This window comes from Bradyrhizobium sp. (assembly GCF_035935975.1).
In the GTDB taxonomy this organism is placed as follows: domain Bacteria; phylum Pseudomonadota; class Alphaproteobacteria; order Rhizobiales; family Xanthobacteraceae; genus Bradyrhizobium.
Genome location: NZ_DASYWN010000022.1, coordinates 1 through 227,430 on the forward strand (window position 1 = coordinate 1; position 227,430 = coordinate 227,430).

The window sequence follows — 227,430 nt, forward strand, 5'->3', positions numbered from 1 at the left end:
CAAGCTGCGGAATCGGATCGAGAACAAAACAGAATCGAACCGCGAAGAGCGAGCTACGCCGCTCGAAAGAGTCTCCTCGCAAGTGCTGAGCGCAACAAGCATTTTTCCATATGCGATCGCCCTACCGCAAGCGGGGAGAGGGAGAAGAAGAACCTCACCCCTTCAACCGCTCCGCATGCCAGTGCAGGTGATCGCCCATGAAGGTCGAGATGAAATAGTAGCTGTGGTCATAGCCCGGCTGCCGCCGCAGCGTCAGCGGGATGTTGGCCTTGGCGCAGGCGGCCTCCAGCAGCTCCGGCTTGAGCTGCTCCTTCAGGAAATTGTCGGCTTCACCGACATCGACCAGGAAGCCGGAATATTTCGCGCCGTCCTCGATCAGCGCCACCGTGTCGTTGTTGCGCCAGGCATCCTTGTTCGGGCCGAGATAGCCGGTCAGCGCCTTGATGCCCCAGGGCACCTGCGAGGGCGCGACGATCGGGGCAAACGCGCTGGCCGCGCGGTAGCGGTGCGGATTGCGCAGCGCCACCGTCAGCGCGCCGTGGCCGCCCATCGAATGGCCCATCACCGATTGCCGCTTGGCATCGACAGGAAAATTTCCCGCCACGAGCTTGGGCAACTCGTCGGTGACGTAGCTCCACATGCGATAGTTGCGCGCGAACGGCTCCTGCGTCGCGTCGACATAGAAGCCGGCCCCCAGGCCGAAATCGTAGGCATTGTTGGCATCCCCCGGCACATCAGGGCCGCGTGGACTGGTGTCGGGCGCAACGAAGATCAGGCCGAGCTCAGCGCAGGCTTTGCGGAATTCGCCCTTCTCGGTGACGTTGGCATGCGTACAGGTGAGGCCGGAGAGGTACCAGACCACGGGGAGCTTGGCACCGGCGGCATGCGGGGGGACATAGACCGAGAACACCATGTCGGTTCCGGTCGCCTGGCTGGCATGGCGATACACGCCCTGCACGCCGCCATAGGATGTATTGGTCGAGACAGTCTGGATCGTCATGCCGTTTGCTCCGTGGCATCTAACCACATCAACATTGCAACTCTTGTGTGACCGAAATTGCGGCGATGCGTAGCGTCAGGCGACGCCGCTGTCGATCGCCAATCGCACCAGCTCGACCGAGGTCTTCACGCCGAGCTTCTGGCGCATGAGGGAGGAGGTGTTGGCGACCGTCTTGTAGGACGATTGCACCAGCCAGGCGATCTCGGACAGGCTCTTCCCGGCGCTGAGCAGCCGCAAAATCTCCATCTCGCGCGCATTCAGCTTCGACAGCGGGCTCTGCGCCAGCGTCGGACCTGCGAAGGCGATGCTGCGCGCGATCGCGCTTGGAAGGTAGGTGCCGCCACCGCCGACGATGCGGATCGCCTCGACGAGGTCGTCGGGGTCGCCGGTCTTGGAGACGTAGCCCTTGGCGCCACACTCGATCGCGCGCGCGGCGAAGGCGGGGTCGTCGTTCATGCTGAACATGATGATGCGGGCCTCGGGCGCACGCTGGAGGATGCGGCGCGCCAGCTCGAAGCCGGAGACGGTCGGCAGGTTGATGTCGATGACGCAGAGGTCGGGGCGCTCGACGATGAAGACGCACTCGCCGTCCTCGGCGTCGGCGGCCTCCAGGATCTCGATCTCGCCCTGGTCGGCCAGCACGGCACGGCAGCCGGAGGCGACAATGGGATGATCGTCGACGATCAGAATGCGCATGAGCGTTCCCCGTGACAGCCGCCGGCCTATTTTTGCGCCGCATGATGCCGATGAGAACGCAGCGCGCGTTTCATGTCGCCTCATGCAACCCGGCCGGGATTGCTGTACGGTTTCGATTAGATATCGGGCGCTTCGCCTCTGTCAACGTCATCGGACGGGCGGAGGCCAGCCTTCGCGGGGTGCGGACGAGACCAATGTGGCAAAACCTATCCTTGCGCGCGCGCATCAATGTGTTGCTGGCGCTGCTGCTGGCGCTCGGGCTCGCCGTCAATATCGGCCGGCAGGTCGCGGAGGCAGGTCCGCGCGTGCAGGCCGAGGACCAGAGCGTGATCCGGCTCGCGCGCGAGTTCATCGAGATGATCGTGGCGGATCTCAACGAGGCGCCCGATCCGGACGCGCGGCTGAACCAGATCGCACGCGATCTCAGCCGCCTGCGCCACGTCAGCATCGCGCTGCTGGATTCCGGCGGGAACCCGTTGACGCCGCCCCGGCCGGACGCCGACGAGGACACGCGCGGCCCGCCGGCCTGGTTCGTCAGCCTGGTTCATCCCGAGCAGACTGCGGTGAGCGTGCCCGTCTCGATCCACGGCAAGCCCGGCTCGCTGCGGATCACGTCGCATCCCGATGACGAGATCGCCGAGATCTGGGACGGCATCGTGACCCAGCTCGAGGTCGGCTCGGTGGTTGCGCTCGCCTTGTTCCTGCTGATGATGACGGTGGTCGGCCGGGCGCTGGCGCCGCTGCAGTCATTGGCGCGGACGATGGCTGACATCGAAGGCGGGCACTATGACGCGCGCGTCACGCCGGGCGGCGCGCCCGAACTGGCGGCGATCTGCACCAGGCTCAACCATCTTGCCGCAACGCTCGGCGAGGCGGTCGAGGAGAAGCGGCGCCTCGCCGAGCGCACCGTGTCGCTGCAGGACATCGAGCGCAAGGAGATCGCGCGCGAGCTGCATGACGAGTTCGGGCCGTATCTGTTCTCGCTGCGCGCGCATGCCAGCGCGCTGGCAAAGCTCGCGGACGGGCGTGCTCCGAGCGCGGATGCGGTGCGAAAACATGGCAGCGCCTTGCTCGAGCAGATCAACGCGCTCCAGCAATTCACCCGCCGCGTGCTGCAGCGGCTCCGGCCGGTCGGCCTTGCCGAGCTTGGCCTCGGCCAGGCGCTCGAATCTCTGTCGCGGCTGTGGCGGGAATCGCATCCCGACGTCACCATCGAAACCACGATCTCGCCGCGGCTGGGAGCGACCGGGGAGACGGCCGACCTCACCATCTACCGCGTTGTGCAGGAGGCGCTCACCAACGTGTTCCGCCACGCCGGCGCGACCGCGGTCAACGTCGTCATCGAACCTGCGGACCAGCTCACGCGAGACGGCCGCCTCTGCGCCCGGGTGCAGGTCAGCGACAATGGCCGCGGCATGGAGCCTGGCCAGAAGCTCGGCTTCGGGCTCGTCGGCATGCGCGAGCGCATCCTGGCGCTGGGCGGCACGCTCAACGTCGTCTCCGGCGATGGCGGATTGACCGTCGAGGCTTTGATTCCAACGGCTTCGTCCTGAATGTTTCCCCGAATTTGTGCCACGTGACGGTCTCTCGAGAGCAGTGCAGGACTCTCGAGAGCTAGAACTTCGCCCTGATGCCGGCATAAGCGGCCAGCGGCGTGCCGGGCACGAACGTCCGGGGATCGGTCAGCTGCGCCATGAGGTTGGTGACCCCGCGCGTGGTGCTCGCAAAGCCGCCGGTTTGGTAGAAGGCGCCGGCCAGGTAGTAGTGCTGGTTGAAGACGTTGTTGATCAGGCCGAAGACCTCGATGTTGGGCGTGATCTGGTAGGAGCTGTGCAGGTTCACGACCCAGTAGGCCGGCACCTTCGGGCTCTGGTTGGTGTCGTCGTGAATCAGCCACTGGCTGCCGATGACGTTGAGGTCGGCGCCGACCTTCCACTTGTCCGTTGCGAGATATTCCACGCCGGCCTTGAAGCGATGCGCTGGAATGCCGGGGATATGGTCGCCCGGCTTGACGTTGACGAAGCTGACATCGCTGTTGTTCGGGTCGGTCACCGCGTTCGGGTTGTTCGGTGAGAACAGCGTGTTGTAGCTCTGATAGGTCGCATCGACGAAGGTGTAATTCGCGTAGGCGTTCCAGCGCTCCTGGCGGTAGTCGATCTTGGCTTCGATGCCCTTGCGCAGGGTCTGTCCGGCATTCTGGAAGAAGCCGAAATTGTTCACGCCCAGCGGGCTCGCGACCTGGATGATGTCGTCGTCGGACAGGGTGTGGAACACGCCAAGCCCCCAGGTGAGCATGCCGGTCGCGAGGTTTGCGCCGAACCCGCCGCGCACACCGGCCTCGAACGTATGCGACACCACCTGCTTGAGCGGCGGATCGGCCACGAGGAAGCTGTCGATCATGCAGGGATGGTTGGGATCCGAGCACCCGAGCTCCAGCGGCGTTGGGGCGCGGTTGGCTTCGGAGTAACCGCCATAGACGGTAACGGTGGGCGTGAGCTTGTAGGTCGCGCCGATCACCGGGTTCAGCCGCTGGAAGCGATTGCTGCTGTTGAGCAGTGGATTGGTCCCGGTCTGATCCTGCAGGTCGATCTGGGCATAGTTGAATCGCCCGCCCGCCGTCACGGACAACTTGTTGGTCACGTCGAACGTATCGGTGAGGTAGATGCCGGTGTAGGTGTTGGTGGCGTGCAGATCGACCGGGCTGAGGCCGGCGTCGGGCTGGTTGATGTAGATGCCGGTGCCGGTCACGAAGAGATTGTCGCTGACCGTCCCGAGTTCGCTGCTCGCATTGAACTTGGTGAAGCCGTGATCGACGGCGACACCCATGACGACGTGATTGTCGCGGCCGAACAGCTTGTCGGTATTGGTGGCCTGCGCCGTGCCGCCGAAGGTGTTGCTGTTGACCCAGTTGCGGTCGATCTCACCGAGGAAAGCAGTGCCGAGCGTGTTCGGGACCGGCGGTCCACCCACCGGCCCATAGATCGGGTCGTTGTCGTTCACGCCGTCGATGCAGAGGAAGCGACCCCGGCTGCACGATTCAACATCCGTACCGTTGCCGTCGACATGGGACTGACGGAATCCGCGATAGTAGACATTGCCCTGGAACGACCACGTGCTGGAGAAGTCATGGTTGAGGGTCGCGTTGAGAAACGCGAGCTGGAGGTGGGTCGTCTGCGGCCAGGTATAGACGCTCGACCAGCGCTGGTTGAGCATCTGGATCGGCGTTGCCGCGACATTGCCGAGCAAATTGTCGGCGCCGGTGAAGTTGACGTGAAATTCCGTATCGTCGTTGCGCGCGCCGATGTCGACATACATGCGGTTGATGTGTGACGAGTTGGCGTAGTCGCGCCATCCGCGATCATAGGCGGATTCGAACAGCGCATAGGCGGAAATGTTGTCCTTCTGCCCGCCGGCCTGGACGCTGCCTTGCACGCGTCCAAAGGAGCCGCCGAATGTCTCCGCCTCGACGCCCTGCCAGGTGAAGCCGTTCTTCATCTGAATGCTGAGCGCGCCGCCGATTGCGTTGAGGCCGAAAATCGGACTGTTGGGATACAGGGTCACCCGGTCGATCGCCTTTTCCGGAATGAAATCCCAATTGACCACGTCGCCCCAGGACTCGTTGATGCGGACGCCGTTCTGGTAGACCGCGATGCCTTGCGGCGTTCCTTGAACAGGCGAGGCCGTGAACCCGCGATAGTCGAGATTGCGCTGGAACGGATTGCCGGTCGTGTCGGTGAGCGCGACGCCTGGCAGGTCGCGGCTCATCGCGTCGGTGAAGTTGATCGTGTAGTTGTGGCTCAGCTGGGGAGAGGTGACGATGGCGGTATTCGACGGAACCTTGTCGCGATCCAGCAGGCTGGGGTCCTGGTTGGGGGCGGTGACCACCGTGCCCGCCGCCGGTGCGGTCCCGGCCGGTGCGCTCGGCCCTCTGTTGGTTCGCGCGCGCTGTACGCCCGTCGCTCTGTTTGAAGGTTTCGCGCTGCGCGTGCCTGAGAGCGGTGACGGAGCAATCACGGTGACCGGCGGAATTTCCGTCTCGGAGGATGCGGCGGACTGAGCTGTCGCGCTCGTCGGCACCATCGTCAGGCCGGCGAGGATTGCAGGCGCAATCGCAGATGCGCCGCGCGCCCAACGGTATTTCCCACCCTTACGCATACGTCCCCCCAAACGAGTCTTTATGCTCTTTGTTGCTGATCGAACCAGGGCCCATCACGGCTGGCTCGCTCTGCGATTGAGCTTAATACTACGGGTAGTTACGGGGGAAGATGGATGCTTGTCCGAGAGCGAAATCGCCTTGCTCGACAGTGCAAACGGCCCGGGAGAGATTTCAGAGTGCGTCGGGAAAAAATCCCGACCTCGTCGGGAATGTTTGGAGCGCTGTTATCCGCGCCCGAACGACCTCACGATCAACGTCGTCAAACTTTCGTTTTTCCGAATGGCATCTGCGAACCGGTCTGCGTGAAGTATTCCGCGAACGGGCCGCTGTCCAGATCGTATTTGTCGCGGCATCCCGGCGGAGAGGTTTTGCCGGGCGGCGGCTGGACGTGGCGCTCTTTGCTTTGCACCATGCGGGCAGCTTGGATAAAATGTCCCGCTTCCGGCACCATGTCCCCGGAGGCTTGCTCTGCCGTGTCATTGAAGAATCCGGACGCAGTCGCCGCCATCGTTGGAGCGCTTCGACACGTTTACGACGACGAGGTTGCACGCCTCATGCTCGTGGAGGGCATGAGCCTCGCCAACCTGATCGATGCGATGTTTGCCGCGCCCCTGACTCACCGCGAGGCGGTCAGGGCAATTACCGACGGGTTGGAAGATTTCGTCATTTCGCCGGATCTCGGTTCCATGTGGCACCTCAGATACGTCTATGGCGACCAGCCCGGTTCTCTGCATGTCGTGGACATGGAGATCGCGACCCCGAACGGCGTGCTGGCGAGCAGGGACATCTGGCTTCGTCTGTCCTCCTAATCTCATCGCGCTTTAGGGTGCGGTGCGTTGCGCCTCTGGCTGAGTTCTACCTCAGGCCGATTGACACAATGTTCATGATTTGTTCTTATGCTGGGCGTCCAGCCAAGGAGCCAGCCATGGACAACCGCATCAGTGAAATCCGCAGAGTTATCAGAGCATTGCGCGTCAGCATGCGTGAGGCCGAGGCCATCATGCATGAGCAGATCAACCGGGATGAAGACTGCACCTTCGTCGCCGAGGAGGTCATGAAGATGCGCACCGTGATGAGCGGGCTGGTCCGGGAGCGGACTGCGCTCGGCGACACCGACCCGATCGTCGTCGCCAGCCTCTTCGTTCCGCGCCGGCGGCCGACGCCGCCGCGCGTTCGTCTGGAACTGCGACGCCTTGCGCCGCCGCGAGAGGCGGCACGGGCATGACGGGAGAGAGGATCACCTACTTCTCCGACATGCAGGAGCCGCCGGAATTTCTCCGGGCACTCGATCATGTCCGGCGGCTATCTTGCTACGAGGGGTGGTGCCGGATGCATATCGAGGCGATCCAGGTCGCGATCGATCAGTATGCGGAGGCCGCGCTCGGCAACCGCGAGTTCTTCCTCAACAAGCCGCACAGCATCGGCGGGGTGCGGAGCAGGGGCGACGTGCCGTGAGATCGCGCGGCGTCCTGTCCTTTCGGGAAAGTGCCGAAAGCAGGTGCATCGCCTGACCTCACTGCGCCGTTGATTTATGTCAACGCGATCTCTCCTCCCGTGCTCACGTCATATCGAGCGGCGCTTGCGGCGGCATTCGTTGGTTCGCAAGCGCCCTCCAGGAGGATCATCATGCATCGCAGCAAGCGCCTTTCGATCAAGTCCGTGACCGTTGCAGGTATCGCAGCCACCGCGCTGCTGGGATTTGCGAGCCTCACGCTCAGCCCGACACCGGCCAAGGCCGTGGTCTATTGCCAGTACGTCGACTATCCGCCGAGCTGCGTGGCGAGAGCCGGCGTCGTGCTGCGGCCGCGTCCGGTGGCACGTGCGGCCGTGCGCGCCGGTACGGCGAGCGCAACCAATTTGAACGGCGGCGTCAATCGCGTCGGCGTGCGGCGGTAAAAGCTACGCCAGCAGTCCGTCGAGATCGGAATAGATGACGTCGGCCGTGCGTTGATAATGCTGCTGAAGCAGACGCACGGCCTGATCGATGTCCTTGGCGAGAACCGCCTGAAGGATATCGCTGTGCTCGGCACCGACCTTGCGTGCCGGATAGGCCTTCGCAATCGACATCATGCGATAACGATAGAGCCGGTCGGCGAGTTGCTCGCAGAAGCCGAGCAGGGGGCGTGAACCGCAAAGGCCAATCAGCGTCGCGTGGAACGCGCGATGCACCTTCTCCCAATCCGGATTGTCCTCGAATGTGTCGGGCTTGAGCGATCGCGGCGTGCGGTCGAGCCGGTGATGCGCCACCAGCAGGGCTTCTTCCCAGCTCTGGGTCGCGTTCTGCATGGACTCGCGGAGCGCCAGGCCTTCGACCCAGCACCTCGTCTTGGTCAGCTCCTGCAGCTCCTCCTTGCTGACCTCCTTCACATAGAAGCCGCGCTGCTCCATGCCGACGACGAACTCTTCGGTCGTCAGACGGTTGAGCGCCTCGCGCAGCGGGGTCTGCCCGACATTGTACTGCTCCATCAGGAAGCGCGACTGCAGCTTGCGTCCGGGCTCGAGCCGCGTGGTCAGGATGTCGGCCTTGAGGCGCGCATAGATCGTGGTCGCCAGCGTCGCCGGCTGGTCCACCTTCTGGCTTGGCAGGTTCTGGCTTGGCAGGTCTGGGTTCATGTCGGGGCTCACGGGAATCCCATTGGAATCTCTGCGCTTGTGTACATTAGCAAACTTCAGCCCAATTATTTATAAATTTCTCCTTTACGAGAGATTTTATACATATTACTGAACGGACGTTCGCGTTTCCCTGACAAGGAAGTCCAATGCCCAACTTTCCGGTGATGGCCCTGCGCAGCGTCGAGATCACGACGCCGCAGCTTGCCGGTTCGGTCGAGTTCTACAGCAAGGTCTGGGGCCTCGACGTCGTGGCGGAAGCGGACGGCACGGTGTACCTCGCCGCGACGGGCAGCGACTTCCACGTCCTCGAGCTCACGCCCGGCGAGGCGACGTCGTTCCGCAAGATCAGTTTTCGCGTTCGCTCAGGTGAAGATCTGCAGCGCTTGTTCGCGCGGGCGCGGCAAGCCGGCTGCGAGGTGATCAGCTCACCCGCACTGTCGCTCGCGCCCTCGGGCGGGACAAGCTTCGTGGTCCGCGAGCCGCAGGGATGCGCCATGGAGTTCGTCCACGGCGATCATACCAGGCCAGCGCGCGTGATCGCGGATCGCCCCGAACGGCTGGCGCACGTCAACATCAACAGCGCCGACATCGAAACGCTCTCGAATTTCTATCGGGAGACCTTGGGATTCCGGCTGTCGGATCGCTCGAAGCTGATGGCGTTCCTGTGCTGCAACAGCGATCACCATGCCGTCGTGCTGGCCGAGGCACCGCGTAACGGCCTCAATCACATTGCCTTCCTGATGCCTGATCTGGAATCCGTCATGCGCGGCTCCGGTCGCATGGTGGACCACAATTTTCCGATCGGTTGGGGCGTCGGCCGTCATGGCCCCGGCGACAACGTGTTCGCCTATTTCGTCGATCCGACCGGCGCGGTGATCGAATACACCGCCGAAGTCCTGCAGATCGACGACAGCTACGTCGCGAAAGGCCCAAGCGATTGGGTCTGGCCTCCGGGACGGACCGACCAGTGGGGCATCGCGCCGCCCAAGTCCGACGCCTGCAAGACGGCGCAGCTCGCCGTTCCCTTCACGGCGGCGCGCACATGACGGACACGGCTGGCGCCACCGACTATGACGGGCTCGTCGTCGGCTTCGGGCCGACCGGTGCCGTTGCCACGGGCCTGCTGGGCCGCCTCGGTCATCGCACGCTGGTCATCGACCGGCTCACCGATGTCTATGACAAGCCGCGCGCGATCGCGCTCGATCACGAGATTTTTCGTCATCTCGACAATATGGGCCTTGCTGGCGCGATCTCCCCTTATATCGAGCCCTTCACCGCTTCGGAGCATTTCGGCGTCGACGGCCAATTGATCCGTCGCATCGACATGGTCGCAAAGCCCTATCCGCTCGGCTACACGCCGAGCATGGTGTTCAGCCAGCCTCCGGTCGAGGCCGAGCTGCGTCGCCACGCGACCAGTTTTTCCAACGTGCGGGCCGAGCTCGGCGTCGAGCTGCTCGATCTCGTTCAGACCGCAGATCGCGTCGAGGCGCGCCTGAAGGACAGCGATGGACGGCATCGTGCGGTGACGGCGCGCTATGTGCTCGGCTGCGACGGCGCCTCGAGCACCGTGCGGCAGATCGCAGGCCTCGGCCTCGAGGATCTCATCTTCGATGAACCCTGGCTGGTGGTCGATGTGCGCGCGAACGAGAGCGCGCTTGCGCGGTTGCCGCAATGCTCGGCGCAATTCTGCAATCCGGCGCGCCCGGTGAGCTTCCTGATCGGCCCGCACAACCACCGCCGCTGGGAGATCATGCTGCTGCCGGGCGAAGACGCGCGGCAGATGGAGCGTCCCGACAATGTCTGGAAGCTGCTCGCGCCCTGGATCACGCCGCAGGACGGCGAACTGTGGCGCGCGGCTTCCTATCGTTTCCACGCCCTCGTTGCCGCCGACTGGCGCAACGGCCGGATCCTGATCGCCGGCGATGCCGCGCATCAGCAGCCGCCCTTCATCGGCCAGGGCATGTGCCAGGGTCTGCGCGACGCGACGAACCTCGTCTGGAAGCTGGACCGGGTGCTCAGGGACGTGTCCTCCGACAGCCTGCTCGACAGCTACACGGTCGAACGCAAGCAGCACGTCATCGAGCTGACCGGCAAGATCAAGGCGATCGGTCAATCGATCTGCGAGCGCGATCCGGCGGCGGCTCGCCAGCGCGATGCGCAAATCCTGGCCGATGGCGGCGGCAAGCCGCTCGTTCTGACACGGCAGGAAATCATTCCGCCGCTCCGCGCAGGATGTCTGACGCATCACGATGCGCCGGCGCGCGGCAGCCTGTTTCCGCAGCCGCGCATCTCCAACGGCAGCACGGTCCGCCTCTTGGACGAGGTGACCGGGCCCGGCTGGCGCGCGGTCATCGACGGCCGCAGCGATGACGCCGCGTCCATGCTCGCGCTCTGTGCCACACACCCGGACATCTCGGCAGCGGCGATCTCGCCATCAGGCACAGGCCGGCTGAACGCGCTCGAAGAGACCGAGGGCGTGCTCGCCGACTGGTTCGACCGTCACGGTGTCATCGCAGCGATCGTGCGGCCTGATCATTACGTCTTCGGCACCGCGCGCAATGCGACCGAGCTCGGCGATCTCCTGCGCGAGATCGACATGCGTCTTCGGGACGTTGCCGCCGGGCAGGACAAGATTTCCGATTTAAAAATGGAGAGAACACCGTGAAACTGGCTACTGTATCGATCGACGGCCGCACCACCTGGGGCATCGTTGAAGGCGAGACTTTTTTTGATGTCGGCGCTGCGCTGGCTTCGCGTTATGCCGACCTCAAGGCCGCCATCGGCTCCGGGCTATCAGGCGTTGCTGACGCGAAATCCGCGGCCGCTTCCATTCCGGTCTCCAAGGTCAAATGGCTGCCGGTGATCCCGAACCCGGACAAGATCCTGTGCGTGGGCCTCAATTACGAGACGCATCGCAAGGAGACAGGTCGCGTCGAGGTCGATCACCCCACCATTTTTTCGCGTTACGCCAACAGCCAGACCGGGCATTTGCAGCCGATCGTGCGGCCGCGTGTCTCGACCGACCTCGATTTCGAGGGCGAGCTTGCGGTCATCATCGGCAAGGCCGGACGCTACATCCCCCGCGCGGACGCCATGGATCATGTCGTCGGCTATTCCTGCTACAACGACGGCAGCATTCGCGACTTCCAGCGTCACACCCATCAGTTCACGCCGGGCAAGAACTTTCCGGACACTGGCGCATTCGGGCCCTGGATGATGACGCCCGACGAGCTCGGTCCGCTCGCCGAGCTCAAGCTGCAGACCCGCCTCAACGGAGAGGTCATGCAGGAAGCGCGCATCAAGCAGATGATCTTCGATATCCCGCGCCAGATCGAATACTGCTCGACGTTCACGCGGCTCGAGCCCGGCGACGTCATCGTCAGCGGCACGCCGGGCGGCGTCGGCGCGCGGCGCGAGCCGCCGCTCTGGATGAAGCCCGGCGACATCGTCGAGATCGAGGTCGAACGTCTCGGCGTGCTGCGGAATGTCGTCGCAGACGAAACCTGATCGGAACGCCGCGGCCGGCGACGGCCTGCGGCGCGCGAACGACCCATAAAAACCCGCAAAGCGGGATCTTCCAGGGGAGGAACACCATGTCCGGACTATCCCGTCGTCTGCTGCTCGCCGGCGCTGCGCTCTGCCTGTCTGTTCCGGCCTTCGCGCAGTCGTGGCCGCAGCGGCCCGTGACCGTCGTCGTGCCGCAGCCGGCGGGCAACAGCCCGGACGTGATGTGCCGCCTCATCACCGAGAAACTCTCCCGGACCCTCGGGCAGCAGTTCATCGTCGAGAATCGTCCGGGGGCTGCCAACCTCGTCGGCACGCAATCCGTCGCGCGTGCGGCACCGGACGGCTACACATTCCTGTTTGCCACGTCGGCGGCGCTCGTCACTAATCCCTTCACGTTCAAGAAGCTCCCCTACGATCCGATCAAGGACTTCGTGCCGGTCGCGATGGCGGCCCGGAGCAACCACGTCCTTCTCGTCAATCCCGAGGTGAAGGCCAACTCGCTGCCGGACTTGATCAAGCTCGAAAAGTCGGCGCCGGGTTCATTGAGCCTCGCCGTCGACGGTGCGCGCAACCTCTCGGGCCTGATCGCTCAGGCCATCAACAAGAACGCCGGAACCGGATTTGTGCTCATCCCCTACAACACGACCACGAATGCGGTGCAGGATGCGATCTCGGGCCGTATCCAGGTAACGATCCAATCGGCGTCCATCGCCGAGGCCTTCATCAAGGCAGGCACGCTTCGGCCGGTTGCCGTTGCCGGCGCCAAACGGATCGACTCCCTGCCTGATGTTCCCGCGATCGCGGAGACTCTGCAAAGCGTCGATCTCCAGGGCTGGTTCATGTTCATGGCGCCGGTCGGCACGCCCACCGACATCGTCGACAAGCTGAGCGCCGAGATTGCACGCGCGCTGGAATCGTCGGACGTGCGCGAACGCGCTCCCAGCCTCGGCTTCGATGTCAGCATTGGCGATGCCGTCACGCCCGTCGGCGCAAAGCGCTTCCTCGACGACCAGCTTGCCTCGTCCGGCAAGATCATCCAGGCGCTCGGCATCGAGCCCGAGTAGCGACAGATGCCCGCTGCGCTGGGCGTGACCGGCCGGGTCTTCGCCGGGTGCATGACGATTGTCATGACCGTTCTTGCGGCAAGTTCCGAAACCCGCATCGCACAGTTCCGGAGAGCGGCATCGCGCCGCAGCAGAGCCGTCATCATTGGGACGCAACCCTGACATAAGCGGATCATCCGGATTGGCACGGGCCGCACGATTAACGCATTCTTAGCGCGAACCGTGCGGATGATCGGCACGGGAATACCAGGGGAGACAGCTCCCATGCTGAAGGACGGTACCTACGCGGCGTGGTACAAGACGCCGTTTGACCAAGGCACCGGCATCGTCCATGTCGCAGATGGCCAGATCTGGGGCCACGACAGCCTGATGACGTATCACGGCGCTTGCGAGGTCGACGGCGATCGCTTCACCGCGACCGTGTCGACGAAGCGTCATACCGAGGGACGTGCCACAGTCTTCGGCGTCTATGACGAGCTCACGCTGCAGATATCGGGGACGTGCCCGGGCAAGATCGCGACTTACACGGCGACGGCCGGACAGGCGCCGGGAGTCGTCCTCGAGGGAACGCTCATCCTGACGGAACAGCCGGCGGCGGCGCCTGAACCAACCGGGCCGATCCCGGCGTTCGATCCCGGCAAGCTTCCGAAGCTGCCGAAGCGCTCCCGCTGACGGCGGGCGCTCGCTGGTCGCACGCCCGCATCAACGTGCCGCGCCCTGGCAGCGCAATTCTGCATTCTCAAACTTCAGTGCCGGCGCTTCTCAAAACGGCTGCGAGTCGTCATTGTGCCGCCGCTAGCGCATCACCCTCGGAGCCGCATCACATGTCGGACAAAGTCTCGCGTCGCCAGTTTGCCAAGCTGGCGGGATTGTCCGCAGCCGGAATGGCAACTCCGCTGGAGATCGCGGAGGCGAAGCCGCCGCTGTCTCGCGGTGCAGCTGGCGGCTTTCCAGCGGGCTTCGTCTGGGGCACGGCGACCTCGTCCTATCAGGTCGAAGGCGCGGTCAATGAGGACGGGCGAGGGGCCTCGATCTGGGACAAGTTCGTGCGCATCCCCGGCAAGATCGAGGACGGCACCACCGGCGACCGCGCCAATGAGCACTATCATCGCTACAAGGAGGATATCGCGCTCATCCGGGACCTCGGCTGCAAGGCCTATCGTTTCTCGATCGCCTGGCCGCGGGTGTTTCCGGATGGCGACGGGAAGCCGAACCCGAAAGGGCTCGACTTCTACAACCGTCTCGTCGACGAGCTGCTGAAGAACGGCATCGAGCCGTGGGCGACGCTCTATCATTGGGATCTGCCGCAATCGCTCCAGGACCGTTTTGGCGGCTGGCGCTCGACCGAGACCTGCAAGATCTTCGGCGACTATGCGGGTTATGTCGCCGAACGCCTGACCGATCGCGTCAGGAATATGTTCACGCTGAACGAGAGCGGCCGCTTCGTGCAGTTCGGCTATGGCCTCGGGATCGATGCGCCCGGCGTGACGCTGCCGCAGGTCGATGTCAATCAGGTCAGGCACAACAGCGCGCTCGCGCACGGGCTTGCCGTGCAGGCGATACGGGCGCGCGGGCGCCGCGGCACCCGGGTCGGACCGGCCGAGAACATCGACGTCTGCGTTCCCGCCCTCGATACGCCCGAGCATGTCCGCGCCGCCGAGATCGCGCTGCGCGAGATGAATGCCGGCTATCTCAACGTCATCATGACGGGCCAGTATACGGACGCGTTCCTGAAATATGCGGGCGCGAATGCGCCGAAATACACCGACGCCGAGCTGAAGATCATCTCCTCGCCGGTCGACTTCCTCGGTCTCAACATCTACGCGCCGCAGAACTATGTGGTGCCGTCCGACCAGGGCGCGGGCTTCATGCCGCTGCCGATCCCGAAATCGTTTCCGCACATGAGCTCGGACTGGCTCCGTATCGCGCCGGAGACGATGTATTGGGTGCCGAAGCTGGCGGCAAAGATCTGGAAGACGGACGCGATCTATATCACCGAGAACGGCACCTCCGGCGACGACGTCGTCCAGCCTGACGGCAAGATCTACGATACCGATCGCGTCATGTACCTGCGCAACTATCTCTCCCAGCTCCAGCGCGCCACCGCCGAAGGCGTGCCGGTGCGCGGTTATTTCCTGTGGAGCCTGATGGACAATTTTGAGTGGGTGTTCGGCCTCAACCAACGTTTTGGGCTGTACCACGTCAATTTCGACACCCAGGTGCGCACGCCGAAGCTCAGCGCGAGCTACTACCGCAACGTGATCGCGAAGAACGCGGCGGGAGCGTGATCTCTTCGCCTCTCCCCGCACTTGTCCCGCCGAAGCTTTAGCGAAGGCGGATACGGGGAGAAGGTCGGGGTGAGGGGGACTCTCCGCGAGTCCATCTGTCACCGTTCTCGCTGAAGCTCTCCTCCACCCGGATTTTCCGCTGCGCGTAAAATCCGGCCGCTCCCACGAGCGCGCAGATGCGAAGGGGAGGCGTCCCGCATTGACTCCACTCCTCCCCTGATTCAAAACCGCGACAACACTCATAACAAGAGGATAACGCCAATGGTTGACGCGCTGATCATCGATGCCTGCCGTACCCCGCGGGGCGTCGGCAAGGCCGGCAAGGGAGCACTCTCCGGCATTCATCCGCAGCAGCTCGGTGCCACCGTGTTGCGCGCGCTCGCCGATCGCACCGGCATCGACACCGCCGATGTCGACGACATCGTCTGGGGCTGCAGCGCGCAGGTCGCAACGCAAGGCGGCGACCTCGGTCGCATGTCCGCGCTCGATGCCGGCTACGACGTGCGCGCCAGCGCCGTGACGCTCGATCGCTTCTGCGGTTCGGGCATCACCAGCGTCAACATGGCAGCGTCCTCGATCATGTCGGGCAGCGAAGACCTCGTCATCGCCGGCGGCTGCGAGATGATGTCGATGGAGGGACGCCGCGGCGGTGGTCCGATGATGATGGACAACGGCAATCTGCGCCTGCGCGCGCGGCATCCGCAGTCGCATCAGGGCGTCTGCGCCGACGCGATCGCAACCATGGAAGGCATCACGCGCAAGGACGTCGACGCGCTCGGCCTCGAAAGCCAGAAGCGTGCGGCGCAGGCGATTGCGGGTGGCCACTTCAAGAAGAGCCTCGTGCCCGTGCATCGTGAGGACGGCAGCCTCGCGCTCGATCATGAAGAATATCCGCGACCGCAGACCACGATGGAGGGGCTGGCGGCGCTGAAGCCGGCATTCCCCGCCATCGCCGACTATGCGCTCGACGACAAGGGCACGACCTATCGCGGCCTCATCCTGCAAAAATATCCTGATCTCAATATCGACTTCATGCACCACGCCGGCAATTCGTCGGGCGTCGTCGACGGCGCGGCTGCGATCCTGCTGGCGTCACCGACCTACGCCAAGGCGCATGGCCTTAAAGCCCGCGCCCGCGTCGTTGCGATGGCCAACATGGGGGACTCGCCGACCCTGATGCTGAACGCACCGGTGCCGGCCACGCGCAAGGTGCTGGCGAAGGCGGGCCTCTCCATCGACGACATCGATCTGTTCGAGATCAACGAGGCGTTCGCGGTCGTCGCGGAGAAATATATCCGCGATCTCAAGCTCGACCGCGGCAAGGTCAACGTCAATGGGGGCTCGATCGCGCTCGGTCATCCGATCGGCGCGACCGGCTCGATCCTGATCGGCACGGTGCTCGACGAGCTCGAGCGGCGCGATCTCAAGCGCGGTCTCGTCACCATGTGCGCCGCCGGCGGCATGGCGCCGGCCGTCATTATCGAGCGCATCTAGCCTGTCCGTTCATCTCTCTCCCCCCGTAAAAACAGGGGAGAGAGCAGCTTAAGATGCGATCTAGCCTTATTTTCTAGGGTGAAACGCGACCGGCCTTGCATAAAGAGGCCGGTCGTCGCTTGTCGAAAGCCGCGAATCAGCTTTAGCAAGGTTGCGTGCGGGCCTTTGAAACAAGGTAAAATCCGCTGATCGAGGCCTCTTCCGTTCAGGAAGCAGCTAAAAAGCAGGGGTTTTTGCCACAGGGGGCCAAAAAAGCCCGTAAAACCGCGACAAAACTGTGCAGAAGGCTATAGGCCTTCTCCGGTTGGTCTAATATGCAACCGGCAACGAATCAGAGGAGACACGATGCCAGCCCAAATGTCCAAATCGCAGTTGATCGAAAAGATTGCGACCGCCACCGAGCTTTCCAAGCGCGACGTCAAGAGCGTCATGGAGACGCTGACCGACGTTGGCCACAAGGAGCTCAAGAAGAACGGCCTGTTCCTGGTGCCGGGCTTCGCCAAGTTCGTGGTCATCAAGAAGCCCGCGACCAAGGCTCGCAAGGGCACCAACCCGTTCACGGGTGAAGAGATGATGTTCAAGGCCAAGCCGGCCCGGAAGATCGTCCGCGCCCGCCCGGTCAAGGCTGCCAAGGACGCCGTGGCCTAACAACGCAAAGGCCCCCTCGCATGGAGGGGGCCTTTTGTTTGGGGCAGCCGCGAGGGCCTGAGACGGAGGGCTCAACCCTTGCGGCGCTTCACCCGGACCGGGATCGGCTGAAGCCGCGGCTCGGGTCCTGCAAGCGCATCGCGCACCCGGTCGATGGCACGGCCGAGCAACTGGCGCAGCCGCTGCGTCTTCCGCGAACGTTTCGCTTCTTCCAGCAGTTTCTTCATCGCATTCACTCCGCCGCTTCGACCTTGGCTTCATCAGGCTCGAGCGCTGCGGCGATGGCCTCGTCGACGCGCTCCAGCCAGATGAATTCGAGGTTGTCCCGCGCGCTCTTCGGGATGTCGTCGTAGTCCCGCTTGTTGCGCGCCGGCAGCATCACCCGCTTCAACCCGGCGGCGGCCGCAGCCACCACCTTCTCCTTGATGCCGCCGACCGGCAGCACCAGCCCGCGCAGCGAGATCTCGCCGGTCATCGCCGTGTCGCTCCGCACCGTGCGATTGGTGAGCAGTGACGTCAGCGCCGTGAACATCGCCACGCCCGCGCTCGGTCCGTCCTTCGGGGTTGCACCCGCGGGGACGTGAACGTGGATGTCGCTCTTCTCGAACACCGTGGGATCGATGCCGAGCTGCGGGGCCTTGCTCTTCACCAGCGTCAGCGCCGCCTGCACGCTCTCGCGCATGACCTCGCCGAGCTGGCCGGTCAGGATCATGCCGCCGCGGCCGGGCACGCGCGAGGCCTCGATGAACAGGATGTCGCCGCCGACCGGCGTCCAGGCGAGGCCGGTGGCCACGCCCGGAATGCTGGTGCGCTGCGCGATCTCGCCTTCGAAGCGCGGCTGGCCGAGCACGGTGGCGATGTCCTTCGTCGTCACCACGACCTTGGCGGCCGAGCCGTCGGCGACCTGCACCGCGGCATGGCGGAACACCTTGCCGATCTCGCGCTCGAGGTTACGCACGCCGGCCTCGCGGGTGTAGCCCTTGACGACCAGTCTCAGCGCCTCCGGCTCGATCTCGGCCTGGTCGGCCGTCAGGCCGTTGGCCTCCAGCTGACGCCGCACCAGATAGCGCCGCGCGATCTCCAGCTTCTCCTCCTCGGTGTAACCGGCGAGGCTGATCAGCTCCATGCGGTCCAGCAGCGGACCCGGAATCTGGTCCAGCATGTTGGCGGTCGCGATGAAGACGACGCGCGACAGGTCGAAGGGCACGCCCAGGTAATTGTCCCGGAACGTCCCGTTCTGCTCGGGGTCGAGCACCTCCAGCATGGCGGCAGAGGGATCGCCCTGCACGCCACGGCCCATCTTGTCGATCTCGTCCAGCATCATGACGCAGTTGCGAGCGCCCGCCTTCTTGATGCCCTGGATGATGTTGCCGGGCAGCGCGCCGATATAGGTGCGCCGGTGACCGCGGATCTCGGCCTCGTCATGCACGCCGCCCAGGCTGACGCGCACGAAGGGGCGATCCATCGCACGCGCGATGGACTGGCCGAGCGAGGTCTTGCCGACGCCGGGTGGACCGACGAAGCACAGGATCGGGGCCTTGCCCTGCGGCGCCAGCTTGCGCACCGCCAGATATTCGATGATCCGGCTCTTGATCTTCTCCAGGCCGAAATGATCGGCATCCAGGATGCGGCGCGCTTCCTTGATGTCGATCGGCTTCTCCGCGGGCAGCGCCCACGGCAGCTCGATCAGCCAGTCCAGATACGTGCGGACCATGCCGGATTCACCGGCAGCCTCCGGCATGCGCTCGTAGCGGCGCAGCTCTTTCTTGGCGTGCGCCTCCGCCTCCGGCGGCATGTTGGCCTTGGCGATCGCAGCGGTCAGCTCGGCGACCTCGGCAGCCTTGCCGTCGCCTTCGCCCAGCTGGCGCTGAATGGTCGCCATCTGCTCGCGCAGGATCGCCTCGCGCTGCCGCTCGTCGAACGTGGCGCGGGTCTTCTGGCCGATCTCGTTGCTGATGCGCAGCACCTCCAGCCGCTCGGCCAGGTGCTTCGACACCTTCTCGACACGCAGCGCGAGGTCGATGGTCTCAAGGACCTCCTGCTTGTCCTGCGGCTTGATGTCCATGAACGAGGTCGCCAGATCCGCCAGCGCGCCGGGCGCGGTGGTGCTCTGGAACATCCCGACCAGCTCGGGCGGCGCCTGCGGCAGCAGCTCGATCGCCTCGATGGCCTGGCGCTGCAGGTTCAGCGCGCGGGCCTCGATCTCGGGCGAGGTCGTGGTCGGCTCGGGGATCTGCTGGATGCGCGCGGCCGGGAACGGCGTCCCCGGCAGGAAGTCGAGGATGCGCGCGCGCTGCACGCCCTGGCAGACGATGTGGTGGGTGCCGTCGGGCGCGGTGATGTAGCGCACGATGTTGGCGATGGTCGCGACCCGGTAGAGGTCGTCCGGTCCGGGCTCCTCGATCTCGGGGCTGCGCTGCAGGACGATGCCGACCGGGCGCTGCTCGCGCAGCGCCTGCTGCGCGGCGGCGATGGACTTCGCCCGGCCGATCGCGATCGGCGCGATGGCGCCGGGAAACAGCACCATCTCGCGCACAGGGATGATGATCAGTGCGTCTTCGGGGATCTTCACGTCGGGCTCGGTGGAATTGGTCTGTGAATTGTTCATCTGTTCGGTGGCCATGATCGACCTCAGGATTTGGCGAGGCGCAGTGCGACGCAGCCGTCCATCACGAAGCGGCTGATGGCGTAGCGGCCAAGGGGAAGCGCAATGCGGCGCTCAAAACGCCCCTGCGGCAGCTCGAGCCGGTGGATGCGGGCGTTGCGAAGCTCCGGCGGCAGCGTGCGCTGGCCGGAAATGACGAGCACGCCGTCATGGATCACCGTCTCGACATTGTCCGGATTGACGCCGGGAAGCGCGACCAGGATCAAAAGCTCATGCTCGGTCTCGAGCACGTCGATCGGCGGCTCCCAGCAGGCTTCCTGACGGCCGAACTGCTGACGCAGCCGTTCGCCGCGGGTCAGCTGGTCCAAGGCTTCGGACAGCATCCAGTCGAAGGGATTTTTCGGTTGCATGGCAAAACTCGGGGAAGGCGCTGCGGTTGGAAAACGGGGATATGGTGATGGTTCCCGCAAATTCCAGCATCGTGCATCCCGGGCATGGCTGGCCCCTCGATCGGGAGGAGGCCCTTGCGCTCAGATGCATCGACGCCGCGGAGATGTTCCGCGGCGCCGGAGGCAACAATGGGGCGGGGACGTGGATCAGGCGGCTTCGCGGTACTCGGCCTCCGCTTCAAGGTTGATCACGGAGGTGGCGAGCTCGGTCAGCGTGTGGTCGGTGGCCTCTTCCTCGTCCAGCGTCTCCTGCAGCAGCCTTGCCGCCTCGGGCATGCCGAGCTCCTCGGCCCAGGTGCGCAATGTCCCATAACGGGAGATCTCGTAATGCTCGACGGCCTGCGCCGCGGCGAGCAGGCCGGCGTCGAGGGCAGGGGCGTTCTTGAAGTCCTTCATGATCTCGGCGCCCTCCTCGGTGATGCCGTTGATCGCCTCGCACGGCTTGCCGCGCGCGGGCTTGTTCAGCATCTTGAAGATCTGCTCCAGACGTCTGACCTGGCCCTGCGTCTCCCGCAGATGCTTGTTGAAGGCGGCCGCAAGGTCCTTCGAATGCGCGGCCTTGGCCATTTTGGGCAGCGTCTTGATGATCTTGTTCTCCGCGAAATAGATGTCTTTCAGCGTTGCCAGAAACAGGTCGCTGAGCATCTTAGGCGCCTGACGCGGGCGGCGCGATGCGGTCTTTTTCTTGAGGGCACGTTTCTTTGCTTTCTTAGCCATGGATTCGATCCTCCTCATGAGGTGACACGGGAAGGCACGTCCTTCCTCAATCCTCCCGCGATCAAGAGCCGGCGTCTGCAAATGTTCCTCGCGAAGCGCGCGGCGAGCGGCTATGGCTGGCCGCTCACGCTCGCAGAAGACGCCTTTCATGCTCGATTTCGCCCTGTCCGCCTTCGTCACGCTGCTGCTGGTGGTCGATCCCGTCGGCCTCGCGCCGGCCTTCTTGGCCGCGACCTCAGGCATGCCCGACAAGATCAAGCGGACGGTGGCGCTGCGCGCACCGCTGATCGCTGCCTCGATCCTGGTGGTGATTGCGCTCGCCGGAAACTGGCTGCTGCGCCAGCTCGGGATCGGCATCCCCGCCTTCCAGATCGCCGGCGGGCTGCTGCTGTTCGGCGTCTCCTACCAGATGATCTTCGGCGACCGGCCGCATCGCGAGGCGCGGGAGGCGGACAAGGCGACCGCGGAGCACGCCTCCGATGTCGCGGTGTTTCCGCTGGCCATTCCGATGATGGCCGGGCCCGGCGCGATCGCGACCACGCTGCTGCTGTCGGGCGGCGCCGGCTACGGCGCCAAGCTCGCCATCATCATCGCGATCGTCCTCGCGGTGTGCCTGCTCTGCATGCTCTGCTTCGTCTCGGCTCACCTGATCGCGCGGACCCTCGGACGCACCGGCAATGCAGTGCTCTCGCGTGTGCTCGGCATGCTGCTCGCGGCCTATTCGGTGCAGTTCGTGATCAACGGGATTGCGGCCGTCCGGGCGAGCTTTTCGTAAGGCTGCGACAATCGGCTAATCTTTTGATTTAACGATATATTCCCTGGTGTAACGGTACATCCGGCAAGACGGCGCCAGATCCGGGCCGCTTTCTCTTGCACTGCCATATTGCTTTGACGTACTTCGGGTCTAACAAGCGCCCATCGCCACAAGGTCGAGAAGAAAACGGGATGTCGATGCCAGCGGACGAGCTCGCCAAGAGACAGGCCATCATCGACGCCTGCCGCCGCATGAACGCGCTCGGCATCAACCAGGGCACCTCGGGCAATATCAGCGTTCGGCACGGAAAAGGGCTCCTGATCACCCCGACCAGCGTGCCCTATGACGCCATGACACCGGACCAGATCGTCTTCATGGCCATGGACGGCTCGCACGCGCCCGAACAGAAGCCGTCCAGCGAGTGGCGCTTCCACCTGGACATCTTGAGGGCGCGCGACGACGTCAACGCCGTCGTCCACGCTCACCCGACCTATTGCACCATCCTGGCGATCATGGGCCTGGAGATTCCACCCGTGCACTACATGATCGCGGCCGCCGGTGGCGACAGCATCCGCTGCGCGCCCTATGCCACCTTCGGCACGGCGGAACTCTCCGAGCATGCGCTGCGGGCGCTGGTGGGCCGGCATGCCTGCCTGCTCGACCATCACGGCATGATCGCGACCGGCAAGACGCTGGACAAGGCGATGTGGCTCGCCGTCGAGGTCGAGACCCTGGCGCGGCAATATCACGGCTGTCTCCAGATCGGGAACCCGCCGCTGCTCTCCAGCGACGAGATCGAACGGGTCCGCCAGCGTATGGCCGGCTACGGCATGGCGGAGGGGTAGGGCGAACAGAAGTGTTGATGCGGATCAGACATTTCGTCGATCGCAAGGGGTCGAACCGCACCATGGTTCGGCTGCGCGCACTGTTGCGCAGCAACGAGTTCTACCTGATCCCGCTGTCGCTGGTGATCGGCACGCTGGCCGGCGCGGTGGTGACATTGATGGCCGAGATCGCGCAGATCGCCCATGTCGTGATCTACGGCATTCCCATCGACGTGCGCCTCTCGGCCAACACCCGAGTGAGCCCGTGGGCCGCGATGCTCGCGCCTGCGCTCGGCGGTCTCTCGCTGGGCGTGATGGAATGGTGGCGGCGGCGGATGAAGATCTCGAACGCGGTCGACCCGATCGAGGCGAATGCGCTGCGCGGCGGCAATCTGTCGATGCGCGACAGCGTGGTGGTGTCGAGCCAGACGCTGATCTCGAACGGCTGCGGCGCCTCGGTCGGCCTCGAGGCCGGCTACACCCAGATCGGCTCCGGCATCGCCTCGCTGTTGGGCAAGTTCTTCAATCTGCGCCGCAACGATTTGCGCCTGATGGTCGGCTGCGGTGCCGCGGCCGCGATCGCCGCCGCGTTCGGCGCGCCGATCACCGGTGCCTTCTATGCCTGCGAGCTGATCGTCGGCGTCTATTCGGTCGGCAGCGCCGCCCCGATCCTGGCGGCCTCGCTGGCGGGCGCCCTGACCGCGCAATGGCTCGGCGGCGCGCCGTATTCATTGGAGATCCCGAAGGTCAGCGCCGTCGGCGTCGAACAGTATCTGGCGCTGATCGGCCTTGCCCTCGTCACCAGCGGCGTCGGCATCGCCGTGATGCGCTCCTCGCCGGTGTTCGAGCGCCTGTTCGCCTGGCTGCCGGTCTGGCTGCGCCCGGTGATCGGCGGCCTCATCGTCGGCGGCTTCGCCCTCGTCACGCCGCAGGTGCTCGCCGCCGGCCACGGTGCCATGGTGCTGGATCTGTTCCATGACATGACGATCGGCCTGATCGCGACCATCATCGCGCTGAAGGTGACGGCCTGCCTGGTCTCGCTCTCCTCCGGCTTCCGCGGTGGTCTCTTTTTCGCCTCGCTGTTCGTCGGCAGCCTGATCGGAAAGTTTTTCGCCGAGGTGTTGCTCCTGATCAGCCCGAACTTCGTGATCGATCCGCTGGTGGCAATGCTGACGGGCATGGCAACGCTCGGCGTCGCCATCGTCGGCGGTCCCCTGACGATGTCTTTCCTCGTGCTCGAGATGACCCGCAATGTCGATGTCACCGCCGTGGTGCTGGCCGGCTGCATCGTCACCTCGATCTGCGTCCGCTTCATGTTCGGCCACTCCTTCTCGACCTGGCGCCTGCATCTGCGCGGCGAGACCATCCGCAGCGCCAACGACGTCGGCTGGCTGCGCAATCTCACCGTCGAGCGGCTGATGCGCTCCGACGTCGGCAAGGTGCCCTCGACCACGACGATCGCGGCGGTCCGTCGCGAATTCGCGCTCGGCTCGCGCCCGGGCGTCGTCATCGTCAACAATGCCGACGAATATGTCGGCCTCGTCCTGCTGCCCGATCTGTTCTCCAGCGATCTCGACAGCATCGCCGACGACATCCAGGTGATCGAGCTCGCCCGCCTGATCGACATCGTGCTGATCCCGGAAATGAACGTGAAGTCGGCGATGGCGGTGTTCGACGAAGCGGAAGCCGAGATGCTGGCGGTGGTCGATTCCACCGACAGCCGCAAGGTCGTCGGCTTCCTCACCGAGACCTTTGCCCGCCGCCGCTATGTCGAGGAGATCGACAAGGCCACGCGCGGCGTGCTGGGCGCGTTGTCATAAATTTCACTCCAGCTGATCGACCTCCCGCAGCACAGGGAACAGCTTCATCCAGAGCAGCGCGATCGCGATGGTGCCGATGCCGCCGAGCGCGGCCGCCGGCATCGCGCCGAGCAGGGCCGCCGCCATGCCGCTCTCGAATTCGCCGAGCTGGTTCGAGGCGTTGATGAAGAGGAAGTTGACCGCGCCGACGCGGCCGCGCATCGCATCGGGTGTTGCGAGCTGCACCAGCGCGACGCGGACGACGACGCTGATCGTGTCGGCTGCGCCCATCGCGGCCAGCGCGATGATCGAAAGCCAGACGTTTCGCGACAGCGCGAACACGATGGTGGCGAGCCCGAACGCGATCACCGCCTGGAACATCCGCAGGCCCGCGCGCCGCGTGATCGGATGGCGCGCGATCAATGCGGTCATCAGCAGTGCACCGACGGCGGGCGCGGCCCGCATCACACCGAGCGCCCAGGGGCCGGCCTGCAGGATGTCCTTGGCATAGATCGGCAGCAGCGCGGTGGCGCCGCCGAGCAGGACCGCGAACAAATCGAGCGAGATCGTGCCGAGGATCGCGGGATTGTTGCGGACGAAATGCAGGCCGGCAAAGAGTCCGTCGACACCCTCGTGCTCGGAGGCCGCCGCACGCTCGACCCGAATCATGCCGCTGAAGCCGCTCGCGATCAGCGACAGCACGGCCATCAGCACGAAGGGCGCGCTCGGCGAGATGGCATAAGCGAGCCCGCCAACGGCGGGACCGCCGATGGCTGCGACCTGCCAGGTGCCGGTCGATAGCGCGGTTGCTCGTTGCAGCATGCCTTCCGGCGCGACGGCCGGCAGCAGCGCGGACGAGGCCGGGCTTTCGAAGGCACCGCACAGCCCGAACACGCCGAGCACGACGAAGATCTCGGGTGCCGTCAGTGTCCCCATCAGCAGCCGCACAGCGAGATAGCCGGCCGCAAGTCCCTGCGTCAGCTCGCAGAGCTGGACGATGCGCCGGCGGTCATAGCGGTCGGCCGCGTGTCCCGCGACGAAGACGAGCAGGGCACTCGGAATGAATTGCACGAGGCCGGCAAGACCGAGATAGAAGGCGCTGCCGGTCAGCGCATAGATCTGCCAGCCCACCGCCACGGTTGCGACCTGGTAGGAAAATTCCGACAGGGTTCGCGAGGCGATGTAGAGCAGCAGCGGAGGATGTCGCGACAGCGCGACGGGTGAAGCGAGAAGTGTGGAAGCTTGATCCAAGGTGTTGAGCAATCTGGAAGCGGGACGGCGCGCCTCATGCGTCGCCGTCCGCGCCGGCTATCGGCCTGGTTGAGAGGGGGACGCGACGAGGCAGGCCACGATCCGGCGGACCAGTGGCAGCACCATCAGCAGTGTGGGGAAGGCGACGAGCCATGACAGCGCCCAGGCGCCCGGCCAGGTCGCGAGGAACGCCGGTGTGGCGCCGAGGCTCCGCAGCGTCGAAATGACCGACACCACGGCCGTCATGAGGATGGACAACACGAATGGCATTACGATCGGCGCATAGCGCGCCGGCAGTTTGCGAACCGCAATCATCTGATTTCTCGTGAGGAAAAGGACGCGTCAGTCACGGTGAACCCTTGAAAATGGCATCGATCCCGACGGCGTCGGTTGATGCGTTGGTTCACGTGAACGCTTACGGCGACCGGAAAACGGCGCGCGGCTGTTCATTATCCGCTCAGGTTGCGTGGTGCAAGCTGGATCAGGTTGTTCGGTTTACAATCGTTCAAAGCGTGGCAGATCGCCGCGATCATGAAACCATTTCAGTGGTTTGCGCGTTGTTTGCCGTTTCCATATTCCGTTTTAGGCGAGAGCAGAGGACGTTGAGATGAGTGACAAGTCGATGAATACGAGGGTCGGCCGCAACATTGCGCTCGCCGCATGCGCCAGTCTCGCCCTGGTCGCGGCGTCCGTCTCGCCTTCGACCGCCGCGTCCCCGGCGACGGCCAAGGCCCCAACCGCTGCGGTGGCGGGTCAAGGCTCATCCAACGCGACCGATTTCAGCGCCGCGCGGCGTCGTCACTATTACCGGCGCGGACCGAACGCGGCGGGCCTCGCCTTCATGGGCGTCGCGGCCGGTCTGATCGGCGGCGCGATCGCCGAGAGCCGGCGCCAGGAGTATTACGACAATTATTATTATGGCGGCCCGCGCTATTACGGCCCCGGTCCCGGGTACTATGGCGGACCGCGCTACTACTACAATCCGTATTGAGGGCTGGCGATGGGGGCGCGTGACCCGACGGGCAAAACACCCGCGAAGGGTGTCAATCCGCTCGCCTGAAAATATTCCGCTTTACCGAAATTCGGAATTGTCGTATCAGTCGTCATCCCGGCTCATCGGGAGGGGCGATCATGTTGTCGTCACGATACGCGAGCCGGGTTGCGGTGGACGCGGCAGCGTCGGCACGAGAGGCCAGGCCAGGCCAGGCCAGGGCAGGGCGGATTGCTCTCCGTGAGCCCAAACTTCGTGCGGACGAACGGCGCTGTCAGGTTCGTCTCGCCAGTAAGTTTCCGGCTCCGTCGACAGGGCCGGGAAAACTGCGGCGAAGTGCGGGCCGTGCGTACGGCAAAACCGTGTGGTCCTGGCCGTCGTTGCTACGGTCAAGCTCTTGCGGATGCGGTGATCGCGTCAACCGGCGCGGTGCCGGCGATTTTCGCAGGAGTGAGGGAGGCCAGAAGGAATTCGGCTCCCGGGAGAGCACGGCATAAGCCGTCCAACCACTGCGCAGGGAAGGCCGTGTGATCGGCTACACCTGTATGCTGCTGTGCGGTTCTTTTGCGCGACATTCGCGCAGCGGACCGCGGGTGCCAGCCGGCACCCGGCCTTCCCTGCGCCCTCTTGGCAAAGAGGGGGGAGTGACCAAGCAAAGCTCGGGCGAAGTGAGCCGCGAGAATGTGGAGGCGTGTCTCAGTCCCGTAGGATGGGTAGAGCGAAGCGAAACCCATCATGTTTCGACGAGGACGATGCGCGATGAGTTTCGCTTCGCTTGACCCATCCTACGAGTGCGCGTTCGGAGAACTGCGCTGCTATTGCGAGCGCCGCGACTTGTCCGCCGAAGCCTTTGGCGAAGGCGGAAGCAATCCAGAGTCTTCCCGCGGAGGGATTCTGGATTGCTTCGTCGCAAGAGCTCCTCGCAATGACGATGTTGGGGCCGTCGCGCTCGATCGCTCTACGCGTCCAGCTCTACCGCCCCGCCGGCGCCGACATCGCGCCGTTGGCGTAACGCGACCAGTCGGGCACGGGTGGCTGCGAGGGCCACATGGCCGCATTGGAGTCGCGCACCGACTGGGTGATGGGCGCGGGATGCGCCTTGCGGACGTGGTGACGATCGCTGGCCGCGGCGGTCTGGATGGTGGCGGCGGCAATCAGGGTTGCGCCGAGAATGGCAAAGGTCTTTCGCATGGTTGTTTCTCCCGTGACGACGACTCCGGCTGTGAGGAAAACTGTCTCATGTGTTCGTCGTCGGGGCTGACATGGCGATGGGCCTGCCGAATATCAGCCGCGACAGCGTCACGATCGGACGCGGGGCCATCACGATGGGGCGAGCCAGTTTTTTGCTCTCGGCTAAATATTCGGCAATCGCCCCTGTGGGGCAGATGGACTTGGCTGCCGCAATCCGGTTCAATAGGGGCGAATTCCAGACTTTGGTTTCCCGGCGACAACGATGTCGAAATATCTGCTGGTTCTCCTCCTGATTGCCTCGCCGGCCGCGGCGCAGGTCAAGCTGACCCCGAAGAGCTCGGCGGCGCATCCCGACCCGTGTGCCCCGATCGGGCGGACCGCGGACGGCAAGCTGGTCTATTCCATGAAATGCGAGAACCTTCCGGCGCCGCCCGCGCCGCCGCCGCAGGCGGAACTGAAGGAGGCGCCGCCTCCGCCGGCAGCCGCCGAGGCGGAGCCGGAGACGCGGCGGAGCGGCATTTTCGGCTGGTCCTACGACCGCCGGTGAGGCGCCTCGCCACTTGCGCGACGTCGTCTGGAATGCTCTTTGCTTGAAAATTCACCGTGGGGCCTCCGCGATCCCTTGGCCCCCGATCCAGAGAGATGAGATGAGCAAACTCGTTATCCGCGCCGGCGATTTCACCTTCGATGCCCGCTTCGAGGAGCAGGCGGCGCCCAAGACCGTCGCGGCTTTCCGCAAGGCGCTGCCGTTCGAGAGCCACATCATCCATGTGCGCTGGAGCGGCGAGGCGGTCTGGATGCCGCTCGGCGACCTCGATTTCGGTGTCGGCTACGAGAACCACACCAGCTATCCCGCGCCCGGCCAGATCATCCTCTATCCCGGCGGCATCAGCGAGACCGAGATCCTGATGGCCTATGGCGGCGTGAGCTTCGCCAGCAAGATGGGCCAGCTCGCCGGCAATCACTTCATCACTGTGACCTCGGGCCTCGAGAATCTCGCGACCCTCGGCAAGAGCGTGCTGTGGAAGGGCGCACTGCCGATCCGCTTCGAGGAAGTCTGAGTGACTGACGCCCGCTACCCGCGCGATCTCCGCGGTTACGGCCGCAATCCGCCGCATCCGCAATGGCCCGGCAACGCGCGGGTCGCGGTGCAGTTCGTCGTCAATTTCGAGGAAGGCGGCGAGAACAACATCCTGCACGGCGATCGCGCGTCGGAGGCTTTCCTGTCCGACGTGCTCGGCGCGCAGCCTTGGCCGGGCCAGCGCCACGCCAATATCGAATCCATGTTCGAATATGGCTCGCGCGCCGGCTTCTGGCGGCTGTGGCGGATGTTCAGTGAGCGGAAGTGGCCGACCACCGTGTTCGGTGTCGCCACCGCGCTGAAGCGCAATCCGGAGATCGTTGCGGCGATGAAGGAGTCCGGCTGGGACATCGCGAGCCACAGCCTGAAATGGATCGAGCACAAGGACATGACCGAGGCGCAGGAGTGCGCCGAGATCGCCGAATCGATCCGCGTCCACACCGAGGCCACCGGCGCGCGGCCGCTCGGCTGGTACACCGGGCGTTCCTCGATCAACACCAACCGTCTGCTGATGGAGGAGGGCGGCTTCCTCTATCTCTGCGACTCCTATGCCGACGATCTGCCCTATTGGGTCAAGGGCGCGAAGGGCAAGCAGCTCGTCATTCCCTATACGTTAGATGCCAACGACATGCGCTTCATCAATCCGCAAGGGTTTGCCGAAGGCGAGCAGTTCTTCACCTATTTGAAGGACGCCTTCGACGTGCTCTATGCGGAAGGCGAGACCGCGCCGAAGATGATGTCGGTGGGGCTGCATTGCCGTCTCGCCGGACGGCCCGGCCGCGCTGCGGGGCTGATCCGCTTCCTTGACTATATCGGCAAGCACGAGCGGGTCTGGGTGCCGACGCGGCTTCAGATCGCGCAGCATTGGCACGACAAGCACGCGCATCTGGCCGCTGATGCGTTCGAGATCGGGTAAGGCTGTGATGTCGCAAATTTCGCTCGCCGATCTCAATGCTGCAAGCAAGGCCGATTTCGTCGCGGCGCTCGCCAACGTCGTCGAATATTCGCCGTGGATCGCCGAGCAGCTCGCCGGACAACGTCCGTTCGCCGGCATCCATCAATTGCATGCGGCGCTGATGGCGGCGATCCAGAGCGCCGAGCCCGACGTGCAGCTCGCGCTGATCCGCGCGCATCCCGATCTCGCGAACAAGACCCAGCGTGCGGCGGGGCTCACGGCGGAATCGACCGACGAGCAGAACAGCGCGGGCCTCGACCGGCTGTCGGACGCCGAATACGCCGCGTTCGAGCGCGTCAACAATGCCTACCGCGACAAGTTCGGCATCCCCTATATCGTCTGCGTGCGGCGCCACACCAAGGATTCGGTGCTGAACGACTTCGAGACGCGGTTGCGCAATATCGCCAAGACTGAGACGCGCCGCGCGATCGAGGAGATCGGCCGCATCTCGGCGCTGCGGCTCGATCAGCTCGTCATCGCCGACGACAAGCTGAAGGTGCATGGCCGGCTCTCGACGCATGTGCTGGACAATCACGCCGGCAAGCCCGCGCCCGGCATCCCGGTGGAGCTCGTCGAGCTCGCGAATCTCGGCGAGAGCCGCGTGATCGCGCGCACCGTGACGAACGCAGACGGCCGTACCGACCAGCCGCTGATCGGCGGCCGTCCGCTGCCGATCGGCCGCTATGAGCTTCGCTTCAGCGTCGCGAAATACTACGCCGAGCGCAACGTGCCGCTGTCCGATCCGCCGTTCCTCGACGAGATCCCGCTGCGCTTCGCGATCAGCGAGCCGGAAAGCCACTATCACGTGCCGCTATTGGTCACGCCCTGGAGCTATTCGACCTATCGCGGCAGCTAGACATGCTGCGCGGATGAAGCGACGGAAGCTGCATCGGCTTCCGCTGCCGCGCCGCCGCTCAGGCCGTTGAAGAACGCGTTGAGCAGCACCGAGACGACCGCGCAGAGCAGGATGCCGGACTCCAGCAGCGGCTGGAGATCGTGCGGCAGATTGCGGAAGAAGCCAGGTGCTGCGAGCGGGATCAGGCCGAAGCCGATCGAGACCGCGACGATGAAGAGATTGTAGCGGTTGGTGCGGAAATCGACCGAGGTGAGGATGCGTGCTCCGGTGGCTGCGACCATGCCGAACATCACGAGACCCGCACCGCCGAGCACAACCAGCGGCACCGCCTCGACCAGCGCCGCGAGCTTCGGCAGCAGCCCGAGCACGAGCATGATGCAGCCGCCTGTGATCGTCACCCAGCGCGAGCGCACGCCTGTCACCGAGACGAGGCCGACATTCTGCGAGAACGAGGTGTAGGGAAAGGTATTGAAGATGCCGCCGAGCAGCGTGCCGACGCCGTCGGCGCGCAAGCCCCGGCTGAGGGCTTCGCGATCGATCGCCTTGCCGGTGATGTCGCCGAGCGCGAGGAACATGCCGAGCGACTCGATCATCACCACGATCATGACGACGCACATGGTGATGACAGGCACCAGATGGAATTGCGGCACGCCGAAGCGGAAGGGGATGACGAGCGCGCCCCAGGAGGCAGCCGCGACCTTGTCGAAATGCATCACGCCCAGGATGCTCGCGAGCACCGCGCCGGCGATGATGCCGAGCAACACGGACACGTTGGCGACGAAGCCGGTGCCCCATTTGATCAGGCCCAGGATGAACAGCAGCACGAACAGCGAGATGCCGAGGCCCTGCACCTGGCCATAGGCCGGATTGGGAAAGCTGCCGGGAATGCCGTCGATCACCTTCGTCAGCGTTGGCAGGCCGCCGCCGGCCCAGTTGATGCCGACCCGCATCAGCGAGATGCCGATGACGAGAATGATGGTGCCGGTGACGACCGGCGGAAACAGCGGCAGCAGCCGGCTGACGAACGGTGCGACGATGATGCCGAACAGGCCGGCTGCGATGACCGAGCCGTAGATGCCGAGCAGGCCGATATCCGGGGAAGCCGCCATCGACAGCATCGGGCCGACCGAGGCAAAGGTCACGCCCATCATCACGGGCAGGCGGATGCCGACGCCGGGAAAGCCGAGACATTGCACCAGCGTCGCAAGCCCGCAGGCGAACAAATCGGCGCTGATCAGGAAGGCGACGTCCTCCGGCGGCAGCTTCAGCGCGCGCCCGATGATGAGCGGCACGGCGACCGCGCCCGCATACATCACCAGCACATGCTGGAGCCCGAGTGCCAGGAGGCGCGGGATCGGCAGAACTTCGTCGACCGGATGGACTTCACTGGTCATGAATGCAGCCCCCGAAACATGTGCCTAGCCGAACTTGTCGTGCAGCGCCGGAAACAGCCGGTCCGGCTTGAAGGGCGGTGCGGTGAAACGGATGCCGGTGGCGTCCGCGATCGCATTGCCGAGTGCGGCGGCGACCGGATTGTACGGGCTCTCGCTCATCGACTTCGCGCCCAGCGGTCCGATCGTGTCGGACGTCTCGGCGAAGAGCACTTCGGTGCGCGGCACATCGGCGAAGGAAGGCAGATGGTAGTCGCGAAACTTCGGGTTGGTGACGCGCCCCGCGGCGTCGATCACCATCTCCTCATACAGTGCGGCCCCGAGCGACTGCGCGACGCCGCCTTCGACCTGGCCGCGGCACTGCATGGGATTGGCGACAACGCCGGCGTCTGCCGCCTGCACGCTACGGAGAATCCTGAGCTCGCCGGTGCCCTTGTTCACGGCGACGCGAAAGCCCTGCACGTTGAAGCCGACCGAGCGCGGCGTGCCGCCGGAATTGCCGTGCGCGGCGAACGGCTGGCCGCGTTCGCGGGCGAGCTTGGCAAGTTCCGCAAAGGACATCCGCCGCACGCCGCTGACGACGGCCTCGCCCTCGAGCGTGCAGCTCTCGGCACTGCACAGCCAGGCGTCTGCAGCCGCTGCCTTCAGCTCGGTCGCAAGCTGTATGGCCGCGTCATGCGTCGCCTTGCCGGCGACAAAGGTGCCGGCGCTGCCATAGGCACCGGTGTCGTGGCCGCCATGGGCGGTGTCGGACTGGCGCAGATGGATGCGGTCGACAATGGTTGCCAGCGTCGTCGCTGCGATCTGCCGGTGCACGGTGCTGGTGCCGTTGCCGAACTCGGCGGTGCCGACGGTGAGATCGAAGCCGCCGTCGTCGTTGAGCGCGATCATCGCGTCGGCGATGTGGCCGGCGGGCGGCACGGTGTCGATCATGGTCAAGGCGACACCGTCGCCGATCAGCCATTCCGGCGACAGCTCCGGCTGCGGACCATCGGCCTGCATCGCGCGTTCGACGAGGTCGATGCACTGGTCGAGCCCGTAGGAGCCATAGAGCACGTCGTGGAATTCCGACGGCGGCGGCGACAGCATGGGATCGCCCAGCCTGACGATGTTGCGCCGGCGCATGTCGTAAGGGCTGATGCCGAGCTGCTTCGCCAGCTCGTCGATCGCGGCCTCGATCGCGATCAGCGTCTGCGGCAAGCCATAGCCGCGAAAGGCGCCCGATGGCACCGTGTTGGTGTAGACGGCGTAACCGTCGACCCGCTTGTTCGGGCAATTGTAGACCGCGATGGACTCGGACAGCGAGTGGAACATCACCGGGCCGGCATGATTGCCGTAGGCGCCGGTGTTGGAGAGCACGTCGAGCTGGAGCGCGGTGAGCTTGCCGTCGGTATCCGCGCCGGCCTTGATGTGAACCCGCATCGGATGCCGCGTCGAGGTCGCGATGAACTGCTCCTCGCGGGTGAGCTCCAGCTTCACCGGCCGCCCGGTCCTGAGCGCGGCGAGCGCAAGGATGTCCTCGACGAACATCTCCTGCTTGCCGCCAAAGCCGCCGCCGACGCGTTCGCAGAACACGCGGACCTTGTCCAAGGGAAGCTCGAAGATATCGGAGAGCGCGCGTCGGGTCAGGAACGGCACCTGCGTCGAGGTGCGGACGTTGAGCACGCCTGTAGCATCGAGCCAGGCGATGCCGCCATGGGTCTCCAGCGCTGCGTGCTGCACGCGATGGCTGTGGAAGGTGGCCTCGTAAGTGACGGCCGATGTGGCGAGCGCGGCCGCGACATCGCCGTATTCGCCGTGCGTCTCAGCTGCGAGGTTGCGCTGGGGATCGGCGATGCGGTTCGCGGTGGTGCGGTCGGGATGAATGATCGACGCACCCGGCGCCATCGCCTGCTCCGGATCGATCAGCGCGGGCAGGATCTCGTAATCGACCTTGATCCGGCGGCACGCCTCCTCCGCAGCGCCTTCAGTCTCGGCGACGACGGCTGCAACCTTCTGACCGATGAAGCGGACAACGTCATCGAGGATGCGGGTGTCCTCGGGGTCCATCCAATCCTTCTCGTGCCGCGCGGTCGAGATCAGCACCGACGGCGCATCCGCATGCGTCAGCACCGCGTGCACACCGGGAACGCGAAGGGCGTCCGAAATGTCGATCGCGACGATCTTCGCGTGGGCATGAGGCGAGCGCAGCAGCTTGATGTGCAGCAGGCCGTCGATCTCGGTGTCGAATGTGTAGCGCGCCTTGCCGCGTACGACATCGGGGCCTGCGGGCGCCGGCAGGCTGCGGCCGAAGGCGGCGCCGGGCTCGACGCTCTCCTCGACATTGAGCTTGCCGAGCAGCGCGTCCTCGATCGAACGATAGCCGGTGCAACGGCAGATGTTGCCCTTCAGCGCGGAGCCGAGATCGGTGCGCTGCGCCTGGTTCAGCGAGGCGCAGGTCAGGATCATGCCGGCGGTGCAGAAGCCGCATTGAAAGCCCTGCGCATCGAGGAAGGCCTGCTGCATCGGATGTGCGCCGGTCTCGCCGCCGAGGCCTTCGATCGTCGTCACAGTGCGCCCCTCGGCGCGGAACGCCGGGATCAGGCAGCTATGCACGGGCTCACCGTCGAGCAGCACGGTGCAGGCGCCGCAATCGCCGGCATCGCAGCCCTTCTTGACGCCGAAATGTCCGAGCTCGCGCAGGAACGTGCGCAGGCATTGCCCTGCGCGCGGCGCCTGAGAAAATGTGTTGCCGTTGACCTCGAAGCTCATGCCCGCGTTGCTCCGAGCAGTTCGCCGCGGATCTCTTCGGCTAGGCGCCGCGTCATGTGCTTGCGCCAGAGCGGCTTGCCGTGGATGTCGGTGTGATAGAGATCGTCCGTGATCTGCTGCGCGATTGCGTCGCGAAGCGCAGATGCGTCCGGGGCCTTGGAAAAGGACAGCCGGATCGGCCGCACCGTCGAAGCGGTCACCGTCAGCGCCAATGTGCCGTCGGCATCGAGGCTCCCGATCAGCAGCGCCGCCGAGCGGCCGACCGGTGCGAGCGAGATCTGGCGAAACGCCGTGCGGCGCTTCAGCGCGGGAAGCGGGATATCGATCTGCCGGAGCAGATCGCCCGGCGTCAGGCGGTTGCGCTGGTTGCCGGTGACGAAGTCGATGACGGGAATCTGCTGTTCGCCTCCGCCGGCCTTCCAGATGGTGCAGACGCCGTCGAGCCCCGAGGTGAGCGAGATCATCGGTCCCGCCGGAAGCGACATGCAGACATTGCCGCCGACGGTCGCCGTCTTCCAGATCTTGAATGAGGCGAGGAAGGCGCGGCAGCACTGGCCGATCAACGGTGCCGCGAGCCAGTCGGGCGGGCAGGCGAAACCGTCGAGCTGCGCGACGGTGCAGGTGGCGGCGATGCTGAGATGGCTGTCCATGATCGTCAGCGCCGGCCATTTGAGGTCGGTGAGATCGATCAGCCGTTTCAGGTGCGCCTGGGGCTCGGAGAACAGCCAGGTGCCGCCTGCAAGCCAAGCATCACCTGGCGTCCAAACGGGCAGTTGCGCGCGCGTTTGCGGATGGGCCACCGTCGTGATGGTATTCAAATCCATGGCTGCGCCAAAGCTTCCGCCCGGTGAATCGTGCACATGAGTCTTGCAAGACCGGAGCCAAGTCGCAACAAACAAGTCGTAGCAGGACGGCGTCCGCATTGGATGTCCGTCGCGCGAATGTGAGGAGAACCGGGGTCATGAGCGACGCAAAGCCGATCTGGATCAGGGATCCCCTGGCCATTCTCGCCGACGGCGCCGGGCGCGGGATCGTGGTGAAGGATGGCCGGATCGTCGAGCTGGTGCCGACCGGCGGCACGCCCGTGACTGCGGATGTCGCGGTGTTCGATGCGGGCGAGCGCGTCGTGCTGCCGGGCCTGATCAACACGCACCATCACTTCTACCAGACGCTGACCCGGGCGCTGCCGGCGGCGATGGACCGCGAGCTGTTTCCCTGGCTCCAGGCGCTCTATCCGGTGTGGGCGAAGCTGACGCCGGAGCGCTTGCGGCTCGGCGTCACCGTGGCGATGTCCGAGCTGCTGCTGTCGGGCTGCACGACGACGACGGATCATCACTACGTCTTCCCGGCGGGGCTCGAGGAATCCGTCGATATCGAGGTCGACGTCGCCAAACGGCTTGGCGTGCGCGTGCTGCTGACGCGCGGCTCGATGAACCTGTCGCAGCGTGACGGCGGCCTGCCGCCTGACAGCGTCGTGCAGGACGAGGACACGATCCTCGCTGACAGCGCGCGCGTGGTGAGCAAGTATCACCAGCGCGGCGCGGATGCGATGGTGCAGATCGCGCTGGCGCCGTGCTCGCCGTTCTCGGTGACGACGTCTCTGATGCGCGCCACTGCCGATCTCGCAGACAAGCTCGATGTGCGCCTGCACACCCATCTCGCCGAGACCGAGGACGAGAACAAATTCTGTCAGCAGATGTATGGCTGTCGCCCGCTCGACTATCTCGAGCAATGCGGCTGGCTCAGCGCGCGCAGCTGGCTCGCCCATGGCATCTTCTTCAACGCCGACGAGATGAAGCGGCTCGGCAAGGCGAAGACGACCATCAGCCATTGCGCGTGCAGCAATCAGCTTCTGGCATCGGGCTGCTGCCCGGTGTGCGAGATGGAGGAGGCCGGTGTCGGCATCGGGATCGGCGTCGACGGCTCGGCCTCGAATGACGGATCGAACCTGATGCAGGAGGTGCGCGCCGCGTTCCTGCTGCAGCGGGCCCGCTACGGCGTGACCAAGGTCAGCCACAAGGATGCGCTGCGCTGGGCCACCAAGGGGTCTGCAGCCTGTGTCGGCCGTCCGGAACTCGGGGAGATCGCCGTCGGCAAGGCGGCCGACCTCGCGCTGTTCAAGCTCGACGAGTTGCGCTTCTCCGGTCACGGCGATGCCTTGGCCGCGCTGGTGCTGTGTGGCGCGCATCGGGCCGACCGGGTGATGGTGGCGGGAAAATGGGCGGTGATCGACGGCGCGATCCCGGGACTGGATGTCACCGATCTCATCCGTCGCCACAGTTCGGCGGCGCGGGCGATGCAGACGGGATGAACCGGGAAAAATAGAAGCAGAAGTAGAAAGAGGGGGCGACCACAAGTGCCGGGTGCTTCTGGCCACCCCCTCCGAACCTCCTCCGGGAGGAGCAGGTGATTTAGGCAATGCAAGAAGCGTGCTACTTGCCAGGCAGCTTGTCGTCGATGCCCTTCACGTAGAAATTCATCCCGAGGATCTGGCCGTCAGCGAGATTGGCGCCGCCCTTGCACTCGACCTCCTTGCCGTCCTGCCCAACGATCGGGCATTTGAACGGGTGCAGCTTGCCCGTCGTGATCGCAGCCTGGGCATCCTCGGCGATCTTCTTCACGTCGTCGGGCATGTTGGTGTAGGGCGCCATCGCGAACATGTGGCTGTCGAGGCCGCCCCAGGTGTCCTCGGACTTCCAGGTTCCACCGAGCTCGGCCTTGACGCGCTCGATGTAATAGGGGCCCCAGGTGTCGAGGATCGAGGTCAGCTGGGTCTTCGGTCCGAACTTGATCATCTCGGAGTCCTGGCCAAAGGCGAGCTTGCCGCGTTCGCTGGCAATCTGCATCGCCGCCGGCGAGTCCGTGTGCTGCATGATGACGTCGGCACCCTGGTCGATCAGCGCCTTGGCGGCGTCGGCTTCCTTGCCCGGATCGAACCAGGTGTTGGCCCAGATGATCTTGACCTTGATGTTCGGGTTGATGGTCTGCGCCGCCAGGATCGTCGCGTTGATGCCGGAGACCACCTCGGGGATCGGGAACGAGCCGATATAGCCGAGCACGCCTGATTTCGACATCTTGGCCGCGATCAAGCCCTGGATGTAGCGGCCCTGATACCATTTGGCCGAATAGGTCGACATGTTCTTGTCGCGCTTGTAGCCCGTGGCGTGCTCGAAGTGTACGTTCGGATATTTCTTGGCGACCTTCAGCGTCGGGTCCATGTAGCCGAACGACGTCGTGAAGATCAGCTTGTTGCCGGCGCGGACGAGTTGCTCGATGGCGCGCTCGGCGTCGGGGCCTTCAGGCACGTTCTCGAGCGTGGTGGTCTCGATCTTGTCGCCCAACTCCTTCACCAGTGCCAGGCGTCCCTGCTCGTGCTGGTAGGTCCAGCCGAGGTCGCCCACCGGGCCGAGGTAAATGAAGCCGACTTTCAGCTTGTCGGCGGCGGAGGCTGCACTGACGCTTCCGGCGAGCAAAAGCCCGGCAGCGAGCGCAAGAACTGATTTCCTCATCATCAATCTCCAAACATCAGGGGAAAGCCACGATCCGCAACGTGCGCGCCCCATCGCGCACGTCGCGGAATTGAAACGTCAGCGGTCAGGCACGAACACAGTGCCGAGCGCGGCCGGTGCGGTCGAGCCGCCGGTGCGCGCGCGAGAGAGCAGGACCAGCACGATGACGGTCGCGAGGTAAGGCAGCGCCGACATGAATTGCGAGGGAATGCCGACGCCCCAGCCCTGCGCGTGCAGTTGCAGGATCGTCACCGCGCCGAACAGGTAGGCGCCGACCACGAGCCGGCCCGGCCGCCACGACGAGAACACGACGAGTGCCAGCGCGATCCAGCCGCGTCCCGCGGTCATGCCGGGAATGAAGAACGGCGTATAGGCGAGCGGCAGGTAGGCGCCGGCAAGGCCGGCGCAGGCGCCGCCGAACATCACGGCGAAGGTGCGGATGCGCAGCACGGGATAGCCGAGCGCATGCGCGGAAACATGATTGTCGCCGCAGGCGCGCAGGATCAATCCCGCCCGCGTGCGGTACAGGAACCACCAGACGCCAATGATCAATGCGACGGAGAAATAGACGAACGCATCCTCGCCGAACAGCACGCGGCCGATCAGCGGAATATCAGTGAGGCCGGGGATGTAGAGATGCACGGCCGGCGTGATGCGCTCGCCGACGAAGCCGGCGCCGATCAGGCCGGACAGCCCGATGCCGAGGATGGTCAGCGCAAGGCCGGTTGCGACCTGGTTGACGGCGAGCCCGAGCGCCATCAGCGCGAAGACCAGCGACATCAGCATGCCCGCGACGATGCCGAACAGCGCGCCGATGAAGATCGAGCCGGTGAGCCAGGCGCCGGCAAAACCGCAGGCCGCACCGACGATCATCATGCCCTCGACGCCGAGATTGAGCACGCCGGAGCGCTCGGTCACGAGCTCGCCGGTCGCCGCGATGAGGAGCGGTGTCGACGCGGCGAGCACCGCCAGGATGATGGCTTCAACCAGCTCCACGGGTCACCTGTCGGTTCGGGAACACCAGCTTGAAGCGGTAGAGAATGAGGGAATCGCAGGCGAGCACGTAGAACAGCAGAATGCCCTGAAACACCTTGGTGACATCCAACGGGATCTTCATCGCGATCTGCGCCTGCTCGCCGCCGATAAAGGTCAGTGCGAGAAAAAGGCCTGCAATTAATATTCCAAGCGGGTTCAGCCGGCCGAGGAAGGCAACGATGATCGCGGTGAAGCCGTAGCCCGGCGAAATGCCGGGCTGCAGATGCCCGACAGGGCCCGCAACCTCGATGATGCCGGCAAGGCCCGCCAGCGCGCCCGACACTGCGAAGGTCAGGATGATGAGCTGATTGGCGTTGAAGCCGCCGAACCGTGCAGCGCGTGGCGCGGCGCCGACCACGCGGATCTCGAAACCCTTGATGGTGCGACCCAGCAGCACCGCCGCCGCGGCCACGACCAGGAGTGCGATGATCGAGCCGAGATGAAGTCGCCCGCCTTCAATCAACAGCGGCACCGTTGCGACCGGATCGAACTCGGCCGTTGTCGGGAAATTAAATCCTTGCGGATCGCGCCAGGGGCCGCGCACGAGATAGTCGAGAAAGAGATCGGCGACATAGACCAGCATCAGGCTGGTCAGGATTTCGCTGGCGCCGAATTTCACCTTGCAGATCGCCGGGATCAGCGCGTAGAGCGCGCCTGCGACGGCGGCGAGCACCAGCATCACCGGCAGCACCCAGACGCCGGCATCGGTGCCTTGCGTCTTCACTGCAATCCAGCTTCCGGCGGCCGCGCCGATCAGGAACTGGCCTTCGGCGCCGATGTTCCAGGCATTGGCGAGATAGCAGAGCGACAGCCCGATCGCGATCATCACCAGCGGCGTCGCCTTCACCGCGATCTCCTGCAGCGAATAGCTGTCGGTCAAAGGCGCGATGAAATAGGCGTGCAGGGCGAGCAGCGGATTCTTGCCGAGAATTGCGAACAGGATGACCATGGTGAGGATGGTCAGCCCGATCGCAATGAGCGGCGAGACCAGCGCGATCGTGTTGGAGCGCTCGGCGCGCTTCTCAAGCACCAACTGCATGCGCGGCCTCCTTTGGATCCAGGCTGCTGCCGCCCATGAGAAGGCCGAGCTTTTCGCGCGTCGCATCGGCGGTGGCGAGCGGCGCGGACAGCCGGCCGTGGAACATCACGGCGATGCGGTCGGCGATCTCGGCGAGCTCGTCGAGGTCCTGGCTGGTCACGAGCACGGCGGCGCCGGCGGTGGCGAGATCGAGCAGCGCCTGCCGGATGACCGCGGCTGCGCCGGCATCGACGCCCCAGGTCGGCTGGCTCACCACCAGCACCGCGGGGTTGCGCAGGATCTCGCGGCCCACGATGAACTTCTGCAAATTGCCGCCGGAGAGGCTCGCCGCTTCCGGATCGCGCTTGGCCTTGCGGACGTCAAACGTTTCGGTCGCGCGGTCGACGGTCTTCAGTGTTGCGGCGGTGTCAATGAAGCCGTGATGAACCATGCCGCTGGCGGCATGCCCGGTGAGCAGTGCGTTCTCCGACAGCTTCATGCGCGGCGCGGTGCCGTGGCCGAGCCGCTCTTCGGGCACGAAGGCCGCACCGAGCTTGCGGCGCTGCGTGATGGAGAGATGGCCGGCGGCGATACCTTCGATCACGACCGTGCCGGGGTCCTTCGACAGGCGTTCGCCGGAGAGGGCTGCAAACAGTTCGTCCTGTCCGTTGCCGGCAACGCCGGCGATGCCGAGGATCTCGCCGCCCTTCAGCTCGAACGAGATGTGCTCGAGTCGGACGCCATGCGCCTCGTTCGGGGCGAGCGAGAGATCGTTGACGACGAGCCGTGGCACGGTGGTCTTCCGGCCGGCCGGTGCCTTCACTTCCTTGATCTCGCCGCCGACCATCATGCGTGCGAGCGAGGCTGCGGTCTCGAGCCTTGGATTGCAGGTGTCGACCTTTCTTCCGCCGCGCAGGATCGTGGCGGTGTCGCAGAGCCGCTTCACCTCCTCAAGCTTGTGGCTGATGTAGAGGACGGCGCGGCCTTCGGCCTTGAGGCGCTCCAGCACGATGAAGAGCTGATCGGCTTCCTGCGGCGTCAGCACCGCGGTCGGCTCGTCCAGGATCAGGAATTTGGGATCCTGCATCAGCGCGCGGACGATCTCGATGCGCTGGCGCTCGCCGACGGAGAGCTGCCAGACCTCGCGTTTGGGATCGAGCGGCAGTCCGTAGGTCTTCGACACCTGCTCCAGGCGCGCCGACATGTCCTTGAAAGATTCCTTGCCGTCCAGGCCAAGCGCGACGTTCTCAGCGACGGTGAGATTGTCGAACAGCGAGAAATGCTGGAACACCATGCCGATGCCGCGGCTGCGCGCTTCGGACGGGCCGGACAGCACGATTGCTTGGCCCTGCCAGCGGATCTCGCCGGCGCTGGGCTGGATCAGCCCGTAGATCGACTTCACCAGCGTCGATTTGCCGGCCCCGTTCTCGCCCAGCAGGGCGTGGATCTCGCTGGGCCAGATGTCGATGTCGATGGAATCGTTGGCGAGGAAATCACCATAGCGCTTGGTCAGCCCGACCGTCTGAAGCAACGGGGACTCGCCGGAATGCAGGCCGTTAGGCGTCGGATCTAACATTCGCTGATGCGCTTGCATGGGTGAAGTGCCTCAATACTGGGCTAGTTTGAACCGCCGCGTAAGGTGTGAAAAAGCGTCATCCCTTGCTCAACGCTGCGGCAGGGCGGCTGGTGTCGCGAGTCGCGCTCCCTTGTCGATCGAAGAGCGTCTCGAACCGCCGCTCACGAGCCGTTACCGTCGCCTCCCGCACTGGAAGCCTGTTGCAAATTTGTGACGGTTCAAACCAAATCGGAACCCGCTGTGCAGCCTTGAGGTGAAGTTGAGCAAAATCGCGCCAGCACGCGTATGCAATTCAAAATCGCGACGACGATCGCAATCGGCAATCACGTCGGTCATGCGCGGCCGACGCAAAAGACAAACGAAATCAAAACGGAGTGTCCGGCAAAACCTGATATCGCAGAGTCGCGCGCACGCGATCGCGAAGCGCAAGAACCAGCAAAATCCTGCAATGAAGCGCTCTCTGCTGCCAAAACATGCGCCATGCCTTGAAAAAAGTTGAGGCTTCTCACCCCGGGAGATCGGCGCAAGTGTCGCACCCAAGGGACGTTCATTTTTACGTGTCCAAACTTGGGGGTATTCAGGATGTCGTTTCGTTTCAGGGCAATTGCAGCCGCCGCGCTGTCACTTGCTACGCTCGCCACCTCGGGCCTGGCTCAGGCGGCGGATCTGCCGGTCAAGGCTGCCAAGAAGGCGGCCGATGTCCCGTTCTTCCTGGTGATCGACAACCGCGTCACCTTCTCCTGGATGCCCAAGGGCACCGATCCCGGCATGTGGAGCGTCAATCCCAACGGCACCATCAACGGCACCACCCCCAAGCAGGTCTACTCGTTCACCCACTTCGATCTGTGGGCTTACGGCACCAACTTCTTCACCATCTCGATGTTCAAGTCGGGCAAGAACGATCCCGCTTCGCCCTGCACCGCGCCGGGCGTAACGATCACCGGCGGCGCCGCCGACTGCGCCGGCGCGACCGAGATCTACGGCCTGTTCCGCTCGACGTTCGGCTGGAACGAGATCTTCAATACCAAGGCCTTCACCATGGGGCCGCTGCACAACATCTCGTTCGAAGTCGGTATGGACGCCAACACCGAGAACAACTTCCTCGCGCCCGCCAAGCGCGACGTCGTCGCCGGTCTGCAGTTCGCCTTCGACCTTCCCTACAAGGGCTACATCAACGTCGCGCCGTTGATGTATTACGAGTTCCTGAACCACAACGCCTTCACGCAGTGCGGCCTGTTCGGCGCTGGCGTTGCGGGCGTGACCTGTAACTCGGACGGCAATGTCAGCTACCGGCCGACCTGGGCCGTTGAAATCAACTACTACATGGACCTCGGCTTCCTGCCGCCGAACATGCAGTTCTGGTCGATCAGCGGCCGCGCCGGCTGGTACGGTCCGAAGGGCGACTCCAACGGCCTTCCTGCGCTCTCGGGCATCGGCCGCTTCTCCACCGCGTCCAAGACCGAGCTGAACAGCGAGCCGATCCGCCTGACCTTCGACGCGTCGAAGGCCGTGTGGGGTGACAAGTACTCGCACTTCGTCGACCTCTGGGTCGCCTATCGCTACTGGCAGAACAAGTTCGGCCTCGACCACAACGCCATGCCCGGCGTCTGCACCATCGCCGCGACGGGGCAGAGCACGAAGAGCTGCACCGAGTCGACGGTTTACGGTGGCGTCACTGTGAAGTTCTGATGGACTGACGATCTCCAAGCTTCGGATGGCGCCGCGCGGGAATGCGCGGCGTCATTCGTGTTTGCGAAGGGCAGGTACGTAGGGTGGATTAGCCGAAGGCGTAATCCACCTCTTTCTATTTCCGCGGATGCAGAAGAGGTGGGTTACGCCGGCCGTCTGCGCTTTGCGCAGCCGCCAGCTAACCCACCCTACGATTTCGGAGTTTGTGGCAGCGCCTACTTCGTCCACACGCCGTCATGCAGCGCTTCGGCTTCGTCCTCCAGCAGCGGCCCGACGACCGCCGTCGGCCGCTGGCCGCTGGCAAAGACCTCACGGCAGGGCAAATCGAGCGTCGGGTTCTCCGGATGGTTCCCGGTGACGCCGCGCAGGCGGTGCTCGCTGAGGCCGTAGACGACGCGGCCGATGCCGGCCCAGTAGATCGCGCCGGCGCACATCGCGCAGGGCTCGGCCGAGGAATAGAGCGTGGCCTTCGCCAGCACATCACGGCCGAGCGTGCGGCAGGCCTGCGTGGCCGCCAGGCGCTCGGCATGCGCGGTGCCGTCGTGATCCGGCATATAGCCGTTCTCGGTTTCGATCAGCACCATGCCATCCGCACCGACCACGACGCAGCCGAAGGGATGGTTGCCATGGGTGAGGGAACGGCGCGCGACCGCGAAGGACAGACGCAAAAAGTGCTCGTCGCGTTCTGATGCGCCGTCCATCGATGCTCCCAAGGCATGATCCGGAGATCATGCTCAAACGATCGGTCAGTGTCCCGCCATATGCCGGCCGACCTCGGTGAGATCGGCCTCGCTGGTCCGAGCTTCATACACGAATTCGCCGTGGAACATCACCACCAGCCGGTCGGACAGTTCGAGCAATTCGTCGAGGTCCTCGCTGACCAGCAGCACGGCGGCGCCGCGATTGCGCGCCGCCATGATCTCGGCGTGGATCTGCGCCACGGCTGCGAAGTCGAGGCCGAAGCAGGGATTGGCCGCGATCAGCACCTCGACGTCGCCGCCAAGCTCGCGGGCGAGCACGGCACGCTGGACGTTACCGCCCGAGAGTGCCGAGATCGGCGTCTCGGGCGTGCGGGTCTTGATCTTGTATTGGCCGATCTTCTTCTTCGCGTCGTCGCGGAAGGCGCTGCGATTGAGCCACCAGCCGCCGCTCGCGAAGGGCGCCCGATCGAACTCGCGGAATGCGATGTTGTCGGCGACGCTCATGCCGCCGACGCAGGCGTTCTTCAGCGGCTCCTCCGGCAGCAGCGACATCTTGTGCCGGCGCATCTCCTCGCGGCTGGCGCGGTAGGGATCGCCCGCGACGCGGATCTGGCCGCTCTCGGCCTCGCGCTGGCCCGCGAGCACCTCGACGAGCTGGCGCTGGCCGTTGCCGGAGACGCCGGCAATGCCGACGATCTCGCCGGCACGGACAGTCAGCGAGACGTCATGCACGGCCATGGCGCCGGCATCGTCGAGCGCGCGGAGTTCTTCCAGCTCGAGACGCGCCTTGCCGGCTTCGCCGGTGCGGGGCGGCTGCACCGTCAGCTCCTCGGCGCCGATCATGGTGCGCGCCATCGCATCCGGCGTGAGCTCGGCGACCTTGCCGGCACCTGCGAGCTTGCCGCGGCGCAGGATGGTGACCTCGTCAGCGAAGGCCATGACCTCGCGGAACTTGTGCGTGATCATCAAGATGGTCAGCTCGCCTTTGACGACCATGTCGCGGAGCATGGCGAGCACCTCGTCGGCTTCCGCAGGAGTCAGCACGGAGGTTGGCTCGTCCAGGATCAGGAAGCGGCGTTTCAGATAGAGCTGCTTGAGGATCTCGCATTTCTGCCGCTCGCCGGCCGAGATATCGGAGACTTTTGCCGAGAGCGGCACCTTGAAGGGCATCCGGGCCAGGAAGGCCTCGAGCTCTTTCATCTCCTTCGGCCAGTTCACCATTGCAGGGACGTCGTCGCGGGCCAGCACGAGATTTTCGGCAACGGTCATGGCCGGCACCAGGGTAAAGTGCTGGTAGACCATGCCGAGGCCGAGCGCGTGGGCGTCCTTCGGGTTGGCGATCGCCTGCTCGCGCCCGCCGACGATGATGTCGCCTTCGGTCGCGTGGTAATAGCCCATGATGCATTTGACGAGGGTCGACTTGCCGGCGCCGTTCTCGCCGAGCAGCGCATGAAACGAGCCCGGCCGCACCTTCAGCTCGACATTGTCCAGCGCCAGGAAGTCGCCGAAGCGCATTGTCATGGCGATGGCGTCGACGCCGAAGGCGCCTGAGGGCGGAGGCGTCTCGCCGATGATCACGAAATCGCTCCGATGAAGGCGTCGGAGGTCGAGACCGCGCCGAACACGCCGCCCTGCATCTTGATCATCTTCAATGCGTGGTCGTGGTTGCTCTTGTCGGTCGCACCGCAGCAATCGTGCAGCAGCACGCATTCGAAGCCGCGATCATTGGCCTCGCGCATGGTGGTGTGGACGCAGACATCGGTGGTGATGCCTGTCAGCACGATGTTCTCGATGCCGCGCACGCGCAGGATCAGTTCCAGATCGGTGGCACAGAACGAGCCCTTGCCGGGCTTGTCGATGATCGGCTCGCCCGGCAGCGGTGCAAGCTCCTCGATGATGTCCCAGCCGGGTTCGCCGCGCACCAGGATGCGGCCGCACGGGCCGGGATCGCCGATGCCGGCGCCGATCTGCCGCGAGCGCCAGCGCTTGTTGGCGGGCAGGTCCGAGAGATCCGGGCGGTGGCCTTCGCGGGTATGGATGATGTGGAAGCCCTGCTTGCGCATCGCCGCGAGCAGCCTCTTGATCGGCTCGATCGGTGCCCGCGTCAGCGAGAGGTCATAGCCCATCTTGTCGACATAGCCGCCGACGCCGCAGAAATCGGTCTGCATGTCGATGATGATCAGCGCGGTGTTCTCCGGGCGCAGATCGCCGTTGTACGGCCAGGCGTAGGGCTCGGACTTGATGTAGCGCTCGGGCATGGACGACCTCGTTGGTGCGCGTGTTACCTTGTGATCGAGAGTTCGGCGGGAGCGCCGGTCAGCGTCCGCTTCGGCGAGCAGGTGATGATCATGATCGCCAGCGTCAGGATGTAGGGCGCGGCGTTGAAGAGGTGATAGCCGGAGGTGACGCCGACCGATTGCAGCGCGGGTCCCAGCGCCGCGGCGCCGCCAAAGGCGAGCGAGGCCCACAGGCAGAGCAGGGGATCCCAGCGCGCGAAGATCACGAGCGCCACGGCGGTGATGCCCTGGCCGGAGGAGAGGCCCTCGTTCCAGCTTCCGGGATAGAACAGCGACAGGAACGAGCCGCCGATGCCGGCGAGGAAGCCGCCGACCATGGTCGCGCGCAGGCGGATCAGCAGCACGGAATGGCCCATCGCGCGCGCGGCATCCGAGCTTTCGCCCGCGGTGCGGATGAGCAGGCCCCAGCGCGTGGTGCGGAACGCCCAGTAGAGGATCGGTGCGAGCGCGACGCCGATCAGGAACAGGACATTGACCCGCAGCGCGGCACGTAGCTGCGGGATGTCGCTCCACCAGCCGAAATCGATCGCAGGCAGCCGGGGTGCGGTCGGCTCGATCAGCGGCTTGCCGAGATAGAAGGCAAGGCCCGTCCCGAACAGCATCAAGGCGATGCCGACCGCGACGTCGTTGACGCGCGGCAGCGAACAGATGCCGGCGTGCAGCGCGCCGAGAACGGCACCGGTGATGCCGGCGGCGAGCACGCCGAGCCACGGCGATCCCGTGAGATAGGAGATGCCGTAGGCGCTCATCGCGCCCATCACCAGCGTGCCTTCGAGGCCAAGGTTGATTCGGCCGGAGCGCTCGGTGATGCATTCGCCGAGGCTCACGAACAGGAAGGGTGTCGAGACGCGAATGGCGCCGCCGAGTACGGCGAGCGGGACGGTCCAGAGTCCGATCGATCCGTCTGCCATCAGGACTTGTCTTTCATCAGGACTTGCCTTTCAGGAATCCGATGCGGCCGTAGAGTGCATCGCTGGCGAGCACGAAGACGAAGATGATGCCCTGGAGCACGAGCACGGAGGCATCCGGTAGTCCAAGGCGGCGCTGCAGCAGGCCGCCGCTGGCGCTGATGCCGCCGAGCAGGATCGCGACAGGGATGATCGCGAGGGGATTTTGTCGCGCGAGGAAGGCGACGAGAATGCCGGTGAAGCCATAGCCGGCCGCCAGGTTGGCGTTGGTGCGTCCCTGCACGGCGGCGACCTCGACCATGCCGGCAAGACCCGCGGCGCCACCGGCGAGGAAGCAGACGGTCAGGATCAGCTTGCTGACGCCGAGGCCGACGATCTTGGCCGCGCGAATGTTGCCGCCGGCGACGCGCGCGGCGAAGCCGAACACCGTGTGATAGATCAGGATGTAGGCGGCGATTGCGGCGATCAGACCGAAGACGAGACCCCAATGCACGTCGGTGCCGGGGATGCTGCCGATCATGTTGGCGGCGCCGATCTCGCGCGTGGACGGCTTGTTGAGGCTGGCGGGATCCCGCATCATGCCTTCGACGAGATGATTGAGGATCGCGAGCGCGATGTAGACGAGCAGCAGGCTCGAGATCGTCTCGTTGACGCCGCGATATTGGCGCAGCGCGCCCGACAGCATGATCCACAAGCCGCCGCCGATCACGCCGCCAACGACCATGGCGATCTGCACGACCAGCGGCGGCAGGCCCTGGAGCGCCAGTGCGGCGCTCGTTGCCGACAGCGCGCCGATCAGCAGTGCGCCTTCGCCGCCGATGATGACCATGCCGAGCTGCGCCGGCAGGGCGGTGCAGAGCGCGGTGAGGATCAGCGGGGCCGCGCGCGTCAACGTGTTCTGCCAGGAGAACCAGGTGCCGAACGCGCCGTAGTACATGTAGAAATAGAGATCGAGCGGGTTCTTGCCGAACATCGCGACGAAGATGCCGAAGACCGCGAGCGCGCCGGCGAGCGCGGCGCCCGGGATCAGGACATATTCGATCGTTCCGCCGTGACGCTGGAGGAATCCCGGATCGGCGGCCGGGGCAACTGTCCCGACCGCTTCGGTGGAGTCCGCCGCTTCCGTCGTCACGAAGTCGCTCCGATCACGCCTTCGACGAGGTAGTCCATCTTCTCGAGCTCAGGGTCCTTCTGGCCGCGATCGGTGCCGGCCGCGATGACCGTCTTGCCCTTGTTGTCGACCAGCCCGCCCTTGAAGATCGCGAACCCGTCCGCGGACAGGAATTTGGCCTTGGCTTCGTCGGCCGCCTTGCGCGCCTCGGGCGAGACGGCTTCGCCATAGGCCGAGACCTTGACGATCTCTTCCTTCAGGCCGCCGCGGTAGAAATTCGGGATGCTTTCGCCGGCGGCGATCATCTTGACGAACTTCGGATAGAGCGCTTCCCAGTTCCATTCGGCGCCGGTGAGATAGGCCTTCGGCGCCAGCGCCGACTGGTTGGTGTGATAACCGCAGACGAAGGCGCCACGCCGCGCGGCGTTCTCGACCATGGTCTTGGGGCCGTCGACGTGACAGGTCAGCACGTCCACGCCCTGGTCGATCAGGCTGTTGGCGGCTTCGGCTTCCTTGACCGGCATCGACCAGTCGCCGGTGAAGATCACTTGCGTGGTGGCCTTCGGATTGACGGACTTGGCGCCGAGCGTGAAGGCGTTGATGTTGCGCAGCACCTGGGGAATCGGCTTGGCCGCGACGAAGCCGAGCTTGCCGCTCTTCGACGTCAGGCCGGCGACGATGCCGGAGATGTACTGGGCCTCGTCGATGTAGCCGAAATAGCTGCCCGCGTTCTTGGGATCCTTGTCGCTCCACAGGCCGCCGCAGTGCTCGAAGCGCAGCTTCGGGTACTTGGTAGCCATCTTGATCATGTGCGGATTGTAGTAGCCGAACGAGGTCGGGAAGAGCAGGGTGGCGCCGTCGAGATTGATCATGGACTCGATCGTCTTCTCGACCGCGTCGGTCTCCGGCACCTTCTCTTCCTCGACGACCTTCAGGCCGGGGATCTTCTTCAGCGCGGCCGCGCCTTGCGCGTGCGCCTGGTTGTAACCGTAGTCGTCGCGCGAGCCGACATAGATGAAGCCGATGGTGGTCTCGGCCGCGAAGGCCGGCCGGGCGCCTGCCGCTGCGCCGAGGGTGAGGGCCGCGCCGCCCTGCAACAAATGACGTCGTGAAATCCTGCCAAAATCCATTGCTCGCTCCCTTGGCGGATGCCCCGCCTTAAATCTCGCGGCCGCGCCGGTCTGGCGAAGCCGGGATAAGATGTCGCAAGCTTCATGCCAGCGGCTAGAAAATGGGCGACTTGAAATAAGTATTTGATATTGTTGTTATATATTTCAATAGCGAGTCTTGATGAGGAAAGTGGCAGATTAATTTATAAGCATCATTTTGTAATTGTATGCAATGTAGTTAAGCAGTCTTAACCCGCTTTCGCATGTGCATGACCGGCGCCGGATGGTCTGCCGATAAGACGCATTCATGCTAACCACGCGCTGATTGGGACGGCGCCGATTGCGCGATTTCGCTGGCACCGAACTTGTATCGATCGTCGCCAGGACCGCCGCCGCCGTGGTCCCCAGAAGATGGAAAGCTTGCCGAGATGGGTGCTGGTACCGCCGTTCACGATGCATCGCTCGGCAAGGAGATCGTTCGCCGCATCAACGAGCTCGCTGCGATCTCGGAAGAAGCCGGAAAGCTCACCCGCATCTATCTCAGCAAGGAGCTGCGCGCGGCCTCGGACCTTATCCTCGGCTGGATGCGCGAGGCCGGGATGAGCGCGCATCTGGATGCGATCGGCAACGTCTGCGGCCGTTACGAAGGTGAGCGGCCGGGGGCGCCCTGCCTGATGCTCGGCTCGCATTACGACACCGTGCGCGATGCCGGAAAATGGGACGGGCCGCTGGGCGTGATCACGGCGATCGCCTGCGTTGCCGATCTCAACCGCCGCGGCAGGCGCCTGCCGTTTGCGATCGAGGTGGTCGGCTTTGCCGACGAAGAGGGCGTGCGTTTCGCCTCGACGCTGCTCGGCAGCCGCGCGGTCGCCGGCACATTCGACGAGAGCGTCCTGAACACCAGGGATCGCGACGGCGTCTCGATGCGCGATGCGCTGGTTCAGTTCGGGCTCGATCCTGATCATATCGGCAAGGCGGCGCGGACGCGGCGCGAGCTGCTGGCCTATCTCGAATTGCACATCGAGCAGGGGCCGGTGCTGGAAGCCCAGAACCTGCCGGTGGGCGTCGTCACCGCGATTGCGGGCGCGACGCGCCTTGCCGCGCGGCTGACCGGCATGGCCGGCCACGCCGGCACCGTGCCGATGGCGCTGCGCCGTGACGCGCTCACCGGTGCCGCCGAATGCATCGGCGCGATCGAGCAGTTTTGCCGCACCGACGAGAGCGGGCTGGTCGGCACGGTCGGTTACATCCAGGCGCGGCCCGGCGCGACCAACGTCATTCCAGGCGAGGTGTCCTTCACCATCGACATGCGCGCGCCGACCGACATGCATCGCAAGCGCGCGGTAGCCGACGTTGTCAGGCAGATCGAGGCGATCGCCAAACGCCGGCAACTGGCGCTTCAGCTCGATGTCACCCACGAGAACCGCACGGCGCCTTGCGCGCCCTGGCTGAAGGACCAGATCGCGCAGGCGATCGGAGCGGAAGGTTTTGGTGTGTTCGAGCTGCCGAGCGGGGCCGGGCACGACGGCATGGCCATGATCGACATCGCCGATGTCGGCATGATCTTCGTCCGCTGCCGCGGCGGGATCAGTCATCATCCAGATGAGCATGTCGAGCTGGCGGACGCCGATGCAGGCGCGCGCGTGCTGCTGCGGGTGATCGAGAATTTCAGGCCGCGGGAGGACCGCTGATCCCCTGGAGCCCGCAAGTCACCGGGTAGAGACACGAATCAGAGATGTTTAAGATGGTGGCCGCCACCGGGATCATTGAGACATCAGCCGAATTACGCATATGAACAGCGACATCTCTTTTTCATCGCATCGTGAGAACCGGTTCTACCAGGGCACGGCTGCGACCTTTGTCGCCAACGCCCTTCAGGCGGTCAATTTTCTCGGCGATCGTTTCCTGAGAAAGTCGCATCACTCGCTGTCGGCGATCGAGGACCTTTACCGGCATTCGATGGACAGCGCCTTTTCGGTGACCGAAGCGTTCCTCGTCACGGGCGCTCCGCACGCCTCGGCCTATTATCCGCGCGACTTCGCCTGGTTCTATCCCGACGTTCTCGATCCTGAAACCATCATGGATGCGCAGGATGCGGTGCGCCGGGTGCGCCTGCTCGAAAAGAGCGTGCGCCTGCTGCTGGCGGCGGTTCGTGCCGACGTCGTCACGACGACGATCGTTCCCGCGGGGCGCGGCCGGTACCTCGGCGTGAACTATTTCTCGCGGCCCTCGGACACGCTGCTCGGCATCATCGCCGGCCTCCAGCAGATGCTCTCGGCCGAGGAGCGGGCGTCCTCCCATCTGGCGATGTCGCAATGCGCGCATGCCGGCCGCCTGTTGCTGGCCGAATATGGCGTCGACCTCAAGCGCGCGATCCTGAAGCTCGCAAGCGAGCTCGAACCGTTCGAGGTCGACGACGCCCGATATTTGCTGTGCGACGCCAGCGGGCCGCGCTCTGCGGCAACCGACACACGTGCGGAGCGCAGGCGCTTCGTCACCAATGCCTGCGTCTACACGACGTTCGTGTGGGGCGTGCAGCTCGGGATCGTCGACGAGAACGAGCTGAAGCGGCTGATCGGGCGCGACCTCGCCCAGTACAAGACGGACCTGCTCCGCCTGTTCGGCAAGAACGGCTACATCAGGCATTCCCTGGATGGTCCGGCGGGCTCGCCGGTGTCCCTGGTCGCGCTGGATTTCGTCAGCGTGCATCGCGGCTTCTGGGATATGAACGATGCCAGCGAGCGCGCGCTGTTCGCGGCCACGACGGACCTGATCATCGCAGAACCGCGCTTCCGCATTCCCAGCACGTTCCACTTCTTCGTCTCGACGGATAATCCGCGCAACAAGATGATCCACAAGATCGCGGCGCCCGCCTATCAGGGGCGTTCGTCCTGGCCGACGTTCAACGTCGAGTTTGCGGATCGCATGCTGGACTTTGACGAGACCTCAGGGAGCGATACCTACCGCGCCTGCGCGCAAGGGATATTGAAGGACATCCGCACGGCGACCGAGGTCCACGGCGGATATCAGGAGCTGATCTCGGAGCAGGGGCTGAAATATCGCACCTGGGCCTATAAGGGCGCCGTGGCGCACTCCTGGTTTCCGCGCTTCCTGTCGGTCTGGAGGAGGGCATATGGAACGCCGCTCCTCCAGTGGAATGATTGATCCGCGGACCTATCCCGCCGTCACGTCCACCATTTCGCCACCCTCGAGCACCTTGGCCGCCTTGGCACGGTCGAGATCGCCTTCCCAGGCGGCCACCACGACCGTCGCCACGCAATTGCCGACGAGGTTGCCGAGCGCGCGGGCCATGCCGATGAACCAGTCGACCGACAGCACCAGCACGAGGCCGATCGCGGGAATGCTCGGCACCGCGTTCAGCGTCGCTGCCAGGATCACGATGGCCGAGCCGGGCACGCCATGCGCGCCCTTCGAGGTGATCAGGGAGACGCCGAGCACCAGCAGCAGATCGCCGAACGATAGCGGCGTGTTGGTGGCCTGCGCGATGAAGACGACGGCGAGCGTCAGATAGATCGAGAAGGCATCGAGGTTGAAGGAATAGCCGGTCGGGATCACGAGGCCGACGACGGAATCCTTCACGCCCATCCGCTCCAGCTTCTTCATGATCTGGGGCAGCACCGCGTCGGACGAGGCGGTCGCGAGCACGATGGTGAGCTCCTCGCGCAGGTAAGCGAGGAACTTGAGGATGTTGATTCCGACGAGCGCCATCACGCCGCCGAGCACGCCCAGCACGAAGATGCCGACCGAGACGTAGAACAGCATCACCAGCGAGACGAGCTGCTTCAGCGAGCCGACGCCGTACTTGCCGACGGTGTAGGCGACCGCGCCGAGCACGCCGAGCGGCGCGACGCGAACGATGAGCCCCATGACGCGGAACAGCACGGTGGAGGCCGCGTCGATCATGTTGGTGACGAGCGCGCCCTTCTCGCCGCCGACCAGCGCGAGGCCGACGCCGAACAGGACCGCGAAGAACAGCACCTGGAGCACGTCATTACGCGACAGCGCGTCGAACGAGGTGGTCGGGATCACGTTCATGAGGAAGGCGCCGATGCCGCCGCCCGACAGCTTGTGGGCGTTGTCGGCGTAGGTGTTGAGCGCCTTGGCATCCAGTGTCGAGGGATCGATGTTCATGCCGTGGCCGGGGCCGAACAGGTAGGCGAGCAGCAGGCCGACCACGAGGGCTACCGTCGTCATCACCTCGAAATAGACCAGCGCCTTGACGCCGACGCGGCCGACCTTCTTGAGGTCACCGGCGCCCGCAATGCCATGCACAACGACGCAGAACACGATCGGGGCGACGATCATCGAGATCAACTTGAGGAAGGCGTCGCTGAGGATCTTGAGCCCGATGGCGAAGTCCGGGACGGCCATTCCCAGGATGACGCCAAGCACGAGCGCAGCGAGGACCTGGACGAACAGGGACGTATAGAGCGGCTTGGACTCGGCGGTGGGCGCCGCGGCGATGGTCGACATGGTGGATTCCCCCGATTTGACGCGACTTGGACGTCAAAAGGAGCAACAACCGTGCCAGATTGTCGCGGTTACCCCTTGGGGGACGGTCTATTCCGCTGCTTTCGCCGTCTTGCCGAATATGCGCGTCGGCACCGGGAAACCGCAGGAGGTGCCATCGGTCACCTTGACCTGATCTTCCCAAGGCAGGCGATAGGTGCCGGCGACTATGTCCTGCATGAAAGTGTATGGACAGTCCATCGCGCCGCCCTTCACCGCGACATAGCCGCGGTGCCAGAGCTGGTAGATGTTGTTCTCGACGCCCCAATTGATCCGGGCCTCGCGCACGAGGTCGGGGCGCACCTCGGCGGTGATGATCTCGTCGGCGCGGCCGGTGGTGCCGTGCGCCAGCACGGTGCCGTCGAAATTGACGATCATGCCTTCGCCCATGGAATCGAACGAGCCGTCCGAACCGCACATGCAGACGTTCGCTGTGACCATCAGGTTCTGGAACGAATTGGCCTGGTTGGTGAAACGCCAGGCCTCGCGGATCGGCGCGGTGTAGCCGGCGGTGCGGATCATGATCTCCGCGCCCTTGTAGGCGCATTCCCGCGCCATCTCCGGGAACATGCCGTCGTGGCAGATGATCAGCGCGATCTTCGCGCCCTTCGGCCCCTCGATCACGGGAATGCCGACATCGCCGGGCTCCCACGGCTCGACCGGAATCCAGGGATGGAGCTTGCGGTAATAGAGCTTGATCTCGCCGTGGTCGTCGATGATCAGGCCTGAATTGTAGGGATTGCCGTGCGGGTTGAACTCCATGATGGAGAAGCAGCCCCAGATCTTGTTGTCGAGACAGGCCTTCTTGAAGGCCGCGACCTCGGGCCCGTCGAGCCGGCACATGATCTCGGGATTGGTGTCCATCGAGAGGCCGTGCAGCGAGTATTCGGGGAACACCACCAGATCCATGGTGGAGAGATTGCGGCGGGCCTTGCCGACCATCCAGCCGATGCGCTCGGTTTGCTTGGCGAGATCGGCGCGGGTCACGACGGCAGGCAGTTGCAGCTGCACCAGCCCGATGACGACGCCCTCAGGCGATTTGTTCAACCCGCCAAGCCCGTTCATGATCAGCTCCCTTGCCGTTCCATTGCCGTCCGCGCGGCGCCGTTGCGCGCAGCTCTCGGCAGAGCAAATCCGATTTCGGTGATGCGCAAAAGTCCATTTTTCAGGCGGCAGGCGAAAGTCGTGCGCGTGAGGATCGCCAGCCGTCCGAGCGCCACGACGCCCATTGTCGCGGCGCGGCCTGCCTCAAGTCTCGGCTTGACCCTCCAATCCAGCCGATGTCAGACTTATGACATGAGTACAGCAAAGCGACATATCGCCAGCCTTCGCGACGAATATGCCGAGATGACGCGGCGGCGCATCGTCGCGGCGTTTGTCGAGACCCTGGAGGATGAGGCGGCCGACGACATCTCCATGGCCGCGGTGGCCAAGCGCGCGAAGGTGGCCGAGCGAACCATCTATCGGCACTTCAAGACCCGCGCGGAGCTGTTCGCGGCGGCCGGCGAATGGATCGAGGACAACGTCTTCAGCTACATCCCCTTCACCTCGCCCGACGAACTGCCCGAGATCTTCCGCAAGCTCTGCAAGCGGTTCGACCGTCATCCGCATCTGGCGCGCGCGATTGCGGTGACGCGGGCGGGCCGCCGGGTGCGCGCCGGCTTCCGGCGACATTTGATTGACCAGCATCGCAAGGCGATGGCGCCGCTGGTGCGGCATCTCCCCGCCAAGGACGTCCGTCAGGCCGAGGCGCTCGCGTCCTATCTCAACAACGTGCTGGCCTGGAACGCGATGCGCGAGGATTTCGGCATGTCGAGCAGCGAGATAGCCGATGCGATCGAGTGGGCGCTCACGACCCTCCTGAAGGACGTTCGGCAGCGCGATGCCGCCGCCGCGCGCAGCGGCAAATCCGGCAGATCGCCGCGGAAGCGGACCGGGGCTGCGAAAGTCCCGGCATAGAGCGAGGCAGTCCATGAACGCGATACCCGATGATCTCCTGATCAACGCGCCCGACGAGGTACGCATTCGCCAGGACCTGGTGCTGACGGCGCTGGGTCGCCGCCCGGCCGATCGCGCCTTGCGGGTCGGCAAGTTGCTCGACGTGCACAGCCGAACCTGGAGCGAGGATCAGGAGATCGTCTTCAAGGGCCGGCGCATCGCGTGGGTGGGGCCGGCTGGAAGCTATCCCGGCGAGGTCCGCGAGCGCGTGCATCGGCCGAATCTCGCGGCCGTACCCGGCTTCGGCGAGGTGCACAAGCACATCGAAAGCTCACATCTGACGCCGGAATGGGAAGCGGCGCTGGTGCTGCCGCATGGCAATACCTGGACCTGCGAGGCAAGCCACGAATTCTCCAACGTCGACGGCGCACGCAATCTCGAATTCTGGTTCGAGGCACGCCGACGCGGCTCGCCGCTCAAGATCTTTCCGCAGCCCGGTTCGGCGGTGCCGCCGACCGCGTATGAATGGGGCGGCGGCTGGTATGGCCGCGATGAGCAGGCGCGCTTCATGAGCGAAAGCCTGATGGTCACCGGCCTCGACGAAGTCATGGACTGGCCGGCGGTGTGGAATCCCGACAACCCCTCCTACAAGCGGCTCTGGGGCATGATCGAGGCGACATTCGCGGCGCGCGGCGTCGTCGAAGGCCACGCCTCCGGCTTGCGTGATCTGCCCTCCATCAACGCTTTTGCCGCGGCCGGGCTCGCATCCGACCATGAAGTGCAGACTCCGGAGGAAACCTGGGACAAGCTCACCCGCGGCTTGTTCGTCGAGCTGCGCGTCTATGCCATGGACGAGATCGTCAAATGGCTACTCGCGAAGGGTTTGCAGGACTGGTCGCAGATCGCGTTCACCACGGATGATCGCAGCGCCAGCCATACGCTCGAGCTCGGCGCCAGCGATCACAATGCGCGGGTCGCGATCGAGGCCGGCCTTGCGCCGGAAATCGCAATCCAGTGTCTCACCATCAATCCGGCGCGGCACATGCGCCTCACGCCGTTCGTCGGCAGTCTGGCGCCGGGGCGCTTCGGCGACGTCGTGCTGCTGTCGGATGTTGCCAGGGTGACGATCGCCGAGGTGTGGGCCGATGGCGCGCAGGTCTCTGACGGCAAGCGTTATCTCGGCGAAGTGCCGGCAATCGCATGGCCGGAATGGGCGACCAGGACGATCAACATCAAGCGTACGATCAAGCCTGAGGATTTCGAGCTGCGGGCCGAGCCCGGCCGGGCCACGATGAAGGCGGCTGTGATCCGCCCCTTCCATTGGCATCCCGAGTTCTACACCCTCGACCTGCCAGTGCGTGATGGCGCCGTGCAGCGCGACGAGAGCGAGGCCATCACCAAGTTTGCCATCGTCGACCGCTTTTCCGGCGATGGGCGCGTCGCGAAGATGTTCTGGCGCGGATGTGGACCGCGCACGCCGGAGACGGCGGTCGCCTGCTCGGTGGCGCACGACAAGCACAATATCTGGGTGGTCGGTTCGTCCGACGCGGCGATGGCAAAGGCGGTGAACGCGCTGATCGAGCTTCAAGGCGGGTGGGCGCTGGTGCGCGAGGGCGAGCTCGTCGCCACCGTGCGCTTCGAGGTTGGCGGGCTGATGAGCTGTCGCTCGGCGCAGGCGCTCGATGCCGAGATGCAGGCGCTCTACGCGGAAGGCGGCAAGGTCGACTGGATGTACGAGCCGACATTCCGGCCGCGCTGGTATCCGGGATTCCCGGAACGACTGATGTTCGCAACGCTGACCTGCGCGCCCTGGAGCTGGGTGCTGGTGGCGCCGTGCGAGCAGGCGCCGCTCGGCTTCATCAACGTGCAGACCGGCGAAGCACACCCGGTGGTCTGGTAGGGGAGGACTGGGGATGAACGAGATAACGAAGCCGCAGGCTGCGGCCGCAGAACCGGCAGCTACGGGGCTGCTCGATCGGGCCTTTCGCCTCACCGAGCGTGGCACGAGTGTCGGCCGAGAGATGATGGCCGGAGCGACGACGTTCGCGGCGATGGCCTACATCATCGCCGTGAACCCGGCGATCATGTCCAACGCCGGAATGGATCGTGCCGATCTCGTCAGCGCCACGGCACTCGCAGCAATCGTCGGCTCGGTGATGATGGGGCTTTGGGCCAATCTGCCGCTCGCGGTTGCGCCCGCGATGGGGTCGAACGTCATCTTCACCTATGTCATCGTCAAGCAGATGGGCATGCCCTGGCAGGGCGCGCTTGCCATGGTTGCTTTCACCGGCGTGCTGTTCCTCATCCTCAGCCTGTCGAAGTTGCGCGAGAAAGTCGCAAAGGACGTGCCGGAAGCGCTGAAGATCGGCATCCAGGCGGCGGTCGGAACCCTCATCGTCTTCATCGCGCTGCGAGGCGCCGGATTCGTCGTCCAGAACCCGTCGACCTACATCGCCATGGGATCCCTGCGCAGCCCGGCGGTGCTGCTGACGCTGTTCGGCCTGCTGCTCACGCCGGTGCTGGTGGTGTGCCGGGTGCCGGCGGCGCTGATCCTGTCAATTGCGTTGCTGACCCTGATCGGCTTCTTCGTTCCCGGCGCCAACGGCAAGATGGTGACGTCGATGCCATCAGCCATCCTGTCGTGGCCGCGCTGGCCGACCAGCACCTTCATGGCGCTCGACATCGGTTATCTCTTCAGCCATTTCGTCGTGGCGCTGCCGCTGCTGTTCTATTTCCTGTGCGCCGAATTCTTTTCGACACTGGGCACGCTGATCGGCGTGACGGGCGCGGCCAATCTACGCAAACCCGACGGTTCGATCCCGAACGCCACCGCCGCATTCGCGACGGATGCGACGGCGTCCATCGTCGGTCCGCTGCTCGGCACGTCGGTCGTGACGGCCTATATCGAATCGATCACCGGCGTGCAGGCCGGAGGGCGTACCGGCCTGACCTCGCTGACGGTGGCAGCGTTCTTCTGCCTCGCTCTGTTCTTCTGGCCGGTCTTCGTCATCATCCCGCCGCAGGCCACTGCGCCCGCACTGGTGCTCGTCGGCGTGCTGATGATGCAGGGCCTGGCTCGGATCGACATGACCGATCTCGGCAACGCGGTTCCGATCGTGCTGACGCTGCTGGTCACCGTGCTGACCAACAACCTCATCAACGGAATGGCCCTGGGCACACTGAGCTACATCGCTCTGGAAGTGGCCGTTGGCCGGCGGTCGCAGATTCCGGCGATGGTGTGGGGCCTCGGGGTGGTGTTCATCGCTTACGCGATCGTGATCGCGCAGATATTTTGACGCATCTGTTACGCGACGAGGTCCAGCAGCCGGCACGATCCGCGTACCAGTGCTTTGCGCCCGATCGGCGTCATCGCGGGTACGCCGTCATGCACCTCGACAAGGCCGAGCTCGACCAGGCTTTTGACAAGGTAAGCTTTCGAGTGGCGACCGTTCGACACCGGGTTGCGAAGCGCCTTCAGCGCTTCCCACTGGTCCGGTGAAAGATCGAAGTCGAAATCGTTGCTCATGCTGCCTCAAGCGATAGTACCGTTCGCGCGCCCCTGTTAGCGGCGCTGCATGAAAACCATGCGACGACAATGAGTCCGGAATTCGGTGAGCTGTTTAGAACGTCTCTTCACAAATTGCCGCAGATCATTGCGCCACAAGCGTTAAGATCGTTTGCGCACAAATATCGTCCCGAGCGGCGATCACTTATTGATGATCCGGACTTGATGTTGCGCTGCGATTTTGCGCGGTGCACGGGAAGCGTTGCTGTCCCATTCTGTATCGCTATACGCACAGGATTGGTGAGACTCGCTGCTCGGGACTCTGCTAGCTTGATTCGCGGGGGATTGGCTTCACACGACAGGAGTGTGATTGCATGAAGCGACTGATCGAGATTCGCAGCCAGGAATTCTTGTGCCGCGAGCGCGCCGCGCGCGATTCTGAACGCCGGATATTCTGGCTCGCGCAGGCCCAGGAATGGGAACAGCGCGCACTCGATGAAATCGCGTATCATTTTCGTGAGTGCAATCTCGCGCAGGCCGAGCTGAACGCCGCCTGACGCCGAGGGCGATCATTCTCTACTGATAAGTCGCCACGATATCGGAGACTGCGCGCTCGAGCTGCTGCGCGGTGGCGCATTGCCGCACCACGGTGCAGAAGGTCCCATAGCGCGGCATCTCGGAATCGCCAAAGCCCCAGGCGAGCCGTCCTTCGGGATTGAGCCAGACCAGCCGCTTCGACCGCTCGGAGATGCGGCGCAGGATGTCGGCGCGCGGGTCGAGGTTGTTGCTGCGGGCATCGCCGAGCACGATCACCGTCGTCTGCGGCGTCAGCGTGCTCATGAAGTCCTTCTCGAAGTCGACCAGCGAGGAGCCGTAGTCGGACGAGCCGAAGCCGACCTTGGACATGATCTCGGCCATCGCTTCCTCCGGCGACTTCTTCTTCAGGATCTCACTGACCTCAATCAGGTGCGAGGAGAAGGCGAAGGAGTGGACGTCGTCGACGACCTCATGCAGCGAGTGAATCAGGAGCAGGAAGAAGTCGGAGACCTGCGCGACCGAGCCGGAGACGTCGCACAGCGCCACGATCTTTGGCCGGTCGCGGTGTTTGCGCTTCCAGGCGGTGAGGAAGGGGACGCCGCCCCAGGCGGCGTTGCGGCGGAGCGTACGGCGGACATCGAGATGGCCGCGGCGCTGGCGCTTGCGCGGCTTCGAATAGCGCTCGCGCAGGCGGCGCGCGATCTGGCGAATGAGGGCGCGCATCTCGGCGACCTGGCGCCGCTCGATGCGGGCCAGCGGCGCGTTGCGCAGGATCTCGTTGCGGAGGTTCTCGGCCTCCTCGCGGGCATAGAGTGCAAGGCCTTGCGAGACGGTATCGCGCACGGCCTCGCGCAAGGCATCCAGCGCGCCGCGGAGACGCTCGGCCAGCGACGGATTGGTCGCGGTGAGTTGGTCGAGATCGTCGCGCAGGCGCTGTAGGCCCATCGCGTCGAGGATTCGGCTGGAGAAGATGCCGCGCTGGGTGGAATAGCGGATGTCGGAGAGCGAAGCCGCGCCGGATGCGCTGGCGATGGCGGCCTGGATCGCGTTGCGATCCTGCGACAGCAGCATCTGCGCCAGCGGACCCAGGCCTTCCGGCGGTTGGCCTTCGCCCGCTTCACCGGCCGAGCCGGACTGGGACGATTGATCCGCAGCGTCCTGCGACGCGTCGTCGTTGCTGTCGGCCTCGGGCTGATCCTGCCGCGGCTCGGGCTGGCTGAAGAACAGATCGAAACAGTCGCCGAGCGCGAGCTTCTCGTCCTGGGACTTGGCAAGCGTCAGCAGCAGCGCGTCGCGCAGGATGGTCCGGTCGGAAAAGCCGACCTGCGACACGGCCCGCATGGCATCGATGCTTTCGGCAGGCGAGACGTGCACGCCGACACCGCGCGCCGCCCGAAAGAAACGATGAAGATTCTCGCGCATCGGCGTCAACCGAAGACGTTGGACCGTGCCGCCTTGGCAATGAAGGTCGTGATCTGGGGGTGAGCGGCCTCGATATCGGCTTCGTACTTCAGGAGCACGTTGAGCGTGTCCTTGACGATGTCGGTGTCGAGCTCGTTTGCCTGGAGCAGCACCAGCACGCGTGCCCAGTCGATGGTCTCGCTGACCGAAGGCAGCTTCTTCAGATCCAGCGAGCGGATTTCGTGGATGAAGCCGACCATCTGCCGGCGCAGCGTCTGCGAGATGCCAGGCACCCGGCTCTCGACGATGCGCTCCTCGAGCCGCTGCTCGGGGAAGCCGATATGCAGATGCAGGCAGCGCCGCTTCAGGGCGTCGCCGAGGTCGCGCTCGCTATTGGATGTGAGGATCACCGTCGGCGGCGTGATCGCCGAGACGGTGCCGAGCTCGGGGATCGTGACCTGGAAATCGGACAGGATTTCCAGCAGCAGCGATTCAAACTCCGCGTCCGACTTGTCGATCTCGTCGATCAGCAGCACGCAGCCGCCCGGCTGCTCCAGCGCCTGGAGCAGGGGACGCGGCTCGACGAACTCCTTGGAGAAGAACACGTCGCCGAAATCATGCAACTGGTCGAGCGCGGCGTGCAGCGTCTGCGCACCGCCGAGGACTTCGCCGAGCTTGTCCTTGAGGATCTGCGTGTAGAGAAGCTGCTTGGCGTATTTCCACTCGTAGAGCGCCTTGGCCTCGTCGAGGCCTTCGTAGCATTGCAGGCGGATCATCTTCATGCCGCGCCAGGCGGCAATCGCCTTGGCAAGCTCGGTCTTGCCGACGCCCGCGGGGCCCTCGACCAGGATCGGCTTCTCGATCTGTTGCGACAAATAGACGGCGGTCGCGATCTGCCGGCTCGCGATGTAGCCCTGCGCGGCGAGGCCGCTCTCCACTGCCTCGATCGACGTCGAGGCCTTCTGATCAGCCACGAAATGGCGCTCCCAAAGGTCTTGCTTGAGGCTTGTTCTGCCTGCGTTCCCGGCAAAGAACAAGCCTCGTTTGGGAGGCATCAGACCCGCGCGACCGGCGTTTTTTCCGCTGAACGCAAATACTTGCGTCGGTATTCGGGCGGCTCGCCGGTCACGCGATCCGCGATCAGTGCCGCAGCAACTCCGGCTTGCGGATCGTTTGCCGGACCTCGGCGCCGCAATCGGCGCATTCATAGACAAAGTCGATCTTGGCGAGGCTCCAATGCGGCTCGACCTCGCGGACGTACATCGGCAGGAACCCCATGCATGTCGGGCAAATCACAGGCGCGATTTCGATGTCCTGATGATGCTGTACATAAGCGGGCATCTCGGCTCTCCTTCGCAGGCGACCACCAAACCCCGCGCAAAAGGTACTGCCGGTTGCGCGAGGGCCGTCATCAACTCTTTCGAACAGAGGCGGAACGGCGGGCGTTTGTCCTTCGCTGTGACATTCTTGTTACGGCTTCTATACTGTAACGGGCGGACCAAATGCCTATTTCACCGACCGGTCAGGTTTTCTGACATTCACTGCAACGATAAGGGAGCAACGCCCATGACGCATGCCATTCGCTTTCACAAGACCGGCGGTCCGGAAGTTCTGGTCTGGGAGGAGGTCAGTGTCGGCAAGCCCGGGCCGGGCGAGGCGCGCATCCGCCACACCGCCGTCGGTCTCAATTTCGTCGACATCTACAACCGCTCCGGTGTGTATCCCGTGCAATTGCCGAGCGGTCTCGGCAGCGAGGGCGCCGGTGTTGTCGAGGAAGTCGGGGCCGGTGTCACCGATCTGAAGCCCGGCGATCGCGTTGCCTACGGCGCCTCGCCGCTCGGCGCCTATTCCGAGGCGCGCCTGATCCCTGCCGACCGGCTGTTGAAGCTGCCTGACGGCGTCGACGACAAGACCGCGGCGGCGATGATGCTGAAGGGCCTCACGACGCAATATCTGATCCGTCAGACCTATCGCGTGAAGGCCGGCGACACCATCCTGCTCCATGCCGCGGCCGGTGGCGTCGGCCTGATCCTGAGCCAGTGGGCCAAACATCTCGGCGCCACCGTGATCGGCACCGTCAGCAGCGACGAGAAGGCAAAACTCGCCAAGGCGCATGGTTGCGATCACGTCATCATCTACACCCGCGAGGATTTCGTGAAGCGCGTGGACGAGATCACCGGCGGAAAGAAAGTGCCGGTGGTCTATGACTCCGTCGGCAAGGACACGTTCCTGAAGTCGCTGGACTGTCTCGCGCCGCTCGGCGTCGCCGCGCTGTTTGGCGCATCCTCCGGCGCGGTCGAGCCGCTCAATCTTGGCCTGCTCGCGCAGAAGGGCTCGCTCTATGTCACCCGTCCGACGCTGTTCACCTACGCCGCCAAGCGCGAGGCCCTCGTCGCGATGGCGAACGAGCTGTTCGACGTGGTCAAATCCGGTGCGGTGAAGATCGAGGTGCACCAGACCTATCCGCTGAAGGACGCCGCGAAGGCGCATGCCGACCTCGCCGCGCGCAAGACGACGGGATCGACCGTTCTGACGGTGTGATTGCCAGCTCGTTCGTGGCGCAGGCTGACCAAGCCTGCGTCACGTTCGCTCGTGCTTGCGCAGATCGCGGGCGTGATCGAGGCGGATCGCCTGGAGGTCGATGTCCTCAGGCGGAATCTGGGGAAGGGCGGCCTCGGTCAGGATCGCCTCGGTGACGTCCTCGACCGCATTCTCCGCGATCTCGTGGATGAACGAGATGTTCTGGTATTCACCCGAGGCGACGCGGGAGATGACTTCGCGCCTTGTGATCTCGGGGTCGACGACCGCCTCGCGGCCGCGACGTCCATAGTCGATCATCACGACGAAATACTGCATGAAACGATCCTGCCGCGCCCCAAGCGCTGGGTGCGCGGCAGAGTATTTCCGAAAAACGGAATTAAGTCAAGTCAGATTTCTAAAAATCGGAAATCGACATCACTTGCCCTTCTTGCGCGGGCGGGCCGATTTGGCCCGCAGCCGCTCGAGCTGGCCCTTGGGCATCGAGAGGCAGATCTCGCCGACCCAGTCGAGCTTGACGCCGACGATCGGCTTGGCGTTGAAGCTGTTGAGGTTGACGACGGAGGGCGACTTGCCCCGCTCGATGGTCTTCAGATAGCGCTCACCGGTCTTGAGCCGGACCACGGCTTCTTCGCCGTAGAAGCTCGACAGCGGATGGCGCTGGTCCTTGTAGACCACGATCACATCGCCGCTTTCGTATTTGGGGAGCATCGAATCGCCGACGATCTCGAAGGCGATGGTCTCTTCCATGATCGGGAAGGGCAGCGCGATGTCGCCGAGACCTTCCGGGGGTACCTGTTCATAATCCGGTTCGATCACGGCGCCGGCACCGACGCGGCCCATGATCGGCGCGAGATTCAGCTCGAGATATTCCATGATCGGGATGATTTCCGACGCCTTCACCAGGCGTTCGCCGCCGAGGATCTCGGATACAGCGCCCGGGCGGACGCCCATGGCCGCGGCGAGGCCCCCCTTGCTCTTGCCCGTCTTCTCCAGCCCCCGCTCGATCATCGCAACGTCCAACATGGTGATTCCCTCGATTGCCCATCGACTGTCCCCTTGTAGTCCGGAATTCGGAATTAATGCAATTATGAATATCAGAATTCTTGCTTGACTTTGGTTTCGGAATAACGGAATGTTTGCTCCACCGTCCGGTCGTGCGATCGGAGGAGGCGCATCACAGGACAGCATCATGGAACCGGGTCATTGGCCGTCGGAGCACTCCGACGCGCTTCGCGACTATTTTTTCAAGGGCATCTCTTACGCGGAAATCGGGCGGCGGATTAACGCAAGGTTTGGAACGGCTTACACCCGCAGCGCCGTGGCTGGCCGCGCCAAGCGATTAGGGCTCGTGACGCCGACATGGATGACGAGCCCGTCGATCACGCCGTCCTTGCCGGGCGAAGCCGGTCCGCCTCCGCCGCGCCGGATGGCGTTGCCGTACCTGAATGTGCCGCCGCCGTCCGCAATGAAGCCAGTTGCGCGGGTGAAGTTGCGCTGCGTCGGCGTCCAGCCGCGCCTGATCCAGCTCATCGAACTCGAGGAGACCGACTGCCGCTATCCCTATGGCGGCGACAAGGACGGGGAGGACATCACCTTCTGCGGCCATCCGTGCCAGCCCGGCTCCAGCTATTGCGCTCCGCATGCGCGCCTGACGCGCAGGTCCGGGACTTCATCCGCGCGTGTCGTCGGTCCCGTGGTGCTGAAGCTCGTCTCCGCCGCCTGAAACTGCGGTCACCCGTTCAATTGCCTGCTTTGCAAGGAGTATCCGAGTGGCACGTGCCCGACGCAACAAGTCCTACAAACTGACTGCGATCCACGACCGGCGGTCGCGCGACGTCCCGTTCAACGCCGAATTGGCGGAGGTCGAGGTCGACAATCCGCTGGCGCTCGATCCCGGCGAGAAGATCACGGCCGTCCGGTCGATCCGCAGTGATCCGCTCGGGCGCCTGCACGCGCACCACCAGATCGACGAAGCCCAGTACCGCGGCGGGCGTGCCTTCCAGAACGATTGGGAGCGGGCCGAGCGGGGGCCGCAAGCGGTGGATCCGACGCGTGAATATGTCGACGGCACCGGTACACGCGAGCTTGTCACCGAGAGCCAGCGGCAGGCGGTGCTGCGTCTCAACCGCGTCGAGCGCGAACTCGGCACCGACGGCTCGGCGCTGGTCTACGACGTGCTGGTGCTGGGCCTGACCATGGATCAGATCGGCGAACTCCGGGCGGTCCGTACGCAGCGCTGGAACGACTACTTCGCGCGGCGTTTTCGGGAGTGCCTGGACCGGCTGGCGCTGATCTACGGTTTTGCCACGGAAACAGGGACGCAGCGCGCGAGCCAGCGCAGATGATTCCGGCACGCCGGCGGTCTCGGCCGCCGGCGCGCCGGCCTGCTGATCAGGGATGTGGGACGATCTGGTACGGGGTCGTATAGGGCTCGACACGGAGCGAGGCGTTGGCCAGAAGTCCGATCTTGGCGGTCGGCGCCTGCTGCAGTTCGCCGTTCGCGCCGCGATGCACGTTGTATTGCCAGACGGTGAGGTCGCCCTTCTGTGCCAGCGCGTGCGCAACCGCGCTCGCATCAGTGCCGCCGAGGGCTTTGAGCTCGTCCGCCGACAGTCCAACGACGATTTCGTCCTTGATGGTGATGATCTTGAACAGGTTCATCTTCGTCTCCTGCGCCCATGCGCCTTGAATCGAGAGGGTGAAAAGCGCGACCGCGGCGCCCTTGATGAGATCGCAGCGAGAAAGCATGCCGTCGTCCTTTGGTGCTGACGCGCGCCCGAATCGGTTTTGAGTCCATCAGCCATGGCGCCCGTGATCTGCGTGGCCGTTTCGCAACCGCTTGGTCGTCCGATCTTGAACGATGGTTCATGGGCGGAAAAAATTCGGGCGCGATGAACCTTGATGCGAAGCGGCGAGTCCAAGCCAAGAGCTCAAGGGGACATGTCAGATGAAGTTCGCCGGCATCGCTTGCCTTCTCGTGTCCGTCGGTGCCGCAGGCTCCGCAGCGGCGGCCGATCCGTTCTATCTCGGCAACTGGACGTTCACGACCGCCGTGGTTGCGCCATGGGCCGATCGGCAACGCGCCCCCGACGGCGCCGAGCGCGGACGGCTGATGGGCAAGGCGATCGTCCTGAAGGCGAAGGAAATCTCGGGGCCGCGTCCCTTTGCCTGCGCCAGGCCGCAGTACAAGGTGACGGATTATGGCCCCGAAATGATCTTCCAGGGCGCATTCGACGAGATGCAGCGCGCCGACAAGAAGGCGGATCCCAAGGCGCTCGCCGCCTCGCTCGGCTTCGCCGATGGTTCGATCAGGACCCTGGAGACCGGCTGCGACATCGACGTTCATTTCGTCGACGATACAACCGCCGAGGTCGGACTCAACAATTACGTGTATACGCTGAAGAAGCGCTAGGCCGCCGCTGCCAATCACCGTTCATATCGGAAACAGGCAGAAACGCTGCGGCTGTTGACAGCGCAGGGCCCCGTACGTGATTGATGCTGCTTCTTGACGCAGCCGGGTGACTGCGGTCCATATTCCTGTTATCCGGAATTGCCGTGCTGCGATGCAGACGAAGCATCGCTAAGCCGGTGGTTGGGCTTGCCGGAAGGGTTGTTTCTTGGCATAATTGCAACCTGCTCGGTTGAGCCAGTCCGTATGGTTGTGTCGTCAGCGTGCTAACCCGCCGGACCTCCCGGCCGAGAATTCGTCCGTGCCATGACGTTCGGTTGTGGTGTCCGGTTCTCGCGCGGGACCCCGATATCGGATCAGGTAGGCCGATGCTTGTCATAGGTGCGAGATGAAGAACCTCAATTTCGCGGCTGAACTGCACCTCAAGCTCGGTGCGCCTGCGAGTGGCACCGTCGAGAGCCTGCGCCTGCTCCGTGCCTTTCTGAAGCTCGCGCCCCGGCAGCGTTTCGAGGTGATCAAGCTCGTTGAAGACCTCGCCACCGAAGAGACCCTTCCGGAACACCCGCTGTCCTGAGCCGGGCGAGCGCGCCCGACGCCCTTTCCTTCGTTTTTCTGCCCAAGCCGGACCGCCGGGGACGTTTGCCCCCGGGGTTCGCCGCTGGAAGGCGGTCCGGCAAGTGTGGTATTCAGTTAAGAAAAAGGGAGGAGTGCGACCATGATCGAACCGAAGCTCGAAGTTCCGGCCGAACTGCGCGACCTGGCCGAGAAGACGATCGACCAGGCGGAAAAGGCCTTCGGCATGTTTTTCGACGCCGCGACCAAGTCGATGTCATCGGTTCCCGGTGGACCGGGCACCGATGTCTCCAAGCAGGCGCTCGCCTTCACCGAGCAGAACATGAAGTCGGCGTTCGAGCATGCGCGCAAGCTCGTTCACGCCACCGACCTTCAGGAAGCGATGCGGATCCAGTCCGACTTCCTGCGCAGCCAGTTCACCAGCGCCGGGGATCATATGCGTCAGATGACCGGCAGTTTCATGCAGCCCGGCAAGGGGAAATCCTGATTCCCCGTGTGGATGCTGCGTGCCTACAAATTGATCTTGCGCAGTCTTGAGATCCGCACTTCGATGCCGATGCAGGTCCATGATGGGCCACCGAATGGTCCTCATTCGCCGTCCATCATCCTTTCTGCTGATCCCTGTCGGTCCTCCGGCAGGGATTTGCATTTTGCGGGAGTTGTCGCGATTGCCCGGTACGCTTTAGGTTGTTGTTTGAGCATGATCTTTTCGGAAAACCGCTGCGCACTTTTCCGGATCATGCTTTAGCGCAGTGATCCGATGTAGGCCGCGATGTCGCCGGCTTCAGTCCTGCTCAAGGGGAAGTTCGGCATCTTCGGATGCGGGTCGAGCAGGAAGAAGGCGAGCCTCTCCGGACTGAAGTCCGGCCTGCGTGCAACCGATGCGAAGGAGGGGACGTCGGCGCTTGCCTGGGCCTGCCCGCTTGCCACGACGTGGCAGCTTGCGCACCAGCGTTTAGCAAGGTCGGCGCCATGATCAGCGTCGGCGGCAACGGCTGATGATGCGGCGAGGCCGGAGGCCGCCGCAAGCAGAAGGCAAACTCGTCTCAAATGCTGGTGCATCCGGTAACCCCCATGCATGGCTTACGGCCGTGCTCAGCCGCAGCACGATCCCGGAAACTGTGAGAGGTCGATGCGGGCGATGATCGATCGCAGCAGCCTGCGGGCCGAACGATAGAGATGCCGAACGAATGCCGGCGTCCGCGCGGCGGGCAGGCCAAGGCCTCTCGTATCAAGGCTTTTCGTATCCAGGCTTTCGATGGAGTGCGACACGTGCCTCTCCGGGATGGTGAGGCCCTTCCTAGCCCGGCCGGCCGGGGCCAGCCTTGATCTGCCGCAAAGGATTTCCGGCTAGTAGTCGCCGGGGTTCATGATCATCGGGCTTCGCGTATCGGCCGGCGCGAGCGCGCTGCTGGCGCTGTCACGCAGGAAGCGGTCGAGCGTCGCCTGGATCTTCTCCTTGACCGCGTCGGGGCCGCGATCGCTCATCTCGGTGTGCTGTGCCCCGGTATGGACGATGTCGATGCCGCGCGCCTTGGCCTCTTCCGGCGTCGGCAGCACACCGGGATCGGTCTGGAAGTGCGGATCCTTGGAGCGGAACGACAGGATCTTCATGTTGTCGCTGAGCACGAACGGCACGCGCAGATTGTCGAGCGTGATCACTTTCGACACCAGCTCCGGATGCTGGTGGGCGACATACATCGAGACGTCGCCGCCGTTGGAATGGCCGACGAGAGTGATGTGGTCGTAGTCGGCGTTCTCCTGCCGTCGCTTCAACTCGCCCAGCGCGAAGAGGATGTTGGCCTCGCAGCGGATATAGACCTCGCGCCGGCCGACATATTGCTGGCCGACATGGGTCATCAGCGGCGGATCGCTGGGCAGATCCTGCTGGATGCTCGCAACGAGATAGCCGCGCGCCGCGAGCACGTTGGCGAGGAAGGAATATTCAGTGGCCTTGACGGTGTTGCCGTTGCTGATGATGGCGAGCGGCAGCTTCCAGAGGCCGAGATTGGCCTTGGTCTCGTAGTCGCGCCGCACCGCGAGCTCGACCGTAATCGGCCGCTGGCGCGAGGCGTCGAACAGGGTCAAAAGCTCATGGCGGATCGCGAACCGGCTGACGACGAAATACTGGCCGATGCCGAGGACGCAGAGAAACGCCAGGATTGCGAACACCCTTTTCATGGATCGGTCTCAAATCACTTTCGGCTGAAGAACATGGTCATTCGGAACTCCCGGATCGAGCGATCGTGAGCAGGGTACGGGATTAAATTTAGGCAAGTCTGTGAGAAGCGCCGCAAAAGGGCCGCATCAAGGCATGCGACGAAAGTCGGGTGGCTAGAGGCAGCCGCCCCTGCCGCGTTCGGGGCAGAGCCGGAACGCGCTCGACAGCGTGAACAGGAAGCGCGCGCTGCGGCGCTCATTGTCCGGCGCCCGGTAGCTCAGGGGGACGGCCACGCCGAGATCAGCCTGGAGATCGTCCGGCAGGAAGAAGCGCACGCCGGCTCCGGCCGATGTCAGCGAGAGGCCATCGCTCAGCCGGTAACCGTCGTTCCAGACTGCGCCAGCGTCGCCGAAGGCGTAGAGCTGATAGCCCGTCCAGTGGCGGAAGTTCAGCTTCTGGTCGAAACGGATTTCGAGTGAGCCGGCAAGGCCGTTGTCGCCGCTGATCTCGGCTGCGCCATAACCGCGGCCGAAGGCGGCGCCGCCGAGATAGAATTGCTGCGAGGTGAACAGCGGGCGCGATGCCGTCTGGCTCGCCGCGGACAGCTTGAGCGACCAGGCGTCGTTGAGCGTCTGGTAGCGGGTGAACCAGAGGTTCAGTATGGAGAAGTTCGACGCGGCGCCGTCGCGCGACAACAGATCGTCGTCGAAATGCGAGGCGCCGAGGATGTCGAGGCCCTGGCGGTAGGTGACCGTCGCGAAATTGGTGCCGCCGAAGCGATCCTGAAGCCGGTAGTCGGCGGTCAGGCTCGCGGTCCTGATGTGGTCGTTGTACCAGGGGCCGTATAGATCATGCTCGGACACGTTGCTGAAGGTGCCAGCCATCGTCAACGTCAGCCCCGATGATTGCGACATGAAAGGCACGGTGCTGGCCCGTACTTCGAATGCTTCGGTCTTGGTGATGTCGCTGTCGAGGCGCCGGGCGTCGCCCGGCCGCACCGCGCTGTACAGGACGGAGGCGCCGAGGCGCACGCCGTCGACGCCGACTGGTGCGTCGTAGGACATCCGTGCAAAGCCGAGCTGGCGCGGGTCATTGGCGATGGTCGACAGGTTGACCGCCAGCGTGTCGCCCGGCGTGAGGTAGGAGTTGAACGCGCCGGTCGCGTAGGTCTGCCATGGGCCGACCGAGGACGAGCCCAGATTGTCCAGACCGAATGACGAGAAGACGTGCCAGGTCTTCAAATAGACGGTGAGGCGGAAGCGTCCGGTCGCACCGCCAATCTCTTCCAGCGCAGTATCGGTGATCCGGACGCCCGGTCTGCCGTTGATGAGGAAGAGCTGGCGCTCGAGCGTTGCCAGGCGCGACGGCTGCTCGGCGAGAACCGGTCCGAGCATCGGCCTCACGCCGAACTGCTCGGCGCCGTCGCCCCTCAGCTCGGCCTGCACGATGGTGCCTTCGATCACCTGGATCCGGACGCGGCCGTCGGCGATGTCCTGCGGCGGCACGATCGCGCGGCTCAAGTGGAATCCGGCTTCGCGGTAGAGATCGCTGATCGCGCCGGCGATCGCGGCGAGGTCTGCCTGTGAGACCTTCTTGCCGAGATAGGACTGATACACCGCGGCGATGCGATCGCCGGGGACGGCGTGGGCGCCGCTGACATTGACGCCGCGCAGCACGAATTGCGGCCTGGTGTCACCATCGGTGTTGGGCTGGCCGACCGACGGAAGTCGCACCGGCGGACGGCTCAGCGATTCCTGCTCGGTTTGGTTTTCAAAGTATTTCTCCGGCTGTCGAGGATCGAAGCCGGGCGCATTCGCCTGCTGCGCGAGCGCTTGCGAAACTCCCGTGAAGATCGGTGCCGCCAGCACTAGCGCGGTAAGGAAGTGCCGCTTCTCGATGCGCGCAAGGAACCGTTCTCCGTAGTTTGACGGAGAGGTGTCTGTGAGCCGGTAAGAAGTCGTTAGCCGCATGATTTTTCTTAGTTTTTTATGGTCAATGAACCGTTAATGCGGCAGCTCGACTGTCGGTTTCCCGCTAAGTCTATGTTGAGTGATTTCGGATACCCCTCAGGCCGATTTTAACGCGGACCGAGGATCGTCATGCTGCGAAAAGTTGGAATGCGGTGCGCCTTCGCGGCGGCGCTGATCCTGGGCATGGCCTCCGGCGCATCCGCTGCGGATGACGGCGTCTGGTCGGTCAGCAAGTCCTCGGGCGAGGTCTGGCTCGGAGCCAACGGTGCGCAGTCTGTCTCGCTAGGCCAAGAGGGCGCGCTGAAGCCCGGCGACACCATTCGCACCGGACGCAATGGACGCGTCCTGCTCGTCCGCGGCGAGGAAACGATTCTGATCTCCCCGAACTCGGTGGTCGGCTTGCCGGCCGAGACGAAGGAGGGGCTCTCGACCACGATCATCCAGCAGGCGGGTTCGATCCTGCTCGAGGTCGAGAAGCGCAACGTCAAGCATTTCGAGGTCGAGACGCCCTATCTCGCCGCCGTGGTCAAGGGGACGCAGTTCAGCGTGACCGTGGGCGCCGGCAGCACCAAGGTCGGCGTGCTCCGCGGTCAGGTCGAAGTCTCCGACTTCAAGACCGGACAGATCGCCCAGGTCATGCCGGGTCAATCGGCCACCGCCTTCGAGCACGGCAAGTCCGGCCTCAGCCTGAGCGGCACCGGGACCTTCAACCCGATCGAGCATGGCAAGCCGCGCGCCTCAACGATCGAGCGCGTCCCCGTGCCGAAATCGGGCCTGTCCGCACCGCGTAACGCCGCGAACGGTCGTGCGATCCATGCGCTTGGTCCGACCGACAAGGGGAGCAAGGTTGCCGGTGTGCCGAAGCAGGCACATCAGGCGAACGGGGCGCAAGGACCCAAGGCCGGCGTCGTGCGCATCTCGAGCTCGCTCGGCGAGGTCAAGCTGAATTTCCACAAGGTCACGAACGGGCTCGCCCACGGTGCTGTCGTTTCCGGACAGGCGCGCAACGCGAACGCCAGCACCAACACCGAGACGGTCTGGAGCGATACGAAGGCGAGCACGACGACAGCGTCCGCCAACAGCACCACCGTGACGGCGGTCACCGCGAGCAGCAGTGCAACCGCGGCCAGCGCCGCATCGACGCCCTCGAGCGCGACGACGACCACAGTTGCGACTACCGCCACCAGTTCAACCAGCAATACGTCCAGCGCAAGCTCGGAGAGCGGCAGCAGCACGACTGGCGCGACCGGCAATGGAAGCAGCGGCACCGGTACCGGCAATACTGGCAACAACGGTAACGGCAATAGCGGGAACGGAAACAACGGGAACGGTAATAGCGGAAACGGCAATAGCGGCAACAACGGCCACCACTACGGCTGGTACAAGAATCGCTAGGACCGCGGGGCCGCCATAAGGGGAGCATCTGGCGACGAACGCCGCCGGTGCAGGGGAGCAAGGTGAAACGTTATCGGCCGCATATTCTTGTCGTGATCGCGCTCGCGGTCGTGCTGTCCACGGGATGGCACGGCGCGCTTCGCAATGCGCTCACCGATCTGCGGTTTGCCTGGCAATCGCGTCCGGCGACCGGCAGCGTTCTCGTTGTGGCCATCGATGCGCCTTCGATCGACCAGATCGGGGTCTGGCCCTGGCCGCGTCGCCTGCACGCCGATCTGTTGCACAGGTTCGAGGCTGCCGGCGCGCGGGACGTCGCCTTCGATATCGATTTCAGCACGCCGTCCGATCCTGCTTCCGACGAGGCTTTCCTCAAGGCGCTTCGCGAGGTCGGCGGTTCGACGATCCTGCCGTCCTTCAAGCAGCCGACGCCGAACGGCGGCGCAGCTCACATCAATCGTCCCCTGAAGCCGTTCAGCAACCAGTCGTGGCCGGCCCTCGTCAATGTCGGGGTCGAATCTGACGGGCTGGTTCGCCGCTATCCGGTCGGCGAGAAGCTCGGCGATGCCCAGATGCCGTCGATGGCTGTCGTGCTGGCCGGACAGGACGCCAACCGGCGGCCTCCGTTCCTGATCGACTTCAGCATTCGAGCGGCCTCAATTCCAAGCGTCTCCTATGCCGACGTGCTGCGTGGCGATACCGCGACGCTCGACAAGCTGAGAGACAAGAAGATCATCGTTGGTGCGACGGCGCTCGAGCTCGGCGACCGCTTCAGTGTTCCAAATGGCCGCATCGTGTCTGGGCCCGTCCTTCAGGCCCTCGCGACGGAATCGATCCTGCAGAACCGGATGCTGCGCTGGACGTCCGATAGCGGCATGATCCTGGGCCTCGGCCTGATCTGCCTGCTCATGATGTATTCCTGGCGCCGCGTCGCACCGGGCGTTCGCGTCGTGGTCCTGGTCGTCGGTGGGGTGGGGGGCGAGCTGATCGCGGTACTCGTTCAGGCGAAATGGCCCCTCGTCATCGACACGTCCCTGTTTCACATTGCCATCGTTGCCTATCTGACGGCTATTGCGCTCGACGAGATCGACTTCCGCAGTCTGCTGGGGCGCATCGCCGAGAGCCGGTTTCATCGTATCGCGATGTCGCTCGGCGACGGTCTCGTCTGCACTGACGAAGAGCATCGGATTACGGTGTGGAATCCGGGCGCCAGCGCGATCTTCGGCTACATGCCGACTGAAATGATCGGGCGTCCGTTCGAGACGCTCTGTGCGCAGCCTGCCGACGGCGGCGCAAAGGCGTTTGCCATGCGCGATGCGGCGCGCCAGGCGCTGCTGGTCCCCGGTGGCGCGGTTGTCGTCGAGTTCGAGGGGCGCCGGAAGAACGGTGAAACCTTTCCCGTCGAGGCGAGCTTCTCGGGCTGGCAGGGGACCGACGGCTTCCAGTATGGAGCGATCCTGCGCGATATTTCCGTTCGCAAGCGCGAGGCCGAACGCGTCAGATATCTGGCCGAACACGACGCGCTGACCGGGCTTGCCAACCGTAACATGCTGCATGCGGGCCTGACCGGCCTGATCGGCGCTGCAGAGCAGCGGTCTTCCGATGTCGCCCTGCTCGTGCTGGGGCTCGACGGCTTCCAGCAGATCAACGAGATGCTCGGACATTCGGCCGGTGACCTCGTGCTGCGGGCCGTCGCCGAGCGTCTTCGTACCGGAGTGCATGGCAAGGCGGTCGTCGCGAGACTCAGCGGCGACGAGTTCGCCATCGCGCTCGACTGTGCGGAGGCCGGCGAACCGATCGTGGAGTTCGCCGAGCGGATCGCGCGTGCGTTCGAAGCGCCGCTTGCTACGGGCACGCGCCAGCACCGCGTCAAAGTGAGCCTCGGCGTCGCAGTCTACCCCGACGGCGGACAGAATGCCGACGATCTCCTGAGCAACAGCCATCTCGCGCTCTCCAAGGCAAAGATGACACGGCGCGGCAGTCATGTGATCTTCGAAAGCGCAATCAGGCAGGAGCTGGAGAACCGGCTGACGCTGGAGAGCGAGCTGGCCCTTGCCGCCGATCGCGGCGAGTTCGAGCTGTTCTACCAGCCTCAGGTTCGCCTGGTCGACGGCGGCCTGGTCGGGGCCGAAGCGCTGATCCGCTGGCGGCATCCCGTGCGCGGCTACGTCTCGCCCGGCGAGTTCATGCCGGTGGTCAACACCTCGGCGCTATCCGAGCGGATCGCGAACTGGGTGATGGAGACTGCCGCTCGCCAGGCGCGCGGCTGGGAAGTGTCCGGACACAAGGTGCGCGTTGCGATCAACCTCTCGCCGTCGCAGCTCCACTCCGGCGATCTCGCGCATTCGGTTGCCGCACTGCTTGAAGCGACCGGACTGTCGCCTTCGCTGCTCGAGCTCGAGGTCACCGAAGACATCCTGCTCCATGACGAGGCCCGTGTGCTCGACATGTTCAAGCGGATTCAGCAGCTCGGCGTCCGCGTCCTGTTCGACGATTTCGGCACCGGCTATGCCAGCCTGAGCTATCTGAAGAAATTCCCGCTCGACGGGCTCAAGATCGATCGGTCGTTCGTGCTCGATCTGCTCGCCGATTCCGACGATGCGGCGATCGTCGGCTCTACCATCGGCCTCAGCAAGCAGCTCGGGCTTACGGTCGTGGCTGAAGGTATCGAGAACCGCGCCACGGCCGATTTCCTCGTCAGCATGGGGTGCGGGGAAGGGCAAGGATATTTCTTCGGCCGTCCAATGCCGGTGGACGCGTTCGAGAAGCAGTTCCTGGCGGTTGAGCCTGAAGCCGTCAGCGCGGCCTGATCGGATCTATAGCGCTTCTAGCGCCGCCGCGCGACCGCGACGCCAAACAGGAAAGCGACGAAGAGACTGGCGAGGGGCGCCTCGCGCGTGATCGCAGCGATTGTCGAGAGCGGCCGGCCGGGTCGCCGCGCTTCGTCGATGGCGGCCGTGAGGCGATCGACCGCTGCGTGCAGGCCGCCCGCGACCTCGCCGATGGTGCGGGATACGTCGGTCGCCGCATCGATGGCGCGTTCGGCTACCCCGGGCTGGGGATTGGGCTGCGGTATTTCCGTGCTCAAGCTCGCGATCTCCGAACCGACGAAGAGATGGAGGCCGGCACCTTTGGCTATCCGCGCGAGCGCTCGTTTTGAACAGCGGGTCTGGCGACCTTTGGCTATCCGCGACAGGCGCCGTCTTGAACGGCGGGTGCCGGCCTTGGAGGAGCAATTCGGCGCGCGCGATTTTGTTCCCGGCCGAGCGGCGTCCCCGTGAAACGACGGATGCGAATCTCTGCTAGGCTGGTGGCAGCCTTGCTGATCTCGGGAGACGGCCGTGACCGACCGGACCATGACGGATCGAACCCGGCGCATCGCCTTGCTTGGCGCTCCCATCGATATGGGAGCCTCGCAGCGTGGCACCCTGATGGGCCCCGCGGCGCTGCGCACCGCCGGCCTTGCGACACTGCTTGAAAGCCTGGATTTCGAGGTCGTCGATTACGGCGACCTCTCCGTGGCCGAGATCCGGGACCTCTCTGACAAGCCGCCCGAAAGAGCCAACCACTACCGCGAAATCCAGCGCTGGACGCGGGTGCTGAGCCGCAGAGGCTATGAGATCGCGAGCACCGGCGCGCTCCCGATCTTTCTCGGCGGCGATCACACGCTGTCGATGGGCTCGGTCAACGCGATGGCGCGCCACTGGCAGGAGCGCGGACGCCAATTGTTCGTGCTCTGGCTGGATGCGCATGCCGACTACAACACGCCGGAGACGACGATCACCGCGAACATGCACGGCATGTCGGCGGCTTTCCTGTGCGGCGAAGCGGGTCTCGATGGCCTGCTCGGCGATGACCCGCGCGCCTCGATCGATCCGGACAGGCTCGATCTGTTCGGCGCGCGCTCGATTGACAAGCTCGAGAAGGAATTGATGCGTGCGCGCCGGATCAGGATCGTCGACATGCGCCAGATCGACGAGTTCGGTGTCGCCGTGCTGATCCGCCGCGTCATCGAGCGCGTCAAGGCAAGCGATGGTGTGCTGCATGTCAGCTTCGACGTCGACTTTCTCGACCCCTGCGTGGCGCCAGGCGTTGGCACGACGGTGCCCGGCGGGGCGACCTATCGCGAGGCGCACCTGATCATGGAGCTGCTGCACGATTCCGGCGTGGTGGGCTCGGTCGACATCGTCGAGCTCAATCCGTTCCTGGACGAGCGCGGGCGCACTGCGCGCACCGCGGTCGAGCTGATCGGGAGCCTGTTCGGCCAGCAGATTACCGACCGTCCGACGCCAAGCAACGCGATCGCTCCGGGCGAGTGAATCGGACGGACGGCGTTGTGCACTGCAAGGAAAGGAACTGCTCCTGCAGCCGTCGGATTTAGATCAGCACTGATCGAAATCGCCTGCTTTTGAAACGGCAGCGAATTGCAAATGCCGCGGCCGGACTGTTTCATGCGGGCTCAGCGCCAGCCGAGGGCCCGTCATGAGCAGCACGATCCATTCCGACGATGATCCCGCAACGGCCACACGCCGCCGTTTCCTGACGGCCGGCACGGCAGCGCTTGGAGGTGCAGTCCTCGGCGCGGACAAAGCGGCGGCGGAGACCGACAACCTTCCGCCGAACGTTCCCGAATGGATGAAAACGCCGGGCGATCCGACGGGAGGCCAGCTCTACGGAACGCCATCGCCGTTCGAGAAGGGCGTCGTCAGGAACATCTCGAAGACCCTCAAGCAATATGTCTCGGCCTCCAGCCGATCGCCATTGCAGGATCTCGATGGCATCATCACGCCGAACGGGTTGTTCTACGAGCGGCATCACGGCGGCGTTCCGACCATCGATCCGGCGCAGCACCGACTGATGCTCCATGGTTTGGTCGAGCGCCCGCTGATCTTCACGATGGACGATCTGCGGCGTTTCCCGTCGGAGTCGCGCATCCACTTTCTGGAATGCTCGGGAAATCCCGGCTACAGCAAGCCCTATGGCAAGACGGCATCGGACCTCGTGGGTCTGGTGAGCTGCGCGGAATGGACCGGTGTCAGCCTGAAGCTTGTGCTTCAGGAGGCCGGGTTGAAGCCCGACGCCAAATGGGTGGTCGCCGAGGGAGCCGACGCGGCTGCGCTGACGCGAAGCATCCCGATCGAGAAGTGCCTCGAGGATGCCATGCTGGTCTACAGCCAGAATGGCGAGCGGCTGCGTCCGCAGCAAGGCTATCCGCTGCGTCTGTTCCTGCCGGGCTTTGAAGGCAATATGAGCGTGAAATGGCTGCGCCGCCTGCATGTGACCGCGGAGCCGGTTTATTCACGCGAGGAGACATCGAAATATACCGACCTGCTGCCGGACGGCACGGCCCGCGAGTTTTCCTTCTACATGGAGGCGAAATCGATCATCACGCGTCCCTCCGGTGGCCAGCGCCTGAACGCACCTGGCTTCCACGAGATCACCGGCATCGCCTGGAGCGGTCATGGCAGGATCGCTCGCGTGGACGTGTCGGTCGACAACGGCAAGAGCTGGCAGGAGGCGCGACTGCAGGAGCCGGTGCTGACGCGTGCCCTGACACGCTTCCGCCTGCCGTGGCAATGGGACGGCAAGCCCGTAGTGATCCAGAGCCGTGCCATCGACGAGACCGGCTACGTGCAGCCGACGCTGGCTGAACTGCTCGCGGTCCGCGGCGAGAACTATTTCTACCACAATAACGCGATCTGGCCCTGGCGCATCGCGGCTGACGGCGAGGTGACCAATGCGCTGGCGTGAGATTTGCGGTATCGCCTTTGCGATCCTGCTCGGCGGTGCCTGGACTGGCGGAGCACAGGCGCAAGGTGCTTACGGCATCGGAAGGTTGTTGACGGCTGCGGAGATCGCGGGCTGGAACATCGACGTCGGACGCGACGGCAGCAATCTGCCGAAAGGAAGCGGTTCGGTCAGCCACGGACGCGAGGTGTTCGCCCAGCAATGCGCTTCATGTCATGGCGACAAGGGCGAGGGTGGATTGGGGGACCGGCTCGTCGGAGGTCAAGGCACGATCGGAACGTCGAAGCCGATCCGGACCGTCGGCAGCTACTGGCCTTATGCGCCAACGCTGTTCGACTACATCCGTCGTGCGATGCCGCTGAATGCGCCGCAGTCGCTCAGCGACGAGGATGTTTATGCCGTGTCGGCCTTTATCCTCAATCTGAACGGGCTGGTGGGCCCCGACGCGATGCTCGATGCGAAATCGCTTGCGGCGGTCAAAATGCCAAATCGCGACAAGTTCGTCGGCGATGCACGTCCAGACGTAAAAAAATGAACGTATCGTGATGATCGAGTTCCGTGCAATGGCTCGGAACTTGCCTTGGCATGTGCGGAACTCGCGGGACGCGATTGAATTAACCTGCGAGAGGACAAGACACGGACCCATCGATGGCAACGGATCGCTTCGCAAACTCCATTTCTTCCGCACTTCGTCATCCCGGCGTGATTGCGCTGATCGTGGCCGGATTGACAATTGCCGCGATGCTGATCGTCGACCATGGCCCGTGGAATCGCGCCAAGACCCAGCCAGCTCATGTCGCGATGTACGCGACCACGGGCGAAGCTGCGCACGCCGCTGGTGCCAGGGTGCTTCCGACCGAACCGAAATCGCCGGTCGAGCCGGAGCGGCCGGGGCCGAAGACGTCCCCGACCGTCAATCCCGTGACGCCGTAATCCGCCTCAGCCTTTGCGCCCGTAGTTGAGGAGCCCGCCGCTCGTCTTCGGCGGATGCGCGCGCAAGGCCTCCTCGTTCGGCTCAGTGCCCCAGCCCGGACGGTCCGGAATGACCAGATGGCCGTTCTGGATATCAGGCTCATGCGTGAAAAGCTCGCGGTCCCACGCGAGGCGATCGATGTCGATTTCCATGATGCGCAGGTTCGGCACGGCGGCGCAGAAATGCGCGTTCATCATCGAGCACAGATGGCCGTAGAAATTATGCGGCGCGACGTTGACCTCGAAGGCTTCCGCGGCGGCGGCGATCTTCATCGATTGCCAGACGCCGTTCCAGGGCGTGTCGATGATCGCGACGTCCATCGCCTGCTCGTGGAAATAGGGCAGGAATTCGCGCAAGCCCAACAGCGTCTCGCAGGACGAGATCGGATGCGGGCTTTGCCTGCGGATATAGCCGAGTGCTTCCGGATTGAAGCTGTCGATCTCGATCCAGAACATGTCGAGGTCGGTGATGGTGCGGAGAATTTTCAGATAGCCTTCGGTCTTGGCGTTGAAGTTGCAGTCGAGCAGGATATCGACATCGGGGCCGGCGCCGTCGCGGATCGCTTCCAGATGCGTGCGCAGGTCGCGCAGGATTTTCCTGTCGACATTGATCTCCGGCGAGAAGGGCGAGCCGAAGCCGGGCCGCCAGCCCGTCGGCTTGCCGTCGTCGTAGGAAAAGATGTTGGTCTTGAGCGCGGTGAACTTCTTCTCGCGCACCTCGCGCCCCATCGCCTTGACGCCGTCAAGGTTTTCGATCGCCGGCTTGTACCAGGACGGATGATTGATCCGCCACGTCGCACAATGCGACCAGTAGACCCGGACGCGGTCGCGGATCTTGCCGCCAAGCAGCTCATAGCAGGGGACGCCCAGGCACTTGGCCTTGGCATCGAGCAGTGCATTCTCGATTGCGCCGAGTGCCTGTGCCACCACGCCGCCGGCGGCGGGGCGGGTGGCCGCGAACAGCTCGGCGTAGATGCGCTCGTGCTGAAAGACGTTCTGCCCGATGACGCGGGCGGACAGGCGCTGGATCGCAGCGCCGACGCCGGGCGAACCAAAACCCTCGTCGAACTCGCTCCAGCCGACAACACCGTCTTCGGTCGTCAGCTTGACGAAATGATAGTTTCGCCAGCCGGCATCGCAGGCGAGGATTTCGAGGCTTGTTGCTTTTGAGGATTTGGTCATGACGCTCCCTGTGGCCCGGCCGGGCCTTGTTGTTCTTGTGGCCCGGACACAAGCCCGGCCCCAGCTGCAATTGTTAGGCTAGCGACCGATCGCCGTGAAGCCTGCCGAGGCGCGACCGAAGGCGCCAGCCGGCCCGCTTTGCGGGAAAGCCTGTGGAATTCGGTGGGGATAGTCATGATCTCGCCCGGGATCGTCCCGAAATTGCGCCAAGCCCAGACTTATTTGGCCACAATCGGATCCCATCCAGAGGGCATGCAGTTCTTAGCCGTGATTTCCGTTCTGGCGCTTCTCACCGTGAGTGGGGCCGCCGTTTCCGATCGGTTTCTGACCGCCGACCAGCACGTCGCGCAAGGGGTGGAGTAGCGCTACGGGCGAGGGTGCTTTGTCTTTGGGGGAGACAACGATGCTTTCGGTAGACCAGTTCCTGCGGTTCGTCAGCGTGCCAGCCGTGTTCGCGGTCTTCATCATCGCTTCGCAAATCTCGGCGGCGTTGTCGCCGCTCTAGCTCAGCTCAGCCGACCAGCGACGAGCCGAGCAAAGCGAGAACGGCCAGCGCCATGATGGCGGTGCCGAGCCAGCCCAGCACGACCAGCCACGAACGGGCCTTGAAGCGGCCCATGATGGCACCGCTCGCGACGATCAGCATCATCATCGCCATGATCGGAACGGCGACGATGCCGTTGAGCACGGCGCTCCACACCAGCATGCTGATCGAGTCGATCCCGGTAAAGCCGAGGCCAAAGCCGATGATCGTTGCGGCTGCGATGATTGTATAGAAGCCGACCGCCTTCTCGGGCTTCGCCTCCAGCGTGGCGCGCCAGCCGAAGATCTCCGCAACGCCGTAAGCTGCCGAGCCCGCCAGCACGGGGATCGCCAAAAGCCCCGTGCCGATGATGCCGAGCGCGAACAGCGCGAAGGTGAAATCGCCGGCGAGCGGCCGCAGCGCTTCGGCGGCTTGCGTTGCCGAATTGATGTTGGTGACGCCGTTGGCGTTCAACACCGACGCCGTGGTCAGGATGATGAAGAAGGCGATGGTATTCGACAGCAGCATGCCGACGGTGGTGTCAGCCTTGATGCGCGCGATCTCGGGGTCGCCGCCGCTCGGAAGATCGCGCAGCGGCTTGTCGCGCTTGCCCTGGTTCATCTCCTCGACCTCCTGCGAGGCCTGCCAGAAGAACAAATAAGGGCTGATGGTGGTGCCGAGCACGGCGACGACCATCAGGAAATAGTCGCCGCTGATGTTCGCCTTCGGCCACACCGTGGCGAGCAGCGCCGTGCTCCACGGGATATTCACGGTGAAGGCGGTGGCGACATAGGCGAACAGCGTCAGCGTCAGGAATTTCAGCACCGGCGAATAGCGGCGATAGGGCACGAACACCTGGAGCAGGGTCGAGCCCGCCGCGAAGATCAGCGCGTGCTCGTGCTTGAGCCCGCCGATGACCAGCGAGAGCGCCTCGGCCATCGCGGCGATGTCGGCGGCGATGTTGAAGGTGTTGGCGATGACCAGCAGCGAGATCAGCGCCAGCACGATCCAGCGCGGCGCGAGCTGCAGCACGTTGGCGGCCAACCCCTTGCCGGTGACCCGGCCGATCTGCGCGCTGACGAGCTGGATCGCGATCATGAACGGCAGCGTCAGAAACACCGTCCAGAGCAGGCCGTAGCCGAATTGCGCGCCGGCCTGCGAATAGGTGGCGATGCCCGACGGATCGTCGTCGGCCGCACCCGTGATGAGGCCGGGGCCGAGCCGCTGCAACAGCATCGGCGCGGATTTCGTTGGCTTGGTGCGGTGGTTCATGGAGGGGAGGACTCGATCGGGGCGGGCGTTCTCATAGCAAAAGCCGGGCGGCCAACATAGGTTCCTCGCCGGCCCGGGAATAACCGGCAATGGCATCATTTCCGATTATACGAATCTCATTTGACCCGTCGGGCAAAACAGTGGTAGGGTTGCATCATCGCAGGGATCGTCGAGCCCGCGCCGACACCTGTCGCGCGCTTTGCTCGGAACTTCTTTTCGACTCGCACGCTCCCGCCGGCCCGGCTGTCGCATGCGCGGCACTTGCCTGCAGCACGCAGAGGTTGTAGGGAGCAGCATGCGCCATGATCCGCCTCCCACGAAGGTCGCAACCCTGAACGCCGAGCAGGCCGCTCACCTCGACCGTGACGGTTACCTGCTGCTGCGCGGAGCGGTGCCTGAGGCGTGGCGCGATGCGCTGTGCCAGGCCTTCGATGCGGGCGTAGGCACCGGCGACCAATGGGCCGCGCCCCGCGGCGCCGGTTGGCGCCACGCTCTCGTCGATCTCGATCCCGTTGTGCAGCGAACCTGCCGGCTGCCGCCCTTGCTGGCGGCGGGAGCGCAGATGCTGGGCGGTCCGTTCTTTCTTGCCCAGGTCGAGGGCCGCGAACCGCTGAAGGACGGCGGCCACCAGCCGCTGCATCGCGATGGCGCCGGCATGAACGCCGTCGCCGCGCTGGTTTTCCTCGATCCTTACGGGCCGGACAATGGCGCGACGCGCGTGATCCCGCGTCATCGCGATCCCGGAGATCTCGAGCGAGGCGAGGCGGAGAGCCTGTCCCTGATCATTGCGGGCGAGGCGGGGGATATCCTGGTGTTCGACGCCAACCTGCCGCATGGGGCGACCTGCAACCTGTCAGGCGCGCGGCGGCGCTCGCTGCTGCTGAGCTTCATGCAGGAGGGCGATCGCGCGGCCATCGAGGCCTGCCGCGCCATCCGCAACGTGCGCATGGCGACCGGCGAGGTATTCGTTCCCTGAGCGCGCCGTTGCGCTGGCTCAGGACGACGGCGACAGATGGAGATAGCGCCCGTCGAACTGCGCCAGCTCCTGCAGCTTCTGCTCGTTGAGAATTGTCACCGTGCCGCGCTGCAGCTCCAGCACGCCGTCGACGCGAAGATCGCGCAGGATGCGGTTGGTGTGGACGCTGGTGACGCCCATGGCCTCGCCGAGCTGCTCCTGCGTCAGCGGGATGGCGAAGGTGTTGTCGATGACGCGGCCGACGATGCGCAGCCGCTCGCGCAGCTCGACGATGAGATGCGCCAGCCGGTTGTAGGTCGAGCGCTGGCCGACATTGACGATCCACTCGCGCGAAATCGCGGCATCCACCAGCGTGTCGCGCCAGAACATGTCGGCCACGCCCGGCCGCTCCCGGATCAGATCCTTCAGCGCCCGGTGGCCGATGAAAGCGAGCATGCAGTCGGACAGCGCGACGAGGTCGTGATCCACGGTCTCGTAATGCAGGTTCTGAAGATTGGGCAGGTCGCCGGGAATGTGGATCGACAGGATCTGCCGCCGCCCGTCCGCGATGGTCTTGGAGCGGACGCAGAAGCCGTCGGCGATCAGGCAGCACTCGCTCGGCTGCTCGCCGTCGCGCAGCACGGTCTGGTTTTCGCGGTAATGGCGCAGGGTGAACGGCAGCGCGGCCAGAGCCTGCAGATCTGCATCGGCAGCGCCAGTTGTCGTTCTCAGGCGCTCGAACAGCGGCGGCCAGATCCTGTCGCTTGTCACTTCACTTGATCCCCCACGCGCCGGGGGCGCGTCGGGGATCAAAAAGCACGAAGGCGGCCTTGCTGTTGACAACAAAGGTTAAATTGAGCCGCCGCCGCTTCGCAACATTGTGGACGATCGGTTTCCAGCGGCGGCGAATGCAACAAATGTTAAGTCGCAAGGACGGCGGGAGGCGTGCCTGCCCCCTGACATTAATCAGGACGATGTTCCCGGATAGGAACCAAATCGCGATTGGCCCGTTGCGCTGGCGATTCATGGGCTGTCGCCAACGCGAGCCCGTGAGGATGTCGTGCCTCGGTCAGGATGTCCGGGGGCCGAAGATCGGCTTCGCGGCGATCCGCCGTTCGGGCTTTGGACGTTGGATGTGGAAAGGGGAGTCTTGTGGCAGCCGACCTGATTTTCAGAGTCGCCATCATCACGCTGTTCGTGTTCTCGGCGGTGCTCGCCTCGATGCTGTGGCTGAGTGTGTGAAGCGCGGCGCGCTGCGACGATGGAAGTTCGACCGGCCCGTTGTTTAGGAACGGCCGGTGCATTGCCGCGTTTTCCCGGGGAGAACGAGGAGCAGCCGCATGGACAATCTGACGAAGCGCGAGCAGCCGGACCGCAGCAAGATCAACATGCACGAGGCGTTCGAGGTCAAGTACTGGACCCACGCGCTCGGCGTCTCCAGGGAAGAGTTGCAGAAGGCCGTGGACAAGGTCGGCAATTCAGCGGCGACCGTCCGCAAGGAGCTCGCCGCGAGCCGCAGCGAGGCGCGCGGGACTACTTGATGCTGACGAACATGCCCCAGGCGGCGGCCAGCGCCGAGGCGGTGAAGAGCACCACCGGGCTGTCGCAGAACGCGCTGCCATAGCTGCAGACATCCGCGCCGAACTGGCCGAGCTCGTGACGGCCGGCGGAATAGAACAGCCCCGACATTCCCAGCAATGCGGCGGCGACGTAATACATCGACGTTCTCTCCGAAGGGTTTCGACCCGCGCCCTCGCAGGGCGACGTGTCCCAGCTTGGCGCGAACAGATTTCGTTCCGCCGAATCCGATTTGGAGCATTTGATTAAAGTTTGCTGCGTCGGGTAAAACAGGGGCAGTATGGTGGGGTGGGCGACGCGTTGGTCGGGGCGCTGTTGCGCCGGGCGATTATGGTAGATGGCAGGTCCGCTCGCGGCCCTTACGCAATCATCCGCCCACGTATGTCCAAAGATACATACATCGTCAAATCCGGACCGCAGGTTTATCACGCGGCGACACCGCAGGACGCGCTTGCGCTGGGCGAACAGATGGAGGCCAAAGGGATGGATGACGTCTGGATCATTATCATCGATCAGTATGGCACCGTCCATTGGGGTCTCGAAAGCTTGCGATATGCGCTCAAGGACGTTGGTCCGTCGGACGAATGATGGTTTTCGCTATCGCTTTAAGGTTGAGGCAATCAATTCACGCTATTGGCTCGCCTGCGGCCTTCGAGATGGCCGCGGTTGGTGCCAGGGATCGTGTCGAATGTACTTGCTCACGGCCGGTCTGATCGTGTTGGCCTTGACTGCGCTGGTGGCCTCTCGTCGGGCCGGGCGTCTGCCGAGGACCCGTCAGGGTCGGTTCGCAGCGATTTGGCCCGTATTCTGCTCCGGAATTCTTGCGCTGGGGCTGCTCGCAATTTGGCGTGCTCAAGACGTGCAGGACGTCGGGTCCTCCGTAACGCTCGATCTCCTCATGCTTGTTGTCGCCTTCAATGCCGGCTGGTTCATTGGCGTCTTTGGCGTGTTGTCGTGGGATTGAGGTGCCGCGATCGAAAAGCGCATCGGACAAGACCGCCGACGCGCTACCATGACTCACCGTCACGTTGGCATCGTCCTGTTGATATCAGGTGTTGGCCCGTAACAGACTCGATCAATATTGAAGCGAATTCTTAAACGCCCGCGAACGTCCGGCTGCTAAGGGCGGAGCATGAGAGTCCTGTCGGCATGGATCGCTGAACATCTCGCCGGCGATATCGAATGACGCGGGCGTGCCGCATGTTCCGGGCGAGGGCATAGCAAGATGATCAGCCGCTCTTCTCTGACGCTTGTCCTGACGGTGTCCGCCGTCCTTGTCGGCTTTGTCGCCACCGCCCCCCGGTTTTCCTCCGCGAGCGATGCCGATCGCAGGACTTGCGCGGACCGGAAAGCAACCGCGCGCGACACGGTCGCGGCCTGCACGAGCGTGTTGAACGATCCACCCAGTGTGTCGGACCACGCAAACGCACACCAGCATCGCGGCATAGGCTACCTCCTGCTCGGGGATTTCGATCGCGCGATCGCCGACCTCGACGCGGCCATCAAGCTCGATCCGAACTACAGTTCAGCCTACGCAGGCCGCGCCTTGGCCTATTGCACCAAGGGCGATTACGATCGCGGGATGGAGAACGCGAAACAGGCGATCAGGCTGGATCCCAGATCCGCCAAGATGATTACGTACCGCGGCATCTGCAACAAGGAGAGGGGCGCGTGGCGAGAGGCCCTTGCGGATTACGACGAGGCCATCAGGCTGAGCCCGAACGACTTCGACCACTACAATTCCAGGGGCGACGTCTATCGGGAGCTCGGCGACGAGCGCGCCGCCCTGGCGGATTTCGCAACGGCCATTCGGCTGAGCCCCGACAATACGCAGTCTTATCGCAAGCGCGGCAGCCTCTTCTTCGACAAGAACGAGTATGACAGCGCGTTCGCGGATTACGACAGGGTGATCAGGCTGGATCCGACGGATAATACCGCCTGGGCGATGCGGGCCTTTCTTTACCAGCAGAAGGGGGACATGACCCACGCGGTGGCTGACCTCGAGCAGGCCCGAAAGCTGGGCTTCAAGAACTAGACGCGGGGCTTCGGAATTGATGCGCGCGCTCGCGGGTGGAATCTTGACGCTGGCGATGCTGACGGGTCTCTACTTCTGCGGATCGCCGGAATACCGGAAACTGAAGAAAGAGTGCGTCGAAACCGGCATGGAGCATTCGGACGCCCCATCGGACGATGAGCTGCATCGGTTGTGGATGGCGTGTCGCAGGATAGGTTTTGGCCCTCCCTTGTGAGGTGGTTCCGAAGTCTGCGTTTCCAAAGCTCTGAGCGATCGCCGCGGGCGACGAAACCGTCCTGAAACAATCCTGAAACCCGATTGTCCTGAACGCCTTGCCCGCTGGTCTCGACCAACGAAGCGATAAGGAGACAATCATGATCCAGACTGGTTCGAAGGAAGAAGTCGCGTTTCTGCTGATGCTGTTCGGCACCCACACCCAGCCGGTGAAGCGGCCGAAGCCGAAGTCGCGCCAGAACTGAAGCGACAGGGCTGAGGTTGAATCCATGCCCGGCTTGGCCGAGTGCCAGAGCCTCTTGCGTCTTCTGATCGCAAGGGGCGATCCGAAGGCGATCCCGCAGGCCAAGGGCGCCATCGACCAATATCTCAACACGGCGCCGGTCTGCGCCCGCGGGCGCGGCCTGCGCGTGCTCCAGCGCGATGCGCTCGACCTGCACGCTGCCGCCGTCGGCGTGCAGCGCTCGTTCGCCGAAACGGTGGACGCCTATATCGAGGGCAAGCTCGCGGAGGAGTGAGAGCCGGCCCGCTTTGCCGCGCTCGTTCGCGTGAACGTCGCGCACTTTCTGCCTGGCATCCCTCTTGCTGAACACCGTCTCAATCCCGGCCCTGACATGCGGGCTGATCCAGATTGAGGCGATCCCATGCAAGCAACGTCCCGTTTTGAAGCGACCGCGTCCCTCCAGCTCCACGCGCTGATTTCCGACCTGCAATGGCGGATCCAGATGCTCGAGGGCGACATTGCCGAGGAGGAGCGCAACACCGGCAATGCCGATCCCGGCAGCGCCACCTATTCCATGCTGGCCCAGAACCTGCGCGCGCGCAGGGACAATCTGCGCGTCTCGGTCGCCCTGCTGGAAGCGCGGGGCGCGCGGACGCCGGAGGTGCTGCGCGCGGCCTGAGCCGCCGCGGCCGCTATTGGCGAACCACCGGCTCGCGCCGCTGCGGCGGCACGGCTTGCGGCGAATGGGCAGGTCCCCTGAGCAGGCCGATCTTGCGGCCGAGCTGCCAGACCTCGACGTTGCCCCGGCGCGTATAGCGCTGCGCGAGGACGAGGGCATCGGCATCGGACGGCGCCTCGAAAGCCTCGGCCGATCGAAACACGCCGTTCTCGCCGACGAGGTAGGCGCGATAATGCTGGGTCATGTCGGCGCCCTCAGGCCGGGCGAATGCAGCCAGGCCTCGATCCGTATCGCCGCCTCGTCCTGCCGCGCCCGGCGCAGCAGGATCTCGCGCCGGCGCCCCGGCGCCAGCCTGCGCGCTTCGGCGCGAAGCCGCGCGACGTCGTCCGCAAGGCGTTCGTTGAGAGTCTTGGTCTGTTTGAAACGGCGCCGCTTCAGCATGGCGCTGCTCCCTGTTGGTGTGGGGCGGGAGCGCAATCTGCGTTCTCATCACCGACATCTGCCAGGGGCCTTGCGGTGATGGGTTAACCATAGGCCTGCCGGTATTGCGGCGTCACTATCAAATGTTGGGTGGCCGGCGGAAAGGTCGAGCAGGGGTTGAAGGCGCGGTTTTTAGCGGTTTGAGTGGGTTGCTCACCTTTCGAGCGGCCCTGCTGCATTGCGCGCGCTTGGCGGAAGCGCCAAAGGGCCGGATGGCTTCGACCAAGAATCTCATCTGCTGAAGAGCGCATTGGCACAATCGAAGTTTGACGCTTTGGGCAAAGCACATCGACAGAGCCCGTGTGCAGCAACCTCCCGCGGGTTTTCTCTTTCCGGGCGCTTGGAGGATTTCGAAGCCGATGAGTTGATGCCGTGGAATGAGCAGTCCTCTAATCGCCATCGCGCCGAACGCGAAAGTTGAAAGTCGGGCGGAAATGCACGGTTGACATTGTTCCCTGTTTGTTCCATCTTTCACTCAACCTGTGGGCGAACTGCGGATCATGGCTTAAAGCGTTGGGGTGGCGGTCGATGAGTAAGTCTTTTCTTGCTTTGGTCCTTTTGGAATCGCCTGCAACTCCAAACATGGTCGCGCTAGCTGAGGCCGTTCGCGAGCGACACCCCGGACTTCCGGTCGATGTCGACGGAGGCGGCGAGGAGAGCGCCCGCCGGGATTCGCCGCTCATCCGCTGTGGCAACGAGCTCGTTGCAGTGATGGCGATGCCGGCGCCGATCCCGGAGGATCCAGGCTTGTGGTCGCGCACGTCCAGGACATGGCCGCAAGCCGAGGCGATTGCGGCCCGGCACCGAGGACATCTGATCGTTTCGGTGCTTGGCCAGAACCAGCCGCCGTTGCCCACGGCTCGTCTGACGACTGCCGTCATCGGCGCGTTGATTGCGACCATGCCGCAATGCTGCGCCGTGGTCTGGAATGGCAAGGTCGCGCGACCCGCCGATCTATGGTTGGACTTGTCGAACCAGTCGTTCGCGCCGTTCCCCGACTATCCGAGCTCGCTCTGGGTCGACATACTGCCGTTCCGGGCAGAGGGCGGCATCGGCGCAGTGACGACAGGCCTGTCGGCATTTGCCGGGCGTGAAATTCAGTTCGAGACTCACAAGCTGCCGCTCTCAACATTGATCGACAAGGTAGACGGTCTTGCCGTTTATCTGATTGAGCACGGAGACGTGGTCAAAGACGGTGACACGTTTGGCAGCAGCGCGCGCGAGCGATTCACGGTTCGTCACGAGAACTCCGAGCAATTCGGCGACTTGCCCGTGCTCTTCTGTAGCGACAGCTCGGAATGATCGAAGCGATGATACGAGGGAGTCGCAGGCGTGAGGTTAAGTATTGATCGTTTGACACGTCGGGCAAAACACTGGCAGAATGGCATCATCGCAAAATTCGGAAAAAAGCCCGCGGGATGCCGCGGGCTTTTTTGTTGGCAGGGGAGGAAAATAGTTCATGGCTGCGTCCCCAAATGAAAGACGAAAGCCGAAGGCGCCAAAACTCTATCGTGTCGGATTGGATTTCAGAATCCACACGCCCCCCGGTTTGGAAATGGAGAATTTCACGGCTCTTGGCGTCGGCCGCGTGCTGCTCTCACCGCGTGGCAAGCGAAGCTTTCCTCCGCTCGCCGAGACGCCACGACTGCTGATCGACAAATCACTCGGGCGGCCGCCGGTCGATTGGGAGCTCAGGGCCGATTTTCAGCATCTGCGGAGATGGCGAAAGAGTGTGGAACAGGCGCAGAGCTACACCTTCAAGGCCGTGATTACGGTGCTTGCGACCGGCCTGATGGGGGCCGTCTGGCTCGGCGTCAAGGTCGTGCTGGGCAAATGAGCCTTGGCATCGCCGCGCCAGCACTCACGTCATTCCTTGTGAACAGGTCGCCTCATGTACAGAATTCGTATGGTCGATGTGTCTGATGATGACGTTGCAGATACCCTGGCCGATCTGCATCGGCTGACGTTCTTCGATGCCGCGGCGATGCCGGATTTCGATCTCGGGGCGTGGTGGCTTGCGTATTGCGGTGATGATCCCGTCGCCTTCGCAGGCGTCGTGCCCTCCACTCATGCACGAAATTGCGGCTACTTCTCGAGAGTCGGCGTCTTGCAGCAGCATTGGGGAAGGGGACTTCAGCTCAGGTTGATGCGGGCTATCGAAGCGAGGTCGCGGCGCATCGGATGGAATGGTATCGTTTCGGATACAACGGATAACAGTTACTCAGCGAATAATTTTATCAAGGCGGGCTATCGGCTGTTCGAGCCCCAGGTACCCTGGGCGTGGTCGCATACGCTCTATTGGCGAAGATCGCTTCGCTGAGCGGGGTTTCCCGCGGTGCGGAACGCAGCCTTCATGCGCGGCGGCGCAAGTTGTGGTAGAATCTGGTGAGCGCGGAATGTCCAAGGGCCCGGCAGCTTGATGGCTGCCGGGCCCTTTTGCGTATTGAAGCGTTGCGGGCGAGGTACTTGCGAAGTTGGCGGCGCCGGGCTTTAAGTTTGCACCTGCAGGAAATTCGGCGACCATAAGCCGATGTAAGGGAGCGCTGTCGATGCCCACCAAGCCTCAATTGCCGGAACGCTCGTCGCGGGCGACGGGCGCGCCTACCGCGCTCGATGGGCTCCTGGTGGTCGATTTCACGCGCGTGGTGGCGGGGCCGGCCTGCACGCAGACGCTTGCAGATTTCGGCGCGCGCGTCATCAAGATCGAGAATCCGGACGGCGGCGACGATACCCGCGCCTACGAGCACGCCGAAATCGGCGGCGAAAGCGCCGCCTATCTCAGTCTGAACCGCAACAAGAGCGGCATCGCGCTCGATCTGGCCGTACCGGAGGCCCGCGAGATTGCGCTCGACCTGATCCGCAAGGCCGACGTGGTCGTGGAGAACTTTTCCAGCGGCGTCATGAAGAAATTCGGTCTTGATTATGAGGCCGTCGCACCGCTCAATCCGCGGCTGGTCTATTGCTCGATATCGGCCTATGGACGGACCGGTCCATTTGCTTCGCGGCCCGGATTCGATCCCATCACGCAGGCGGAAAGCGGCTTCATGTCGCTCAACGGATTTGCCGATGGCCCGGCGGTTCGGACCGGCCCCCCCATCGTGGACATGGCGACGGGGATGTCTGCCTGCAACGCCATCCTGCTGGCGCTGTTGGCGCGGGACCGGATCGGCCGCGGGCAGCATGTCGAAGTCGCCTTGTTCGACGTCGCCATGGGTATGACCGGCTTCTACGGCATGGCCTATCTGATCAATGGCGAGAATCCCGGCCGGTTCGGCAATTCGCCGAGCGGGTCCCCCACAGTGGGTGTCTACGAGGCCTCCGACGGGCCGCTCTACATGGCCTGCGCCAATGACCGGCTCTATCGTCGCCTGGTAGTCGAGGTGCTGAACAGGCCCGATCTGATCACCGATCCGCAGTTCGCCTCGCGCAAGGCGCGTTCCGAAAACAAGGAGCTGCTGCGCGCAGCCATCGCGGAGGTTTTCGCGAGTGATACCCTCGAGAACTGGATGGCGAAGATGAAGCTGGCCAATATTCCGGTCGGCTATCTCCGGACGGTCGAGGAGGGGTTCAATGCGCCCGAGGCCCGCGAGCGTCATCGCCTGAACCGGATTCCCCATCGTACGGCGGAATGGGTGCCCAATATCGAGCCGCCGATTACCATGAGCGTGACCGGTGCGATCGATCCCGTTGCTGCCCCCCTGTTGGGTGAGCATACCGAGGACGTCCTGCGCGACACGCTCGGTTACGATGAGCGCCGAATTTCGGAGTTCACCCAAAAGGGCGCCTTTGGATCAGGCAAGCCACCGACGTCAGCCTGAATCTGATCGACCCCAAACGATTGAGCATCGCGCCCCGGCGCCGCATCTGCTTGATTTGCCGAAGTTCCCGCCGCATAACTATGTTGAAGCGAGGGACACGAATGGCGCCTGGTCAAGAGCCGAGCATGGACCAGCCGACGGGGCCGGAAGCAGGCGAACGCGCCTATGCGGCCATGATCGCGCAGGCCCAGGCGCTCGTGCCGCGGCTGCGAGAGCGGGCGGCGCGGACCGAAGAGTTGCGGCATCTTCCGCCGGAAACCGAAAAGGATCTCCACGACGCCGGCCTGTTCCGGATGCTCCAGCCGAAGCGCGTCGGTGGTGCCGAGCTTGACTATGTTGCCCTTGTCGATTGTGCCGAGCTGCTCGGCCGGGCGGATGCCTCGGTGGCGTGGAATTTTGCCAATCTGGCGAGCCACCACTGGATGCTCGGCATGTTCGAGCAGAAGGCGCAGGATCTGGTCTGGCGCCGCGATCCGGATGCGCTGATTGCGTCCTCGTTCATTTTTCCTGCCGGCCGTGCCACGCGAGTCGAGGGCGGATACCGCTTGCGCGGCAGCTGGCCGTTTTCCTCCGGCGTTGCCTCCTGCGAATGGAACATGCTCGCAAGTGTCGTCTACTCGGACGACGAGGCTGATGGTATCGAGTATCGAATCTTTCTGCTGCCGAAGGGCGACTACAAGGTGCTGGACACCTGGAATGTCGCGGGGTTACGCGGTACCGGTTCGTGCGACGTCGAGGTCAGGGATGCCTTTGTGCCCGACCACATGACGGTCGCCGTCGGTGATCTTGCCGGCGGTCCGACGCCGGGAAGCAAAGTCAATTCCAATCCGTCCTATACTTTGCCGGTGTTTTCGCTGTTCCCTTACGTTCTCTCCGGCGTCGCGCTCGGGAACGCGCAGGCGTGTCTCGACGACTATACGGAGGTCGCGCGGCATCGCATATCGACCTACAATCGCGCCAAGCTCAGCGACTTTCAAAGCACGCAGATCAAGATCGCGGAGGCGTCGGCCAAGATCGATGCGGCGCGCCTGATCATGCGCTCTGCCTGCATCGAAGCGATGGTGGATGCGCGGCGTGGTCATATTCCCAGCATGGCCGCCAAGACCAGGTACCGGCGCGACGGAGCTTTCTCGGTCAATCTTTGCACCGAAGCCGTTTCGATGCTCTTTGCCGCGAGCGGGGCGCGTGGCCTGTTCACGACGGGCGTGTTGCAACGGCAATTCCGTGATGCGCACGCGATCAATTCGCATCTCGCATTCAATTTCGACGCGGCTGGAACCAACTATGGACGTGTGGCACTTGGCCTGCCGTCCGAGAATCTCACGTTGTGAGGCCGGCCGATGTCTGATCTGCCGAAGCAGCCGGCCGTTTCCGATCCTGCCAATGAACTCGCGAGCGACAGTTCGCCGATCGATCCCCGCGACTTTCGTAACGCGCTCGGCGCGTACGGAACGGGCGTCACGATTATTACCGCGACCGCCGCCGATGGAAAGCCTTACGGTATCACCTGCAATTCGTTTGCGTCGGTCTCCCTGAACCCCCCGCTGGTCCTATGGAGTCTCGGAATCTACTCATCGAGCCTGCCCGTATTTCAGAACGCCAGCCATTTCACCGTCCATGTGCTCGGCACCTCGCAGCAGGCGCTCGCGAACAGGTTTGCAAAATCGTCCGAGGACAAATTCGCTGGAGTCGATTGGACGCCGGGCCTCGGCAACGCTCCGGTGCTCGTGGAAAGCGTCGCGAACTTTCAATGCCGGTCCGTCAATCGTTATTATGGCGGCGACCACGTGATCTTTCTCGGTGCCGTCGAGGCCTACGCTTACAACACCGCGGAGCCGTTGCTGTTCGCGCGGGGCTCGTATGGCCGGTTCCTGGCCGACGACGAGCGCAAGAAGTAACCGTAACGCTTCAGCGCCCTGCTGCTGAAAGTTTGTAGATCTCCAGCGCATCGGCCTCTGCGCCTCGTGTGGCCTTGGCCAGTCTGAAGATCTGCCCGGCGAGCGATGCCATCGGTATCGGCGTCGACGTCGTCTGTGCGACGTCGGCGACCGTATCGAGATCCTTAAGCATCGTGGCGATATGTCCCAGCGGCGGTGAGTGAATGCCCTGGGCCATCCGGGGCACGAACAACTGAAGCGGAATGGAATCCGCAAAGCCGCCGGCGAGTGCTTCGGGCAATCGATTGGCGTCAATTCCGGCGTTCACCGCAAGGCGTGTCGCTTCCGCAAGCACGGCCATTGCGCATCCGACGATCACCTGGTTGCAGAGTTTCGTGGTCTGGCCGGCGCCGGTCGGACCCATGTGGGTAAACCTGCGCGCCATGGCCAGGACGTAGGGGCGGGCCCTCTCGATGTCAGCCGCTTCGCCGCCGGCCATGATTGCAAGCGTGCCTTCCTCAGCGCCCTTGGTGCCGCCGGACACCGGCGCATCGATCCAGCCGGCGCCATTGGCCGCCTTCAGTCGCGTTGCAAGGTCGCGCGCGGCATCAGGATGAATCGACGAGAAGTCGACCACGAGCTTGCCCGCGCCGGGAGCCGCCGCAAGACCTTCTGCCCCGAAAATCACCTCTTCGACGGCCGTGGCATCCGTCACGCACATGAAGACGATATCCGAGTTCGCGATCACGTCGCGGGGCGAGACTGCGCGTTTGGCGCCGGACGCGACGAGCGGAGCGACCTTGCCTTCCGAGCGATTCCAGACGCTGACCTGATAGCCGGCCTCGAGCAGGCGCCGGGTCATCGGCGTCCCCATCAATCCAAGGCCGAGATAGCCGAGCCGCTCGACGCCTTGCGGGTTTGTCTTGCTTGCATCAGCCATAAGTTGTCTCCTTCTGTCGCAGCGCAAACGCAGCCTTACCATACATTGCAGGTCGGGCCGCGAAACTGCCCGGCTCGCATGGCTTGCCTGATTGTTTGAACCATGAAACATTTGCGGCAGTCGGGTTGGATGGCGCCGGTCGGCGCCGGAGCAGCGGAGTGGGCACGATGCGAACCGTTTCGAAGTGGATCCTGGCTTTGGGGGCCGCAGCGGCCGTAAATGCGGGCGCGGGCCCGTCATGGGCGCAGCAGACGATCCGCGTCGGCTGGACCATCCCGGCCGAGGAATCCAAGTACTGGATGATGCGCCGCCCGGCCAAGTTTCCCAATATCGGCAAGACCTACAACATCGAATGGACCCAATTTCAGGGCACCGCGCCGATGACGCAGGCATTGGCCGCCGGCGCACTGGATTGCGCGACGCAGGCGCCGCTGTCGCTCGCCAACGGCGTGGTCGGCGGCAATCTCAAGGCCTACATCGTGGCGCAGCACGTGTTCGAGAAGCCGGGCGGCTTCTCGGTTTATTGGGCGGTCATGGATGACTCGCCGATCAAGACGATTGCCGATCTCAAGGGCAAGACGGTCGGCATTTCCGTGATCGGCGGCGGCACCCAAGGCCCATTCAACCTGCTTCTGAAGCAGAATGGCGTCGATCCGGCCAAGGATATCAAGCTGGTCGAGGTCGGTTTCGCCGTCTCCGAGGACGCGCTGCGCCAGGGCCGCGTCGACGCCGTCAACATGAACCAGCCGTTTGCCGCGCGTGCGGAGGCGAAGGGCGGCACCCGAAAGCTGTTCTCACTGTCGCAGGCCATGCCGAACATCGTGCACATCCTGGAAGCATGCCGCGCCGATTTCGTCGACAAGAACCCGGAACTGGTCAAGGCCTATGTCCGCGACATCACCTCGGGCATGAAGAAGGCGTTGGCGAACCGCGAGGAGACGCTGAAGGTCGTCAACGAAGTCCTGAAAGCGCCCATTCCGGTGCTCGAGACCTATCTGCTCAAGGACAATGATTTCGGTCGCGATCCCGGCGCGGCACCGAATTTTCCGGCGATCCAGAAGATGCTGGACATCTATGCCGAGACCGGAATGCTGCCGAAGCTGGACGCCGCGCAGTTCAAGCACCCGACGATCGTCGCGCCGCTGGAATAGGCGGTCCGGCGATTTATCCAGGCAAAAAGATCGCAACGTCCCGGGCAATCCGGGACGTTGCATGAAGAAGATGCACGTATGAAGAAGCTACGATCACGAGTTACGACAGACGGTCTCGACCGGGCTCCGCACCGCGCCTTCATGCGTGCCATGGGGCTCGATGATGCTGCGATTGCCAAGCCGATGGTGGGCGTCGTCAGCATGAAGGGCGAGCAGACGCCCTGTAACATGACCCACGACTTTCAGGTGGCCGCGGCCAAGACGGGAATCGAGGAGGCCGGCGGCACGCCGCGCGAATTCTCGACCGTCTCGGTGTCCGACGGTATCAGCATGAATCACGAGGGGATGAAGTTCTCGCTGTTTTCCCGCGAGCTGATCGCCGACTCGATCGAGGCCGTCGTCCATGGTCTCGCGTACGATGCGCTGATTGGGTATGGCGGATGCGACAAGACGCTGCCCGGCGTGATGATGGGCATGGTCCGCTGCAACGTGCCGTCGATCTTCATCTATGGCGGCAGCTCGCTACCGGGGCGCGTCGATGGGCGAACCCTGACCGTGCTGGACTCCTATGAGGCCGTCGGCAGCTTCATGACCGGCGAGATCGACGGTGCCACGCTCGAACGTATCGAGCGCGCTTGCCTGCCGACCATCGGCGCATGCGCCGGCCAGTTCACCGCGAATACGATGGGGATGGTCTCGGAGGCGATGGGCCTGACCATTCCAAACGTCTCGATGGTGCCCGGTGTCTATGCCGAGCGCGCGCAGATATCGCGGCGCGCGGGCCGGCTGATCATGGAGATGCTGGAGCGCGGCGGACCGCTGCCGCGCGACATCGTGACGCGGAAATCCCTCGAGAACGGTGCGGCGATCGTTGCCGCGACGGGCGGCTCGACCAACGCCGCGCTGCATCTGCCGGCGATTGCGAACGAGGCCGGCATTGCGTTCACGATCGACGACGTCGGCAAGGTCTTTGCCAGGACGCCGCTGATCGGAAATTTGCGGCCGGGTGGCAAGTACACGGCAAAGGACGTCTACGACATCGGCGGCGCCGCCGTGGTGATCCGCGAACTGATCCAGAGCGGTCATATCGATGGCAGCTGCATCACCATCACCGGGCGCACGCTGGCTGAGGAATATGGCGCCGCGAACGCGCCCGACGGCGAGGTCGTTTACGCCTCCCGTGCGCCGATCATGCCCGATGGTGGCGTGGCGGTGCTGAAGGGCAATCTCTGTCCTGATGGTGCCGTGATCAAGGTCGCGGGTTTGAAGAGCCAGTTCTTCGAAGGCGTGGCGCGCGTCTTCGAAGACGAGGAGGCCTGTGTCAAGGCGGTTCGTGATCGCAGCTACAAGGCGGGCGAGGTCCTCGTGATCCGCAACGAAGGGCCGGTCGGCGGCCCCGGGATGCGCGAGATGCTCGGCGTTACGGCACTGATTTACGGTCAGGGTATGGGCGAAAAGGTGGCCCTGATCACCGATGGCCGATTCTCCGGTGCCACCCGTGGCATGTGCATCGGCTACGTGTCCCCGGAAGCATTCGTAGGCGGACCGCTGGCGCATGTTCGTGACGGCGACAGGATCCGGATCGATGCTGTAAACCGGCGCATGGATATGCTGGTCGACGAGCAGGAACTTGCCGCGCGGCAACGCGATTGGAAACAGCGCCCGCCGCGTCACCGCGCAGGAGCGCTCGCAAAGTATGCGCGACTGGTCGGTCAGGCGCCCGGGGGAGCCGTCACGCATGAAGGCCCGGCAGAATGGCCCTGGTTCGAATGACGCGCTGGACCCTGTCTGGCAAGCTTCTTGCTAAGCTCGTGCTGCTGATGGAGGACATTCAGCAGGTTCGTTGAGTAATGTCCGCGCGCGAGTGAGACGAGAGACGTGATGAAGGTAGTGCCTTCGCGATCGAATGAATGGGTGAGCCCGGTGACGTTGCAAAAGCCGGCTTCTGCGATCATCGAGATCGACCGCGTCTCGCAGGTTTTTCAGACCTCGGCGCGCAAGGACCATTTGGCGTTATCGGACATTTCACTGACGATCGAGGAGGGCGCCTTCGTCTCCATCCTCGGTCCGTCCGGTTGCGGCAAGTCGACCCTGCTTTACATCGTTGGCGGCTTCGTCAGCCCGACCAGCGGCGCGGCGAAGATCAAGGGACAAGCGATCACGAGACCGGGGCCGGATCGCGGCCCGGTGTTCCAGGAGTTCGCTCTATTCCCGTGGAAGACCGTGCTGGGTAACGTGATGTACGGCCCGCGCCAGCAAGGCGTGCGCGCAACTGAAGCGGAAGCGCAGAGCCGGGCCCTGATCGAGATGGTCGGTCTCAAGGGTTACGAGAATTTCTATCCAAAGGAGCTGTCGGGCGGCATGAAGCAGCGCGTGGCGCTGGCCCGGACGCTGGCCTACCATCCCGAAGTCCTGCTGATGGACGAGCCGTTCGGCGCACTGGACGCTCATACCAGGACGCGCCTGCAGAACGATCTCCTGAACATCTGGGAGCGCGACCGCAAGACGGTGCTGTTCGTGACCCACTCGGTCGACGAGGCGGTCTTCCTGTCGGACAAGGTCGTGATGATGTCGAAATCGCCCGGCCGCATCCGGCAGGTGATCGACATCGATCTGCCGCGGCCGCGCCGGCGTAACGAGCTCTTGCTCGACCCGCGTTACCAGAAATACGTCGTCGACATCGAACGCATGTTCGACGAGAGCGACCAGGCCGGGTCCGCTTCATGATCTCGCCGGCTGCCATAGTCAAGCGCGCCGCTCCGGTGATTGCCTGCATCGGGTTGCTTGCAGCGTGGCAGGTCGCCTCGCTTGTGCTGAAGAACGACAGCTTCCCGACCGCGCTCGAGGCAATCCGCGCGATCCCGGACATCCTCGGTGACAAGGAGTCGTTGATCAACATCCTCGCCTCGCTCCGCCGTATGGCGATAGGATTCGGCATAGCTGTGCTGGTTTCGATTCCGCTCGGCCTGTTGATGGGGCGGAGCCGAGCCGTCGCGGCTTTCTTCAACCCGCTGCTCATGGTGATCTACCCGGTGCCGAAGGCGGCCCTGATGCCGATCATCATGCTGTGGCTGGGCGTCGGCGACGTCACGAAGACGCTGGTGATCTTCCTCGGCGTCAGCCTGCCCGTGATCTATCATAGCTTTGAGGGCGCCAAGGCGGTCGAAGAGAAGATGCTGTGGTCGGGCGCCGCCATGGGGCTGTTGCCGCTGCAACGCCTAGTGCGGATCGTGTTACCGGCGGCGCTGCCGGAAATCCTGACCGGGTGCCGTACCGGGCTCGTGCTGGCGCTGATCACGATGATCACCAGCGAGATGATCGCCCGCCAGTCCGGTGCCGGGAACATCCTGTTCAATGCGCTCGACATGGGCCAGTACGACACGGTCTTCGCGATGATCATCATCGTGGGGGCGATGGGAATTTGCCTCGATGCGATCTTCGAGCGGGTTCGCGCACGGCTGGTGCGCTGGTCCGAGCCTCAGTTCGACATGCCACTGAGCTTCTCATGACATCGCGCCTTCTCCCGGCAAACCTCATTCTCGGGCTCGCGCCGATCGTGCTCGTGATCGCGCTGTGGCAGGGCCTGGTGTCATTCGGCTTTGCGCCTGCGGTCCTGCTGCCGCCGCCGGGATACGTCTTCAGCCGGCTGTTCCAGCAGCTCTTGACCTGGACGTTTCAGCAGGAGATCGCGGCGACCCTGATCCGGCTGTTTGCCGGCTTTGCGATCGCGGTCGTGTTGGGCGTCGGCATCGGCATCGCCGCTGCCGCCAGTCCCGCGATCAATGCCGTGGTTAGGCCAATCGTTCGGGTGTTGGCTCCTTTGCCGAAGGTTGCGCTCTATCCGGCGCTGCTGCTGCTGCTCGGCTTTGGCCACGGATCGAAGATCACGCTGGTCGCGGCGGACGCGCTGTTTCCCATTCTGCTGTCCACCTATTACGGCGCCTCGACCGTCGAGCAGAAGCTGATCTGGTCGGCCATGGCAGCGGGTACGCCACGCTACGAGGTCCTGTTCAAGGTGGTGCTACCGGCGGCGATGCCGTCGATTCTCACAGGCTGCCGGATTGGCCTTGTCATTTCCTGCATCGTGGTGTTTCTGGCCGAGATGATCACGTCGACGGACGGATTGGGTCACGCGCTCGTCACCGCGGCCCGGACCTTCCAAGCTGTCGACATGTTCGTGCCGCTGATCACGATCTCGCTGCTGGGATTGATCCTGAACGGCCTGTTGGGCGCCGTGCGATCCTACCTCCTACGGGGCTTCCCCGAGGCGTGATCTGACGAACAAGAAACCAGAAGACCGGGAGTGAACCATGTTGGCCGATCGCATCGAGGCAAAATGGATCGACGCGTTTTGCGAGATCTTTGAGCGCTGTGCCGTCAAGGCCGGCGATACCGCCGCTATCCTCTCGGAAACCCAGTCGCGCGCGCTGAACGTGCATCTGGCGGAGCTGGCCTTGCTGCGAATGGGAGCGAAGCCGTTTCACGTCGTCATGCCGACGCCGCGCAATCGGAACATCGTTCCGGTTCGCTCGACGGGGGCGAGCGAGGCGATTCAGAAGCTTGGTCCGGTCATCACCGCGCTTCAGCAGGCCGGCTTTGTCGTGGATTGCACCATCGAGGGCCTGATGCACGCGGTGGAGACGCCGGAGATCCTCAAGGCTGGTGCACGCATTCTGGTGATCTCCAACGAGCATCCGGAGGCTCTGGAGCGCATGGTGCCGGATGCCGCGCTGGAGAAGCGCGTTCGTGCGGCCGCGAAGATGCTGCGCGGGACCAAGCGGATGCGGGTCACCTCGAAGGCCGGAACGGCGCTTGATGTCGACATGGTCGGTGCGTCCACGGTCGGCGTGTGGGGCTGGACCGATAAGCCCGGCACGCTGGCGCATTGGCCCGGCGGCATCGTCGTCAGCTTCCCCAAGAGCGGAACGATCAACGGCACGCTGGTGATGGCGCCCGGCGACATCAACCTGACCTTCAAGCGCTACCTGACCTCACCGGTGAAGATGACATTGAAGGACGATTATGTCGTCGAGCTGGAGGGCGAGGGCACAGACGCCGCGATGATGCGCGCCTATCTCGCTGCCTGGGGCGATCGCGAGGCCTATGCGGTCTCGCATGTCGGTTTCGGCATGAATCCGGGTGCTCGCTACGAGGCGCTGTCGATGTACGATCAGCGCGACACCAACGGCACGGAAATTCGCGCCGTCTCCGGCAACTTCCTGTTCTCGACCGGCGCGAACGAATTCGCCGGCCGCTACACGGCCGGTCACTTCGATTTGCCGATGATGGGAACGACCATCGAGCTTGATGGCGTCGCAGTCGTGCGGGAAGGCGTGCTTCAGGACGTCTTCGGTTAGCCGCGATCGAGCACGGGCGGGCGAGCCAGGTCGAAGTGCCTGAGCAGGTCCACCATGGCCTGGAGGCGCTTTACGCGATAGGCATCGACGTCCATGCCTGAATAGTCGAGAAAGCCCGCACCCGTTCGCAGGCCGATCCGCCCTTCATGCATGTTGCGTGAGATGACTTCAGGCGCGCGATAGCGGTCGCTGCCGAGCGCGCCTTCGAGATAGCGGCTCGCATAGTACAAAATGTCGCCGCCACCCCAGTCGATGAATTCGAGCAATCCCAGCACGGCGTAGCGGAAGCCGAAGCCGTAGCGGATCGCCTTGTCGATCTCCTCGGCGCTTGCGACGCCTTCTTCGACCATGCGCGCTGCCTCGTTCATCGCCAGCGCCTGGATGCGAGGAACGATGAAGCCGGGCGTCGCTGCGCAGACCACGGGCTTCTTGCCAATGCCCTCCAGCAGCGCCTTGACCTCGTCGATAATGGCGGGATCGGTGGCCTTGCCGGGCGAAACCTCGACCAGCGGGATCAGATAGGCCGGATTCAGCCAGTGCACGTTGAGAAAACGGCGGGGATTGACGATCGCGCCCGAGAGATCGTCAACAAGGATGGTCGAGGTCGTCGATGCAATGATCGTGTCCGGGCCGACCTGCCTTGAAGCCGTCCCCAGCACCTCGCGCTTGAGCTCGACGACTTCAGGAACCCCCTCGAACACCATTCCGGCCTCGGCGAGCGCTGCGCCGCTTTGGCTCGCCGGCACCACCGACACGCGTGCGATGAGCGGGTCGACATCCGCTTCGGTCAGCAGCCCCAGCTTCGAGAGGCTTGCAAACGTTGTCCTGACTTCGCCGAGCGCGTCTGCCTCCAGTTTGGCAAAATCCTCCGCTGACCGAGCCTTGATGTCGATCATCGTGACCGGATGCCCCGCGTAGGCGAACGCGACGGCGATGCCGCGTCCCATGCGGCCGGCGCCGAGACAGGCAATGTTGGCGCGGCTGGTCATCGGTCAAAATCCCTTGCGAAGAAGCGTTTGGAGTTCGGCCTTGCCGAGCTTACCTAGCCCGAGCGTCTCGAGCGTTCGGCCGCCCTGTGCAAAATCCTCGTCGCAGACCGCGCCGCCAATAGCCAGGAATGCCTTTGCAAGCGGCGTGGCCACGCCGGCCAGGCCGGCGACTGAGACCAGCAGCGACAGCCCGAGCCGCAAATCCTCGCGCATATAGCGGTGCTCGGTCAGAACGATCCGCTCACGCCAGTCGCCGGAATCGGTCAGCCGGTCATGCGAGCCGCGGCCATACATCCAGATCTCGCCTTCCTTCGCGTAATGGTGCGCCAGCGGGAAATGCGGCGCGCCATATCCGAGCGCCTCGCGCACGGCGATCCGCTCGCCATCCAGCGCGTCCGTCACCCGGCGGATCGCGGCTTGCGTGCCTTCTTTGTGAATGTCCCAACGCTCAAAATGCTCGATCGGACCTGCATTCATCACGATCAGCGGTGGATGGATGATCGGACCGGCGTTCATCAGCGCGCCGGACAACGCATCTCCGCAAGGCTCGATGGCATCCGGGAAGGCGCGTCCGATCACTTCAAGTGCATGTGGCGCGCGGTCGAGCGGGAACACGCCGACGGGCAGCCGCTTGGCGCGGATGGTGATCGCGACCTCGAACGGCCCGTGCTTGCGGGTCAACCAGGGCAGCGTACCCGTCTCGGCAAAGCTCGCCTTGGCGTGGTTGCCGGCATCCCGTGCTGCTTGGGCGAAGATCATCGAGCCGAATGTCGCCGGCGGCAGGAATACGACCTGGCCGTCGCGCAGGTGCGGCGCAAGCTGGCGAGCAATGTCAGCCTGCGCGAAGGCGGGGGCAGGGCACAGGATCAGCTCTGCGCCGCTAACGGCTTCGGCGATGTCGGTCGTGACCAGCTCAAGCTTCACATCGTGCCGGCCGTTATGATCCTTCACCAGGATGCGCGAGCCGGCCGTGCGATGTGCTGCGACCTGATCGGCATCGCGGCGCCAGAGCCGGACCTCATGGCCCGACAGCGCAAAATCGCCTGCGGCCGCGAAAGAGCCGTTTCCCCCACCCAGAACCGCAATCTTCAAGATGCTTCTCCTTGCGCCCTCGATTGCGCATCAAGCTGCTTCAGCAGGAAATGCTGGACCTTGCCCAGTGCCGTGCGCGGCAGGTCAGTGACGAAGACGATGTCGCGCGGCACCTTGTAGCGCGCGAGCTGTGCCTGAAGGTGCGCTCTCAGCTCATCCGCTTCGAGCCTGCAGCCGGATCGCCGGATGACATAGGCGATCGGGACTTCGTCCCAGCGCGGATCGGGCCGGCCGATCACGGCGCATTCGCTGACATCGGGGTGTTCGAGCAGGACGCGCTCCACCTCGGCCGGATAGACGTTCTCTCCGCCGGAAATGATCATGTTCTTCTTGCGATCGCGGACCCAGAAATAGCCGTCGGCGTCGCACAGGCCGATATCGCCGGTGCGATACCAGCCATCGTGAAGCGCATCGCGCGTGGCGTCCGCATTGCCCCAATATTCGAAGAACACGTTGGGGCCGCGCACCGCGATCTCGCCCGGCGTGCCAGCAGGTACTTCATTGCCGGCCTGATCGATCATCTTCGCTTCGCAGCACAGGCCGGCAAGTCCGGTCGATCCCGCACGCGAGAGATCGCCGCCCAGGCGCGTGTAGACTGCGATGGGGCAGGTCTCGGTCGAGCCGTAGACCTGGAGCACGGGAACGCCGCGTGCAACGAAACGGTCGATCAGGTGCGGCGGCACGATAGTCGATCCGGTGGCGACAGCCTTCAACGATGAGAGGTCAGTCGTCGCCCAGGCGGGATGCTCGCTCACGGCCTGGATGATCGCGGGCACCATCACCGTCAGTGTCGGCCGCTCGCGTTCGATCGCGGCGAGCGCGCTATCCGGGGTGAAGCGGGCGTGGATCGTAACAGTCGCGCCGAGCTGGAGCGCTGCGGTGGTCTGGATATTGAGGCCGCCGACGTGGAAGAACGGAAGCACCGTCAGCACATGATCGTCGGACGTCATGTTGTGCATGTGCTGGCTCATGACGCCGTTCCAGAACAGCGCCTCCTGCCGGAGCACCGCACCCTTCGGCCGCCCGGTCGTTCCTGAGGTGTAGACGATCAGAAGCGGGCAGGAGAGATCAGTGTGCGGATTGCGGCCATTGCCCTCGCCGCGGGCCAGCAGGCTTTCAAACGTCGTCCCGCGCGGCGGCACGAAATCAAGGCCGATGACGGCAGTGCCCGGCGCGAGTTCGGAAAGAACCCCCTCGAACGCCTGCTCGAGCACCAGGACTTTGGCGCCGGCATCAGTGAGGATGAAGAGCTGCTCGGCGACGGCCAGCCGCCAGTTCAGCGGCACCAGCATCGCGCCGAGCCGCGCGCATGCGTAGAGCAGAACCAGGTAGTCCGGCCGGTTCAGGCTCAGGATCGCGACGCGGTCGCCGCGGCCGACGCCAAGCTCCTGCTTCAGGGCTGTCGCGGTCTGTTCGATGCGTGCCGCAAAGGCCGCGTAGCTCAGCCGCTCCCCTTCGAAGGCGATGGCTGTCTTGTCTGGCGAAAACGCCGCGTTGCGATCGATCAGACTGCAGAGATCCACCGTCAGTCGTCCGTCTCGCCGGTCTCGTAAAGCGCCTCGCGACCGATCCGGTCGAGACAGAGCTCGGCCGTCCAGGGCAGCATCAGCGAGCCGCAGCGGCTGTCGCGATAGATTCGCTCCAGCGGCAGCGAGCGGAGCATGGCCTGCCCGCCGCAAGTGCGGATCGCGAGCGCCGCGAGTTCATTGGCGCCTTCCATGACCGAATACTGCGCAGCGTAGGCGCGGAGCACCTGTTCCTTGCTCGGATTGGCGCACGCTTCGGTGACGGCCTGGAACCAGATTCCCTTGATCTGCTCCAGCTTGATCTGCATCTGCGCGACCGCGATCTGCTTGGTCGGATACATCCGCCGCTTGACCGGCGGCATGCCCGGCACTTCGCCGCGCAAATAGCGCACGGTGAAATCATAGGCGGCTTGCGCGAGGCCCATATAGGTCGGTGACAGCGTCAGGAACATGTGCGGCCAGCGCATCGCCGCCTGGAAATAGACGCCGCGCGGCATCAGCGCGGAATCCTCCGGCACGAACACATCCTTGAACAGCAGCGTTCGCGAGACCGTGCCGCGCATGCCGAGCGGATCCCAGTCGCCGACGACCGAGACGCCTTCCGATTTTGCGGAGATCGCGAGGTAGAGAGTATTGCGGCGCGACGCCTTCTCGCCTTCCTCGATCTCGGTGCAGAGCACACCGTAATAGTCGGCGTGGCCGGAGAGCGAGGCAAAGATCTTCTTGCCGTTGACGATCCAGCCGCCCTTGACGGGTTTTGCCTCGGTGCCGAAGGCGACCCCGCCCGCTGCCGCTGCGCCGCCTTCCGAGAAGGGCTGTGAGTAGATCGCGCCATCCTCAATGATACGCTTGTAGTGAACTGCGCGTCGCTTTTCGTGCTCGGCGCGGGTCTCCGCGTCCATGTCGAGATCGTCGGCGAGCGGGCCCGACCATAAGGTCGAGCAGACATGCATGTTCCAGGTGAGCGCCGTGGCGCCGCAATAGCGGCCGATCTCGGCGGCCGCCAGGGCATAGGTCTGATAGTTCGCACCGAGCCCGCCATGCTTCTTGGGAACGGCGATGCCGAGCAGGCCGACGCGGTGCAGGTCACGATAGTTCTCGGTCGGGAAGACCGCCTCGCGATCGTAGGTCGCGGCGCGGCCCGCGAACACGCTCTGGCCGATCTCGCGGGCGCGGGCGATGATGTCGGCCTGCTCGTCGTTCAGGCGGAATGCCACGGGATCGAAGATCGGCGCATCCAGCGCGACCTTGCCAGTTGCGCCGATGGTCTTGCTGACTTGCATGGTCATGGCGCGGTCATCCGTGTTTTGCAGCGACAGAGTCGAGGAAGCCACCGAGAGCCTTGTCGAAGGCGCCGGGACGTTCAAGGTTGGCGAGATGACCAACGCCGGCCAGCTCGACATATTCAGCGGCAGGAATGTAAGTCGCCGTCTTCGCCATCATCGGCGCGGGCGCATTATTGTCCTTGGAGCCGGACAGCAACAGCGTCGGCACGGAAATGTCCTTGAGCGTGTTGCGCTGATCGAACCCGATCAAAGCCAGCATCATGGCGCGGTAGCTCGCCTCGGGTACGCTTGCCATGCACGCGCGCGCAAGCTCCATTCCCTCAGGATCAGGATCGTCGCCCACAAGTTCCTTCACCAGTGAAGGTGCCAGCGACTTCATCGTTTCGCCGCGATCAAGCGGCCCAAGCCGCGCTGCGATGAACGATTTTTGCCAGTCGCCGTCGGCCTTGCCGAAGGCCGGGCTGGTTTGCGCGAGCACCACCGCGCGCGCGAGCTTCGGCGATTGCACCAGCCATTTCTGGACGATCATGCCGCCGATGGAATGGCCGACCAGGATCGGCTCGCTCGCGCCGAGCTGCTCGATGAACTGCTGGAGTGCATCGGCAAGGGCAGCGATGCTGACGCTGGCGAGCGGCGCCGATCCACCATAGCCGGGCATGTCCCATGCGATCGCGCGGAAGCGGCCGCTGAATGTGGCAAGCTGTTGCCGCCAGGCCCGCGCCGCACCGCCGATGCCATGCAGGAAAATCAGGGGTATCGCGCCCGGATCGCCGGCGGCTTCGTAGGCGAAGCGTCCGTCCTTTGTTATCATTGGCGAAGGCTGCGGCACGCGACATCCTTTGGCTTGGCTAGGCGATGCTAACAGGCTTGTGAGGGATGGGAAGAGATAATTTTATACTTAAAGCAATTTTCGGGCCGGTCTGTTGCGCGGGGCATTTGCAGCGTCGATCGGCGCACGCGTTGCAAAAGCTTGAAGGTTAAAATATATCGGAAGAACGATCAGCAGAATTCCAGGGAGCTCGCGCATGTCCGGATTGCCGCACTCGCCACACGCGCTGGTGACTGGTGGTGGCCGCGGCATCGGCCGCGCGATTGCGGCGTCTCTGGTCGGCGCGGGTGCTACCGTAACGGTGTTGGGCCGGAACGCCGCTACTCTCGAAGAGGCGGTCAGCGCGGGTGCTGCACATTTTGCAGCCATAGCCGACGTGTCGAATGAAGCGTCGATGAAAGCCGCGATCGCCGAGGCGCATGCGCGAAAGCCGATCGATATCCTGGTCGCCAATGCGGGCAGCGCCGAATCCGCGCCATTTGCGAAGTCCGACAGCGCCTTGTTTGCGCGCATGATGGATGTCAATTTCATGGGCGTGGTTCATGCCATTCAGGGCGTTCTGCCGGGCATGAAGGGTCGTCCCTACGGGCGCATCGTTGCGGTTGCCTCGACGGCGGGGCTCAAGGGCTATGCCTATGTCAGCGCATACGTCGCCGCCAAGCACGCGGTGGTAGGCCTCGTGCGTTCCCTCGCACTCGAAATGGCCGGGAGCAACGTGACCGTGAATGCGGTTTGCCCCGGATTCACCGATACCGATCTGGTCGCGGGCAGCATCGACAACATCATGAAGAAGACGGGGCGAACCCGCGAGCAGGCGATTGCCGAGCTCGCCAAGCACAATCCGCAGGGGCGGCTGATCTCGCCTCAGGAGGTCGCGGATGCCGTGCTCTGGTTGTGCGGCGAGGGCGCCAGTGCGATCACCGGTCAGGCGATTGCCGTTGCCGGCGGCGAAATCTAGCGGCTCGGAACAAGGAAAAGGACAACGCATGAGCAGACCCGCCAATCCCGTGACCGTGCCGATCGCCGATTATTCGCCGCAGCACTTCCTGCTGGCCGTGGTCGATGGTGTTGCGACCGTGACGCTCAATCGTCCTGAGCGGAAGAACCCGTTGACCTTCGAGAGCTACCGCGAGCTCACCGATTTCTTCCGCGCCTGCGCCTTCGACGACGAGGTCAAGACCATCGTCGTCACCGGCGCTGGCGGCAATTTTTCGTCCGGCGGCGATGTCTTCGAGATCATTGGTCCGCTCGTGAAGATGGACACCAAGGGGCTGACCGCCTTCACGCGGATGACCGGCGATCTCGTCAAGGCGATGCGGGCGTGCCCGCAGCCGATCGTGGCGGCGGTCGAGGGCATCTGCGCCGGTGCTGGCGCGATCATCGCCATGGCGTCGGACATGCGCCTTGCCGCGAGCGGGACCAAGGTCGCGTTCCTGTTCAACAAGGTGGGTCTTGCCGGATGCGATATGGGCGCCTGTGCGATCCTGCCGCGGATCATCGGGCAGTCCCGCGCCTCCGAGTTGCTCTACACTGGCCGGTTCATGACCGCCGAGGAGGGCGAGCGGTGGGGCTTTTTCAGCCGCATCCTGACGCCGGAGCAGGTGCTGCCCCAGGCGCAGCTGCTGGCAAAGCAGGTCGCGGAAGGGCCGACTTTCGCCAACACCATGACCAAGCGGATGCTGGCGATGGAATGGGCAATGTCGGTGGAGGAAGCCATCGAGGCGGAGGCGGTTGCCCAGGCCCTCTGCATGACCACGGCGGATTTCGAGCGCGCGTTCGAGGCCTTTGCCAACAAGGTCAAGCCGGTCTTCAGGGGCGACTGAGCCCCGGCTTTGCGTGCAATTAAGGCTAAGCCCAAGACCCGGCCCGAGGGCAGGGCGGAGGTGACAATGCCGCTTGCGGCGGAGCGACTGCCCGTGCGACGTTAACCCCGTTGCCTGTGTATTGAGTGGAGTAAGGGCGATGAAGGCGATTATCGTCGGTGGCGGTATCGGAGGTCTCACCACGGCATTGATGCTGCGGTCGCGTGGCCTCGATTGCGAGATTTTCGAGCAGGCCGACACCATTCGCGAGCTTGGCGTCGGCATCAATACCCTGCCGCATGCGATGCGCGAGCTTGCCGGCCTTGGACTTCTTCAGAAGCTCGACGACGTCGCGATCCGCACCGACCAGCTCTACTATCTCAACCGCCATGGCCAGGAAGTCTGGCGCGAAGCGCGCGGCGTCGATGCCGGCCACGATGTACCGCAATTCTCGATTCACCGCGGCCGCCTTCAAGGCGTGATCCATCGTGCGGTCGAGGAGCGGCTCGGGCACGAAGCGATTCATACCGGCTGCCGCCTTGGCGCCTTCACGCAGGACGAAGGCGGCGTCACCGCCTACTTCTTCGATCGCGCCGGCGCGCACATCCACACCGCGCGCGGCGATATCCTGATCGGCGCCGACGGCATTCATTCGCGCGTGCGCGACACGCTGTTTCCGAACGAGGGGCCGCCGTGCTGGAACGGCCTGATGCTGTGGCGCGGCGCGCGCGACTGGCCGTTGTTCCTCACCGGCAAGTCGATGATCGTGGCCGGTGGCCTCAATGCCAAGGTGGTGATCTATCCGATCGCGGAGGGATCGAGCCCTGCGAGCCGTCTGACCAATTGGGCGGTGCTGGTGAAGGTCGGCGAGGGCAATGCGCCGCCGCCGCGCAGGGAGGACTGGTCGCGGCCGGGCCGGCGCGAGGAGCTGATGCCGCATGTGGCGCGCTTCTCGGTGCCCTATATCGACGTGAAGAGCCTGATCTCGGCCACGCCGGAGTTCTACGAATATCCGACCTGCGACCGCGATCCCTTGCCCTATTGGTCATCGGGACGCGTCACGCTGCTCGGCGATGCTGCTCATCCCATGTATCCGGTCGGCTCGAACGGCGCCTCGCAAGCGATCCTCGATGCGCGCTGCCTGGCCGACGCACTGGTGCGCGCCGAGCATCCGCGCCAGGCGTTGATGGAATACGAGAAGAAGCGCCTGCCGATGACGGCCGAGATCGTCCGCTCTAACCGGCGCGGCGGCCCCGAGGGCGTCATCGACGCCGTCGAGCAGCTTGCGCCCGACGGCTTCGACAATGTCGATAATGTCTTGAGCTATTCCCAGCGCGAGGCGATCGTGCGTGGCTACGCCACCAAGGCCGGCTTCGCCGCAGTCCCGGGACTTGCGGCGGTGCGCGCCTAAATAGTTTTAGCCGGCGCCGGGAGGCGGCGGCAGGAAGTGGATGTTGAACTCGGCGGCCATCGCCACGACGTCCTCCGGCTTCTGCTCCTTCATGTTGTGAAGGCCCCAGAACAGGTCGAACAGCTTTTTGGTTGGCGAGACCCAGAACAGCACCTTTGCGGTCTGCTCCGACTTGTTGAAGATGCCGTGCGGCACGCCCATGCCGAGCCGGATCAGATCGCCGGCGGTCGCCTGCGCCTCCGAATTGCCCAGCACGAAATCGAGCTTGCCCTCCAGCATGTAGAGATACTCATCCTGATCGGGATGGATGTGCGGTGGCACGAACGTGCCTGGGGGCAAGGTCGCGTGCCAGGAGAAGCTGTGCTCGGTCTTGCTCTTCGGCACATAGGTCTGGCCGAGGATATTCCAGGAAATGCCCTGGATCCCCTCATTGGCTCGCGTGATGCCGGTGATTTCGCTGCTCATTGGAGTCCTCCCTTAACGCGACGCGCGACCTTAGTTCGCCTTGCAGTCCTTGGCATAGTGGTCGCCGTAATTCTCGAAAACCTTCTGGACGATCTCGGTCTGGAATTTTCCGTCCGGACGCTTGGCGACCTTGGTCAGGTAGAAATCCTGGATCGGATAGCCGTTGGTGTTGAACTTGAAAGCGCCGCGTAGCGAGGTGAACTCGGCCTTCTTCAGCGCGGCTCCGACGGCGTCCTTGTTCGAGAGGTCGCCCTTCACGCCCTTGATCGCGCTGTCGATCAGCATCGCGGCGTCATAGGCCTGGAAGGCGTAGGTGCCGGGCACGACGTTGTAGGCGGCCTCATAGGCGCCGACGAACTTCTTGTTCTGGGGATTGTCGAGATTGGGCGCCCAGTTTGCGCCGCCGAACATGCCGACCGCCGCATCCTGTTGCGCCGGCAGGGTCGATTCATCCACCGTGAAGGCCGAGAGCACCGGGATGCTGTCGGCGAGGCCCGCCTGCCGGTACTGCTTGACGAGATTGACGCCGAGGCCACCTGGCATGAAGGTGAACAGCGCATCAGGCTTCTGCGAGGAAATCTTAGAGAGCTCCGGCTGGAAGTCGAGCGTGTTCAGCGGCATGTAGGATTCCTCGACGATCTCGCCCTTGTAGTCGAGCTTGAAGCCGGCCACCGAATCCTTGCCGGCCTGATAGTTCGGCACCATCAGGTACATGCGCTTGTAGCCGCGATCCTGCGCGACCTTGCCGAGAATCTCGTGGACCTGGTCGTTCTGGTACGACGTCACATAGAAGAACGGATTGCAGTCCTTGCCGGCAAAGGTCGAGGGGCCTGCATTGGGGCTGATCAGGAACACTTTCGATTCCGTCACCGGCCGGTGGATCGCCTGGAGGATGTTGGAGAAGATCGGGCCGACCACGAAGTCGACCTTGTCGCGCTCCAGCAGGCCCTTGACCTTGGTCACCGCTGCGTCCGGCTTGAGTTCGTCGTCGACTACGACGACCTCGACATCGCGGCCGCCCATCTTGCTGCCGAGATCCTTCACCCCGAGCGCAAAGCCGTCGCGGACCTGCTGGCCAAGCGCGGCGGCGGGGCCCGACAGGGTCACGATCACGCCCAGCTTGATCTTCTCCTGGGCGAGGGCGGGGCTCATTGCGGTGCCGAGCAGCAAGGCGGCCGCGGTCAGGGTCAATTGCGTTTTCATGATCTGTCCCTCGTGACGATCGGCCTGCGTTGCAGGCCGCGTACTCCAATTCCAAGCTTATGCCGATGATGGCTGCCGCGGCAAGCAAGCTCAAGGCGTCGCCATCCCGCGAGGGAGTGCGCATGCAAGCGGCACGCCAATTATTTGAAGCCTAAAGAAATTGACGTGCGGTCGATTGTTGCAGCTTTGGACTTGCGGCCGGCGCCGATTTATTTGAAGCTCAAAACGTTGGGGAATCCGTGCCGGCGCCAATGCCGCCCGTGAGTGATTGCACCGAAATGCTCGATTCCGAGACCAAGGCCGTCGAGACGCCAGAGGACCATGCCGAAGAGCTTCGGCTGTGGTTGCGCCTGCTCACCTGCACGACCCTGATCGAGGGGGAAGTGCGCGGTCGGCTACGACAGCGCTTCGACGTCACGTTGCCTCGTTTCGACCTGATGGCGCAGCTCGACAAGGCGCCTGACGGCATGACGTTGTCCGACGTCTCCAAGCGCATGATGGTGTCCAACGGCAACGTTACCGGCCTGGTCGAGCGTCTCGTGGAATCCGGACATCTCGACCGGCGCACCTCGGAGACCGACCGCCGGGTCCAGGTGATCCGCCTCACAAAGCTCGGCCGCGCCGAATTCCGCAGGATGGCCGCCGAGCATGAGACCTGGATTGCCGATCTCTTCGGCGACCTGACGCCGAAGGATGTGCGCGAGCTGATGCGTCTCCTCGCCAAGACCAAGGCCTCTGCGCAGAAATCGGCCGCACGCCGCCGTCCCTGAGCTTGCCGTCGGGCCGGTCCCGCCGATTCATCATCGCCACAAGAAAAAGCACGGGACGCCCAAAATCCGCTATTGCGTCGAATTATTTTAAGCCTAAAATGTTTTTCCAGATAGTGCTGCCGGGTGCTTTCCATGCGCAAAGGAGCGTGCGATGGCCAACGCCGCCAAGGTTCAGGTGACGGGTGCGAACGGCGGAGACGCTGCGACGGCCCACGTCGATACATTCGCACGGCAGCATCTGCCGCCACGCGAACTCTGGCCCGAGTTCATCTTCACGCGGCCGGAGCTGCATTATCCGCAGCGATTGAACTGCGTCAGCTATTTCCTCGACCGCTGGGTTGATGAGGGGCATGGCGATGCCCCCTGCGTCATCAGCCCCGCCGTCAGCTACACCTATCGCGAGCTGCAAGCGCTGGTGAACCGCATCGCCAACGTGCTGGTCGGCAAGCTGGGCCTCGTATCCGGCGGTCGTGTGCTGCTCAGATCGGCCAACAGCCCGATGATGGTTGCGACCTATCTGGCGGTGATCAAGGCCGGCGGAATTTGCGTGGCGACGATGCCGTTGCTGCGCGCCAAGGAGCTGTCCTATCCGATCCAGAAGGCGGAGATCACGCTCGCGCTCTGCGACGGAAAGCTCTCCGACGAGATGGACAAGGCGAAGCTGGCTGCGCCCGGTCTCAAGCACGTGGTCTACTGGGGCAATGGCGCTGCCGACTCGCTCGAGGCGCTCATTGCCGATGCGAGCCCGGAGTTCAGGGCAGTCGATACCGCCGCCGATGACATCTGCCTGATTGCCTTCACGTCGGGCACGACCGGCGATCCCAAGGGCACCATGCATTTCCACCGCGACATGCTGGCGGTGTGTGACGGCTACGCGCGCAACATCTTGCGGGCCGAGCAGAAGGATCGCTTCGTCGGCTCGGCACCGCTCGCCTTCACCTTCGGCTTCGGTGGCGTGCTGTTTCCGATGCACATCGGCGCCTCCTTCGTGGTGCTCGAGAAGACGACACCGGACGACATCCTGACGGCGATCGAGCAGTACAAGACCACGGTTTGCTTCACTGCGCCGACCGCATACCGCGCTATGATCGGCAAGCTTCCCGGTCGCGACATCTCCTCGCTGCGAAAATGCGTCTCCGCCGGCGAGACGTTGCCCAAGCCGACATTCGACGCCTGGCTCAAGGCGACCGGCATCAAGCTGATGGACGGCATCGGCTCGACCGAGATGCTGCACATCTTCATCAGCGCGACCGAGGACGAGATCCGTCCGGGCGCGACTGGCAAGCCGGTGCCAGGCTACGAGGCGAAGATCGTCGATGATTCCGGTGCCGACGTGCCACCAGGCACGATGGGACGCCTCGCCGTGCGCGGACCGACCGGCTGCCGCTATCTCGCCGATGAGCGGCAGCGAAAGTACGTCCAGGATGGCTGGAACATCACCGGCGATACCTACATGATGGATGCCGACGGCTATTTCTGGTACCAGTCGCGCTCCGACGACATGATCGTGTCGGCGGGCTACAATATCGCGGGCACGGACGTCGAGGCGGCGCTGCTGACGCATCCGTCCGTCGCCGAGTGCGGTGTCGTCGGTGCACCGGACGAGGCGCGCGGGATGATCGTGAAGGCCTATGTCATCGCCGCGCCCGGTGTGACGCCCGATGCTCAGCTCGCCGTCGAACTGCAGGAGCACGTCAAACGCGAGATCGCGCCGTACAAATATCCGCGTGCGATCGAGTTCGTGACGCAGCTCCCGAAGACCGAGACCGGCAAATTGAAGCGCTTTGCCTTGCGGCAACTGGCGCAGGCCGCAGCGACGTCCTCAGGCGTCGCGGCGGAATGAGAGAGGGATAGAGAATTGTCCGTGACGACGCCGAAAGGCCCGCAGCTCGCGGTGCTGCCGACCGCAGCCGAGGGCGACACGAGTTCGACGGTGAAGGTGCTGCAGCCGTCCGGCTGGCCGGTGCCGAAAGGCTATGCCAACGGCATGGCCGCCGAGGGGCGGATCGTCGTCACCGGCGGTGTGATAGGCTGGGATGTCGAAGAGCGTCTCGCAGATGGCTTTGTCCCGCAGGTCCGCCAGACCCTGAGCAACATTGCCGCGATTTTGGCCGAAGCCGGCGCGCGGCCCGAGCACCTCGTGCGCCTGACCTGGTACGTCGTCGATATGGACGAGTATCTGGCGAACCTGAAGGAACTCGGCAAGGTCTACCGCGCCATCTTCGGTGCGCATTATCCGGCGATGGCGCTCGTTCAGGTCGTCCGCCTGGTCGAGAAGGCGGCGCGCGTCGAGATCGAAGCCACCGCCGTCATTCCCCGCTAAGCCAGGCCTGGTCCGCGGCTCGTCTCAGCTCGCCTTGGCGAGATCATCGTCCTCGGGCGAGTTCAGATAGACGCCTGACATGGTGTCGACCCAGCAGAGATGGTCGTGAACCTTCTTCACGCCTTCGACATTCTCGGCTGCGACGACCGCGGCCTGCCGCGCGCGCTCTTCGGTGATGACGCCGCTGAGGTGAACGATACCGTCGCGGACGATGACGTTCAGCCCGAACGGGCACCAGTCGTTCTTCTCCATGGTGTCGATGATGCGGCTGCGGATGTGATCGTCGTCGGCGGTCGGATCTGGCACCTCGCGGGCGAGCCCTGCCACCGCCTGGAGCAGGTTGGCGCGGGAGACGATCCCGACGACCTTGTCGCCGCGGACCACCGGCAAGCGCTTCACGTTGTTCCGTTCCATGAGATCGACGATTTCCGCCAGCGCGGTGTCCTCGGTGATGGTGATGGGCGAAGCGGTCATCACCTCCGCGACCTTGCGGCCGTGCTCCTGGACGAAGTCGCTGGCGGACTGGCCCGGCCCGAGGATGAATCGCAACCAGCGTCCCCGCTTGCGCCCGGTGCCGATCTCGCTGCGGCGGATGAAATCTCCCTCCGAGACGACGCCGACCAGCTTTCCGGTCTCGTCAACCACGGTGAGGCCGCTGACGTGCCGCTTCAGCATGATGTTCGCCGCCTCGACGATGCTGGTGTCGGGGGTAACCGAAATGACCGACCGGGTCATGATCTGGTGGGCGCGCATGGAGAACTCCGCTGGCTTTCGAATTTCAATGCGAAAAACCTAGCTCGGTGGCCGGGATGCGGCTTGACCCAAGTCAAGTCGCCAGACCCGATTTGTCCTGGTTGCGAAATCGTGATCTCCCGCCGGGATTTGATGCAGCTCAACGCCCATCGGGAGCGTGGCCGTATCCTGCTGGCGACATAGAACGTAAGCCTGCAGGAACATTCAGCCATGAGCGTCGTGAAGATGTTTCCACGAGCCGACGAGCCACAGGCTCTCGCCGCCAATCCCGCCGTGGAGGCCCCTGCGACGATTCCCGAAAAGTCTCCAGGGAAACCGGTTGCCGCCAATATCGGGCCTGCGGAACCATATCCCGTTGACCGGGCGTTCCACGCGATGCTGGCCCGCTTCACGGGCGGAATTTCACCTGTGGCCCTGTCGCTCGCCTGGCTCGACTGGAGCTCGCATCTTGCGGCGGCGCCGCAGCGCCAGATGGACATTTCCCGCAACGTTCTTCGCGATACCGGCAGATTGCTGGAAGCTGCCGTGCACGCGACGTCGCAAAAGCCGTGGTCGGTGATCGAGCCACAGAAGCGCGACCGCCGCTTCAAGGATCCGCAGTGGGAAGTCGCGCCGTTCAATCTGTTGGCGCAGGCGTTTCTGCTCACGGAGCGCTGGTGGCACGATGCCACGACCGGCGTGCGCGGCGTCTCCCATGCCAATGAAGCCATCGTCGAGTTCGCGGTCCGTCAGATGCTCGACATGATGGCGCCGTCGAATTTCGCGACCACCAATCCGCAGGTTCTGGAACGGGCGTTCCAGAGCGGCGGGGAGAATTTCGTATTTGGCTGGCAGAACTGGTGCAGCGACCTGATGCGTATGCTTTCGGTTTCGAAGCCTGCGGGCGACGAGCAGTTCGTCGTCGGCAAGGCGGTCGCGGCTTCGCCCGGCAAGGTCGTCTACCGCAATGAGCTGATTGAGCTGATCCAGTACCATCCGACCACCGCGCAGGTGCGGCCAGAGCCGATCCTGATCGTCCCCGCCTGGATCATGAAGTACTACATCCTCGATCTGTCGCCGCAGAACTCGCTGGTCAAATACCTGACCGATCAGGGCTTCACCGTGTTCGCGATCTCCTGGCGCAATCCGGATGCGAAGGACCGGGATGTTGCCTTCGACGATTATCGCAAACGCGGCGTGATGGCGGCATTGGACACGATCGGGAGCATCGTGCCCGGCCGGAAGATCCATGCGCTCGGCTATTGCCTGGGCGGCACCTTGCTGTCGATCGCGGCGGCCGCCATGGCGCGCGGCGGCGATCATCGTCTCGGCACCATCACGCTCCTGGCCGCCCAGACCGACTTCACCGAGGCTGGCGAATTGACGCTTTTCATCAACGAGAGCCAGGTCGCCTTCCTCGAAGACGTGATGTGGCAGCGCGGCTATCTCGACACCTCGCAGATGGCCGGTGCGTTCGCGCTCCTGCGCTCCAACGATCTGATCTGGTCGCGACTGTCGCGCGATTACCTGATGGGAGAAGCGGCGGCGCCGAACGACCTGATGGCCTGGAATGCCGACGCCACGCGGCTGCCCTATCGCATGCATTCGGAGTATTTGCGCAAACTGTTCCTCGATAATGATCTGGCCGAGGGCCGCTATCGCGTCGAGGACAAGGCGATCTCGCTGTCCGACATCCATGCGCCGATGTTCGTGGTCGGCACGCTCGCAGACCACGTCGCGCCGTGGCGATCCGTCTACAAGATTCACTATCAGGCCGATGCCGACGTGACCTTCCTGTTGACCAGCGGCGGACACAATGCCGGCGTCGTCGCACCCCCGGACGAGCCTGGGCACAGCTATCAGGTCATGACCAAGGCAGCGGATGCGCCCTATGTCGGCCCGGACGAATGGCTGAAGCTGGCGCCGCATGTCGAGGGATCATGGTGGCCGGAATGGGCCGGATGGCTGGCGGCGCGCTCAGGCGTGCCTTGCGAACCGCCTCAGATCGGGAGCGATCTGCCCGACGCGCCGGGAGACTACGTCCACACCTAAAGCGCGATGAGATTTGGATGAATCGTCGTCGCGCTTTAGGCTGTTTTTTGAGCGGATCTTTTCGGAAAACCGCTGCGCAGTTTGCGCTAACGCGGCCCTTCGGGTCCGGATCATGCTTTAGTCCTCGGGCGCCGCATTCGGCGCGAGATCGGAGGAGCGGAACGGCTTGGCCTTGTCCAGCTTCCGATAGGCTTTCGAGGCGGTTCGGAGCAGCTTCTTTTCCCGCTTGCGGTCGAGGAAGCGAATGCCTGCCTCGGGGGCGGCGTCATTCAATGAGGCCGCCAGGGCCTGCCCGCGCGCATCGTCGTTCAATTGGCCGAGCGATTTTTGCGCCTTGCGCAATTGCTTGAGGATCGACTTCTGCTTCGTCAAGGATTCGTCGGCGAACAGGTCCTCGAGCGACTCGACCGAATAGGTCATCCGCTTGTTGAGCAGCCGCAGCTTGTGACGCTTTTCGACGTCGAGCTTGTGGAGCTTGCGTGCCTTCTTGAGCAGCGTCGTTTCCCACTCCGTAAGCTGCGCCGTGGCATGGTCGGCGAGCGGGCGGCGGCGCAGCCTGATGGCCTCCTTGCTGCGCCGGGTTGACCATGGGCCGCTCTCGATCCAGGCCGAGGTCTGCTCGACCAGCCGGCGGTACCGCGCAGATTGCAGCGCACGCGACAGCAGGCGATGGCTCTCGGCGCGCTTCTCGTCCCAATGCTGGAGCTCGGCTATCACGTCGAGCTCGCCGCCGCTCTCGGCGATGACCCGGTCGATCGCCACGTCGAGGTCGCGGACCATGCCGAGCTGGCTGTTGAGCCATTTCAGCTCGGTCCAGACTTGTGGGCGTAGCCCGTCATCGACCATGGGCGAGAAGAAGCGGATTGCGGTGCGCAGATGCGTCAATGCGATCCGGATCTGGTGCAGCGCCTCCGGGTCGCCGCGGCGGGTGCCGTCGTGCTGCGCGAGGACGGCATCGAGGTGGCGGCGGGCGATGATCCGGAATGCTGTGTCGCAGGCCATGCCGGGGCTGAGGCGGCCGGGCAGGACATTACGCCGCGCCACAGGCTTGGCGCGCGCGGTCGAATTCTTGGTGGGTCGCGCCATCCTTGCCCGCGCCAATCAAATCGCCTTAACTACCCGCTGCGATCGCGTCCCGGCAGCGCTGGAGCGTCTGCTCTTGTGTCCCGGATGCATCGATGCTCGCCCAACCGATATCGCCGATATTATAGTGCTCTTGCAGCGCGGCAACCTCTTGTGTGGCGTCGGATGCATCGCCGCGGCGGCCGCCGATTCGCGCCTGGCGGGTCGCGAGGTCGGCGACCAGGAATAATCCGTTGAGCGGCACGCCGCAGGCCCTGGCCAGCGCGGCCAGTTCGTCCCGTTCAGGCTCGCGTGCAAAGACGGCGTCGACGATGGCGGAATGGCCTTGCGCCAGCACCTGCCGGGCGCGCTGTATTAGCGTATCGTAGACGCGGGCCGTCACCTCGGGCCGATAGGTGGATGGTGGCAGCCGGTCGGTGTGCTCTACCCGAAACAGCTGCTTGCGGATGACGTCGCTGCGCAGCACGACTGCTCCCGGCTGCGGCGCGACGTGGGGCGCCAGCGCGCGGGCGAGGACGGACTTGCCGGTGCCCGACAATCCGCCGACCGCGATCAGGCGGGGCGCGGGAGGGTGCATCAGTGCCACGGCAAGATCGAAATAGCGGCGCGCCTCGCGAACAATACCGGTTCGATCGGTCCCCGGCCGCGCCAGCGCCACCTGGGCGCGGATCGCAGCGCGAATGGACATGAACAGCGGCAGGGCCGAGAGCGCATCGAGATTTTCCGGCGGCGTCGCTTCGAGATACTGGTTCAGGACGATATTGGCTGCGACCGGTTGATCGTGCCGCAGCAGGTCCATGAGCGTGAAGGCGAGATCGTAGAGCACGTCGACGGTTGCGATTTGCGCATCGAACTCGATGGCGTCGAACAGGACCGGCTTCTCGTCGATCGACACGATATTCGCAAGATGCAGGTCACCGTGGCAGCGGCGCACGAACCCCTGTCGGCCGCGCTGTTCGAGCAGCGGCCGCAGGCGCAGGAACGCCGCGTGCGAGGCTTCCGCGAGCCGTTCGATATCTTCAGCCTCGAGATCGTGGCCTTTTCGCAGGCCGTCACTGTTCTTGTCGATGAGGCCGGGGATGGAGGAAACCCATGCCTTGCCGTCGGCGCGAGATGCTGTCGCATGCGAGGCCACGATGGCGTCGGCCGCGGCCGAGGCAAGGTTCGCATCCAGCGGGCCTGTCTTCGCCAGATGATCCAGCGTCCGGCTTTCGTCGAAGCGCGACATGTCGACCGCATACTCGACGGGCCGGCCGCTTCCATCGACCTTCAGCGATCCATCCGCTTCCTCCGTGATCGCTACGACACGATGATAGATCTGCGGGGCGAGCGGCCGGTTGATCCTGATCTCCTCGTCGCAGGCCGCCTTGCGCTTCGCCAGTGTCGAATAATCGAGGAATGGAAACCGCACGGCCCGCTTGATCTTCAGTGCGCGCGTCCCGTCGAGCAAGACCGTGGCGGCATGCGTGTCGATCCGCTTCACGTCCGGATGGCTGACGGAATCGGTAAGCGCCGCAAAGATCCGGTCTTGGGTCGCGGAATCGTCTGTCATCCGTGCGGGCATTTCCAGATGTGTTGGAGGCGGTGCAGCCGCCGACCAGGTTAACCCTTAGAATACGCGCGCGGCCAGTCCTTGACCTCGGTCAATGCCCGTCTCGCGCCCTGCGCAGCCTGCCCGAGGCTTGATGAGGATCAAGGGTCTCCGCGCCAGCCATCCTATTCTGTCGGCCAAGGAGAATTCCGATGCCCATCAAGGACGTCTTTCTGCCGCTTGTCGGCCAGCCCCGCGGGCCGGCTCTTGCCGCGATCGAGAAATGCGTGGCAGTCGCTGCCGATCTCGGCGCCAGGATCAGCGCGCTTGCACTCGAAGACGAGGTCTTCGTGCGTCCTCAGGTGATACGCCCCGACGATGCGGCCTCCGTCGCGACCGACGCCGCGGCGGGGGATATGCAGCTCTTCCTGAACGCATTCACGAGTGCGGTCTCTCGCGCGAACATCCGGGGGCAAAGCCGATCGGCCAAGCTGCCGGAAGACCAGATCGCATCGATGCTGGCCGAGCATGCGCGCTTCAGCGATCTCACGCTGCTCCCTGTGAAGCCGCATGACAGCCGCACCGAGCACATCGTCGAGACGCTCCTGTTCGAGTCCGGCCGGCCGCTGCTGCTCTGCCCGGAACAGCATGTGGACGCGCTGCGACCCGAATTCGAGAACGTGATGATCGCCTGGGATCACTCCGCGCGCGCGGCGCGGGCGGTGGGCGACGCGATGCCGATCCTTCAGGCTGCAGCGTCGGTCCGCGTGCTGACGGTGGCGGACGACAAGACCGACGCGATCGAGCAATCCGGAGCCGCCCTCGTCAGCCATCTGAGGGAACACGGTGTCCTTGCCTCGTTCGAAACCACGAAGGGCAGCGGCAGCTCGATCGGCAAGGTGCTGGGAAGCTGGGCGAATTCCAATGCCATCGATGCTATCGTCATGGGCGCCTACCGTCATTCGCGCCTGAACGAGATCGTATGGGGCGGTGTGACAAAGACCGTCATTGGCCAGCCACCGTGCTGGGTTATGATCTCCCACTAGGCTCGTCGCAAATCTACCGGCCTCATTCTTCCAACCAGCGGAACCGCCGTCGACCGGGCGCATTTGTTGTCATGTCCACCTATCGCTTAAAGAACCTGCTGTCGCCGCATTCGGTCGCCCTCGTCGGGGCGAGCTCCCGTCCGTTATCCGTGGGACGCGCCGTTCTGGAGAACATTCGCAACGCCGGATTCCAGGGAAAGTTCGGCCTGGTCAATCCACGCCATGCCGAGATCGCCGGGATCGCTGCGATGAAGAGCCTGGACAGGCTGGACTTCGTACCCGAGCTCGTGGTCATCACCGCGCCGGCGGGGGAGGTTCCCGGCATCATTGATCAGGCTGGGCGTCGCGGCTCGGCGGGGGCGCTGATCGTTTCGGCAGGGCTCGGCCACGGGCCGGGATCGCTCCAGGAGGAGGCCGTTGCCGCGGCCCGCAAATACGGGATGCGGCTGATCGGGCCGAACTGCCTGGGCATCATGATGCCCGGCGTGAGCCTCAATGCCAGTTTTGCCGCGCATATGCCCGGGGCGGGAAATCTTGCCCTGATCTCGCAATCCGGCGCGATCGCCGCCGGCATGGTGGATTGGGCTGCTCAGCGCGGCGTCGGCTTCTCCGGCATCGTCACGATCGGCGATCAGATCGACGTCGATATCGCCGACCTGCTCGATTATTTCGCGATGGATCACAAGACCCGCGCGATCCTGCTTTATATCGAGGCCATCAAGGACGCGCGCAAATTCATGTCGGCGGCCCGTGCCGCGGCACGCGTCAAGCCGGTCGTCGTGGTGAAATCCGGCCGCATGGCGCAAGGCGCGAAAGCGGCCGCAACCCATACCGGCGCGCTCGCGGGCGCCGACGCCGTCTATGACGCGGCGTTCCGCCGCGCGGGCATTCTGCGGGTTTCCGATCTGCGCGAGCTGTTCGACTGTGCCGAGACGCTCGGCCGCGTCGAATCGCCGGCCGGAAAGCGCCTCGCCATTCTCACCAATGGCGGCGGTATCGGTGTTCTCGCCATCGACCGATTGGTCGAGCTTGGCGGAGTTCCGGCGTCGATCTCGGCGGATGCGCGCAAGAAGCTCGATGCCGTGCTGCCGCCGACCTGGTCGGGCGCAAATCCGGTCGACATCGTCGGCGATGCCGATGCAGCACGCTATGCCGCGGCGTTGCAGGTGTTGCTCGACGACCCCGACAACGATGCGGTCCTCGTGCTCAACGTGCAGACCGCGATCGCCTCGGCCGCCGATATCGCCGTGACCGTGACGGAGCTGGCTGGAAAATATCGCAAGAAGCAGGGCCGATGGGCCAAGCCTGTGCTGGCCGCCTGGGTCGGGGCGGATCAGAACATCATCCAGGCGCTCTCTGACGCTGGTATTCCGAATTATCCGACCGAGGACGATGCGGTGCGCGGCTTCATGCATCTGGTCCGGCACCGCGAAGTGGTCGAGGAGCTGAGCCAGGTTCCTCCCGCGATGCCCGACACGTTCGTGCCCGACGCGCGCGGCGCCAAGCAGATCGTCGCCGCAGCCATTGCCGACGGCCGCAAATGGCTCGAGCCCGTCGAGATCAAGCACCTGCTCGAAGCCTATGACATCGCGATGGTGCCGACTTACGCCGCATCCGACGTCGAGCAGGCGGTTGCTCACGCGGGAGAGATATTTGCACGAGGCGGGACCGTCGTCCTGAAGATCATGTCGCGCGATATCGTGCACAAATCCGACGTCGGCGGCGTCGTGCTCAACCTGACGACGCCGGATGCGGTGCGTGCCGCCGCCACCGACGTTCTCGCCAGGGCGAGGAAGCTGCGCCCCGAAGCCCGCATCGAGGGCGTCATCGTGCAAGCGATGGTAGTCAAGGCAAAGGCGCGCGAGTTGATCCTCGGTCTTGCCGACGATCCGACCTTCGGCACGGTCGTCGTTTTCGGTCGCGGCGGGACCGCGGTCGAGATCATCAATGACAAGGCCCTTGCGCTGCCGCCGCTCGACCTGCAGCTCGCCCGGGACCTGATCGACCGCACGCGGGTGTCACGGCTGCTGCGCGCCTACCGGGACGTTCCGGCGGTGAAGCCCGATGCCGTCGCCATGGTGCTGGTCAAGCTGGCGCAGATGGCCGCCGACATTCCCGAAATCCGCGAATTCGATATCAACCCGCTGCTCGCGGACGAAACCGGTGTGACCGCCGTCGATGCCCGGGTCGCGGTGGGGCCGCCGCAGCGGAAATTCGCCGGCTCCGGCCCGGCCAATTTTGCCGTTCGCGCCTATCCCTCTCAATGGGAGCGGCGCCTCAAGCTCAAGGACGACTGGCGCATCCTGGTGCGGCCCTTGCGCCCCGAGGACGAGCCGACCATCCACGAATTCCTGCGTCACGTGACGCCTCACGATCTTCGTCTGCGATTCTTTGCACCGATGAAGGAGTTCACCCACGAATTCATCGCGCGCCTGACCCAGCTCGACTATGCGCGGGCCATGGCGTTCATCGCATTCGAACAGGCCACCGGCGAGATGGTCGGCGTCGTCAGGCTCCATTCGGATTCGATCTACGAGAGCGGCGAATATGCGATCCTGCTGCGGTCGGATCTCAAGGGCAGGGGGCTTGGATGGGCCCTGATGCAGTTGATCATCGACTATGCGAGATCGGAAGGCCTGAAGGTCATATCGGGCGACGTGCTCAAAGAGAACACCGTGATGCTCGATATGTGCAGGCAGCTCGGCTTCGAGGTCAAGCCGGACCCGACCGAGCCCGACATCTGCGACGTCAGGCTCAAGCTCTGAGCGTGCGGGCTAGGAGCGCGCCTCGGCCGACGTTGCCGCGGCGCTCTCCTTGGCCGACTTCCGCAGGCTCTTCACGATGATTGCGATCAGCGGCACCAGCACCGGCACGATCGTGCTCAGCGGATGATGCACCGCCCCCGACACCTGGGCCTGGAGCGCGCGTGCCTCGATCTGCAGGGCCTCGATGGAGGCGCCGTGAATCTCATTGGCGAGCTCGATGTCGCGGCCGGAGGGCGACCGGCCGCCAATGACGAAGAGAACCGCTGCGATCGCGAAATTGACGGCACCGAGGATGGCGGCGGCCGCGATGGCACTCCAGATCTGCACCAGTGCGAAATAGGCCGACAGCTCCAGCATCAGAAGCCCGAATGCCGCGATGAGTGCTGCAAAGGCACGCAGGCCGAGGCCCGTCAACAGATGGCGCAGCCTGATCTCGGCGATGATCCTGTCGGTGCGCCACAGCGCGCGCAGATGTTTGACGACATTCTCCGTATTCACCTAGTGTCTCCTCAGCATGAAGCCGACGACCACGCCGAGCGCAAAGGCCGAGGCGAGGGACGTGATCGGGCGATCTGCAATGAGGCCCTGAAGCTCCTCCTGCTCCTCGCTGACGGTCTCGCCGAGCTCGGCCAGCGCGGCCTTGATCTGGTCGGCCAGAGCCTCGGCCCGGTCTTTCGAGCTCTCGAACATCTCCTCGCCGGCCGTGCTCAGCAGGCGCGTGACGTCGACCTTCAACGTTCGCAGTTCTTCGCTCATTCTGTCGCTGTCGAACATGGATATGATGCCTCCATTGAATGGGGCGAACCTAGGCCCGCCGACGCGGCCGCGCTTGATTTGCGTCAAGGGAGGCGCGCGGCGGCGGTGTTGAGGCAGGTCAAACCGGCCGCCACATGCTGGCCTAGAAGTGGCGGCTGAATGGGGACCAATTGTCCCGATGAGGTGGAAGCGTGAACTCCGAACCGCTGTTGCTGGCGACGCCCTCTGGCGATGCGCTGAAATTGCGCCCGGAAGGGCCCTGGACCGCAGCGAACGTGACGATGCTTGAAACGCTGTCCCGATCGGTCGGGGCGGATGTCGATCGGTCCAGAGCCGTGACGCTCGACATGTCGGGCGTCAGCGCCCTGGACACGCTCGGCGCCTGGGTCCTGGAGAAGCTGTCGCGCAGGGCCGCGTCGTCAGGCAGATCGGCCGAATTCATCGGTGTCGCCGACCATTTCAGTGGCCTGATGGACGAGGTCCGCCAGGTCAATCGCCACACGCCGCCGCCTGCGGCCGCGCCAAATCCGGTGCTGCTCAGGCTTGGCGATCTCGGCAAATCCACGGTCGGTGCGCGCGAAGACATCACGATTTTTCTTCAAATGCTCGGCGCATTGTTCATGGCCGTGGTCGGCGTGCTGCGCCGGCCGCGCTCGCTGCGGCTGACATCGCTGGTCTACCAGCTCTACCGCATCGGCTGGCAGGCGATCCCCATCGTCGTGCTGATCACCTTCCTGATCGGGGCCATCATCGCCCAGCAGGGCTTCTTCCATTTCCGCCGGTTCGGCGCTGAATCCTACACCGTCGACATGGTCGGCATCCTGGTCCTGCGCGAGCTCGGCGTACTGATCGTCGCCATCATGGTCGCGGGACGTTCGGGCAGCGCCTACACCGCCGAGCTTGGTTCGATGAAGATGCGCGAGGAGATCGACGCGCTCTCGACCATGGGCCTCGATCCCGTCCATGTCCTGATCCTGCCGCGCGTTGCGGCTCTCGTCATCGCGCTGCCGATCCTGGCCTTCATCGGATCGGTCGCCGCGCTCTACGGCGGCGGTCTGGTCGCGCAATTCTACGGCGACATGGGACCGGCGATCTACATCGCGCGGCTGCATGAGGCCATCTCCGTCACCCATTTCGAGGTGGGCATCCTGAAGGCGCCGTTCATGGCGCTAGTGATCGGGATCGTCGCCTGCAGCGAGGGCTTGCGCGTGAAGGGCAGCGCCGAGTCGCTCGGACGGCAGACCACGACGTCGGTGGTGAAATCGATCTTCCTGGTGATCGTGCTCGACGGCCTGTTCGCGATCTTCTTCGCCTCGATTGGAATGTGACGATGGAGGTGACGCAAGAGGAGTTCGCGATCCGCGTCCGCGACCTCGTGGTTGGTTTCGGCCGTCAGACCGTGCTCAATCAACTGTCGCTCGACGTCCGCAGGGGCGAGATCCTTGGGCTCGTCGGTGCGTCCGGTGGTGGCAAATCGGTCTTGATGCGCACCATCATCGGCCTCATCCCGCGCCAGGGCGGCACAATCGAAGTGATGGGCCAGCCGATCGGCGGCCGCAAGGATGGCGCCGCCACGACATGGGGCATCCTGTTCCAGCAGGGGGCGCTGTTCTCCTCGCTGACGGTCCGGCAGAACGTCCAGTTTCCGCTGCGCGAAAATCTCGTGCTGTCGCAGGAACTGATGGACGAGATCGCGATCGCCAAGCTAGAGATGGTGGGGCTGCGAGCGCAGGATGCCGACAAATATCCGGCCGAGCTGTCCGGCGGCATGACCAAGCGCGTGGCACTGGCCCGCGCACTCGCGCTCGATCCGCCGATCCTGTTCCTGGACGAGCCGACCTCCGGCCTCGATCCGATCGCCGCTGGCGATTTCGACGCCCTGATCGGGACGCTGCAAAAAACCCTGGGGCTCACCGTCTTCATGGTCACCCATGATCTGGCGAGCCTGACCACGGTCTGCGACCGCGTCGCTGCGCTTGCCGACGGCAAGATCGTCGCGATTGGCCCGATGCGCGAACTGCTGCAATCCGAGCATCCCTGGGTGCGCGCCTATTTCCACGGCAAGCGCTCGCAGATGCTGCAACACGAAATGAGATGAGACATGGAAACCCGCGCTCCCTACGTGCTGATCGGCAGCTTCGTGCTGGCCGCCATTGTTGCGGTGTTCGGCTTCGTCTATTGGCTCAACAACACCGGCGGCATCGGGCCGCGCACGAATTACCGCGTGCAATTCCAGGGACCCGTGCCGGGCCTGCTGGTGGGCGCCGGCGTCCTGTTCAACGGCATCCGGGTCGGTGAGGTCACGCAGCTTGGCCTTGCGCCGGACAATCCGCGCTTCGTCAATGCGACGATCTCGGTTGCCGCCACCACCCCGGTGCGCACCGATACCAAGGTCGGGCTCGATTTCCAGGGGCTGACCGGCGTGCCCGTGGTGACGCTGGAGGGCGGCATAATCGTCGCCAAATCTCGCGAGCCGCTGACCTTGATCGCCGAGGCCGGTGCAGGCCAGAGCATGACGCAGGCGGCGCGCGATGCGCTGCGGCGGGTCGATAGCGTGCTGGAGGATAATTCCGGTCCGCTGAAGGACACCATGGCGAATCTGAAGACGTTCTCCGACGGGCTCGCGCGCAACACCGGCAAGATCGACGGCATTTTGGCGGGCCTCGAGAAGATGACCGGGGGCGGTACGCCCGCGCAGAAAATCACCTATGACCTGCGCACGCCTCAGAACCTCGGGCCGGCCGGCAAGACGCTCTCGGCGTCCTTGGCGATTCCCGAGCCGACTGCGGTTGCGATGCTCCAGACCCAGCGCATGCTGTTTTCGCCCGTTGGTGATAATCCGGGTTTTGCCGAATTCCTCTGGGCCGACAGCATCCCCAAGCTGGTGCAGGCGCGCCTGATCGACAGTTTTGAGAATTACGACATCGCCCACGCGCCCTTGCGCACGATCGATCTCGGCCAGGCGGACTACCAGCTCCTGATCGACATCAGGCGCTTCCGGATCGCCACCGAGGGCGAGACGCGGGTCGAGATCGGCCTGTCGGCGCGGATCGTCGACAAGAACGGCAAGGTGGTTGCGTCCCGCCTCGTCGAAACCAGCGAGAAGCTCGACAAGGTCGAACCGGCTGCCGCAGTCGCGGCGTTCGACGCAGCCTTTGCCCGCATTGCGAAGGAGCTGATCGGCTGGACGGTGCAGGCGGTCTGAGGCCGCTATTCCAGCGTCTTCAGGTAGGACAGCAGGTCGTGGATCTCGCCAGGGGTGAGCTCGAAGGCGGGCATGTCGGGATGGCCGGTCGAGATGCCTTCGGCCAGCGCCTCCTGGAGGGCCTCGATCGGATAACGCTGGTGCAGCGTGCGCAGCGGCGGCGCGATCCCGAGTGGGCTCTTCGAGACCCGGTCGATCGCATGGCATCGGGCGCAATTGGCCCGCGCAAAGGCCTTGCCGCGCTGTTCGGCGGTCGGGGCCGCCAGCGCAGGCGTGATCAGGAGCAGCCCAATCAGGCCGTGGCGCAGCGCGGTTTGCAGCATGGAAAGCGATCCCCTCGAACTCTGGAATGAGAATAAGGCGGGGATGTCCGCCAAAATTGATCTGGGTCAATTGGGTTTGGCGCAGTGCAGTAAAATGCAGCCAGCGCGGTGGACCAGGCCCGATGCGGGGCAGCCGGCGCTTGGAGCGGTGGATGAAGGCTTCCGTGGTGACGATCGAGCCGGGCGGGCATTTCTGTAGCGATTGTGCGGTCCGCGACTTCGCGGTGTGTGCGTCGCTGGACCCGGCCGAACTCAGGGAATTCGAGCATCTGGGCCGCCGCGTCCATTTCGACGGGGGCGAGACCGTGTTCTCCGAGGAGGACATCACGACCTCGTTCTACAACCTCCTCGAAGGCGTCATGCGGCTCTACAAGCTGCTGCCCGATGGACGGCGGCAGATCGTGGGTTTCGCATTGCCGGGCGATTTCCTGGGGATGAATATTTCCGGCCGCCACAATTTCTCAGCCGACGCGATCGGCACCGTCACCGTGTGCCAGTTCGCAAAGGCGCCCTTTGGCCGTTTCATCGAGGACCGGCCGCATCTGCTCAGGCGAATCAACGAGCTGGCGATTCGCGAGTTGAGCCAGGCGCGTGACCATATGGTCCTGCTCGGGCGCCGCTCGGCGGACGAGAAGGTCGCGACGTTCCTGCTCGGCTGGCGCGAGCGGCTGGTTTCGCTCAAGGGCTCATCCGACACGGTTCCGCTGCCGATGAGCCGGCAGGACATCGCCGACTATCTCGGCCTCACCATCGAAACCGTCAGCCGCACCTTCACCAAGCTGGAGCGCCACGGGGTGATCGAGATCATTCATGGCGGCGTCAGCCTGCTCGATCCGGCGAAGGTCGAGGCCTTGGCCGCGGCCTGAAGCCTGGTCCTGCCCCCTCCCATTTTTGATCCCGATCAATGACGTCGGCCGCGTGCGGCCAATAATCCCCAAAACAAATCGGGGAGGGCATCATGCCGACTGACGCGCTGCTGGTGACGGTTATCGTCGTGGCGATCTTTGTTGCATTCGCCGGGGCTCTGGCTTGGGCGGACCGGCAGACCAGGCACCTCGATTCGGACGTCAGGCGCAGAAGCTCCTGAGATCACAATCGCGTTTTCTCGCACCTACGGTGGAGGCTTCCTTGGACAGCTCGTGGCTGTTCGGCAGCGCCTCAACGCAATGCGACGTGCATACCCGCAACTCTGCATCGACCGGGGCGCCATGGCTCATCCTTCGGATGCTGCCTTTGCGTCCCCCCGCGGCATTTTCGCCGTATTTGGCTCAAAACGTGCGCATGCTTTCCGGTTGAAAAGCCTGATAACGTTGACTACGCAGGAACTTCAGTGCCTCGCAGTCTTAGGAGCCCCGCGGCGTGCCTCAGGACAAGACCGGCGACCCCCGACAATCGGCGGGCAATAAATTATCGGTCCTGCGCAAGCACCCGATCTTCGCGGATCTGGAGCCGGACGCGCTCGACCAGCTTTGCCGCTATGCCAAGCACACCATGGTGAAGCGCGGTGCGACGATCGCCGCCAAGGGCGATCCCGGGCAACAATCTGTTCGCGGTCATCGCCGGGACAGTCAAGATTTCCTCTTCGTCGCCGGATGGCCGGAATGCCATTCTCAATCTGATCGGTCCCGGAGAAATCTTTGGCGAGATCGCGGTTCTCGACGGTGCGCCGCGTTCGGCGGACGCGACCGCCAACACCAATTGCGAGCTCTACATCATCGACCGCCGGGACTTCCTTCCGTTCGTCAAGAGCCAGCCGGCGCTGGCGATGAAATTCATCGAACTGCTCTGCGCGCGCCTGCGCTGGACCAGCCAGCAGGTCGAACAGGTGATCCTGCAGAATCTCCCCGGTCGGCTCGCAAGCGCGCTGCTCGGGCTGACCGAAGAACGCAAGTTCGACTCCGGCAGCGGCACACTCGCGATCACGCAGCAGGAGATCAGCGAGATGGTGGGGATGACGCGCGAGAGCATCAACAAGCAATTGCGCGCCTGGGCCGGACGCAACTGGGTTCGGCTCGAGCACGGCGCCATCGTCGTGCTCGATATCGACGCGCTGCGCGAACTCGCCGAGAGCGGCCTCGACGGCGAATGACGACCCCGGTCTAATTTTCGATGATGGCGACCGCGCGGGTCCAGCCCGCGGAGGCGCGCTCGATCTTCACCGGGAAGCATGAGACCGTGAATCCGGTCGAGGGCAGCTTGTCGAGATTGTGCAGCTTCTCGAGATGGCAATAGCCGATGTGCCGTCCTGCCTTGTGGCCTTCCCAGATCAGGCCGGCGTCTTTTGTTTCCGCATATTTCCGCGCGGTGTAGACGAACGGCGCGTCCCAGCTCCAGCCGTCGGTGCCGGTCAGCCGCACGCCGCGTTCGAGCAGGTACATGGTGGCGTCATAACCCATGCCGCAGCCGGAGTTGACGTAATCGGCCTGGCCGAATTTCGCGCCGGCGCTGGTGTTGACGACGACGATCTCGAGCGGAGACAGCGCATGCCCGATGCGCTTGAGTTCCTTTTCGACATCGGCGGCCGTCACCACGTAGCCATCAGGCAGGTGCCGGAAGTCGAGCTTCACGCCGGGTTGAAAGCACCATTCCAGCGGCACCTCATCGATGGTCCATGACCGCTCGCCGCGGTTCATGGTCGGATGGAAGTGCCAGGGCGCGTCCAGATGCGTGCCGTTATGGGTCGACAGCGAGACTTGCTCGACTGCCCAGCCCTGTCCGTCCGGCAAATCCTGCGCCTTGAGGCCGTCGAAAAACTGCAGCATCCGCGGCAGGCCCTGCTGGTGATCGATATACTGGATCGTCGGGTGATTACCCGGCGGATCGGCGGTCACGTCGTTTCGGAGCGGCACGGAAATATCGATCAGCTTCCGCGGCATGGGCATGTCCTCGCGATGGTCCGTTCTGTTTCGGCGCATCTTGAGGGGGCCCGACCTGCGAGGTCAAGTCACGCGCCGGTGCGGATGCCTTCGGAAAATCGGTGCTGTCCGCTGCTTGCCGCCGGAAGTTTCGCCTGATCGATCGATGCAACTCCAGCATTGATCGATGCCGGATTTGGCTTGGACACAAAATGCCGCCCGCCCTACGGACGACACTGGCGAAATCGCGCTGATGGAGCGCGCATCGCACCGGGGGTAAGGCGGACCGTCTCGCCCAAACCTCCAAGCCGCAACCAATAGCGGTCGAGCCCGAATGAATGAGGAACGACCATGGGTACGACGAGCATCGTTATCTCGCGTCCGGCACCGGCCGACGGCGAGGCGGGATTGCAGGGGACCGGCACTTGCCGTCCCGGCACCGCATCGACCCGCGCGCTCTCATCAATCAGCCAAATCCGCTCGACTCGGCCGCGCAATCCTACCAAGGTGGTGCGGTTGTGACGCTTGACTTCACACCTGAAGTGGAGCGACCCAAGGCGGCCGGCAGCACCTGCCCAACGACGACATAATCAACTCAGGAGGAAAGCCCAGATGAAGACACTGATCGGTATCATCGCAGCCGCCACGCTCGCGCTCTCAGCGCCCTTCGCGACCGCACGCGATCTCCGCTCCGCCGACATCCACCCCGCCGATTATCCGACGGTCGAAGCCGTCAAGTTCATGGGCAAGCAGCTCGCCACCGCGAGCGGCGGCAAGCTTGGCGTGAAGGTGTTCCCGAATGGCGCCCTGGGCTCCGAGAAGGACACCATCGAGCAGCTCAAGATCGGCGCGCTCGACATGATGCGGATCAACGCATCGCCGCTCAACAATTTCGTGCCCGAGACCATCGCGCTGTGTCTGCCCTTCGTCTTCCGCGACACGCAGCACATGCGTACCGTCCTTGACGGGCCGATCGGCGACGAGATCCTGGCGGCCATGGAGCCCGCCGGCCTGGTCGGCCTTGCCTATTACGACAGCGGCGCCCGGTCGATCTACACCGTCAAGGCACCGGTCAAGTCGCTCGCCGACCTCAAGGGCCTCAAGATCCGCGTCCAGCAATCCGACCTCTGGGTCGGCATGATCCAGAGCCTCGGCGCCAACCCGACGCCGATGCCGTATGGCGAGGTCTACACCGCGCTCAAGACCGGCCTCGTGGACGCTGCCGAGAACAACTGGCCTTCTTATGAATCCTCGCGCCATTTCGAGGCGGCCAAGTTCTACAACGTCACCGAACACTCCCTGGCGCCCGAAGTCCTCGTGATGTCCAAAAAGGTCTGGGACACGCTGAGCAAGGAGGACCAGGCGATGGTCCGCAAGGCGGCCAAGGAATCGGTGCCCGTCATGCGCAAGCTCTGGGACGAGCGTGAGCAGGCCTCCCGCAAGACCGTCGAGGCGGCCGGCGTTCAGGTCATCACGATCGCCAACAAGCAGGAGTTCGTCGATGCGATGAAGCCGGTGTACCAGAAATTCGCCGGCGACGAGAAGCTGCAGAGCCTCGTCAAGCGTATCCAGGACACGAAGTAAGACCATCGCGCCGCGTCCGGTGTCGCCGCGAGGCGACGCCGGACCCTCGCAAGGAGACGCCGATGACAGACCCGCATGTTGCAAGCCACGAGCAGGAGGTACCGGCACGTCCGTCCACCGGCCTGCTGACGCGGATCAATGCTCCCATCGCTCGCTGGGGCATGTATCTGTCCGTGACCGGTCTGCTCGTCATCGTCACCATCGTGTTCTACCAGGTGTTCGGACGTTACGTGCTCAACTCCAGCCCGACCTGGACGGAAAACCTCGCGCTGGTCCTGATCCTCTACGTCACGCTGATCGGTGCCGCCGTCGGCGTGCGCGATGCCGGACACATCGGCATGGACAGTCTGCTGGTCATGCTGCCGGATCATGTACGCGAGAAGATCGAGATCGTGATCCACGTTCTGGTCGCCGTGTTCGGGGTTGCGATGGCCTACAACGGCTGGATCCTCGGGGCCTCGGTCGGAACCGTGAAAATCCCCAATCTCGGCCTGCCCGAGGTGATCCGCTACGTGCCGCTGATCGCTTCCGGCGTCCTGATCGTCTCCTTTTCAATCGAGCACATCATAGCGCTTCTGCGCGGCGAAGAGGTCGTCCCCTCATGGAACTGATCATCCTCGGCGCCACCTTCTTCGGCTTCCTCGTCCTCGGCGTCCCCGTCGCCTTCGCGATCGGCCTGTCGGCCATCTGCACGATCCTCTACGAAGGCCTGCCGGTCGCCGTCATCTTCCAGCAGATGATGTCGGGGATGAACATCTTCTCGTTCCTAGCCATCCCATTCTTCGTGTTCAGCGGCGAGCTGATGTTGCATGGCGGCGTCGCCGACAAGATCGTGCAGCTCGCCAAGAATCTCGTCGGACACATCCGCGGCGGGCTCGGCATGTCGAATGTGGTCGCCTGCACGCTGTTCGGCGGCGTCTCCGGCTCGCCCGTGGCCGACGTGTCGGCGATGGGCGCGGTGATGATCCCGATGATGAAAAAGGAAGGGTTCGACACCGACTACGCCGTCAACGTCACCACCCACGCCTCGCTGGTCGGAGCCTTGATGCCGACCAGCCACAACATGATCATCTATGCGCTCGCCGCAGGCGGCAAGGTCTCGATCGGTGCGCTGATCGCGGCCGGTCTCCTGCCGGCGTTGGTGCTGATGGTGTGTATGCTGGTTGCCGCCTACGCGGTCGCGGTGAAGCGCGGCTATCCCGCCGGCAAGTTCCCGGGTTGGCCCGAGGTGTTCCGCTCGTTCGCGGCCGCGCTGCCGGGCCTTCTGATCGTCGGCATCATCCTGGCAGGCATCCTGTCCGGCGTCTTCACGGCGACCGAATCCGCGGCCGTCGCGGTCACCTACACGATCCTGCTGACGTTCTTCATCTACCGCACGATGACCCTGCCGAACTTCCTGCGGGCCGCGGCGAAGGCGGTGAAGACGACGGGCGTAGTGCTGCTGCTGATCGGCGTCTCCACCATGTTCCAATATCTGATGGGGCTCTACGAGGTGGCCGACTTCGCCGGCGATTTGATGAGCAAGGTGTCCTCGCAACCCTGGATGATCTTCCTGCTCATCAACATCATCCTGTTCGTGCTCGGAACGTTCATGGACATGGCGGCGACCATCCTAATCTGCACCCCGATTTTCCTGCCGATCGCGATGAAGGCGGGCATGGACCCGGTGCAATTCGGCATGCTGATGCTGATCAACTGCGCGCTCGGCCTGAACACCCCGCCGGTCGGAACGACGCAGTTCGTGGGCTGTGCCATCGGCGGCATCTCGGTAGGCGCGGTGATGCGCACCATCCTGCCGTTCTACGCTGCCCTGATCGCAGCTCTGATGTTCGTGACCTACGTCCCCGCGTTCTCGCTGTGGCTGCCCCGCCTGCTGATGGGCTACAAGGGATAGCAGCAACACAGGGAGAATCCGTCCGTGACTGACTATCGCAAGCTCTTCGATCTCACCGGCAAGACAGCCGTGGTGCTCGGCGCCGCATCGGGCATCGGCAAATCGTCCGCCGAGGCGCTGGCCGGGTTAGGAGCCCGCGTCGTCTGTGCCGATCGCGCGCTTGACGCAGCGGAAGCGACCGCTGCCGGCATCCGCGACAAGGGCGGCTGGGCGGAAGCTGCCAGCTGCGATGCCGCGAGTGCTGCGGACGTCAACGCGCTGGCGAAAACCGTGATGCAAAAGTTCCAGCGGCTCGACATCGCCGTGACGACGCCCGGCCTCAACATCCGCAAGACCATCCTCGACTACACGGAGGAGGATCTCGACCGTGTCCTCAACCTCAACGTCAAGGGCACCGTCTGGTTCTTCCAGGCCTTCGGCCGCATCATGGTCGCGCAGAAGGGTGGCAGCATCATCGCCTGCTCGTCGGTGCGCGCGGTGACCATCGAGCCGGGCCTCGGCGTCTACGGCTCGACCAAGGCGGCGATTGGCCTCCTGGTGAAGGGCTTTGCCTCCGAGGTCGGCCATGCCGGAGTTCGCGTCAACGCGATCGCCCCGAGCATCGCCGAGACCGCGCTGACCGGCCCGTTCAAGCAGCGGCCGGACATCTACAATCTCTACGCCGGTCACACCGTGTTCAACCGATGGAGCAGCGCCGACGAGGTCGCCACCGCGGTCGCCTATCTGGCGTCGGACGCCGCGAGCTATGTCAGCGGCAGCACCATGTTCGTCGATGGCGGCTGGACCGCCGTCGATGGTCCGCCTACCGGCCTCACCCAGCTGCACAAATAGGGTGGTCGCCGGCGCTCAGCCGGCGAACCCCACGCGCTGGCGCAGCTCCCTGTGATCCGCGCCGGTGAGCAATGCGATCAGCGCGGCGGCCTCCTTCGGATGCGCGGCCTGTGCGGTCACGCCGGCTGTGTACATGGTCACCAGCTCGCATCCGGGCGGGAGCGAGCCCGACAGCGCAATGCCGTCGGTCGCGATGATCTCGGTCGCCTGGGTGCATCCAATCGGCCGCGTCGCGGTCGAGTTCGCAAGCTCGCGCATCGCGGTCGCGCCGTTCGGATAGATCTTCAGGCGCGAAGCGACCTCATAGGCGATGCCGAGCTGGTCCAGCACCTTTGCGACGTGCTGTCCCGCCGTCGAGGCTTTTGTGTCCGGGACGTAGATGGCGTCCGCGGAACGCAGCACCTCGCGCAGGCCGACCTCGGTCTTCACCGTCACCTTGGAATCGCGGTTGCGGACGGCCAGCGCGGTCTCGACCCGTCCGACATCAGCGATCGAGGAGGGGAGGATGAGCCTTTCCTCGGCAAGCTTCGCAAGCAACGCCTGCGTCAGGATCACGAGATCAGCCGGTGTGCTCGCGCGCAACTTGTCGGCCATGATGCCGACCGCGCCGAACTCGCCGTCGATGCCGAAGCCGGTCTGCGCCTTGAAGACCTCGGTGAGGCCGCGCACCAGGCCCTGTGCCGCGCCGCCGCTCAAAATGGTCACTGTCGTCACGATGCGAGCTCCATGGCTGCAATGATCCTGTCGCGCGTGATCGGCAAGTCGCGCACGCGGACGCCGAGGCAATCATACACCGCATTCGCGATCGCCGCCGTCACCGGGCCGTGGGCAGCTTCGCCCGCTCCGACCGGCTCGATCTCCGGCCGCTGGATGATCTCGACATCCACCGCCGGCACCTCGCTGAAGGTCAGGATCGGATAGTCGGTCCAGGACGTGGACGTGATGCGCGTCCGGTCGAAGCGGACGCGCTCCTTCAACACCCAGCTCGTCGCCTGGATCGCGCCGCCCTCGATCTGGTTGATGACGCCGTCGGGATTGATGGCCTCGCCGACATCGACCGCGAGCGTCAGCCGTTTGACGCGGATGTCGTCTGCGCCTTCGATCTCGGCAATTGCCGCGCAATAGGCGCCCATATTCTTGTAGCGGGCGAAGGCAACGCCATAGCCGATTCCGGCTTGCTTCTGCGGTTTCCACTGCGCGCGCCGGGCGGCAGCGCGGATGACATCCCTGGCGCGCTCGTCGCGGAGCTGCCGCAAGCGGAATTCGATCGGGTCTTCGCCGCGCAAGGCTGCGATCTCGTCGAGCAGGGATTCGATGGCGAACACATTGCCTTGCGCGCCCAGCGTCCGCAGCGCCGAGGTACGCACCGGCATGGTCAGCAGCCGATGGCTCGTGATCGTCCAGGCCGGGAGGTCATAGAGCGGAACGGAGTTGCGGTCGCCGCCGCCGCCATTGGCGGCCGGTGGATTGGACGAGATCATGCGCGGATAGGGATTCGCGATCTCGGATGCGGCGAGCAGCGCCGGCTGCGCGGCGCGCCCGGGCCGCGCCGCATGGCCGTTGCTCCAGATCGCGTGGCGCCAGCCGACGATCTCGTTGTCCGCATCGAGATCGGCCTCGATCTCGATAGCCATGGCTGCGCCGAACGGCGCATGGGACATCTCGTCGTGGCGCGACCACTGTACCCGGACCGGGCGTCCGCCGGCGGCTTTCGCCAGCAGCACGGCATCGAGCGCGACGTCGTCGGCTGCGTTATGTCCGTAGCAGCCGGCGCCCTCCATATGCTCGACGACGATGCTCTCGGGCGGCAGCTTGAGCACGATCGCAAGATCGGCGCGCAGCAGATAGACGCCCTGGCTGTGAGTCCAGACATGGACACGATCGCCGTCCCATCGCGCCATCGCACAGGACGGTGCGATCGAGGCATGGGCGATGTAGGGGCGGACGTATTGCCGGCGGAGTGTCCGCGCAGCTTTGTTCGTCGCTGCCGCCGTTCGGGTGTCGATGACGGTCGTCTCAACCGGCTGGCTCTTCAGGAAGCCGGCCAGATCGTCCTCATCAGGCAACGGTTCGCCGGCCGACCAGGTCGCGCCCTTGCGCAAGGCCTTCAGCGCGGCTTCAGCCGCCGCCTCGCTGTCGGCAACCACGCCGGCAAAGCCGCCGTCGCGAACGATCGCGACGAGGCCGGAAACGGCCCGCGCAGCCGTTTCGTCGAGCGCGGTCAGCCTGGCGCCGGAAATGTCCGGCCGGAGCGCGCGGCCGTGCAGCAGGTTCGGCAGCGCGCTGTCGTGGATAAAGCGTGGCCGCGCGAACACCTTGTCGGGAATATCGACACGCTGGACCGAATGTCCGGCGACGCTGCGCTCGGCGGCGCGCTTCGCGACAACGCCCGCGGCGGCGTCGTGGTCGAGCGAGACGTCACCCGCCAGCTCCCAATAGCTGGTCCTGACATTGCCGGGACCGGAGATGGTGCCGTCTTCGATCGCGAGCAGCGAGGCATCGACGCCGAGACGCTCCGATGCAGCGTTAAGGAAGCGCTGGCGCACCTCGGCGCAGGCGTGACGCAGCGCGCGGCCGGATTGCTGGATCGACAGGCTGCCGGAGGTGACGCCTTCGTTGGGGCTCATTGCGGTCGAGGCGCGGATCATCTCGATCCGGCCAAGATCCACATCGAGCTCGTCGGCAGCGATCTGCGCCAGCGCCGTGACGATGCCTTGGCCGATCTCGACCTTGCCGGGGGAGATCGCCACGCGGCCCTCGCCGGTGAACCCTACCCAGGACGACAGTCTTGGATTGGCCGCCAGGCTCACCGGCAGTTTCGGAGCAGGGGACGGCGCACTCATGACGTTGCCATCTCCGAAGCCGCCCGCAGCACGGCGCGAACCATGCGGTTATGCGATCCGCAGCGGCACAGATTGCGGTCGAGCGCCGCTCTCACCTCGGTCTCCGTCGGCGACGGATTGCGCTTCAGCAACGCCGCGGCGCTGATCAGGATTCCCGTAACGCAATAGCCGCATTGCATCGCCTGTTCGGTGATGAAGGCGCGTTGCAGCGGATGCGGCTGCTCCAGCGTACCGATGCCTTCCACCGTGACGACATCCTTGTCCGCGACCGACCACATCGGCATGTCGCAGGATGTCATCGCGTGGCCATCGACCATCACGCGGCATGCCCCGCATTCACCGGCGCCGCAGCCGAAATGCGCACCCGTGATGCCGAGCCGGCCGCGCAGCACGTCGAGCAGGGTTTGATCGGGATCGGCATCCACGACGGTTGCTACGCCGTTGAGCTGGAATTGAACGGTGGGCATGACCAGTACGGCCTCAGGATTTGTCGAACTTCTTGACGACATCGGCCCATTTCTCGATGTCGCCACGCAGGAACTTGTCGAACTCCTGCGGTGTCATTGACATGGGGACGGCGCCCTGCTCGGACCAGAGTTTGACGATGTCCGGCCGCTTCACCATTGCGTTGACGGCGGCGTTGAGCTTGTCGATGACAGGCTTTGGCGTGCCGGCCGGCGCCATCAGGCCGAGCCAGATCGTTGCCTCATAGCCGGGGACACCGGCCTCGCCGGCGGTCGGCACGTTCGGCAGCACTGCGGAACGCTGCTTGCCGGTGGTGGCAAGCGCGCGCACCTGGTTCTCGCCGATATTCGGCGCCATCGCCGGCACCGCATCGATCATCATCTGCACCTGTCCACCGATCACGCCGCTGCGCGCCTCGCCGCTGTTGCGGTAGGGGACGTGGACGATATCGATGCCTACCATGGCTTTGAACAGCTCGCCGGCCATGTGATAGGGCGTGCCCTGGCCGGAGGAGGCGTAGTTCAGCTTGCCCGGTTGCGACTTGGCGAGCGCGATGAACTCCTGCAGCGTCTTTGCCGCGACTTGCGGGTTCACCACGATGACGAGATCGGAATAGTTCACCGGCGCGATCGGCGCGAGATCGCGCATCAGTTCGTATTTGCGCTTGTCCGGCGTCAGCAGCGATTCGTTCGCGGTCTGGGTGTTGGACATCATCAGCAGCGTGTAGCCGTCGGCCGGCGACTTCGCCGCCTCGACCGTGCCGATGACGCCGCCGGCGCCGGTACGGTTCTCGATCACGAACGGCTGGCCAAAACTCTCCTGGAGCACGTTGCCGATCAGCCGTGCCGTGACATCGGCCGGCCCGCCGGCCCCGAAGGGCACGACGATCCGGACGGCGTGGTTGGGATAATCCTGCGCGAGGGAGGGGGCAGTGGGGAACGCGGCGAGCAGGCCGGCGGCCAGCGCCAGCATAAGACGTCGGGCCATCACGCCCACCTCCCTGATATCGTTTTTGTTGGCCGGCACTGTAGCGGCAGGGAATGCGGACTGTCGACGCCTCACAAGGGCGAAGATGCAGGGAATATCGGGCGGCTTTCGGTGTGGCCGCGCCGCCTTTCGCAGGCGCGGCAGGAACCGCAGGCGCGCACGGTTTGAGCAAATCGCATGGGCACTGCCGGATAAATGCCCTCGGCTGCCCGGTATTTTGGTGTTACGAATTTGGCCATGAACCAGCACGCCAAGATCGAAATCCGCCATTCGACCTGTCCGCATGATTGCCCGTCGGCCTGCGCGCTCGATATCGAGGTGGTCGAAGGCCGAAGCATCGGTCGCGTTCGTGGTTCGAAAAAGCAGACCTACACGGCTGGCGTCGTCTGCGCCAAGGTCGCCCGTTACGCCGAGCGCATCCATCACCCCGAGCGGGTCATGTATCCGATGCGCCGAACGGGTCCGAAGGGCTCGGGCCAGTTCGAGCGGATCCCCTGGGACGAGGCGCTCGACGAGATCGCTCAGCGTTTCAACCAGGCGGAGCGCGCGTTCGGCGCGGAATCGATCTGGCCCTACTACTACGCCGGCACGATGGGGCTGGTGATGCGCGACGGCCTCAACCGCCTCACGCATGTGAAGAAGTATTCGCGCTTCTATCAGACTATCTGCGCCAATGTCGGGCGCATCGGCTTCGCTATCGGCACCGGCAAGATCGCCGGCGCCGATCCGCGCGAGATGGCGCTGTCCGATCTCGTCGTGATCTGGGGCACCAATCCGGTCAACACCCAGGTCAACGTGATGACGCATGCCTCGCGCGCCCGCAAGGAGCGCGGCGCCAGAATCGCGGCGGTCGACATCTACGACAACGACACCATGAAGCAGGCTGACATCAAGATCCTGCTGCGGCCCGGCACCGACGGCGCGTTTGCCTGCGGCGTGATGCATGTCCTGTTCCGCGACGGCTATGCCGACCGCGCCTATATGGACAAATACACCGACTGCCCCGACGAACTCGAGGCGCATCTGAAGACGCGCACGCCGGAATGGGCGTCCGCGATCTGCGGCGTGCCGGTTGCGGAGATTGAGGCCTTTGCCAAGGCCGTCGGCGAGACCAAGCGGACCTTCTTCCGGCTCGGTTACGGCTTTACGCGTTCGCGCAACGGCGCGACGCAGATGCATGCTGCGAATTGCATTCCCGCGGTGACCGGTGCCTGGCAGTACGAAGGCGGCGGCGCCTTCTTCAACAATTACGCGCTGTGGCACTTCAACGAATCCATCATCGAAGGTCATGACGCGATCGACCCGGCCACGCGCGCGCTCGACCAGTCGCAGATCGGCCGCATCCTCACCGGCGATGCCGAGGCCCTGCTCGGCAAGGGGCCGGTGAAGGCGATGCTGATCCAGAACACCAATCCGATGACGGTGGCGCCGGAGCAGGCGCTGGTGCGCCAGGGCTTTGCGCGCGAGGATCTGTTCGTCGCGGTGCACGAGCAGTTCATGACCGAAACGGCGCTGATGGCCGACATCGTGCTGCCGGCGACGATGTTCATGGAGCATGACGATCTTTATTACGGCGGCGGCCACCAGCACATCTCGGTCGGGCCGAAGCTGATCGATCCGCCCGGCGAATGCCGCTCCAACCACGAGGTCATGCAGGCGCTGGCGCCGCGGCTCGGCGCGCAGCACCGGGGTTTCGAGATGACGCCGCGCGAACTGATCGACGCGACGCTCAGGCTCAGCGACCACGGCGACATCGCCGGCCTCGAGGCCGATATCTGGCGCGACCTGCAGCCGGACTTCCGCACCTCGCATTATCTCGATGGCTTCGCCCATCCTGACAAAAAATTCCACTTCAAGGCCGATTGGGCGCATCCGCCGTTTGGTCGCACCATGGGCGAATTCGACAAGATGCCGTCGCTGCCGGACCATTGGGCGGTGATCGAGCATACCGATCAGGCCCATCCGTTCCGGCTTGCGACCAGCCCCTCGCGCAGCTTCCTCAACACTTCCTTCAACGAGACGCCGTCCTCGCAGGCGCGCGAGGGCCAGGCGAACGTGATGATCCATCCGCTCGATGCGGCCGCGCTCGACATCGCCGACGGCGATGCCGTGACGCTCGGCAATGCCCGCGGCGAGACCACGCTGGTCGCTGCGCTGTTCGAAGGCGTGCGGCGCGGCGTGCTGATCGCGGAGTCCGTTCACCCCAACAAGAATCATATCGGCGGCCGCGGAATCAACACGCTGACGGGCGCGGACACGATCGCGCCGATCGGTGGTGCTGCGTTCCACGACAACAAGGTCTGGATCAAAAAGGCCGTGGCTGTCTGAGAGCGCGCTGGCGCTTCGATCGCCTGCAATTTGCGTCGAGTCGCTAAAGCGACGCCTCGCCACAGATTGCGCTTGCACCTGCCGCCCGACCTGCCGCAAATGGCTGCAAAACGGGAGCAAGGAAGCGAGCGTGTCATGACCGACAACACAGCAATCATCACCGAAAAGCGCGGGCAGGCGTTCTGGATCACCATCAACCGGCCGGAGAAACGCAACGCGTTGAACGGAGACGTCATCGCCGGCATCACCAAGGGCTATCGCGACGCGCATGACGACAAGGACGTCCGCGTCATCGTGCTGACGGGCGCGGGCGACAAGGCGTTCTGCGCGGGCGCCGACTTGCAGAATTCCGGCGCGGCTTTCGCGATGGATCATTCCAAACCAAATGTCGACTATGCCGATCTGTTACGTTTGTCACAGAACGCCACCAAGCCGGCGATTGCGCGGGTCGGCGGCGTCTGCATGGCCGGCGGCATGGGCCTGCTCTGCATGACCGATATGGCGGTTGCCGCCGATCACGTCATCTTCGGCCTGCCGGAGGTGAAGGTCGGCGTGTTCCCGATGCAGGTGCTGAGCCTGCTGCAGTCGATCGCGCCGCCGCGCCTCGTCAACGAGTGGGCGCTGACCGGCGAGCCGTTCGATGCCAAGGCCGCGCAAGCCGCGGGCCTGCTCAACTACGTCGTGCCCACCGCCGAGCTCGATGCCAAGGTCGACTGGCTGATCGGCCGCATCGTCGATAAATCCCCAACCGCGATCCGCCGCGGAAAATACGCCATGCGCGCCATCGCCTCGATGTCGTTCGACGAGAGCATCGCCTACACCGAGAGCCAGATCGCGCTGCTCGCCATGACCGAGGACGCGAAGGAGGGGCTGAAGGCGTTCGGCGAGAAGCGCAAGCCGGTGTGGACGGGAAGGTAGGGGGCCGCTGCTCTCTCGTGTCCCGGACGCGCTGCAACGCGTGAGCGTTGCTGCGCAGAGCCGGGACCCAGAAGGCGGCACGGGGACATGCGGTGAGATGGGCCCCGGCTCTGCAGCGCACCGCTCCCGCGCTGCGCTGCGTCCGGGGCACGAGTGCGCGGTGCTCTCGACGGTTTCCTCCACCGCCCTTCCACGTCATGTCTCGCACAATCGTAGGATGGGTAGAGCGGAAGCGAAACCCATCGTCTCCAGGCCGCAGCATGATGGGTTTCGCAAGTGCTCCACCCATCCTACGGCCTCATAGGCACGCCTTCTCCTTCTCGCGGCGGATCCCGCCCGAGTTTTGCGCTCCTCATCACGCCCTCTCTGAAGACAGGGCGCAGGGAAGGCCGGGTGCCGGCTGGCACCCGCAAAACTCCCGTGCAAGAACGATGCACACGCAACGCACAGGAGCGATACAGGGCAGCCGAACATCCGGCCTTCCCTGCGCAGTGGTCTGACGGCTTATGCGCGCTCTCCCCGGAGACGAATTCCTTCTTGCCTCCGTCGCCTCGGCGAAATTCGCGGGACGCAACCCCGGTTGGGGCAACGCCGCATTCGCAGAGGCTTGACCGTAGCAACGACGGTCAGGACCACACGGTTTCGCCGTACGCATTCGGTGCCGTCCGTCGTGTGCGGAAGGTAGCGCGCTCACGGGGTTCATCCCGCCCTGCACGCTCTCATCCGCATCGGCACCGCTCGCGTCCACCGCGACCCGATCCACGGTTCGCGACGACGTACGACCGCCCCTTGTCCCGGATCAGGATGGGCAGAGAATGCGACAAATCAGAAATTCTGTAAAGGCGAATATTTTGATGAGGGGCGGTTGACCGAGCGATGGGGTGTTTTGCCCGTCGGGCAGCGCACGATCTTGTAGCCCGGGTGAGCGAAGCGATACCCGGGGCTACGTCCACGATGCCCCCCGGATGTCGCTTCGCTCATCCGGGCTACGGGACAGACCGTCAGCCCGCGTTGGCCTTCAGGCCTGCCGCCTGGATGCCCGCGACCGCGCAGGCTTCGTCATTGTCGGAGGTGTCGCCGGACACGCCGACCGCGCCAAGGAGCGTCGTGCCGTCCATGATCAGCACGCCGCCGGGGACCGGCACCAGCGCGCCCTTCGCGATCGTGTTCACGGCGTCGATGAAATAGGCCTGCTCCTGGGCGCGCTGGAACAGCGCGCGCGAGCCCATGCCCATGGCGAGTGCGCCATAGGCCTTGCCGTGCGCGATCTCGGCGCGCATCAGGCTGGTGCCGTCCTGCGCGGCCGCGATCTTGAGCACGCCGCGCGCGTCCAGGATGGTGACGACCAGCGGCTTCAGCTTCAGCTCGGCGGACTTTGCGAAGGCGGCGTCCAGGATCTTGCGGGCGGTATCGAGCGTGAGGTCAGCCATGGCTGGGTTCCTTTGCAGCAGGGTTGGTTGAGGAATTGGTCTTGGCGCGATCGATGCTCATCGCCAGCACGCGGGCGACATGAAGCGCCTCGCGCTGGGCGCCGTCGTGGATCTGGTGTCGGCAGGAGGTGCCGTCGGCGATCACCAGCGTGGTCTGGTCCGCTCCGCGCACGGCGGGCAGCAGCGACAGCTCGGCCATCTCGATCGAGGCATCATAGGTATCGGCACCATAGCCGAACGCGCCGGCCATGCCGCAGCAACTGGACTCGATGGTCTTGACCTCAAGGCCGGGGACGAGGCGCAGCACCTGCTCGACCGGCTTGAAGGCGCCGAAGGACTTTTGGTGGCAGTGGCCGTGCACCATGGCCTTCTCGGCGACGGTGCCGAGCGGCAGTTGCAGCCGGCCGGCCTCCGCCTCGCGCACCAGGAACTCCTCGAAGGTGAGGGCATGGGCGCCGACCGCCTTGGCGTCGTTGTCCTTGCGCAACGAAGCGAGCTCGTCACGCAGCGTCATCAGACAGCTCGGCTCGAGGCCGACGATCGGCACGCCGCGCGCGGCAAAGGGCGCAAACGCGGCGACGAGCCGGTCGAGCTCGGACCTGGCTTCATCGACGAGACCAGCCGAGAGGAAGGTGCGGCCGCAGCAGAGCGGGCGGCTGCCGCTCGCGGGTTTCGGCATGTGCACGCGATAGCCACCGGCCGTGAGCACGCGCAACGCGGCGTCGAGGTTCTCGCGCTCGTAGATGCGATTGAACGTGTCGGCGAAGAGGACGACCTCGCGGCCCGCAGCCGGCCCAACCGCTTCCGCGGGCGGCACGAAGACGTCGCTGCGGAAGGCGGGCAGGGCGCGGCGCGCGCTGATGCCGGCAAAGCGCTCGAACAGCTTTCGCAGCAGCGGACTATGGTTGCGAAAATTCGCCAGCGGCGCGAAGCGCGAGGCGAGGCCGGCATAGCGCGGCAGATATCCGACCAGCCGGTCGCGCAGCGTCAGGCCGTGGCTGGCGGCGCGCGCGACCAGCACCTCGATCTTCATCTTGGCCATGTCGACGCCGGTCGGGCATTCATGGCGGCAGGCCTTGCAGGAAACGCAGAGTTTCAGCGTCTCCATCATCTCGTCGGACGACAGCGCATCGGGGCCGAGCTGGCCGGAGATCGCCAGCCGCAGCGTGTTGGCGCGCCCGCGCGTGACGTCCTTTTCGTTGCGCGTGGCGCGATAGGACGGGCACATCACGCCGCCTTCGAGCTTGCGGCAGGCGCCGTTGTTGTTGCACATCTCGACCGCGCCCTGGAAACCGCCGGCGGCGCCGGGATAAGCCGACCAGTCGAGTTTCGTCTTGAGGTCGGCGACGCGATAGTCGGGTTTGAAGCGGAACAGCGAGCGGTCGTCCATCTTCGGCGCGTCGACGATCTTGCCCGGATTGAGCACGCCATCGGGATCGAAGCGGTGCTTCACCTCCCGGAAGTCGGCGACGAGACGCTCGCCGAACATGGTCTCGTGGAATTCGGAGCGCACCAGGCCATCGCCATGCTCGCCGGAATGCGAGCCCTTGTACTCGCGCACCAGCTCGAAGGCCTCTTCGGCGATCGCGCGCATCGCCTTGACGTCCTTCTCCAGCTTCAGATTCAGCACGGGGCGGACATGCAGGCAGCCCTCGGAGGCGTGCGCGTACATCGTGCCGCTGGTGCCGTGCTTGGCAAACACCTCGTTCAGCCGCGCCGTATAGTCGGCGAGATGCGGCAGCGGCACGGCGCAGTCCTCGACGAAGGAGACCGGCTTGCCCTCCTGCTTCATCGACATCATGACGTTGAGGCCGGCGGCGCGGAAATCGGCGATGCCGGCCTGCAGCGCGGGCTCGGTGATCTCGACCACGCCGCCCCATTTGCGGGTGTCGTTGTTCCAGCCGAAGCCGAGATCGCCCATCAGCTCGTTGAGCTGCTTGAGGCGCGCGAGGTTATCGGCCTGATCTTCCTCTGCGAACTCGACCACCAGAACGGCATCGGGATCGCCCTTGATCGCGGCGGAGATGATCGGCCGGAACATCGCGATGTCGCGGCCGAGCGCGAGCATGGTGCGGTCGACCAGCTCGACCGCGATCGGCTTGAGCTTGACCAGATGCTGGGCCGCGTCCATCGCCTCGTAGAAGCTGCCGAAATGGCAGACGCCGAGCGCCTTGTTGCGGATGACGGGCCACAGCTTCAACTCGACCTTGGTGGTGAAGGCGAGGGTGCCCTCGGAGCCGACCAGCAGATGCGCCATGTTGTTGCGCGCGTTGCGTGGCGTGAGCGCATCGAGATTGTAGCCGCCGACCCGGCGTTGCACCTTTGGGAAGCGTGCCGCGATCTCGTCGGCCTCACGCTCGCCGAGATCGAGCATGTCGCGAAACAAAGCGCGCATGGTCTCACCGGCGTCGCTGTCCGAGAGATCGCGCGAGACCTCGCCGAACCGGCTCAGCGTGCCGTCGGCGAGCGAAGCCTCCATCGACAGCGTGTTGTCGCGCATGGTGCCGTAGCGAAGTGAGCGGCCGCCGCAGGAATTGTTGCCGGCCATGCCGCCGATGGTCGCGCGCGAAGCCGTGGAGACATCGACCGGAAACCACAGGCCGTGTTTCTTGAGCTGGCGGTTGAGGTCGTCGAGCACGATGCCGGGCTCGACCACACAGGTGCGGCCCTCGACGTCGAGGGAGAGGATCTTGTTGAGGTGCTTCGAGAGGTCGACCACGAGCCCGTCATTGACGGTCTGGCCGCATTGCGAGGTGCCGCCGCCGCGCGGGGTGACCTTCAGCCCTTCGTCGCGAGCGATCGCCAGCGCCCGCAGGGCCTCGTCCATGGTTTTGGGCACCACCACGCCCGTAGGCATGATCTGGTAGAACGAGGCGTCGGTGGCGTAACGGCCGCGGCTGAAACCGTCGAACAGGACGTCGCCGGTCATTTCCGCGCGCAGGCGCCGTTCGAGCGAGGAGGCGTTTTTCATCCCTGATCCCGGAGTGACCCAGCGGGCCAGGCCCTGCTGAGTTATTCATTATCGTTTCCGACCGATTATATTATGAATTCAAAATGAGCAAGCCGAGCGCCCCTCATGGCGCGGCCGCGGCGTCCTCCTGGGGCTCGGTCAGGTGCTCGATCGCGGCCGTCCGCTTGTTGCGCAGGTGCTGGAACAGGATGTCGCTGAGCTCGCTGCCGGCGCGGCGGCGCAGTGCGTCGAGGATGGCTTCGTGCTCGCGCATCGCCTCGGCCCAGCGCTGTCGCTTGCGGGCGAAATTGGCGGAGTAGCGGACGCGGCGGATCCGGCCGGCGAAGTTGGCGTAGGCCGTCTTCAGCGTCTCGTTGCGCGCGGCCGCGACGATGCTTTCGTGGATGCGTTGATTGGTCTGGAAATAGCCGTGCATGTCGCGGTGCAGATAGTGGCCGTACATCTCGTAATGCAGCTGCTCGATCGCGGTGATTTCCTCGTCGGTAATGGCCTCGCAGGCGAGGCGTCCGGCGAGGCTTTCCAGTCCGGCCATCACGTCGAACAGCTCTTCCAGGTCGCGCTGGCTGAGCTGGCGGATGCGGGCGCCGCGGTTCGGTAGCAGTTCGATCAGACCCTCGGCGGCGAGCACCTTCAGCGCTTCGCGGAGTGGCGTGCGGGAGATGCCGAACATCTCGCAGAGCCGCCGCTCGGGAACGCGGGCGCCGTCGGGAATGTTGCCCTCGACCACGTAGTCGCGCAGCCGCAGCAGGATCTCGCCATGGAGCGAGGCCTCCTGACGGTCGCCGCCATTTTGGGCGGGCGGAGCGATCGGAACTCCGGTGTCGGGTATCGTGGATTTCATTTGCAGCACAATAGTTTGCCTGTTTGGTCGCGTCGACGTCCACAATCGAATACCAAATTTCGATTGAAAGGACAAAAAATGAATGCAAAATACTCGATAGAGCCGGCCAGAAACCGCCGACAGGGAGATTTTCATGCACCAGGGACGCCATTTCCTTCAGATTCCGGGCCCGAGCCCGGTCCCCGAGCGCGTTCTGCGCGCCATGGACATGCCTGTCATCGACCACCGCAGCGCTGAGTTCGGCGCGCTCGGGCGCACCGTGCTCGAGGGCAGCCAGAAGATTTTCCAGACCAAGGGGCCGGTCATCATCTTCCCGTCGTCAGGGACGGGCGCCTGGGAGGCCGCGATCGTCAACACGCTGTCGCCGGGCGACAAGGTGCTGATGGTCGAGACCGGCCATTTCGCCACCCTGTGGCGGCAGATGGCGGGCCGTTTCGGTATCGAGGTCGATTTCGTGCCCGGCGACTGGCGCCGCGGCGCCGACCCCGCCGTGATCGAGGCCAGGCTCACCGAGGACAAGGCGCGTGCGATCAAGGCCGTCATGGTCGTGCACAACGAGACCTCGACCGGTGCGACCAGCCGCATCGCCGAGATCCGCGCCGCGATCGACCGCACCGGCCATCCCGCGCTCTTGATGGTCGACACCATCTCCTCGCTCGGCTCCGTCGACTACCGTCATGACGAGTGGAAGGTCGACGTCAGCGTCAGCTGTTCGCAGAAGGGCTTCATGCTGCCGCCCGGCCTCGGCTTCAACGCGATCTCCGAGAAGGCGCGCGCGGCTGCGAAGACCAACAAGATGCCGCGCTCCTATTTCGACTGGGAGGAGATGCTCAAGCCCAACGCCAACGGCTTCTTCCCCTACACGCCGGCGACAAACCTGCTCTACGGCCTGCGCGAGGCGATCGCGATGCTGCTGGAGGAAGGGCTCGACAACGTGTTCGCACGGCATCAGCGCCTGGCTGCCGCAACGCGGGCCGCCGTCAATCATTGGGGGCTGGAAGTGCTCTGCCAGGAGCCAGCCGAATTCTCGCCGGTGCTGACCGCGGTGCTGATGCCGCCGGGCCATGACGCCGATCAGTTCCGGAAAGTGGTGCTCGAGAACTACAACATGTCACTCGGCTCAGGGCTGTCGAAGGTCGCCGGAAAGGTCTTCCGCATCGGCCATCTCGGCGAATGCAATGCGCTGACGCTGCTCGGCGCGCTCACCGGCGTCGAGATGGGCCTGTCGGTCGCGGGCGTGCCGCATCGATCCGGTGGCGTCGATGTCGCGATGAAGCTGCTGGAGCAGCGACCGCAAGGCAATGCCTCGCCGCACCTGAAAGTGGTCGGCACATAAACCGCGGGGGACACGCGGGCTGACAATCACAAAAAGCAATCAGGAGGGGTGGAGATGGGAATTCGGTTCAAGGCCACGCATGTCGTGCTGGCGATGCTCTGCGCGATGTATTTCATCACCTATGTCGACCGGGTGAACATTGGCACCGCCGCGAGCGAGATTCAGAAGGAGCTGGGCCTTTCCAACACCCAGCTCGGTCTCGTCTTCTCCGCCTTCGCCTATCCCTATCTGCTGTTCCAGGTGATCGGCGGCTGGGTCGGCGATCATTTCGGACCGCGCAAGACGCTGTTCTGGTGCGGCATGATCTGGGCGGCCGCCACCATCATGACCGGCTTCGTCAACGGTCTGGCTGCACTCTTCGTCGCGCGCTTCGCGCTCGGCTTCGGCGAGGGCGCGACGTTCCCGACCGCAACGCGCGCAATGCAATACTGGACGCCGGCCAACCGCCGTGGTTTTGCGCAAGGCCTGACCCATTCCTTCGCCCGGCTCGGCAATGCCGTGACGCCGCCGGTGGTGGCGCTGCTGATCCTCTGGCTGACCTGGCGCGGCGCCTTCGTCGTGCTCGGCTTCGTCAGCCTGATCTGGGGCGTGATCTGGGTCTGGTACTTCCGCAACGAGCCGAAGGACCACGCCTCCATCACCGAGGCCGAGCTCGCGGCGCTGCCGCCGCGCCCGACCGGCGAGCGGCCGAGCGTGCCGTGGGGGCCGCTGCTGGGGCGGATGTGGCCGGTGACGCTGACCTATTTCTGCTACGGCTGGTGCCTGTGGCTGTACCTGAACTGGCTGCCGCTGTTCTTCAAGAACAACTACAATCTCGACATCAAGAACTCGGCGCTGTTCGCCTCCGGCGTCTTCTTCGCCGGCGTGGTCGGCGACAGCGTCGGCGGCGTGCTGTCGGACAAGATCCTCGACCGCACCGGCAATGTCCGCCTGGCGCGGCTGAGCGTCACCGTTGCGGGATTTGCGGGGGCGCTGCTCTCGCTGTTCCCGATCCTGTTCGTCCACGACATCATCGTCGCGCTGTGCCTGTCGGCCGGCTTCTTCTGCGCCGAACTGGTGATCGGCCCGATGTGGTCGATCCCGATGGACATCGCCCCGAAATATTCCGGGACCGCGTCGGGGCTCATGAACACCGGGTCGGCCTTTGCCGCCATCGTCTCCCCGCTGGTCGCGGGCTTCGTGATCGATGCGACCGGTAACTGGTACCTGCCGTTCCTGATGTCGATGGGCCTGCTGCTGCTCGGTGGCGTCTCGGCCTTCCTGATGCACCCGGAACGCCCGTTCACGGACGCGGACGGGAGGGTACCGTCCGGCAGGGTGGTGGCGGCGGAGTAGGGGCGGCGGAAGGGCCACGGTTATGCATGGGAGTCGCCCTTTGGAGAGGGGACAAGCCGGTCAAATGGTGCTATTCGGCGGCCATCAAAACAAGGCTAGACCGGGAAGGACGCCTATGACCGTGCATACTGGAAGGCATTTTCTCCAGATTCCAGGACCGACCAACGTGCCCGACCGCGTGCTGCGCGCGATGGACATGCCGACGCTGGACCATCGCGGTCCGGAGTTCGCCGAGCTCGGTTTTGCGGTCCTCGCCTCGATGCAGCGGGTGTTCCGCACCAAGCAGCCCGTGATCATCTTCCCCTCGTCCGGTACCGGCGCCTGGGAAGCGGCGATGGTCAACGTGTTCGCGCCCGGCGACAAGGTGCTGATGTGCGAGACCGGCCAGTTCGCAGTGCTGTGGCGCGGCATCGCCGACAAGTTCAAGCTCGACGTCGATTTCATCCCGAGCGACTGGCGCCATGGCGCCGATCTCGCCGAGATCGAGAAGCGCCTTGCCGCCGACAAGCAGCACGCGATCAAGGCGGTCTGCGTCGTCCACAACGAGACCTCGACCGGCTGCGTCACGCCGCCTTTGGAGGTGCGCAAGCTGCTCGATCGCGTCAAGCACCCGGCGCTGCTGATGGTCGACACCATCTCCGGCCTCGGCTCGATGGAATATGAGCACGACGCCTGGGGCATCGACGTCTCGGTCGCGGGCTCGCAGAAGGGCCTGATGCTGCCGCCGGGCCTCGGCTTCAACGCCGTTTCCGAGAAGGCGCTCAATGTTGCGAGGGCCAACCCCGGCATGCGCTCCTATTGGGACTGGCAGGAGGTCATCTCCTTCAACAAGCTCGGCACCTTTCCCTACACGCCCGCGACCAACCTGCTCTATGGCCTGCGCGAAGCGGTGAAGATGCTGGAAGAGGAAGGCCTCGAGAACGTCTGGTCCCGCCACAAGCGCCACAGCGCGGCGACGCGCGCCGCGGCCAAGGTCTGGGGCCTGGAAACGCAGTGCATTGATCCCGCCGCGCATTCGCCGGCGCTGACCGGCGTGCGCGTGCCTGACGGTCACGATGCCGACGCCTTCCGCAAGGTGGTGCTGGAGAACTTCGACATGTCGCTCGGCACCGGCCTGAACAAGGTCAAGGGCAAGGTGTTCCGCATCGGCCATATCGGCCATTTCAACGATCTGATGCTGATGGGCACGCTCGCCGGCGTCGAGATGGGCCTGGATCTTGCAAAGATTCCGCACCGGAGCGGCGGCGTTTTGGCGGCCATGGACGTCCTGAAGGGGCGCGACGTGGTGCCGATGACCAAGGCTCAGGTGGCCTGAACTAACTGGAAAGTGACAGCGCGATGAACGCACCGACGACTGCTAACGAAGACCTGCTCTACTCCGTCACGGACGGCATCGCGCGGATCACCTTCAACCGCCCCCAGGCGCGCAACGCCATGACCTTCGCCATGTATGACCGCATGGCGGAGATCTGCCAGGAGATCAACGCCGACCGCTCGATCAAGGCGCTGATCCTGACCGGCGCCGGCGACAAGGCGTTTGCCTCCGGCACCGACATTTCCCAGTTCCGCGCCTTCAAGACCGCGCAGGACGCGCTCGACTATGAAGCGCGCATCGACCGCGTGCTCGGCACGCTCGAGCAGTGCCGCGTGCCTGTGATCGCGGCGATCGCAGGCGCCTGCACCGGCGGCGGCGCCGGCATCGCGGCCTGCTGCGACCTGCGCATCGGCACCGAGACGACGCGGATGGGCTTTCCGATCGCGCGCACGCTCGGCAATTGCCTGTCGATGTCGAACATCAGCCGCGTCGTCGCGCTGGTTGGTCCCGCCCGCACCAAGGATTTGATCTTCAAGGCGCGCCTCGTCGAGGCGCAGGAGGCGCTGTCGCTCGGACTGCTCAACGAGATCGTGCCCGACGTGGAAACGCTGCAGCGCCGTGCCGACGAGACCGCCAGGCTCGTCGCGAGCCATGCTCCGCTGACGCTCGAGACGACCAAGGAAGCGGTGCGCCGCATCCGCCCCACGCTGTCGCGCGAACAGGGCGAGGATCTGATCCTCAAGGCCTATATGAGCGAGGATTTCCGCGAGGGCATGGACGCCTTCCTCAACAAGCGCGCGCCGGTCTGGAAGGGCAAGTAGCGCGCACCTCGTCAGCCGAAAGTCATATGCGGCGGATTGTCCGCCGGCTTGAACTCGCGATCTTTAGTCCGCACAATGCATCGATAGAATTCCCGGCATCACAAAGCCAATAATAACCAGGGGACGAAACTCGTGCGAATTCCAGTGAAAGCCGTCGGGGCTGCGACGGCCTTGTTGCTCAGCGCGCCTGCCTTTGCCGGCTGGGAGCCGACCAAGCCGGTGGAGATCGTCGTGGCCGCGGGCGCGGGCGGCGCCTCCGACCAGATGGCGCGGATGATGCAGGCCGCGATCCAGAAGAACAATCTGATGAAGCAGCCGATGGTGGTCTCGCTCAAGGGCGGCGCATCGGGTGCGGAAGCGCTGATGTACATGAAGTCCAGCGAGGGCGATCCGAACAAGGTGCTGATCGCCTATTCGCTGATCTACATGCTGCCGCTGTCGGCCAAGATCCCGTTCAACTGGCGTGAGCTGACCCCGGTCTCGGTGATCGCGCTCGACCAGTTCGTGCTGTGGGACAACAGCGCCGGACCCAAGACGGTGAAGGAATTCGTCGACGCCGCGAAGGCGTCGGGTTCGCCGTTCAAGATGGGCGGCACCGGCTCCAAGCGCGAGGATCACGTGCTGACCGTGTTCCTGGAGCAGAAGACCGGCGCGAAATTCTCCTATCTGCCCTACAAGTCCGGCGGCGAGGCCGCGACCCAGCTCGTCGGCAACCACACCGAATCCAACGTCAACAATCCCTCGGAGAACCTCGAGGTCTGGCGCGCGGGCCAGGTGCGTCCACTCTGCGTGTTCGACAAGGAGCGCATCTCCTACACCACCAAGGTGACGGACACGCAGTCCTGGGCCGACATCCCGACCTGCAAGGAAGAGGGCGTCGACGTCCAGTATCTGATGCTGCGCGCGATGTTCCTCCCCGGCAAGGTCACGCCCGAGCAGCAGGCCTTCTATGTCGAGCTGTTCCACAAGGTGACGCAGACCGCCGAGTACAAGGACTACATGGAGAAGCAGGCGTTGAAGCCGATCTTCCTCACCGGCAAGGACATGGTGCAATTCCTCGAGGAGGACGATGCCACCAACAAGTCGCTGATGACGGAAGCTGGCTTCGTCGCGAAGTAACTGCTCTTCTCCCTCTCCCCGTTCTTACGGGGAGAGGGTTGGGGTGAGGGGCTCTCTCCGCGAGTCCGACTCTCACCGTCCCCGCGGAGGCTCCCCCTCACCCCAGCCCTCTCCCCGCAAGCGGGGCGAGGGGATTGGCAAAAGCGCTTGTTGTCCACGCATGTCCCAAACCGATCTTGAAATCGTCGTCGACGATCCGACCGCGCCTGACGACAACTCTCCCTCCGTCACGAGCTCCGGCACAGTCGAGATCTTCGTCTGTCTCCTGCTGCTCGCGCTGGCGATCACGCTCGGCTACGACAATTGGCGCACCGGCGCGTCCTGGGACGCAACCGGGCCCGAGCCCGGCTATTTCCCGTTCTATCTCTCCATCATTCTCGGCGGCGGCAGTCTCTACGGCCTGATCGTGGCGCTGGTCGCGCACCGCAAGGCGGCGGAGACCTTCGTCACGCACGCGCAGGCGCGCCGCGTCATGGCGGTGTTCGTGCCGACGCTGCTGTTCTGCGTGGTGACGCAGTTCCTCGGCCTCTATGTCGCGAGCTTCCTGCTGATCGCGGGTTTCATGCGCCTCGTCGGCAAGATCGCGCTGTGGAAGTCGCTGCTCACCGCTGTCGTGTTCACGGCGATCATGTTCGTCACCTTCGACATCGCCTTCGACGTCATCATGCCGAAAGGGCCGCTCGAAGCGGCCTTCGGCCACTAGGCGGACCCCCGATGGAAGCTCTCGGTCTCCTGCTTCACGGTTTCGCCGTTCTGCTGACGTGGAAGACGCTCGTCTTGATGATGGTCGGGCTGGTGCTCGGCATCTTCGTCGGCGTGCTGCCGGGGCTCGGCGGCCCCAACGGCGTTGCGATCCTGCTGCCGCTGACCTTCACGATGGATCCGACCTCGGCGATCGTGATGCTGTCCTGCATCTATTGGGGCGCGCTGTTCGGCGGCGCGATCACCTCGATCCTGTTCAACATCCCCGGCGAAGCCTGGTCGGTCGCGACCACCTTCGACGGCTATCCGATGGCGCAGCAGGGCCGGGCGGCCGAGGCGCTGACCGCGGCGTTCACGTCCTCCTTCATCGGCTCGCTGGTCGCGGTGCTCCTGATCACCTTTCTCGCGCCGATGATCTCGTCCTTTGCGCTGAAGTTCGGCCCGCCCGAGTTCTTCGCGGTCTACCTGCTCACCTTCTGCTCCTTCGTCGGCCTCGGGCGCGAGGCCAAGCACAAGACCGTCATCTCGATGTCGCTGGGGCTCCTGCTGGCCGGCGTCGGCATGGACACCGTGTCGGGCAATCTGCGCATGACCTTCGGCTCGGCCGAGCTTTTGCGCGGCATCAACTTCCTGGTCGCCGTCATCGGCCTGTTCGGCATCAGCGAGATCCTCTTGACGATGGAGGAGCGGCTGGCGCTGCGCGGACACGCGGCGAGCATCTCGCTGCGCGTCGTGCTCGGCGTCTGGAAGGACCTGCCGAAATACTGGGTGACGCTGCTGCGCTCCTCCTTCATCGGCTGCTGGCTCGGCATCACCCCGGGCGGCGCGATCGCGGCGTCCTTCATGGGCTACAACCTGGCCAAGCGTTTTGCGAAAGAGCCCGAGAGCTTCGGCAAGGGCCGCATCGAGGGCGTGTTCGCGCCGGAGACGGCGGCGCATGCCTCGGGCACCTCGGCGCTGCTGCCGATGCTGGCGCTCGGCATCCCCGGCTCCGGTACCGCCGCAATCCTGCTCGGCGGGCTGATGGTGTGGGGCCTCAATCCGGGCCCGCTGCTGTTCGTGGAGCACAAGGATTTCGTCTGGGGCCTGATCGCCTCGATGTATCTCGGCAATGTCGTCGGCCTCGTGCTGGTGCTGACGACGGTGCCGATCTTCGCCTCGATCCTGCGCGTGCCGTTCGCGGCGGTGGCGCCGATGATCGTGGTGTCCTGCGCGATCGGCGCCTATGCGATCCAGAACGCGATGTTCGACATCTGGCTGATGCTCGGCTTCGGCATTGTCGGCTATGTCTTCAAGAAGATCGGCATTCCCTTGGCGCCGTTCACCCTGGCGCTCGTGCTCGGCAACCGGGCCGAGGATGCCTTCCGCCTGTCGATGATCGGATCCGGCGGGACCCTGAAAGTGTTCTGGTCGAACGGCCTCGTCGGGTCGATCACGACGCTGGCGATCGTGCTGCTGTTTTGGCCCGTCATCGACGGATTGCTCGCCCGCGTCGGTTGGACGCAGCGGACCAGGGCGACACCGCGCTAGGGTAGCATTGTCATTTGATATCAATGACATGAGGTGCTGAGATCAAGAGATGTCCAACTAGAAGCAAAGCCCGGCCTCGCGTCGGGCTTTGTCGTTGATCGGATGACCTCATCGCGGATATCGGTGCCGGGTTGCGGTCGGTTGCAAAACACCCCGCGGTATGTAACGAGGCCGGTAACGCGCACCAACGGTGGTTTGCAAGTCTATGAGTCAGTCCGCTATTCGACACGCAATCGTCATAGGCGGCGGAGCAAGCGGTGTCCTCCTCGCATATCAACTTCTGCATCAGCCGGCTGCGAATTTCCGGGTCACGCTGATCGAAACGCGCGCCGAGATCGGGCGAGGGCTGGCCTATCACACCGGGAATCCCGATCACCTGCTCAATGTTCGGGCAGCCAATATGAGTGCGTTGCCCGATCAGCCGGACCATTTCTGGCAATGGGCCGCATCGCAAGACATCGCGGTTTGTCCCGACCCCTTCTGCTTCGTTCCCAGGCGGGTCTACGGGACCTACATCGCGAGCCTGATCGAGCCGATCATCGCGAGCAACTCGGACCGGTTGACGATCCTCCAGGAGACCTGTGTCGAGGTTCGGGAAAGCGCTGCGAGCGTGGAGGTGACCCTGGCCGGCGGCCGGCGCCTGACCGGCGATATCGCCGTGCTTGCGACCGGCCACGATACGGGGGAGCCAAAGCCCGGCGCTTACGCGAACCCCTGGGCGCCGCCGGCCGGAATGGACAAGGACAGCGCGGTCCTGATTCTCGGAACCGGGTTGACGATGGTGGACTACGTGCTGTCGCTGCTGCGGGATGGCCATCGGGGAGAGATCGTCGCGATCTCGCGACGCGGCCTGCTGGCAACGGCCCACCGGCGTGTCGCACCGACTCGTATCGAAGAGGCCGATGTGCCCTTCGGGCAAGGGAGCGGAGCGCTGTTCCGGTGGTTCCGGCGCAGGGTCGAAGCGCACGTGGCCGAAGGCGGCGACTGGCGCAGCGTCGTCGATGCCATTCGTCCGTACACCCAGCGCGTCTGGCGTGAGCTTTCGGTGCCGTCGCGGCGACGCTTTCTCGAACACGCGCGCGCCTGGTGGGACGTTCATCGTCATCGCATGGCGCCCGAGGTGGAGGCGCGGATCGCAAGCGCTCTTGCCGAGCAGAAGCTGAAGGTCATGGCCGCGAAAATTGTCGCCCTGACGCCGGGCGAAGGCGGGGTATCGGTGCAATATCGCCCGCGCGGCGGCAGCGGCATCCGCACGATGCAGGTCGGGGCCGTCGTGGACTGCACGGGCGTGGTGAAGGATCCGCGCGCGACCGCAAATCCCGTGGTGCGCAACCTGCTGCAGGAGGGACGGGCGCGTATCGATCCGCTGCGGATCGGCATCGACGTCAGAGCGGATTGCGCGATCATCGACGGGAGCGGATCCGCCTCGCAACGGCTGTTCGCCGTCGGACCGCTGACGCGTGCAGCGTTCTGGGAGATCATCGCGATCCCCGACATTCGCAATCAATGCGCCGAACTGGCCGCGCGCCTGGCTCGCGCCTGAGCGAGCCGCGGGTGGCCCGGGGCGAAGCCTGCGTCCTCCGTCAATCGATGATATGACGATCACCTTCGTGACCGGAGGAAAGCCGTGTTCTTCGTTCTATCCAAGACGCTGGGCGTGATGGTGCTGCCGCAGAATTTCCTGATCGGCCTCACCGTGCTGGGCTCGCTCCTGCTGCTGACGCGATTCTTCAGGCTTGGTCGCGCGCTGGTGCTGCTGTCTGCGTTGATGCTCGCGGTGTGCGGGTTCGGGCCGGTCGGAAACCTGCTGCTCTATCCGCTGGAGTCACGCTTCCCGGCCTGGACCCCGTCGCAAGGTGCGCCGGATGGCATCGTCGTTCTCGGTGCGTCGATCGACCTCAACATGTCCGCGGCTCATGGGACCCCGGTCGTGAGCACCTCGTCCGACCGGATCCTCATGACGGCTGCGCTGGCTCGGAAATATCCCAAAGCGCGCGTGATCTATACGGGCGGCAGCCCCAATCTGATCTCTGACGATGCAAAGGAAGCCGACTTCGCGGCGGGGCTGTTCGAAGGCCTGGGGGTCGACAAGAGCCGGTTGATTCTGGAAGGCCGATCCCGCAACACCTACGAGAACGCGCTGTTCTCAAAGGCCATGGTCGATCCGAAGCCCGGCGAGCGCTGGCTGCTCGTAACATCGGCCTATCACATGCCGAGATCGATCGGCTTGTTTCGGAAAGTGGGATTTGCGGTCGAGCCTTGTCCGGTCGATTGGCGTGTCGGCACCGGACGGGACGTCTTCTCGTTCACGGACGCTGCGGAGGACGGCCTGTCGCGGACCAACCTCGCGGTCCGCGAGTGGCTCGGCCTGATCACCTATCGGGCCGTCGGCCGCATCGACGAATTGCTTCCGGGGCCGCAGGGCTGAGACCTCAGCCCACCAGGGTCAGCCCTAAGGCGGCTCAAAGGCGCCTGAGGAGCTCGACGATCTGATCGGCGAGCTCGTCCGGACGGTGACCGACCGTCTCCAGCCGGATTTCCGGGCGCTCGGGCGCTTCATAGGGGGCGTCGATGCCGGTGAAGTTCTTGATCTTGCCTTCCTTGGCCTTGGTGTAGAGGCCCTTCGGATCGCGCCGCATGCACTCTTCGATCGGCGTGTTGACGAACACCTCGATGAAGTCTCCCTCGGCGACGAGGCTGCGGACCATGTCGCGCTCGGCCTTGTAGGGCGATATGAACGAGCAGATCACGACCAAGCCGCTGTCGACCATGAGCTTGGCGACCTCGCCGACGCGCCGGATGTTCTCGACCCGGTCGGCCTCGGTGAAGCCGAGGTCGCGGTTGAGCCCGTGGCGGAGGTTGTCGCCGTCGAGCAGCATGGTGTGATTGCCGAGCGCGTAGAGCTTCTGATCGAGGATGTTGGCGATGGTCGATTTGCCCGCGCCGGACAGGCCGGTGAACCAGATGATCCGTGGCTTCTGGTTCTTGAGCGCGGCGCGCTCCGCCTTGCCGATCGAGAGCGGTTGCCAGGCGATGTTGCTGGCGCGCCGCAACGGAAATGCGATCATGCCGGCACCGACCGTGCGGTTGGTGTAGCGGTCGATCACGATGAAGGCGCCGGTCCGGCGGTTGGCCTCATAGGGATCGAAGGCGACCGGCAGCGCCATGGCGAAATTGCAGAACGCGATCTCGTTCAGGCCGAGCGTCGTCGCGGCAAGATGCTCGCGGGTGTTGACGTCGATGCGGTACTTGATCGCGGTGACGCTTGCCGAGGTGATCGTCTGGGTGCCGATCCTGACGATGTAGTTGCGCGCCGGCACGAGCGGGTCCTGGTCCATCCAGATCAGATGGGCGGCGAACTGGTCGGCGACGTCGGGGCGTTCGGTCGGCTTCGCCAGGACGTCGCCGCGGACGATGTCGATCTCGTCCTGCAGCGTGATCGTCACGGCATCGCCGGCCTCGGCCTTCGGCCATTGGCCGTCATAGGTCACGATCTCCTTGACGCGGCTCTTGTGGCCGGACGCCGACACCACGATCTCGTCGCCGGGCGAGATGCTGCCCGACGCCACCGTTCCGGTGAAGCCGCGGAAATCGAGATTGGGGCGGTTGACCCACTGCACGGGAAAGCGGAACGGCAGTCCGGTCGTCTCGCTCGCGACGTCGATGCTTTCGAGATAATCGAGCAGGCAGGGGCCGTGATACCACTCGGTATTGCCCGAGCGCTCGATGATGTTGTCGCCGTAGCGCGCCGACATCGGGATCGGAACGATCGAGGTGAAGCCGAGGCCGGTGGCGAAGGCGACGTAGTCGCCGACGATGCGATCGAACACGTCCTTCTTGTAATCGACCAGGTCGATCTTGTTGACGGCAACGACGACGTGCTTGATGCCGAGCAGCGAGCAGATGAAGGAATGGCGTTTGGTCTGCACCAGGACGCCCTTGCGGGCGTCGATCAGGATGATGGCAAGCTGCGCGGTCGAGGCGCCGGTCGCCATGTTGCGCGTGTATTGCTCGTGGCCCGGCGTGTCCGCGACCATGAAGGAGCGGCGCGGGGTCGTGAAGAAGCGATAGGCGACGTCGATGGTGATGCCCTGTTGCCGCTCGGCCTCGAGGCCGTCGACCAGCAGCGCGAAATCGATGTCGTCGCCGGTGGTGCCGTGCTTGGCGCTGTCGCGCGCGAGCGCGGCCAGCTGATCCTCGAAGATCAGCTTGCTGTCGTGCAGCAGCCGCCCGATCAGGGTCGACTTGCCGTCGTCGACCGAGCCGCAGGTGATGAAGCGCAGCTGGTCCTTGGTCCCGGACGAATGCGGCTCGCGGAGAACGGAGGTGTCCATCAGAAATAACCCTCGCGCTTCTTCTTTTCCATCGAGGCGGCTTCATCGGAATCGATCAGGCGGCCCTGCCGTTCGGAGACTGTTGCTGTCTGCATCTCCGCGACGATCTCCTGGATCGTCGTGGCCGACGAGTCGATTGCGCCGCTGAGCGGATAGCATCCCAACGTGCGGAAGCGGATCAACCGCATTTCCGCGGTCTCGTTCGGCTCCAGCGGCAGGCGATCGTCATCCACCATGATGAGCGTGCCGCCGCGCCGTACGACGGGACGCATCTTGGCGAAATAGAGCGGCACGACCGGGATGTTCTCGAGCATGATGTATTCCCAGATGTCGAGCTCGGTCCAGTTCGACATCGCGAACACCCGCATCGTCTCGCCCTGGCGGATGCGGGTGTTGAACAGATTCCACAGCTCCGGCCGCTGGTTGCGCGGATCCCAGACATGGCCGGCGGAGCGGAACGAGAAAATGCGCTCCTTGGCCCGGCTCTTCTCCTCGTCGCGCCGGGCGCCGCCGAAGGCCGCATCGAACTGGTAGAGATCCAGCGCCTGCTTCAGCGCGTCGGTCTTCATGACCTGGGTGTGCAGCGAGGAGCCGGAGGCGATCGGGCTGATGCCGCGCTCGACGCCTTCCTTGTTCACATGGACGATCAGGTCGGCGCCGATGCGCTTGGCCGTCTCGTCGCGGAACGTGATCATCTCCCGGAACTTCCAGGTGGTGTCGACATGGAGCAGCGGGAAGGGGAGCTTGGCCGGATGGAACGCCTTCATCGCCACGTGGAGCATCACGCTCGAGTCCTTGCCGATCGAATAGAGCATGACCGGCTTTTTGAACTCGGCGACCACGTCGCGCATGATCTCGATCGATTCAGCCTCAAGGCGGCGGAGATGTCGGGGCAGCATATTCGCGTTCTGATCCAGTAAGAGCCCAAAGGGGGCGGTTGCGCTATTCGCCGGCGCTTCCGCCCCATGCAACAAAGTGACCGTTTCGATAGGCCGGCTTGCCGTAGCAAACCTCCTCGCCGTCCATGCCGACGACGCGCCCGCCGGCTGCCAGCAGCACCGCATGTCCGGCGGCCGTGTCCCACTCCATCGTTGGAGCGAGCCGGGGATAGACGTCCGCTTCCCCCTCCGCGACCGCGCAGAACTTCAGCGACGATCCGTACGGTTTCAATTCCCGGATCGGATGCCGGCTGATCCAGCCCTGTGTGGCGTCGTCGAGGTGACTTCGGCTGGTGACTGCGCGCAAGCCTTCGGACGAGGGACTTTGCACCTGGATGGGGTGCATATCACTGAACGACGCGTCGCACGCGGCGGGGGCAACGTGCAGCTTGTAGGCGTTTGATCCGCCGAGGTAAAGGTGCGACAGGGCGGGCGCATAGACGGCGCCGGCGACCGGAGATCCGTCCGCGATCAGCGCGATATTGACCGTGAATTCGGGGGAGCCCTGGATGAACTCCTTGGTGCCATCCAGGGGGTCGACCAGGATGAACAGCGGGTGGCGCGTCGTCACCGCCGGGTCGCAGGTTTCCTCGGTGATGACGGGCAGGTCCGCCAGATTGCGCGCGAGGCACGCGCGAATGATCTCGTCTGCGGCAAGGTCCGCCGCGGTGACCGGCGAGCCGTCGATCTTGTATTGGGGATCGCTCGCAGATGCCCGGACGCGCATGATGGCTTCACCGGCGCGGACGGCGATCAGGCCGAACAGTCGCGCAACGCGGTCAGTCTCGCCCAGGGTACTTCCCGTGCTCATTTGACGAGTTCGTCGGTCCGTTGTGTGCGGCTGTCCTCGAGCCCGACCCGCTTGGGCGTGTAGCCGCGTGCCAGGATGGCCTGCCACCAGGGCTTCTGTTCGATATACCAGCGTACGGTCTTTCCGATCCCGCTCTCGAACGTCTCATCGGCGCGCCAGCCGAGCTCGCGCTCGAGCTTCGAGGCGTCGATGGCATAGCGGCGATCGTGGCCGGGGCGGTCGGCGACGAAGGAAATCAGGCGGCGGTGTGGGCCGCCGGCTTTCGGCGCGAACTCGTCGAGCAGGTCGCATATCGTCTCGACGACGTGCAGGTTGGTGCGCTCGTTGCGGCCGCCGACATTATAGGTTTCGCCGATCGTGCCGCGCTCCAGCACCATCGTCAGGGCCTTGGCGTGATCCTCGACGTAGAGCCAATCGCGGATGTTCTTGCCGTCGCCATAAACCGGCAGCGGCTCCCCGGCGAGGCCCTTGATGATCATGTGAGGGATCAACTTTTCCGGGAAGTGATAGGGACCGTAATTGTTCGAGCAATTCGTCACCATGGTCGGAAGCTCGTAGGTCTCCCGCCAGGCGCGTACCAGATGGTCCGACGATGCCTTGCTCGCGGAATAGGGCGAGTTCGGCGCATAGGCCGTCGTCTCCGTGAACAGGCCTTCATCGCCGAGCGAACCGAACACTTCGTCGGTCGAGATGTGCAACAGGCGGAAACTCGCGCGCTTCTCGGGCGAGAGCGCGCGCCAATGGCGCAGCGTCTCCTGCAACAGCGTGAACGTGCCGACGATGTTGGTCCGGATGAACTCGCCGGGCCCGTCGATCGAGCGGTCGACATGGCTTTCAGCCGCAAGGTTCATCACCGCGTCCGGCTGGTATTTCTCGAACAGCGCGCGCAAGCCCGGGGCCTCGCAGATGCACTGCTTCTCGAACGCATAGTTCGGGTTGCCGTCTGCGCCGGGAAGCGAATCCAGATTGGCGGCGTAGGTCAGCTTGTCGACGTTCACGACGCGGACGCCGGTATCGCCAAGCAGGTGGCGCACGACGGCGGAGCCGATGAAGCCGGCGCCGCCCGTTACGAAGATCGTCGATCCCTTGAAGCGCATACTGGTCTCCGCGAAGCCGCTCAGCCTGCGAAAGAGCGGGCGACGGATTTCAGGTACTCGCCATAGCTGCTCTTGGCGGATTTCTCCGCGACCTGCTCGAACTGGCGCAGCGAGATGTAGCCCTTGCGCAGCGCGATCTCCTCGGGGCACGCGATGCGCAGGCCCTGGCGCTGCTCGAGGATCTGCACGAAGTGGCTGGCCTCCACCAGCGAGGCGTGGGTGCCGGTGTCGAGCCAGGCAAATCCCCGTCCGAGAACCTCGACATAGAGGTCGCCGCGTTGGAGATAGGCGTTGTTCACGTCGGTGATCTCGATTTCGCCCCGGGCCGACGGCTTCACGTTGGCCGCGATGTCGAGCACGTCGTTGTCGTAGAAGTACAATCCGGTGACCGCGACGTTGGATTTCGGGTTCTTCGGCTTTTCCTCAATCGACAGCGCCCGGCTCGAAGCGTCGAGCTCGACGACGCCATACTGGCCGGGCGTGTTGACGACATATCCGAAGATGGTCGCGCCTTTTTCGCGCGCCGAGGCCTTCAGCAGCATTTCGTGCAAGCCGTGGCCATAGAAGATGTTGTCGCCCAGGATCAGCGCGACGCGATCGGAGCCGACGAAGTCGCGGCCGACGATGAAGGCGTCGGCCAGGCCGCGCGGCGTCTCCTGGGTGGCATATTCGAAGCGCAGGCCGATCTCGGCGCCGTCGCCGAGCAGGCGCTGGAAGAGGGGCTTGTCCTGCGGTGTCGATATCACGAGGATATCCCTGATCCCGGCCAGCATCAGGGTCGACAGCGGGTAGTAGATCATCGGCTTGTCGAAAACCGGGAGAAGCTGCTTCGATACCACCGTCGTCACCGGATAAAGCCGTGAGCCGGTGCCGCCAGCCAAGATAATCCCCTTCATAAACCCTCACGTAAAACGTCGCTATTCGGAAATATAGCAGATAGCTTGAGGCGGACAAGTTTGCTATACGGCAGCGCCACTTAGGGGGCTTTTAGCGCCCAAATCAACGTCGTTGCAACAGAACTTCCCGAGGTCCTGATTGTCGAGCCCAGGCTGCTTGGCGACCAGCGCGGATTCTTCATGGAAACCTGCCAGTTCCAGCGCTACCGGGACGCCGGCGTCCCGGCGAGCGCAACGCGCTTCGGGTGGTCGCGGATCAGTGGGGAACGCCGACCTCGGCCCAGAAGCAGACCTCGCGGCTGCGTTCGCGCGCGCAAAGGGGCTGGTCCATCTGACGAATGCCGGCACGACGAGCCGGCACGGCTTTGCCGTTGCGATCCTGCAAGGCCCGCGGTCACGTGGCGCATCGCTGAAGGCGACCGAGGTCGTTCTGGTCGCCACCGCGGATTATCCCACCAAGGCGAAGCGCCCGGCGAATTCCCGACTGGAATGCATCCGTGATCCTCTCGTCACCAAACGCGTAGTCCGTGCGTGTCAGAGTTCCGGTTGCGGAACGGCGCCGGTCACGAGAATTGAGGATTTATCAGTTTATTCAATTTGTTTTGTGACGCACCGCGTGCATCGGCGGCGCGGCTGACGCCCAGGTTGACGCGGCAGCGAGCTTGCGAATATGATCGCAGAGGTTGCTGGGTACGGCTCGGTTTCGCGTCATTTTTTCCCAATGTTTGCGTTTCGGCTGCTCAGCGCCCGGCACAACTCGATCCTCCGACACGTCATCTTGTCACCCGTCCAGTCATCAAACTGAAAAGCGACGACGATAGTTTCGACTACGCGACCGCGTTGGCTTTCTCCTTCTATTTTCATTGATCCGCACCGAACGTGCCCGCGAGCCGTCCAGGCTGAATTAATCGCGCTCCCGCAATTTCAGCTGGCGGCGGTGCTCGTGTGGCACGACGCAGGCAGGGGTTTTTCATGACAAATCATTCGCCCGTTTTCACCAGCGGTCCCGACAGCGACAGCTTCGGCGAATTCGCCAATGCGACGGGCTCGACCACGCTGCATCAGGAGCAGGGCACGCTGAACTTCAAGGACAGCGACAAGACCGACACCCACACGACGTCGGTCGCGCTGCACTCGGCGGTGCTGTCGACCGGCACGGTGCTCCCGGCGAGTTCGCTTGCGCACTTCCAGACCGCTATGACGTCCCAGATCACCAAGGACAGCAATGGCACGGGCACGGTGAAATGGTCGTTCAGCGAGGCGGATGACGATTTTGACTTCCTGTCGAAGAACCAGGCGCTGGTCCTGACCTATAACGTGTCGGTCTCCGACGGTCACGGCGGCACCGCGGTGCAGACCGTGACCATCACGGTGACCGGCACCGACGACAAGCCGGTGATCGCAACGTCGGTGGGGGCGACGGTCACCGAGCAGGCGGACCAGACCCTGTCGCTGTCGCCCGACACCACGCCGATTGCCGTGAGTTTCACCGATGTCGACCTGACCAACACCAACTTCACCGCAAGCGTGGTCACGGCTTCGGCCTCGGGGACCACCACCGGCATCCTGCCGGGCGCGTTGGGCACCGCGGAGCTGATGTCCTTCTTCAACGTCAACAATGTCGTCAAGGCATCGGGCTCGAGCAGCGGGACCATCAACACCACGTTCTCCGCGCTCGATCTTGCCTTCGATTATCTCGCGGCGGGCGAGCAGTTGAAGATCAACTACGTGCTTCAGCTCGACGACCATGCGGGCGGCATCACGACGCAGAATGTCGTGGTGACGGTGATCGGGACGAACGACAAGCCGGTCTATATCGGCGGCCCCGACACCGCGCATCTCGTCGAGGACCAGAATGTCTCGCCGGACGGCAAGCTCAAGGCGCATGGCGACCTGCCTTTCGCCGACGTCGACTTGTCCGACAGCCATTCGGTCAGCACGTCGGTCTCGGCCTCGCTGTCGGGCGGCGGCTCGGTCGGGATCCCGAATTCCGTGCTGCTCGCGGCGTTCTCCACCACAATGGCGGATTCGACCGGCCATGTACTCGGCGACGTCGGCTGGGATTTCGCCCTTCCCAACAGCCTGGCGAGCAGCATCCCCGGCGGCCAGACCCTGACGCTCACCTACCAGGTGCTCCTCACCGATTCCGCAGGCGCCACGGCGACGCAGAACGTCACCATCACCATTCTCGGGACCAACCACCCGGTGGTGGTCACCAGCGGTCCGGAAGCCGCCACCCTGTCCGAGCTCGCCGACACCACGGGCTCCGCGACGCCGGATACGACCAGCCCGGTGCCGACCGGGACGCTGAACTTCACGGATGCGGACACGGGCGACTCCCACACCGTGGCGGTCTCGCTGGCGTCCGAAACATGGTCCGGCGGCTCGACGGTTCCGGCCGGAACGAACACGGCGCTTCAGACCGCGCTTGCCGCCACGCTGCACGACTCCACCGGCACGGGCAGCGGCGGCGTCGACTGGACCTTCAGCATCCCCGATAACCAGCTCGATTTCCTCGCGGCAGGCGAGACCCTGACCGTCGACTACCAGGTCCATGTCAGCGACGCCTCGACCACCGCGACGCAGACCGTCGAAGTCGTCATCACCGGCGCCAACGACGCCGTCGTCATGACCGGCGGGCCGCAGAGCGGCACGGTTGCCGAGCAGGCCGGCACGATCGGATCGTCGTCGCCCGACAGCACGAGCCCGACACCGACCGGTACGCTCGCGTTCGATGACGTCGACCTCTCGGACCACCATTCGGTGAGCGTCGATGTGGGCTCCGCGGTCTGGTCGGGCGGCGATTTCGTGCCGTCGCAGACGCTGAGCGATCTGCAGTCGGCGCTGGCCACGGTGCTGCACGACTCCACCGGCTCCGGTCACGGTGGCATCGACTGGACCTTCAGCATTCCGGACAAGGACCTCGATTTCCTCAATGCCGGCGACACGCTGACGGTGACGTACAACGTCACCGTCTCGGACGGCGTGACCACCTCGACGCAATTGGTGACGATCACGGCCACCGGTGCGGCCGACAACCAGCCCATCATCAACGCCGACGTCGCCAGCATTGCCGACACCACCGCGACCGATGCGGGCAACATTGTCGCCATCGGCAACATGATCACGGATGCCGGCGACAACGCCGGCGATATCGGCAACTCGCTGAGCGTGACCGACGTCAACGGCCATGCGGTCTCGGGCATCCTGGACGTCGCGGGCGCTTACGGCACGCTCACGGTCTTCAACGACGGCACCTATCTCTACACCGCCAATCCGGCGCTCGACGGGCTGCTGGCCGGCCAGCATGCCGCCGACCTGTTCAACTTCACGGTCACCGACAGCTTCGGTCACAGCACTCCGACGACCCTGACGTTCAACATCACGGGTTCGGATGAGGCGCCGCAAGTCACGTCGGCCGTCGCCTTCGGTTCGATCACTGAAGACGCCGGGCCGAGCCTGGCCGTCAATGGCGGCTTCGAGTCGAGCGACTTCACGGGCTGGGTCGCGAGCGGCCCGGATGTCGAATTCGCCGCGCTTGGCGGCGATTTCGGCAACTACACGGCGACTCTGTCGGGTGGCGGATCGCTGGCACAGAACATTGCGACCGTCGCCGGGCAGCACTACACGCTGAGCTTCTATCTCGCAGGCGATGCCGGTGGCGGCAGCCAGTCGTTTTCCGCATCCTTTGGCGGTACGACGCTGGTGTCGGCGACGAACTCGGAGATCGCGTTCGGCTTCACCAAATACACTTTCGACGTGGTCGGCGACGGCCTGACGGATCAGTTCCTGATCGGCTACACCGCAGGCATTTCGGGGATGCATTTCGACCAGTTCTCGCTGGCCCCGACGCCGGGCCCGGCGGTCGAGACCTCCGACGGATCAGTCTCGTTTTCCGATTCCGATCCGGGCGATGCCCACACGGCGAGCTTCACGCCGCACGACAGCAATTATGTCGGAACGTTCTCACTCGACCCGGTCACGGAGTCCGACGGCACCGGCTCGGTGGCGTGGCACTTCAGCGTCGACAACGCCGACATCCAGTTCCTGGCGCAGGGGCAGTCGATCACGCAGATCTATACCGTGGCGGTGATCGACAGCGCCGGTGCCGCCGCCTATCAGGACATCAGCGTCACCCTCAACGGGAGCAACGACGCGCCCACGGCCGTCAGTGAGAATGTCATCACCGATGTCGGTCCCGGCGGCGCCGTCGATATCCCCGCCTGGGCGCTGGCGGCCAACGACACTGATCCTGACACGATCAACCATCTGTTCGTCGGCAGCGTCACCTCGAGCAGTGGCGGCGCGGCGTCGCTGTCGGGCTCCGACGTGTTTTTCTCGGACGATGCCACGTCAGGCGGCTCGTTCAACTACACCTCGTCCGACGGGCTTGCGGCAAGCTCCAACACGGCCACCGCAACCGTCGTTAACAACGCGGCCAGCGCCACGACGCTGAACGGCACCAGCGGCGACGACATCCTGATCGCCACCAACGGCACCGAGACACTCAATGGCGGCGGCGGCAACGACGTCCTGATCGGCAATTCCGGAAGCCACGTCATGAGCGGCGGCGCCGGCAACGATACATTTGGGTTCGTGCACACGACCGACGGCGTTGCGACCATCACCGACTTCAACAATACCAGCCAGCATGATCATATCGCCGTCTCGGCGAGCGGCTTCGGCGGGCCCTTGACGGCGGGCATGGACGTGACGTCGATGTTCCAGACGGCAGCGAGCGATCAGTTCAACGGGCTCTCCGGCTTCCTGTTCGACACGGCCAACCAGACCCTCTACTTCAGTGCCGACGGCACCCAGGGATCAGCGCTGGCGCTGGCGCAGGTTCAGGCAGGGGTGACGATCAACCCCCACGACATCCTGGTGGTGTGAACGGTATCGATTCGCGCGAGGGCGCAGCGCTAGCTGCGCCCCAAAGTCTCCTGTCCCATTTCTGTGTTCACGGGGCCCGGGAAACATGGCTCGGGGGGACGTCGCCCCATCTGCGTGCGCGGAAGCCGGCGATTTTCGGGCTCTCCGATCGTTCAACCGTCGATCGATAGTTTCAACCCTAACGGATCGTGCTATTGCTTGGGGCGAACAGAGCCATGTCCAGAGCACTTCGAACCGCATGACCGATATCGTGGCCCGCGACTCGATCGCGAGTGAGAAGCCGGTGCACTGGACGATTTCGGTGCTGGTCGTTCTGTTTATGCTGGTCTGTGTGTTCGATCCGGCTAACGTCCTGACCCAGGCAAAGGTCCCGCTGTTCGTGGCCCTGTGGTTAGCCACCGCGTTGAACATTGCCGTCACAAAATCCGAAGTGAAGTTGCCGGTCGAGCTGCTGACCTACAGTCTCGCTTTCGTCGCGATCCCGCTGTTGTCGATCGTCTGGTACAATTTCTCGGATGGAGGTGAGCCGTTCGAGGGGTTTGCGCTATTCAAGGGCTACGTACTGATCCTGTTCGCAGCAGCGCTCGTTCTCAACAGGATCGATGCAGTTCCGGTGCTTTGCGCGGTGCTGACCGGCATGGCCGTCTTGGCCATCGCTGTCTTCGTCTATCTTGAGCTTGATCCGGGCATATACTTCAACCTGAAGCGCTTGACCGATCCGTCGGGCACGCTGATTCTGGATCGGCGTCGGTATGGTGCGCATCTAGAGCTGCTTCAGGTCTACTTCGTTACGAGCCCAATGCTGCTGCTCTCTGCTGCCTATTATTTCCATCGCGCCGTGACGGCCGACAGGCAGCGGCTGGCCTTATGGAGCCTGGTTGTTATCAACGTGGTCGGCATGGTCGCCGGCGGGACGCGGAACAACATCCTTGGAGCGGTGCTTTTGCTGTTCTGCCTGTGGCCGTTGTACACGCGCAAGCCGGCACGGAACGCGCTTGTGAGCGTCGTCCTGCTCTTAATTCTTGCCTTGCCGTTCCTGACGCAACTACGCGGCTTCTTCGACGTCAACGAGCCTTCCAATCACCTCAAGCTCGAACTGTTGCGCGACTACAAGCAGATGTTCCTGGACGATCCCAGGACGTTGTTCATCGGGCAAGGACTTGGAGCCTATCAATCCTGGGGTTCGCGAGGCGTCAAATTCTACATTTCGGAGCTGACCTACCTCGAGATGATCAGAAATTTCGGCCTGTTTGGCGCCGCAGCGATGATGACCCTGCTGCTGATACCGGTGACGTTTGCTTTCACCGCCGGCGCTAAACGGGATCGTGCACTCGCGGTATCATACGCGATCTACCTGGTGATGTGCCTCACGAATCCGAATCTGTTCTCTTCCATGGGTATTCTTATCTTGTCTGTTTTGCTCGCCGGTGCCGCGATGAACCGCGAGGAGAGTCTCGCTCAGGTCTCATCGGGCGGTTGAGCCCGTCCGGGCGACGCGCGATTGCATCGTCTCAGGAGCGGGATGCGGTCCGGCGGCGCCAGCGAATCCATCCGGTTTCCTTCGAGAGGATCAGGATCAAAAGCAGCGTCTCCGCGGCGATCACGGCCAGCACCGCGTTCGTGTATGAGCGGGCCCGTTTCGCTTCCTCGGGCAGCGATGGATCCGAAAACACCGCGTCGCGGGTCGTGCCTTGAAGCTCTCGCTGAAGTTTCGCCAAGGCCGCCTTGGTCTCATCCCGCTTGGTCAGCAGGGTTGCAATCGCGGATCCGCGCGCTTCGGGTACCGCGATGATTGTTCCTGCATCGCCTTTCGGCAATATGGCAGGTGCGCTGATCGTGTCCTTTTCAACCTGCTCGAGATACTTATCGATCAGCTTCAGATTGTCTTCCAGGCGTGCGATCTCCGTATTGATGAACGTTGTCTGGAATGGAGGCGGTTTGGTTCGCACAAGCCACGCTTCGATGAGCGCGGCATTCAGCCCTCTCGCCCGTACCGGATCGACGTCAACGACGTCCTGCCTGAATAGTCGTGGATCTCTGGCGCCTTCGCCCGGCGCAATTGTCAAAGTTCGTCTCGAGTCGAGCCATCGGCGACGCTCTTCGATCGTGTTGCCGGGGATGGCCGTTTTCGCATTGACCGCGTCGAGGACAGCGTCAGTCCGCATGATTGCATCGGCGTTGCGCGCGGTGGGCTCGTCGATACGGAGATAGGCAACGCTCGTGTACAGCGCCGGCTGTGCCGAGGAGAGCCACCATGTCGCAAATGCCGCGAGCAAACCTACCATGATGAAAAGAAGGCCGTACTTCGACAGCAAGGCAACCAGTTCCAGGTCCGAAGCCTCTTGAGCGGGGGGAGACACATCCGCGCCGTCAGCCGGGGCAGGGTGCATCGGCAGATCTCGTTGCTTGGTCAATGATATCTCCCGCAATCCGCCACGATATTGATCGTGTTCTTACGATGCGAGGGATAAAGAGGAAAGTGGTCGAGGGCTGAAATATGGACGGGTCTCGGGGCGCCGCCTGGGTCGTCGGCGCGGTGCTTGGAGCTCACCTTGTGATCGGGGCGGTCGCGCGCTAGGCTGTCGTTCATTTCTGGAGGCAATGTGCGCGGTTTTCCGCACCGAAAGGCCACGAGCGGTTTCCGTCTGTTCCATGGGGCGCAGTTTCTACTGGCGCTGGGGCTCGGGGTTGCTGTCGTTTTGATCCTTGTCCTGCTTGTCTTGTTGAGCTGACACTCTCTCGCCACCTGACCTCAGCGCGGATGGGTGGGCCGCGTGCCGTCGCAGGGATTTCACGATTCCAGGATCTTCGGGCTGAGGCGCTTAGACAACCTTGCCCAGCCTGAGCTCATTGATCTCGTCGCGAGTGAATCCGAACTCGGCGAGCACCTCTTCGGTCTGCTCGCCAAATTCCGGCGGCCGGGCAGCCATCTTGCTCGGGGTGCGGGACAGCTTGACCGGTTGTGCGAGAAGCCGGATCGGCCGGTTCTCCTCATTCGGCACATCCTGCGCGATGCCGAGATGCTTGACCTGCGCGTCCTCGAACATCTGGTCGATCGCATAGATCGGACCGCAGGGCACGCCTGCCTCGTTGAGCTCCCTGACCCAGGTCTCGGTCGATTTCGCCACGGTCCGCTTGCTGATCTCCGCGTTCAGTGCGTCGCGGTTCTTCGAGCGCGACGGAGCGGTGGCATAATCCGGATTGGTGACCATCTCGGGCGCGCCGAGCGCCTGCGCGCAACGCTCCCAGATTCGCCCACCAGTGGTTGCAATGTTGATGTAGCCGTCCGACGTCTTGAACACGCCGGTCGGAATGCTGGTCGGATGGTTGTTGCCGGCCTGGCCGGCGACTTCCTTTTCCATCAGCCAGCGCGCCGCCTGGAAGTCCAGCATGAAGATCTGGGCCTGCAACAGCGAGGTCTGCACCCATTGCCCCTCGCCGGAAACGTCGCGCTCCAGCAGCGCGGTGAGGATGCCGATGGCGCAAAACAGCCCGGCGGTGAGGTCGGCGACCGGAATGCCGACCCGCATCGGACCGCCGCCGGGGGCGCCGGTGACCGACATCAGGCCGCCCATGCCCTGCGCGATCTGATCGAAGCCCGGCCGCTTGTGATAAGGGCCATCCTGGCCGAATCCCGAAATGCTGCCATAGACCAGACCGGGATTGATCCCGCGCAGGCTCTCGTAGTCGATGCCGAGCTTGGTTTTGACGTCGGGCCGGAAGTTTTCCACGACGACGTCGGCCTTCGCGACCAGACGCTTGAACACGTCGAGGCCCTTGGGATCCTTGAGGTTCAGAGTCATGGCGCGCTTGTTGCGGTGCAGGTTCTGGAAATCGGAGCCCCGGCGGGGGCCGCCGGGTTGTTCGCCACCGCCGTCTTCCAGAAGTGCGTCGATCTTGATGACATTGGCGCCCCAATCGGCCAATTGCCGCACGCAGGTCGGCCCTGAACGGACACGGGTCAGGTCGAGCACGGTGAAGCGGGAGAGGGCTTGCGAGGCGCGCGGGAAGGCCATTTACGAGACTCCGGAAGGAAATGCTTGCATGCGCGGCCAAATCACGCAGGTCTTGGCCGACAAGGCAGCTATAACAGCCCTGGGGACAGCGGTCGATGCGGGCGGCCCGACGTCATTGCCCTGCAGAGATTGCTGAAGTACCATATTTTCCCGATCGAGTTTCGTAGGCCATTTTTCGAGTTCAAGCTCATTTTGCGCCAGCGAGCCTTGATTCCCGTCGTCAGAAGCGATCGTAAAAATTGCAAACTCAACTTGAACCTGATCCTCCAAACGGCGGACAGATGCACGAGAGGCGGACGCCGACGCGGCTTCGATCTCAAAGTGGGTCTTTAATTCAGTGGCGTGATTCCGGCTCATAGCGCGTCACAGCACGGACTACGGATTGCAGCGAATTGGGGGATGGCTGCCGGCGACATTTCGTAAGTGCGATACGCACGGGGCCTTCGTCGGGGCTGCCTTCACTAGCAAAGCAATTCTACCTGGAAATTTTTTGTTCAGCAGTTTTGCTGCGCCGAGAACCGGCCAGCTCAGAGGAGGCAGAGATGAGGCGTTTTGGTTTACTCGTATTGGCGATCGGCTTTTTGCTCCCATTCCTGGCGTCCGCGCCGGCGAACGCCCAGGCGACCCGCACCTGGGTGTCCGGCGTTGGCGACGATGCCAATCCGTGCAGCCGCACCGCTCCGTGCAAGACCTTCGCCGGCGCGATCTCCAAGACGGCAGCGTTCGGCGAAATCAACGTTCTCGATCCCGGCGGTTTCGGCGCAGTGACCATCACCAAGTCGATCAGCATCACCTCGACTTTCGAAGCCGGTGTGCTGGTGTCCGGCACCAACGGTATCGTTGTCAGTCTTCCCGCTGCGTCCGACAGGGTTCTGCTTCAGGGCCTCGATATCGAGGGGCTGGGCACGGGCCTCGACGGCGTGAAGATCATCGGCTCGGGAACGACCACGATCGTCAATTGTCAGATCCGTCGCTTCACCGGAAACGGTGTGAACCTGGTCGGCACGGCCGGTGCGCGGGCCGTCATCAAGGACTCGGTCATCACCAACAATGCCGGTGGCTTCAATGTTGCCGGCGCCGGCGGCGCCCAGAATACCGGGCTGTCCTTCACGACCTTGTACGACAACAATCCGAGCTTCGCGATCCAGGTGACCGCACCGAGCAATGTGATCCTGTCGGGCAACAAGATGTTCGGTGCAGCGACCGCGGTGAATGCGATCGGCGGTGCCTCGGTCACGTCCTTCGTCGACAACGCGACCAACGGCGCCTTCTCGCCGACGGTGTCGACGCCTCTGAAGTAGTCTCCCATCGTTCAAGGGCGGCGGGCTTCTTGCCGGAAGCCCGCCGCTCTTTCTTTTGTCTCCCGCAAAGATGCTGGAAATCGGGCAGATGGGAAGCTAACCTGACAAGGCACAGTATAGAGTGGGGCAGGGATGGGCACAGGCTGCAACAATCATCCGGGCGTCAACCGTCGGCCAATGGGCGCCCGCGGGAGGATGATTGGGAGCGTGAGACTTGCGCTGCTGGTCGCTGTGGCGGTGTGGTCCGGCGGCTCTTCCGCCCAGGCGCAATCCCTCCGGCAGGGTATGTCCGCGTTCCATCGCCAGGACTACGTTGCGGCCTCGCGGGCGTTCATTCCCCTCGCCGAGCGCGGCAGCGCTCCTGCGCAGACCTATCTCGGCTTCATGTTCGAGACCGGCCGCGGCGTTCCGCAAAACTATACCGAAGCCGCCATGTGGTACCGCCGCGCCGCGGAACAGGGTGACAGCCTCGCACAATATTCGCTTGGTCTCCTCTATGACCGAGGACAGGGCGTGCCACAGGACATCGTCGAAGCGGGTAAATGGCTCAATCTTTCTGCCGCTGCGGCGCCTCGCAAGGCGCGCGACGGACGAGTGCGCATTCGCGATGCGGTCACCAGTAAGATGACACGTGGTGAGATCGCCGAGTCCAGGCTCCGGGCGTTGGAGTGGGCGCCGAGCCGGGAGCACTGAAGGTCTTATTGCAGCGCGAACGGGTCTCCGAGGCGTCCGCTAGAAGTTAACGACCTCTTCGACATAACCGCGGCGCATCCAGTAAGGATAGCGAAGCGCTGGCCGGTCGCCGATCAGATCCGAGATGGTGAACTCGTTTGCTTCATGATTGATCGAGAGAAAAACAGAGCAGCGTTGTTGAATCTGAGACCAATACTCGTTGGCCGCCGATCGACCGATCTCCGTCAGTGAATCCGCATTCAAGATAAGATCGTAGCGGTCAGAACCATTGAAGAAATCCTTGGGCGAAATGAGTTTCACCGCATCGGCGTGTGGCGTTTCGCCCTGCACGCATATCCGATCGGGCCCCAATGTTCGGCCAAGGAAATAACCTTGAGCCAGAGAACTCACAGGAATATCGACGATGGTGTAGTCCTTCAGCCCGAACGCGCGCGCGTAGTATGCGGAGCGGCCGAGGCCTCCGCCGATCTCAAGGACACGCGGATTTGCTTTATGGCCGAGTAGTCGCTTCATTCGCCATGCCTGATATATCGCCTGCGGCGTCCGAAAGCCGATCACGCCTCGCGTGGTGCGGAGGCCATATTCACCCGGGAACGGATTGGGAAAGCCGAGCCGCACAGCCAGCGCGGATTCGATCTCATCGAGAACGGCATCGGCACTGATGACATTCCGCCTGAGACCATAGTTTTCCGGGTAGTCGAGAGGCCTCGCCCCGATCGCTTCGGCAAAACTGACGAGCGCATCGAGGGCGAGGCGCGGCGCGTGCCGATCCTCGATGCGCAAGCCGAACTCACGCACCGACCGACCCGTAGGGTCGAAACCATAGAAAATGTCGGACGTGGCAGGGTTTCGCAGAATACGCTCGATTGCGGCGCGGTCGCGTGCGCCGAACGCATCCCTGATGTCCTGGTGACGGTCCGAGAAGATGTCAGACCACTGTCCTGTCGGACGCTCGGACCTTGCGTTGAAGCTTGCCTCCAGACGATCGATCAATCGAGCGTCGTCGGCCATCTCTCCCTTCGCGAAGACGCCCTGTGCGGCCGACAGGCTGTCGACGCGTCTGTTGTAGCGATATCGGATCGTCCGCGACTTTATCGCCGTTCGAACCGCCTCTCGGACGCGACCTAGCATTTACTATCCTCACTCGCGTGGGTCGCGGTCTACCTGTTCGCGTCGACGCGCAACGTGACGCGATAATCCTCCTGGTAGTCGTCGATGTGCGCCCAATTGCGAATGCCGACATTCTTCCAGTCGTAATACCGAGGCTTCCACCCGAGGCTAGTTAGCATCATATCGAGCGCTGGCTTGCTCGGAACCCCCGCGAGCACAGCCTTTTGCACATTCGCGGTCTTGAAAGCGTCGCTTTCAAATTCGTGATTTTCGACCTGCCATACGACGACGCTTCGAGCATCGGCTGCCACCCCGGTGTCAATGATGATATGTTGGGGCTTCAACCTTTCGATGAGCGAAAGGAGCGTCATGTGTTCGGTGACATGATAGAAGAAGCCGAGGCACATGATCGTATCAATGCTTCCCGGCTCAAGCTGAGCGAGAGCCTTGTAGGCATCGCCCTGGATGAATTGGAATCGATCGCTGCCAAAATCGCGAAGGTTTTCCGTCGCGGCTTTGATGAGATGCTCTCGCGCTTCGAGGCCCGTGATATGCGCGGCGCCGGCCTTAAGAGCAGCGAAGCTCCATCGGCCGTCGTGACTGGCAATGTCGAGGACGCGCTTTCCGGAAATTGCGTCTCGGTTGGCGTCGATGATGGCCCGATGGCGCTCGTTCAGCCGGTTCGCGAAGGCCGTCGTTTCGCTGGTTTCGAAGAACTGCGGGTACTGGTCGAAGAAACCCGGACGGATCTCGTTGGCCTGAGCAAAGCGGCGTCCGGCCCGGAGAACCACCCGCTTGGTGGCGTGGCCGATCTTGTATGAGACGTCGGAAACCAGTTCGGCGACATAAGACATGCACAAACCCATATATTTTCCGCACGGTTAGGGGCCGCGGGAAGGATTGTCAACGGTCGTTCCAAGGTTGAGCCCGGGTGTGACAACGGGTATCTTCGCAGGAGGGATGTGGCCGCCAAACGTGGCCCTCCAGATGCTTGAGGGGACCGCCTCAGAGGAGATTTAGAACTTTCGAGACGCCAACCCCGAGCGTCGAGATGAAATTGACGTGGTTGCTGCCTAGCGCCCCATGGCGGCCAAGTCGGCACGGGCCTTCTGCGCCTCTGGACTATCGGGATGGCGCGCGATGAACAGCTCAAGCGCCTCAGCCGTCCCCTTCCGGCGTGCCAGCTCGTACTCCTCGGCGACCGCTGCCGAAGGGCCGCGGGCTGGCGGAACCGATGGCGCGCGCAACGCCTTGCCGCTGTCGTCCGCGTTGGCTTTTTCGACCATGACAGGCAGTCCTCCGGAGGGCAGGTGGCTTAGCCCGGCGAGCGCGACCCAAGCGCTGAACAGACTGGCCAGGAGCAGGTGCGGTTTCATGAGTTCCCTTGTCAATCACGAGGGGCAGCCGGAATTGGTACTGTCATCCTTTGCCCGTATCGCTACGGGATCTGGTGTTTGACGAGGCATTGCGGAAGAGATCGGGCCGGGTCGTCAAACTTAAACCAAACGTATAGATCTCAAGCTAGGATCGTCTGTCCGCGCCCCGAATCGACCGGGACCGCCGCTTCGGAGATTCCCTTGGCTACCTCTGTCAACGTGAGTGCCACCAACAACGCGGACATAGACGGCCTGCTGGCGGGCACCAAATGGTCCGGCGCGATCAGCTACAGCTTCCCGGCGTTGGCCAGCACCTACGCCAGTCCCTACTCCGGCGGCCACAGCGAACCGACGACGTCGGGCTTTTCGGCTGCACCGACCCAGGTGCAGGCGGCGATCAACTACGCCGTTGCCCTGATCCAGAGCTACACCAACATCAGCATCACGAATAACGGCACCGGCAGCGCCGACATCATGATCGCGCAGTCGCCGGTGGCCAATCCGACCTCCTACGCCTATTACCCCGGCAACTATGCGGCCGGCGGCGACATCTGGTTCGGCACGAAGTACGACTACTCGCTGGCGCAGCTCGGCAATTACTATTTCACGACCGCGCTGCACGAGCTCGGCCATTCCCTGGGCCTCAAGCACAGCCAGGAGACCGGCGGTGTCGCCAATGTCGCGGTGCCGACTGCGCATGACGACAGTGAATACACCGTCATGAGCTATCGCAGCTATGTCGGCGGTCCGCTGACCGGCTACACCAATGAGGCCTACGGATATCCGCAGACCTACATGGCCAACGATATCCTCGCGCTGCAGACGCTATACGGCGCGAACTTCAGCACCCAGAGCGGCAACACCGTCTACACCTGGAGCCCGACCACGGGGCAGGAATTCATCAACGGCGTCGGGCAGCTCGCGCCGGGTGGTGGGGCCGGCGGCTCGGCCAACCGCATCTACGAGACGGTCTGGGACGGCGGCGGCGTGGATACCTACGACCTGTCGAACTACACGACCGACCTGTCCATCAATCTCAATCCCGGTGCGTCGTCGGTGTTCTCCGCCACGCAGATCGCCTATCTCGGCAACAGCAATTACGCTGCGGGCAACGTCTACAACGCCTATCTCTACAGCGGCGACACGCGCTCCTACATCGACAACGCCACCGGCGGCTCCGGCAACGACACGATCATCGGAAACGCCATCGCCAACGTGCTGAAAGGCGGGGCCGGTGTCGATATCCTGACCGGCGGAGGTGGCGCCGACACCTTCGTATTCGCTGCCGGCGACAGCTCGCCTGCGGTCGGCCAGCATGACCGGATCACCGACTTCACACCCGGCGTCGACCATATCGATCTCTCGCCGATGGACGCCAACACCAATACGGCGGCGAACGATTCATTTCACTTCATCGGGACCTTGGCGTTCGACGGCGCAGCCGGTGAGCTCCATTACCACTATGACAGTGCGCGAGGCATGACCGTTGTCGAGGGCGACACCAATGGCGACGGTGTCGCTGATTTTGCGATCGATCTGGTCGGTAGCCTCTCCCTCAACGCTGCCGATTTCAACGGCGTGACCAATCACGCGCCCTTCGTAAACGCAGTCTCGGCGAACATATCGGCGACCGCAAACCAGACCATCGCGATATCGAGCCTCTTCACCTTGGGGGATGCCGACCACGACACACTGCTCTATATGATCTATGACGGCACCACGACCGGCAGCCATGGCCATCTCGTGGTGAACGGTACGACCGTGGCGGCGGGGACACCATATTGGGTAACGCAGGCCGAGCTCGCGCAGACGTCATTCGTGGCTGGAGCGCTGGGAACGTCCGATGACATCCGGATGATCGCCTATGACGGCCAGGCCTACTCCGGCGGCGGGGTTTGGACCAAGACGCTAATCACCGCGTCCGGGACGAATTCCGCGCCGCAGATGGCGTTGCCGGACGGCGCAGCCGTCGTGGCAAACCCCGGCTCGTCGATCCCGATCAGCAGCCTGTTCAGCGCCTCCGATGCTAACGGCGATACGCTGAGCTACCTGGTCTATGACGGCACCACAACGGCCGGTCATGGCCACCTCGTGGTGGACGGAACAGTGGTGCCACAGGCAACTCCCTTTTGGGTGACACAGGCGCAGCTTGCGCAGACCACGTTCGTGGTGGGATCGGCCGGCGTCACTGATGATGTCCGCATGATCGCTTATGACGGGCAAGCCTATTCGGGTGGGGGCATCTGGGCCAAGACGAGCGTGCTGGCCGACACCCCGCCGCAGCTTACCGTGCCGAGCGGAAGCAGCTTGTCGGCGGGCGCCGGCCAGTCATTTGCAATCGACAGCTTGTTCAGCGGCAGCGACGCCGATGGCGATACGTTGGCCTACATGATCTATGACGGCAATTTGGCGACCGGTCATGGCTACTTCACGGTGAATGGGACCGTCGTACCGCAGGCGACCCCTTATTGGGTGACCCAGGCGCAGCTTGCGCAAACGACGTTTGTGGCAGGCTCGGCGGGGGTGTCCGACGATGTCCGAATGATCGCCTATGACGGCCACGTCTACTCGGGCAACGGTGTCTGGTCCAAGGTGCAGGTCGCGGTCGGTCCCAGCGGGGCCTTAACCCCGGCGGCTGACAGCATCGATCCCGCGCACGTCTCGCTCGGCCTGAACGATTTCCATCTGATTGCCTGAGGAGCGGACGCTAAACGGGGCCCGATCGAGCCGGGATCGTCCATGCTGGGAATCGGGTAGCCTCGCGCGGAGCGGCTCCGTCGCGAGCGGTAGGTATTAATACGCATTTTTTGACGGTCCGGGCTGAATCGGAATTGACACGCTTGGGACGAAAGGCTTGATTTCATTAATTGAGGTCAAAATTCGATTAATGTCCTGGGGGTATCGTCCTGGAATGCGCCGGCCCTGCACCCGTCAGCTATTTGGAGACTGGCGGTTGCAAGCTGCGGGCGCCCGCCAATTTGCTCGACGCCCAGAGCCTTTTTCGTATTGATCTGAAATCTGCATGCGAATAGCGACAAATTTATTTTGGCTGGGCTTACACAATGTCGACGAGTATTTTCGGTCGGTTCGAATTTTCCAAATTCGATGGAGTGACCGCCACGGGCTTGAAGCCGGCGGACGAATTCAGGATCGGTGCCGGGGGTCCTAACCCCAATCAAGCGCTGCTCGACCGGTCCTTGCCGTCCAGCGGAGATGTCCAGGTTGGCGAGTTCGTCCAGATCACTTCGAGCCCGCACGACTCCGCAACGCCTGGTCCGGAGTTGCCGCCGGACGGGCCGTCGCCATCGAAGGCCGCAGGTCCCGCGGAATTGGTGGTGCAAAGCGACAATTCCGATGCGGGCAACGACACGACGTCGGCATCCGAACGGAGCCAGAGCACAGCTGCGGCTTTCGATTCCGCGACCGATAGTCTCCAATCCGCTGCGCCGCTCTTCCCGCAACCCAACTCCGACGTGGAGCGATATGCTTTCGCCTCGGACCAATCCGCCTTCGTGTTCAGCTCTGTCGGCAATGATCATCCGCTAAACCTGCATTTGACTCCCAATGGCGCCGCCAGCGAGACGGTCGTTGCGTCCAAGGCTTTCTTCGACCTCGGTCACGACGTCGTGGTCATACAGACGTCGGTCGATCTGAGTGCCTATTTCCCCGCGCATCCGTCGGTACCGCCGGCGCAACCGGGGCCAACCGCGAATGCACCGGTCAGTCCTCAAGCGATGCTTTCTGTGAGCGCGAACTCTGCCGCGCCGGCGGTCGGCAGTGCCGCCGCGGCGCCGGAGACGAGCGCGGCCTTGACCGGCCAGTCCGCGGAGAACTCCGCGCTCAGTGCCGCGCTCACCAGCTTCATGGACAGCTATTCGACGTCGACCTACCCTTACAACACCGTGGTCCTGATCGAGACCAAGTTTGCGAATGATCCCAATCCGAATGAGTTCTTCACGGGCACCGGCGTAATTATCGGACCCCACACGATCCTGACGGCAGCTCACATGTTGTGGGATACAGCCTTCAACTCGGAAGCCACCTCGGTCTATATCTACCCCGCGTACAGCGCGAACGGCTATCCAAATCCAGCAGGTACGGGCGCGCTCAACACCAACGAGACGTGGCATAACTACAAGGTCGGCAACGCGGACGGCACGATCAGCGATAGCGACAGTCAGTTCGACTTCGGTATCATCGACGTCGGTTACACGTTCACGAGCTATATGGGAGTCATCAGTGACTGGGCGGGCGGAACCGCCCACCTCACGGGTTATCCCAACACCGCCGGTGGGCTTCAGACGGATCAGGTGGGGTCCGTCACCAAGGATCCGACCTACTCGATACTGGACTACGGCTCGATCGTCTCGAACCACGGGAACAGCGGCGGACCGCTGTGGATCGACAACGGCTCGGCGGGATCGGTCAACCCATTCGTGGTCGGTATTGCCTCATCGAGCGCCTCCTCCGGGCAGATCACCAGCTCGATCTACCAGCAGATCCAGACCTGGCAAAGTTCGGACGGCGTGACGCCGCTTGGCACCAAGGTCAACCACGCTCCCGTCGTGACGATCCCGTCGGCGAACGTTACGATGAAGCCCGGGCAGACGATCGCAGCTTCCAGCCTGTTCAGCGCCAGCGATCAAGATGGCGACCCGCTGACGTATTCTTTCTATAACAGCACCACGGGGCCGAGCGCAGGATATTTCGCGGTGAACGGGACGCCCCAGCCCAACGGGATCGTCTTTTCCGTCAGCGCGTCCCAGCTTTCGCAGGTGACGTTCGTTGCGGGAGCCGCGAATTCGTCGGACAGTCTGCACGTCATGGCCTATGACGGCCAAGCCTATTCCGGCGGCAATACATTCGCCGGTCTCACCGTAACGATTCCCCTGAACCATGCGCCAGTTGTGACCCCGTTCTCGGGCGTCTCGGCGGGATTTGGACAGTCGATCATCGCGACGAACTTGTTTAGCGCCAGCGACCAGGACGGAGATCCGTTGACTTACTATCTGGTCAACACCACGACCGGACCGACGGCAGGCTTTTTTACAGTCAACGGCGTTGTGCAGCCCAACAACAACGTGTTTGCCGTGGGCGCGGCGGACCTCGCGCACACCTTCTTCGTCACGGGAACGCCGGGCTCGAGCGATGACGTGCGCATGATTGCCTTTGACGGCCAGGCTTATTCCAACGGTGGCGTTTTCTCCGCAAACCATATCACCGTGGCCCCGGACCACGCACCGGTCGTAACGGCTCTCTCGGCCAATGTGTCGACGAAATTCGGACAGTCGACCTCGGCGTCCAGTCTCTTCAGCGCCAGCGACGCGGACGGCAATGCGCTGACTTACTTCCTGTACAACGCGACGCAAGGTGCGACCGCGGGTTATTTTACGGTCAACGGCGTCGTCCAGCCCAACGGGGTCGTCTTTGCCGTCGGTGCTGCGCAGCTCGCTCAAACCTACTTCGTGTCCGGAACGCCGGGATCGAGCAACAATTTGCGCATGATGGCGTATGACGGTTTCCTCTATTCCGGCAATTCGACCTTCACCGGCACTAGCGTCAACGTGCTTCCCGACAATCCCCCGGTCGTGACCATCCCGTCGGCCAACGTTTCCGCCACACACGGACAATCGATCGCTGCCTCCAGCCTGTTCAGCGCCAGCGATGCCGACGGAAATTCGCTCGTCTATTTTCTCGAGAACGGTACCAAAGGTGCGACTGCCGGCTACTTCACAGTCAACGGCGTTGTCCAGCCCAACGGAATCGTCTTCACCGTGAATGCGACGGACCTTGCACATACGACCTTCGTCGCCGGAGGACCCGGCTCGAGCAACGACCTGCACGTCATGGCGTATGACGGCTACCTCTATTCCGGCAACACCAGCTTCGCCGGGGTGAACGTCAATGTGAGTCCGAATCACCCGCCCGTCGTCACGGCACCGAACGCGAATTACGCGGCATTCGGGAAACAGACGATCTCGGTCTCCAGCCTGTTCAGTGTCAGTGATCAGGACAGCGGCGACCATATGACCTATTTCCTTTATGATGCGACCCCGGCGTCGAGCGGTGCAGGCCATTGGTCGGTCAATGGAACGGCAATTGCGAACCAGACTGTTGTTGCGCTCAATCCCAGTGAGTTTGCGAGCGCTACATTTGTCGCTGGCTCCGGCGGCTCGTCCGATGCCATTTCCGTCTTGGCCTTCGACGGCTACGCCTATTCCAACGGCGGCAATTTTACCACGATGCATGTCAACGTCGCAGAGCACGCGCCGGTCGTGAGCGCGAACACCAGTAACTATGCGGCGTCCGCAGGACAGTCGGTCGCAGCCTCCAGCCTGTTCAGCAGCAGCGATCAGGACGGCGACGCGCTAACCTATTTCGTCTATGACGCGACGCCAGCGGGAGCCGGCAGCGGCCATTGGTCTGTGAACGGAACCGCCATCGCGAACCAGACCGTCGTCGCGCTCAGCGCCACTCAATTTTCGCAAACGACATTTGTCGCTGGCGGCGGTGGCTCATCCGATGCCGTCTCGGTCATGGCTTACGATGGCCATCTCTATTCAAACAACGGTAACTTCACCACGACCCACGTGAGTGTCGCAAATCACGCGCCGGTCGTCACCGTCTCGTCAGCCAACGTTTTTGCGAACGCGGGCCAGGGATTTGCTGCCTTGAGCCTGTTCTCGGCCAGCGATGCGGACCACGACCCGTTGACCTATTTCTTGACGGACTCCACCCCGAGTGGCGGCCACTGGACGGTCAACGGAAATACGATCGCAGCTCAGACTGTCGTGGCCCTCACGGCGGCGGATTTGGCACAGACCTCATTCGTCGCGGGGCCTCCGGGCTCCAACGACGATCTGGCGGTGATGGTCTACGACGGTCACGCCTATTCCAACGGTACCACTTTCACCCACTTCCACGTCCTGGTCTGACATCTGCTCTTGACGAGCGCGTCTCAGCCCGGCCAGCCGCCGAGCCAGTTCGCGTACCAGGTCTCGCCCAGCCAACCGACCCAGATGACGGGTGCCAGGAACAATCCGAACGGCAGGTAGGCGGTCGCGCGCAACGGTCTTCTTCGTAACAGAGCATTGGCGGCATAGGCGGCGATCGCGAGCAGTGCCGCCAGCTCGATCACCGCGACCACGCTCGCAAGATCGAGCCAGGCGCCGCAGACCGCGGCGAGCTTGACGTCGCCGAGCCCGAGCCCGTCGCGGCCGCGCCAGCGCCGGTAGAGCGCCATCAGCAGCAGCAGCGGCAGCGCGACGGCCGCAGCACGCGCCAGCGGCCAGAGCAGCGCCTCGATGCCGATGTCGGGCACGAACGCGGCGGCGCGAAGCAAGGCGAGGGCGAAAGCGGCCGCCGTCAGCTCGTTGGGAATGAGGTAGTGGCGGGCATCATACACCGCGATCGCGAGCATCAGCGCGGCCAGGAACGCGCCGTAGAGGCCTTCGGCGCCAGGCGCGGTCACCAGGCTTGCGAACACCCCGAGCAGCAGGGCGATGCCGAGTGCGACCGAAGGGCCCGTCTCTTCGTCCGTCACCTGATCCGTCACGGTCGTTGTCTGAGCATGATCTTGCCGGAAAACCGCTGCGCACTTTGCGCCGACGCGGCCCTTCGGATCCGGATCATGCTCTAGCGCGCCGCCCTGGGCGGAGCCACGGTGACGACGGGATTACTGGTGCCGACCAGGCGGCTGTTCATCTTGGTGCGCATCTCCTCGGCGATGACATGCGCATCGACGCCGTCCTTGATGACGGTCGGGCGGATGAACAGGATCAGCTCGGTGCGGGCCCGCGTATTGGTCTGGTGCGAGAAGGCGTCGCCCATGCCGGGGATTGAATCGAGGATCGGAATGCCCTGGCGCTGCCTGTTCTCGGTCTCGCTGATCAGGCCCGCGAGCAGCACCGTCTGCCCGCTGGTCACCGCGATCGAGCTCTTGACCCGGCGCTGCGAGATCGTCGGCGTCAGCGAGTTGGTGCTGCCGGCGGCGACGCTCGAGATCTCCTGCTCGATGTCGAGCACGACGTTGCCGTTGGCGTTGGCGCGCGGCAGCACGCGCAGGATGATGCCGGTGTTCTTGTAGTCGATGGTGTTGACCACGGTGTTGTTGGCGGTCAGCACGGTCGCGGTGCCGGTCGAGAACGGCACCTGGTCGCCGACCTGCAAGGTTGCGGCCTGGTTGTCCAGCACCACCAGCGAGGGGTTCGACAGCACCTTGACGTCGGTGATGTTGTGAAGTGCATCGAGCACGACACGCGGCGAATTTTCCGAGCCGATCAGGAAATTGAAGCCGGGCAGTGCGCGGCCGAGCAGGGCGCCCGCGGCGGCGTTGACCGCGTTGCTCGTTGCCTCGGTGTTGCTGCCGATCGTGGCGCTGTTGCTGATGCCCGAAATGGTGTTGGAGATCGAGCCTTTCTGGCTCGCCAGGAAGAACTGCACGCCATAGTTCAACTGGTTGTTCAGCGTCACCTCGGCGATGGTCGCCTCGATCGCGATCTGGCGCTGCGGCCGGTCGATCTGGCGGATGGTCTGCTCGACGATGCGCTGCGCCTCCTGGTTGGCGTAGACCAGCACGGCGTTGTTGGTGACGTCGGCGGTGAGCCGCACGTTCTGGAGGATGGCGTTGACGCCGGGCTTCGCGCCGCCGCCCAGTCCGCCGAGGCCGGAGTCCTGCGCCGGCGTCGCGGTGGCTGAGGCGGCCGGAGCGGGGCGGGCACCGAGCGCCGAGCCGGCGGGGCCGCTGACCGGCGTCGTCGCTCCGGCGGCGGCGGTCGGCATTGCGCTCAACGAGGCGATGGGATTGGTGGAGGTCGTCGTCGACATCCCCGAGCCCGGCGAAAGCTGGCTCGAGGCGCTGTCGAGCGACGAGTTGCTCGACGCGCTCTGGCTGAACAGCATCTCGTTCAGCAGCGCCACGACCACTTTGGAATTGCCGTAGCGCAGCGGATAGGACTTCAGGTTCACGCCGTCGGTGTCGGAGCGGTCGAGCCGCGCGATCCACGTCTGCGCGCGCTTCAGATATTCCGGCTTCTGGGTGACCACGAGGATCGAGTTGAGCCGCGCGATCGGCTGCAGCTTGATCACGTTCTGGCTCATGCCGCCTTCACCGGAATCCATGATCTTCTCGATCTCGGCGATGACGGGCTCGGGTGAGGAATTGCGCACCGGGAACACGCCGACGGATTGTCCGCGCATCCAGTCGGCGTCGAATGAGAGAATGGTGTCGACGGCAGTGGCCCGGTCGGTGCCGCTGCCGCTGACGATCAGCGTGTTGCGGGCGTTGTCCGAGCGCATGGTCGCGGCCTTGACGCCGAAGGAGTCGAGCAGCTTGAAGATGTTCTGGGCCGAGACATAGCGCAGCGGCACCACCGTGATGCCCTGGCCGGCCGCCGCGTTCACTGCGCGGTCGACGCCGCCGGGACCGGCCTCCGGCGCCGGCAGCAGGCGATAGCCGGTGCGGTCGCGCACCAATGCGACGCCGGACATGCGCAGCGCGTTTTCCAGCACGTAGAGCGCGTCCGCCTTGGGCACGGGGCGCACCGAGGCCAGCGTCACGGTTCCCTGGACACGCGGGTCGATCGTGTAGCCGACGTTGAGGACGTCGCCGAGGATGACCTTTGCGACGGTCGCGACCGGCGCGTTCTCGAAATTCAGGTCGTAACCGCTGCCGCCGCTATCGTCCCGCTCGGCCAGCGCGCCGCCTTGTGGCGTTGCACCATCGCTGAGATAGATCGCGGGCTTGGACGATTTCGCCTGGGCAATGCCGCCCGATCCAGTATCCGCGGGTTGCCGCGGCTGCAGGTCGAGGGAGCGGATCCTGTCGGCGATGTCCTGGGCGCGCGGATCCTTCGGATCGGATTCGATCGATTGGTCGGCGGTGACGATGCAGGCGCCAAGCATGAAGGCCGCCGACAACAGCACGAGCATTCCAGGCAAGGCTGAGCGAAGTCGCAAAAGCGGCTGGACACCCTCAAACAAAATACGCCTGCCAACGCTAGATGTGAACGGAAATTGCATCCGATCCCCCTCGGTTCGGACGCGCAAAGTTTGCGCCACGATTATGTTTTTGCTAAGAAATAAGTCAAGGGCAAAGGGCCTCCGGCCCCCGCCGAAGTTGTTGCATTCAGGTAACAAGGTCAACGCTGTGAATGCGATGCGCGACCGCTCCGCAGATAGCTTCCGGCAGTACCTTTTGGACAAATATTCACTGCCGTTGCGGGCGCATGCCCATGTGGACAAGTCGGCCAATCCCGCGCTGACGCGCCCCTTGCGCGAATTGTGGGAGGCGACCGAACTGTCCGCGGCCGAGTTCGCGGACGAAGTCTCCGATTATTTCGATCTGCCGCGGCTGAACCTTCCGCAACTGCTCGCGGCGACACCTCGCCTGGACGGCTTTTCGCGCCGGTTCCTGCGCGAATCCACCATTTTTCCCTTCATCGCGCCGGACGAGGGTTTCCGGCTGGCTGTCGCCGACCCCTCCGACACGGCCGCCACGCGCGCCGCCGAAATCGTGTTCGGTGCGCCGGTCGATGTCGTCGTAGCGTCATATGAGGACATTACGACGGTCCTCGATCAACGGGCCGAGGCCGACGACGCGCATGCCGATCGAAGCGGCAGGAGCGTTGCGCAGCAGTCCGACGACGACATCGAAAGCCTGCGCGATCTCGCCAGCGGCGCGCCGGTGGTGCGTGCGCTCAACGATCTCTTGGAGCGCGCGGTGGATTTGCGCGCAAGTGATATCCATGTCGAGCCGTTCCGCGCGGGACTTGCGGTGCGCATGCGCGTCGACGGCCTCCTGCGCGCGCTGCCGTCGCCGCACGGCATCCCGCCGCAGGCGCTGATCTCGCGCATCAAGATTCTCGCCAGCCTCAACATCGCCGAGCGCCGGCTGCCGCAGGACGGCGCCGCGCGCGTTCGGGTCGGACGCAGCGAGATCGACGTCCGCGTCGCGACCATGCCGACGCAGCATGGCGAGAGCGCCGTCATCCGCCTGTTGCCGCGCGATCGTGGTCTGCTGGAGATGAGCAAGCTCGGGCTCGGCGCGCGCGACGAGAGCGCGATGACGCGGCTGCTGGCGATGCCGCACGGCATGATCGTGGTCACCGGCCCGACCGGCAGCGGCAAGACCACAACGCTCGCCACCATGCTGTCGATCCTCAACGAGCCGACGCGCAAGATCCTCACCATCGAGGACCCCGTCGAATACGAGATCCCCGGCATCAACCAGTCCCAGGTCAAGCCGTCGATCGGACTGACCTTTGCCACCGCCATGCGCGCCTTCGTGCGCCAGGACCCCGACGTGATCATGGTCGGCGAGGTCCGTGACGCCGAGACCGCTCATATCGCGATCCATGCCGCGCTGACCGGCCATCTCGTGCTGACGACGCTGCACACCGAGACGGCGGCGGCCGCCGTGCCGCGCCTGATCGATCTCGGCATCGAGGGATTTCTGCTCAAGTCCACGCTGCGTGCGGTGGTGGCGCAGCGCCTCGTGCGCATGCTCTGCGACCGTTGCAAGGTGCCGCACACGCTGAGCGAGGCTGACATCGCCAAGGACCCGCGCTTTGCGGTGATCGGCTTCAAGTGCGGCGAGGTCGTGCACGAGGCGGGCGGCTGCGAGCGCTGCGGCGGCACCGGCTATCGCGGCCGTAACGGCGTGTTCGAGATCCTGGAAATGTCCGACGAGGTCCGCACGCTGATCGGACCGCAGACCGATTCCCATTCGATCGATGCCGCCGCGATGCGAGGCGGCATGACGACGATGCTCGAGGATGCTGTTGCCAAGTGCCGGGCCGGCCTGACCACCGTGCCCGAGGTCTTCCGCGTCACGACGGTGCGCTAACGCATGCCGAACTATCGCTACCGCGCGCTCAATGCCAACGGCGAACTGGTCTCCGGGGCCATCGCCGCGCCCGCGCCCGGCGACGTCGCGCAGCGGATCGAGCGGCTTGGCCTCGTGCTGGTCGACAACGTCACGCCGGAAGAGGGCGGCGCGGCCGGCAGCGTGCTCAGCATCTTCAACCGGCCGAAGCCGGAAGACGTCACCATCTTCACCCGCGATCTTGCGCTGCTGCTGCGCGCCGGCGCCCGTATCAATGACGGACTGGAGCTGCTCGCGGCCGATCCCGATTTCGGCCGGCTGCGTCCGGTCGTTGCCGACATCCGTTCGCGCGTCGTCTCGGGTGAGAGCTTTGCCGAGGCGCTGGCGCGGCATGAAGGGCTGTTTCCACCGATGTATATCGCGCTGGTGCGCGTCGGCGAAGCCTCGGGGTCGCTCGATCAGGTGCTGGAGGTGCTGGCCGGCGAACGCGCGCGCGGTGAAGCCCTGCGGCGCCGGCTGTCGGATGCGATCCGCTATCCGCTGTTCGTGCTGGGTGCGGCCGGCTGCGTGCTGCTGTTCTTCCTCACCTTCGTGCTGCCGCAGTTCGCCAGCGTGCTGCAGGATTTCGGCGCCAAGGTCGATCCGGTCGTCGGCGTCTTCCTCAACATCTCGACCTTCCTGCGCAGCAATTCCGATGCGGTACTGGCGGGGCTTGCGATCACCATCGCGGCGACATGGCTCGTGCTGCGGCAGGAGCGCATCCGCCGCGGCATCACCAATGCGATCGTGCGGCTGCCGGCGATCCGCAACATCATGCGCGCGTACCGCACGGCGCTGTTCTGCCGCAATCTCGGCCTGCTGCTCGGCAGCGGCGTCAATCTCACCACCACGCTGCGCATCCTGATCGACATGATGGCGACGACCGGCCCGTCCGCGGTCTGGAGCGATGCCGCCGATCGCGTCCGCCATGGCTCGAAGCTCTCCGATGCGCTCGCCGAGACCGAGGCGCTGCCGCCGATGGCGGTGCGCATGCTCCGGCTCGGCGACGAAACCGGGCAATTGCCGATGCTGTCGGGACGCGTTGCCGAATTCTACGAGGTCAAGCTGCAGCGCACGCTCGACCGGGCGGTCGGCATTGCGGGGCCGGCAGCGATCATTGCGATTTCACTCGTCGTCGGCGGCCTCATCACCTCGGTGATGACGGCGCTGATGTCGGTGAGCCAGATAGTTGGTTAGGGAGGGGTTCGAGTGATCAAACGTCCATCGTTAAGGCGCGGCCGGCGGCGCGCGCGGCGGGGGGAGGCCGGCTTCACCCTGGTCGAGATGCTGGTCGTCATCACCATCATCGGGATGATCATGGCGCTGGTCGGCCCGCGGGTGCTGAACTATCTCAGCGAGTCCAAGGCGAAGGCGGCGAAGATCCAGATCGAGAGCTTCTCCAGCGCGCTCGATCTCTATTATCTCGATCTCGGACGCTATCCGACCTCCAACGAGGGCCTCGGCGCACTGACCCGCAACACCAATCAGACCGGCTGGAACGGTCCGTATCTGCGCGGCGGCGCGGTGCCGAACGATCCCTGGGGCCACATCTATGTCTATCGCTCGCCGGGCGCGAGCGCGCCCTACGAGATCATCTCGCTCGGATCGGACGGTCAGGAAGGCGGCAGTGGAACGGCGGCCGACATTGTCAGCGGTACGCGCTGAAGGTCTTCGCGAGGCGCGCGGCTTCGCGCTGATCGAGATCCTGTGCGTGCTCGCGATCATCGGCCTGCTCGCGGCGATCATCCTGCCGGCGATCCCGCGCTCGACGACGCGCGCCCGGCTGGAAAGCTATGCGGTCGAGATGGCGGCGCTGCTGAAGGCCGACCGCAACGCGGCGCTGCGCCGGCAAGTGCGGGTGACGACCCAGGTGGACGCGGAGGCGCGCGCGATCCGCTCCGGCGTCACCGGACGCATCATCCGCCTGCCCGGCGACGTGGTCGTGCAGGCGACGCTGGCCTCGCGCTGCGCCGATCGCGCGAGCGGGCGGTCGATCGAGTTCTTTCCGTCGGGCATGTCGTGCGGCGGAACGATCGCGCTGGCGCGGCCCGGCATGGGCTATGAGGTGCGCGTCAACTGGCTGACCGGAGGTGTCGAGATTGTCCCGCAGAAGCTGCTCTGACGCCGCCGGCTTCACCCTGATCGAGGCGCTGGTCGCGCTCGCGATCATCGCGGTCGTGCTTGGGACGATCGGATCGGTCATCGCCACGACGACCAAGGGGACGCGCACGATCGAGCAGCGCCTGGCGCTGTCAGGCACGGCCGAGACCCTGCTTGCGGACCTGCCGGCGCGCGGGCTGCTCAAGCCCGGGCGGCAGAGCGGCCAGCTCGCCGGCAGCCGCTGGCGGGTCGACGTCGCGCCGATGAACGTGCCGGGCGGCGATCCCGCCACCGACCGCTTCGTGCCGATGGCCGTCAATCTGCGCCTCCAGCGCGCCGACGGAGCTGCGATCCAGATCACGACGGTGAAGCTGGTGCCGAGGGCTTCGCAGTGACGGGCCGCACCATGACGCGCCTGCGCCATGCGCTTGCCGACGAGGCGGGCTTCACCCTGCTGGAGGTGTTGCTCGCGACGCTGCTGATGACCGTGATCCTGGCGGCGCTGGCGACGGTGACGGCGCAATGGCTGCCGAACTGGAATCGCGGCATCGCCCGCGTGCAGCGGGCCGAGCGGCTCGCGACCGGCCTCGATCGCATCGTCGCCGACCTCTCGGTCGCCGAGCAGATGACCGTCAATGGCGATGCCAAGGTGCCGCTGTTCGACGGCGCCGAATTGTCGGTGACGTTCCTGCGCACGGCGCTCGGCCCGAGCGCGCGCCCGGGTCTCGAATTCATCCGCCTGATCGAGAAGGCCGATGCGCAGGGGCTCGCGCTGGTGCGCGAGCGCGCGCCGTTCCAGCCGATGCCGACCGACGGACAGATCCGCTTCGTCGACCAGGTCGTGCTGATCCGCGCGCCGTTTCGCCTCAGCTTCGCCTATGCCGGACCGGACGGACAGTGGCAGCCGACCTGGCGGGGCCAGACGCAACTGCCGGATCGCATCCGCATCACCGTGCGCAATGGTGCCACCGGCCAGGTGCTGGCCGTCTCGGCCGCGGCGATCCCGCACATCACGGCGCCGGCCGAATGCGCGCGCGCCAAGAATCCCGCGACGTGCGTCACGGCGCGCACCCGGCCGCAACAGGGCGGCAAAGAGGAGCCGCAGCTGTGAGCGGTGCGAGGCTCGACCATGGCAGCCTTCGCGACGGCCGCGGCTTCATCGTCGTCGCCGTGCTGTGGATGCTGGCGGCGCTCGCTGCGCTTGCGCTGATCTACCTGACCTATGTCACCAACACCGCGGTCACGGTGGCCGTCAATGCCGACCGGCTGCAGGAGGATGCGCTGGTGAACGCCGGCCTCGAGCTCGCAGCCTACCGCCTGATGGCGCAGAACGCGGCGACGCGCCCGACCAGCGGCACCTTCAATGCGCGGGTCGGGGCCGGCCGGGTGACCGTCACCTTCCGCTCGGAGGCCGCGCGGATCGATCTCAACATGGCGCCGAAGCCGTTGCTCACCGGCCTGATGATGGGGCTCGGCGTCTCCGCGACGGACGCGCCCGTCTATGCCGATCGTATCCTCGGCTGGCGCTCGTCGACGGAGCCGGGCCAGGACAATCCGGAAGATACTTACTACCGCACGCTCGGCGTACCCTATCTGCCGCGGCATGCGCCGTTTCCGCACAGTGACGAGCTTTGGCTCGTGCGCGGCATCCCGTCCGCGGTCGTGGAGCGCGTGCTGCCCTTCGTCACCGTGTTCAGCAACATGCGGACCGTCAACGTGGTGGACGCCGCGCCCCAGGTGGTGGCGGCGTTGCCCGGCATGACGCCGGAGAAGCTGCAGCAGGTGTTGCGCGACCGCTCCGACCCCAATATCGATCCGCGATCGCTGGTCACCGTCGCCGGCAACACCAATGCGACGGCCGAAGGCTCGCGGGCCTACCGGGTCACGGTCGCCGTCGAGGCGCCGTCGCATCGCCGCAGCTCGGCCGAAATCGTCATCCTGCTTCTCGAAAGCGGCGATGAGCCCTATCGTGTATTGTCGTGGCACAACGCCTTCGACGGCTCCGCTGGAAAGCCTTTGTGAGATGAGTTCGCTCAATTCCCTTCGCGGTATTCTCGATGCCTGGACCGGCACCGTGGCCGGCACGATCGTCGCCGCCCTGGAGCGCACGGTGGCGCCGCGCGTGGTGCGGCTGGTCGAAACCGAGGCCGGCGCGTTCGCGCTCGAGGCTGCGAAGCAGGACAACGGCGGAAAGCAGATCGCGTTCGAGGACGGCAAGTTCGAGGGCGGCAATCTGGCGCAGATCTTCCGTGGCAGCCGCGTCGAGATCGTGCTGCGCCCGGCCCGCTTCCTGTTCCGCCCGCTGGAGCTGCCGGCCCGCGCTGCCGAGTTCATCGAGGGCATCGTGCGGGCGCAGATCGACCGGCTGACGCCGTGGAACGCGGCCGAGGCCGTGTTCGGCTGCAGCCCGCCGGTGGCGCATGGCAGCGAGAGCATCAGCACCGAGATCGCGGCGGCGCCGCGCCGGCTGGCGATGAGCTATGTCGAGGCGGTGTCCTCGTTCCATCCGTCGGCGATCGCGATCGTGACCGAGGCGGGCGGAGGCGGGCGCATCAAGGTGTTCGAGCAGCGTTCGCGCGGCGCGATCGACCCGGCGCGGCTGGGCCGGATTCTGCAAGCCGTGCTGGCCCTCGCCGCGGTCGCGGCGGTGGTCGGATCGGTCGCGGCAGGATATCTCGCCGACAGCCTCAGCGCGCAGGAGAGCGAGCTCGAACGGCAGATCACCCAGCGCCGCGCCGCGCTGCGCGGCAACGACGGCGGCGAGCGCTCGCCGCTCGCGCTGCTGGAGCGGCGCAAATACGAGACGCCGGCGAGCGTGATCGTGCTGGAATCGCTGAGCCGGATATTGCCTGACCACACCTATGTCACCGAGCTGCATCTTGCCGGCAACAAGATCCAGATCGGCGGCATCACCCGCGATGCGCCCTCGCTGATTCCGCTGATCGAGCAGTCCCAGCATTTCACCCGCGCGACCTTCTATGCCCCGACGACGCGGAGCTCCACCGATCCCGGCGAGCGCTTCCACATCGAGGCGCAGGTCGAGCCGAGGAACGCGCCATGAGCGACACCATGAGCCGCACCAAGCTTGCGGGTGGAAACGCGGTGACGCGAGCGCTGACCGGCTCGCCGCTGATTGCGGTCACGCTCTATCTCGCCATCACCGGCGGGCTGTTGCTGATGGCGGGCCTGTCGATCGCAGATGTCATCGCGCACCGCCAGGCGTTGGCGCAGACCTCCGATCTGCTCGACCAGCTGCGCGGCCGCAAGGGCAACGCCAAGAATGCCGCGGCGGTCTCGGCCGAGCATCCCGGTACGCCGTTCCTGGAGGGGCCGACCGTGACGGTCGCGGGCGCCAATCTATTGCAGCGGGTCGCGGCCGCGGTCGGCAATGTCGGCGGCTCGGTGCAGTCCTCGCAGGTCGACGTTGCGGGAGCGCAAGCGAAGGACGGTTTCGTCGGCCTCGTCGTGAGCTGCGAGCTGGAGCAGCCCGCGCTGCAGAAGCTGCTCTACGATCTCGAAGCCGGCATGCCGTTTTTGTTCGTCGACCAGCTCGACGTCCAGGTGCCGCAGACGACCGCGCTGAGCGATGCCCCCACCGGCCGCGTCAGGGTGATCCTGGGCGTGTCCGGCCAGTGGCAGGCCGGGAAGTAGGGCGGCCGCGTCAGCTCACCAGCTGTACTTGAACACGCCCTTGCCGGAATAGCTGGTGACGTTGCCGGAGAACTCGCCGTCGAACGTGCCGGCGATCGAGAAGCCGCTCAGCCATTTCATCTCGGCGCTGGCGCTGACCAGCGCAGAGTCGGCATCGACCCTGGCGCCGTTCACCACGAAGCTGGTGCCCGGAAGGGTCTGGAACAGCGCGGTGACGGCGCGGTTCGGATTGTAGTCATGGGCCCAGGCGGCGCGGCCGCGCAAGGTCAGCACGCCGTTCTGCATGGCGTAGGATTTGTCGGTGCGCAGGCCAAGCTCGGAGCGGGTGTCCGTGAGGGATTGCGACGCGTAGTTCAGCGCGAACAGACCGCCGCCATTGAGGCTGGTTTCGGAGTAGTTCGGCAGGTTGAAATTGGTCACCTGCGCCGCAGCGTAAGGCGTGATGCCGATCCAGGGCGTCGCGAAGCGATAGCCGCCCTCGAAGCGGGCCGAGAAGGTGTCTGCCTTGAAGCGGCCCTGGAGCTGGTCGAAGCCGCCGGGCGCCACGGTGCGGTTGGTGGTGACGTCGTGCCAGCCATAAGCGAGCGCGGCCGAGATGTAGGCTGGGCCGAAATTGTGCCGGCCATAGACACCGGCCTGGAACAGGTCGGCCGAGCCCGAGCCCATCGCATTGGCGAGCGAGTAATTCAGGCCGCCGCCGCCGAGGGCGAAGCCGACCAGCGTGTCCACCGAAAGCCGGTAGTCGGCGCCGGCTGCGCCGCCCCAGACCCGCGCGGTCAGATCCTGCGAGCCGACCGCCGTGTTGCCGCCGACGTCGGCCGAGCCGCCATAGCCGGCTGCCCAGACGCTCCAGCGATTGGCCGGCTGCGAGGACAGCAGCGGCGCCTTGGTCGCCATCGCATAGGCCTCGCGCTCGCGCGCATTGGCCGGGCGCATGGTGGCATAGGCGGAGGCGTCATCGCTCTCGGCGAATTGCGCGACGCTGCCCGCCTTGGCGAAGCCGCCGGAGCGGCCGATGATGGTCGGGTCGAGCATCAAATTGAGGAACTGGCCGTCGGCGTTGATCGCGGACTGGATGATGCCGGTGCCGAGCTCGCCCGAGGCTGCGGTCAGTCCGGCCGGCCCCAGCGATGCAAAGGCCGCGGGGATGCCGCCGGTGGTGTTGAAGAAGTTCGTCAGGGTGTTGGCGACGTTCTGCTGGTTGACGTTGAGGCCGCTGGCGGGCGTGAAGTTGACGTTGATGTTGAGGAAGACATTGTTGGTGTCGTAGCTCAGCGACGCGTTGAGCGTCGACATGCTGGAGACGACATTCGGATTGAACGTGGTGCCGGTAAGGCCGCCGGCCGCGGTCAGGATCGTGTACTGCTTCTTGACCGTGCCCGAGGTGAAATTCGCGTTCACCGTCGCGTTGCCGAGATTGGCCGCGCCCGTCACGCTGGCGAGGCTGTTGGTGGTCGGGGAGACCTGAACCAGATAGGTCGAGGCGGCGGTGAAGGTCAGCGGTCCGTTGATCGTCAGCGTGCCGAACGGGTTCGCCGCGCTGCCCGGCGCAAGCGTGCCGCCGTTGACCGCGACGCCGGCGACGGTGCCGCTGCCGGCGAGCGTGCCGCCGGCATTGACGGTGGTCGCGCTTAGGATCGAGCCGTCCACGACCAGCGTGCCGCCGTTCACGGTGGTGGCGCCGCTATAGGTGTTGGCGCCGGACAGCGTCTGCGTACCGCCGGCCACGGTCAGGCCGCCGCCCGCACCGGCGTCGGCGATCACGCCCGAGAAATTGCCGATGCCATTGGTGATCGTCAGCGTGTTGGCGCCGAGATTGACGTTGCCCGAGCCTGCCAGCGACCTGATCGAGGTGCCGGTGCTCAGATTCTGGATGTCGAAGATGCCGTTGGCGATGACATTGCTCGAGCCCGCGATGCTGCCGTCGCTGCCGCCCAAATTGATGAGATCGAGCTCGCCGCCGCTCACGATCGTCGTGGTGCCGGTATAGGTATTGGTGCCGTAGAACTGCGCCACGGCCCCATTTGCGATCACAAGGTTGCCGCCGGTGCCACCGGCGATGCCGCCGTCCTGGATCGCGCCGCCGAAGGCCGTGCCGCTGCCAGCCGTGAGCGTCAGCGTCTTCGATCCGAGCGCGACGACGCCGAAATTGCCGTACGAAAACAGCTGTGAAACCGATGCGCCGGACGTGGTCTGCGAAATATCGAGCGTTGCGCCTGCGCCCGCGAACGCGACGTAGAGTGAATTCGCGATCGAGCCGCCGCCCTTGAGCGCCAGCGTGGCGAGGCCGTCGATCTGGGTTGCGTTGGTGTAGGTGTTCACGCCGGACAGCGTCTGCGTTCCCGCGACGATCTCGAGCCCACCGGTGCCTTGGATTACGCCCGCGAATTCCGTCGAGCCGTTGGCGATCACGAGCCCGTTGCTGCCCATGTTGACGACACCGGAGGAACTGCCGGCGAGCGTCGTGAGGACGTTGAACGAGAAGGCAGATGCCGAGGCGTCCAACGTCGCATCGACCGTCACGACGCTGGACGACGAGATGTCGCCGAAGCCCGACAGCGCCAGCGTTCCGCCCGAGACCGTCGTCGCGCCGGTATAGGTGTTGAGGTTGGTCAGCGTCATCGTGCCGGTGCCGACCTTGGTCAGGCCGCCGCCGGCGCCGGAGATCACGCCGTCGACCGTGGTCGAGGCGTTGTTGCTGCCGGTGACGAGCGTGTTGGCGCCGAGCACGTAATTGCCCGCGCCCTCGATCGAACCCGCCGTCATGCTTCCGCTGGTCAGGCCGGAGATGTCGAAGGTGCCGCCGGCATTGGTGATGAAGCGGGCGTTGCCGCCGCTTGACGTCCCGGTAAAGCTCGTGATGCCGCCGTTCTGGGTGGTGATGGTGGCGTTGCCGGCGGTGGCGGAGTTGGTGAAGTTCAGCGTGCCGCTGTTGTCGATCGTCGCAGTGCCGGCCGTGGCCGTGGTGGTGAACGTGAGGAAGCCGGTGGACGCGTTGGTGATGATGGAGCCGGCGGCCGAACTCGAGTCGTTGAAGTTCATCACGATGTTGTTCGTGATCGACGAGGTTCCGGCATTGCTGCCGCCGTTGAATTCGACGTCGCCGTTGTTGGTGATGTTGGATGCGCCGGCGGTCGAGGTGCCGTTGAAGCTCATCGCGCCGCCGCCGTTGACATTGTACGTCACGAAATTGGTGCCGCCGCTGGCGCTGCTCGAATTCGTGAAGACCATGGTGGCGCCGACGTTGAACACCTGCGGGTTGGCCGAGTTGTTCGAGACGCCGGTGCCGTTCACGACGAAGATGTCGTTGACGTTGACGGTGTAGGCCTGCGCGCCGGGCGTGAACACCACAGAGCCGATGTTGACGAGACCGTTGCTGTCGACGGTGGTCGTGCCCGTGTTGGTGAAGGTGGCCGTGACGTCCGGCACCGCCGGCGTCCAGTTTGCGCCGTCCGCCCAATCGGTGGATGAGGCGCCGGTCCAGGTGCCGTCCACGGCGTGCGCGGCGACGACGCCGAGCGCCGTGGTCGCGAGCAGGGTCGCCAGGGAGTGGCGTACGACGGATCGCAGCCCAGATCCGATCCGTCCAACAGCCATTCTCGCTCCAGCCATTCCGGTCTTCTCAAATCAGCAAAGAAATCATCGTGCGTGCAACTGGGACGCGTGGCGAGACGCTGCTCCGATTCCATGATCTCACGGCGTCGCGTCCAGCCGCAATGAACGGTCATTGATTTGCATGGAGTTCCCGCCCGTTTCCTTTGCAATTTCAGCCATCGTGGCCGTTGGGCAACAATTTCATGCGGCGCAACATGCCGGACGGCCGCAGCTCCGCCGGGCAGGCCAAAGGGGGCGGCGGCGGGTTGATCGTGAGACCCATCAGAACTAGTTTGCTGCCTCGGGCTTGCCGCGCGCTGGCGCGGCCGCCGGTCGCAGGAGAGCTTCGATGTCCGGGTGGCTGAGATCGGCTGGATGGGCTGTGGTTTGCACGGTCCTCGGCATCACCGGAAGCCTGGCGGCCACCTCGTCGCGCATGGATATCCTGTCCGACGATGCCGCCGGCAGTCCTGCCGAGAGCGTCGATGTCGGTGCGGTCAGGCCGATTGCCCGGCCCGCGGCGCCTGCAAGCAAGCCTGCGCCTCGCGGCAATCCGCTGTGGTCGGTGCCGCTGTCGGCGCTGACCGGGACCCAGGAGCGCCCGATCTTCTCGGCGACGCGACGGCCGCCTCCGCGCGCAGTCTCGGCCGCCCCGGCCGAGGAGGTCCAGGTACCGCCGCCGCTAAAGCCGGCCGAGGGGCCGCCTCCGCTGCTGCTGGTCGGCGCCGTGGTGGGCGAGGGGGACGCGATCGCGATTCTCATCAACCGCACCGACCAGAAGGTCATTCGGCTGCGGCAGGGCGAATCGCTGGGCGGCTGGTCGCTGGACCAGGTCCAGCCGCGCGAGGTGACACTCAAGCAAGGTGATCGCAGCGAGGTGCTGGCGCTCCAGCGGCCGGAGGCGGCGTCCGCTCCTGCCAGCGCGCCGGGGACGGCAGCGGTTGCCGCGGATGGTAGTGGCCAACTGATGATGCCGACGCCGGGTGGCCCGTCATTCGCGCCCTTCGTGCCGCGGTCCACGCCCAAGAACGGCCTGCCGGACGGGCTCTGAGCGCTGCCGGGAAGGATGCGGTTTGACCGATACGCAGACTGACGCGCCCGGCAAGGCCGATAAACTCCCGAGATGACAGCATCGCCGCGATTTTTCGGAGGCATACATGCGCTGAGGGCCGTGGCGGCAATTTTGGTCGTCGGCGAACACGCGGCCTATGTCGCAAACCACTACACGCCGATCCGCATGACCTCGTTCGGAGTCGTGTTGTTTTTTGCGATTTCCGGGTTCGTGATCTCGCTGCAGCGAACGAAGAGCTGGACGGACTTCGTGCAGCATCGATTGTTGCGGATTTACCCGAGTTACTGGCTGGCCATGATCGTTGCAGCGATTGGGCTTACCGCTATTCACTCGCCGGTCAGCGCGAGCGCATCATCGCTGCTGCTGTATCCCTCGACCGTCAGCAACAGCTCGCTCACGATTCCTTACTGGACCCTTGCCTTCGAAATCACCTTCTATGCTCTGGCGTCCGTCGCTTATCGGGCGCGCCTCAGTGATCGCACCCTGACCATTCTGGCCGTCGTCTGGATCTTGGCCGTCAATCTCGTCGCCGCCGCGCCTGATGTCGGCAGGTACACCTTTCCGGGCTTTCCCGGCATTTTGTGGTCGCCGGCCGTGCAGGTTTTTCCGATGGGCGTCATCTGCGGGATCCATTTCGACCATCTCAGGAAGTTGCCCCGGCTGGCCGGCCTTTCGGCAGCTCTGGTTGCATTTTGCCTGAGCTTTGCATTTCCCGAGTACAGTTCGCACAAGCTGCTTTTTCTTGGCGTGGCGGCGACGGGCCTCGTGCTCGCCGTTGCCGATCTCGATTTGAAGTCGCGCCTGGTTGCGACGTTGGGCGATGCGTCATACGGGATCTATCTGCTGCACTTTCCGGCGATCATTATCGCCGTGCGCGTATTGCGTGTGCAGGGGCTTGCCTGGCTGCCGCTGTATTTCGCGATCGGCTTGATCGCGGGTTACGCCTTCGGGCTGCTTGATTGCCGGCTCTACCGGTGGCTGGCGGCAAACTCGTCACGAATCTTCCGCTTGCCCGTTCGGACGCAAGTGCCGGCACCCGCAACATCCGACGTCATTCAACGCAACCAAGATCGGCGAAGCTGAACGGTTCGCGAGGTCGAGCAAAGCTTACCGCTCGTCTGCGATCACCTTGCCGTCGTTCGGCAGCCCGCCGGGGCTGACCAGCTCGACGGCGCCGCCGAGCTTCGTCACGGCCCGCAGGCTGCTTGCGATCTCATCGCGCAGCGCATCGCTCGCGGCCGATGTCTCCGCTTTCAGCGTCATCGCGTCGGTCTCGCCCTGGCGGGTGACGACGAGACGCAGACGGCCGAGCGCGGAATGGCGCTTGCCGATCTCGGCGATCTGCTCGGGGCGGACGAACATGCCCTTGACCTTGGTGGTCTGGTCGGCGCGGCCCATCCAGCCCTTGATGCGCATATTGGTGCGGCCGCATTTGCCCGGGCCCGGCAGTGCTGCGGTGAGGTCGCCGAGCGCGAGGCGGATCCAGGGATGGTGCGGATCGAGCGAGGTGACGACGATCTCGCCGACGTCGCCCGGCGTCACGGGATCGCCGGTCCCGGGCCTGACGATCTCCATGATCAGGTCCTCGTTCACGACCATGCCCTCGCGCGTCTCGGTCTCGAACGCGATCAGGCCGAGATCGGCGGTGCCGAAGGCCTGGTAGGCATCGATGCCGCGCGCCTTGATCTCGGCCTGCAGCGACGGCGGGAAAGCCGCGCCCGAAACCAGCGCGCGCTTGATCGAGGAGACATCGCGGCCGGCGGTCGCGGCGGCATCGAGCAGAATCTTCAAAAAGTCCGGCGTGCCGCTGTAGCCGACGGGACGATACGCCTCGATCAGCTCGAATTGCTGCTCGGCATTGCCCGGGCCGGCCGGGATCACCGCGCAGCCAAGTGCGCGTGCGGAGGCGTCAAAGATGAAGCCGCCGGGGGTGAGGTGGTAGCTGAAGGTATTGAGCACGATGTCGCCCTCGCGGAACCCCGCCGCGAACAGCGCCCGCGCGCCGCGCCAGGGATCGGCCTGCCGGCCCTCCGGCTCGAAGATTGGCCCCGGGGAGGTGAACAGGCGGGCGAACGACCCCGGCGCCGCCGCCACGAAGCCGCCGAAGGGGGCTGAGGCCTTGTGCAGGGCCGGCAGCTCGGACTTGCGCAGCACCGGCAGGGCCGCCAGCGCCGCCCTGGAGGTCACGGAGGCGGGATCGAGACCCCTGAGCCGCTCTGCATAGGCCGGCGCAGCCATTGCGCTGCGGAGCACGTCCGGCAGGCGGGAGAACAGATCGGCCTCGCGCGCGGCGGCCTCGCGCGTCTCAAGGGCATCGTAATGGGCGGTCATGGCTGATCTTTCCGGGTTGGCATCCGTTGCACGCCGCCGCCGGCATGGGTATCAGACGGCAATGGGCGAGGCTTGAAGAGGACGCGATGGCGGACGAGGGAATCATTGCGGCGGGCGAGGCCGTCGACGTCGTCGCGCGCCTGAAGGGCCGCATGATCGAGGATGCGCTGCCGTTGTGGTCCACCGTCGGCTGGGACCGCGGCGCGGGCGGCTTCATCGACCGATTGCACCGCGACGGCACGGCGGACGTGGCCGCGCCGCGGCGCGTGTTCGTGCAGGCCCGCCAGATCTGGTGCTACGCCAAGGCGGCGCAGATGGGCTGGTATCCGGAGGGCCGCGCCATCGCGCTGAAGGGGCTGGAGCATCTGCTCGGCAAGGCGAAGGCGCCCGACGGCAAGCCCGGCTATGTGCACAGGCTGACGCCGGAGGGGGCTGTGCTGGACGCGCGGCGCGATGCCTATGACCACGCCTTCATCCTGTTTGCGCTCGCGACCGTCTACTCGCTTGACCAGGACGCGCAGGTTCGCGCCGAGATCGACGCGCTGCTCGCCTTTCTCGATGGCCATCTGCGCTCGCCCCATGGCGGCGTCCACGAGAGCCTGCCGGTGTCGCTGCCGCGCCGGCAGAACCCGCACATGCATTTGTTCGAGGCGATGATCGCGTGTTTCGACGCGACCCATGACCTGTCGTTCCAGAACCGCGCCGGCGAGTTCTTCGCGCTGTTCCTCGCCAATCTCTACGACAAGCAGAAGCGCATCCTGACCGAGTACTTCGAGGAGGACTGGTCGAAGATCGAGCCGGTCAGCGTCGAGGCCGGCCATCAGGCGGAATGGGTCTGGCTGCTGAAGGGATTTGAACGCATCACGGGATGCCCCACGGGGCAGCGCCGCGCCGAGCTGCTTGAGACTGCGCTGCGCTATCGCGACGAGGCGACCGGCTGCCTCACGGACGAGGGCGATGCCGCCGGCAACATCCGCCGCGCGACACGACGGCTGTGGCCGCAGACCGAGATGGCGAAGGCGTGGATCGCGCAGGCCGAATCCGGCGAGGCGGGCGCGGCGGACGAGGCGCGCGCGGCGCTGGTGCGGCTCGAACGGCATTACCTCAGCCATCCCGTGAAGGGCGGCTGGTACGACCAGTTCGATCGCGACGGCAAATCGCTGGTCGACACCATTCCTGCGTCGTCGTTCTATCATGTTCTCTGCGCAGTCACGGAAGCGGACCAGGTGCTGAGTTGAGTTTCACAGCCACCGTTTGCGCCGCTTGAAGCTCTTGAGGTTTTTAAAACTCTTGCGCTGGTCGCCGGCGCCGCCGAGATAGAACTCCTTGACGTCCTCGTTGTCGCGCAAATCGTCGGCGGTGCCGTCGAGCACGACCTTGCCCTGCTCCATGATGTAGCCGTGGCTCGCCACTGACAGTGCAGCGCGCGCGTTCTGCTCGACCAGGAGGATGGTCACGCCGAGGTCGCGGTTGATCTTCTGGATGATCGAGAACACCTCTTTCACCAGCAGCGGCGACAGGCCCATCGAGGGCTCGTCCATCAAAATCATCTTTGGGCGCGCCATCAGCGCGCGGCCGATCGCGAGCATCTGCTGCTCGCCGCCGGAGAGATAGCCGGCAAGGCCCGTACGCTCCTTCAGGCGCGGGAAGTAATTGAAGACCATGTCGAGGTCGGCATCGACCTCGCGGTCCCGGCGGGTGAAGGCACCGAGCTTGAGGTTCTCCAGCGAGGTCATGTCGGCGACGATGCGGCGGCCCTCCATCACCTGGAAGATGCCGCGCCGGACGATCTTGTCGGGATCGATGCCGTTGATCCGCTCGCCCTCGAACAGGATCTCGCCACGCGTGACTTCGCCGTCCTCGGTCTTGAGCAGCCCCGAGATCGCCTTCAGCGTCGTCGACTTGCCGGCGCCGTTGGCGCCCAGCAGCGCCACGATCGCACCCTTGGGCACGTCGAGGCTGAGGCCACGCAGCACCAGGATGACGTCGTCATAGACGACCTCGATGTTGCGCACGGCGAGGAGGGGAGGCGCGGGCACGGCGGTCGGCTTGGCGTGATGTGCTTCGATGGTGTCGGTCATGTGTCATCATTCTCCGCTGTCATCGCCCGGCTTGACCGGGCGATCCAGTATTCCAGAGACGCCGGAGATTCATCGGGAAACCGCGGCGTACTGGATCCCCCGCCTTCGCGGGGGATGACAGTTGTGCGTATGGTGAGCGCCGGGCTCACCAGCCCAGCAGTTCCGCCTTGCGCGGCAGCTCGACGGTCTTGACCTTCTCGAGCTTGATCGTGCCCTTGGCCATGAGGTCGTTGAGCTCGCCGTCGGTCGCGCCCGAGATCTTGGTGCGGTAGAGGTCGACCTTCAGCGTGCCGCGATGGTCCTTGTCGGTCCAGGTCGAGGGATTGCAGACGCCTTCCATGCCGGCCGGCACCCAATCCTTCTTCTGGTAGAAGCCCTTCCGGACGTTTTCGCCGGTGGCGCCGCCGTTCTTGGCGGCCCAGTCGAGCGCCTCCTTCATGTACAGCGCCGAGCAGACCGCGGCGATGTAGTGCACGGGGCGATAGACCTTGCCGGTGGGGTCGGACATCTTGGAGATTTCCATCACCGTCTTCATGCCGGGCGCATCGCCACCCCAGCTCACCGCGGTGCGCAGCGGGAAGATCACGCCATTGGCGGCGTCGCCCGCGGTCTTGGCGGCGTTCTCATCCATGCCCCAGACATTGCCGAGGAACTGCACCTCGGCGCCCGCGGTCTTGCAGGCCTTCATCACCGAGATGTTGGAGGCCGCGGTGTTGCCGAGATAGGCGTAATTGGCGCCCGAGGATTTCAAGCTCAGGCACTGTGCGCTGTAGTCGCCCGGCGCCAGCGCGAACACCAGCGGCGGCAGCACCTCGAAGCCGAGCTCCTGCGCCATGGCTTCGCCGGCGGCCTTCGGCGCGTTCGGATAGGGATGGTTGGCGCCCATGTGCACGAATTTCGGCTTGCCGGACTTGCCCTTGGCCTTCCAGTCCTCGGCCGCCCAGATCAGCATCGCGCGCAACGAGTCCGAATAGCTCGGGCCGTAGAAGAAATTGTAGGGCGCGGGCTTGGCCTTGCCGCTGACGCCTTCGGGGTCGGTCAGCGCCGCGGCGTAGGAGCCGGAGAGATCGGGGATCTTGTCCTGGGCGAGGAAGCCGGTCAGCGCTTCGGTATCCGCGGTGCCCCAGCCCATGATGGCCGCGACCTTGCTGTCCGGCGCCGACCACTTCTTGTACAGCGCGATCGCGCGCGGCACCTGGTAGCCGTAGTCATTGGTGTCGACATTGAGCTGCTTGCCGCCGACGCCACCATTCTTGTTGACCCAGGCGAAGGTGTCAGCGACGGCCTGGCCATAGGGGGTGCCGACGTCGGACGTACCACCCGAGCGATCCTCGAGATGGCCAAGCGCGATTTGCGCCTGCGCGCCCGCAGAGAATGCTGCGATGGCAAGCGCGAGCGACGCGGTGCTCAAAAGGGACTTGGTCTTCATCGGTTGGTTCCTCCTGTTATCTTTTTAAGTGAAGTTGCCGTGCTCAATGCGAGAACGGGTAGAGTTTCCAGTACGCCTTGATCTGACGCCAGCGATGCGCGAGGCCATCAGGCTCGAACATCAGGAACACGATGATGATTACCCCGATCGCGATCTCGCGCAGGAAGGTGAGGTTGTTGTTGAGCGAGAGCGCCTTGTCGATCGCGCCGCCCTTCAAGTACATGCTGAGGAATTCCATGGTCTCCGGCAGCAGCACCACGAAGGCGGTGCCCATCAGCGTGCCCATGATCGAGCCGGTGCCGCCGATGATGATCATGGCCAGGAACAGGATCGAGCGCTCGATGCCGAAACCTTCCTGCGACACCACGAGCTGGTAGTGCGCATAGAGCGCGCCGGCGATGCCGGCGAAGAAGGCGGCGAGCCCGAACGACAGCGTGCGGTATTTGGTGAGGTTGATGCCCATGATCTCGGCGGAGAGGTAATGGTCGCGGATCGCCACCAGCGCGCGGCCGTCGCGCGTGCGCATCAGATTGGTGACCAGGATGTAGCTCGCCAGCACATAGGCCAGCACGACATAGAAATACTGCTTATCGCCGCGCAGCGTGTAGCCGAAGATCGAGAACGGATTGGCGCTCGCCGGCACCGATCCGCCGGTGAACCACTCGGCGCGGGAGAAGAAGTCGAGCAGGATGTATTGCGCCGCTAGCGTCGCGATGACGAGATAAAGACCCTTCAGCCGTGCCGCCGGAATGCCGAAGATCAACCCGACCAGCGCGGTGACGACACCCGCAAGCGGGATCGCGAAGAACACCGGGATATGTGCGCTGTTGGAGATGTAGGCCGAAGTGAAGGCGCCGAGCAGGAAGAAGGCGGCGTGACCGATCGAGATCTGGCCGGTGAAGCCGACCAGGATGTTCAGGCCGAGCGCGGCGATCGAGAAGATGCCGATCTGGATCAGGATGCTGAGCCAGTAGCCGCTGAAGAATTGCGGCGCGAAGCATAGCAGCGCAACGCCGAGAATCGCGAAGTTGCGGCTGGTGGCCGTCGGGAAGATCGTGGTGTCGGCCGCATAGGAGGTGCGGAAATCACCAGCAGGAATGAGGGCAGGGCCGGCCATGGATCAGATCCGCTCGATGTCGTGGGTGCCGAACAGGCCGTAGGGCTTGATCATCAGCACGATGATGAGGACGTAGAACGGCGCGATCTCGTAGAGATTGCCCCAATGCAGATACTCGCTGTCGACATATTGTGCGACGTTCTCGAGCAGTCCGATGATGATGCCGCCGAGCACCGCGCCGCCGACGGAATCGAGCCCGCCGAGGATCGCCGCCGGAAACACCTTGATGCCGTAGGCGGCAAGGCCCGAGGACACGCCGTTGACGACGGCGACGACGACGCCTGCGACCGCCGAGACCGTCGCCGAGATCGCCCAGGCCATCGCGAACACGCTCTTCACGGAGATGCCGAGCGACTGCGCCACCTGCTGGTTGAACGCGGTGGCGCGCATCGCGAGGCCGTATTTCGAGGCGCGGAAGAACCAGGCCATGCCGATCATCATCGCGACCGAGACCACGAGGCTCATGACGTAGACCGTCTGGATCTGGAGGCCGAACAGGCCGACCGACTGGCTCTCGAACACGCGCGGGAACGGCTGCGGGTTGACGCCGAACATCCATTTGAGCGTCGCCTGCAGCACGGTGGAGAGGCCGATCGTCACCATGATCACGGAGATGATGGGCTCGCCGATCATCGGTCGCAGGATCAGGACCTGGACCGCGATGCCGAACACGAACATGAACACCAGCGTCATCGGCATGCCGATCCAGAACGGCACCTGGTATTTGGCAAGCAACGCCCAGCACACCCAGGCGCCGACCAGCAGCAGTTCGCCTTGCGCGAAATTGACGACCTGCGTCGCCTTGTAGATCAGCACGAACGACATCGCGACCACGCCATAAAGCGTGCCAACCACGAGGCCGTTGACGAGAAGCTGAATGAGGAAGGCGGTGTTCATGTCGATGTCCGCGCAAGATGCAGAGGCGATGGTGGCGCACCCTCTCCCCTTGTGGGAGAGGGTGGCTTCGCGAAGCGAAGTCGGGTGAGGGGTTGTCTCGGCAGTGACGGTGCGGAGAGAGGACCCCTCACCCGAGTGAGGGTGTGGTTAGCTGTTGAGATGCCCTCTCCCACAAGGGGAGAGGGCGCATCGACGGGCGTCGCGCTCGTGGGTGACAGGAATTTCACTCCGCAGCCTCCGCCATGGGGCCGTGTCCGCCGAGATCCACCACGCGCAGCGTCGTGCGCACTCTTTGCGTGGTGCCGTCCTGGAAGCGGATCACGGTGTCGACGGGGATGTCGGCATCGCCGCGGTATATGGCGTCGATGATGCCTTCGTATTTCTCGTTGATGACGCCGCGGCGCACCTTTCGCGTACGGGTGAGCTCGCCGTCGTCGGCATCCAGCTCCTTGTAGAGCAGCAGGAACCGCGAGATGCGCTGGGCCGGTGGCAGCGTCGCGTTGACGGTCTCGACCTCCTTCTGGAGCAGCGTATAGACCTCCGGCCGCGAGGCGAGGTCGCTGTAGGTCGTGAAGGAGAGGCGGTTCTTCTCCGCCCATTTCGAGATGATGGAGTAGCGGATGCAGATCATCGCGGCGAGCGCGTCGCGGCCGGCGCCCAACACCACGGCTTCCGCGATATAGGGCGAGAATTTCAGCTTGTTCTCGATGAATTGGGGCGAGAAGCGTTCGCCGCGCGAGGTCTCGGCGAGGTCCTTGATGCGGTCGATGACGACGAGCTGGCGGTTCGCATTGAAATAGCCGGCATCGCCCGATAGCATCCAGCCATCCCTGATGTCGGCGACGCTCGCCTCGGGGTTCTTGTAATAGCCGAGGAACATATTGGGATGCCGCACCACGATCTCGCCGACGCCGTGGACGTCGGCATTGTCGATGCGGATCTCGACGCTGTCGGCCATCGGCACGCCTGTCGTGTCAGGGTCGACCTTGCCCTCGGGATGCAGCGTGTAAGCACCCAGCAGCTCGGTCTGGCCGTAGAGCGTGCGCAGCGGCACGCCCATGGCCTGGAAGAACTTGAACGTATCGGGGCCGAGCGCAGCGCCGCCAGTGGCCGCCGAGCGAAGGCGGGTGAAGCCGAGCCGGTCGCGCAATGCACGGAACAGGATCGCGTCGGCAAAGCCGGAGCGCTTGCCCTCTGCCAGAGCGGCAAGGCCACTCTTCATCCCGATGTCGAACAGGCGCTGCTTGAAGGGCGTTGCGTCCATCACCTTGGCGCGGACGTCGGCGGCGATCGATTCCCAGACCCGTGGGGCAAAGAGCACGAATGTCGGCGCGATCTCGCGCAGATCGTTCATCATCGTATCGGGCTCTTCGACGAAGTTGATCTTCATCCGGCAGAGCAGGCCTTTGCCGAGCACGTAGACCTGTTCCATGATCCAGGGCAGCGGCAGCACCGAGACATATTCGTCGTCGGGACCTTTGGGGTCGAAGGCGAGATAGGTCGCGCAGTGACCGAGCACGCGGCCGGCGGCGAGCATCGCGAGTTTGGGATGCGAGGTGGTGCCTGACGTCGTGCAGAGGATCGCGACGTCCTCGCCCTTGGTGGCATCGACGAGCCTGTCGTAAAGCTCTGGCTCGCGCGTGGCGCGAGCGCGACCAAGCTCGGCAAACTTCTCCGCCGACATCAGGCGCGGATCGTCATATTTCCGCATGCCGCGCGGATCGGAATAGATGATGTGCTTGAGCTTCGGCACGCGCTCGGCGAGCGCCAGCAGCTTGTCGACCTGCTCTTCGTCCTCAGCGAAGACGAGTTGCGCCTCGCCATAGGTGAGGAGATAGGCGGCTTCCTCGTCGAGCACGTCGCGATAGAGGCCGAGACTGAGGCCGCCGATCGCATGCGCCGCCACTTCCGCAGCGACCCAGTCCGGCCGGTTGTCACCGATGATGCCGACGACGTCGTCGCGGCCAAGACCGAGCTCGATCAGACCGAGCGCGAAATCGCGCACCCGCGTCTGATAATCGTTCCAGGTGAAGATGCGCCAGAGGCCGAGATCCTTCTCGCGCAGCGCGATCTCGTTGCCATGCTCCTTCGCGTTCAGGCGGAGCATTTTGGGATAGGTGTCGGCCTGCGCGACGCGGCCTGCATAATCCATCATGCCGCGCTCTCCTGCGCCGGCGGCGCATCGTCGGGATCGACCAGCGTCTCGTCCTCTTCGCCGAGATAGGCACGCTTGACGTGAGGATCGGCCAGAACGGCGCCCGGATCGCCCTCGGCGATCTTGCGGCCGAAATCCAGCACCATGACGCGGTGGGAGATGTCCATCACCACGCCCATGTCGTGCTCGATCATCACCACCGTCATCCCGAACTCCTCGTTGAGGTCGACGATGTAGCGGGCCATGTCCTCCTTCTCCTCGAAATTCATGCCGGCCATCGGCTCGTCGAGCAGGATGAGGCGCGGCTCCAGCGCCATGGCACGCGCGAGCTCCACGCGCTTGCGCAGGCCGTAGGAGAGGGTGCCGGCGGTTGCCTTGCGCACGGACTGGAGGTCGAGGAAGTCGATGATCTCCTCGACCTTGCGGCGGTGCGCGAGCTCTTCCTTGCGTGCGCCGGTGAGCCAGTAGAGCGATCCCGTGAGGAAATTGTTCTTCAGCAAGTGATGGCGCCCGACCATGATGTTGTCGAGCACGCTCATATGGTGGAACAGGGCCAGGTTCTGGAAGGTGCGGCCGATGCCGAGCGAGGCGCGCGCATTCGGCGTCAGGCCGGTGATGTCGCGATCGCGATAAAAGAGCTGGCCTTCGGTCGGCTTGTAGCGACCGGAAATACAATTGACGATCGAGGTCTTGCCGGCGCCGTTGGGGCCGATGATCGAGAACAACTCGCCCTCGTTGATGGCGAAGCTGACATCGGTCAGCGCGCGAACGCCGCCGAATCGCAAGGACACGCCGCGCACTTCGAGACTGGTAGCCACCAAACAAATCCCTCCCGGTGATGGCGCATTCCGCGGCGCTCTTCGTCGGTTCCTGTCGGCGATCCTAATACGGCCTTGCCGGTGAGGCCATGCAGCAGATGGTCTCCACCGGAGCCGCGCACTTTCGTTCCGGTTTGGGATCAAAAGCCGCATCGCCCGAGGTGGTCCTCAATAGGGGAAAGCGCTATCTTGAAATGTCTCCCGCCTGACAATTCTGCGACAAAGTTTTTCGGGCGGCAGCGGTCTCCGTCTTTCGTCGGATGGCGGTCGAAGCGAACATGTTGCGATGCAACAAAAAGACGGGGTGACGATACGGTGCGGCTGGCTTCGGGATCATGATTTCAGAGGATCATCTGAAGCGCGTCGCCGCGTGGTCGCGCGAGCTCACGCAAGCGGAGATCGAGGTCGCCCGCGCCGGAATCACGGAGCGGTCCTACGGCACCGGTGAGACCGTCTTCATGCGCGGCGACACGTTCGACTATTGGGCCGGCATGGTCTTTGGCCTCGCCCGGATGGGCGGGGTCTCGCGGGACGGCAAGGAGACGAGCCTTGCGGGGCTGACGGCCGGGGCCTGGTTCGGCGAGGGCAGCGTGCTCAAGAACGAGCCGCGGCGCTATGACGTGGTCGCGCTGCGCAACAGCCGCGTCGCGCTGATGGATCGCACCGCCTTCATGTGGCTGTTCGAGAACAGCGTTGGCTTCAACCGCTTCCTGGTGCGCCAGCTCAACGAGCGGCTCGGCCAGTTCATCGGGATGCTCGAGGTCAACCGGACGCTGGATGCCACCTCGCGTCTTGCCCGCAGCATCGCCTCACTGTTCAACCCGATCCTCTATCCGGAATCGACCGCGCATCTGGAGATCACCCAGGAGGAGATCGGCGCGCTGTCCGGCATGTCGCGCCAGAACGCCAACCGCGCGCTGAACCGGCTGGAGAAGGAGGGGCTGCTGCGGCTGGAATATGGCGGCGTCACCATCCTCGATGTCGAGCGGCTGCGCGGGTACGGGGACTAGCGCGTTTTCGAGCGAAGTGGATCCCGGTTCGCGCCAAGAAAACGCGTCAAAACGAGAATCTAGAGCCCCGTTCCGATTCATCGGAGCGGGGCTCTAGCGCGCATTGGCGGGCGCGTGCACCGGCCAGAGGTCGGCGCGCCAGCGGATTGCGATCGCCAGCATCGCGACGATGCCTGCGACCGCGTAGAGCGATCCTGTCGCGGAATAGCCGATGATGTCGATCAGGCCGCCGGCTGCGAGCAATCCGAGCGGGAGCCCGTAGATCACCATCATGCGCACCCCCATCACGCGGCCGCGTAAATGGGCGCTGGCGGTCCGCATCAGGATCACCGCGGCCGAGATCATCGACATGCTCTGGGCGATGCCGGCGAGCACGAGGCAGGCCATCGCCACCGGCATGGTCCTGATCTCGACGAACACGAGCAGCATCGCGTACCAGGCCAGCGTCGCGCCGATCAGAAGCCGGGCAATGCGCAGCCCGCTGACGAGGCTGAGCGTGATGGAGCCGATCAGCGAGCCGACGGCGAAGCTCGCCGAGAGATAGCCGAGGCCGGTCTGGTCGGTATGAAAGATGTCCCGCGCGACGTAGGGCAGCAGTCCGTGCGTGAACGGAAACGCGGTGAGGTTGGCCAGGAATGCCACGCACAGCGCCGCACCCATCCCGGGTCCATTCCACGCGTAGACGATTCCTTCCTTGAGGTCGCGCAGCAGCTTTGAGCTGGCGTGGTCCCCGGTAGCGTGATGCGCTGCAAGGGACTTAGCCGGCCGGGTCACGCAAAACATCAGCACCGAGGACACGAGATAAAGGCAGGCGACCGCTGCATAGACCAGTCCGATGCCGAGCACGGCAAACAGCCCGGCGCCCGTCAGCGCGCCGGCGATGCGCGCGCTGTCCTGCGTCGTACGCGACAGGCTGATCGCCCCAACGAGCTGCTCAGCCGGCATGATGTCGGCGAGCAGCGCGCTGCGAATGCCGAGATCCGAGGAGCGGATCAGGCCCATGATCGCCACGATGATCATGACGTTGAGCGGTGCCAGATGGCCGGTCAGCGCCAGCACCATGATGGTCGAGGCGAGCACCGTATAGGCGAGGCGGAGCACGACCAGGAGGTCGCGGTGACCGATGCGGTCGCCGACCATCCCGAGCACCGGTGCGACCAGCGTTCCGACATATTGCAGCGATGCCAGAATGGTCAGCAGCAGCACCGAGCCGGTCTCGACCAGGATGTACCAGCCGAGCACCAGCGTCTCGACCTCAAACGCCCAGGAGGTGAGCAGGTCGGACGGCCACTGGAAACGATAGTTGCGGATGCGAAATGGTGCGAGCGCCGAACGCCGTGCGGTTGCGCTCACGACGCGATGACGCGTGTCACGGCGATTCCCTGCCCTTGCTGCTTCTTGTTTCTGTTCGGCAACGTAGCGCTGGCGATCTGCGTGTCAATCGCGGCGGCCGCGGGCCGCCTCTGCGCCGGGCTCTTACCTCGTCGCAGCTCTCGGCTTGCGCTCTGCGAGCGCCGCGGCCATCGCCGAGATCAGCGGCCGCATGAAATAGGCTTCGTCCGCAGGCGAGATATCGGTGCGCAGACCGTGTGCGGCGAGCTCGCCGGAGACCGCAGGCCCAACCGAGGCGATCAGCGTGCGCTCGAATCCCGCACGCAGCTTCGCCTCGCTGCCATGCGCCTTCGCCGCCTCCATCAGGCGGCGGACCTGGCCGAGATTTGTCAGTGCGATGGAATCGATCCGCCCGTCTGCCATGTCGTCGATGGCGGCGACGATGTTGGCGTCCGCCGCCTTGGAATCGTAGACGTAGGGCAACACGGTATCGACCTCGGCGCCTTGCGCGGCCAGCGCACCGGTCAGCGCGCTATGGTCCTTGTCCGGATAAAGCTGAAGTCCGAGGCGTCGTCCCTTCAGGTCGAGCTTGCCCAGCATCTCGATCACACCCTCGGTGGTCGGCTTCTCCGTGGTCTGCTGGGCCTCGAGCGCGATTTCGCGCAGCGCCTTGCCGGGCTTCGGCCCGCGCGTGAATTTTCGCGATGTGGCGAGTGCCGCGACAAGGGCCTGGTCGATCTGGCGCGCGCGCGCGAGCTTCATGATCCGCCGCAGACCCTCGCCAGTCATCAGCACGAGGTCATCAAGCGGCTTGTCGATGGCGCGGCGGATCCAGGCCTCGACCGGAGCCGGGTCCGGCGCGTCCTGGATGGTGAACATCGGGCATTGCACCACCTCGGCGCCTTGCTCGGCCAGGAGTTTGGAGAACTGCGCCTCCTCGCGGGTTTCCAGGATCAGGATGCGGGTGCCGGTCAAACGGTCGGCCATGGTGTGCTCCAGTGAGCAAAAATCGCAATCGTTCGTTCATCTTGACACCCTCGTCGGGATTGGCGCAAGGGCAGCGTCAGTGCTAGAGCAGGACGCAAATCGCGGGTCTTTCCGCGGCCTTTGCACAAACCTTCATCAAGAGCCATGCCTGATCACCAGTATGTTCTGACCCTCTCGTGCCCGGATCGCCCGGGCATCGTCTCGGCGGTCTCGACCTTCCTCGCCCACAACGGACAGAACATTCTCGACGCCCAGCAATTCGATGATGTCGAGACCAAGAAATTCTTCATGCGCGTCGTGTTCACCGCGGCCGACCTTGCCGTGGAACTGTCCGCGCTCCAGACCGGCTTTGCCGCGATCGCCGAGCGTTTCGGCATGGAGTGGCAGATGCGCGACCGCGCAGCGCATCGCAAGGTGATGCTGCTGGTGTCGAAGTCCGACCACTGCCTGGTCGACATCCTCTACCGCTGGCGCACCGGCGAACTGCCGATGACCCTGGCCGCGATCGTCTCCAACCATCCCCGTGAGGTCTATGCCGGGCTCGATTTCGGCAGCATCCCGTTCCACTATCTGCCTGTTACCAGGGAGACCAAGAGCGAGCAGGAGGCGCAGATCCTCGATCTCGTCGCCAAGACCGGAACCGATCTCGTGGTGCTCGCCCGCTACATGCAGATCCTGTCGGACGATCTGTCCGCCAAGCTGTCCGGCCGCTGCATCAACATCCATCACTCGTTCCTGCCGGGCTTCAAGGGCGCAAAGCCCTATCACCAGGCCCATGAGCGCGGCGTCAAGCTGATCGGCGCGACTGCCCATTACGTCACGCGCGACCTCGACGAGGGCCCGATCATCGATCAGGACGTCGAGCGCATCAGCCACCGCGATACGCCGGAAGATCTCGTCCGCAAGGGCCGCGACATCGAGCGCCGCGTCCTGGCGCGCGCGATCCGCTATCACCTCGACGACCGCGTGATCCTCAACGGCCGCAAGACGGTCGTGTTCGTGGACTGAAGATCTTGTCTCCTGAACGTCCCGCTGTCGACTGTCCTGCTGACGGATGGCGGAGCTTTGTTCTTCCAGCTTTGGTACCTGATGCCGCGGGAGGCGTCGCAGACGGGCAAGGGATGAATTTGGGCTGGCAATTTTGTTCGACTTGCCGCAAGAAGCCCCTGTCCCCCCGCCGGGAAACGGCTGCCGTCCTCGAGACCAATCCAACGCAGTTTTGAGCCGACGAACTCGTCGTGAAATGCATCAGCACGGAGGGGCAACCTTGAAGGCGTTGATAGAGCATGCGAGCCCCGCGCTTTTGAGCCGTGCGCGCTTCGTTGCACGCGCGCTCGTCGTTGCATTCGTTCTGGTGTGCGTGTTCGATCCGGCCGATCGGATGCTTGGGCTCAAGGTCTGGGTATTCCTGGCGCTATGGCCGGCCACCCTGGCTGTGGCTGTTTTGACCCGCGGAACAGTTCAGTTGCCTGTCGATCTCTTGATCATCACGCTGCTGTTTATCCTGATCCCGGTTCTGTCGATCGCCTGGTATTATCTTGTAAGCGGCGTCGAGCCCTATGCGGGGTTCGCCCTCCTGAAGAGCTATCTCTTCGTTTCGCTCGCGATCATCTTGTTCGTCAACCAGATCGACGTGCTGCCGATCTTGAGCGCCGCGCTGACGGTTCTCGCGCTTTTCACGATCGCAATCTTTGTTGCCCTGTCACTCTATCCCGACATATTTGACCCCATACACGAATGGGGCGTTGGCGCCGGGATATTTCTCGTATCTTACCGCAGCTACGGCCCGGGTTTGTCATTTACTCAAGTCGCCTTCGCGACGGCGCCGATGCTGGCCATTGCAATTTCGTATTATTTTGATTGCGCTATGTCCGGTGCCGAAAAGCGGCAGAGGCTGGCTTATTGGGGGCTGACAGCGCTCGGGATCTTGGCGATGCTTATGGTCGGCCTGCGCAATACAATGGCAGTCGCGTTGCTGCTGCCGTCTTTTCTGTGGCCGCTCTATACGCGGCGCCCGGGGCGCAACGCGCTCATCAGTCTTGCAATGCTGATCGCATTGAGCCTACCCTTCATCGGAAAGTTGAGGGCCTTTCTCGATCCGGCGGAACTGTCCAACAACACAAAGCTGACTTTTCTTGGCGATTACGCCCGCATCTTCAGCGATCCTGTTAATTTGATCTTCGGGCAGGGCCTGGGGGCCTTCTACAAGTGGAGTACGTCCGGATTGCCGGATTTTGAAACGACCGGCTCGAACTTCTACTTCATCTCCGAACTGACATATCCTGAAATGATCCGATCGTTCGGTTTGGTGGGGGCGACCATCATGCTTGCGCTTGTGCTTTATCCGGTCGGGCGTGCCTTCCTGATGAGGTCCACTACAACGCGACGCGCTCAGGCAATAGGCTTCCTGGCTTATCTCGGCATGAGCGCTACGAATCCACTGCTTTTCTCGTCCTCGGGAATGCTCATCTGGGCTGCGTTGGTGGTCGCGAGCTTTCGTGAAAATGTTCCGCCTGTCGCCGGACGGAAAGCATGACACGACGACGGCCTAATGTCATAAATTACCTCCGCTCAGCTTCTTGCTGTGGTCGGCGGACGAAGATAAAGTAACTACGGGTTGAGATTCTGTATCTATTTTCCGCTTGGAAACTCACTGAAATGATTTGCGGTCAATTACAGTAACTTGCGCCAGCCCGCAGTTCCGGGTATTGCCCGGTCCGCCGCAAAATGGGCTGACAAAATCTTAGCGGTTTGATGGGAAGGGGAGAGCGTGCTGCCGGTCACGTGTGAGCCGGGACGGGGACAATTGTCGTGCGGAGTTTCAGTGTCATCTTGCCGGTCCGAAACGGCTGGCCATACGTCCGGGAGTGCGTGGAAAGCATCCTGGCGCAGACATGCCCCGATTTTGAGCTGATCGTTCTGGACAATCAGAGTACGGACAACACCGTTCCATGGCTCAAATCACTGGCTGACAGTCGCGTTCGGCTGCACTATTCGCCCGCCGCGTTGTCGATTGTGGATAGCTGGGCACGGGCCGTCGCCGTCGAGAAGCAGGAATACATGACCTTGATTGGTCATGATGATGCGCTCGATCCCGACTTCTTGCTCACCATCAATCGTACAATCGACCGGCATCCCGAGGCAAAGCTTTATCAAACCGGATCTCGGCTGATCGATTCGGTCGGCAAGACCATTCGAGGATGCCGGCCCGTTCCCGAACGAGAGACCCCGGCTCAGTATCTGCAGGGTCGGCTCACATATCAGCGGGACATCACCGGTACGGGCGTCGTCATGCGGTCGGCCGACTACGATCGTATCGGCGGAATTCCGCATTTCGAGCGGCTCTTTTTTGCAGACGATGCGTTGTGGCTGTCGTTGATGCGAGGCGGCTACAAGGCGTTCGATGCGGCCGAACTCTGTAGTGTCCGAATGCATGCGCGCAAGGAGTCCACAACTCAGCCGTCGTCCTGGCCATCCCTGCTGTTGGGGCTGAATCAGTTCGCGGATTTTGTCCAGGACTACGTCCGGTCGGATGCGGCCGCGCAGGCCGTAGTCGTGCAAAACTTCCCTGACTTCATGCGGCGATATCATAACAATCTGTACATTCTGGCGTTGCTCGAAGCATGCCAGAAGGGACACAAGATTGATCCCGAGACCGCAAACAGGTTGTTCGCATCGCTTGAGCGACGAGCACCTGCGGCCACTGCCTCGATTCGGCGCTCGTTGACGATCAGGTTAATCGAGGTGCTCAACGCCTCGCCGATGCGCAAGACGGCGCTTCCTTTCTGGGAAATGTATCGCCGGTTCTGGATGCATGCGCAGTAGGATGCGCCGACGGTCCGCCGTATTGTCACCGGCGGCGGATGGCGTCAGGCGGTGGTGGCGATTCTCCGACTTGCGCGCAAAAGCACGAAAATGACTGCGATCAAGCCTGCGGCAAAGGCCGCCAGGATACTAACGATAGCCCTCTTGGGCCAACTCGGCTCCTGCGGCAGACTCGGCTCGCTGAACACCACAGCTCGCGATACGCCACGCATTTTTCTAAGGACGGCAACAACGTCCGCGAAATCCAGGTGATTGGCGAGGATCAAATCCCTGACTTTCACCGCGACCTCATTTTGATTTTGTTGATTTTGGTTTTTCTGGTTCGCGTCAACCGCAGCCTGCACCCGATTCAACAGATCGTCCAGCACTTCTGAAACGGAATGCAATCGCAACTGAATTCGGCCAATATCCGCATTGACCTTTGACGGAGCGTCGGACGGAGGCTTTTCTGCGTCTATCCATGCGGAGATGAACGCATCGTTGATCTTCTGCGCGCGGCGAGGATCTCGATCCGAGTATTCAAGGCGAAATAGCTTGGCTGCTCCCTCAACATTTCCCGGCGCAACGACGATACGCCGATTGCGATCGAGTGCGTCCCGGAGTGCGTCGGATGCCTGCTCAGAGTCGCCAACTGCGCGACTGACGGCATCCAGCACCGGTGAGCTGCGCATGATCACGTCGGCACTACGGGCACCCGGTTCATCGAGGGTCAAATAGGCAACGCTCGTGTACCATTTCGGCGTGACGCTCGTGACTACAAATGCAGCGAGGCCCGCCAAAGCGGGGGCGATCAGAAGCAGTTTCAGGTTGCGCCAAACGATCTCGACGAAATCGCGAAGCGACGGGACGCCATTCGACGGAGCGCACGTAGGCCGCGCTGCTCCGGTTCTCGCATTGTCGGTGTCCAAGGCTTCTGCAGTCAAGTTGTGTCTCCAGCAGAGATCGAAACAGCCAAGGCGATGCGGCTTTTGCCAACTTCCGGTAGCCGGCAAAGGGTATGGTCGGCGTCTACTTGTCGCCGGTCGGTCGCGGCGCTTTTGTGCTCCAAGTCGTAATATTCAACTTTCGTCGCACCATCAACAGGCAAGCGACATCCATCGAGGCGAGGCAGAAGGCGGTGCTGCACGCCGCGCCGATGGCTCCGTAGGAGGGAACCAGCAGCAGATTGCCGATGACGTTGGCAATAGCCGTCGCTCCGATGATGTTGCGCATTTGCTTGCCGTGGCCGGTCATGATGAGCAGGGTTTCAACGGGGCCAATTGCGATCATGATCAGTTGTCCGAGCGCCAGGATGCGGAGTGGCCAGGCTCCCTGTTCGAACTGTGGACCGAAGAGGCCCAGAACGATCTCCGGAAAAATCAAAAGAGCCAGTATGACCGGGAGCGTGGCCGCCAGCATCGAGAACGTGCATTGACGCGCAAGCCGCGCCAGTGCCGCGTCGTTGCGCTGGGCATGCAGTGCCGCAAATTGCGGCCCTGCGACGCTGTTCACGGATGCCATCACAAAAGTCGTCGTGAGGATCGTGAGCCGGCGCGCGACACCGTAGAAGCCGACCTCGCTGGGATCGGCATAGCCGCCCAGAACCAAAATGTCGGTCCAGTTCATCGCGAGATATCCGAAGCTGACCAGCAGCAATGGCAGGCTGGTTCGTAGCAGCAGCCGTGTGTCGAAAGTGCCTTGCTGCCGCCAGATGCCGGGCATGCGGCGGCTCCAGGCCGCAACTGCGACGATCATCGCAGCGAAGGCCACCACAATGTAGGCGAGCACGACATCCTGAAAATCGATCGCGGCGACGCGCCACAGAACCACGCCTCCGATCAGCAATACCAGCGGAGGCAGCGCCGAATGAAACAAGGCGCCGGTCCCGGGAGCACCAATTCCCTTGTAGAATTCGGCCTGGATGGCTCGCACGGCGACAGGGGCGAACGACAGAACCAGCAGGGGAAGCATGGCCTGCAGCTCACCGGCTCGGTTCCCTCCGAGACCGATCATTGAAACGATCAACCATGCTGGAATGGCAATGATGATTGCGGCGCCGACCGCCAGCCCCAGGCTCTTTCGGTAGAGCGCCGCGAGGCTGGCCCGGTCGCCTTTATCGTTCGCGATGGCCGTGAAGCGCAGAACTGTGCTCTCCAGGCCGAGGCGGGAGACGGTCGCCCCGATATCAACAATGGTCGTCGAGATGAAGTAGAGGCCGACGCCGGAGGCGCCGATCATGCGGGCAAGCAGCACATTGAACAGGAATGAGAATCCCGCACCGGCAACCAGCGCGGAAAAAACACTGGCAGCCCCAATGGAGTTGCGGTTCAAGTACCGGCGAAATGTCTTCATTTGACTCCGAAAAAACGACGGCGCCCTGGCCGTCCGTCACATAGGCTTGCGCTGTTGTGGCTGGGAATCGAGAGCCGAAAGCGGATGCAAGCCCCTGCGATCGTCCGCAGCGGAACATACGGGCGGAAGAAACCGCCGACAAGAACTGAATCGGGTTGGCGATCGAGCGCCTCTTGTGTAGGTCAACAGCAAGGTGCGGGGTGCCGTATCGATGGATACAGGAACGGGCGTGCGGGATATCGGGATCATCTATCTTTGTCGCTTTGCCGAGGGAGAGCGACCGGTTCATCGTTTCCTCGAGAGCTATCTCGGTCATCCCGCTGGCCGAGATCACGACCTTATCGTGGTCTTCAAGGGGTTTCCGGATCGGGAAAGTCTGGTGCAGGCCCAGAGCCTGTTTGCAGGTGTTCCCATAAACGCCCTGGAGGTCGACGATCATGGATTTGACGTCGGCTCGTACGTGAAAGCGGCGAAGCTCGCGCCCAACCGCCGCCTCTTGTTCCTCAATACGTTCAGCCAGATCCGGGCTGACAACTGGTTAGAGCATTTCGATCGGGCCTTGGACCGCCCCGAAGTCGGTGTCGTCGGTGCGACGGGCTCCTGGGCGGCAAACACCGCCGGCCCGGAGGCGACGATGGTCTTCCTGGTGCGAAGGATGCTGGGCCTGCCGGCTCAACTTCATCAATCCGTCGAGCACGTGTCGCTTGACGGCGGCAACGCTCGCGCGGCGAGGGGAAGTGCCGCCAGATCGTATCTCTCCGCTCCATTCGATTACGTGGTCAGGTATTATCGCTTTGGACGGTTTCCCAACCCCCATCTTCGAACGAATGCGTTCATGATGGATCGGGCTCGCTTCCTCGCGCTGGACCTGCCAAGCTTCACATCGAAATCCGATACTTACGGATTCGAAAGCGGCCGCCGTTCGATGACGAAGCAAATCCTGACACAGGGCTTACAGCCCGTTGTCATCGATCGGCAGGGCAGGGTATATCGAATACCGGAATGGAAGCTGTCTTCCACATTCCGGGTGGGCGAGCAGGAAAATCTTGTCGTTGCGGACAACCGCACAGCGAACTTCAGCGAGGCGAGCCCTGCCCATCGCCAATATCTGGAGAAGCTCAGTTGGGTTCATCCCTGGAACTGGGACAATGACAGGCCCCCGCCGCCCAGATTTAGTTAATCAAGGCGTCCGGGCAGCCGCACACCCGCTGGCAGATTGAGGCCGGCCGTAGCCCAAAAGGTACCTTGCGGGCCGCGTGCATTGACGAGAACAATCGATTAATGCTCCGGTATTGACAATCCGCGTCGATTTGAACCACTACCACCCCGATAGTAGAAGCACCGGATACCACTTGTGAAAGCCGTTATTCTAGCAGGCGGCCTTGGAACCAGAATTTCCGAGGAGACTTCCGTCAAACCGAAACCGATGGTCGAGATTGGCGGCCGGCCGATCTTGTGGCACATCCTGAAGCTGTATTCCGCGCATGGCGTGAATGATTTCGTGATCTGCTGCGGCTACAAGGGCTACGTGATCAAGGAGTATTTTGCGAACTACTTCCTTCATATGTCCGACGTCACGTTCGATATGACGCAGAACCAGATGGAGGTTCATCAGCGCAAAGCCGAGCCTTGGCGCGTCACGCTGATTGACACCGGCGAGGACACCATGACCGGGGGCCGGTTGAAGCGCGTCGCCGACCATCTGAGGGACGAAAAGGCGTTTTGCTTTACCTATGGCGATGGTCTCAGCGACGTCGATATCCGTGGTTCGATCGACTTCCATCACCGCCACGGCAAGCTCGCGACGATTACCGCTGTAACTCCGCCTGGACGATACGGTGCGCTGCAGCGGTCGGGAGACCAGGTAACGGCATTTGCCGAAAAGCCCCGCGGCGACGGCGCCGTGATCAATGGCGGCTTCTTCGTGCTGTCGCCCGCCTGCATCGATCTCATTGCGGACGACCAGGTGTCCTGGGAGAACCAGCCTTTGACCGAGCTCGCCGCGCGCGGCGAGTTGATGGCCTATCCGCATCATGGCTTCTGGCAACCGATGGACACGCTCCGCGAAAAGAACCTGCTGGAAGAACTGTGGGCGAGCGGCAAGGCGCCGTGGAAGATCTGGTAGATGACCGGGCAGATCAATCCCGATCCTTCATTCTGGACGGGCCGGCGTGTCCTGCTGACGGGACACACCGGCTTCAAGGGGGCATGGCTCGCGCTCTGGCTGCACCGGCTCGGTGCGCGCGTGGTCGGCGTCAGCCTGCCGCCGTCCACGACGCCGAGTCTTGCTGCACTCGCCGGTATCGATGAACTGATCGAAGGTCATTCGATCGACATCCGTGACGCCGAACTGCTCGCGGAGTGCGTTCAGGCTGCCAAGCCCGAAGTGGCGTTGCACCTCGCGGCACAGGCGCTGGTACGGACGAGCTATCGCGAGCCGTTGCAGACGTTCGCAACCAACGTACAGGGCACCGCGAACCTGCTGGAAGCCGTTCGGGCAACGACGTCCGTGCGCGTGGTGGTCGCCATCACCACAGACAAGGTCTACCGCAACATCGAGGACGTCTATCCCTATCGGGAGACGGATGCGCTGGGCGGGCACGATCCGTACAGTGCCAGCAAGGCTGCCGCCGAGATCGTGATCGCCAGCTATCGCGATTCCTATCTTGCCAACGCCGGCGTGGCGCTGGCCTCGGCCCGCGCCGGCAACGTGATCGGTGGCGGCGATTGGTCCGACGACCGCCTGATCCCCGATGCGGTGCGTGCCTGGAGCTCGAACCAGTCCCTGATCGTGCGGCGGCCGGATGCGTTCCGGCCCTGGCAGCATGTGCTCGAGCCGCTGGCGGGATATCTACGGCTGGCCGAGCGCCTTTGGCTGCGCCCGGACCTCGCGGGTGCCTATAATTTCGGCCCTGATACGTCCGAAGCGGCCAGCGTCCGCACCGTCGTGGAACTTGCGCGGCATACCTACGGCAAGGGCGAGGTGACGTGGGGAGGGGGCCAGGAAGGGCCTCATGAGGCTGGCTGGCTTGCCCTGGAGACGGCGAAGGCCCGGCACACGCTCGGCATTGCGCCGCGCTGGCAGCTTGGACAATCGGTCGAACGGACGTTGACCTGGTACCGGCGCTGCGAGGAGCGGCAGGACGCGCGAACCCTCTGCCTGCAGGACATTGCGGATTTCGAGATGGCCGCGCGGAGACCGTCCGCATGAGCCGCTTCACGATCACCGACACGCCGCTTGCAGGCCTGAGGCTCGTCGAGCGCGGCCGGCTGTCGGACGCGCGCGGCTTTCTGAGCCGCCTGTTCTGCGCCGAGGAGCTGGCTGCGGCCGGCTGGAGCAAGGCCATCGCCCAGATCAATCAGACGCTGACACGTACGCGCGGCGCGGTGCGCGGCCTGCATTTTCAGCATCCACCGCACGCCGAAATGAAGCTCGTCAACTGCATCCGCGGCAAGGTATTCGACGTGGCGGTGGATTTGCGCCAGGGCTCGCCGACATTCCTGAAATGGCACGGTGTGGAATTGTCCGAGGACAACGGCCGCGCCTTGCTGATCCCGGAAGGGTTCGCGCACGGCTTCCAGACGCTGATGCCGGACAGCGAGCTGCTCTATTTTCACAGTTGCGCCTATGCTCCGGCGAGCGAGGGCGCGATTCACGTTGAGGACCCGCGCGTCGGCATCGCGTGGCCGTTGCCGCTGGCGGAGTTGTCAGAGCGCGACCGTCGCCATCCCCCGCTGCCGCCGTCGTTTGATGGGATAACATCATGAATTGTCGGCACTGCGCCGCAAGGCTCAAGCTCGAACTGATCGACCTCGGCAGCTCGCCACCGTCGAACGCCTATCTGTCCGCGGCAGGCCTGCTCGCGCCCGAGAAGACTTATCCGCTCAAGGTCATGGTCTGCGAGCAGTGCTGGCTGGTGCAGACGCTGGATTTCGCGCAGGCCGACGAGCTGTTCTCGGCGGAATATGCCTATTTCAGCAGCTTCTCGACGACCTGGTTGCAGCATGCCGAGCGATATGTTGCCGACATGGTGGAGCGTTTCCATCTGGGACGCGACAGCCATGTGGTCGAGATCGCATCCAATGACGGCTATCTGCTGCAATATGTGAAGGGCCGCGGCATCCCCTGTCTCGGCATCGAGCCGACCGCCTCCACGGCGCGCGCCTCGCGCGAGAAGGGGATCGAGACGCTGGAGGAGTTTTTCGGCGCCGAGGTCGGCGCCCGGCTCGCCGCCGCGGGCAGGCAGGCCGACCTGATGGCCGCCAACAACGTTCTGGCTCACGTACCTGACATCAATGACTTCCTGTCGGGCTTCACCAATCTGCTCAAGCCAGACGGCGTTGCGACCTTCGAGTTTCCGCATCTGCTGCGGCTGATCGAAGAAAACCAGTTCGACACGATCTATCACGAGCACTTCTCCTATCTGTCGCTGACGGCGTTGGAGAAGATCTTCCGCCACAACGGGCTCGCAATGTTCGATGTCGAGGAGCTGCCGACCCATGGCGGCAGCTTGCGCGTGTTCACACAACGCGCGGCATCCGGCAGCCACGCGGTCACCGGCCGCATCGCGCAGCTCCTGGTGCGCGAGTCCGCCGCAGGACTTGCTTCCGCGGCCGGCTACAGCGGTTTCCAATCGCGCGCCGAAAAGGTGAAGGATGACCTGCTCGCCTTCCTGATCGAAGCGAAGCGCGCGGGCAAGCGCGTGGCCGCCTATGGCGCGGCAGCCAAGGGCAACACGCTGCTGAATTTTGCCGGCGTCCGCCGCGACCTCATCGCTTATGTGGTCGATCGCAATCCGGCGAAGCAGGACAGGTATATGCCCGGCAGCCGGATTCCGATCGTCGACGAAGCAAGGTTGCTCACCGAGCGGCCCGACTACGTCGTGATCCTGCCGTGGAATCTGAAGTCCGAGGTGATGGACCAGTTGCGAGGCGCCGGGTTGTCCGACACGCGGTTCGTCACCGCGGTGCCGGCGCTGGATATTGTCTGAGCGGGCAGTGGCGATGACACGCCTCTTGCAGTGGACGGTCTGATGAAGGTTGCTGTTACCGGCGCACGAGGCTTTGTCGGCCGGCATGTGCTGGCC

The 227,430-nt window shown here is 64.2% G+C and carries 212 protein-coding genes and 1 pseudogene (1 of these 213 only partly in view); 121 read left to right on the forward strand and 92 right to left on the reverse strand.

Annotated features, from left to right (window positions below; translation table 11 throughout):
* Window positions 1–154: 154 nt before the first annotated feature.
* Window positions 155–1,000 carry an S-formylglutathione hydrolase gene (gene fghA, locus VGR99_RS09920; protein WP_326898161.1) on the reverse strand — a complete coding sequence of 282 codons (846 nt, stop codon included), beginning with the start codon at window positions 998–1,000 and terminating at the stop codon, window positions 155–157.
* Window positions 1,001–1,075: 75 nt separating this feature from the next.
* On the reverse strand, window positions 1,076–1,696 hold the full coding sequence (locus VGR99_RS09925; RefSeq protein WP_326898162.1) for a response regulator transcription factor: 621 nt from the start codon (window positions 1,694–1,696) through the stop codon (window positions 1,076–1,078).
* A 194-nt stretch (window positions 1,697–1,890) separates the two neighbouring features.
* On the opposite strand from VGR99_RS09925, the gene VGR99_RS09930 reads away from it, so the two are divergent.
* Window positions 1,891–3,249, forward strand: a complete 1,359-nt coding sequence (locus VGR99_RS09930) for a histidine kinase (RefSeq protein WP_326898163.1) — start codon at window positions 1,891–1,893, stop codon at window positions 3,247–3,249.
* Window positions 3,250–3,310: 61 nt separating this feature from the next.
* Here VGR99_RS09930 and VGR99_RS09935 read toward each other — a convergent pair whose 3' ends face one another.
* Together VGR99_RS09935 and VGR99_RS09940 are read right to left on the reverse strand one after the other, a co-directional pair.
* Window positions 3,311–5,581, reverse strand: a complete 2,271-nt coding sequence (locus tag VGR99_RS09935; protein WP_326898164.1) for a TonB-dependent receptor — start codon at window positions 5,579–5,581, stop codon at window positions 3,311–3,313.
* 530 nt (window positions 5,582–6,111) lie between these two features.
* Window positions 6,112–6,360: a hypothetical protein gene (locus VGR99_RS09940; protein ID WP_326898165.1), complete on the reverse strand. Its 249-nt coding sequence runs from the start codon at window positions 6,358–6,360 to the stop codon at window positions 6,112–6,114.
* 61 nt (window positions 6,361–6,421) lie between these two features.
* On the opposite strand from VGR99_RS09940, the gene VGR99_RS09945 reads away from it, so the two are divergent.
* From VGR99_RS09945 to VGR99_RS09960, 4 genes are all read left to right on the forward strand, one after another.
* Entirely contained in the window at window positions 6,422–6,661 is a 240-nt protein-coding gene (locus VGR99_RS09945; protein ID WP_326898166.1) for a hypothetical protein, read from the forward strand.
* 116 nt (window positions 6,662–6,777) lie between these two features.
* Entirely contained in the window at window positions 6,778–7,077 is a 300-nt protein-coding gene (locus tag VGR99_RS09950; protein ID WP_326898167.1) for a hypothetical protein, read from the forward strand.
* A complete protein-coding gene (locus tag VGR99_RS09955) occupies window positions 7,074–7,307 on the forward strand; it encodes a hypothetical protein (protein WP_326898168.1) in 234 nt (77 codons plus the stop codon). The genes VGR99_RS09950 and VGR99_RS09955 overlap by 4 nt, the downstream gene beginning before the upstream one ends.
* Before the next feature lie 171 nt (window positions 7,308–7,478).
* The gene (locus VGR99_RS09960) at window positions 7,479–7,748 is read left to right on the forward strand and encodes a hypothetical protein (protein WP_326898169.1); all 270 of its coding nucleotides are present in this window, start codon (window positions 7,479–7,481) and stop codon (window positions 7,746–7,748) included.
* Window positions 7,749–7,751: 3 nt separating this feature from the next.
* Here the strand turns inward: VGR99_RS09960 and VGR99_RS09965 are convergent, their stop codons facing one another.
* On the reverse strand, window positions 7,752–8,465 hold the full coding sequence (locus VGR99_RS09965) for a GntR family transcriptional regulator (protein WP_326898170.1): 714 nt from the start codon (window positions 8,463–8,465) through the stop codon (window positions 7,752–7,754).
* 146 nt (window positions 8,466–8,611) lie between these two features.
* On the opposite strand from VGR99_RS09965, the gene VGR99_RS09970 reads away from it, so the two are divergent.
* The 8 genes from VGR99_RS09970 (at window position 8,612) to VGR99_RS10005 (ending at window position 17,466) form a co-directional block, all read left to right on the forward strand.
* Window positions 8,612–9,511 carry a VOC family protein gene (locus tag VGR99_RS09970; protein WP_326898171.1) on the forward strand — a complete coding sequence of 300 codons (900 nt, stop codon included), beginning with the start codon at window positions 8,612–8,614 and terminating at the stop codon, window positions 9,509–9,511.
* Complete coding sequence (locus tag VGR99_RS09975) at window positions 9,508–11,130, forward strand: bifunctional 3-(3-hydroxy-phenyl)propionate/3-hydroxycinnamic acid hydroxylase (RefSeq protein ID WP_326898172.1); 1,623 nt, start codon at window positions 9,508–9,510, stop codon at window positions 11,128–11,130. Before VGR99_RS09970 ends, VGR99_RS09975 begins: the two co-directional genes overlap by 4 nt.
* Window positions 11,127–11,972 (forward strand): fumarylacetoacetate hydrolase family protein, encoded by an 846-nt coding sequence (locus VGR99_RS09980; protein ID WP_326898173.1) that lies wholly within the window; start codon window positions 11,127–11,129, stop codon window positions 11,970–11,972. The genes VGR99_RS09975 and VGR99_RS09980 overlap by 4 nt, the downstream gene beginning before the upstream one ends.
* Before the next feature lie 86 nt (window positions 11,973–12,058).
* Window positions 12,059–13,036 carry a Bug family tripartite tricarboxylate transporter substrate binding protein gene (locus VGR99_RS09985; protein WP_326898174.1) on the forward strand — a complete coding sequence of 326 codons (978 nt, stop codon included), beginning with the start codon at window positions 12,059–12,061 and terminating at the stop codon, window positions 13,034–13,036.
* Between the two features lie 264 nt (window positions 13,037–13,300).
* Window positions 13,301–13,708 (forward strand): hypothetical protein, encoded by a 408-nt coding sequence (locus tag VGR99_RS09990; protein ID WP_326898175.1) that lies wholly within the window; start codon window positions 13,301–13,303, stop codon window positions 13,706–13,708.
* A gap of 152 nt (window positions 13,709–13,860) precedes the next feature.
* Window positions 13,861–15,324, forward strand: a complete 1,464-nt coding sequence (locus VGR99_RS09995) for a GH1 family beta-glucosidase (protein WP_326898176.1) — start codon at window positions 13,861–13,863, stop codon at window positions 15,322–15,324.
* Between the two features lie 261 nt (window positions 15,325–15,585).
* A complete protein-coding gene (locus tag VGR99_RS10000; protein ID WP_326898177.1) occupies window positions 15,586–16,818 on the forward strand; it encodes an acetyl-CoA C-acetyltransferase in 1,233 nt (410 codons plus the stop codon).
* Between the two features lie 345 nt (window positions 16,819–17,163).
* Window positions 17,164–17,466 (forward strand): HU family DNA-binding protein, encoded by a 303-nt coding sequence (locus tag VGR99_RS10005; RefSeq protein WP_008139488.1) that lies wholly within the window; start codon window positions 17,164–17,166, stop codon window positions 17,464–17,466.
* 71 nt (window positions 17,467–17,537) lie between these two features.
* Here the strand turns inward: VGR99_RS10005 and VGR99_RS10010 are convergent, their stop codons facing one another.
* The 4 genes from VGR99_RS10010 to VGR99_RS10025 all read right to left on the reverse strand — a co-directional run bounded on the left by VGR99_RS10010 (window position 17,538) and on the right by VGR99_RS10025 (window position 21,237).
* The gene (locus VGR99_RS10010; protein WP_326898179.1) at window positions 17,538–17,693 is read right to left on the reverse strand and encodes a hypothetical protein; all 156 of its coding nucleotides are present in this window, start codon (window positions 17,691–17,693) and stop codon (window positions 17,538–17,540) included.
* 5 nt (window positions 17,694–17,698) lie between these two features.
* On the reverse strand, window positions 17,699–20,089 hold the full coding sequence (lon, locus tag VGR99_RS10015; protein ID WP_326898180.1) for an endopeptidase La: 2,391 nt from the start codon (window positions 20,087–20,089) through the stop codon (window positions 17,699–17,701).
* Window positions 20,090–20,097: 8 nt separating this feature from the next.
* Window positions 20,098–20,481, reverse strand: coding sequence for an Hsp20/alpha crystallin family protein (locus tag VGR99_RS10020; protein WP_200294876.1), 384 nt, complete (start codon window positions 20,479–20,481; stop codon window positions 20,098–20,100).
* 186 nt (window positions 20,482–20,667) lie between these two features.
* A complete protein-coding gene (locus VGR99_RS10025; protein ID WP_326898182.1) occupies window positions 20,668–21,237 on the reverse strand; it encodes a ferritin-like domain-containing protein in 570 nt (189 codons plus the stop codon).
* Window positions 21,238–21,385: 148 nt separating this feature from the next.
* On the opposite strand from VGR99_RS10025, the gene VGR99_RS10030 reads away from it, so the two are divergent.
* The 3 genes from VGR99_RS10030 to VGR99_RS10040 all read left to right on the forward strand — a co-directional run bounded on the left by VGR99_RS10030 (window position 21,386) and on the right by VGR99_RS10040 (window position 24,635).
* On the forward strand, window positions 21,386–22,012 hold the full coding sequence (locus VGR99_RS10030; protein ID WP_326898183.1) for a MarC family protein: 627 nt from the start codon (window positions 21,386–21,388) through the stop codon (window positions 22,010–22,012).
* 170 nt (window positions 22,013–22,182) lie between these two features.
* Entirely contained in the window at window positions 22,183–22,836 is a 654-nt protein-coding gene (locus VGR99_RS10035) for an L-fuculose-phosphate aldolase (RefSeq protein ID WP_326898184.1), read from the forward strand.
* A gap of 11 nt (window positions 22,837–22,847) precedes the next feature.
* Window positions 22,848–24,635 carry a chloride channel protein gene (locus tag VGR99_RS10040; RefSeq protein WP_326898185.1) on the forward strand — a complete coding sequence of 596 codons (1,788 nt, stop codon included), beginning with the start codon at window positions 22,848–22,850 and terminating at the stop codon, window positions 24,633–24,635.
* Between the two features lie 3 nt (window positions 24,636–24,638).
* Here the strand turns inward: VGR99_RS10040 and VGR99_RS10045 are convergent, their stop codons facing one another.
* Complete coding sequence (locus tag VGR99_RS10045) at window positions 24,639–25,826, reverse strand: MFS transporter (RefSeq protein WP_414645110.1); 1,188 nt, start codon at window positions 25,824–25,826, stop codon at window positions 24,639–24,641.
* Window positions 25,827–25,922: 96 nt separating this feature from the next.
* A complete protein-coding gene (locus VGR99_RS10050; RefSeq protein WP_157326962.1) occupies window positions 25,923–26,180 on the reverse strand; it encodes a DUF2798 domain-containing protein in 258 nt (85 codons plus the stop codon).
* Between the two features lie 292 nt (window positions 26,181–26,472).
* Here VGR99_RS10050 and VGR99_RS10055 point away from each other — a divergent pair, with 292 nt between their 5' ends.
* Window positions 26,473–26,856 carry a hypothetical protein gene (locus tag VGR99_RS10055; RefSeq protein ID WP_326898187.1) on the forward strand — a complete coding sequence of 128 codons (384 nt, stop codon included), beginning with the start codon at window positions 26,473–26,475 and terminating at the stop codon, window positions 26,854–26,856.
* A gap of 972 nt (window positions 26,857–27,828) precedes the next feature.
* On the opposite strand, the gene VGR99_RS10060 is transcribed toward VGR99_RS10055, so the two are convergent.
* A complete protein-coding gene (locus VGR99_RS10060) occupies window positions 27,829–28,047 on the reverse strand; it encodes a hypothetical protein (RefSeq protein ID WP_326898188.1) in 219 nt (72 codons plus the stop codon).
* A gap of 262 nt (window positions 28,048–28,309) precedes the next feature.
* Between VGR99_RS10060 and VGR99_RS10065 the strand changes: the two genes are divergently transcribed.
* The 4 genes from VGR99_RS10065 to uraD all read left to right on the forward strand — a co-directional run bounded on the left by VGR99_RS10065 (window position 28,310) and on the right by uraD (window position 30,939).
* Window positions 28,310–28,594, forward strand: a complete 285-nt coding sequence (locus VGR99_RS10065) for a hypothetical protein (protein WP_326898189.1) — start codon at window positions 28,310–28,312, stop codon at window positions 28,592–28,594.
* A 100-nt stretch (window positions 28,595–28,694) separates the two neighbouring features.
* Entirely contained in the window at window positions 28,695–29,108 is a 414-nt protein-coding gene (locus VGR99_RS10070) for a DUF3830 family protein (RefSeq protein ID WP_092022597.1), read from the forward strand.
* Complete coding sequence (gene puuE, locus VGR99_RS10075; RefSeq protein ID WP_326898190.1) at window positions 29,109–30,044, forward strand: allantoinase PuuE; 936 nt, start codon at window positions 29,109–29,111, stop codon at window positions 30,042–30,044.
* Window positions 30,045–30,051: 7 nt separating this feature from the next.
* Window positions 30,052–30,939 (forward strand): 2-oxo-4-hydroxy-4-carboxy-5-ureidoimidazoline decarboxylase, encoded by an 888-nt coding sequence (gene uraD / locus VGR99_RS10080; protein WP_326898191.1) that lies wholly within the window; start codon window positions 30,052–30,054, stop codon window positions 30,937–30,939.
* Here uraD and VGR99_RS10085 read toward each other — a convergent pair.
* Genes VGR99_RS10085 through VGR99_RS10095 form a run of 3 tightly spaced genes read right to left on the reverse strand, consistent with a single transcriptional unit; the run spans window position 30,936 to window position 35,905 of the window.
* A complete protein-coding gene (locus VGR99_RS10085) occupies window positions 30,936–32,333 on the reverse strand; it encodes a nucleobase:cation symporter-2 family protein (RefSeq protein ID WP_326898192.1) in 1,398 nt (465 codons plus the stop codon). The genes uraD and VGR99_RS10085 overlap by 4 nt on opposite strands.
* A 24-nt stretch (window positions 32,334–32,357) precedes the next feature.
* The gene (locus VGR99_RS10090) at window positions 32,358–35,081 is read right to left on the reverse strand and encodes a molybdopterin-dependent oxidoreductase (protein ID WP_326898193.1); all 2,724 of its coding nucleotides are present in this window, start codon (window positions 35,079–35,081) and stop codon (window positions 32,358–32,360) included.
* Complete coding sequence (locus tag VGR99_RS10095) at window positions 35,078–35,905, reverse strand: FAD binding domain-containing protein (protein ID WP_326898194.1); 828 nt, start codon at window positions 35,903–35,905, stop codon at window positions 35,078–35,080. Before VGR99_RS10095 ends, VGR99_RS10090 begins: the two co-directional genes overlap by 4 nt.
* Window positions 35,906–36,042: 137 nt before the next feature.
* Between VGR99_RS10095 and VGR99_RS10100 the strand changes: the two genes are divergently transcribed.
* Complete coding sequence (locus tag VGR99_RS10100; protein ID WP_326898195.1) at window positions 36,043–37,392, forward strand: 8-oxoguanine deaminase; 1,350 nt, start codon at window positions 36,043–36,045, stop codon at window positions 37,390–37,392.
* A gap of 121 nt (window positions 37,393–37,513) precedes the next feature.
* Here the strand turns inward: VGR99_RS10100 and VGR99_RS10105 are convergent, their stop codons facing one another.
* The 4 genes from VGR99_RS10105 to VGR99_RS10120 all read right to left on the reverse strand — a co-directional run bounded on the left by VGR99_RS10105 (window position 37,514) and on the right by VGR99_RS10120 (window position 42,219).
* Window positions 37,514–38,590 carry a BMP family ABC transporter substrate-binding protein gene (locus tag VGR99_RS10105; RefSeq protein ID WP_326898413.1) on the reverse strand — a complete coding sequence of 359 codons (1,077 nt, stop codon included), beginning with the start codon at window positions 38,588–38,590 and terminating at the stop codon, window positions 37,514–37,516.
* A gap of 78 nt (window positions 38,591–38,668) precedes the next feature.
* Window positions 38,669–39,586, reverse strand: a complete 918-nt coding sequence (locus VGR99_RS10110) for an ABC transporter permease (protein ID WP_326898196.1) — start codon at window positions 39,584–39,586, stop codon at window positions 38,669–38,671.
* Window positions 39,573–40,664: an ABC transporter permease gene (locus VGR99_RS10115; RefSeq protein WP_326898197.1), complete on the reverse strand. Its 1,092-nt coding sequence runs from the start codon at window positions 40,662–40,664 to the stop codon at window positions 39,573–39,575. Before VGR99_RS10115 ends, VGR99_RS10110 begins: the two co-directional genes overlap by 14 nt.
* Entirely contained in the window at window positions 40,648–42,219 is a 1,572-nt protein-coding gene (locus tag VGR99_RS10120; protein WP_326898198.1) for an ABC transporter ATP-binding protein, read from the reverse strand. The genes VGR99_RS10115 and VGR99_RS10120 overlap by 17 nt, the downstream gene beginning before the upstream one ends.
* 285 nt (window positions 42,220–42,504) lie before the next feature.
* Between VGR99_RS10120 and VGR99_RS10125 the strand changes: the two genes are divergently transcribed.
* Together VGR99_RS10125 and VGR99_RS10130 are read left to right on the forward strand one after the other, a co-directional pair.
* Window positions 42,505–42,708, forward strand: coding sequence for a hypothetical protein (locus VGR99_RS10125; protein ID WP_326898199.1), 204 nt, complete (start codon window positions 42,505–42,507; stop codon window positions 42,706–42,708).
* A gap of 93 nt (window positions 42,709–42,801) precedes the next feature.
* Window positions 42,802–43,908 (forward strand): hypothetical protein, encoded by a 1,107-nt coding sequence (locus VGR99_RS10130; RefSeq protein WP_326898200.1) that lies wholly within the window; start codon window positions 42,802–42,804, stop codon window positions 43,906–43,908.
* 215 nt (window positions 43,909–44,123) lie between these two features.
* Here VGR99_RS10130 and VGR99_RS10135 read toward each other — a convergent pair whose 3' ends face one another.
* Genes VGR99_RS10135 through VGR99_RS10160 form a run of 6 tightly spaced genes read right to left on the reverse strand, consistent with a single transcriptional unit; the run spans window position 44,124 to window position 50,055 of the window.
* Window positions 44,124–44,609, reverse strand: a complete 486-nt coding sequence (locus VGR99_RS10135; protein WP_326898201.1) for a nucleoside deaminase — start codon at window positions 44,607–44,609, stop codon at window positions 44,124–44,126.
* A gap of 45 nt (window positions 44,610–44,654) precedes the next feature.
* Window positions 44,655–46,187, reverse strand: a complete 1,533-nt coding sequence (locus VGR99_RS10140) for an ABC transporter ATP-binding protein (protein ID WP_326898202.1) — start codon at window positions 46,185–46,187, stop codon at window positions 44,655–44,657.
* Window positions 46,184–46,867, reverse strand: coding sequence for a cysteine hydrolase family protein (locus VGR99_RS10145; RefSeq protein WP_025037675.1), 684 nt, complete (start codon window positions 46,865–46,867; stop codon window positions 46,184–46,186). The genes VGR99_RS10140 and VGR99_RS10145 overlap by 4 nt, the downstream gene beginning before the upstream one ends.
* A 23-nt stretch (window positions 46,868–46,890) precedes the next feature.
* Complete coding sequence (locus VGR99_RS10150; protein ID WP_326898203.1) at window positions 46,891–47,817, reverse strand: ABC transporter permease; 927 nt, start codon at window positions 47,815–47,817, stop codon at window positions 46,891–46,893.
* A gap of 16 nt (window positions 47,818–47,833) precedes the next feature.
* Entirely contained in the window at window positions 47,834–48,946 is a 1,113-nt protein-coding gene (locus VGR99_RS10155) for an ABC transporter permease (protein WP_326898204.1), read from the reverse strand.
* Complete coding sequence (locus tag VGR99_RS10160) at window positions 48,943–50,055, reverse strand: BMP family ABC transporter substrate-binding protein (RefSeq protein WP_326898205.1); 1,113 nt, start codon at window positions 50,053–50,055, stop codon at window positions 48,943–48,945. Before VGR99_RS10160 ends, VGR99_RS10155 begins: the two co-directional genes overlap by 4 nt.
* Before the next feature lie 407 nt (window positions 50,056–50,462).
* Here VGR99_RS10160 and VGR99_RS10165 point away from each other — a divergent pair, with 407 nt between their 5' ends.
* The gene (locus VGR99_RS10165; protein WP_326898206.1) at window positions 50,463–51,725 is read left to right on the forward strand and encodes an allantoate amidohydrolase; all 1,263 of its coding nucleotides are present in this window, start codon (window positions 50,463–50,465) and stop codon (window positions 51,723–51,725) included.
* A gap of 100 nt (window positions 51,726–51,825) precedes the next feature.
* Window positions 51,826–53,199 (forward strand): hypothetical protein, encoded by a 1,374-nt coding sequence (locus tag VGR99_RS10170; RefSeq protein WP_326898207.1) that lies wholly within the window; start codon window positions 51,826–51,828, stop codon window positions 53,197–53,199.
* A gap of 9 nt (window positions 53,200–53,208) precedes the next feature.
* On the opposite strand, the gene VGR99_RS10175 is transcribed toward VGR99_RS10170, so the two are convergent.
* Together VGR99_RS10175 and VGR99_RS10180 are read right to left on the reverse strand one after the other, a co-directional pair.
* Complete coding sequence (locus VGR99_RS10175; RefSeq protein ID WP_326898208.1) at window positions 53,209–54,528, reverse strand: dicarboxylate/amino acid:cation symporter; 1,320 nt, start codon at window positions 54,526–54,528, stop codon at window positions 53,209–53,211.
* Between the two features lie 87 nt (window positions 54,529–54,615).
* Window positions 54,616–55,629 carry a formamidase gene (locus tag VGR99_RS10180; protein WP_326898209.1) on the reverse strand — a complete coding sequence of 338 codons (1,014 nt, stop codon included), beginning with the start codon at window positions 55,627–55,629 and terminating at the stop codon, window positions 54,616–54,618.
* A gap of 231 nt (window positions 55,630–55,860) precedes the next feature.
* Here VGR99_RS10180 and VGR99_RS10185 point away from each other — a divergent pair, with 231 nt between their 5' ends.
* From VGR99_RS10185 to VGR99_RS10195, 3 genes are read left to right on the forward strand one after another with little or no spacing between them, the layout of a single operon-like run.
* A complete protein-coding gene (locus VGR99_RS10185; protein ID WP_326898210.1) occupies window positions 55,861–56,523 on the forward strand; it encodes a TetR/AcrR family transcriptional regulator in 663 nt (220 codons plus the stop codon).
* A gap of 13 nt (window positions 56,524–56,536) precedes the next feature.
* A complete protein-coding gene (locus VGR99_RS10190) occupies window positions 56,537–58,402 on the forward strand; it encodes an adenine deaminase (RefSeq protein ID WP_326898211.1) in 1,866 nt (621 codons plus the stop codon).
* Between the two features lie 13 nt (window positions 58,403–58,415).
* Window positions 58,416–59,798 carry an NCS2 family permease gene (locus tag VGR99_RS10195; RefSeq protein ID WP_326898212.1) on the forward strand — a complete coding sequence of 461 codons (1,383 nt, stop codon included), beginning with the start codon at window positions 58,416–58,418 and terminating at the stop codon, window positions 59,796–59,798.
* Between the two features lie 8 nt (window positions 59,799–59,806).
* On the opposite strand, the gene VGR99_RS10200 is transcribed toward VGR99_RS10195, so the two are convergent.
* The gene (locus VGR99_RS10200) at window positions 59,807–60,028 is read right to left on the reverse strand and encodes a hypothetical protein (RefSeq protein ID WP_326898213.1); all 222 of its coding nucleotides are present in this window, start codon (window positions 60,026–60,028) and stop codon (window positions 59,807–59,809) included.
* Window positions 60,029–60,381: 353 nt separating this feature from the next.
* Here VGR99_RS10200 and VGR99_RS10205 point away from each other — a divergent pair, with 353 nt between their 5' ends.
* A complete protein-coding gene (locus VGR99_RS10205) occupies window positions 60,382–60,564 on the forward strand; it encodes a hypothetical protein (protein WP_326898214.1) in 183 nt (60 codons plus the stop codon).
* Window positions 60,565–60,583: 19 nt separating this feature from the next.
* Here the strand turns inward: VGR99_RS10205 and VGR99_RS10210 are convergent, their stop codons facing one another.
* From VGR99_RS10210 to VGR99_RS10220, 3 genes are all read right to left on the reverse strand, one after another.
* A complete protein-coding gene (locus VGR99_RS10210; protein ID WP_326898215.1) occupies window positions 60,584–61,966 on the reverse strand; it encodes a vWA domain-containing protein in 1,383 nt (460 codons plus the stop codon).
* 5 nt (window positions 61,967–61,971) lie between these two features.
* On the reverse strand, window positions 61,972–62,919 hold the full coding sequence (locus VGR99_RS10215) for a MoxR family ATPase (protein ID WP_326898216.1): 948 nt from the start codon (window positions 62,917–62,919) through the stop codon (window positions 61,972–61,974).
* A 166-nt stretch (window positions 62,920–63,085) separates the two neighbouring features.
* The gene (locus VGR99_RS10220) at window positions 63,086–63,286 is read right to left on the reverse strand and encodes a hypothetical protein (protein WP_057749711.1); all 201 of its coding nucleotides are present in this window, start codon (window positions 63,284–63,286) and stop codon (window positions 63,086–63,088) included.
* Between the two features lie 225 nt (window positions 63,287–63,511).
* On the opposite strand from VGR99_RS10220, the gene VGR99_RS10225 reads away from it, so the two are divergent.
* Window positions 63,512–64,486, forward strand: a complete 975-nt coding sequence (locus tag VGR99_RS10225) for a quinone oxidoreductase family protein (RefSeq protein ID WP_071911763.1) — start codon at window positions 63,512–63,514, stop codon at window positions 64,484–64,486.
* Window positions 64,487–64,525: 39 nt separating this feature from the next.
* Here VGR99_RS10225 and VGR99_RS10230 read toward each other — a convergent pair whose 3' ends face one another.
* On the reverse strand, window positions 64,526–64,801 hold the full coding sequence (locus VGR99_RS10230; RefSeq protein ID WP_326898217.1) for a hypothetical protein: 276 nt from the start codon (window positions 64,799–64,801) through the stop codon (window positions 64,526–64,528).
* Between the two features lie 99 nt (window positions 64,802–64,900).
* Window positions 64,901–65,509, reverse strand: coding sequence for a S24 family peptidase (locus VGR99_RS10235; RefSeq protein WP_011088876.1), 609 nt, complete (start codon window positions 65,507–65,509; stop codon window positions 64,901–64,903).
* Window positions 65,510–65,675: 166 nt separating this feature from the next.
* On the opposite strand from VGR99_RS10235, the gene VGR99_RS10240 reads away from it, so the two are divergent.
* Both VGR99_RS10240 and VGR99_RS10245 read left to right on the forward strand, forming a co-directional pair.
* Complete coding sequence (locus tag VGR99_RS10240) at window positions 65,676–66,209, forward strand: GcrA family cell cycle regulator (protein ID WP_326898218.1); 534 nt, start codon at window positions 65,676–65,678, stop codon at window positions 66,207–66,209.
* A gap of 46 nt (window positions 66,210–66,255) precedes the next feature.
* Window positions 66,256–66,831, forward strand: coding sequence for a hypothetical protein (locus VGR99_RS10245; RefSeq protein WP_326898219.1), 576 nt, complete (start codon window positions 66,256–66,258; stop codon window positions 66,829–66,831).
* Window positions 66,832–66,877: 46 nt separating this feature from the next.
* Here the strand turns inward: VGR99_RS10245 and VGR99_RS10250 are convergent, their stop codons facing one another.
* Window positions 66,878–67,234, reverse strand: a complete 357-nt coding sequence (locus VGR99_RS10250; RefSeq protein WP_326898220.1) for a hypothetical protein — start codon at window positions 67,232–67,234, stop codon at window positions 66,878–66,880.
* 199 nt (window positions 67,235–67,433) lie between these two features.
* Between VGR99_RS10250 and VGR99_RS10255 the strand changes: the two genes are divergently transcribed.
* The 3 genes from VGR99_RS10255 (at window position 67,434) to VGR99_RS10265 (ending at window position 68,955) form a co-directional block, all read left to right on the forward strand.
* Window positions 67,434–67,898, forward strand: a complete 465-nt coding sequence (locus VGR99_RS10255; protein ID WP_326898221.1) for a hypothetical protein — start codon at window positions 67,434–67,436, stop codon at window positions 67,896–67,898.
* A gap of 385 nt (window positions 67,899–68,283) precedes the next feature.
* Window positions 68,284–68,469, forward strand: a complete 186-nt coding sequence (locus VGR99_RS10260; RefSeq protein WP_007612798.1) for a hypothetical protein — start codon at window positions 68,284–68,286, stop codon at window positions 68,467–68,469.
* 141 nt (window positions 68,470–68,610) lie between these two features.
* The gene (locus tag VGR99_RS10265) at window positions 68,611–68,955 is read left to right on the forward strand and encodes a phasin (RefSeq protein WP_326898222.1); all 345 of its coding nucleotides are present in this window, start codon (window positions 68,611–68,613) and stop codon (window positions 68,953–68,955) included.
* Between the two features lie 257 nt (window positions 68,956–69,212).
* On the opposite strand, the gene VGR99_RS10270 is transcribed toward VGR99_RS10265, so the two are convergent.
* The 3 genes from VGR99_RS10270 to VGR99_RS10280 form a co-directional block, all read right to left on the reverse strand.
* On the reverse strand, window positions 69,213–69,530 hold the full coding sequence (locus VGR99_RS10270; protein ID WP_326898223.1) for a cytochrome c: 318 nt from the start codon (window positions 69,528–69,530) through the stop codon (window positions 69,213–69,215).
* Window positions 69,531–69,818: 288 nt separating this feature from the next.
* Window positions 69,819–70,649 carry an alpha/beta fold hydrolase gene (locus tag VGR99_RS10275; RefSeq protein ID WP_326898224.1) on the reverse strand — a complete coding sequence of 277 codons (831 nt, stop codon included), beginning with the start codon at window positions 70,647–70,649 and terminating at the stop codon, window positions 69,819–69,821.
* Window positions 70,650–70,802: 153 nt separating this feature from the next.
* Window positions 70,803–72,599, reverse strand: coding sequence for a ShlB/FhaC/HecB family hemolysin secretion/activation protein (locus tag VGR99_RS10280; protein ID WP_326898225.1), 1,797 nt, complete (start codon window positions 72,597–72,599; stop codon window positions 70,803–70,805).
* A 129-nt stretch (window positions 72,600–72,728) separates the two neighbouring features.
* Between VGR99_RS10280 and VGR99_RS10285 the strand changes: the two genes are divergently transcribed.
* Both VGR99_RS10285 and VGR99_RS10290 read left to right on the forward strand, forming a co-directional pair.
* Window positions 72,729–73,994 carry a FecR family protein gene (locus VGR99_RS10285; RefSeq protein WP_326898227.1) on the forward strand — a complete coding sequence of 422 codons (1,266 nt, stop codon included), beginning with the start codon at window positions 72,729–72,731 and terminating at the stop codon, window positions 73,992–73,994.
* Window positions 73,995–74,056: 62 nt separating this feature from the next.
* Window positions 74,057–76,801: an EAL domain-containing protein gene (locus VGR99_RS10290; RefSeq protein WP_326898228.1), complete on the forward strand. Its 2,745-nt coding sequence runs from the start codon at window positions 74,057–74,059 to the stop codon at window positions 76,799–76,801.
* A gap of 17 nt (window positions 76,802–76,818) precedes the next feature.
* On the opposite strand, the gene VGR99_RS10295 is transcribed toward VGR99_RS10290, so the two are convergent.
* Window positions 76,819–77,079, reverse strand: coding sequence for a hypothetical protein (locus tag VGR99_RS10295; RefSeq protein WP_326898229.1), 261 nt, complete (start codon window positions 77,077–77,079; stop codon window positions 76,819–76,821).
* A gap of 253 nt (window positions 77,080–77,332) precedes the next feature.
* Between VGR99_RS10295 and rocF the strand changes: the two genes are divergently transcribed.
* The 4 genes from rocF (at window position 77,333) to VGR99_RS10315 (ending at window position 80,672) form a co-directional block, all read left to right on the forward strand.
* Window positions 77,333–78,310, forward strand: a complete 978-nt coding sequence (gene rocF / locus VGR99_RS10300; RefSeq protein ID WP_326898230.1) for an arginase — start codon at window positions 77,333–77,335, stop codon at window positions 78,308–78,310.
* Window positions 78,311–78,473: 163 nt separating this feature from the next.
* Complete coding sequence (gene soxC / locus VGR99_RS10305) at window positions 78,474–79,742, forward strand: sulfite dehydrogenase (RefSeq protein WP_326898231.1); 1,269 nt, start codon at window positions 78,474–78,476, stop codon at window positions 79,740–79,742.
* Entirely contained in the window at window positions 79,729–80,274 is a 546-nt protein-coding gene (locus tag VGR99_RS10310) for a cytochrome c (RefSeq protein ID WP_326898232.1), read from the forward strand. The genes soxC and VGR99_RS10310 overlap by 14 nt, the downstream gene beginning before the upstream one ends.
* A gap of 113 nt (window positions 80,275–80,387) precedes the next feature.
* Window positions 80,388–80,672: a hypothetical protein gene (locus VGR99_RS10315; protein ID WP_326898233.1), complete on the forward strand. Its 285-nt coding sequence runs from the start codon at window positions 80,388–80,390 to the stop codon at window positions 80,670–80,672.
* A 6-nt stretch (window positions 80,673–80,678) separates the two neighbouring features.
* On the opposite strand, the gene VGR99_RS10320 is transcribed toward VGR99_RS10315, so the two are convergent.
* Window positions 80,679–81,893: a mandelate racemase/muconate lactonizing enzyme family protein gene (locus VGR99_RS10320; RefSeq protein ID WP_326898234.1), complete on the reverse strand. Its 1,215-nt coding sequence runs from the start codon at window positions 81,891–81,893 to the stop codon at window positions 80,679–80,681.
* A 174-nt stretch (window positions 81,894–82,067) separates the two neighbouring features.
* Between VGR99_RS10320 and VGR99_RS10325 the strand changes: the two genes are divergently transcribed.
* The gene (locus tag VGR99_RS10325; RefSeq protein WP_326898235.1) at window positions 82,068–82,256 is read left to right on the forward strand and encodes a hypothetical protein; all 189 of its coding nucleotides are present in this window, start codon (window positions 82,068–82,070) and stop codon (window positions 82,254–82,256) included.
* A gap of 148 nt (window positions 82,257–82,404) precedes the next feature.
* Here the strand turns inward: VGR99_RS10325 and VGR99_RS10330 are convergent, their stop codons facing one another.
* Window positions 82,405–83,688, reverse strand: coding sequence for a divalent metal cation transporter (locus VGR99_RS10330; RefSeq protein WP_326898236.1), 1,284 nt, complete (start codon window positions 83,686–83,688; stop codon window positions 82,405–82,407).
* Between the two features lie 295 nt (window positions 83,689–83,983).
* Here VGR99_RS10330 and VGR99_RS10335 point away from each other — a divergent pair, with 295 nt between their 5' ends.
* Complete coding sequence (locus VGR99_RS10335) at window positions 83,984–84,664, forward strand: phytanoyl-CoA dioxygenase family protein (protein WP_326898237.1); 681 nt, start codon at window positions 83,984–83,986, stop codon at window positions 84,662–84,664.
* Window positions 84,665–84,682: 18 nt separating this feature from the next.
* Here the strand turns inward: VGR99_RS10335 and VGR99_RS10340 are convergent, their stop codons facing one another.
* Both VGR99_RS10340 and VGR99_RS10345 read right to left on the reverse strand, forming a co-directional pair.
* A complete protein-coding gene (locus VGR99_RS10340) occupies window positions 84,683–85,414 on the reverse strand; it encodes a Crp/Fnr family transcriptional regulator (RefSeq protein WP_326898238.1) in 732 nt (243 codons plus the stop codon).
* Between the two features lies 1 nt (window position 85,415).
* Entirely contained in the window at window positions 85,416–85,670 is a 255-nt protein-coding gene (locus VGR99_RS10345; RefSeq protein ID WP_326898239.1) for a hypothetical protein, read from the reverse strand.
* A 313-nt stretch (window positions 85,671–85,983) separates the two neighbouring features.
* Between VGR99_RS10345 and VGR99_RS10350 the strand changes: the two genes are divergently transcribed.
* Complete coding sequence (locus VGR99_RS10350; protein ID WP_326898240.1) at window positions 85,984–86,184, forward strand: DUF3606 domain-containing protein; 201 nt, start codon at window positions 85,984–85,986, stop codon at window positions 86,182–86,184.
* On the opposite strand, the gene VGR99_RS10355 is transcribed toward VGR99_RS10350, so the two are convergent.
* Window positions 86,177–86,362 (reverse strand): hypothetical protein, encoded by a 186-nt coding sequence (locus VGR99_RS10355; RefSeq protein WP_326898242.1) that lies wholly within the window; start codon window positions 86,360–86,362, stop codon window positions 86,177–86,179. The genes VGR99_RS10350 and VGR99_RS10355 overlap by 8 nt on opposite strands.
* A 111-nt stretch (window positions 86,363–86,473) precedes the next feature.
* Between VGR99_RS10355 and VGR99_RS10360 the strand changes: the two genes are divergently transcribed.
* The 5 genes from VGR99_RS10360 to VGR99_RS10380 all read left to right on the forward strand — a co-directional run bounded on the left by VGR99_RS10360 (window position 86,474) and on the right by VGR99_RS10380 (window position 89,371).
* Window positions 86,474–86,809, forward strand: coding sequence for a hypothetical protein (locus tag VGR99_RS10360; RefSeq protein WP_326898243.1), 336 nt, complete (start codon window positions 86,474–86,476; stop codon window positions 86,807–86,809).
* Window positions 86,810–86,909: 100 nt separating this feature from the next.
* Entirely contained in the window at window positions 86,910–87,185 is a 276-nt protein-coding gene (locus tag VGR99_RS10365) for a hypothetical protein (protein ID WP_326898244.1), read from the forward strand.
* Between the two features lie 261 nt (window positions 87,186–87,446).
* Entirely contained in the window at window positions 87,447–88,256 is an 810-nt protein-coding gene (locus VGR99_RS10370; protein WP_326898245.1) for a tetratricopeptide repeat protein, read from the forward strand.
* Between the two features lie 482 nt (window positions 88,257–88,738).
* Window positions 88,739–88,987: a hypothetical protein gene (locus tag VGR99_RS10375; protein ID WP_326898246.1), complete on the forward strand. Its 249-nt coding sequence runs from the start codon at window positions 88,739–88,741 to the stop codon at window positions 88,985–88,987.
* A gap of 126 nt (window positions 88,988–89,113) precedes the next feature.
* Window positions 89,114–89,371, forward strand: a complete 258-nt coding sequence (locus VGR99_RS10380) for a hypothetical protein (protein ID WP_326898247.1) — start codon at window positions 89,114–89,116, stop codon at window positions 89,369–89,371.
* A gap of 13 nt (window positions 89,372–89,384) precedes the next feature.
* Here the strand turns inward: VGR99_RS10380 and VGR99_RS10385 are convergent, their stop codons facing one another.
* Both VGR99_RS10385 and VGR99_RS10390 read right to left on the reverse strand, forming a co-directional pair.
* A complete protein-coding gene (locus tag VGR99_RS10385; RefSeq protein WP_326898248.1) occupies window positions 89,385–89,615 on the reverse strand; it encodes a hypothetical protein in 231 nt (76 codons plus the stop codon).
* Window positions 89,612–89,812: a hypothetical protein gene (locus VGR99_RS10390; protein WP_326898249.1), complete on the reverse strand. Its 201-nt coding sequence runs from the start codon at window positions 89,810–89,812 to the stop codon at window positions 89,612–89,614. The genes VGR99_RS10385 and VGR99_RS10390 overlap by 4 nt, the downstream gene beginning before the upstream one ends.
* A 567-nt stretch (window positions 89,813–90,379) precedes the next feature.
* Between VGR99_RS10390 and VGR99_RS10395 the strand changes: the two genes are divergently transcribed.
* From VGR99_RS10395 to VGR99_RS10420, 6 genes are all read left to right on the forward strand, one after another.
* Window positions 90,380–91,153 (forward strand): DUF4261 domain-containing protein, encoded by a 774-nt coding sequence (locus VGR99_RS10395; protein WP_326898250.1) that lies wholly within the window; start codon window positions 90,380–90,382, stop codon window positions 91,151–91,153.
* 157 nt (window positions 91,154–91,310) lie between these two features.
* Window positions 91,311–91,688 carry a hypothetical protein gene (locus VGR99_RS10400; RefSeq protein ID WP_326898251.1) on the forward strand — a complete coding sequence of 126 codons (378 nt, stop codon included), beginning with the start codon at window positions 91,311–91,313 and terminating at the stop codon, window positions 91,686–91,688.
* Between the two features lie 54 nt (window positions 91,689–91,742).
* Window positions 91,743–92,171 carry a GNAT family N-acetyltransferase gene (locus VGR99_RS10405; protein ID WP_326898252.1) on the forward strand — a complete coding sequence of 143 codons (429 nt, stop codon included), beginning with the start codon at window positions 91,743–91,745 and terminating at the stop codon, window positions 92,169–92,171.
* Window positions 92,172–92,400: 229 nt separating this feature from the next.
* Window positions 92,401–93,669 carry a CoA transferase gene (locus VGR99_RS10410; RefSeq protein ID WP_326898414.1) on the forward strand — a complete coding sequence of 423 codons (1,269 nt, stop codon included), beginning with the start codon at window positions 92,401–92,403 and terminating at the stop codon, window positions 93,667–93,669.
* A 101-nt stretch (window positions 93,670–93,770) separates the two neighbouring features.
* On the forward strand, window positions 93,771–95,000 hold the full coding sequence (locus tag VGR99_RS10415; protein ID WP_326898415.1) for an acyl-CoA dehydrogenase family protein: 1,230 nt from the start codon (window positions 93,771–93,773) through the stop codon (window positions 94,998–95,000).
* A 9-nt stretch (window positions 95,001–95,009) separates the two neighbouring features.
* Complete coding sequence (locus tag VGR99_RS10420) at window positions 95,010–95,567, forward strand: flavin reductase family protein (protein WP_326898253.1); 558 nt, start codon at window positions 95,010–95,012, stop codon at window positions 95,565–95,567.
* Window positions 95,568–95,577: 10 nt separating this feature from the next.
* Here VGR99_RS10420 and VGR99_RS10425 read toward each other — a convergent pair whose 3' ends face one another.
* Window positions 95,578–96,486, reverse strand: a complete 909-nt coding sequence (locus VGR99_RS10425; protein WP_326898254.1) for an NAD(P)-dependent oxidoreductase — start codon at window positions 96,484–96,486, stop codon at window positions 95,578–95,580.
* Window positions 96,487–96,653: 167 nt separating this feature from the next.
* Here VGR99_RS10425 and VGR99_RS10430 point away from each other — a divergent pair, with 167 nt between their 5' ends.
* From VGR99_RS10430 to VGR99_RS10455, 6 genes are all read left to right on the forward strand, one after another.
* The gene (locus tag VGR99_RS10430; RefSeq protein WP_326898255.1) at window positions 96,654–97,637 is read left to right on the forward strand and encodes an ABC transporter substrate-binding protein; all 984 of its coding nucleotides are present in this window, start codon (window positions 96,654–96,656) and stop codon (window positions 97,635–97,637) included.
* Window positions 97,638–97,715: 78 nt separating this feature from the next.
* Entirely contained in the window at window positions 97,716–99,410 is a 1,695-nt protein-coding gene (gene ilvD, locus VGR99_RS10435) for a dihydroxy-acid dehydratase (protein ID WP_326898256.1), read from the forward strand.
* A 108-nt stretch (window positions 99,411–99,518) separates the two neighbouring features.
* Entirely contained in the window at window positions 99,519–100,364 is an 846-nt protein-coding gene (locus VGR99_RS10440; RefSeq protein ID WP_326898257.1) for an ABC transporter ATP-binding protein, read from the forward strand.
* Window positions 100,361–101,146, forward strand: a complete 786-nt coding sequence (locus tag VGR99_RS10445; RefSeq protein WP_326898258.1) for an ABC transporter permease — start codon at window positions 100,361–100,363, stop codon at window positions 101,144–101,146. The genes VGR99_RS10440 and VGR99_RS10445 overlap by 4 nt, the downstream gene beginning before the upstream one ends.
* The gene (locus tag VGR99_RS10450; RefSeq protein WP_326898259.1) at window positions 101,143–101,910 is read left to right on the forward strand and encodes an ABC transporter permease; all 768 of its coding nucleotides are present in this window, start codon (window positions 101,143–101,145) and stop codon (window positions 101,908–101,910) included. Before VGR99_RS10445 ends, VGR99_RS10450 begins: the two co-directional genes overlap by 4 nt.
* Before the next feature lie 37 nt (window positions 101,911–101,947).
* Window positions 101,948–102,994 (forward strand): peptidase M29, encoded by a 1,047-nt coding sequence (locus VGR99_RS10455; RefSeq protein WP_326898260.1) that lies wholly within the window; start codon window positions 101,948–101,950, stop codon window positions 102,992–102,994.
* Here VGR99_RS10455 and VGR99_RS10460 read toward each other — a convergent pair.
* Genes VGR99_RS10460 through VGR99_RS10480 form a run of 5 tightly spaced genes read right to left on the reverse strand, consistent with a single transcriptional unit; the run spans window position 102,991 to window position 108,716 of the window.
* Window positions 102,991–103,983, reverse strand: a complete 993-nt coding sequence (locus VGR99_RS10460; RefSeq protein WP_326898261.1) for a 3-hydroxybutyryl-CoA dehydrogenase — start codon at window positions 103,981–103,983, stop codon at window positions 102,991–102,993. The two genes, VGR99_RS10455 and VGR99_RS10460, sit on opposite strands and share 4 nt — an antisense overlap.
* A gap of 3 nt (window positions 103,984–103,986) precedes the next feature.
* Entirely contained in the window at window positions 103,987–105,075 is a 1,089-nt protein-coding gene (locus tag VGR99_RS10465; RefSeq protein WP_326898262.1) for an NAD/NADP-dependent octopine/nopaline dehydrogenase family protein, read from the reverse strand.
* Complete coding sequence (locus tag VGR99_RS10470; protein WP_326898263.1) at window positions 105,072–106,598, reverse strand: long-chain fatty acid--CoA ligase; 1,527 nt, start codon at window positions 106,596–106,598, stop codon at window positions 105,072–105,074. The genes VGR99_RS10465 and VGR99_RS10470 overlap by 4 nt, the downstream gene beginning before the upstream one ends.
* Window positions 106,599–106,600: 2 nt before the next feature.
* On the reverse strand, window positions 106,601–107,890 hold the full coding sequence (locus VGR99_RS10475) for an acyl-CoA dehydrogenase family protein (protein WP_326898264.1): 1,290 nt from the start codon (window positions 107,888–107,890) through the stop codon (window positions 106,601–106,603).
* Window positions 107,891–107,897: 7 nt separating this feature from the next.
* A complete protein-coding gene (locus VGR99_RS10480; protein WP_414645103.1) occupies window positions 107,898–108,716 on the reverse strand; it encodes an alpha/beta fold hydrolase in 819 nt (272 codons plus the stop codon).
* A 196-nt stretch (window positions 108,717–108,912) separates the two neighbouring features.
* Here VGR99_RS10480 and VGR99_RS10485 point away from each other — a divergent pair, with 196 nt between their 5' ends.
* The 3 genes from VGR99_RS10485 to VGR99_RS10495 all read left to right on the forward strand — a co-directional run bounded on the left by VGR99_RS10485 (window position 108,913) and on the right by VGR99_RS10495 (window position 111,929).
* On the forward strand, window positions 108,913–109,674 hold the full coding sequence (locus VGR99_RS10485) for an SDR family oxidoreductase (RefSeq protein ID WP_326898266.1): 762 nt from the start codon (window positions 108,913–108,915) through the stop codon (window positions 109,672–109,674).
* Between the two features lie 28 nt (window positions 109,675–109,702).
* A complete protein-coding gene (locus tag VGR99_RS10490; RefSeq protein ID WP_326898267.1) occupies window positions 109,703–110,539 on the forward strand; it encodes an enoyl-CoA hydratase family protein in 837 nt (278 codons plus the stop codon).
* A gap of 139 nt (window positions 110,540–110,678) precedes the next feature.
* A complete protein-coding gene (locus VGR99_RS10495; protein WP_326898268.1) occupies window positions 110,679–111,929 on the forward strand; it encodes a flavin-dependent oxidoreductase in 1,251 nt (416 codons plus the stop codon).
* 6 nt (window positions 111,930–111,935) lie between these two features.
* Here the strand turns inward: VGR99_RS10495 and VGR99_RS10500 are convergent, their stop codons facing one another.
* Both VGR99_RS10500 and VGR99_RS10505 read right to left on the reverse strand, forming a co-directional pair.
* Complete coding sequence (locus VGR99_RS10500; protein WP_194403459.1) at window positions 111,936–112,394, reverse strand: cupin domain-containing protein; 459 nt, start codon at window positions 112,392–112,394, stop codon at window positions 111,936–111,938.
* Between the two features lie 30 nt (window positions 112,395–112,424).
* Window positions 112,425–113,597 (reverse strand): ABC transporter substrate-binding protein, encoded by a 1,173-nt coding sequence (locus VGR99_RS10505; protein WP_326898269.1) that lies wholly within the window; start codon window positions 113,595–113,597, stop codon window positions 112,425–112,427.
* Window positions 113,598–113,848: 251 nt separating this feature from the next.
* On the opposite strand from VGR99_RS10505, the gene VGR99_RS10510 reads away from it, so the two are divergent.
* From VGR99_RS10510 to VGR99_RS10520, 3 genes are all read left to right on the forward strand, one after another.
* On the forward strand, window positions 113,849–114,367 hold the full coding sequence (locus VGR99_RS10510; RefSeq protein ID WP_326898270.1) for a MarR family transcriptional regulator: 519 nt from the start codon (window positions 113,849–113,851) through the stop codon (window positions 114,365–114,367).
* 151 nt (window positions 114,368–114,518) lie between these two features.
* Window positions 114,519–116,210, forward strand: coding sequence for a benzoate-CoA ligase family protein (locus VGR99_RS10515; protein ID WP_326898271.1), 1,692 nt, complete (start codon window positions 114,519–114,521; stop codon window positions 116,208–116,210).
* A 21-nt stretch (window positions 116,211–116,231) separates the two neighbouring features.
* Window positions 116,232–116,690 carry a RidA family protein gene (locus tag VGR99_RS10520; RefSeq protein ID WP_414645104.1) on the forward strand — a complete coding sequence of 153 codons (459 nt, stop codon included), beginning with the start codon at window positions 116,232–116,234 and terminating at the stop codon, window positions 116,688–116,690.
* Window positions 116,691–116,714: 24 nt separating this feature from the next.
* On the opposite strand, the gene VGR99_RS10525 is transcribed toward VGR99_RS10520, so the two are convergent.
* Window positions 116,715–117,443 carry a CBS domain-containing protein gene (locus tag VGR99_RS10525; protein WP_326898273.1) on the reverse strand — a complete coding sequence of 243 codons (729 nt, stop codon included), beginning with the start codon at window positions 117,441–117,443 and terminating at the stop codon, window positions 116,715–116,717.
* 210 nt (window positions 117,444–117,653) lie between these two features.
* Between VGR99_RS10525 and VGR99_RS10530 the strand changes: the two genes are divergently transcribed.
* Window positions 117,654–119,474 carry a PHA/PHB synthase family protein gene (locus VGR99_RS10530; RefSeq protein ID WP_326898274.1) on the forward strand — a complete coding sequence of 607 codons (1,821 nt, stop codon included), beginning with the start codon at window positions 117,654–117,656 and terminating at the stop codon, window positions 119,472–119,474.
* Window positions 119,475–119,591: 117 nt separating this feature from the next.
* On the opposite strand, the gene VGR99_RS10535 is transcribed toward VGR99_RS10530, so the two are convergent.
* Window positions 119,592–120,560, reverse strand: coding sequence for a CHAD domain-containing protein (locus VGR99_RS10535; RefSeq protein WP_326898275.1), 969 nt, complete (start codon window positions 120,558–120,560; stop codon window positions 119,592–119,594).
* 25 nt (window positions 120,561–120,585) lie between these two features.
* Window positions 120,586–122,109 carry an AAA family ATPase gene (locus VGR99_RS10540; RefSeq protein WP_326898276.1) on the reverse strand — a complete coding sequence of 508 codons (1,524 nt, stop codon included), beginning with the start codon at window positions 122,107–122,109 and terminating at the stop codon, window positions 120,586–120,588.
* A gap of 191 nt (window positions 122,110–122,300) precedes the next feature.
* Here VGR99_RS10540 and VGR99_RS10545 point away from each other — a divergent pair, with 191 nt between their 5' ends.
* Together VGR99_RS10545 and VGR99_RS10550 are read left to right on the forward strand one after the other, a co-directional pair.
* Window positions 122,301–123,134, forward strand: a complete 834-nt coding sequence (locus VGR99_RS10545; protein WP_326898277.1) for a universal stress protein — start codon at window positions 122,301–122,303, stop codon at window positions 123,132–123,134.
* A 71-nt stretch (window positions 123,135–123,205) separates the two neighbouring features.
* Entirely contained in the window at window positions 123,206–125,899 is a 2,694-nt protein-coding gene (locus VGR99_RS10550) for a bifunctional acetate--CoA ligase family protein/GNAT family N-acetyltransferase (RefSeq protein ID WP_326898278.1), read from the forward strand.
* 9 nt (window positions 125,900–125,908) lie between these two features.
* Here the strand turns inward: VGR99_RS10550 and VGR99_RS10555 are convergent, their stop codons facing one another.
* Window positions 125,909–126,397 (reverse strand): phage holin family protein, encoded by a 489-nt coding sequence (locus tag VGR99_RS10555; RefSeq protein ID WP_326898279.1) that lies wholly within the window; start codon window positions 126,395–126,397, stop codon window positions 125,909–125,911.
* The gene (locus VGR99_RS10560) at window positions 126,398–126,673 is read right to left on the reverse strand and encodes a hypothetical protein (protein WP_326898280.1); all 276 of its coding nucleotides are present in this window, start codon (window positions 126,671–126,673) and stop codon (window positions 126,398–126,400) included. It lies immediately after the preceding gene.
* 173 nt (window positions 126,674–126,846) lie between these two features.
* Between VGR99_RS10560 and VGR99_RS10565 the strand changes: the two genes are divergently transcribed.
* From VGR99_RS10565 to VGR99_RS10575, 3 genes are read left to right on the forward strand one after another with little or no spacing between them, the layout of a single operon-like run.
* Complete coding sequence (locus tag VGR99_RS10565) at window positions 126,847–127,983, forward strand: ABC transporter permease (protein WP_326898281.1); 1,137 nt, start codon at window positions 126,847–126,849, stop codon at window positions 127,981–127,983.
* A gap of 2 nt (window positions 127,984–127,985) precedes the next feature.
* The gene (locus VGR99_RS10570) at window positions 127,986–128,753 is read left to right on the forward strand and encodes an ABC transporter ATP-binding protein (protein ID WP_326898282.1); all 768 of its coding nucleotides are present in this window, start codon (window positions 127,986–127,988) and stop codon (window positions 128,751–128,753) included.
* A gap of 3 nt (window positions 128,754–128,756) precedes the next feature.
* Entirely contained in the window at window positions 128,757–129,860 is a 1,104-nt protein-coding gene (locus VGR99_RS10575; RefSeq protein ID WP_326898283.1) for an ABC-type transport auxiliary lipoprotein family protein, read from the forward strand.
* Window positions 129,861–129,865: 5 nt separating this feature from the next.
* Here VGR99_RS10575 and VGR99_RS10580 read toward each other — a convergent pair whose 3' ends face one another.
* Entirely contained in the window at window positions 129,866–130,183 is a 318-nt protein-coding gene (locus VGR99_RS10580) for a cytochrome c (protein ID WP_326898284.1), read from the reverse strand.
* 152 nt (window positions 130,184–130,335) lie between these two features.
* Between VGR99_RS10580 and VGR99_RS10585 the strand changes: the two genes are divergently transcribed.
* From VGR99_RS10585 to VGR99_RS10595, 3 genes and pseudogenes are all read left to right on the forward strand, one after another.
* Window positions 130,336–131,049 carry a Crp/Fnr family transcriptional regulator gene (locus VGR99_RS10585; protein ID WP_326898285.1) on the forward strand — a complete coding sequence of 238 codons (714 nt, stop codon included), beginning with the start codon at window positions 130,336–130,338 and terminating at the stop codon, window positions 131,047–131,049.
* 92 nt (window positions 131,050–131,141) lie between these two features.
* Entirely contained in the window at window positions 131,142–131,270 is a 129-nt protein-coding gene (locus tag VGR99_RS10590; RefSeq protein WP_326898286.1) for a hypothetical protein, read from the forward strand.
* Between the two features lie 272 nt (window positions 131,271–131,542).
* Window positions 131,543–132,272, forward strand: a pseudogene (locus VGR99_RS10595) (Crp/Fnr family transcriptional regulator).
* Window positions 132,273–132,282: 10 nt separating this feature from the next.
* Here the strand turns inward: VGR99_RS10595 and VGR99_RS10600 are convergent.
* Window positions 132,283–133,059, reverse strand: coding sequence for a cyclase family protein (locus VGR99_RS10600; RefSeq protein ID WP_326898287.1), 777 nt, complete (start codon window positions 133,057–133,059; stop codon window positions 132,283–132,285).
* Between the two features lie 591 nt (window positions 133,060–133,650).
* Between VGR99_RS10600 and VGR99_RS10605 the strand changes: the two genes are divergently transcribed.
* The 4 genes from VGR99_RS10605 (at window position 133,651) to VGR99_RS10620 (ending at window position 137,347) form a co-directional block, all read left to right on the forward strand.
* Window positions 133,651–134,622: a TRAP transporter substrate-binding protein gene (locus VGR99_RS10605; RefSeq protein WP_326898288.1), complete on the forward strand. Its 972-nt coding sequence runs from the start codon at window positions 133,651–133,653 to the stop codon at window positions 134,620–134,622.
* 62 nt (window positions 134,623–134,684) lie between these two features.
* The gene (locus VGR99_RS10610; RefSeq protein ID WP_326898289.1) at window positions 134,685–135,233 is read left to right on the forward strand and encodes a TRAP transporter small permease; all 549 of its coding nucleotides are present in this window, start codon (window positions 134,685–134,687) and stop codon (window positions 135,231–135,233) included.
* The gene (locus VGR99_RS10615; protein ID WP_326898290.1) at window positions 135,224–136,516 is read left to right on the forward strand and encodes a TRAP transporter large permease; all 1,293 of its coding nucleotides are present in this window, start codon (window positions 135,224–135,226) and stop codon (window positions 136,514–136,516) included. Before VGR99_RS10610 ends, VGR99_RS10615 begins: the two co-directional genes overlap by 10 nt.
* 24 nt (window positions 136,517–136,540) lie before the next feature.
* Window positions 136,541–137,347, forward strand: a complete 807-nt coding sequence (locus VGR99_RS10620; protein ID WP_326898291.1) for an SDR family oxidoreductase — start codon at window positions 136,541–136,543, stop codon at window positions 137,345–137,347.
* Between the two features lie 15 nt (window positions 137,348–137,362).
* Here VGR99_RS10620 and VGR99_RS10625 read toward each other — a convergent pair whose 3' ends face one another.
* The 4 genes from VGR99_RS10625 to VGR99_RS10640 are packed head-to-tail and all read right to left on the reverse strand — an operon-like array spanning window position 137,363 to window position 141,642.
* The gene (locus VGR99_RS10625; protein ID WP_326898292.1) at window positions 137,363–138,061 is read right to left on the reverse strand and encodes a substrate-binding domain-containing protein; all 699 of its coding nucleotides are present in this window, start codon (window positions 138,059–138,061) and stop codon (window positions 137,363–137,365) included.
* Entirely contained in the window at window positions 138,058–140,190 is a 2,133-nt protein-coding gene (locus VGR99_RS10630; RefSeq protein WP_326898293.1) for a xanthine dehydrogenase family protein molybdopterin-binding subunit, read from the reverse strand. Before VGR99_RS10630 ends, VGR99_RS10625 begins: the two co-directional genes overlap by 4 nt.
* On the reverse strand, window positions 140,187–140,657 hold the full coding sequence (locus tag VGR99_RS10635) for a (2Fe-2S)-binding protein (protein WP_326898294.1): 471 nt from the start codon (window positions 140,655–140,657) through the stop codon (window positions 140,187–140,189). Before VGR99_RS10635 ends, VGR99_RS10630 begins: the two co-directional genes overlap by 4 nt.
* A gap of 13 nt (window positions 140,658–140,670) precedes the next feature.
* A complete protein-coding gene (locus tag VGR99_RS10640) occupies window positions 140,671–141,642 on the reverse strand; it encodes a tripartite tricarboxylate transporter substrate binding protein (protein WP_326898295.1) in 972 nt (323 codons plus the stop codon).
* A gap of 237 nt (window positions 141,643–141,879) precedes the next feature.
* Here VGR99_RS10640 and VGR99_RS10645 point away from each other — a divergent pair, with 237 nt between their 5' ends.
* Together VGR99_RS10645 and VGR99_RS10650 are read left to right on the forward strand one after the other, a co-directional pair.
* Window positions 141,880–143,970 carry a molybdopterin oxidoreductase family protein gene (locus tag VGR99_RS10645; protein WP_326898296.1) on the forward strand — a complete coding sequence of 697 codons (2,091 nt, stop codon included), beginning with the start codon at window positions 141,880–141,882 and terminating at the stop codon, window positions 143,968–143,970.
* Window positions 143,971–144,105: 135 nt separating this feature from the next.
* Window positions 144,106–144,888: an enoyl-CoA hydratase/isomerase family protein gene (locus VGR99_RS10650; RefSeq protein ID WP_326898297.1), complete on the forward strand. Its 783-nt coding sequence runs from the start codon at window positions 144,106–144,108 to the stop codon at window positions 144,886–144,888.
* 1,001 nt (window positions 144,889–145,889) lie between these two features.
* Here the strand turns inward: VGR99_RS10650 and VGR99_RS10655 are convergent.
* The 3 genes from VGR99_RS10655 to VGR99_RS10665 all read right to left on the reverse strand — a co-directional run bounded on the left by VGR99_RS10655 (window position 145,890) and on the right by VGR99_RS10665 (window position 150,130).
* Window positions 145,890–146,318, reverse strand: coding sequence for a GlcG/HbpS family heme-binding protein (locus tag VGR99_RS10655; protein WP_326898298.1), 429 nt, complete (start codon window positions 146,316–146,318; stop codon window positions 145,890–145,892).
* A complete protein-coding gene (locus tag VGR99_RS10660) occupies window positions 146,311–149,289 on the reverse strand; it encodes an FAD-binding and (Fe-S)-binding domain-containing protein (protein ID WP_326898299.1) in 2,979 nt (992 codons plus the stop codon). The genes VGR99_RS10655 and VGR99_RS10660 overlap by 8 nt, the downstream gene beginning before the upstream one ends.
* A 103-nt stretch (window positions 149,290–149,392) precedes the next feature.
* On the reverse strand, window positions 149,393–150,130 hold the full coding sequence (locus VGR99_RS10665) for a GntR family transcriptional regulator (RefSeq protein WP_326898416.1): 738 nt from the start codon (window positions 150,128–150,130) through the stop codon (window positions 149,393–149,395).
* Between the two features lie 133 nt (window positions 150,131–150,263).
* Between VGR99_RS10665 and VGR99_RS10670 the strand changes: the two genes are divergently transcribed.
* From VGR99_RS10670 to VGR99_RS10710, 9 genes are all read left to right on the forward strand, one after another.
* On the forward strand, window positions 150,264–151,466 hold the full coding sequence (locus tag VGR99_RS10670; RefSeq protein WP_414645105.1) for a pyridoxal-phosphate-dependent aminotransferase family protein: 1,203 nt from the start codon (window positions 150,264–150,266) through the stop codon (window positions 151,464–151,466).
* Between the two features lie 54 nt (window positions 151,467–151,520).
* Window positions 151,521–152,801 carry an MFS transporter gene (locus VGR99_RS10675; protein ID WP_326898300.1) on the forward strand — a complete coding sequence of 427 codons (1,281 nt, stop codon included), beginning with the start codon at window positions 151,521–151,523 and terminating at the stop codon, window positions 152,799–152,801.
* 115 nt (window positions 152,802–152,916) lie between these two features.
* Complete coding sequence (locus VGR99_RS10680; protein ID WP_326898301.1) at window positions 152,917–154,116, forward strand: pyridoxal-phosphate-dependent aminotransferase family protein; 1,200 nt, start codon at window positions 152,917–152,919, stop codon at window positions 154,114–154,116.
* Window positions 154,117–154,139: 23 nt separating this feature from the next.
* Window positions 154,140–154,937 carry an enoyl-CoA hydratase/isomerase family protein gene (locus tag VGR99_RS10685; RefSeq protein ID WP_326898302.1) on the forward strand — a complete coding sequence of 266 codons (798 nt, stop codon included), beginning with the start codon at window positions 154,140–154,142 and terminating at the stop codon, window positions 154,935–154,937.
* Between the two features lie 132 nt (window positions 154,938–155,069).
* Window positions 155,070–156,056: a Bug family tripartite tricarboxylate transporter substrate binding protein gene (locus tag VGR99_RS10690; RefSeq protein ID WP_326898303.1), complete on the forward strand. Its 987-nt coding sequence runs from the start codon at window positions 155,070–155,072 to the stop codon at window positions 156,054–156,056.
* A 160-nt stretch (window positions 156,057–156,216) separates the two neighbouring features.
* The gene (locus tag VGR99_RS10695; RefSeq protein WP_326898304.1) at window positions 156,217–156,759 is read left to right on the forward strand and encodes a tripartite tricarboxylate transporter TctB family protein; all 543 of its coding nucleotides are present in this window, start codon (window positions 156,217–156,219) and stop codon (window positions 156,757–156,759) included.
* An 11-nt stretch (window positions 156,760–156,770) separates the two neighbouring features.
* Window positions 156,771–158,288 carry a tripartite tricarboxylate transporter permease gene (locus tag VGR99_RS10700; protein WP_326898305.1) on the forward strand — a complete coding sequence of 506 codons (1,518 nt, stop codon included), beginning with the start codon at window positions 156,771–156,773 and terminating at the stop codon, window positions 158,286–158,288.
* Window positions 158,289–158,493: 205 nt separating this feature from the next.
* On the forward strand, window positions 158,494–159,831 hold the full coding sequence (locus VGR99_RS10705) for an FAD/NAD(P)-binding protein (protein ID WP_326898306.1): 1,338 nt from the start codon (window positions 158,494–158,496) through the stop codon (window positions 159,829–159,831).
* A gap of 84 nt (window positions 159,832–159,915) precedes the next feature.
* Complete coding sequence (locus VGR99_RS10710) at window positions 159,916–160,716, forward strand: YdcF family protein (protein WP_326898307.1); 801 nt, start codon at window positions 159,916–159,918, stop codon at window positions 160,714–160,716.
* Window positions 160,717–160,750: 34 nt separating this feature from the next.
* On the opposite strand, the gene cysN is transcribed toward VGR99_RS10710, so the two are convergent.
* From cysN to rfbA, 5 genes are read right to left on the reverse strand one after another with little or no spacing between them, the layout of a single operon-like run.
* Window positions 160,751–162,622 carry a sulfate adenylyltransferase subunit CysN gene (gene cysN / locus VGR99_RS10715; protein ID WP_326898308.1) on the reverse strand — a complete coding sequence of 624 codons (1,872 nt, stop codon included), beginning with the start codon at window positions 162,620–162,622 and terminating at the stop codon, window positions 160,751–160,753.
* A complete protein-coding gene (gene cysD / locus VGR99_RS10720; protein WP_326898309.1) occupies window positions 162,622–163,521 on the reverse strand; it encodes a sulfate adenylyltransferase subunit CysD in 900 nt (299 codons plus the stop codon). The genes cysN and cysD overlap by 1 nt, the downstream gene beginning before the upstream one ends.
* A gap of 43 nt (window positions 163,522–163,564) precedes the next feature.
* Entirely contained in the window at window positions 163,565–164,371 is an 807-nt protein-coding gene (cysQ, locus tag VGR99_RS10725) for a 3'(2'),5'-bisphosphate nucleotidase CysQ (RefSeq protein ID WP_326898310.1), read from the reverse strand.
* A complete protein-coding gene (gene rfbB, locus VGR99_RS10730) occupies window positions 164,368–165,468 on the reverse strand; it encodes a dTDP-glucose 4,6-dehydratase (RefSeq protein WP_326898311.1) in 1,101 nt (366 codons plus the stop codon). Before rfbB ends, cysQ begins: the two co-directional genes overlap by 4 nt.
* 20 nt (window positions 165,469–165,488) lie before the next feature.
* Entirely contained in the window at window positions 165,489–166,364 is an 876-nt protein-coding gene (rfbA, locus tag VGR99_RS10735) for a glucose-1-phosphate thymidylyltransferase RfbA (RefSeq protein WP_326898312.1), read from the reverse strand.
* Between the two features lie 259 nt (window positions 166,365–166,623).
* On the opposite strand from rfbA, the gene VGR99_RS10740 reads away from it, so the two are divergent.
* From VGR99_RS10740 to VGR99_RS10750, 3 genes are all read left to right on the forward strand, one after another.
* Complete coding sequence (locus VGR99_RS10740; RefSeq protein ID WP_326898313.1) at window positions 166,624–167,001, forward strand: sugar nucleotide-binding protein; 378 nt, start codon at window positions 166,624–166,626, stop codon at window positions 166,999–167,001.
* A 335-nt stretch (window positions 167,002–167,336) separates the two neighbouring features.
* Window positions 167,337–171,254: a VCBS domain-containing protein gene (locus VGR99_RS10745; RefSeq protein WP_326898314.1), complete on the forward strand. Its 3,918-nt coding sequence runs from the start codon at window positions 167,337–167,339 to the stop codon at window positions 171,252–171,254.
* Window positions 171,255–171,492: 238 nt separating this feature from the next.
* Window positions 171,493–172,734 (forward strand): hypothetical protein, encoded by a 1,242-nt coding sequence (locus VGR99_RS10750; RefSeq protein ID WP_326898315.1) that lies wholly within the window; start codon window positions 171,493–171,495, stop codon window positions 172,732–172,734.
* Between the two features lie 31 nt (window positions 172,735–172,765).
* Here VGR99_RS10750 and VGR99_RS10755 read toward each other — a convergent pair whose 3' ends face one another.
* From VGR99_RS10755 to VGR99_RS10765, 3 genes are all read right to left on the reverse strand, one after another.
* Window positions 172,766–173,668, reverse strand: a complete 903-nt coding sequence (locus tag VGR99_RS10755) for a hypothetical protein (protein ID WP_326898316.1) — start codon at window positions 173,666–173,668, stop codon at window positions 172,766–172,768.
* 408 nt (window positions 173,669–174,076) lie between these two features.
* Window positions 174,077–175,270: a CoA transferase gene (locus tag VGR99_RS10760; protein WP_326898317.1), complete on the reverse strand. Its 1,194-nt coding sequence runs from the start codon at window positions 175,268–175,270 to the stop codon at window positions 174,077–174,079.
* Window positions 175,271–175,627 (reverse strand): hypothetical protein, encoded by a 357-nt coding sequence (locus VGR99_RS10765; RefSeq protein WP_326898318.1) that lies wholly within the window; start codon window positions 175,625–175,627, stop codon window positions 175,271–175,273.
* 185 nt (window positions 175,628–175,812) lie between these two features.
* On the opposite strand from VGR99_RS10765, the gene VGR99_RS10770 reads away from it, so the two are divergent.
* Both VGR99_RS10770 and VGR99_RS10775 read left to right on the forward strand, forming a co-directional pair.
* On the forward strand, window positions 175,813–176,571 hold the full coding sequence (locus VGR99_RS10770) for a right-handed parallel beta-helix repeat-containing protein (protein WP_326898319.1): 759 nt from the start codon (window positions 175,813–175,815) through the stop codon (window positions 176,569–176,571).
* Window positions 176,572–176,778: 207 nt separating this feature from the next.
* Complete coding sequence (locus VGR99_RS10775; protein WP_414645106.1) at window positions 176,779–177,264, forward strand: tetratricopeptide repeat protein; 486 nt, start codon at window positions 176,779–176,781, stop codon at window positions 177,262–177,264.
* A gap of 39 nt (window positions 177,265–177,303) precedes the next feature.
* Here VGR99_RS10775 and VGR99_RS10780 read toward each other — a convergent pair whose 3' ends face one another.
* The 3 genes from VGR99_RS10780 to VGR99_RS10790 all read right to left on the reverse strand — a co-directional run bounded on the left by VGR99_RS10780 (window position 177,304) and on the right by VGR99_RS10790 (window position 179,750).
* Window positions 177,304–178,275 (reverse strand): hypothetical protein, encoded by a 972-nt coding sequence (locus VGR99_RS10780; RefSeq protein ID WP_326898320.1) that lies wholly within the window; start codon window positions 178,273–178,275, stop codon window positions 177,304–177,306.
* A 149-nt stretch (window positions 178,276–178,424) separates the two neighbouring features.
* Window positions 178,425–179,228 (reverse strand): class I SAM-dependent methyltransferase, encoded by an 804-nt coding sequence (locus VGR99_RS10785; protein WP_326898321.1) that lies wholly within the window; start codon window positions 179,226–179,228, stop codon window positions 178,425–178,427.
* Between the two features lie 219 nt (window positions 179,229–179,447).
* A complete protein-coding gene (locus VGR99_RS10790; protein WP_326898322.1) occupies window positions 179,448–179,750 on the reverse strand; it encodes a hypothetical protein in 303 nt (100 codons plus the stop codon).
* 201 nt (window positions 179,751–179,951) lie between these two features.
* Here VGR99_RS10790 and VGR99_RS10795 point away from each other — a divergent pair, with 201 nt between their 5' ends.
* The gene (locus tag VGR99_RS10795; protein ID WP_326898323.1) at window positions 179,952–182,447 is read left to right on the forward strand and encodes a M10 family metallopeptidase; all 2,496 of its coding nucleotides are present in this window, start codon (window positions 179,952–179,954) and stop codon (window positions 182,445–182,447) included.
* Window positions 182,448–182,812: 365 nt separating this feature from the next.
* Window positions 182,813–186,685 (forward strand): hypothetical protein, encoded by a 3,873-nt coding sequence (locus tag VGR99_RS10800; RefSeq protein ID WP_326898324.1) that lies wholly within the window; start codon window positions 182,813–182,815, stop codon window positions 186,683–186,685.
* A gap of 23 nt (window positions 186,686–186,708) precedes the next feature.
* Here VGR99_RS10800 and VGR99_RS10805 read toward each other — a convergent pair whose 3' ends face one another.
* Window positions 186,709–187,305: an A24 family peptidase gene (locus tag VGR99_RS10805; RefSeq protein ID WP_326898325.1), complete on the reverse strand. Its 597-nt coding sequence runs from the start codon at window positions 187,303–187,305 to the stop codon at window positions 186,709–186,711.
* A gap of 80 nt (window positions 187,306–187,385) precedes the next feature.
* Window positions 187,386–189,770 carry a type II secretion system secretin GspD gene (gene gspD, locus VGR99_RS10810; protein WP_414645107.1) on the reverse strand — a complete coding sequence of 795 codons (2,385 nt, stop codon included), beginning with the start codon at window positions 189,768–189,770 and terminating at the stop codon, window positions 187,386–187,388.
* 136 nt (window positions 189,771–189,906) lie between these two features.
* Here gspD and VGR99_RS10815 point away from each other — a divergent pair, with 136 nt between their 5' ends.
* The 9 genes from VGR99_RS10815 to gspM are packed head-to-tail and all read left to right on the forward strand — an operon-like array spanning window position 189,907 to window position 197,364.
* Window positions 189,907–191,595, forward strand: a complete 1,689-nt coding sequence (locus VGR99_RS10815) for a GspE/PulE family protein (protein ID WP_414645108.1) — start codon at window positions 189,907–189,909, stop codon at window positions 191,593–191,595.
* A 3-nt stretch (window positions 191,596–191,598) separates the two neighbouring features.
* Entirely contained in the window at window positions 191,599–192,810 is a 1,212-nt protein-coding gene (locus tag VGR99_RS10820; RefSeq protein ID WP_326898326.1) for a type II secretion system F family protein, read from the forward strand.
* A gap of 12 nt (window positions 192,811–192,822) precedes the next feature.
* On the forward strand, window positions 192,823–193,278 hold the full coding sequence (gene gspG / locus VGR99_RS10825) for a type II secretion system major pseudopilin GspG (protein ID WP_326898327.1): 456 nt from the start codon (window positions 192,823–192,825) through the stop codon (window positions 193,276–193,278).
* Complete coding sequence (locus tag VGR99_RS10830; protein ID WP_326898328.1) at window positions 193,241–193,735, forward strand: prepilin-type N-terminal cleavage/methylation domain-containing protein; 495 nt, start codon at window positions 193,241–193,243, stop codon at window positions 193,733–193,735. Before gspG ends, VGR99_RS10830 begins: the two co-directional genes overlap by 38 nt.
* Window positions 193,704–194,108 (forward strand): type IV pilus modification PilV family protein, encoded by a 405-nt coding sequence (locus VGR99_RS10835; protein WP_326898329.1) that lies wholly within the window; start codon window positions 193,704–193,706, stop codon window positions 194,106–194,108. The genes VGR99_RS10830 and VGR99_RS10835 overlap by 32 nt, the downstream gene beginning before the upstream one ends.
* Entirely contained in the window at window positions 194,105–194,824 is a 720-nt protein-coding gene (locus VGR99_RS10840; RefSeq protein WP_326898330.1) for a hypothetical protein, read from the forward strand. Before VGR99_RS10835 ends, VGR99_RS10840 begins: the two co-directional genes overlap by 4 nt.
* Window positions 194,821–195,735, forward strand: a complete 915-nt coding sequence (locus VGR99_RS10845; protein ID WP_326898331.1) for a type II secretory protein PulK — start codon at window positions 194,821–194,823, stop codon at window positions 195,733–195,735. The genes VGR99_RS10840 and VGR99_RS10845 overlap by 4 nt, the downstream gene beginning before the upstream one ends.
* A gap of 1 nt (window position 195,736) precedes the next feature.
* A complete protein-coding gene (locus VGR99_RS10850) occupies window positions 195,737–196,774 on the forward strand; it encodes a PilN domain-containing protein (RefSeq protein ID WP_326898332.1) in 1,038 nt (345 codons plus the stop codon).
* The gene (gene gspM, locus VGR99_RS10855; RefSeq protein ID WP_414645109.1) at window positions 196,771–197,364 is read left to right on the forward strand and encodes a type II secretion system protein GspM; all 594 of its coding nucleotides are present in this window, start codon (window positions 196,771–196,773) and stop codon (window positions 197,362–197,364) included. The genes VGR99_RS10850 and gspM overlap by 4 nt, the downstream gene beginning before the upstream one ends.
* Before the next feature lie 15 nt (window positions 197,365–197,379).
* Here the strand turns inward: gspM and VGR99_RS10860 are convergent, their stop codons facing one another.
* Window positions 197,380–200,961, reverse strand: coding sequence for an autotransporter domain-containing protein (locus VGR99_RS10860; protein WP_326898333.1), 3,582 nt, complete (start codon window positions 200,959–200,961; stop codon window positions 197,380–197,382).
* A 379-nt stretch (window positions 200,962–201,340) separates the two neighbouring features.
* Here VGR99_RS10860 and VGR99_RS10865 point away from each other — a divergent pair, with 379 nt between their 5' ends.
* A complete protein-coding gene (locus VGR99_RS10865; protein WP_326898334.1) occupies window positions 201,341–202,009 on the forward strand; it encodes a hypothetical protein in 669 nt (222 codons plus the stop codon).
* 72 nt (window positions 202,010–202,081) lie between these two features.
* Window positions 202,082–203,113, forward strand: coding sequence for an acyltransferase (locus VGR99_RS10870; RefSeq protein ID WP_326898335.1), 1,032 nt, complete (start codon window positions 202,082–202,084; stop codon window positions 203,111–203,113).
* Between the two features lie 24 nt (window positions 203,114–203,137).
* On the opposite strand, the gene VGR99_RS10875 is transcribed toward VGR99_RS10870, so the two are convergent.
* Complete coding sequence (locus tag VGR99_RS10875; protein ID WP_326898336.1) at window positions 203,138–204,361, reverse strand: phenylacetate--CoA ligase family protein; 1,224 nt, start codon at window positions 204,359–204,361, stop codon at window positions 203,138–203,140.
* 86 nt (window positions 204,362–204,447) lie between these two features.
* On the opposite strand from VGR99_RS10875, the gene VGR99_RS10880 reads away from it, so the two are divergent.
* Entirely contained in the window at window positions 204,448–205,599 is a 1,152-nt protein-coding gene (locus VGR99_RS10880) for an AGE family epimerase/isomerase (protein WP_326898337.1), read from the forward strand.
* 3 nt (window positions 205,600–205,602) lie between these two features.
* Here the strand turns inward: VGR99_RS10880 and VGR99_RS10885 are convergent, their stop codons facing one another.
* The 6 genes from VGR99_RS10885 to VGR99_RS10910 form a co-directional block, all read right to left on the reverse strand.
* Entirely contained in the window at window positions 205,603–206,442 is an 840-nt protein-coding gene (locus VGR99_RS10885; protein WP_326898338.1) for an ABC transporter ATP-binding protein, read from the reverse strand.
* Between the two features lie 145 nt (window positions 206,443–206,587).
* Window positions 206,588–207,871 (reverse strand): ABC transporter substrate-binding protein, encoded by a 1,284-nt coding sequence (locus VGR99_RS10890; RefSeq protein WP_326898340.1) that lies wholly within the window; start codon window positions 207,869–207,871, stop codon window positions 206,588–206,590.
* 43 nt (window positions 207,872–207,914) lie between these two features.
* On the reverse strand, window positions 207,915–208,988 hold the full coding sequence (locus VGR99_RS10895; RefSeq protein ID WP_326898341.1) for a branched-chain amino acid ABC transporter permease: 1,074 nt from the start codon (window positions 208,986–208,988) through the stop codon (window positions 207,915–207,917).
* Between the two features lie 3 nt (window positions 208,989–208,991).
* On the reverse strand, window positions 208,992–209,885 hold the full coding sequence (locus VGR99_RS10900) for a branched-chain amino acid ABC transporter permease (protein WP_326898342.1): 894 nt from the start codon (window positions 209,883–209,885) through the stop codon (window positions 208,992–208,994).
* Window positions 209,886–210,108: 223 nt separating this feature from the next.
* The gene (locus tag VGR99_RS10905) at window positions 210,109–212,040 is read right to left on the reverse strand and encodes a long-chain fatty acid--CoA ligase (protein WP_326898343.1); all 1,932 of its coding nucleotides are present in this window, start codon (window positions 212,038–212,040) and stop codon (window positions 210,109–210,111) included.
* Window positions 212,037–212,858 (reverse strand): ABC transporter ATP-binding protein, encoded by an 822-nt coding sequence (locus VGR99_RS10910; protein ID WP_326898344.1) that lies wholly within the window; start codon window positions 212,856–212,858, stop codon window positions 212,037–212,039. The genes VGR99_RS10905 and VGR99_RS10910 overlap by 4 nt, the downstream gene beginning before the upstream one ends.
* A gap of 335 nt (window positions 212,859–213,193) precedes the next feature.
* Here VGR99_RS10910 and VGR99_RS10915 point away from each other — a divergent pair, with 335 nt between their 5' ends.
* A complete protein-coding gene (locus VGR99_RS10915; protein WP_326898346.1) occupies window positions 213,194–213,868 on the forward strand; it encodes a Crp/Fnr family transcriptional regulator in 675 nt (224 codons plus the stop codon).
* Between the two features lie 93 nt (window positions 213,869–213,961).
* On the opposite strand, the gene VGR99_RS10920 is transcribed toward VGR99_RS10915, so the two are convergent.
* The gene (locus VGR99_RS10920) at window positions 213,962–215,221 is read right to left on the reverse strand and encodes an MFS transporter (RefSeq protein ID WP_326898347.1); all 1,260 of its coding nucleotides are present in this window, start codon (window positions 215,219–215,221) and stop codon (window positions 213,962–213,964) included.
* A 123-nt stretch (window positions 215,222–215,344) separates the two neighbouring features.
* Window positions 215,345–216,187, reverse strand: a complete 843-nt coding sequence (locus tag VGR99_RS10925; RefSeq protein ID WP_326898349.1) for a uroporphyrinogen-III synthase — start codon at window positions 216,185–216,187, stop codon at window positions 215,345–215,347.
* A gap of 144 nt (window positions 216,188–216,331) precedes the next feature.
* Between VGR99_RS10925 and purU the strand changes: the two genes are divergently transcribed.
* The 3 genes from purU to VGR99_RS10940 all read left to right on the forward strand — a co-directional run bounded on the left by purU (window position 216,332) and on the right by VGR99_RS10940 (window position 220,012).
* Window positions 216,332–217,195, forward strand: a complete 864-nt coding sequence (gene purU, locus VGR99_RS10930) for a formyltetrahydrofolate deformylase (RefSeq protein ID WP_326898350.1) — start codon at window positions 216,332–216,334, stop codon at window positions 217,193–217,195.
* A gap of 259 nt (window positions 217,196–217,454) precedes the next feature.
* The gene (locus VGR99_RS10935; protein ID WP_326898351.1) at window positions 217,455–218,723 is read left to right on the forward strand and encodes a hypothetical protein; all 1,269 of its coding nucleotides are present in this window, start codon (window positions 217,455–217,457) and stop codon (window positions 218,721–218,723) included.
* 275 nt (window positions 218,724–218,998) lie between these two features.
* A complete protein-coding gene (locus tag VGR99_RS10940) occupies window positions 218,999–220,012 on the forward strand; it encodes a glycosyltransferase family A protein (protein WP_326898352.1) in 1,014 nt (337 codons plus the stop codon).
* Window positions 220,013–220,056: 44 nt separating this feature from the next.
* Here the strand turns inward: VGR99_RS10940 and VGR99_RS10945 are convergent, their stop codons facing one another.
* Together VGR99_RS10945 and VGR99_RS10950 are read right to left on the reverse strand one after the other, a co-directional pair.
* Window positions 220,057–220,935 carry a Wzz/FepE/Etk N-terminal domain-containing protein gene (locus VGR99_RS10945; RefSeq protein WP_326898353.1) on the reverse strand — a complete coding sequence of 293 codons (879 nt, stop codon included), beginning with the start codon at window positions 220,933–220,935 and terminating at the stop codon, window positions 220,057–220,059.
* Between the two features lie 85 nt (window positions 220,936–221,020).
* Window positions 221,021–222,343: a lipopolysaccharide biosynthesis protein gene (locus tag VGR99_RS10950; protein WP_326898354.1), complete on the reverse strand. Its 1,323-nt coding sequence runs from the start codon at window positions 222,341–222,343 to the stop codon at window positions 221,021–221,023.
* A 211-nt stretch (window positions 222,344–222,554) separates the two neighbouring features.
* On the opposite strand from VGR99_RS10950, the gene VGR99_RS10955 reads away from it, so the two are divergent.
* The 6 genes from VGR99_RS10955 to VGR99_RS10980 all read left to right on the forward strand — a co-directional run.
* On the forward strand, window positions 222,555–223,523 hold the full coding sequence (locus VGR99_RS10955; RefSeq protein ID WP_326898355.1) for a hypothetical protein: 969 nt from the start codon (window positions 222,555–222,557) through the stop codon (window positions 223,521–223,523).
* A 174-nt stretch (window positions 223,524–223,697) separates the two neighbouring features.
* Window positions 223,698–224,468, forward strand: a complete 771-nt coding sequence (gene rfbF / locus VGR99_RS10960) for a glucose-1-phosphate cytidylyltransferase (protein ID WP_326898356.1) — start codon at window positions 223,698–223,700, stop codon at window positions 224,466–224,468.
* Window positions 224,469–225,554: a CDP-glucose 4,6-dehydratase gene (gene rfbG, locus VGR99_RS10965; RefSeq protein ID WP_326898357.1), complete on the forward strand. Its 1,086-nt coding sequence runs from the start codon at window positions 224,469–224,471 to the stop codon at window positions 225,552–225,554.
* Window positions 225,551–226,111 (forward strand): dTDP-4-dehydrorhamnose 3,5-epimerase, encoded by a 561-nt coding sequence (gene rfbC, locus VGR99_RS10970; protein ID WP_326898358.1) that lies wholly within the window; start codon window positions 225,551–225,553, stop codon window positions 226,109–226,111. Before rfbG ends, rfbC begins: the two co-directional genes overlap by 4 nt.
* The gene (locus tag VGR99_RS10975) at window positions 226,108–227,334 is read left to right on the forward strand and encodes a class I SAM-dependent methyltransferase (RefSeq protein WP_326898359.1); all 1,227 of its coding nucleotides are present in this window, start codon (window positions 226,108–226,110) and stop codon (window positions 227,332–227,334) included. The genes rfbC and VGR99_RS10975 overlap by 4 nt, the downstream gene beginning before the upstream one ends.
* Before the next feature lie 42 nt (window positions 227,335–227,376).
* Window positions 227,377–227,430, forward strand: the 5' end (the start) of a protein-coding gene (locus tag VGR99_RS10980) for an NAD-dependent epimerase/dehydratase family protein (protein WP_326898360.1). It continues 774 nt past the right edge of the window; only the first 54 of its 828 coding nucleotides appear in the window; the start codon lies at window positions 227,377–227,379; its stop codon lies beyond the right edge, outside the window.

Bases quoted from the DNA above. Each gene is read 5' to 3' on its own strand.
- VGR99_RS10440 (WP_326898257.1), top strand. From the start codon at position 99,519: ATGAAGGTAGTGCCTTCGCGATCGAATGAATGGGTGAGCCCGGTGACG.
- VGR99_RS10525 (WP_326898273.1), bottom strand. From the start codon at position 117,443: ATGCGCGCCCACCAGATCATGACCCGGTCGGTCATTTCGGTTACCCCC.
- VGR99_RS10230 (WP_326898217.1), bottom strand. From the start codon at position 64,801: ATGCAGTATTTCGTCGTGATGATCGACTATGGACGTCGCGGCCGCGAG.
- VGR99_RS10535 (WP_326898275.1), bottom strand. From the start codon at position 120,560: ATGGCGCGACCCACCAAGAATTCGACCGCGCGCGCCAAGCCTGTGGCG.
- VGR99_RS10530 (WP_326898274.1), top strand. From the start codon at position 117,654: ATGAGCGTCGTGAAGATGTTTCCACGAGCCGACGAGCCACAGGCTCTC.
- VGR99_RS10645 (WP_326898296.1), top strand. From the start codon at position 141,880: ATGAACCAGCACGCCAAGATCGAAATCCGCCATTCGACCTGTCCGCAT.
- VGR99_RS10130 (WP_326898200.1), top strand. From the start codon at position 42,802: ATGTCGTTTCGTTTCAGGGCAATTGCAGCCGCCGCGCTGTCACTTGCT.
- VGR99_RS10310 (WP_326898232.1), top strand. From the start codon at position 79,729: ATGCGCTGGCGTGAGATTTGCGGTATCGCCTTTGCGATCCTGCTCGGC.
- VGR99_RS10915 (WP_326898346.1), top strand. From the start codon at position 213,194: ATGATTTCAGAGGATCATCTGAAGCGCGTCGCCGCGTGGTCGCGCGAG.
- VGR99_RS10445 (WP_326898258.1), top strand. From the start codon at position 100,361: ATGATCTCGCCGGCTGCCATAGTCAAGCGCGCCGCTCCGGTGATTGCC.
- soxC (WP_326898231.1), top strand. From the start codon at position 78,474: ATGAGCAGCACGATCCATTCCGACGATGATCCCGCAACGGCCACACGC.
- VGR99_RS10475 (WP_326898264.1), bottom strand. From the start codon at position 107,890: ATGACCATGCAAGTCAGCAAGACCATCGGCGCAACTGGCAAGGTCGCG.
- VGR99_RS10415 (WP_326898415.1), top strand. From the start codon at position 93,771: ATGGCGCCTGGTCAAGAGCCGAGCATGGACCAGCCGACGGGGCCGGAA.
- VGR99_RS10260 (WP_007612798.1), top strand. From the start codon at position 68,284: ATGAAGAACCTCAATTTCGCGGCTGAACTGCACCTCAAGCTCGGTGCG.
- VGR99_RS10410 (WP_326898414.1), top strand. From the start codon at position 92,401: ATGCCCACCAAGCCTCAATTGCCGGAACGCTCGTCGCGGGCGACGGGC.
- VGR99_RS10705 (WP_326898306.1), top strand. From the start codon at position 158,494: ATGAGTCAGTCCGCTATTCGACACGCAATCGTCATAGGCGGCGGAGCA.
- VGR99_RS09930 (WP_326898163.1), top strand. From the start codon at position 1,891: ATGTGGCAAAACCTATCCTTGCGCGCGCGCATCAATGTGTTGCTGGCG.
- VGR99_RS10455 (WP_326898260.1), top strand. From the start codon at position 101,948: ATGTTGGCCGATCGCATCGAGGCAAAATGGATCGACGCGTTTTGCGAG.
- VGR99_RS10175 (WP_326898208.1), bottom strand. From the start codon at position 54,528: ATGTCGACCATCGCCGCGGCGCCCACCGCCGAGTCCAAGCCGCTCTAT.
- VGR99_RS10850 (WP_326898332.1), top strand. From the start codon at position 195,737: ATGAGTTCGCTCAATTCCCTTCGCGGTATTCTCGATGCCTGGACCGGC.
- VGR99_RS10420 (WP_326898253.1), top strand. From the start codon at position 95,010: ATGTCTGATCTGCCGAAGCAGCCGGCCGTTTCCGATCCTGCCAATGAA.
- VGR99_RS10280 (WP_326898225.1), bottom strand. From the start codon at position 72,599: ATGCGGCTAACGACTTCTTACCGGCTCACAGACACCTCTCCGTCAAAC.
- VGR99_RS10095 (WP_326898194.1), bottom strand. From the start codon at position 35,905: ATGGATTTGAATACCATCACGACGGTGGCCCATCCGCAAACGCGCGCG.
- rfbB (WP_326898311.1), bottom strand. From the start codon at position 165,468: ATGCGCTTCAAGGGATCGACGATCTTCGTAACGGGCGGCGCCGGCTTC.
- VGR99_RS10190 (WP_326898211.1), top strand. From the start codon at position 56,537: ATGAACGCGATACCCGATGATCTCCTGATCAACGCGCCCGACGAGGTA.
- VGR99_RS10195 (WP_326898212.1), top strand. From the start codon at position 58,416: ATGAACGAGATAACGAAGCCGCAGGCTGCGGCCGCAGAACCGGCAGCT.
- VGR99_RS10510 (WP_326898270.1), top strand. From the start codon at position 113,849: ATGCCGCCCGTGAGTGATTGCACCGAAATGCTCGATTCCGAGACCAAG.
- VGR99_RS10145 (WP_025037675.1), bottom strand. From the start codon at position 46,867: ATGCCCGAGCGCTACATCAAGTCCGAGCCCTACGCCTGGCCGTACAAC.
- VGR99_RS10450 (WP_326898259.1), top strand. From the start codon at position 101,143: ATGACATCGCGCCTTCTCCCGGCAAACCTCATTCTCGGGCTCGCGCCG.
- VGR99_RS10330 (WP_326898236.1), bottom strand. From the start codon at position 83,688: ATGAACCACCGCACCAAGCCAACGAAATCCGCGCCGATGCTGTTGCAG.
- VGR99_RS10270 (WP_326898223.1), bottom strand. From the start codon at position 69,530: ATGCACCAGCATTTGAGACGAGTTTGCCTTCTGCTTGCGGCGGCCTCC.
- VGR99_RS09985 (WP_326898174.1), top strand. From the start codon at position 12,059: ATGTCCGGACTATCCCGTCGTCTGCTGCTCGCCGGCGCTGCGCTCTGC.
- VGR99_RS10790 (WP_326898322.1), bottom strand. From the start codon at position 179,750: ATGAAACCGCACCTGCTCCTGGCCAGTCTGTTCAGCGCTTGGGTCGCG.
- VGR99_RS10955 (WP_326898355.1), top strand. From the start codon at position 222,555: ATGGATACAGGAACGGGCGTGCGGGATATCGGGATCATCTATCTTTGT.
- VGR99_RS10905 (WP_326898343.1), bottom strand. From the start codon at position 212,040: ATGATGGATTATGCAGGCCGCGTCGCGCAGGCCGACACCTATCCCAAA.
- VGR99_RS10550 (WP_326898278.1), top strand. From the start codon at position 123,206: ATGTCCACCTATCGCTTAAAGAACCTGCTGTCGCCGCATTCGGTCGCC.
- VGR99_RS10770 (WP_326898319.1), top strand. From the start codon at position 175,813: ATGAGGCGTTTTGGTTTACTCGTATTGGCGATCGGCTTTTTGCTCCCA.
- VGR99_RS10345 (WP_326898239.1), bottom strand. From the start codon at position 85,670: ATGAATCGCCAGCGCAACGGGCCAATCGCGATTTGGTTCCTATCCGGG.
- VGR99_RS10100 (WP_326898195.1), top strand. From the start codon at position 36,043: ATGAGCGACGCAAAGCCGATCTGGATCAGGGATCCCCTGGCCATTCTC.
- VGR99_RS10670 (WP_414645105.1), top strand. From the start codon at position 150,264: ATGCACCAGGGACGCCATTTCCTTCAGATTCCGGGCCCGAGCCCGGTC.
- VGR99_RS10900 (WP_326898342.1), bottom strand. From the start codon at position 209,885: ATGAACACCGCCTTCCTCATTCAGCTTCTCGTCAACGGCCTCGTGGTT.
- VGR99_RS10200 (WP_326898213.1), bottom strand. From the start codon at position 60,028: ATGAGCAACGATTTCGACTTCGATCTTTCACCGGACCAGTGGGAAGCG.
- VGR99_RS10540 (WP_326898276.1), bottom strand. From the start codon at position 122,109: ATGACAGACGATTCCGCGACCCAAGACCGGATCTTTGCGGCGCTTACC.
- VGR99_RS10235 (WP_011088876.1), bottom strand. From the start codon at position 65,509: ATGTTGGACGTTGCGATGATCGAGCGGGGGCTGGAGAAGACGGGCAAG.
- VGR99_RS10025 (WP_326898182.1), bottom strand. From the start codon at position 21,237: ATGGCTAAGAAAGCAAAGAAACGTGCCCTCAAGAAAAAGACCGCATCG.
- VGR99_RS10615 (WP_326898290.1), top strand. From the start codon at position 135,224: ATGGAACTGATCATCCTCGGCGCCACCTTCTTCGGCTTCCTCGTCCTC.
- VGR99_RS10220 (WP_057749711.1), bottom strand. From the start codon at position 63,286: ATGCCCGCTTATGTACAGCATCATCAGGACATCGAAATCGCGCCTGTG.
- VGR99_RS10760 (WP_326898317.1), bottom strand. From the start codon at position 175,270: ATGGCCTTCCCGCGCGCCTCGCAAGCCCTCTCCCGCTTCACCGTGCTC.
- rfbC (WP_326898358.1), top strand. From the start codon at position 225,551: ATGAGCCGCTTCACGATCACCGACACGCCGCTTGCAGGCCTGAGGCTC.
- VGR99_RS10675 (WP_326898300.1), top strand. From the start codon at position 151,521: ATGGGAATTCGGTTCAAGGCCACGCATGTCGTGCTGGCGATGCTCTGC.
- VGR99_RS10925 (WP_326898349.1), bottom strand. From the start codon at position 216,187: ATGGCCGACCGTTTGACCGGCACCCGCATCCTGATCCTGGAAACCCGC.
- rfbG (WP_326898357.1), top strand. From the start codon at position 224,469: ATGACCGGGCAGATCAATCCCGATCCTTCATTCTGGACGGGCCGGCGT.
- VGR99_RS10695 (WP_326898304.1), top strand. From the start codon at position 156,217: ATGTCCCAAACCGATCTTGAAATCGTCGTCGACGATCCGACCGCGCCT.
- VGR99_RS09950 (WP_326898167.1), top strand. From the start codon at position 6,778: ATGGACAACCGCATCAGTGAAATCCGCAGAGTTATCAGAGCATTGCGC.
- VGR99_RS10785 (WP_326898321.1), bottom strand. From the start codon at position 179,228: ATGTCTTATGTCGCCGAACTGGTTTCCGACGTCTCATACAAGATCGGC.
- VGR99_RS10035 (WP_326898184.1), top strand. From the start codon at position 22,183: ATGTCGATGCCAGCGGACGAGCTCGCCAAGAGACAGGCCATCATCGAC.
- VGR99_RS10860 (WP_326898333.1), bottom strand. From the start codon at position 200,961: ATGGCTGTTGGACGGATCGGATCTGGGCTGCGATCCGTCGTACGCCAC.
- VGR99_RS10010 (WP_326898179.1), bottom strand. From the start codon at position 17,693: ATGAAGAAACTGCTGGAAGAAGCGAAACGTTCGCGGAAGACGCAGCGG.
- VGR99_RS10240 (WP_326898218.1), top strand. From the start codon at position 65,676: ATGGAACCGGGTCATTGGCCGTCGGAGCACTCCGACGCGCTTCGCGAC.
- VGR99_RS10005 (WP_008139488.1), top strand. From the start codon at position 17,164: ATGCCAGCCCAAATGTCCAAATCGCAGTTGATCGAAAAGATTGCGACC.
- VGR99_RS10800 (WP_326898324.1), top strand. From the start codon at position 182,813: ATGTCGACGAGTATTTTCGGTCGGTTCGAATTTTCCAAATTCGATGGA.
- VGR99_RS10030 (WP_326898183.1), top strand. From the start codon at position 21,386: ATGCTCGATTTCGCCCTGTCCGCCTTCGTCACGCTGCTGCTGGTGGTC.
- VGR99_RS10635 (WP_326898294.1), bottom strand. From the start codon at position 140,657: ATGCCCACCGTTCAATTCCAGCTCAACGGCGTAGCAACCGTCGTGGAT.
- VGR99_RS10745 (WP_326898314.1), top strand. From the start codon at position 167,337: ATGACAAATCATTCGCCCGTTTTCACCAGCGGTCCCGACAGCGACAGC.
- VGR99_RS10315 (WP_326898233.1), top strand. From the start codon at position 80,388: ATGGCAACGGATCGCTTCGCAAACTCCATTTCTTCCGCACTTCGTCAT.
- VGR99_RS10060 (WP_326898188.1), bottom strand. From the start codon at position 28,047: ATGCGAAAGACCTTTGCCATTCTCGGCGCAACCCTGATTGCCGCCGCC.
- VGR99_RS10485 (WP_326898266.1), top strand. From the start codon at position 108,913: ATGTCCGGATTGCCGCACTCGCCACACGCGCTGGTGACTGGTGGTGGC.
- VGR99_RS10275 (WP_326898224.1), bottom strand. From the start codon at position 70,649: ATGAAAAGGGTGTTCGCAATCCTGGCGTTTCTCTGCGTCCTCGGCATC.
- VGR99_RS09990 (WP_326898175.1), top strand. From the start codon at position 13,301: ATGCTGAAGGACGGTACCTACGCGGCGTGGTACAAGACGCCGTTTGAC.
- lon (WP_326898180.1), bottom strand. From the start codon at position 20,089: ATGGCCACCGAACAGATGAACAATTCACAGACCAATTCCACCGAGCCC.
- VGR99_RS09940 (WP_326898165.1), bottom strand. From the start codon at position 6,360: ATGGCGGCGACTGCGTCCGGATTCTTCAATGACACGGCAGAGCAAGCC.
- VGR99_RS10385 (WP_326898248.1), bottom strand. From the start codon at position 89,615: ATGACCCAGCATTATCGCGCCTACCTCGTCGGCGAGAACGGCGTGTTT.
- VGR99_RS10685 (WP_326898302.1), top strand. From the start codon at position 154,140: ATGAACGCACCGACGACTGCTAACGAAGACCTGCTCTACTCCGTCACG.
- VGR99_RS10355 (WP_326898242.1), bottom strand. From the start codon at position 86,362: ATGTATTACGTCGCCGCCGCATTGCTGGGAATGTCGGGGCTGTTCTAT.
- VGR99_RS10560 (WP_326898280.1), bottom strand. From the start codon at position 126,673: ATGTTCGACAGCGACAGAATGAGCGAAGAACTGCGAACGTTGAAGGTC.
- VGR99_RS09975 (WP_326898172.1), top strand. From the start codon at position 9,508: ATGACGGACACGGCTGGCGCCACCGACTATGACGGGCTCGTCGTCGGC.
- VGR99_RS10425 (WP_326898254.1), bottom strand. From the start codon at position 96,486: ATGGCTGATGCAAGCAAGACAAACCCGCAAGGCGTCGAGCGGCTCGGC.
- VGR99_RS10000 (WP_326898177.1), top strand. From the start codon at position 15,586: ATGGTTGACGCGCTGATCATCGATGCCTGCCGTACCCCGCGGGGCGTC.
- VGR99_RS10320 (WP_326898234.1), bottom strand. From the start codon at position 81,893: ATGACCAAATCCTCAAAAGCAACAAGCCTCGAAATCCTCGCCTGCGAT.
- VGR99_RS10640 (WP_326898295.1), bottom strand. From the start codon at position 141,642: ATGGCCCGACGTCTTATGCTGGCGCTGGCCGCCGGCCTGCTCGCCGCG.
- VGR99_RS10250 (WP_326898220.1), bottom strand. From the start codon at position 67,234: ATGCTTTCTCGCTGCGATCTCATCAAGGGCGCCGCGGTCGCGCTTTTC.
- VGR99_RS09970 (WP_326898171.1), top strand. From the start codon at position 8,612: ATGCCCAACTTTCCGGTGATGGCCCTGCGCAGCGTCGAGATCACGACG.
- VGR99_RS10880 (WP_326898337.1), top strand. From the start codon at position 204,448: ATGGCGGACGAGGGAATCATTGCGGCGGGCGAGGCCGTCGACGTCGTC.
- VGR99_RS10370 (WP_326898245.1), top strand. From the start codon at position 87,447: ATGATCAGCCGCTCTTCTCTGACGCTTGTCCTGACGGTGTCCGCCGTC.
- VGR99_RS09960 (WP_326898169.1), top strand. From the start codon at position 7,479: ATGCATCGCAGCAAGCGCCTTTCGATCAAGTCCGTGACCGTTGCAGGT.
- VGR99_RS10815 (WP_414645108.1), top strand. From the start codon at position 189,907: ATGCGCGACCGCTCCGCAGATAGCTTCCGGCAGTACCTTTTGGACAAA.
- VGR99_RS10655 (WP_326898298.1), bottom strand. From the start codon at position 146,318: ATGGCTGACCTCACGCTCGATACCGCCCGCAAGATCCTGGACGCCGCC.
- VGR99_RS10350 (WP_326898240.1), top strand. From the start codon at position 85,984: ATGGACAATCTGACGAAGCGCGAGCAGCCGGACCGCAGCAAGATCAAC.
- VGR99_RS10895 (WP_326898341.1), bottom strand. From the start codon at position 208,988: ATGGCCGGCCCTGCCCTCATTCCTGCTGGTGATTTCCGCACCTCCTAT.
- VGR99_RS10500 (WP_194403459.1), bottom strand. From the start codon at position 112,394: ATGAGCAGCGAAATCACCGGCATCACGCGAGCCAATGAGGGGATCCAG.
- VGR99_RS10055 (WP_326898187.1), top strand. From the start codon at position 26,473: ATGAGTGACAAGTCGATGAATACGAGGGTCGGCCGCAACATTGCGCTC.
- VGR99_RS10205 (WP_326898214.1), top strand. From the start codon at position 60,382: ATGAAGCGACTGATCGAGATTCGCAGCCAGGAATTCTTGTGCCGCGAG.
- VGR99_RS10950 (WP_326898354.1), bottom strand. From the start codon at position 222,343: ATGAAGACATTTCGCCGGTACTTGAACCGCAACTCCATTGGGGCTGCC.
- VGR99_RS10430 (WP_326898255.1), top strand. From the start codon at position 96,654: ATGCGAACCGTTTCGAAGTGGATCCTGGCTTTGGGGGCCGCAGCGGCC.
- VGR99_RS10050 (WP_157326962.1), bottom strand. From the start codon at position 26,180: ATGATTGCGGTTCGCAAACTGCCGGCGCGCTATGCGCCGATCGTAATG.
- VGR99_RS10375 (WP_326898246.1), top strand. From the start codon at position 88,739: ATGCCCGGCTTGGCCGAGTGCCAGAGCCTCTTGCGTCTTCTGATCGCA.
- VGR99_RS10820 (WP_326898326.1), top strand. From the start codon at position 191,599: ATGCCGAACTATCGCTACCGCGCGCTCAATGCCAACGGCGAACTGGTC.
- VGR99_RS10765 (WP_326898318.1), bottom strand. From the start codon at position 175,627: ATGAGCCGGAATCACGCCACTGAATTAAAGACCCACTTTGAGATCGAA.
- rfbA (WP_326898312.1), bottom strand. From the start codon at position 166,364: ATGAAGGGGATTATCTTGGCTGGCGGCACCGGCTCACGGCTTTATCCG.
- VGR99_RS10170 (WP_326898207.1), top strand. From the start codon at position 51,826: ATGAACAGCGACATCTCTTTTTCATCGCATCGTGAGAACCGGTTCTAC.
- VGR99_RS10610 (WP_326898289.1), top strand. From the start codon at position 134,685: ATGACAGACCCGCATGTTGCAAGCCACGAGCAGGAGGTACCGGCACGT.
- VGR99_RS09945 (WP_326898166.1), top strand. From the start codon at position 6,422: ATGAGCCTCGCCAACCTGATCGATGCGATGTTTGCCGCGCCCCTGACT.
- VGR99_RS09995 (WP_326898176.1), top strand. From the start codon at position 13,861: ATGTCGGACAAAGTCTCGCGTCGCCAGTTTGCCAAGCTGGCGGGATTG.
- VGR99_RS10325 (WP_326898235.1), top strand. From the start codon at position 82,068: ATGATCTCGCCCGGGATCGTCCCGAAATTGCGCCAAGCCCAGACTTAT.
- cysN (WP_326898308.1), bottom strand. From the start codon at position 162,622: ATGGACACCTCCGTTCTCCGCGAGCCGCATTCGTCCGGGACCAAGGAC.
- VGR99_RS10580 (WP_326898284.1), bottom strand. From the start codon at position 130,183: ATGCTGCAAACCGCGCTGCGCCACGGCCTGATTGGGCTGCTCCTGATC.
- VGR99_RS10605 (WP_326898288.1), top strand. From the start codon at position 133,651: ATGAAGACACTGATCGGTATCATCGCAGCCGCCACGCTCGCGCTCTCA.
- gspM (WP_414645109.1), top strand. From the start codon at position 196,771: ATGAGCGACACCATGAGCCGCACCAAGCTTGCGGGTGGAAACGCGGTG.
- VGR99_RS10135 (WP_326898201.1), bottom strand. From the start codon at position 44,609: ATGGACGGCGCATCAGAACGCGACGAGCACTTTTTGCGTCTGTCCTTC.
- VGR99_RS10460 (WP_326898261.1), bottom strand. From the start codon at position 103,983: ATGACCAGCCGCGCCAACATTGCCTGTCTCGGCGCCGGCCGCATGGGA.
- VGR99_RS10115 (WP_326898197.1), bottom strand. From the start codon at position 40,664: ATGCAGTTGGTGCTTGAGAAGCGCGCCGAGCGCTCCAACACGATCGCG.
- VGR99_RS10975 (WP_326898359.1), top strand. From the start codon at position 226,108: ATGAATTGTCGGCACTGCGCCGCAAGGCTCAAGCTCGAACTGATCGAC.
- VGR99_RS10885 (WP_326898338.1), bottom strand. From the start codon at position 206,442: ATGACCGACACCATCGAAGCACATCACGCCAAGCCGACCGCCGTGCCC.
- VGR99_RS10505 (WP_326898269.1), bottom strand. From the start codon at position 113,597: ATGAAAACGCAATTGACCCTGACCGCGGCCGCCTTGCTGCTCGGCACC.
- VGR99_RS10020 (WP_200294876.1), bottom strand. From the start codon at position 20,481: ATGCAACCGAAAAATCCCTTCGACTGGATGCTGTCCGAAGCCTTGGAC.
- cysQ (WP_326898310.1), bottom strand. From the start codon at position 164,371: ATGAGCACGGGAAGTACCCTGGGCGAGACTGACCGCGTTGCGCGACTG.
- VGR99_RS10265 (WP_326898222.1), top strand. From the start codon at position 68,611: ATGATCGAACCGAAGCTCGAAGTTCCGGCCGAACTGCGCGACCTGGCC.
- VGR99_RS10255 (WP_326898221.1), top strand. From the start codon at position 67,434: ATGAAGTTCGCCGGCATCGCTTGCCTTCTCGTGTCCGTCGGTGCCGCA.
- VGR99_RS10495 (WP_326898268.1), top strand. From the start codon at position 110,679: ATGAAGGCGATTATCGTCGGTGGCGGTATCGGAGGTCTCACCACGGCA.
- VGR99_RS10165 (WP_326898206.1), top strand. From the start codon at position 50,463: ATGGGTGCTGGTACCGCCGTTCACGATGCATCGCTCGGCAAGGAGATC.
- VGR99_RS10180 (WP_326898209.1), bottom strand. From the start codon at position 55,629: ATGAACGGGCTTGGCGGGTTGAACAAATCGCCTGAGGGCGTCGTCATC.
- VGR99_RS10400 (WP_326898251.1), top strand. From the start codon at position 91,311: ATGGCTGCGTCCCCAAATGAAAGACGAAAGCCGAAGGCGCCAAAACTC.
- VGR99_RS10225 (WP_071911763.1), top strand. From the start codon at position 63,512: ATGACGCATGCCATTCGCTTTCACAAGACCGGCGGTCCGGAAGTTCTG.
- VGR99_RS10405 (WP_326898252.1), top strand. From the start codon at position 91,743: ATGTACAGAATTCGTATGGTCGATGTGTCTGATGATGACGTTGCAGAT.
- gspD (WP_414645107.1), bottom strand. From the start codon at position 189,770: ATGCAATTTCCGTTCACATCTAGCGTTGGCAGGCGTATTTTGTTTGAG.
- VGR99_RS10660 (WP_326898299.1), bottom strand. From the start codon at position 149,289: ATGAAAAACGCCTCCTCGCTCGAACGGCGCCTGCGCGCGGAAATGACC.
- VGR99_RS10210 (WP_326898215.1), bottom strand. From the start codon at position 61,966: ATGCGCGAGAATCTTCATCGTTTCTTTCGGGCGGCGCGCGGTGTCGGC.
- VGR99_RS10575 (WP_326898283.1), top strand. From the start codon at position 128,757: ATGGAAACCCGCGCTCCCTACGTGCTGATCGGCAGCTTCGTGCTGGCC.
- VGR99_RS10185 (WP_326898210.1), top strand. From the start codon at position 55,861: ATGAGTACAGCAAAGCGACATATCGCCAGCCTTCGCGACGAATATGCC.
- uraD (WP_326898191.1), top strand. From the start codon at position 30,052: ATGTCGCAAATTTCGCTCGCCGATCTCAATGCTGCAAGCAAGGCCGAT.
- VGR99_RS10285 (WP_326898227.1), top strand. From the start codon at position 72,729: ATGCTGCGAAAAGTTGGAATGCGGTGCGCCTTCGCGGCGGCGCTGATC.
- fghA (WP_326898161.1), bottom strand. From the start codon at position 1,000: ATGACGATCCAGACTGTCTCGACCAATACATCCTATGGCGGCGTGCAG.
- ilvD (WP_326898256.1), top strand. From the start codon at position 97,716: ATGAAGAAGCTACGATCACGAGTTACGACAGACGGTCTCGACCGGGCT.
- cysD (WP_326898309.1), bottom strand. From the start codon at position 163,521: ATGCTGCCCCGACATCTCCGCCGCCTTGAGGCTGAATCGATCGAGATC.
- VGR99_RS10070 (WP_092022597.1), top strand. From the start codon at position 28,695: ATGAGCAAACTCGTTATCCGCGCCGGCGATTTCACCTTCGATGCCCGC.
- VGR99_RS10390 (WP_326898249.1), bottom strand. From the start codon at position 89,812: ATGCTGAAGCGGCGCCGTTTCAAACAGACCAAGACTCTCAACGAACGC.
- VGR99_RS10875 (WP_326898336.1), bottom strand. From the start codon at position 204,361: ATGACCGCCCATTACGATGCCCTTGAGACGCGCGAGGCCGCCGCGCGC.
- VGR99_RS10105 (WP_326898413.1), bottom strand. From the start codon at position 38,590: ATGAGGAAATCAGTTCTTGCGCTCGCTGCCGGGCTTTTGCTCGCCGGA.
- VGR99_RS10665 (WP_326898416.1), bottom strand. From the start codon at position 150,130: ATGAAATCCACGATACCCGACACCGGAGTTCCGATCGCTCCGCCCGCC.
- purU (WP_326898350.1), top strand. From the start codon at position 216,332: ATGCCTGATCACCAGTATGTTCTGACCCTCTCGTGCCCGGATCGCCCG.
- VGR99_RS10150 (WP_326898203.1), bottom strand. From the start codon at position 47,817: ATGGCAGACGGATCGATCGGACTCTGGACCGTCCCGCTCGCCGTACTC.
- VGR99_RS10515 (WP_326898271.1), top strand. From the start codon at position 114,519: ATGGCCAACGCCGCCAAGGTTCAGGTGACGGGTGCGAACGGCGGAGAC.
- VGR99_RS10365 (WP_326898244.1), top strand. From the start codon at position 86,910: ATGTACTTGCTCACGGCCGGTCTGATCGTGTTGGCCTTGACTGCGCTG.
- VGR99_RS10630 (WP_326898293.1), bottom strand. From the start codon at position 140,190: ATGAGTGCGCCGTCCCCTGCTCCGAAACTGCCGGTGAGCCTGGCGGCC.
- VGR99_RS10570 (WP_326898282.1), top strand. From the start codon at position 127,986: ATGGAGGTGACGCAAGAGGAGTTCGCGATCCGCGTCCGCGACCTCGTG.
- VGR99_RS10090 (WP_326898193.1), bottom strand. From the start codon at position 35,081: ATGAGCTTCGAGGTCAACGGCAACACATTTTCTCAGGCGCCGCGCGCA.
- VGR99_RS10780 (WP_326898320.1), bottom strand. From the start codon at position 178,275: ATGGCCGACGACGCTCGATTGATCGATCGTCTGGAGGCAAGCTTCAAC.
- VGR99_RS10890 (WP_326898340.1), bottom strand. From the start codon at position 207,871: ATGAAGACCAAGTCCCTTTTGAGCACCGCGTCGCTCGCGCTTGCCATC.
- VGR99_RS10120 (WP_326898198.1), bottom strand. From the start codon at position 42,219: ATGTTAGATCCGACGCCTAACGGCCTGCATTCCGGCGAGTCCCCGTTG.
- VGR99_RS10650 (WP_326898297.1), top strand. From the start codon at position 144,106: ATGACCGACAACACAGCAATCATCACCGAAAAGCGCGGGCAGGCGTTC.
- VGR99_RS10380 (WP_326898247.1), top strand. From the start codon at position 89,114: ATGCAAGCAACGTCCCGTTTTGAAGCGACCGCGTCCCTCCAGCTCCAC.
- VGR99_RS10545 (WP_326898277.1), top strand. From the start codon at position 122,301: ATGCCCATCAAGGACGTCTTTCTGCCGCTTGTCGGCCAGCCCCGCGGG.
- VGR99_RS10085 (WP_326898192.1), bottom strand. From the start codon at position 32,333: ATGACCAGTGAAGTCCATCCGGTCGACGAAGTTCTGCCGATCCCGCGC.
- VGR99_RS10065 (WP_326898189.1), top strand. From the start codon at position 28,310: ATGTCGAAATATCTGCTGGTTCTCCTCCTGATTGCCTCGCCGGCCGCG.
- VGR99_RS09955 (WP_326898168.1), top strand. From the start codon at position 7,074: ATGACGGGAGAGAGGATCACCTACTTCTCCGACATGCAGGAGCCGCCG.
- VGR99_RS10680 (WP_326898301.1), top strand. From the start codon at position 152,917: ATGACCGTGCATACTGGAAGGCATTTTCTCCAGATTCCAGGACCGACC.
- VGR99_RS10870 (WP_326898335.1), top strand. From the start codon at position 202,082: ATGACAGCATCGCCGCGATTTTTCGGAGGCATACATGCGCTGAGGGCC.
- VGR99_RS10585 (WP_326898285.1), top strand. From the start codon at position 130,336: ATGAAGGCTTCCGTGGTGACGATCGAGCCGGGCGGGCATTTCTGTAGC.
- VGR99_RS10335 (WP_326898237.1), top strand. From the start codon at position 83,984: ATGCGCCATGATCCGCCTCCCACGAAGGTCGCAACCCTGAACGCCGAG.
- VGR99_RS10490 (WP_326898267.1), top strand. From the start codon at position 109,703: ATGAGCAGACCCGCCAATCCCGTGACCGTGCCGATCGCCGATTATTCG.
- VGR99_RS10590 (WP_326898286.1), top strand. From the start codon at position 131,142: ATGCCGACTGACGCGCTGCTGGTGACGGTTATCGTCGTGGCGATCTTT.
- VGR99_RS09925 (WP_326898162.1), bottom strand. From the start codon at position 1,696: ATGCGCATTCTGATCGTCGACGATCATCCCATTGTCGCCTCCGGCTGC.
- VGR99_RS09965 (WP_326898170.1), bottom strand. From the start codon at position 8,465: ATGAACCCAGACCTGCCAAGCCAGAACCTGCCAAGCCAGAAGGTGGAC.
- VGR99_RS10600 (WP_326898287.1), bottom strand. From the start codon at position 133,059: ATGCCGCGGAAGCTGATCGATATTTCCGTGCCGCTCCGAAACGACGTG.
- VGR99_RS10160 (WP_326898205.1), bottom strand. From the start codon at position 50,055: ATGGATTTTGGCAGGATTTCACGACGTCATTTGTTGCAGGGCGGCGCG.
- VGR99_RS10125 (WP_326898199.1), top strand. From the start codon at position 42,505: ATGCAATTCAAAATCGCGACGACGATCGCAATCGGCAATCACGTCGGT.
- VGR99_RS10750 (WP_326898315.1), top strand. From the start codon at position 171,493: ATGACCGATATCGTGGCCCGCGACTCGATCGCGAGTGAGAAGCCGGTG.
- VGR99_RS10700 (WP_326898305.1), top strand. From the start codon at position 156,771: ATGGAAGCTCTCGGTCTCCTGCTTCACGGTTTCGCCGTTCTGCTGACG.
- VGR99_RS10395 (WP_326898250.1), top strand. From the start codon at position 90,380: ATGAGTAAGTCTTTTCTTGCTTTGGTCCTTTTGGAATCGCCTGCAACT.